Here is a 211026-nt window from a genome sequence, read left to right on the forward strand (position 1 = left end):
AAATTGGCTGTGGCACCGGCTTCCTGACCCGTGAACTGCGCCGCCTGTTTCCCCATGCCCACATCACCGCCACTGATATTGCGCCGGGCATGCTGCAACGCCTGGCCCGGGGCATGCCTGATGACGGGCAACTTGTGCTGCACCGCATGGATGGCGAAGCGCCAGACCTGACCGGCCCGTTCGACCTGATCTGCTCCAGCCTGGCCATGCAGTGGTTTGCCAACCGCAAGGCGACACTCGCCGTACTGGCCCGCCTGCTGGCGCCGGGGGGGCACATGGCGCTGGCAACCCTGTGCGCGGGCAGCTTTCGCCAATGGCGGGCGGCGTATGACGCCGTAGGCGTGACATGCCCCATGATGGATTACCCACCCTGCGCCACGTTGCAGGCCGAATGGCCCGGTTGTGGCGCGGGCCTGTGGCAAGATACTGAAATCATCGATACGCCAGCGTCCCCACTGGCCTTCGTGCGCGAACTCCGTGCGATTGGCGCGACCCATACGGATAGCCCCCGCACGGATGGCCTGCAGCGCGTACTGGCTGCGGCAGGCGCTGGGGATGCGCCTTTTGCCATGTCGTACCGTGTGGCGTACGGGCAGTTCCATCGTGCGCCATGGCCCGGTGTGTTCGTGACCGGTACGGATACGGATGTGGGCAAGACCGTCGCCTCCGCCGCCCTGGTGCGGGCCTGGAACGCGGCTTACTGGAAGCCCCTGCAAAGCGGCACGGATGATACGCCATCCGACAGCACGAGCCTGCGCCACTTGGCGGGGATTGATGCCACGCGGCTCTATCCGCCCGCAGCAAGTTTCGGGGCCTCGCTCTCGCCTGAGGATGCAGCGCGGCAGGCCCATGCCAGCATCGACCCGGCCCGTATCGCCGTGCCGCATCACGACCCTGCGGCAGGCCCGGTCGTGGTGGAAGGGGCAGGGGGCGTGTTTGTTCCGATTGCGCCTGATTACCTGATGGTCGACCTGATGGCGCGGCTGGCGCTGCCGGTGGTGCTGGTCGCGCGCAGCACGCTGGGCACGATCAACCACACGCTGCTCAGCCTTGCCGCCCTGCGGGCACGGGGCCTGCATGTGGCAGGCGTGATCCTGAACGGGCCGCCCGAACCTGTGGGGCGCGATGCCATCATGCGCCACGGGCAGGTGCGCATTCTGGCGCAGTTCCCGCCCATGACGCCCATGGGGCCGGAAGCGGTGGGGCAACTCGCAGCCCTGCTGCCCCCGTGGCATGACATTATGCAGGCATGAATACGCCGCCTTTTTGAAACGGGGCGGCACCCGGAAACGGGGTGGCTGGCAGTGCGCTAACCGCTAATAGCGCCGGATCAGGCCAGCCAGCGTGCCCTGTATGTACACACGTTCTGCCGGAAAAACCCGGGTTTCATACGCGCTATTGGCCGGGATCAGCGCAATTTCCCTGCCCTGATGGCGGATGCGCTTGAGGGTCACCTCATCGCCATCAATCAGCGCCACCACGATTTCCCCATCGCTTGCGTGGTTCTGCTCACGGATGATGACCATGTCACCATCCAGAATGCCCGCTTCCTCCATCGAGTTGCCCGTTACCTCCAGTGCGTAATGGCTGGCCTTGCCCAGCATGTCGGCGGGCACGGTGATGCGGGTGGTCTCGGGGGTGATGGCCTCGATGGGATTGCCCGCGGCAATGCGCCCCACGAAGGGCACGTCCATTACGGCTGCGATCTGTTCAGGCGCAGGCAGGTCTGGCGCGGGGTGGGGCGAATCGGCAGGGCGGGGCGGCGGCGGATCGATATCGGGCAGGCGCAGGATCTCGAGCGCGCGGGCCCGATGATGCCTGCGGTGCAGGAACCCACGCTCCTCCAGCGCCGAAATGAGGCGATGGATGCCAGACTTGGAGCGCAGGCCGAGCGCATCCTTCATTTCATCGAAGGAGGGTGAAAAGCCCGTCCGGCGCAGGTGGCCATCGATAAACAGCAAAAGCTCATGTTGTTTCCTGGTGAGCATGCCACATGTCCTTTTGCCGTGAGCAGCGCCGCCAATGCGCGAACGCCATGGAACAAATCAAAAACCTGTTCCATGTTCTATATTGGTTCCCCCTGCCGCGTCAACCGGCATTCCGGCCTATGCAAAGACGTGATCGATACGGATCACCTCGCAGGCATCGCCCTTTTGTGCGGCTGGCGCATGGGGCGCGCGCAGCACCAGCGCCTGGCTTTGCGCCAGCACGTGCAGCATGGCCGAATCCTGCATGGGGAAGGGCGTTGCCACCAGGCGGCCCTGTCCGTCATGCGCAAGCGTTGCGCGCAGGTGGTCCATGCGCTGGTCGTTTTCCGGCACGTCGCAGCCCAGAATGGCGTGAACCGGCGGCTCGACGGATTGCGCCAGCCCGGCCATGCGCCGCAGGGCGGGCAGCACGAATACGATGGAACACACGAAAGCCGCAACCGGGTTGCCCGGCAGGCCGATAAAGGGCAGGCGGCCCAGATGGCCCGACATCAGCGGGCGGCCCGGCCGCATGGCAATCTTCCAGAAATCGGTTTTCAGCCCCACCTGTTCCAGCCCGCGGCGCACCAGGTCGTGGCTGCCCACGCTGGCACCGCCTGCGGTCAGCAGCATGTCCACGCCATCAACCATGCGCTCCAGCGTCGCCACATCGGTCATGTCATCGCGCAGCACCGGCAGCATGACCGGCTCGGCGCCCACGGCGCGCAGCAGGGCAGCCAGCATGGGCGTGTTGGAATTGGCAATCTGGCCTGCGCCAATCGGGCTGCCGGGCAGCAGCAGTTCATCGCCGGTGGCGGCAATGGCCACGCGGGGGCGGCGGGTGACCTGTACCCACGCATTGTTGGCCGCCGCCGCCAGGCCCACATCGCGTGCCGAAAGCCTGCGGCCTGGGGGCACAAGCACCTGCTCCGCTGCAAAATCCTGCCCCTTGCGGCGCACATAGGTGCCCGGCGCCAGCGTGTGGGTGGTATGCACGCTGCTGCCCTCGCGCTGCGCATTCTCCTGTATCAGCACGGCATCGGTGCCGGCGGGCATGACGCTGCCGGTAAATATCCGCACGCACTGCCCGGGGCCGACCGTCCCGGTAAGGGGATGGCCCGCAGGGGCCTCGGCAATGCAGGCAAGCGTTGCACCGCCAGCCGAAAGGTCCGCCGCGCGCACGGCATAGCCATCCATGGACGAGACATCGGCTGGCGGGTTGGACAGCCCCGCCGTGATGGGGGCGGCACTGACGCGCCCACAGGCATCGGTCAGGGCCACGACCTCGGCTGGGAGGGGGAAAACCCCCTCCAGAATCCGCTCACGCGCTTGCGCTACACTCAACATCGGGCACGGCACTCCATTTTTTTTGCCATTCTGGGGCGATTCCAGCAGAAATATCGGTCAAGGTGCTTGACCTGAGCCTTGTGTATGCGCATTTTCCGCCAACTTGAACCACTGCTGCACCTGAGTGTTCCAGCAGCGGCGGAGCAGTGCTGAGGATATCATGGCCAAGAGCAACACCATTCAGATCAAACTCGTCTCCACGGCGGACACGGGCTACTTCTATGTGACCAAGAAGAACGCCCGCGCCCAGACCGGCAAGATGGAACTGCGGAAATACGACCCCGTCGCGCGCAAGCACGTGGCCTTCCGCGAAGCGAAGATCAAATAATCTCCCGATTTGCGGAGATGAAAAAAACCCCGGCAGGTTTTCCGCCGGGGTTTTTTTGTATCTGCCGCGTGCCGGGGCCTCTCAGTACAGATGGTCATGCTCCGCGTAGGGCACGACAATCTCATCCGGGCGCGCGAGGTTCTGCATGGAGCGGGCGCGTTCATCGAGCAGGTCGGTGTCGAGCGCGCCTTCCTTGAGGCCACGCACGCGGCGCAGCCACACTTCCTGCTCGGCCGTGGCGTCCTTCTGGGCCGAACGTGCTTCATCAAGCAGGTGCAACTGCGTGGCGTAGCTGTGCAGCCCATGCTCGCCGCGCATGACGTTCCAGCCAAAATAACCCGTCAGCGCGATGAACAGGGCAGGGGGAATGGTCGCGCGCATCACACGCTTCGCGATCTTGACTACCTGCATTCCATCACCCCTTTTCGCATCCCTTGAAGCCGGACGGGCTTAACCCGTCCGGGCCGGCGTGTCACCCGTTCTTGAGAATCGTGCGCCCGGCATAGCGTGCCGCCGTGGCCAGTTCGTTCTCGATCCGGATCAGCTGGTTGTATTTTGCCGTGCGGTCCGAGCGCGACAGCGAGCCGGTCTTGATCTGCCCGCAATTGGTCGCCACGGCCAGGTCGGCGATGGTGCTGTCTTCCGTCTCGCCCGAGCGGTGGCTCATCACGGCCGTATAGCCCGCATGCTGGGCCATCTGCACCGCTTCGAGCGTTTCGCTCAGCGTGCCGATCTGGTTGACCTTGACCAGCAGGGAGTTGGCAACACCCGCCTTGATGCCCCGGCGCAGGCGGTCGGGATTGGTCACGAACAGGTCATCACCCACCAGTTGCAGCTTGTGGCCCAGATTGGCGGTCAGTTCGGCCCAGCCTTCCCAGTCGTCTTCCGCCAGGCCATCCTCGATGGAGATGATGGGGTAGCGGGCGGAAAGATCGGCCAGATAGGCAATCATGCCAGCGGCATCGAGGCTCTTGTCCTCGCCCGCCAGTTCGTAGCGGCCATTTTTATAGAACTCGGTGGCCGCGCAATCGAGGGCGAAGGTCACGTCATCACCCGGCTTGTAGCCTGCCGCCTCGACCGCGCGCATCATGAAGCCAAGGGCTTCATCGGCTGATTTCAGCGCCGGGGCAAACCCGCCTTCATCGCCGACGTTGGTATTGTAACCAGCCCCTGACAGGCTCTTCTTGAGCTGGGCAAAGATTTCGGACCCCATGCGGATGGCATCCGTGACCGTGGGGGCGCCCACGGGCTGGATCATGAATTCCTGGATGTCGATCGGGTTATCGGCATGCTGGCCGCCATTGATGATGTTCATCATCGGCACGGGCAGGGTGCGCGCGTAAACGCCGCCCACGTAGCGGTAGAGCGGGGTCTGCAGTTCTTCCGCCGAGGCCTTGGCCACCGCGAGCGACACGCCAAGGATGGCGTTTGCACCCAGCCGGGCCTTGTTGGGGGTGCCATCAAGGTCGATCATCGCCTCGTCAATGGCGACCTGATCGGTTGATTCCACGCCCTGCAGCGCTTCAAGGATTTCGCCTTCGACATTGGCCGCAGCCTTGAGCACACCCTTGCCGCCGTAGCGCTTGGGGTCGCCATCACGCAGTTCCACGGCCTCATGCGCGCCGGTGGAGGCACCTGACGGCACGGCAGCGCGGCCCTTGGCGCCCGATGCCAGTTCAACATCCACCTCGATGGTGGGATTGCCCCGGCTGTCGAGGATTTCGCGGGCGATGATATCGATAATGGCGCTCATGGTATCTGTTTCCTCAGATTTGACATTATGGGGATGCCGCATGCCACCGGCATGCATATCCTCCCTCACGATAACAGATGCAACGCATCACGCCAGAGTAGGGTATGCAACCCAGCACAAGATATTAGGAGACCCCGCCGTGAAACGCCTGCCGCTGCTTGCCATCGTCACTGCCCTGGCCAGCCTGCTGCCACTGTTTGGCTGCACCTGTGCAATCCTGTTCCTTTCGCCCGACCATACGCCACGCCTGCTCACCGCCGCCGTGGGCTATGGCGCGGTGATGCTGTCCTTCCTCGGCGCGGTGCACTGGGGGCTGGCGCTGGAGCAGCCTGACATCATACCCGCAGGCGGCACGCAGCGTCTGACCAACCTGCGGCTTGCGCTCGGCGGCCTGCCGGCCTTTGTTGGCTGGATCGGGCTGTGCGCCGCCACCGTGCAGGAACTTGCCGGGCTCATGACGCTGATCGCGGGCTTTGCCGCAACAGTCGTGGTGGAACGCATGGCCTGGCGGCGTGGCGCCATGCCACGGGGCTACATGACGGTGCAGTGGTTTGTCATCTGCCTGGCGGAGTTATGCTTCGTGGCGATCCTGGCAGCGTGCATGGGCATGCGCCCCGGTAGCTGAAGGAATGCGCAGGCCATGAAAAAGCCCGGCATGCAAGGCGCATGCCGGGCTTTTTCAGTGCATCAGGATGCGCGGGATCAGCTTCCCTGCAAACCGCGCAGCACATCGGCCGGGCGCACCGGCATATGGCGCAGGCGCACGCCCACGGCGTTGAAGATGGCGTTGCCAATGGCAGGCCCCACCACCGTCGTGCCGGGTTCACCAAGGCCCATGGGCTTTTCGGTGCTGGGCAGGAACTCGATGTCCATCTCCGGCGTATCGGCAATACGCAGCGGGGTATAGGTGTTCAGGTTCCGGTCCACGGGCAGGCCGTTCACGATTTCCGTGTTCTCGAACAGGACCATGCTCAGGCCCCACAGCGCTGCACCCTCGGTCTGGGCCTTGGCGCCATCAGGGTCGACCACGGTGCCCGCATCAACCACGATGGTCAGCTTCTGGCACGTGACCACGCCGGTGCTACGGTCGACATGCACCTGTGCCACGCAGCCGATCCAGGTCGGCATGCCGCGTTCCTGCCCTGCCGTGGTGGCAAGGCCGAGTGCGGTATCCTTGGGTAGGGTGGTCTTGCCCCAGTTCGACTTCTCCATCAGGCGACGGACAACAGCGGCCTGACGCAGCGCGCCACCCACGGAATCCGGCGCCTCGCCCTTGTTGCGGCCCTGTGCGGTCAGCAGGTCAAGGCGGAACTGGGCGGGGTCTTTTTTCTGGCGGTGCGCGACCTCATCGAGGAAGCACTCGACCCCCCAGCTGGTCCAGCCGGGGCTGACCGAACGCAGCCAGCCCGGGCGGAAGGTCTTTTCCGCCAGGTCATTGCGCAGCGCGCGCACCCGGAAGGCGCCAACCTCGTACCAGTGATCGCCACCGGCGATGGCGAACTGGTCATAAGGCTTGCCGTCCACGCCCTTTTCCATGAAGGCTTCGGCCATGACACCCGTGGGCCAGCCTGCGGCGGCCTGATAGTCCATGCCCGTGATCCTGTCGCTGCCATCAAACGCCATGCGCACGCGCTGGACGGAAGGCGAGCGGAAGGAATCGAACTGCATGTCGTCCGAGCGCGTCAGGATCAGCTTGACCGGCTTGCCGCCAAGCGCCTTTGACGCAAGGGCGGCGGGGATCATGTAGTCACCGTTGAGGCGGCGGCCAAAGCCCCCGCCAAGCAGGTAGCTGCGCAGGATCACCTTGCTCTCGGGCACCTGCAGCGCCTTGGCCAGCGTGGGCAGGATCAGGCTCTGCCACTGGTTGCCGGCATGGATCTCGTACACGCCGTCCTTCTCGAAGGCGACGGCATTGGTCGGCTCCAGCTGGTAGTGCAGCACGGATGCACAGGTATATTCCTGCTCCATGACCGTATGCGCGCCACTGAAGGCCTGGTCCACGCCATCATCATTGAAGATGTAGACGCCGCCATCCTTGTTCTTGATCAGCTCGCGGCCACGGTCCTGGATGTCGGCCTCGGATGTGTGGATGGTCTCGCCCGGTGTCCACTCGACCTTCAGCGCATCTGCCGCGCGGATGGCGGCGCTGTAGGTCTTGGCCAGCACCACGACCCAGCCCTGCACCACCTCGGACGGATCCTCGATGATCAGGTAGCGCTCGTAGCCCTTGATCTTCTTGGCGTCCGCATCATCAACGGAGCGCACCTTCGAGCCATAGCGGGTGGGCGGCATCTTGGGGCGGGCATAGACCATGCCCTCCACCTTGACGTCGATGCCGTAGATGGCGGTGCCGTTGGTCTTGGCCGGAATGTCCAGCGCCTTGATCTCGGCATTGCCGATCAGGCGGCGTTCGCTCGCGGGCTTGAGCGGCAGCTTGGCCATTTCCTCGGGCGTGAAGGAATGCGACGGATGGCCCTTGGCCACGATATCGCCAAAGCTGATCTGCTTGGTGCCAGCCGTCACGATGCCATTGGCGACCGTGCACTTGTCGGGTGTCGTGCCAAGCAGGCGGGCGGCTTCCTCGACCAGCGCGGTGCGGGTCGCGGCGCCAGCCTGGCGGAACACATCCCACGTCATCCATACCGACCAGCTGCCGCCGGTCACCATCAGGCCCCATTTGGGATCGGTGTCCACGTAGTTGATGCGGACCTTGCTCCAGTCGGCTTCCATCTCGTCCGCGATGATGCGGGCAAGCGCCGTGCCGATATGCTGGCCCATTTCCGCGCGGATGATGTTGACCGTGATTTCGCCATCGGGCGCAATCGAGCACCAGATGGTCGGCTCGAACGCGCCATTGCCGGGCAGCGCCTTGTCTAGCGGGAAAATCTGGTTGGCCGAGGCCGGGCGCGCGAAGCCGAACATGACCCCGGCACCCAGCGAGGTGACAAGAAAGCCGCGACGCGACAGGGTGCTCTGTTCGCGGCGTCCGTCCTTGCCCAGGCGGAAGCGGTTTAATCTACCCATTTGATGCATCTCCGCGTGCGTTGGCCGCGGCCTTCTTGATGGCCTCACGAATGCGAATGTAGGTCATGCACCGGCACAGGCTGCCCGCCATGACGGCATCGATTTCCTCATCCGTGGGAGAGGGGTAATCCTTCAGCAGGCTTACCGCCTGCATGATCTGCCCGGACTGGCAGTAGCCGCATTGCGGTACCTGGATCTCGCGCCAGGCCTGCTGCACGGGGTGGTTACCCTCGGGGTCGATGCCTTCGATCGTGGTGATGTCGGCACCTTCTGCCGCGCTGACTGGCGTCACGCACGAGCGGGTGGCCCGGCCACCGATATGGATGGTGCACGCACCACACATGCCGATGCCGCAGCCGAATTTGGTGCCGGTCAGGCCTACTTCGTCACGGATGACCCACAGCAAGGGGGTATCATCCGGCACGTCAACGGTTACGTCCCGTCCATTGAGGCGAAAGGTCGTCATGTTCTAGCTCCGTCTTTCAGCTCAATGGGACGACGCGACAGGTGGCGCGGGCAGGGTCTTGCGCACGTCGGCTGCCTTCTTTTCCAGATCGGTCCACGGCGGCAGGGTCGTGCGGGTCGCACGCAGGTAGGTTGCCAGCCGGGCCAGGTCCGCATCCGAGAAGGAATGGTAGAAACTGGGCATGGACACCGTGGAAATGCCTTCCGTCGTGCCAATCCCGCGCAGGATGACCTGGAACAGGTTGGTCGGCTCATCCAGCCACAGCGCATTGTTCAGCGCGAGGTCGGGGCGGCCTTCAACCGGCTGCGGGCCTGCATTGGCGTGGCACGCGGCACAGGCGCCGGCATAGAGCTTGGCGTTCGGGTTGACCTGCGGGCCGACCAGATCCTTCATCGAGGCCTTCATGGCCCAGGCAATGGCCTTGGGGTCTTGGCTGACGCGGGTGGCGGAATGGTCGATCTCGGCCAGGTAATGCGCGATGGCATGCACGTCGGATTCAGGCATCTCGCTCAGGCCGCCATGCACCACCGGCGACATCGGGCCGGCGGCACTGCCGTGCAGCGGGGCGGAACCAAAGCGCAGGTATTTGAAATACTCGTCCTCGGTCCAGACGACCGGGGTCGGGTTGTGATCATTGAGCGGGGGCGCGATCCAGTTATCAACCGGGGCGCCATCATAGGGCGCGCTGGCCTTCTCGGCACCCATCAGGTTACGCGGCGTGTGGCATGCCGAGCAGTGGCTCAGGCCTTCGGCGAAGTACGCGCCACGGTTCCACTCGGCATCCTGCTTCGGGTTGTTCTTGAGCGGCCCTTCATGCAGGAACAGGAGTTTCCAGCCCGCCTGCTCGAGGCGGATGTTGAAGGGGAAGCCCACCGTGTTGTCACGCTTGACCGAATGCACCGGCTGGCGGGTCATGAGGAAGGCGTAGACCGCGTCGATGTCCTCATCCGTCATGTGCGTGAAATGATCGAACGGGAAGGCGGGGAAGAGCTGCGTGCCGTCACGCGAGATGCCCTTGCGCATGGCGCGCTTGAAGGCGGCCTCCGACCAGCGGCCGATGCCCGTCTCGGGGTCAGGCGTGATGTTGGAGGAGAAGATGGCGCCAAAGGGCGTGTCCATCTTGTAGTCACCTGCAAGCTCGACGCCGCGCACGCCATCGGTGCGGGTATGGCACTCCGCGCAGTAGCCGCCAGCGGCCAGCACGCGCCCGTGCTCGATCTGGGCGGCGGTGAAGGTGGAGGGAGGAGGCGGTGCAACCGGCGCAATGGCCGGATACCATGCATAGGCCAGGAACCCGACGCCACCGGCGACACCGATCCCCACAATCGCTGCTGCAATACGTTTAATCACGATGTTCTCGCGGTTGTGAAAGTCATCATATCACCCCGTATCATCCGCCCGGTTCCAGTGCCGTCATGGCGCGAAACACAGGAGGCGGCGCAACATTGCGCCCCCTCCGAAGCACCGGAACTGCCGGATGTGCGGGAACATCGGCGCCACGGCGGAAACTTTAGTATTACCGTTTCCTAATCAAGCCGTTCGGGCGCGCGTAAGATCAAAGCGATGATAAGACTTATTTGTTTTTCTACATAATGCAGAAAATCCCTGCAAAACCGTGAATAATGGTTTGCAAGGTGGCCTGTATGAGCAGCATCTATATACAGGTGAATATAGATATGACGGGCAATGTCAAGCCGGGGAAGGAAAAATCCTTCCCCGGCGCGGGCATCAGTTTCCGTCAGGCAGACTGTAGGCGACGATGTAGTCGCCCAGCTTGGTACCGAACGACCCGTGGCCGCCGTCGGCGGTGACGATGTACTGCTTGCCATCGACCGCATAGGTCATGGGCGTGGACTGGCCACCGGCGGGCAGGCGGTCCTGCCACAGCACCTGGCCGTTCGTTACGTCATAGGCGCGGATGTAGTAATCGAGCGTGGAGGTGAGGAAGGCTACGCCACCTGCCGTGGTGAGCGGGCCGCCAAGGCTGGGCACGCCCATCTTGATGGGCATGGGCAGCGGCGCGCTGTCACGGATCGTGCCGTTGCGGTGCTTCCACACGATCTTGTTGGTGCGCAGGTCGATGCCGGACATGTAGCCCCAGGCAGGCTGCTTGCACGGCAGGCCGAACGGCGAGAGGAACGGATGCAGGTCCACGCCATAAGGCACGCCAAACTGCGGCTGCACGCCACTCTCCGAGCCCGAGGGCAGGGACTTGTCAGGCGTTGCCGGGTTGTTCGGCCCGCGCGGGATCAGCCTGGACACGAACGGAATGGCGATGGGGTTGGCAATCGCGATCTGGCGCACGGGGTCGACCGCAAGCCCGCCCCACTCGAACATGCCGAGATTGCCGGGGAAGACCAGCGTGCCCTGCAGCGAAGGCGGCGTGAACGTGCCGTCATAGCGCAGGCGGTGGAACATGATGCGGCAGACCAACTGGTCATACATCGTGCCGCCCCACATGTCGGCATCGGTCAGGAGCTTGCTGGGGCGGAAGGTCAGCTGCGAGAAGGGCTGGGTGGGCGAAACGTGATCGCCCGGCGCTGCGCCCTGGGGCACGGGGCGCTCGGGGGCGGGCACCACGAGCTGGCCGTTACGCCGGTCGAGCACGAAGATGTTGCCGGTCTTGGCCGGGGCATACAGGGTGGGAATGACCTCGCCCTGTTCGTTGCGGATATCGACCAGGCTGGGCTGGGCGGGGATGTCCATGTCCCACAGGTCGTGGTGCACGGTCTGGTATGACCAGACCAGCTTGCCGGTGGAGGCGTTCAGCGCCACGATGGAGCTTGCATAGCGCTCGGCATCGGCGCCGCGGTTGCCGCCCCAGATATCGGGCGTCTGCACACCCATGGGGATGTAGATCAGGTCGAGCTTGGCGTCATAGGATGACGTGATCCACGAATTGGGGGAGTTGGGCACGAAGGTGTGGTGCTCGGACGGCATCTCGTTCGGGTCGGGATTGCCGGGATCGAACGCCCATTTCAGCGCGCCGGTATGCACGTCGAACCCGCGTGTCACGCCCGAAGGCTCATGCGTGGAATAGTTGTCGGTCACGGCGCCGGACACGATCACGGTGGTATCGGTCACGACCGGGGGGGAGGTGGGCTCGTAAAAGCCCAGCGTCTTGACCGGCATGCCGTCCTGCAGGTTCACCACGCCATTATTGCCAAAGCTTGCGCAGCGCGCGCCGGTTGCCGCATCGAGCGCGAAAAGCTGGCCATCATTGGTGGGCAGGAAAATGCGACGCGCGCACTCGGCCGGGGCTGCTGCCCCATCCGCCGCCTGCGCGTCATCCGCCCTGTCCTCATGATAGGACACGCCACGGCAGGTCAGGTGCTGGAAGGTGGGGTTGTAGGCCAGCTTGGGGTCGAACTTCCACCGCTGCTGGCCGGTCTTCGCATCGAGCGCGAACAGGATCTGGTGGGGGGTGCACAGGTAGAGCGTATCACGGATCTTGATGGGCGTGACCTCATCGGTGATCTCACCGGGGTCGTTGGGGCCGCGCAGGTCGCCGGTGCGGAACGTCCAGGCGACCTTCAGCTTGCTGACATTGCTGGCATTGACCTGCTTGAGCGGGGAGAACCGGTCACCAAACTGGGTACGGCCATAGGCCTGCCAGTCCTCATCGGGCATCTGGTGGGCATCGCCCGGCTCCGGGGCATTTTCCGCCACGGGCGGCAGGCTGCCCGCGATGTCCTGCGGGTCCTGTGTCAGGGCCGCGCCCACCACGACCACGGCGGCGCCAATCGCGCCGAACAGGGGCAGGCGGGTGGCGGGGCTGGCAGGCTGCAGGTGGCGCGTTACCCACGGCAGGGCAAGCACGATGCCGATGGGCACCAGAATATCGCCACGCGGTGCGAGCGCCCAGAAATCAAACCCGGCTTCCTGCACGGCCCACACCATCGTGCCGAGCAGGAGCACGGCATAGACCGTGAGCGCCATGGCCTGCCGCCGTAGCAGCAGCACCGCCGTGACCAGCAGCAATATGCCAGCGATGACATAATAAAAGGAGCCGCCGATGAGACACAGCCATAGCCCGCCTCCCAGCAGGTAGAGACCTGTCAGGACGCAGACGGCAATGGCCGCAGCGAGAAGGGGAGCCGAGCGTATGAGGCTATTCATAAGTTTTCCTGATTACCGTGATACAGTCCGAACATTTTCAATGAGAAAACGTAGGAGACGCCATCAGGTCAAGCCCAACCTTATGAATAAAACGTGTGTCTTAATATTTCAGGGGATTACATCTCCCCGTGAACGGCTATTCCCCGGTGGATACAACCTCCGCCAGCGTGGCGCGGGTGCCCCGGTCGCGCAGGGACTGGCGCAACGCGAGGTAGCGCTGCACGAAAACCGCACTTTCCCGCAGGTCCCAGCCCGCAAAAGCGGTCATGTCCAGCGCATCTTCTAGGTTGGATGAGGCCGCTTTGAGGCGGTCTTCATCGGTCAGGTGTGGCTCGACCACATCATAGACTGTGCCTTTATCGTCACGCCCGCGCAGATATTCCGCATAACAGGCCACCACGAAGGCAATGCGCTCCACCGGGCGGTTATGGGCGATCACGCCCATGGCGGTGCTCCTGATGAACATGGACAGCTTGGACGTGCTGTCAAAGGCAATGCGCAGCAACTGGTCGCTGATCGCCTTGTTGCGGAAACGGTGCAGCAGACGCCTGCCATACTCCCGCAGCGCCATGCCCGGCGGCGCGTGCAGCAGGGGCTCGGCATCAAAGGCCAGATACTGCTCGACGAGGGAGACCTCGTTCAGGTCGAGCATGATCTCGCTGACAAACCGGTAACCCGACAGCACGCCCGAAAGCCCGAGCAGCGAGTGGGAGGCATTGAGCATGTGCAGCTTCACCGCCTCATACGGCTCGACATTATCGGTAAACTGCACGCCCACGGCCTCGAGTTCCGGGCGGCCCGCGCAAAACCTGTCCTCGACGACCCACTGGATGAAATCCTCGCAGAAGACGGGGATGCGGTCATCAAGCCCGCTTTCGGCATCGAGGCGTTTGACATCCTCGGGGTGCACGGCGGGGGTGATGCGATCCACCATGGTGCAGGGGAAGGTGACATTCTCCTCCATCCACTGCGCCAGCCCCGCATCACGGGCCCGCGCCCAGCCGAGGAAGGCCGCGCGCGCCACATGGCCGTTCTGGGGCAGGTTGTCGCATGACAGGATGGTGAACGGACCCGCACCGCTCTCGCGCCGCAGGCGCAGCGCCTCGGTCAGCAGGCCGAACACCGTGTGCGGCACGTCGCGCTTCAGGTCTTCGGCAATGACGGGATGATCGAGGGGGAAGACGCCATTTTCATCAACGTAATAGCCGCCCTCGGTCACGGTCAGGCTGACAATGCGGATAGCGGGGTCTGCCAGGCGGGCGATGGTGGCGGCCCGGTCGGCGGGGGCGTACATATATTCCGTAATGGAGCCGATCACGCGCACCACGTTTGGCGCATCGGGCGCGCATTCGGTCAGGGAATACAGGCCATCCTGCGCTGCCATGTCCTGCGCTTTCTGCGCCTCGTGCGGGGTTTCCATCAGGCCAACGCCCAGCAGGCCCCAGCCTTCCTGGCCCGCGCGCGCCAGCACGCGGTCGATATAGACGGCCTGATGCGCGCGATGAAAATTGCCAACGCTGATATGCGCGATGCCGGGCGTTACCTTGCTGCGGTCATAGGCAGGTACCACGATCTCGGGCGGCAGGTGGGGCAGGGATGTCTTGTTAAGTGGGGTCATGACCATATTTCCACGGAAAGGATTTTTCGACGCCTAATCAGAAAAGACCCATGCGGCAACCCGCCCGCCTGCGCGTCAGGTGCCTGTGCGCCTGCAGGGCATGGGCAAAAAGCGCGCAACCCCGCGCGTTGGCCCGGAGCGAGGCGAAAAACATGTTTTTTATTATGCCACGCAGGAGAGGACGCCTGGTGGCACGGCCATGCATAATCATCTCTTCCGGCGCGGCCGCCTGATCGGATAGAAGGAAGGCGTGAATACCATCCAGAATCCTCCCTCCGCTGAGTCCCGCCAGCCGGACTCGCTCCTTGGCGTGTCGCAGCGCCTGCCGCCTGCCAACCTGCAGGCCGAGCAGGCGCTGCTCGGCGCGTTGCTGACCAACAACAAGGCCTATGATCGTGTTTCCGACTTCCTGACCGGCATACACTTCGCCGATGAGATCAACGGGAAGATCTATGACGCGATTTCGCAGCATATCGAAGAAGGCAAGCTGGCCGACCCGGTCACGCTGCGCATCTATTTCCAGAATACCGGCGTGCTCGACCCCGTGGGCGGCACGTCCTATCTGGCCAAGCTGCTGACATCGATGGTCGGCATCATCAACGCTGCCGACTATGGCCGCGTGATCCATGATGCCTGGATCCGCCGCCAGCTGATCGATATCGGGCAGGACGTGGTGAACAACGCCTTTGGCGCGCGCCCCGACCTTGATGGCCCCGACCAGATCGCCGCCAGCGAGGAGGCGCTGTTCCGCCTCGCCACCGAGAAGGGGCAGGATGGCGGCTTCCTGTCCTTTGACCGTGCCCTGGCCGATGCGGTCAAGATTGCCCAGCACGCCTTTGACCGTAACGGCGACGTGGTGGGCCTGACCACGGGGCTGCGCGACCTCGACAAGAAAACCGGCGGCCTGCATCCATCCGACCTGCTGATCCTTGCCGGGCGGCCCGCCATGGGCAAGACGGCGCTCGCCACCAAGATTGCATTCTCCGCCGCGCGTTCGCTCATGCAGGCTGCGCGCGAGGCCGAGGATGATGCCAAGCCCAAGGGCTCGGTCGCCATCTTCTCGCTGGAAATGTCGGCCGAGCAGCTGGCGACCCGTATCCTGTCCGAGCAGTCCAGCGTCTCGGGCGAGAAAATCCGTCGTGGCGAGCTGGTGCAGAAGGAATTCGACCGATTTGTGCAGGTCAGCCGCGAACTGGCCCAGCTGCCGCTGCATATTGACGATACGCCCGCCATCACACTTTCGGCCATGCGCACGCGCTGCCGCAGGCTGGCGCGCACCAAGGGGCTGAGCCTTGTGGTGGTCGATTACCTGCAGCTCATGCGGCCTTCGGTCGGCACCAAGGCCGATAACCGCGTGCTTGAAATCTCCATGATCACGCAGGGGCTCAAGGCGCTGGCCAAGGAACTCTCGGTGCCGGTCATTGCGCTGTCACAGCTGTCGCGCCAGGTCGAGAGCAGGGAAGACAAGCGGCCCATGCTGTCGGACCTGCGTGAATCCGGCTCGATCGAGCAGGACGCCGATGCGGTGATGTTCGTCTATCGCGACCAGTACTACCTCCAGCAGCGCCAGCCCAAGGAAACCTCCTACGATTCCGTGGACAAGTACCAGACCGCGATGGAGGAGTGGCAGCGCAAGATGGATCTGGCCCATAACCGCGCCGAACTGATCCTGGAAAAGCAGCGCCATGGCCCGACAGGGACGGTGAACCTGTTCTTCGAAGGCGAGTTCACCCGCTTTGGTGATCTCGACATGTTCCACGACGCTTAAGGGAAGGGCGAAAGTGATGCGCCGTGTCCGGACGGCGCATCACTGTGGCATGGGGGCCACAAGCTGCGCGGCACGGCTGGCCGGGACACGAATGTGCATAAAACCGCACAGCCAGAATGGGATGATGAAAGCCGCCGGATCAGGCACAGGCACCCTCTTCCCCGCGCATCAAAAAGTTTTATAAGAAATATTATGCCAACAAACTGGAAGTGAAAGAAGCCGGGGCGCATGATCCGGCCCGTTTCGCCATGTTGTTTTTCGCCATGTTCCATAATGGCCAAGTCGCCCGCAATCCGGCATCATCCATGCATGACTGATACGGCGCTCGCATCGATCTGCGGTTTTGCATTTTCCGGCATCGAGGCCGTTCCTGTCAAAGTCGAGGTCCAGCTTTCCGTCGGCCTGCCATCTTTCCTGATCGTGGGCCTGCCGGACAAGGCCATCAATGAATCGCGTGAGCGCGTGCGCGCGGCCCTGTCGGCCATGGGCCTTGCGCTGCCGGCCAAACGCATCGTGGTCAATATGGTGCCTGCCAGCCTGATGAAGGAAGGATCGCATTTCGACCTGCCCATCGCCCTTGCCCTGCTTGTCGTCATGGGCCTGCTTTCGGGTGACATGGCGCAGCGTTACGCGGCCCTGGGCGAGCTGTCGCTTGATGGCGGCGTCAACCCGGTCTGTGGCGTGCTGCCTGCCGCCATGACCGCGGCCAGCCTGTCGCTCGGGCTGATCTGCCCTGCAGCCCAGGGCGTGGAGGCCCGCTGGGCCAGTGAGGACATGGACATCCTCGCCATCCGCTCCCTGCCCGAGCTGCTCAACCATTTTCGCGGCCAGCAGGTGATCGAGCCGGTCGAACTGCCCCCCATCGCGCCAGAAGACCTGACCGCCCTGCCCGACCTCGCTGATATCCGCGGCATGGAAACCGCGCGCCGCGCATTGGAAATTGCCGCCGCGGGCCGTCATTCGCTGCTCATGGTCGGGCCGCCCGGTGCTGGTAAATCCATGCTGGCCGCCCGCCTGCCCGGCATCATGCCGGACCTCACGCCAGTTGAAATGCTGGAGATCAGCCGCATTCACAGCATTGGCGGCCTGCTCAGGGATGGCCAGCCCGTGCGCCGGCCACCGTTCCGCGATCCGCATCATTCCTCCAGCCCTGCGGCCCTGAGCGGTGGCGGTGCGCGGGCGCGGCCCGGCGAGGTCAGCCTTGCGCATCGCGGCGTGCTGTTTTTGGATGAAATGCCCGAATTTGGCCGCGCGGCGCTCGAAGTGCTGCGCCAGCCGATGGAAACCGGCAGCATTTCCATCGCCCGGGCCGCGGCCCATGTCACCTACCCTGCCCGCTTCCAGCTCATTGCAGCCATGAATCCGTGCAAATGCGGCTATCTGGGCGATGCGGCGCAGGAATGCCGCAAGGCGCCCCGCTGTGGCGAGGATTATCAGGCCCGCCTGTCCGGCCCGCTGCTCGACCGGCTGGACATGACCGTGCATGTCGAACCGATGCCCCTGAGCCGCATTGCCGAACTCAAGGGTGGCGAGACCAGTGCCATTGTGGCGGCCCGCGTGCGTGAGGCCGTGGGCCGCCAGCAGGCCCGTCAGGGCGAGGCCCGCAATGCCGAGGCCTCGACCGATGATTTCCGCATCACCGCGCCCGCGCGTGACTTTGCCGTGCAGGCCGCTGAAAAAATGCGTCTTTCCGCCCGTGGCTTTACCCGCCTGCTGCGCGTGGGCCGCACCATAGCCGATCTGGGCGCGCAGCCCGATGTGGAGCGTGGCCATATTGCCGAGGCCCTGGCCTACCGCTTCCGCCGTGTGGGTGGAAAATGACCCGAAAGCGATTTTTCCCTCTTGCGCACCCTGCCTGCCTGGACTAAATAAGCCCCACCGAAGCGGATGGGTGCGTAGCTCAGCGGTAGAGCATCGCCTTCACACGGCGGGGGTCACAGGTTCAATCCCTGTCGCACCCACCATCCGGCCTTATATCCCTGATAATACGAGCATAAAACACTGCGTTGCAGCCCATAACAATGGGCATGGCACACGCAGCGCGTTGCCGTATGGACAGGCTGGCCACATCACGCCAGCCCCAAAAGTTTTGGTAAAGCTTACGGCACCTGCCCTAACGCATCGCGGCATTTGACGTAGGACAGCTTGTCCTGAAACAGGAACAGCACGTAGTAATCAAGCGTGCGGCGGCGCTTGCGGGTGGGGTTGGTGTAGAAGGGAAACACATCAAACGGCCCGTCATAGCCTTCTGGCACAGGCTCACGTTCGGTGATGCAGCGCACCCGGAACAGCGGCGCGTAAACGGTGGCATCCGCCTCCGTGCGCCGGACATGATACAGGTTGCGCCGGAACTTGCGCAGCCGCTCGGGCAGGACAAAGATCATGTTCTGCTCAAGAAAATTCTGCGGCGGGTTGCGGTCGCGCAGGTATTTCATGTCGTCGGGCATGTCACAGAAGAAATTGGTGTCCTGTACGATCATGGTGTGGTCGGTATTCCTCCATGCCGGTCATGGGCCGGTTCATTGCTTTACGGAGCAGTCAGGCCGGGCCTGCGCCCCGCGCGCAAGCCTTATGCCTGCCCACGGTACGTTCAGAAGCCGAACATATGGTCGATTGAAAACCGTCCGTCTCCGCTCCTGCGGCCATGATAGCCAAACAGGCGGCAGGTCGTGTCACGGATGATGACATAAGCCCCCTCGCCCGCAATTTCCAGCGCAGCCCGCCCGAATACCTCGTGCGGCCAGATTTCGCACGAGCCAGACAGCGGAATGGCCAGCCGCTCTTCTGCCATGACCGCGCCATGGGCGGCATGGAGCGAAAGCTGTGTGTCTGACATGGCATGCCACGGCCCTGATGCCGGATAGATGAGCATGCAGCAACTGTAGGGTTCATGCAGCGCTGCAGTCAGGAACAGTCTGGTGGAAAGCCCCGGCGGCGGCCCAGCATAGGATTGCGGCTCCCCGCGATAGGTCATGGCGGTGTTGAAGATATGCGCGCCAAAACTGGTCTCGGCCACATGGCCGCTCATGCGGTCCTCGTAGCGGATCAGGGCATGCAGCCAGCCATCGGCCTGCCCGCCTTCGCAAAAGTCATAGACAAGTTCGGCATGTCCTGCCCCGCCTGCAAGCGCGCCCGCATCAAGCATGCTGGCATGGTCACGCCCCAGATTGCCCATGAACCGCGCGGGCCCGGCCTGCCCGGCCTGATCGAAGCAGTCCACGCGCACGGGCAGGCTTGTCAGGCTTTCGGCCATGGGGGCGGGTACGACCAGCGTGCGGTAACGCGCGGGGTCAGGCACCGGAAAGGGCAGCAGATACCCCCGCCCGAAAAAACGCGGGTCCAGTCCGGCAATGCCGGGATCAGGCTGCAAATCGGCGCGCTGCACGTTAAGGTGCGCGATGCGGGTGCGGCCAGCGCGCGTCACCTCATAACGCGGGCGCACGACATACCCGCCCGCGCGGAATTCAACCTGCGCGGGCCAGGCGAGATCGGGCAGCATGTCATGCACATGCACCGCCAGCGTCTGGTACGGGGCCAGCGTCTGGCTAATGGCCACCTGTTCGTCACACCCCATGCGGTTCAGCGTCATGGTGCCAGCAGGAATGGTCAGGTCGTGGCTGTTCTGTACCCACAGCACCACGTCCTCGCCCGGTGCGGGGGCTGGCAGGTTGGCGTAGCGGTTGGCAGGCCAGGCATTGGCATCATGCGTGACCGACAGGCTGGCATTGGCCCCCTTGCCGCGCGTCTCGAGCGCGTATTTCACCACATCATGGCCCGCGATGCCGATGGCATGGATGAAAAGCTGGCCGGTAAACGCGGGCAGGCCGAAGCGCTGGCGGATCTCGGCGCTATCCAGCACGATAGCCTGTTCGCCTTTCGGCACGGGCTGTTCCCATGTGTGCAGCACGCAGCCGCTTTCATCGAACAAACGCAGCCACAGCCGGACGTCGCGCGCGCCGTAGCGGGCCCAGTAATTGGCGGTGACCAGACGGGTGGAGAACTCTTCTGTTTCGCGGAAGAACGCGAAATTGGTGCCGAAATTGAGCCGATCAAGATAATGGTGCCCCACCGAGAGCATGTCCTGCGGCAGGCGGACCGGGGCCAGCGTGTGCAGCGTGCCGCCCGCAGGCATGAGGCCGGCCAGGCGGTTTTCCATCATGCTCGATGCAAAATCCAGCGCCCACACGGTCGTGGCCGTACTTGCGGGCAGGTCAGCCAGCGCGCGCAGCACCTGCCCGCAGCAGGGCTGCCCTACCCTGAGCGAATCATGGGTGTACAGTTCCGCAACCTGTAGCGGCACGGGCAGCAGGGGCAGGATGGTTTCAGCCATGCCGTGCGGGTCATAGATCGCGACAGGACCGGCCTCGGCCAGTGCGTGGTTCAGAATGGCCAGTTTTTCAGCGGCGAGCGGATGGGTCAGGGCCCGGTAGGCCATGTTGCCGCCGGTGCGCGGGTCAAAGGTACGAATGCCAAGCATGGGTGCCGTCTTGTTCCACTTCGGTGCGGGCGGGAGGGTGATCAGGCCAAGGGTGGCAGGCCACAATAGTGCCGCACGGCCTGCGCCGCCAGTTCGGTATCATCAAGGGGTGTTGCCCCCCATGTTTCCAGCCGTCCGGCAAAGGGGCGGATGCGGCCAGCGTGTTCGAGCTCACGCAGGAAATGCCCGATGCGCCGCGACCGGCCCGGCAGTGCCGCCACCATTACGGGCACGGATGTTGCCACCGCCTCTGATACCATGGAAACGCTGTCCATCGTCACCACGATCGCATCGGCACAGGCCAGCAGGCCAGGATAGGGATTGGGCCCGGTCTGGTCCCATACCCATGCATCGGGGCCTGCAAGGGCGCGTTGCAGTTCACGGCATACGGCAGGGTCGGTGCGGCGCGAGGGCGTGAGCGCAATGCCCACGCGGTCACGCCGCATCATGGCCGCCAGGTCAGCCGCCAGGGCAGCCCCTTCTGCCGGGCCAAGGCGGAAGCGCCCGTTGCCGCCCCCTACCAGCACCGAGACCAGCGGGCGGGGCAGATGCGCCAGCCGGGGCGCCCATTCCTCCCGCGCCTGCGCCAGCAGAGCGGGGGTCATGCCATGCAGCGCCGTGCGCGTGAGCACGACATTGGGGCCGCGCAGCCGGTCATGGTGGTTGGCAATGAGCAGATCGAAGTGCGCGGGTGAAAGGCGGGGGTTCTGCACCTGTATCACGCAGGCCCCTTCGCGCTTCAGCGCCGCCCCTACCGCGCCCCCGCTGCCGCCTATGGTGATGACCGGGTTGTCGCGATATGTATCGGGCAGGCCGAGCGGCCTGATGGCGCGCAGCGGTGCGGGCCACCAGGCGGCGGGCATGTGCCGCCACAGGCCGCGTGGCGCCAGGGCATGCAGTTCGGGTGCAAGGCCCGCGCGCTGCGCCAGGCCAAAGGTTTGCGAGCGCATGCCCGCAAGGTCTGGCGCGATAACGGTTGCGGGGCGTAAGGAAGCATCCATGCCGCCATCTGGCGGGACATGGGGCGGGCCGTCAATGCCCTGCCCCTTTTGTCGCGGGCTTACCCGCGCTATGGGGCAGCAATGAGCGAGACAGAACCGACATTTTCCGGCATGGGGCTTGATGGCCGCGTGGTGGCAGCACTGGCCCGCATGGGCCTGCACCAACCTTCCGCGATCCAGAACGCGGTCATTCCCCCCATCATGGCGGGTCGGGACGTGGAGGCCCTTGCCAGCACCGGCAGTGGCAAGACCATCGCCTTCGCGGCCCCGCTCCTGTCCGCGCTGATGCAGGGCGAAGGCGCGGATGACAGCGCCGATAACAGCCGCGTGCGCTGCCTTGTCCTTTCGCCCACGCGCGAGCTTGCGGGCCAGACGGCGGGCGTGCTGCGTGGCCTCGCCCGTGGCAGCGGCCTGCGCGCGCTGCAGGCTACCGGCGGCACGGCGCGCGCGGCACAGGCGAAAACGCTGGCCGAGGGAATCGCCATCGTGGTCGGCACGCCGGGGCGCGTGATCGACCTCGCGCGGGGCGGCGAACTCGACCTGTCCACCATCACGCAGTTCGTGCTTGATGAGGCGGACCGCATGCTCGACCCCAATTTTGCCGAGGACATGCTGGCCCTGGCAGCCGCCCTGCCGCCACGCCACCAGACCCTGCTCTTCTCGGCCACGATGCCGCCCGCTATGGCAGACCTCGCGGCCCGCCTGCTGCACAAGCCCGTGCGCGTGAGCATGGAGGCCGAACAGGCTCCCGCGCCCCGCATCGCGCAATACGCCATTTTCGTGCCGATGCGCCAAAAGGCGGCGGCAACGCTGGCCTGCCTGCGCCAGTATGGCATGCAGCGCGTGATGATCTTCGTGCGTACGCGCCACGAGGCGGATGCCATCGCCCGCGCGGTCTCGGCGCTGACGCCGGCCGTTGCCATTCATGGCGATCATTCGCAGGCCCGGCGCGAGCATATGCTGCGTGATTTCCGCCAGGGCCGCGTGGGCGTGCTGGTGGCGACCGACGTGATGGCGCGCGGAATCGATATTGACGACATTGCCCTGGTCATCAACCACGATATTCCCTCCCCCGCCGAAGCCTATGTGCACCGCATCGGCCGCACGGCGCGCGCGGGCCGACGCGGCATGGCCGTGGCCCTGTGTGCGCCCGAGGAGCGTCAGGCGCTGAAGGAGATCGAACGCCTGACCGGCCAGCGTATCCGTATCGCAACACTGCCGGAATAAGCCTGCACACTGTCATGCATTTGTCATGCCCCGGGCGGGGTGGTGGCCTTGCCGTGGCAGGCGGGCCGGATAAACTGCTGGCATGATGAACCACGCTGTCATGCACGCACCCGGCCTGCACCGTGATGGGGCCGGCCTGCGCCCTGTCGGGCGGCACGGAGCATGACATGTGGGCCGGATGAAGCACCGCTGCCGGTGCGCGTGACACGACCCACGCCGTTTCTTGACCGCCTGCCGCCGCCAGCCCAGCCCCTGCCCCGATGGCGCGTTGACCTCACCCCTCCTGACATCGCGCCATGGCGGGCGGGGAATTGCGGCATACCCGGTGTCATGCATTACGAGGGGCGCAGGCCGGGGCCGCATATCGTGTGTGTCAGCCTGATCCACGGTAATGAATTCGCGGGCGCCATCGTGCTTGACCGCCTGCTGCGCGCGCGCATCCGCCCGCGTTCTGGCCGCCTATCCTTCATATTCGCCAACCCCGAGGCCATGGACCTTTTCGACCCGCGTGACCCCATAAGGGCGCGCTGCGTGGACGAAGACATGAACCGCGTCTGGTCGCCCGCAACGCTGGCGGGGTCGCGTGCCGCGCATGAACTCGACCGCGCGCGTGTGCTGCTGCCCGTTATCCTGACGGCGGACAGGCTGCTCGACCTGCATTCCATGCTGTGGCCGGGTGATCCGCTGATCCTGTCAGGGCTGGCAACAGCGGGGCGGGAGATGGCGCAGCGCATTGGCGGTGTCGCAACGGCCGTGGCCGATCAGGGGCACCCGAGCGGATGCAGGCTGATCGACCATCCCCGCTTCAGCGATGAGGGCCCCGCCGCCGCCTGCCTGCTCGAGGCAGGGCAGCACTGGCATGAAAGCACGGTAAGCCGGGCCATGCAGGCTGTCATGTCCCTGATCGGGCCGTGCTGTGGCCTGCCGGTGCCGGCTTCCGGCACATCCGTGCCGCAACGCGATATGGTGGTGACGGATGTGGTGACGGCGCGCACCGGCGCGTTCCGTTTTGTGGCCCCGTTCCGTGGCGGGCAGGTCCTGCCCGCACGGGGCACGCTGGTCGCGCATGACGGGCGTGACGAGATCCGCACGCCCTATGACCGGTGCATGCTGGTCATGCCCAACCTGCGCCCCGCGCGCGGACATACGGCGGTGCGCTTCGCCCGGGCCGCCAGTAGTCCGGCGTAAGGCCCGCCCCGTTATCGACCGGGGCGGGCGTGCCTCATGTTCAGGCGTAGATGGGGAAGCGGGCGCACAGCGCCTTGACGCGGGCATGCACGGCCTGCTCCGTCTTCTCGCAGCCTTCCTCACCGGGTGTCTTGGCAAGGGCGGTCAGCACTTCGTCGATCATCAGGCCGATTTCATGGAACTCGGCTGCGCCAAAGCCACGCGCGGTGGCCGCCGGGCTGCCCAAGCGGATGCCCGAGGTGATGGCGGGCTTTTCGGGGTCGAAGGGAATGGCGTTCTTGTTGGCGGTAATGCCCGCGCGCTCGAGCGCGCGCTCGGCGGCACGGCCCGTAACGCCCTTGGGGCGCAGGTCGACAAGGATCAGGTGGCAGTCGGTGCCGCCGGTCACGATGTCAAAACCAGCCTTGACCAGTGTCTCGGCCAGGATGCGGGCATTGCTGGCCACGGCTTCCTGATAGGTCTTGAAGTCGGGGCGCAGCGCCTCGCCAAACGCCACCGCCTTGCCCGCGATGACATGCATGAGCGGGCCGCCCTGCAGGCCAGGGAACACGGCGGAGTTGATCTTCTTGGCCAGGTCGGCATCGTTGGTCAGGATCAGGCCGCCACGCGGGCCGCGCAGGGTCTTGTGCGTGGTCGAGGTCACGACATGCGCATGCGGCACCGGCGAGGGATACAGCCCGGCGGCGACAAGGCCCGCGAAATGCGCCATGTCCACCATCAGGTAAGCCCCCACCTCATCGGCAATGGCGCGGAAGCGGGCGAAATCGATGACGCGCGGATAGGCCGAGCCACCGGCCACGATCAGCTTCGGCTTCTCGGCGCGGGCCAGGCGCTCCATTTCCTCGTAGTCGAGCAGGCCGTCCTGCTTGCGCACGCCGTACTGCACGGCATTGAACCACTTGCCCGAGTAGTTGGGAGCCGCGCCATGCGTCAGGTGGCCACCGGCGGCAAGGCTCATGCCCATCACGGTATCGCCCGGCTTGACCATGGCCATGAAGGCGGCCTGGTTGGCGTTGGCGCCGGAATGGGGCTGCACGTTGGCGAATTCGGCGCCGAACATCTTCTTCACGCGCTCGATGGCCAGGGTCTCGACCTTGTCCACTTCCACGCAGCCGCCATAATAGCGGCGACCGGGATAGCCTTCGGCGTATTTGTTGGTCAGGACGCTGCCCTGGGCGGCCATGACGGCGGCCGAGACCATGTTCTCGCTGGCGATCAGTTCGATCCCGTCGCGCTGACGCACCAGTTCCGCATCGATCATGGCGGCGACATCGGGGTCGGCTTCGGTCAGGGGGGCGCGGAAAAACTGCTTGAGGTCACTCTGGCTGATAGGGTCCGACACCGGTATGGTTCTCCATCAAATTATCGTCTGTCATTTCCGGCTGGGCAAACGGACATGACACCTATGGGGACAGGCCTGCTATGTGCGCCATATCGTGGCGTTTAGACAACGCCAAAATGACCGAGAGAGGCTGATTTGACAGTTGTTCCCCCCCATGCACTCCCCCGCGGCATGACAGGTGTGACCCCATGAGCACGGACATCAGGCGCGCGCTGCTGCGCAGGCTGCCCGTGGGCGCGCCCATGCCCGATGCCGGGCTGAAACGCGTATTGGGGGTTGGCAGCCTGCTGACCCTTGGCGTGGGCGGCACCATCGGGGCGGGCCTGTTCTCGCTGACCGGCATCGCCGCGGGCAACAATGCCGGGCCTGCCGTGATCGTGTCATTTGCGGTAGCCGCCATCGCCTGCGCCTTTGCCGGGCTGTGCTATGGCGAGCTTGCGGGGATGATCCCCTCGGCGGGGAGTGCTTATGTCTATGCCTATGCCGCGCTGGGGGAGCTGGCGGGCTGGATCATCGGCTGGGATCTGGTGTTGGAATATACGGTAGGCGCTTCTGCCGTGTCGGTCAGCTGGGCGCGGTACATGCGCTCGCTGCTGGAGGGCTGGGGCATCCATATCGATCCCCGCTTCATGGCCTCGCCATTCGAGGTGGTGGGCATGGCGGGTGGCCAGCCCGTGCATGGCCTGGCCAACCTGCCTGCCGTGTTCGTCATTTTCGCGCTTTCCGTCCTGCTCATGCGCGGCATTTCCGAATCCGCGCGGCTCAACGGCGTGATCGTGGTGGTCAAGCTGATCATCATCGCCGCCGTGATCGGCTTTGGCCTGCCCTACATCAAGACCGCGAACTACACGCCCTTCATCCCCCCCAACACGGGTGAGTTCGGGCATTACGGGCTGTCAGGCATCATGCGGGCGGCGGGGCTGGTGTTCTTCGCCTATCTGGGGTTTGACGCGATCTCCACCGTAGCGCAGGAAACCCGGAACCCCGGCCGCGCCATGCCCATCGGGCTGATGGGCACGCTGGTCATCTGCACGCTGGTCTATATCAGCTTCTCGTTCGTGCTGACGGGGCTGGTCAATTACCGCGACCTTGCAGGTGATGCCGCCCCCGTGGCCACCGCCATCGACCAGACCCCCTTTGTCTGGCTCAAGGCCGCCGTCAAGGTGGGGGTGATATGCGGGTTCCTGTCGGTCATGCTGCTCATGCTGCTGGGGCAGAGCCGTGTGTTCTTCGCCATGTCGCGCGACGGGCTGCTGCCGCCCATGTTTGGCCGCACCCATAAACGCTGGGGCACGCCTGTGGCCTGCCATCTGTTCTTCATGGTGGTGACCGGTGTCATGGCGGCCTTCCTGCCCATTACGCAACTGGCCAACATGACCTCAATCGGCACGCTGCTGGCCTTTGTCATCGTGTGCGTGGGCGTGATGGTGCTGCGCGTGCGTGAAGCCGATCGCCCGCGCGTGTTCCGCGTGCCCGGCGGCATGGTCGTGCCCGTTGCCGGCATTGCAAGCTGCCTTGCGGTCATGGTCTCGCTTGATGGACTGACCTGGCTGCGGCTGGTGGTGTGGCTGGCCATCGGGCTGGTGGTGTACGGGCTGTATGGCATGCGGCACAGCAGGCTGGGCCACGACATGCCTGCCATGCAGGAGCGGGAGTAAGTGTTACCGCATCATCATTTGGCAGGACGCGGCTGGCGGATCATAGTCGGGCTCCCTTTACTTCACTGGAGTTGGATTGGATGAGCATCGGTCAGTTTCCCCATGTAAGGCTGCGGCGTAACCGGCATGACCGGTTCACCCGGCGCCTCGTTACTGAAAACACGCTCTCGACCGATAACCTGATCTGGCCGATCTTCGTGACCGAGGGCACCAACGCCGTAACGGACGTGGCCTCCATGCCCGGCGTGCAGCGTGTCAGCCTTGACCGGCTGGCAGCTCATGTCGAGCCGGCAGCGAAGCTCGACATCCCTGCCCTCGCCCTGTTTCCCATCACCCCCACCAGCCTGCGTGATGAAGCCGGGACCGAGGCCACCAACCCCGATAACCTGATGTGCCGCGCAGCCCGCCTGCTGAAAAAGGAATTCCCTGAAATCGGCCTGATCGGCGATGTGGCGCTCGATCCCTATACCAGCCACGGCCATGACGGGCTGATCGAGGATGGCTACGTGGTCAATGACCCGTCGGTGGAAATCCTGGTCACGCAGGCGGTCAACCAGGCCGCGGCGGGCATCGACATCATCGCCCCGTCCGACATGATGGACGGACGCATCGGCTCCATCCGCACGGCGCTCGATGCCAGCGGGCTGGTCAATACCCGCATCATGTCCTACGCCGCCAAGTATGCCAGCGCCTTCTACGGCCCCTTCCGTGATGCGCTGGGTTCGGGCGGGCTGCTGACGGGTGACAAGAAAACCTACCAGATGGACCCCGCCAACAGCGATGAAGCCCTGCGTGAAGTCGCCCAGGACCTGCGCGAAGGGGCCGATATGGTCATGGTCAAGCCCGGCATGCCGTATCTGGACGTGATCGCGCGCGTGCGGCAGGAATTCGCGGTGCCGACCTTCGCCTACCAGGTCTCGGGTGAATACGCGATGCTGATGGCCGCCATACAGAACGGCTGGCTCGACCGTGACCGCGTGATACTGGAGAGCCTGATGGCCTTCCGCCGCGCGGGCGCCAATGGCGTGCTGACCTATTTCGCGCTCGACGCCGCCCGCCTGCTGCGCGCCTGATCCGGCCTGAAAGCGCTCCTCTGGCACCGCCGGATAGTTGATGCCTGCAACCGGAGAGATATGATAACCGTATAAGCATACGGGCAGTCTTTCTTTCCGGTTCGCGGGGCTGTCTTTTTTCCGTTTTCCGGCTGGTGAAGAGCGCATGACCTACACATCGCCACGGCATCCACAGCTGTTCTATACCACCGCCCCCATGCCCTGCCCCTACCTGCCGGGGCGCATGGAGCGCAAGGTCGTGACCGAAATTGGCGGCCCCGAGGCCGTGCCGTTCCATAACCGCCTGTCACGCGCGGGGTTCAGGCGCAGCCACACCATTGCCTATGCCCCCGTATGCGCCAACTGCACCGCCTGCACGCCCATACGCGTGCCGGTTGCCCGCTTTGCGCCCAGCCGCACGCAGCGCCGCGTGTTGGGGCGCAATAACGGGCTACGCGGCACACGCGTGCAGCCCCATGCCACGCCCGAGCAGTTCAACCTGTTCAGCGCCTATCAGGCCACCCGGCATGACGGGGGTGACATGGCCTCCATGACCTTCCCCGATTATCGCGCCATGATCGAGGATACGACGGTCGAGACCTTCATGATCGAGTTCCGCGATGCGGCGGGCCGCCTGGTCTGCGTGGCGCTGGTGGACCAGCTTGATGACGGGCTGTCTGCCGTTTACGATTTTTTCGACCCCGACCTGCCCTCGCGCTCGTTGGGCACGTTCGCGGTGCTGCACCTGATCGAATATACCCGCACGCTCGGCCTGCCCTACCTGTATCTGGGCTACTGGATCAGCGAGAGCCACAAGATGGCCTACAAGGCCCGCTTCCGCCCCGCCCAGATCATGACGCGCGGCGTGTGGCATGACCTTGACCTGAGCCAGCCTGATGCCGCGCAGCCGCAGGACAGCGCCTTCCTGCCCGATGACCTGTTCCATCCGCCGCAACCGGATATTGACGGCAAGTAAAAGTTTCTGGGCGCTGCCTTTTTTTTAAAAGACAGCGTTATTCAAAGCTTTTTGAAAAAAGCTTCGCCAGAAACTTTTCTCTTTCAGCCCTTTGGTTTGCGGGTGGCCCAGGCGGGGGCCTGTTTGCCGGTATCGGCGCGCTTGCCCACATACTCCTTCACATCGGCAAAGGCGCGGGTGCGGTTGGGATCTGGCCAGGGCAGGCCACTGGCTGCGTCAAACACCACAGCATCGCGCAGGCCACCTTCCTTGTATTTCTGCAAGATCACGCCAAGGCCGCGCGTCATTTCCGGCAACTGCTCGAGCGGGAAGACCAGCATGCGCCTGTTCTGCCCCAGCACGAGCACATGATCGCCGCCTGCAGGGGCGCAGACCAGCGCGCTTTCGTTTTCCTTGAGGTTCAGGATCTGCTTGCCGGTGCGCTTTTCCGCCGTCATGGCTGATTCCGCCACCACCAGCCCGCGCCCGGCACTCGAGGCGAGCAGGCGCTTTGCGCTGTCATCAACCGGGAACATCGTGATGATGTCCTCATCATTCGACAGGTCGATCAGCAAACGCAGCGGCTGGCCATCGCCCCGGCCACGTGGCAGGTCGGCCACGCGCAGCGTAAAGGCGCGGCCATCGGTGGCGAAGACGCACAGCCGGTCGTTGCTGTGGCATTCCACCTCCATGCCCGGCCCGTCGCCTTCCTTGAACTTGAGGCCCTGCGGGTCCTGCCCGTGGCCGCGCACGGTGCGGATCCAGCCCTTTTGCGACAGGATGACCGTCAGCGGATCGCGCTCGACCGGCAGGGCGGCTTCCACATCGATCTCGGGCGGCGGTTCGGCCAGCGTGCTGCGCCGGGCCCCAAGCGCACCACTGCCAAAGTTCTTCTGGATATCCTTGATTTCAGCCGCAATGCGCTTCCATCGCAGGCCTTCCTGGCCCAGCAGGTCCTGCAGGGACTGTTTTTCCGCGCTCAGCTTGGCATGCTCGGCGCGGATTTCCATTTCCTCAAGCCGGCGCAGGCTGCGCAGGCGCATGTTGAGCACGGAGTCAGCCTGCAGTTCGGTCAGGCTGAACGTGGCCATCAGCGCCGCCTTCGCATCATCCTCCTCGCGCACGATGCGGATGACCTCATCAAGGTTGAGGTAGACCGCAAGGAAGCCATCGAGAATTTCCAGCCGCCGGTTGACCGCCTGCAGCCGGTTGGTGCTGCGGCGCAGCAGCACGTCGTGCCGGTGATCGAGCCAGGCCTGCAGCACCTCTTTGAGGCTGCGCACGCCGGGCACCTGATCGGCGCCAAGCACGTTCATGTTCAGGCCAAAGCGGCTTTCAAGCTGGGTGGCGCGGAACAGCGTTTCCATCAGCACGGCGGGTTCGATGCCGCGTGACTTGGGCTCAAGCACCAGGCGGATGTCCGTCGTGCTTTCATCGCGGATATCGGCCAGAAGCGGGAGCTTTTTCTGCTCCATCAGATCGGCCACCTGCTCGATCAGGCGAGATTTCTGCACCTGATACGGGATCTCGGTCACCACGATCTGCCATGTGCCGAAACGGCCCTGTTCCACTTCCCACTTCGAGCGGATGCGGAAGGAGCCGCGCCCGGTCTCATACGCGCGGGCGATGGCGTCACGATCCTCCACGATGGCCCCGCCGGTGGGAAAGTCCGGTCCCGGCATGTGCTCAAGCAGCTCAAGCGTGGTGGTGGCGGGCTTGCGGATCAGCGCAAGGGCGGCTGAACAGATCTCGCCCACGTTATGTGGCGGGATGGAGGTTGCCATGCCCACGGCAATGCCCGCCGCCCCGTTGGCCAGCAGGTTGGGGAAGGCCGCAGGCAGCACGACCGGCTCCTGCTCCTCGCCATCATAGGTGGGGCGGAAATCGACGCTGTCCTCGTCAATGCCTTCAAGCAGGGCCTTGGCCACGGCGGTGAGGCGGGATTCGGTGTAGCGCATGGCGGCGGCGTTATCGCCATCGATCGAGCCGAAATTGCCCTGCCCTTCCACCAGCGGGTAGCGCACGGCAAAATCCTGCGCCAGCCGCACCAGCGCCTCATAGACCGAGGCATCGCCATGCGGGTGGTATTTACCGATCACGTCACCCACCACGCGGGCGCATTTCTTGAACCCCGCCGTGGGGTCAAGCTTGAGCTGCTGCATGGCATAGATCATGCGCCGGTGCACGGGCTTGAGCCCATCGCGCACATCGGGCAGCGAGCGCGACATGATGGTCGACATGGCATAGGCCAGGTAGCGCTGGCTCAGCGCATCGGCCAGCTTGGTATCTTCAATATGGCCGACTGTTGGGTCCACAGGCATGCAATCTTCCTCCCGCAGGTGAACAGATAGCGAAACTTTACGGTTTGTCCAATGGTGTATCAGCCAGGCGTGGCCGGCGTTGCATCCGCGGGCGTATCTGGCGGCGTGATATCGGCTTCGCGCGCGATCAGGTCGAGCAGCCTGCCACGTGCTTCGGGCACCGGGCGATGGCGCTGGCCAAACGCATCGCGTTGCAGGAAATGCCCGGTCAGGCGCAGGCCGTCATACCAGTCCTGCGGGGTGCCGATTTCATCAGGATGCAGCACGAAACCGGGCAGCGGCAGCAGGCGCTGGCGCCATTCCCCTGCCCGGCTGTCCGATACCGCACGCCCCGTGCGCGGCGAGACCCAGCGCAGGTCATCAGCAGGCCCACCGAGCGCGCAGCGGGTCAGATCAAGGCCGAAGCCGAGATCGGAGAGCAGCATCAGTTCCCAGCGCACGATTTCGGGCATGGCCTCGGTCACCGCCCAGTGCGGGTCGAGGCTGATGCGCGCCAGCAGGCTGGCCAGCCCCTGAAAAATGGCGGGGTGCGGCTCGCGCTCGGGCAGGCAGCCATCGGCCAGAGCGCAGAGCGAGGCCAGCATGGCCAGTGGCAGCGGGTCATTGAGGATGCGCGCAGCCGAGGCATGCACCACCTCGGCCGAGATATTGCCAAGCTGCTCGGACAGCCGCGCCACCCAGAGCGCGCGCACCAGGTTGCCGGTCTGCCAGACCGCGCGCCCCCGGCTTGATGAACCGCCACGCGCAAGGCCGTGATAGAGGCCATGCTCACTGGTGAGCACATGCACGATGGCGCTGCCCTCGCCATAGGGCGTGGCAGAAAGCACAAGGGCGGGTGCCTCCCATTCCATCAGGAAGCCCCCGCCCTTGTTAAAAGAAAACCGGAAACCGGCAACGGGATCAGTTGCCGGCAGCCTTCGCCACTTCAGCGGCAAAGTCGTTGTCTTCTTTCTCGATGCCTTCGCCGAGCTGGAAGCGCTCGAAGCCGTTCAGCTTGGCGCCTGCCTTCTCCACGATCTTGCGCACGCGGCTTTCGCCATCATGCACCCAGACCTGCTCGAGCAGCACCACTTCCTCATAGAACTTGCGGATGCGGCCATCGACCATCTTCTCGATGATGGCATCGGGCTTGCCCGAAGCCTTGGCCTGCTCCACCAGCACCGCGCGCTCGCGCTCGAGCGCCTGCGGGTCGACGCTGTCAACATCCAGCGCTGCCGGGCGGGTGGCGGCGACATGCATGCCGATGCGACGGCCCAGGTCTTCCAGCGCTTCGCTGGCGCTCGGCGCTTCAACAGCGGCCAGAACGCCAATCTTGCCCAGGCCGGGGCTGACAGCGCCATGCACGTAGGTGGCGACCACGCCCGAGGGCACGCTCAGCACGCGCGCGCGGCGGATGGACATGTTCTCGCCAATGGTGGCGATCAGGTGCGTCAGTTCATCGGCCACGGTGCGGCCGCTTTTCAGCACCGCGCCCTTGAGCTTTTCCAGATCGTCGCCCACGCTCAGGGCGGCATGCGCCACTTCGGACACGAAGTTCTGGAAATGCTCGTTGCGGGCAACGAAGTCGGTCTCGGCGTTGATCTCGACCATGGCGGCCTTCAGGTCGGCCTGCGCCACGCCTACCAGGCCCTCAGCCGTAACACGGCCGGACTTCTTGGCCGCAGCCGAAAGGCCCTTCTTGCGCAGCCAGTCGATCGCGCCCTCGATGTCGCCTTCGGCTTCGTTGAGGGCCTTCTTGCAGTCCATCATGCCCGCGCCGGTCTTCTCGCGAAGTTCCTTGACGAGCGCTGCGGTAATTTGCGCCATTATGCTGATACTCCATCACGACATGCGCACGCCCCGCAAGCGGGCGGGGCGTGTCCTTGCTGTGTCAGTTGCGCCAGCGGGCCGGGGCTACGCTGGCGCCCGTTTTCATTCCGCGCTAGCGGCGGCTTCCGTCACGGCCGTTTCCACGGCGGGGTCGACCGGCAGTTCCTCGGATGCCCCGAAGTCCTCGCCCGATGCGCCGAGCTCGGCGGAGATGCCATCGAGCACGGCGGACGAAACCAGCTCGCAATACAGCGCGATGGCGCGGATGGCGTCGTCATTGCCCGGAATCGGGAAGGTCACGCCACGCGGGTCGGAGTTGCTGTCCAGCACGGCCACGACCGGGATACCCAGCTTGTTGGCTTCCTCGACCGCCAGCTTTTCCTTGTTCGTGTCGATCACGAACAGGATGTCCGGCAGGCCGCCCATTTCCTTGATGCCGCCGAGCGAACGCTCAAGCTTCTCGCGGTCGCGGGTGATGTCCAGGACTTCTTTCTTGGTCAGGCCCTGGGTGCCGTTTTCCAGCATTTCGTCAATGCCGCGCAGGCGCTTGATCGAACCGGTGATGGTCTTCCAGTTCGTCAGCATGCCGCCAAGCCAGCGGTGGTTGACGTAATACTGGCCGCAACGCTTGGCGGCTTCGGCCACCTGGTCGGCAGCGGCGCGCTTGGTGCCCACGAACAGCACGCGGCCACCACCGGCCACGGTGTCACGGATCGCCTTGAGCGCCCGGTCCAGCATGGGAACGGTCTGCTGCAGGTCGATGATGTGGACCTGGTTGCGCACGCCGAACAGGTACGGCGCCATGCGCGGGTTCCAGCGACGGGTGTGGTGACCGAAGTGCACGCCGGCTTCGAGCAGCTGGCGCATTGTGAATTCAGGCATCGCCATGTCGGCTATATCCTTGTGTCTGGTTTATCCTCCGTGAAGCACGCCCTGTATTGCAAGGACACCAGAGGTCTCGGCTTCACGTGCGAATTGGCCCCAACGCGGGACCGTGGCGGGATATGGCCGTTTTGGGCGCATATTGCAAGACCCAACCGGTAGCGAATGCATCGTGATGCAACTTTAGGGCCGCAGCCCTGTTGCCCGGTGATAGGGATAACCGTCACCCAAGGGTGCCGGATGCGCCCGTACTGCAACTGCATGAAGGACTGAACCGCAATGGCGATCACGAAATTTGCGACGGCTCACTGGTCAGGCGGCCTGAAGGATGGCAAGGGCGAGATCTCGACCCAGAGCGGCGTGCTGGAAAGCCAGCCCTACGGCTTCAACACCCGCTTCGAGGACAAGCCCGGCACCAACCCCGAGGAGCTGCTTGGCGCGGCCCATGCGGCCTGCTTCGCCATGGCGCTTTCGGGCATTCTGGGCAGCGCGGGGCTTACGGCGAAATCGCTTGATGCAAAATCCGAGATCGTGCTCGACAAGCAGGGCGAAGGCTTTGCCATCACTCATGCCAAACTGACGCTGGAAGCCGAAATTCCGGGTGCGAGCGAAGCCCGGTTCAAGGAACTGGCGGAGAAGGCAAAGGCAGGCTGCCCGGTCTCCAAGCTGTTCAACGCGACCGTTACGCTGGATGCGAAGCTGAAGGGCTGAGCAGCCAGGTGGGAAGCCTAGCTTCCCACCTGCCCCCGGTGGCGCAGCAGGTGGTCGGCCAGCACGCAGGCCATCATCGCCTCGCCTACCGGCACGGCACGGATGCCAACGCAGGGGTCGTGGCGCCCCTTTGTCATCACGTCCACATTCTCCCCTTCCCGCGTGACGGACGGCACGGGCGTGAGAATCGAACTCGTGGGCTTGACCGCAAACCGGGCCACCAGCGGCTGCCCGGTTGAAATGCCGCCCAGCACGCCGCCCGCATGGTTGGATGCAAAACGGAGCCTGCCACCTTCCATGCGCATGGGGTCGGCATTTTCCTCGCCCGTCAGGCTGGCTGCGGCAAAGCCTTCGCCAATTTCCACGCCCTTGACGGCATTGATGCTCATCAGCGCCATGGCAAGGTCCGAATCAAGCTTGCCATAGATTGGCGCGCCCAACCCCGCGGGCACGCCCTCGGCCACCACCTCGATCACCGCACCGATTGACGAGCCTTTTTTGCGGATATCGGCCAGGTAATCCTCCCACACGGGCAGCGCCCGAGGGTCGGGGCAGAACAGCGGGTTGGTATCCACCAGATTCCAATCCAGCCGCGCGCGGTCGATACCGTGCGGGCCGACCTGCACCATGGCGCCACGAATACGCACGCCAGCGCCAAGCACCTTGCGCGCCACGGCGCCGGCGGCAACCCGCATGGCTGTCTCGCGCGCCGAGGAACGGCCACCGCCACGATAGTCGCGAATGCCGTATTTGGTATCATATGCCACATCGGCATGGCCGGGGCGGTAGCGGGTGGCGATGTCGCCATAATCACGCGAGCGCTGGTCGGTATTGCGGATCAGCAGCGAGATGGGGGTGCCGGTTGTCTGCCCCTCGAACACGCCGGACAGGATCTCGACCTGATCGGCTTCCTGGCGCTGGGTGGTGAATTTCGACTGCCCCGGCCTGCGCCGGTCCAGCCAGGGCTGGATATCGCCCACATCCAGCGGGATGCGCGGCGGGCAGCCATCAATCACGCAGCCAATGGCAGGGCCATGGCTTTCCCCCCAGGTGGTGACGCGAAACATGTGGCCGAAGGTGTTGTACGACATGAGGGCAGACTTCCCGCGATCAGTTGCCCGCGACCGTAATGTCCGGCGCGGTGGGGTTCTTCATGCCGACGATGTGGTAGCCGGAATCAACGTGATGGATCTCGCCCGTCACACCGCCCGACAGGTCGGAGAGCATGTAAAGCCCCGCACCGCCCACTTCCTCAAGCGAGACATTGCGCTCGAGCGGGGAGTTGTACTGGTTCCACTTCAGGATGTAGCGGAAATCGCCGATGCCATTGGCGGCCAGCGTCATGACGGGGCCTGCCGAGATGCCGTTGACGCGGATGCCATCCCCGCCAAGGTCAACCGCCATGTAGCGCACCGAGGCCTCGAGCGCGGCCTTGGCAACACCCATCACGTTATAATGCGGCATCACGCGCTCTGCCCCCAGATAGGTGAGCGTGAGCAGCGAGCCATTCGGGTTCATGATGGCGGCTGCCCTGCGGGCGACGGCGGTGAAGGAATAGCATGAGATGTCCATCGCCTTGAGGAAGGCGTCACGCGGGGTATCGACATAACGCCCGCGCAGGAACTGCTTGTCCGCCCAGCCAATGGCGTGAACGAGGAAATCGATCTTGCCCCATGCCTTCTCGATGGCGGCAAAGGTTTCGTCCATCGCGGCGTCATCGGTCACGTCGCACGGCAGCACCAGCGTCGAGCCCACGGTCTCGGCCAGCGGGCGCACGCGCTTGCCCAGAGCCTCGCCCTGGTAGGTAAAGGCCAGCTCGCCCCCCTGTTCGGCCACGGCGCGCGCGATGCCCCAGGCAATGGAGCGGTCATTCGCAACACCCATGACAAGGCCCCGCTTGCCTTTCATCAATGAACCCTTGATGGCGATTTTGGGTGCGCCGTCTGACATGCTGCTATCCTTAAACTGGTAAATGACGGATGAAATTTTCGGCCTCGTGGTTGCACAAGCTGCCGTTTCGGACAAGATGCCGAATGCTGTAATTGTAGCTAATATTTGTCACACGGTAACTTACCTTATGTTTCCATATGTTTCGCATCCCGTCGCCTCGCCAGATGGCGCACGCGAAACGCCCAGCGGACGGAGCCCATGACCTCTCCCCTGATCGACCTTGCCGCCGACCCGTTCGACCTGTTCACGGCCTGGATGGCGGATGCCACGGCCCATGAGCCCAACGACCCCAACGCCATGGCGCTGGCCACCGCCACCGCTGAGGGCCGCCCCTCGGTGCGGATGATCCTGCTCAAGGGCGCCGACCGGCGGGGGTTCGTGTTCTACACCAACCTCAACAGCCGCAAGGCTGCCGAACTGAAGGCCAACCCGCACGCAGCCCTGCTGTTTCACTGGAAGAGCATCCGCCGCCAGATCCGCATCGAGGGGCCGGTCGAACCCGTCACCCCTGCCGAGGCCGATGCCTATTTTGCCAGCCGCAGCCGCATCTCGCGGCTTGGCGCCATCGCCTCGAACCAGTCGCACCCTCTTGCCGACCGCGCCGTGTTTGAAAAAGCGGTGGCGGACCTTGAGGCCCGCTACCCCGACCCGGAGGCGATCATTCCCCGCCCCGCCAACTGGAGCGGCTTCCGCCTCGTGCCCCGGCATTTTGAATTCTGGCAGGATCGCCCCTACCGCCTGCATGACCGCGCCGTGTGGGATCGTACGCCGGACGGATGGCAGACCGAGCGCCTTTATCCCTGAGGGCAGAACTTAATGCCGCCTGATCCGTTTTACCCGGCAACGGGTGCCAGCAACGCCACCCATGCGGACACCCCGTGAACGGATCAGGAGGCTCATTGAAATGTGTGTGCGCAGGATATTGCTGCCGCTAGGTGGCGCAAGCCACGCGCAAAGTGCGCTGCATGTAGGCGGCGTGGTCGCGCGCATGTTCGATGCGCACCTTGCCGTGCTGCATGTCGGCACCGACATGCAGGAAGTCGGCCCGCTGGTGGGCGAAGGCATGTCCGGCGTGATGGTGCAGGACATGATTTCCACCGCGCTGAAGGAGAGTTCCGAACGCCTGCATGAGGTGCGCGGCCTGTTCGATGCCTTTACCCGCCGGGAAAATATTCCCGTCGTGGCGGTGGATTCCCCCCTTTCGCCGGGCAACATGCATGCGCTTTCGGCCAGTTTCATCGCCCATAGCGGGCATACGCGCAGCGTGGTGTCGTTTCAGGCGCGGCTGTCCGATATCGTGGTGCTGCGCCAGCCCAACCCAGAAGGCGATGTCTCTTCATCCGAGACCCTGCACGCCATCCTGTTTGAAAGCGGGCGTGGGGTCATCATAGCCCCGCCCGTAGCGCCGCCTACCATCGGCAAGCGCATCTGCATCGGCTGGAATGGCACGTCGGAGGCGGCATCGGCCATCCATCACGCCCTGCCCCTGCTGCGCCGGGCGGAGGCGGTGTGCATCCTCTACAGTCCCGCCTACCAGCGGCCCGGACCGGAGGCGCGGCATGTGCGCTCTTTCCTCTCGCTGCATGGCATCGAGGCCAATATTCACGAATTCGGGAGTGATACACGGCCCGTGGGCGAGGAAATGCTCGCCGCAGCCCATGATTTCAATGCCGACATGCTGGTGATGGGGGCCTATTCCCATTCCCGCCTGCGGCAGATGATCCTGGGCGGGGTGACACGCCATATGCTTGAAAACAGCGATATCGTGGTGCTCATGAGCCGCTAGCCACCATGTGGCGCGCCCCTTGCCGCCATGCCGGGGGGACATATATGAAATACGCATCAGGATACGTATAAATTATGCCTTTCCCTTGATTTTACACTCCGCCAGGAGTAGGTGTGGCGTGAAAAGAACGCTATGGCCTAGTGTAAATCGGGTGCGGGGAACATTATGCGTATCGATGCGGATGTTGTGGCTGAACTGAAGCAGGCGGGTGAAAACGCATCCGACGTGCTGCGTGTCGCCCTGACGCGGCTGCGCGGCCGGATCGCGCTGGTATCGTCCTTCGGGGCGGAATCTGCTGTCATGCTGGCCCTTGCGGCTGAAATTGATCCTGCCGTTCCGGTCCTGTTCCTTGAAACGGGGCAGCACTTCCCCGAGACACTGGCCTACCGCCACGAACTCGCCCGCACACTGGGCCTGCGCGACGTGCGCGACCTGCACCCGAATCCCGTACAGCTTGAAAAGCGCGACCCCACGGCGGAACTCTGGGCCTTCGACCCCGATGCCTGCTGCGCCCTGCGCAAGGTCGAGCCGCTGGATGAGGCCATGATCCCGTTCGATGCGTGGATTACGGGGCGCAAGCGCACGCAGGCGGCCACACGGCAGGGCCTGCCCGTGATTGAGGATGCGCCGGGCGGCAAGATCAAGCTGAACCCCCTCATTGCCTGGACACCGCGTGAACTCGATGCCGAGATGACGCGGCGCAACCTGCCACGCCATCCGCTCACGCTGCGCGGTTATCCTTCCATCGGCTGCGCGCCGTGCACGCGCCCCGTGGGCGAAGGAGCCGACCCCCGTGCGGGCCGCTGGGCAGGCAAGGCCAAGACCGAATGCGGCATACACATGCGCAAACCAGCCGGTCAGGGCGCATGATTTCCTTTTCCGCCTCCCCCATGTCGGGGTGTGCGGTTTCTCCCGTTTTCTTTCCTGTTACGGAAGGTCTGTAATTCCATGGACGATCTCGACCAACTCGAGGCCCAGAGCATCTTCATTCTGCGTGAAGCCTATCGCAAGCTGAAGCCACTGGCGATGCTGTGGTCGCTGGGCAAGGATTCAAACGTCATGCTCTGGCTGGCGCGCAAGGCCTTCCTCGGGCGCGTGCCGTTTCCGGTCATGCATGTCGATACCGGCAAGAAATTCCCGGAAATGTATAAATTCCGCGATGAATACACCAAGAAGTGGAACCTCGAACTGCTGCTTGGCGACTGCCCGCCCGTCGAGGAAATCGACCCCACCCTGCCGCCCGCAGCCCGTTCCGCCGCGCGCAAGACGGCCGGGCTTGCCGCGATGATCGACAAATACAAGCTGGCAGGCGTGATTGCTGGCATCCGGCGCGATGAACAGGCCACCCGTGCCAAGGAGCGCGTGTTCAGCCCGCGCGGCTCGGGCCATAAATGGGATGTGCGCAACCAGCCCCCCGAATTCTGGGACCAGTACGCCACCCCGCACGAGGCGGGCGTGCATGTGCGCGTTCACCCCCTGCTGTCATGGCGCGAGATCGACATCTGGCGCTATATCGAGCGCGAGGGCATTCCCCTGGTTGACCTGTATTTCTCGAAAGAGGGCAAGCGCTACCGCTCGCTGGGTGACCAGGACATTACCAGCCCGATCGAGAGCAATGCCTCGACCGTGGCCGAGGTGATTGCCGAGCTTGAAACCTCGCGCACATCCGAGCGCGCGGGTCGCGCCATGGACCATGAATCCGAGGATGCCTTCGAGCGCCTGCGCGTGGCCGGCTACCTCTGAGCGGACAGGACAGAGTTACAGACAATGAATACAATCCCGACCCCTGCTCCGCAGGATGCCGCCACTCCCATCGTGATCGTGGGCCATGTCGATCACGGCAAGTCCACGCTGATCGGCCGCCTGCTGTATGACACCGACAGCCTGCCCGAAGGGCGCGTGGCGCAGATCATCGAGTCCAGCAAGAAGCGCGGGCTGACGGTTGAATGGAGCTTCCTGCTCGACAGCCTGCAGATCGAGCGCGACCAGGGTGTGACCGTTGATTCCACGCGCATTCCCTTCAAGCTGGGCAACCGCCAGTTCGTGATCGTGGATGCGCCGGGCCACCGGCAGTTCCTGCGCAACATGATTACGGGCGCCGCCGATGCCGAGGCCGCCGTGCTGGTGGTTGACGCCAATGAGGGCGCGCAGGAGCAGACCCGCCGCCATGCCATGCTGCTGCGCCTGATCGGCATCCGGCATGTGATCGTGTTCATGAACAAGGTCGATATCTTCAACTACGACCAGAAGAAGATCGAGGCCGCCGAGCGCGACATCACCAAGCTGCTGCTCCAGCTTGAAATCGAGCCGACCGTGTTCGTGCCCGCATCTGCGCGCGAGGGCGACAACATGGCCTCGCGCTCGGACAAGATGCCGTGGTACAAGGGCCCGACCCTGACCGAGGCGCTGGCCGCCGTCCCCGCCCCTTCCTCACGCGCCGACCTGCCGCTGCGCCTGCCGGTGCAGGATGTCTACCGTTTTGACACCAAGCGCATCGTGGTGGGCCGCATCGAGCGCGGGCGCATCCGCGTGGGTGATGAGGTGGTGATTGGCGTGCATGGCGCAAAAGCCCGCATCGCCAGCATCGAAAGCTGGCACACCGCCCCGCAGGTGGCCGCCGTGGCCGGCCAGTCGGTAGCCGTAACCCTTGAGCCGGACGTGATCCCCGACCGGGGCGACTTCCTGTTCCCTGCCGACCATGTGCCGCTGCGCGCGGCCCGCATCCGCACGCGCCTGTTCTGGCTGCGCCAGGAGCCGCTGCGCGTGGGCGAGAGCTTCAGGCTGCGCCTTGCCACGGCCGAGCACCAGGTCACGGTTGCAGCCATTGACTCCGTCGTGCGGCTGGAAGACCTGACCGAGCACCCTGCCGAGGAAGTGCCCCCCGAAGGCTTTGCCGAGATTACGCTGGCCGTGTCCGAAACCATGCTGTTCGACCCGTTCGTGCCCGGCACGGCCGATGGGCGTGGCGTGCTGGTGGACCGTAACCAGCAGATCGTGGGCGGCGCGCCGCTGATCGGGGTGGCCGAGAGCGTTGCAGGCCGCAATGCCATCCATCCCACCGGCAGCGCCGTATCGCTGTGGGACCGCGCGCAGGCCAGGGGGCATCGTGGCGGCGTGTTCTGGATGACCGGCCTGCCGGGTGCGGGCAAGAGCACGCTGGCGCGCGAGGCGGAAAACCGCCTGTTCGCCCGTGGCATCGACGTGTCGGTGCTTGATGGCGATACGCTGCGCGCCGGGCTGTGCGCGGACCTTGGCTTCTCGGAAGCCGACCGGCGTGAAAACGTGCGCCGTGCCGCAGCCGTCGCCCGCATCCTGGCCGAGAGCGGGCAGGTTGTGATCGTGGCGCTGATCTCGCCCACCGTGGCGGATCGCGAAATGGCGCGTCAAGTCGTTGGCGAAGGTTTCCATGAAATCTTCATCGACACGCCGCAGGCCACCTGCGAGCAGCGTGACCCCAAGGGGCTGTATGCCGCCGCCCGCGCAGGCAAGATCGAAGGCTTTACCGGCGTGGATGCCCCCTATGAGGCTCCGCAAAAGCCCGACCTGCGGGTGGAGACCACCGATGTCTCGCGTGATGAGACAGCCGCCCGGCTTGCGGTCTACATCACGGATGCCATCCGTCTGGATGCGTCAGCACGGCGCCAGACATCCTGATGGTGCGACCGGCATGCCTGGTTGCAGGCATGCCGGTATTGCAGTACCGGATTGGAAGAATGGGTGCGTGGGCATGGACCGCGCACCTATAGTAGTACAAGGCAGTTACATGCCCGTTGCCTGAAAGGGATCGGTTCAGAAGTGGATGTCAGGAACAACCGCCGGGACATGACCGGCGCCAGCGTCATTACCGCCAACCGGCTGCTTGATGGCCGTATCGTGTGGCTTGCGCCGCAGGGCTGGTCGGAGGCGATCAGCCAGGCCCGCGTGTTTGACAATGCAGCGGTGGAAGGCGCCATAAAGCAGGCGAAGGCGGCGGCGGATGCAGGCACGGTGGTGGGCATCTATGGCGTGCAGCTTGATCCTGATGCCGCGCGTGTCACGCCGCTGACCGTGCGCGAGCGCATCCGGGCCTTCGGGCCGACCGTGCACCCTGATTTCGCTCCCGTGGAGACACCCCATGTCCACTGACACCGCAACCCTGCCGGTTGGCCGGTACGCCTATGATGAGGTGGACCGCACCTTCCTGTCGCAGCGCGTGGCCCAGTTTCGCGAGCAGGTGGGCCGCCGCGTGGCAGGCGACCTGACCGAGGACGAATTCAAGCCCCTGCGCCTGATGAACGGCCTGTACCTGCAGCTACACGCCTACATGCTGCGCGTGGCCGTGCCCTATGGCATGATGGGTTCGGACCAGATGCGCGAACTCGCCCATATCGCCCGCACGTATGACCGTGATTACGGCCACTTCACCACGCGCCAGAACATCCAGTTCAACTGGATCCGGCTTGAGGATACGCCCGATATCCTCGAGCGGCTGGCGGGTGTGAACATGCATGCCATCCAGACCAGCGGCAACTGCATCCGCAACGTGACGTGTGACGAGTTTGCCGGTGCCGCCGCCGATGAACTGCTCGACCCGCGCATCCATGCCGAGATCCTGCGCCAGTGGTCCACGCTGCACCCGGAATTCTCGTTCCTGCCGCGCAAGTTCAAGATCGCCATCAGCGGCAGCCCCAATGACCGCGTAGCCGCGCGCTTCCATGATATTGGCCTCGTCGCCCATCCCGGCCCGGACGGGCGGGCCGTGTTCACCGTGTTCGTAGGTGGCGGGCTTGGCCGCACGCCCATTATTGGCGTGCAACTGCGCGACAACCTGCCCGAGGAAGACCTGCTGGCCTATCTCGAGGCCGTGGTGCGCGTGTACAACGCCTATGGGCGGCGCGACAACATGTACAAGGCGCGGATCAAGATCCTTGTGCAGGCGCTGGGCGTGGAGCAGTTTCGCGAGAAGGTCGATGCCGAATTCGCCCAGATGAACCGCGCGGATTACCGGCTTGAACCCGCCATTGTGGAAGGCATTCGCACACGTTTCGGCATTCCCGACCTGGATGCCCCTGCCGATGCGGCACAGAAGCTCGAGGCCGCCCGCAAGGCCGATGCCCGCTTTGACCGCTGGGTGCGCACCAACACGCACGCCCACCGGCATGAAGGCTTCATCAGCGCGGTCGTGTCCATCAAGCCCGATGGCGGCATTCCCGGTGACGTCACTGCCGACCAGATGGACCTGATTGCGGACCTGGCCGATGAATTCTCCTTTGGCGAGATCCGCGTGACCCACATGCAGAACGTGGTGCTGGGCCATGTGCGCAAGGACCGGTTGCGTGACCTGTGGCACAGGCTCGATGGCGCCGGGCTGGGCACGCCCAATATCGGGCTGGTGGGTGATATCATCGCCTGCCCTGGGCTGGATTACTGTGCGCTGGCCAATGCGCGCTCCATCCCCATCGCGCAGAAGCTGAGCGCGCGCTTTGCCAGCCCCGAACTGCAGGAAAACATTGGCACCCTGCGCATCAACATCTCGGGCTGCATCAATGCCTGCGGCCACCACCATGCGGGGCATATCGGCATTCTGGGCGTGGACAAGCGCGGCGAGGAGTTTTTCCAGCTCACCCTTGGCGGCTCGGCGGAAAATGACGTGGCCATTGGCCAGATCATCGGCCCGGCCCTGCCGGAGGATGAAACGGTCGACGCCATTGCCCGGCTGATCGACACCTACCTTGTGCTTCGCCATGAAGGTGAGGCGTTTATCGATACCTACCGGCGCCTTGGTGCCGCAAGCTTCAAGGATGCCGTCTATGCCCCTGCTTGAGAATGGTCGTGTGACCGAAGACCGCTGGGCGCAGGCCATTGCAGGCGAGGCCCTGCCTGATGGTGCGGTCATCGTGCCGCTTGAACGGCTGGAGGAAGGGCTGGCCCGCCCGAAGGCGGCACCGCTTGGCGTTGCCATCGGGCCGGATGTGGATGTGGCCGTGCTGCGCCCTGCCCTGCCCCGGCTGGCGCTGGTGGCAGTGAACTTTCCCTCTTTTCGCGATGGGCGGGCGTTTACGCAGGCCCGTGCCCTGCGTGAGCATCTGTCCTTTACCGGCGAGATCCGGGCCACCGGCACGCCGCTGCCCGATCAGTACGAGTTCCTGCTCCGCTGTGGCGTGACCACCGTGCAGACCGACCGGGCGGAAGACGTGGCCGTGTGGCAGCAGGCGCATGACGTCATTTCCATCGCCTACCAGCCTTCCGTGCTGCATGAGCGCCCGCAGGGGCTGGGGCTGCGCCGCTTTCTGGGCAAATAAGAGACTGTTTGAAAACAGATCGTTGATAAAAAAAGATAAAGTTTTGGGTGTCGCCTTTTTTCAAAAAGGCGATGTCTTTCGAAGCTTTTTGAAAAAAGCTTTACCAAAAACTTATATAATTTCAGGGTTTTAGAGGGACTATCTTTTTAAATAGTCTTTAAGCAGTTCGCCCGGCAGCGTTGATTAATGTAGGCCGGGCGTGCCGGAAAAGTCGGGCGCGCGAAGGCCAGATGCTGCCAGTTGCGCCGTGATCGCGGTCTTCAACCGTTCCAGTCCGATCGCACTCGTGCCTTCCGCCCGGGCGACAAGAACCGCCTGGGTGTTGGAGGCGCGGAGCAGCCACCAGCCATCGGGCGTGCTCACGCGCACGCCATCAATGGTGGAGACGCGTGCGCCGCTGCGTTCAAGCCGTTTGGCGACTTCGGCAATCACCGCGAATTTGCGGGTATCGGCGCAAGCAAAGCGCAGTTCAGGCGTGGAAACGGCAGCAGGCAGGCCCAGCCGCACATCGGAGAGTGGACCACTGAGCCGCGAGACGATGCCCAGCAGGCGGAGTGCCGCGTATAGCCCGTCATCAAATCCGTACCAGCGATCGGCAAAAAAGAAATGGCCTGACATCTCACCCGCCAGTGGCGCGCCGGTCTCGGCCATCTTCATCTTGATGGGGGAATGCCCGCTCTTCCACATCAGTGGCGTGCCGCCTGCGCGGTCAATCTCTTCAAACAGGGTCTGGCTTGCCTTGACATCGGCAATGACCGTAGCACCCGCATGGTCGCGCAGGATGTCGCGCGCCAGCACAACCATAAGCTGGTCCGCCCACAGCACGGTGCCGGTATTGTCCACCACGCCCAGGCGGTCGGCATCGCCATCAAAGGCCAGGCCCAGATTAGCCCCGTCCTCCCTCACTGCGGCGATAAGCTGCTCGAGGTTGGCCAGAACGGTCGGGTCAGGATGATGGGCGGGAAAAGTGCCGTCAATTTCAGCGTTGAGAATGCGGTGCCTGCCCGGCAGTCTTTTCACCAGCAGTGACAGGATTTCGCCCGCGGCGCCATTGCCGCTGTCCCATACGACATTGAGGGGCCGGTCCGTACCATCCCAGTCGCGCAGCAGACGATCGACATAGGCGGGAATCACGTTCACATCGCGCATGGTGCCGGTGGCCTCGGCCACGACATCGCCGCCTGCGGCCAGTCGGCCCAGTTCGCGGATCTGTTCACCAAAAAATGGTCTGTTGCCAAGCACCATCTTGAAGCCGTTATGGTCAGGCGGGTTATGGCTGCCTGTCACCATAATCGCGCCATCGGCCCCCAGCGTGGTCGCGGCAAAATAGAGCATCGGCGTGGGGCCACGCCCGATGCGTAGTACGGTCATGCCAGACGCCATGGCCCCTGCCCCGAGCGCGCGCTCAAGGGCAGGGGATGACAGGCGTCCGTCATAACCGATGGCGACAGTCGAGCCGCCAGCCCGTGCCACCATGGAGCCGAAGGTGCGGCCGATGGCATAGGCGTCGTGCTGCGTCAGGCTTTCGCCCACAATCCCGCGGATATCGTATTCCCGCAGGCTTGTGGGGTCGAAATGGTGCCTGAAGCTCATTTATACTTTTTGAGGAATTCCCGCACGTCGCCCGCCAGGTCCTCGCGTGCAAGGGCGAAGGCGATCTGTGCTTCAAGGAAGCCCGGCTTGCTGCCGCAATCGAAGCGCTTGCCTTCGTAGCGGTAACCGTGGAACGGCACGTGACCGATGGTCTTGGCCATGGCGTCGGTCAGCTGCACTTCGCCGCCTGCACCCTTTTCCAGCTTGGCAAGGTGCTTGAGCACGTCGGCCGTCAGCACGTAGCGACCAATGACCGACAGGGTCGAGGGCGCATCCTTGGGGTCGGGCTTTTCAACCAGGCCCTTCACTTCAACCGTCTTGCCGTCATCCGCGCCGACGTCGAGGATGCCGTAGCTGCCGGTCTGCTCGCGCGGCACCTCGGTCACGGCCAGCACGTTGCCGCCGGTCTTGTTGTAGACTTCAACCAGCTGGCCAATGCAGGACTTTTCGCTCTGCACCACGTCATCGGGCAGCAGGATGGCGAACGGGTCGTTGCCAATGAACTCACGCGCACACCAGATGGCGTGGCCAAGGCCGAGCGGCTCCTGCTGGCGCACGGACAGCATGGACCCCGGGGTCACGCGCGTGGCTTCGAGCGCCTTGAGCGCGGAGGCCTTCTTGCGGGCCTTCAGCGTGTCTTCAAGCTCATAGGAAATGTCGAAATAGTCGATCAGGGAATCCTTGCCCCGGCTGGACACGAGGCAGAATTCCTCGATCCCGGCTTCACGCGCTTCGTCGATGGCGTACTGGATCAGCGGGCGATCGACAACGGTGAGCATTTCCTTGGGCACGCACTTGGTTGCGGGCAGGAAACGGGTGCCAAGGCCGGCAACCGGCAATACGGCTTTTTTAAGGGGCTTAATCACTAATATTTACCTCAAGATGCATGGCAGAAACAGGCAATCCCGGCTGACCGCCCATTGTTATAATGATGACAGGGATCAGGGTGTTGCCAGATGGAAAAGGATATAGCGTGCTTCATCAGGACCAAACATGATTTAAATCACTATTGCCATGCATCATCGCAAATGATGGCGTAATCGACATCATTTGTAACGTACGGGTCAGCCTGAACTGCTGTTCTGCGGGGTGTATGACCCTGCGGTAGAGTGAGGCACTCAATGAGGAAGAATTGTGACTTTTTTATGACATGAGCCTGAACGCCCTTCCCGCCCGGGAGTTGCAGGGAGTAGACAATTTAAATTTCGTGCATACAAAAACACATCTGCCCCGCTTGGGTGATGTGTTTCATCTCGCATCAATTTTCAGGAAAAGTCAGTGGTGCGGCCAAGAAGACTCGAACTTCCACGGGGTTGCCCCCACAAGCACCTCAAGCTTGCGCGTCTACCATTCCGCCATGGCCGCAACGTGACAACGAGCATCGAGTGAGCGATACCGTCATGACGATGAATGGGCGTATAGCTGATGAAAGACGAGCGGGCAATGACCGAAAATGAATTTTTATGGAATAAAGCACCACAACAGGTGCCCTACCCCACCGCATTGGCTCAGATGGAGGCCCAGGCCCGTGGAATTCGGGCGGGTACCGCCCCCGAGCGCGTGTGGCTGCTCGAACATCCCCCCACATACACCGCCGGGACATCGGCAAGGGATTCGGACCTGTTCAACCCGCGTGGCTACCCCACCTACCCTGCCGGGCGTGGTGGGCAGTGGACCTATCACGGTCCCGGGCAGCGCGTGGCCTATGCCATGCTCGACCTGACCCGCCCGCGTGCCATGGTGCCCCCGCGCGACCTGCGGGCCTATGTTCATGCGCTGGAGGAATGGATCATCCGCACCCTCACCCGCTTTGGGGTGACGGGAGAGCGCCGCGCCGAGCGTATTGGCGTGTGGGTGGTCGACCCCGCCACGGGGCGGGAGGAAAAGATCGCGGCGATTGGCGTGCGGGTCTCACGCTGGGTGAGCTGGCACGGAATCGCGATCAATGTTGACCCCGACCTGAGCGATTTTGGCGGAATCGTGCCCTGTGGCATCAGCGAATACGGCGTGACCAGCCTGGCCAAACTGGGCAAGCGGGTCAGCATGGAGGACGTGGATGCCGCGCTGGCCGAGACATGGGAATCCTGCCTCGGCCCGATTCGTGGCGCGCGGGGGTAAGGCCGCGCGCCGTCCTGCGGTCAATTACTGGAGCTGAGGGTAAACATTGTGTCAGGCCAGGCCTGCCCGCTGACCGTGGTATCGGTCAGGTCAAGGCGGATGTGCTGGCGTTCCACGTCAGTCATTTCAATGACCAGCAGCGACAGCTTGCCCCCGATGTCCGCGAATCCGAGGGTCAGGATGCCCTGCGATTCGCTATCGCGCCGCCCCAGTGAGACCTGCAGGCTGTTCTGCCCGTGCTGCACCGCTGTGACCGCAATCTGGCCAGACAGGTGCACCGGCTGGTCAAGCAGCAGGCCGAGCGGCTGGCGGCCAAGCGACATGCGGGTGACCGATTCGCGCCGGTGATCGACAAACAGCAGGTGCCCGTTCGCTGCCACCAGCTTCATCGAGCCCGGCGTGGCATAATCCAGCCGCAGGCGGCCGGGGTCATAATGCATGACCCCCTGCCCCTTGCCGCCATCGGGCCAGGTCTGCACGAAATTGGCCTGCAACCCGCGTGAGGTGTTGAGGTAGGTCTCGACGCGGGCGATGTCATCGGCCTGATTGGGTGATGTGGTGGCAGGCGTGCCCGCGCAGGCGGCGAGCAGCGTGAGCAGGCCGCCCATCATCAGCCGCCGCGTGGCGAAGGGAAAGGCGGGTTTCATGCCGTGGCCATCCGCGCCTGCTCGGCGGGCGTGCGCAGCACGAGCGAGAGCGCATGCATGCCACCCGCAAATTCACCCGCCAGCAGCTCATGCACCAGCCGCGAGCGCTGCACGCGGCCCACGCCCTCGAAGGCGGGGCTGACGATCAGCACGTTATAGTGACTTTCACCTGCCTGCACGCCGTTGTCGCGCACATGCACGTGGTGGGCGTGGCGGGCACTGTCATCGTGGATGGTGAGTTCCACCGGGGCGAGGTGTTCGCGTATGATGCGGTCGATCCGTCCGGCCCGGCCGGTTGCGTGCTGTTCCATTGGCGGCTCCATGATAGCGGGATCATTCATTGCACAGCTTCGCTCTTGCACGAAGCATGGACAGGCGCACATAACGGGAATGATGAAGAGAAGGAACACCCGGCACCGCGCCTTTGACCCCGATCCCGATGCGCCGGATCGCTGCTGCGACATGCATGGCTGCGACCAGCCCGCAGGCTACCGGGCCCCGCGCTCGCGTGATGCGCTGAACAAGTATTTCTGGTTCTGCCTTGAACATGTGCGTGAATACAATGCACGGTGGGACTATTACCGCGGCATGTCACCCGGCCAGATCGAGGCGCATATCCGCGCCGATGCCTCATGGGACCGTCCTTCATGGAAGCTGGGCCAGGGCAGCGCCACCCGCGCGTTCAGCGAGGATGACGTGATCGACCCGCTCGACCTGCTCCGGGGGGCGGCCAAGGCACGCGCGCGCAGCCGTGCGCGCCGCCAGCAGGATGTGGACCGCCGGGTCGGCGCGCCGCCCGCGCTGCGCTATCCGCTTGGCGTGCTCGACCTGGGCTGGCCCGTGTCGATGGAGGAACTCAAGACCCGCTACAGGCAGCTTGCCCGCCAGCACCACCCCGATGCCAATGGCGGCGACCGCAACGCGGAAGAGCGCTTCAAGGGCATCAATCTCGCCTACACCACGGTGCGCGCCCATCTGGTGGCCACCAGCGGGCATGAGGATGCGGCCCGGCGCGCCTGAAACGGGCCGCGCCATCATATGGCCGATCTGTTACAGATATGTTTATACTCAAGGCCCGATATGCCGCCCTGCGCTGTCATGGTGGGCCCTAACAGACGAAGTGACGGACGAGATAAAGCAGATGAACGAACCAGCAGACCTGACAACTGCCGCCGTGGATGCGAGCGGCACGCCACTCCCCGCCATTTCGGCCGTCAATGCGCCTGACCTGCAGGTTTCAGCACGCGATGTGTTCGGCATCGACAGCGACATGAAGGTGCCTGCCTTCTCGGTGCGCACGGATCATGTGCCCGATATCGACCCGTCGTACAAATTCGACCACGACACCACGCTGGCCATCCTGGCGGGGTTTGCCTTCAACCGCCGCGTCATGGTGCAGGGCTATCATGGCACCGGCAAGTCATCGCATATCGAGCAGGTCGCCGCCCGCCTCAACTGGCCGAGCGTGCGCATCAACCTCGACAGCCACATCTCGCGCATCGACCTGATCGGCAAGGATGCGATCGTGCTCAAGGATGGCCAGCAGATCACCGAATTCCGCGAGGGCCTGCTGCCGTGGGGCCTTCAGCACCCCTGCGCGCTGGTGTTTGATGAATATGATGCCGGTCGGCCTGACGTGATGTTCGTGATCCAGCGCGTGCTTGAGGTGGAAGGCCACCTGACGCTGCTCGACCAGAACCGCGTGATCCGCCCGCATCCCTTCTTCCGCCTGTTCGCCACGGCCAACACGGTGGGCCTGGGCGATACGACGGGCCTGTATCATGGCACGCAGCAGATCAACCAGGGCCAGATGGACCGCTGGAACATCGTGACCACGCTCAACTACCTGCCCCACGCGCAGGAAACCGCCATCGTGCTGGCCAAGATGGGCATCGACCCCAAAAAGGACGAAGCGGGCCGCAAGCGGGTGGAAAGCATGGTGGCGTTGGCCGACCTCACGCGCTCGGGCTTCATCGCGGGTGACATTTCCACCGTCATGTCGCCGCGCACGGTCATCAGCTGGGCGGAAAACTTCCGTATTTTCAACGATCTTGCCTTCGCCTTCCGCGTTACCTTCCTCAACAAGTGCGATGAGGCGGAGCGTCCTACGGTGGCGGAATATTACCAGCGCTGCTTCAACGCCAGCCCGCTGGCGCCACGGGGCTGATGACAGGGCAGGCACGCATGCGCGAGAACCGGAAAAACACCCCCGCCCCGCAAGCCGAGGATGAAGCCCGCACCGCCGAGCGCTTCAAGCGCGCCACGGTCGGCGCCGTGCGGGCCGTGGGTGGGCAGGCCCAGACCGAGGTCTCGTTCCTCAATGGCCCCGTGCCTTCCGGCGTGTCGGTTACCGGCACGCATGTGCGCCTGCCCCACCCCTCGCGCCGCATGACCGAGGCGGAAATGACCCGCATGCGCGGTGCGGCCGATGCCGCGGCCCTGCGCCTGCGCCATCACAATGCACCCCTGCATGAAAGCGCCCGCCCGCCCGCGGGTGAAGCACGCGAAGTGTATGACATGCTCGAGCAGGCCCGGGTGGAAAGTCTTGGCGCGCGGCACATGGCCGGGGTGGCCGCCAATCTTGATGCCCGCCTGGCGCAGGAATGCGCCGATATGGGCCTTGACCGCCTGCCCAGCCACACAAAGCTGCCTACGCCCTTCGCGCTGGGGCTGCTGGCGCGCGAGCGCATGTCGGGCCATCCGGTGCCGCAATCCATGCATGACCTGATGGCGCGCTGGGCCGAGGATCTGCCGCCCGCTGCCCGCCGCGCCCTTGATGAGATGGCGGCACGCCAGGACAGCCAGCAGGAATTTGCCCAGGCCGCGCGCCGGCTGCTCATGGCGTGTGATCTGCTCCAGCAGGAAACCACGCCCGAGGAAGAGGCGGATGACGGCACGAGCGATGCCGAAGCCGCCAGTAGCGATGACGAGGAACCCGCTGACGACACCACCCCCGATGCCCAGGAGGACGGCCCGGAGGAGGATGACAGCAACCAGCCCATGCAGATGTCGCAGGGCACCGGCGCCAGTGATGACGAACCCGATGATGGCGAGCAGGGTGGCTCGGCCAGCGGGTCGGAAGAAGCCGGTGGCCCGGCCGAGGGGGAAGCGGAGGAAGCGGAGCCGCAGCGCGGCTATCATGCCTTCACCACCGTTTATGACGAGGAAATCGCCGCCGAGGATCTGTGCGACGCGGAAGAACTGTTCCGCCTGCGCCAGACGCTCGACCAGCAGCTTGTCAGCATGCAGGGCGTGGTGTCCAAGCTGGCCAACCGCCTGCAGCGCAAGCTCATGGCGCAGCAGACCCGTGCGTGGGAGTTCGACCTTGAGGAAGGCATGCTCGATGCCGGGCGGCTTTCGCGCATCGTGGTCAATCCCATGCTCTCGCTGTCCTACAAGCGCGAGCGTGACATGGATTTCCGCGATACGGTGGTCACGCTCCTGATCGATAATTCAGGTTCTATGCGTGGCCGCCCCATCTCGGTGGCCGCCATGTGCGGCGATATCCTGGCCCGCACGCTCGAGCGCTGCGCGGTGAAGGTGGAAGTGCTCGGCTTCACCACCCGTGCATGGAAAGGTGGCCGCAGCCGCGAGGCGTGGGTGCAGGCGCACAAGCCCGAAAACCCGGGGCGGCTGAATGACCTGCGTCATATCATCTACAAGGCGGCCGACATGCCGTGGCGGCGCGCGCGGCGCAACCTTGGCCTGATGCTACGCGAGGGGCTGCTCAAGGAAAACATTGATGGCGAGGCCCTGCTCTGGGCCCAGCGCCGCCTTGCCGCCCGCCCGGAAGGCAGGCGCATCCTGATGGTGATTTCCGATGGCGCGCCGGTGGATGACAGCACGCTGTCCGCCAATCCCGGCTCTTACCTCGAGAACCACCTGCGCGAGGTCATTGCCCATATCGAGACGCGCACCAGCACCGAACTGCTGGCCATCGGCATTGGCCATGACGTGACGCGCTATTACCGTCGCGCCGTGACCATTACCGACCCCGAGGAACTCGGCGGCACGATGATGAAGAAGCTGTCCGAACTGTTTGGCGAGGAAGCGGCGCGGGGTGCGCGCCGTTAACGCTGAAGGCCATCGGCTCCCCTGCCCCGCGCCGTGTCTGGCGCGGGGATTTTTTTCAGGCGGCGACCAGCCTGCGGTCGGCGAGCTCGAGCAGCGCATCGAGCATGCGGTCAACATCCGCAGTGGTGGTGCGGTGGTTGACGATGGCCGCCCGCACGGCCTTGTGCCCGTTGATGATGGTGGTGGACGGCGCCGCAATCCCGCTTTCATGCAGGTCTTTCACCACCTCGCCATTGAAGTGGTCCAGATCCTCCACGGGGGCGATGATGCGGAAGCACACGATGTTCAGGGTCACGGGTGCGAGCAGTTCCAGCCGCGGGTTGGCCTCGACACGGGCAGCGAGGTGGCGGGCGATGGCGCAGCAATTGACAATCATGTCGCCCATGCCATCGGCGCCATAGGTGCCCAGCGTCATCCACACTTTCAGCGCCCTGAACCCGCGTGACAGGTCGGGGCCGAGGTCGCAGTACCACGGGCCATTGGTGGCAAGGCCGCGGTCCTCGCGTGCAAGATAGGCGCGGGACTGGGCAAAGGCGTCAACCTGGGCACCGGGGCGGCGGACAAGGATGCAGCCCGCATCGTACTGCACCTGTGCCCATTTATGGAAGTCAAAGGCCACGCTATCGGCCCGTTCCAGCCCGCGCAGCATGGGCCGCAGCGCGTCGGACAGCATGGCCAGCGCGCCAAATGCGCCATCGACATGAAACCAGATATCCTCACGCGCGGCGATGTCGGCCAGCGTGTTCAGGTCATCAATCGCGCCGGTATCCACCGTGCCAGCCGTGCCGATCACGATAAACGGCTCAAGCCCTGCCGCCCGGTCGCGGGCAATGGCCTGCTCGAGTGCGGGCAGGACCATGCGGTTGTGTTCATCCACCGGAATCACGCGCAGGCTGTCCGTGCCCAGCCCGGTCAGGTCGAAGGCGCGCGAAATGCAGCCATGGGCCGTGGCGGCGGCATAGCCCACCAGCCTGCGGCTGCCCACGCCCGCGGCCCGCATTTTCAGCCCGTCGGGCACGGCGCGGCTGGCGGTGATGACGGCAATCATGTTGGCCATGGAGGAGCCGGTAACCAGCAGCCCCGTTGTCTCGGCGGGAAAGCCGCACATCTCGGCGGCCCAGCGGATCACCTCGCGCTCGACCTCGATGGGCGCATGGTCGCGGCCGCCGCAATTGGCATTCAGCCCGCCCACCAGCAGTTCCGACAGCATGCCCACCGCCGTGCCGCCGCCATGCACCCAGCCCATGAAGCCGGGATGCACGTTGCCGGTGGAATAGGGTTCAACCAGTTCGCGAAAGCGGGCGTAAAGCTCTTCCGGCGGGGTGGGCGCGTGCGGCAGGCCGGTGTGCAACTGCGCGCGCAGGGCGGGCGGCATGGGCTGCCACACCGGGCGTTCGCGCAGGGTGGACAGGCGGTCCATCATGTCATCGACCATCTGGTGGCCCAAGGCCCGCAGCGCATCCCAGTTATCCGGGTCCAGTCCTGTCATCTCTCTCCACCATTTCGTGCGGTTGTCATGCCCGGCGGGCATTATCGGCCTGCCTACATACCGGGCCGGGCCGCCATGCGCGAGGGGGTAGATTAGGTCAATCCTCCTTCCCTGCCCCAAAACGCCGTGCCAGCGTGGCGCAGGCAAAAAGCTGGATCTGGTGGTAGATCATGAGCGGCAGTACGATCAGCCCCACCTCGGTGGGGGCGAACAGCACGCTGGCAATCGGCACGCCTGATGCCAGCGACTTCTTGGAACCACAGAACAGGATGGCGATCCTGTCCGCCCGCGCAAAGCCACCCGCGCGCCCGACCAGCAGGGTCAGCCCCAGCACCAGGGCCAGCAGCCCCGCATCGGCCAGCACCACCCGGCCAAGCTGGCTGGCAGGCAGGCGGTGCCACAGTCCCTGCGTCACCGCTTCGCTGAAGGCGGTATAGACCACCACCAGGATTGACCCCCGGTCGGAAAAGGAAAGCAGCTTCTTGTGCCGGTGCGCCCAGGCCCCGATCCGGGGCTGAAGGGCCTGCCCGGCGATGAAGGGCACGAGCAACTGCCCCACGATGGGCATGATCCCGCCGCCGCCCCCGCTGGCATGGCGGCTGAACACGATGCCCACCAGCACGGGCGTTATGAAAATGCCCAGTATGTTCGACAGTGTTGCCGAACAGATGGCCGCCGCCACGTTGCCGCGTGCAATCGAGGTGAACGCGATGGAGGACTGCACGGTGGAGGGCAGGCAGCACAGGAACAGCAGGCCTGTCCACATCGGGGCATCAAGCAGGCGCGGAAAGGCCGCATGCAGGCCCATGCCAAGCAGCGGAAACATGACGAACGTGCACAGCACGATAGCGAGGTGGATGCGCCACCCGGTCAGTCCCTCCACCACCGCCCGGCGCGACAGGCGCGCGCCCTGGAGGAAAAACATGTTCGCGATCATGATGATGGCGAGGATATTGAACACCCTCACCCCTACACCGCGGCAGGGCAGCACGCTGGCCATGCCAACGGTGGCCAGCAGGCATAGAAGGAAGGAATCAAGTTTGCGGAGCATGGTGGAGGAGATAGCCTGATGCTATGGGGATGATGCGGAAATTATACCGGATTGCATCCGCCGCCTATTCACGCCAACTTGTACTGCAAATGAAGAAAATATCCATCATCACCACGGTCCTTGCCGCCCTGTCATGCGTGGGTTCGGCGCAGGCCACGACCCTGCCCGACACCTGCGCCAGAGCGCAGCTTGCCAGTAGCAGCCAGCCGCATGGCAACAACACGCTTGCTGGCCATAACTATGACCTGGCCCTGGCGGGAGACGTGCACCAGACCTTTCACGCAGGTGATATCACGGCCAGCGGCACGGGACTGGGGGCGCAGGCCCTGCGCGATATGGAGGACGTGGCCTCGCTCGTGCTGCTGGCCACCCTGACCGGCCACCATTCGCAGGGCTGCGCGCAGGATTATTTCGTCTCCGCCGCAACGCCCATCATGGACGGGCTGCGCACGGGCCGCAGCTATGACCTGATCTGGCAGGATGGGCTGCTGAGCAGCGGGGAGACGAAGCTCTCCTTCCATCGCGCGCATCTGCACCTTGCCGGTGCCAAAGGCGACACCGCCCCCGCCACCCTCACGCTTGATACGCAGGGCCTTGGCATAGCCGGCTCGCACAACACGCTTCTGGTCAATGCCCTGCCCCAGCAGGCCACGGCCAATGCCTCGGTGCCCAGCGCATCACTCGTGCCGCTTGCCGCAGCCATTACCGGCCACCCGAGCGAGACGGTCATGGTGCCGCTGCATGTCTCATCACTCACCGCCCAGCGCGGCGCCATGCAGATTACCGGCAATGGCGATGCCAGCCTTACCGGCAATACCGATGCGTCATCAGCCAATGGCCATATTCAGGTGCAGAACCTTGATGCCGTGATCGAGACCCTGCGCAACGCGGGCCAGACCCGGGCCAGTGCAGCCCTGGTCCTGGCCAAGCTGTTTGGCCACAAATCGGCCTCGGGCGGAACGGGGTGGGATGTGAGCTGGGCGGGCGGCGTCATGACCGTCAATCACATTCCGCTGCCCATTCGCTAAAGGGCATCAAACCCCCTTAAATGGATCAGAAACCTGACAGACTGCTTTGGCCTGTCAGGTTTTTTTGTGAACGGACATCGACTGAAAGAAGTTTCTGGTGAAGCTTTTTTCAAAAAGCTTCAGAGAGAGGTGCCTTTGTAAGAAAAAGGCACCCCGCTCTCAGGCCGAAACGTCTGCCTCCTCATGCACCATCCGCACCAGCGCACCGAGCACCTTGCGGGCCTGCGTAATGCGCTGGGCGTTGGTCATCTCGCGTATGATCGCAAGCTTGTGGTCGGGCCGGAGGCGTACATTGGCTTCCTTCTGCCGGGCGATCCATGCCACCAGCCCCGCCGGGTTGGCGAAGGTGTTGCCCCGGAACTGGATGACCATGCCCTTGGGGCCTGCTTCCAGCCGTTCCACGCCCGCCTCGCGGCACAGGCGCTTGAGTGTCACCACGTCCAGCAGGTTGCGCACCTCATCGGGCAGCGTGCCGAAGCGGTCAACCAGTTCGGCTTCCATCGCCTCGACCTCGGCATCATTGGCCAGGGCTGCGATGCGGCGGTACAGGCCAAGGCGCACCGGCAGGTCAGTCACGTAGCTGTCGGGTATGAGCACCGGCAGGCCAAGGATGATGTTGGGCGTCCAGTCGCGGTCCTGCAGCTTGCGCCGCCCCTTCTCGGTGCGCAGGTCGGCCACGGCATCCTCGAGCATCTGCTGGTACAGCTCGATGCCCACTTCACGGATATGACCCGACTGCTCATCACCCAGCAGGTTACCCGCCCCGCGCAGGTCAAGGTCGTGCGAGGCCAGCGTAAAGCCCGCGCCCAGCGTATCGAGCGTCTGCATCACTTCCAGCCGCTTCTGGGCTGCGGCCGAGAGCACATGCGTCTGCGGCCAGGTCAGGTAGGCATAGCCGCGCTGCTTGCCGCGCCCCACGCGCCCGCGCAGCTGGTAGAGCTGGCCCAGGCCAAACATGTCGGCACGGTGGATGATGAGCGTGTTGACTGCGGGCATGTCCAGCCCGCTTTCCACGATATTGGTGGAGAGCAGGATGTCGTATTTGCCATCGCTGAACTCGGTCATCACCTGTTCCAGTTCGGTTGGTGTCAGGCGACCATGAGCCTGCGCCAGCCGGGCGTCGGGCACGATCTCGTGCAGGCGGGTGGCCATGCGGTCGAGGTCCTCGATGCGCGGCACCACGCAGAACACCTGCCCGCCGCGGAAGCGCTCGCGCTGGATCGCCTCGCGGATCACCACGCTGTCGAACGGCATGATGAAGGTGCGCACCGCCAGCCGGTCGGTGGGCGGGGTTGCGATCAGGCTCATCTCGCGCACGCCGGTCAGGGCCAGTTGCAGCGTGCGCGGCAGCGGCGTGGCCGAAAGCGTGAGCACATGCACGTCCTCGCGCAGGGCCTTGAGCTTTTCCTTGTGGGCCACGCCAAAATGCTGCTCTTCATCCACGATCAGCAGGCCAAGGTCGGCAAACTTCACGGTCTTGGCCAGCAGGGCGTGGGTGCCGATGACGATATTGACCGTGCCATCGGCCAGGCCCTTGCGCACGGCGGTGGCTTCCTTGCCCGTGACCATGCGCGAAAGCTGCGCCACATTGACCGGAAGCCCCGCAAAGCGGGCCGAGAACGTGCGGTAATGCTGGCGGGCCAGCAGCGTGGTCGGCACCACCACCGCCACCTGCGCGCCCGACATGGCGGCAACGAAGGCGGCGCGTAGCGCCACTTCGGTCTTGCCAAAGCCCACGTCGCCACATACCAGCCGGTCCATCGGCTTGCCTGAGGCCATGTCGTCGAGCACATCGGCAATGGCGCGGGACTGGTCCTCGGTCTCGATGAAGGGGAAGCGGGCGCAGAATTCATCCCACAGCCCTTCTTCAGGCGTCAGCGCCGGGGCTTCACGCAGGGCGCGGGCTGCGGCGGTGCGGATGAGTTCGCCCGCCATGTCGCGGATGCGCTGCTTCATCTTCGCCTTGCGCGACTGCCACGACACGCCGCCAAGCTTGTCGAGCGCCACATGAGCCTGGTCGGAGCCGAAGCGGCTGAGCAGTTCAATGTTCTCGACGGGCAGGAACAGCTTCTCGTTGCCATCATAGATCAGGCGCAGGCAGTCATGGGGCGCGGTGCCTACGCCAATGGTCTCCAGCCCGTCATAGCGGCCAATGCCGTAATCCTGATGGACGATCAGGTCGCCTTCCGCGATCTCGGAGGCTTCGGATATGAACTGGTCCGCCTTCTTGCGCCGCCGGGGCGGGCGCGAGATCCGCTCGCCCAGCAGGTCCTGCTCGGAAATGAAGGCGAAGTTATCGGCAACGAACCCGCGCTCCAGCCCCAGCGTCAGCAGCCCTACCGTGCCGGGCTTGAGCTTCTGCGCCTCTTTCCATGTGGCAAAGGTCTGCACCGGCAGGCGGTATTCGCGCAGCAGCACGCCAATGCGCTCGCACGAGCCGCGCGTCCAGGCCGTGACATAGGCGCGCCTGCCGGTCTGCGCCCATTCCTCAACCCGTGCATGCAGCATGGGGAAGACGTTCTCGCGCCCCTCGGTCACGGTCTTGGCAAACATCTGGCCGGGCCTGCCGCCCGCATCCATGCCCGGCGCGCCATCGGGCTGGGCGAAGGGCATGAACACCACGGCCTTCCTGCCCGCAATCATCGCATCCCAGCCCTTGCGGTCGAGATACATCAGGTGCGGCGGCAGCGGGCGGTAGGGCACCTCGCCTTCCCGCGTGGGCTGTTTGCGGGCGTCGTAATGATCGGTGATCATTTCCAGCCGGGTCGCCAGCACCTCCTCGGCCTGGTTGGCGAGCGAGATGGTGACACCGGGCAGGTAGTCCACCAGCGTTTCCATCTGTTCATGGAACAGGGGCAGCCAGTGCTCCATGCCCGCATGCCGCCTGCCATCCGATATGTGCTGGTACAGCGGGTCATTGGCCGCAGCCGGGCCAAACAGGTCGCGCCAGCCGGTACGAAAGCGCGAGATGGATGCGGGATCAAGGCTGAAATCGGCCACCGGGCGCATGGTCAGGCTGTCGATCTTCGCCGTCGAGCGCTGGGTGCCGGGGTCGAAGCGGCGGATGTTTTCCACCTCGTCGCCAAACAGGTCGAGGCGCACGGGCTCGGCCTCGCCTGCGGGAAAAATATCAAAAATGCCGCCACGGGTGGCGAACTCGCCCTGCTCCATCACCGTATCGGTGCGGTTGTAGCCATGGGCGATGAGCAGTTCCATCAGGAAGGGCGCATCAAGGCTTTCGCCCGCCCTGATGGTGATCGACTGCCCCGCAAAGGCCGCACGCGGGGCCACGCGCTGGATGGCGCCCATCACCGTGGTCAGCACGATGCGCGGCGTGGTTGCCTTTTCCAGCAGGCGGGTCAGGGTTGCCACCCGCTCCGCGATGATGGCGGGGTTGGGGGAGACACGCTCATACGGCAGGCAGTCCCAGCCCGGAAAGCGGAGGATTTCCGCCCCGGGTGCGACAAAGGCCAGCTGGTCTGCAATGCGCGCCATGGAGGCATCATCACGGCACACATGCAGCACGGGGCCTTCGTTCTCGCCCAGGCGGCGGGCGAGCAGGAAGGCGTCATACCCATCCGGCACGCCCCATACGGGAACGGGTGCGCCGGGTGCGAGCGAGAAACCTGCCGTATCGTTCATTTTCCGCCCCGGATTGCGGCAAGGCGGGCGGGATCGGTGGCATCGGCCATGATCTGCTGCATCATGGGCGTGTTGAGTTCAGGCGGCACCGGGCGGCGGCCGCTCAGCCAGTCGGCCAGGTCGGCATCGGGCAGGTCCATCACCGCTTCAAGCGCGTCGAGTTCGGCTTCGGTCATGCCCTCGAGCCGGGGGGCGACGAACCCGCCGATCAGCACGTCGGTTTCATGCGTGCCGCGATGCGTCGCGCGGTAATAGATCTTGCGCCGCCGCGTATCGAGGCGGGAGAGATCAGGCGTTCTGGCTTCCATTGCGTTCCACCCCTGTATGGTTGTGTTTTGTTCCGTAACGCAGGTGTCCTATAGCCCTCATGCGGGCATATGTCAGCCCGCATGACAAGCATGCCACCCCGCAGGATGAACCGCCGCGTGTCCGATACCCCACCCCCGCCCGCCAATTCCCTTCTCGCCCCGCTGCTTGCGGGGATTGAAAGCCTGCAGGGCGTGAAACCGGCCACAGCAAAGCTGCTGGCGCGGGTGGCCGGGGGCGCGCGCGTGATCGACCTGCTGTTCCACCTGCCGGAATCGGTGGTGGACCGGCGCTACCGTCCTACCCTGCGCGCGGCGGAAACCGGGCGGGTATGCACGCTGCTGGTCACGATCACGCGCGTGGTGCCCCCTGCCCCCGGTGGTGGCCGGGGCAAGCGGCCTTGGCGCGTGGTGGTGAGCGATGGCACGGCGGAGGCGGAACTGGTGTTCTTCTCCCCCCATCAGGTGCGCAGGCTTGAGGCCGGGCAGGACATTGCCGTATCGGGCACGCTGGAGCGCTTTGGGGAGCGGCTGAACATGGCCCACCCCGACTATCTGGTGCCGCAGGCCAGGCTTGCTGAAATTCCGCTGCTCGACCCGGTCTGGCCGCTTACGGCGGGGCTGTTTCCAAGCCAGGTGCGCAGCGCCATCCGGGCGGCGTTCGAGGTGTTTCCCGCCCTGCCGGAATGGCAGGATGCCAGCGTGCTGGCGCAGCGCGGATGGCCCGGCTTCGAGCAGGCGCTGCGCACGCTGCACCGGCCATCTGACTTCCCCGACCTGATGGAGGGCGAGGCGCTGGTAGGGGCGTCCGAGCGGGCACGGGCACGGCTTGCATGTGATGACCTGCTGGCCCAGCAGGTTGCCATGGCGCAGGCGCGCAGGCTCAACCGCCTGCGGCCGGGACGCAGCATCGTGAGTGATGGCAGCCTGCGCGCGGTGGCGCTGTCACGCTTTGGCCATGAGCCCACCACGGCCCAGACCCGCACGCTGGCCGAGATCGATGCCGACCTTGCCGCCCCGCGCCAGATGACGCGCCTGCTGCAGGGTGACGTGGGCGCGGGCAAGACGCTGGTGGCGCTGCTGGCCATGCTTGGCGCGGTGGAGGCTGGCCACCAGGCGGCCCTGATGGCACCGACCGAAATTCTGGCCCGCCAGCATCTGGCCACGTTTGAAAAACTCTCCCCCGTGCCGGTGGCCTTCCTTAGCGGCAGCGTAAAGGGCAAGGCCCGGCGCGAGGCCCTGGCCCGCATTGCCGATGGCACGGCCAGGCTGGTGATCGGCACCCACGCCCTGTTTCAGGAAAGCGTGGTGTTTCATGACCTGGCGCTGGCCGTCATTGACGAGCAGCATCGTTTTGGCGTGGAGCAGCGCGCCATGCTGGGCGAGAAAGGCCACCAGACCGACGTTCTGGTCATGACCGCCACCCCCATCCCCCGCTCGCTGCTGCTGACCCAGTGGGGCGACATGCTGGTCAGCCGGCTGGATGTAAAGCCCGCGGGCCGCAAGCCGGTGCGCACCTCGCTGCATGCGCTCTCCGCCATGGACGACCTGCTGGCGGGGCTTGAGCGGGCGCTGGCGCGGGGGGCGCGGATCTTCTGGGTGTGCCCGCTGGTGAGCGAAAGCGAAACCGTTGACATTGCCGCAGCCGAGGCCCGGCATCATGCCCTTGCCGCCCATTTTGGGCCTGATGCCGTGGGGCTGGCGCACGGCCAGCAGGATATTGCCCTGCGCGAGCAGGCCATTGCCGATTTTGCCGCCGGGCGCACGCGTATCCTCGTTGCCACTACCGTGATTGAGGTAGGGGTGGATATTCCTGATGCCACGGTGATGGTGATCGAGCATGCCGAGCGCTTTGGCCTGGCGCAACTGCACCAGTTGCGCGGGCGCGTGGGGCGTGGGCAGGCGGAATCCTACTGCCTTCTGCTGCACGACAGCGCGCTCGGCCAGACCGCGCGGCGCAGGCTGGCGCTATTGCGCGAGACGGAAGATGGCTTCCTTATCGCTGATGAGGATTTCCGCCTGCGTGGCGGCGGTGACCTGACCGGCAGGCGCCAGTCCGGCCTGCCTGACCTGCGGCTGGCCAGCCCGCTTCATGTCGACATGCTGCTCAGGCTTGCAGCACAGGATGCCCGCAGGCTGGTCGATACCCCGCCGGACAAGGCCCCCCCGGCCCTGCGCGGGCGCAGGCAGGCTGTCAGTTTGTTGCTTGAACTGTTTGCCCGGGCGCAGGCTGTGCGGGCGATACGCGCGGGGTAGCGGGTGGCTGGCACGCGGGCGGCTTGACGCCCAGGGCCCCTGCTGCCTGCGCCATGTAGAACGTGGTGAACAGGTCCAGCGGTTCGGGCGCATGCTCCATGCGGGCACGCAGCACGGCACCTTCCCATCCGATCCAGAAATAGCGGGCAAGCTGCATGCAGGTGCGCTTCTGCCCGGCGGTGGCCCGCGTGCCGAAGCCTGCGAGCAGGCAGGCGCTCACGCGCTTTTCCCACCCGTGCAGGATCGTGAGCAGGAGTCCATGGAACGAATCGGGCAGCATTTCGATTTCCTGCCCTAGGTTGCCGATCAGGCAGCCCCGGCGGAAACCGTGATTGTGCATGCTGCCGCGCACGTCATGCACGAAGTTGAGCAGGCGCTGCAGCGGGGGCGTATCTGGCTCCTGCAGCCACAGGTCCAGCCTGGCGTTGAAAGACCTGGCGTAGTCCTCGATCAGGACCTGCCCGAAGTCTTCCTTGCTGCTGAAGCAGTAGTAGAACGACCCTTTCGAGATTCCGGTGGCGTGCAGCACGTCATCCACGCAGGTGGCGGAAAAGCCTTTTTCTGTCAATAAATCAACGCCTGCGCGGACCAGCATGGCGCGTGTGCCCTCGGGTGCGCGGGCGGTCTTGGGCGGTCGGCCCCGACCGCGCCGGGGGGGGGGTGTATCGGGCATGGCGTTTTTCTTATCTCTGCAAGGGGGGCAAATGTATCAGGGATATGTGTCGATAATGTGCGACTGCGTCTAGAAATCAAGCACAATTGTGCATTTAATTTATATCTTTGCGTCCTCCCTTTTTGCATTCCTGCCCCTCACAAACAGGTCAGGATGAAAATTGGTGTGGCAACCAAAGGCGGGAATATGCTTTGGTGTTGTTGATGCCGATGCGATTTATGCTAGGGTCACCGTAGGATGGAAAAAGTTTTCCTGAGCCCGCCGCCGCCTAAACCCCGGCCCAAGGTCAGACAGACCAGAACCCATCCTGCAAACGTGCTTTCATTCGGTGGTGTTCCACAACGGAACATCCGCCACCTAGACCTCGGGATTACGACCGTTGAGAAGTAACAGGACCGACCGCAGCTCCCGCTCCCCGCGCCGCGGCGGGTTTGACGATGATTTCATGTCGTCGCCTTCATTTGGTGATCGCGGCGCCCCGCCGCCGCGCCGCTCCTTTGGTGGTGGAGGTGGTGGTCCCCAGATCGTCGCATCCGGGCCGGAGATCAGCGCCACTGTAAAGTGGTTCAATAGCGAAAAGGGCTTCGGCTTCGTTGAGCTGTCCGATGGTTCGGGTGACGTGTTCCTGCACGCCAATGCCCTGAACCCCACCGGGCATGCCACGGTTGCGCCGGGCACCACGCTGGTTGTGCAGATCGGTCAGGGCCCCAAGGGCCGCCAGGTCGCCGGCGTCCTTTCCGTTGATGAGAGCACGGCACAGCCCGAGCGCCCCCGTGGCGGTGGCTTTGGCGCAGCCGCCCCCGGTGCGCGCGCTGGCTTCTCGCGCTCCGGTCGCCCTGCCCCTGACCTGTCGCATGCGCAGGACATGCGCGGCACGGTCAAGTGGTACAACGCGACCAAGGGCTTCGGCTTCATCACGCCCGAGAATGGCGGCAAGGACATTTTTGTCCACGCTTCCGCCCTTGAGCGTTCGGGCCTGTCCGGCCTGACGGAAGGCCAGACGGCAAACGTGCAGGTTGTTGAAGGCCAGAAAGGCCCCGAAGCAGCCGCCCTGTCGGTCGACTGAATGCTTTCCCCTACCCCACGCCAGCTTAAGGCTGGCGTGGGTGGGTGAATGAATAAAAAACAGGGCCATCCCATAAGGGACGGCCCTGTTTTTGTTGGTATTCCAGCCTTGGTGCCGATGAGGCGTTGCGAAATGCAGGGCCTGTCAAAAGGTTGAAGCTTTCTGAAAAAAAGCTTCACCAAAAACTTCTGATGTCAGCCCGTTTTTTTAGTCTTCGCGGCCCTTGTTGCGCAGCAGGCGGGCCTTGTCGCGGGCCCAGTCGCGATCGGCTATGGCGTGGCGCTTGTCTTCCTTCTTGCGGCCCTGGCCCACGCCCAGCGTCAGCTTGGCAAGGCCGCGGCTGTTGAAGTGGATGTCCAGCGGCACCAGGGTCACGCCGTTGCGCGCGGTCTCGCCAAGCAGCTTGTCCACCTGCTTCTTGTGCAGCAGCAGCTTGCGCGGGGCACGTGGCTCAAAGCGTGACAGCACGCCGCCCTGATATTCGGGGATGTAGCTGTTGATCAGCCACAACTCCCCGTTACGCTCACCGGCATAGGCTTCGTTGATGGTGGCACGCCCCATGCGCAGGCTTTTGACTTCCGGCCCCTTGAGCACCAGCCCCGCTTCCACCGTTTCAAGGATGGCGTAGTTGAAGCGGCCCTTGCGGTTCTGTGCGGCGATCCCGGTCGAGATCATGCCGCTGCCTCTGTTCTTGCTGGCCATGGTTCAGTCCAGCAGCCCGACGGCATCGAGCGCTGCCTTCACCTTTGCCCGGCTGGCATCGGCCAGCGGGGCCAACGGCAGGCGGCAGGTCTCGCCCATCAGCCCCAATATGCTTGCAGCGAACTTGACCGGCACCGGATTGCTTTCGCAGAACAGCGAATCATGCAGCGGCAGCAGCTGGTCCTGCAGTTCCATGGCATTCATGACGTCGCCATCATTCCAGCTCTGCTGCACCTGAGCACAGAGCGCGGGCGCAACATTGGCGGTGACGCTGATGCAGCCATCGCCACCGGCAGCCAGGAACGAGACCGCGGTGCCGTCCTCGCCCGAGATCTGGTTGAACGGCTTCTTCACCGCGCGGCGCACGAGCAGCGGGCGCAGCAGGTCGCCCGTGGAATCCTTGACCCCGATGATGTTGGGGTGAAGCGCCAGGCGCGCCATGGTCTCGACCGAGATGTCGATGACCGAGCGGCCCGGGATATTATACAGGATGACGGGAATGCCGATGGCATCGGCCACGGCCATGAAGTGGCGGTACACCCCTTCCTGCGTGGGCTTGTTGTAATAGGGCGTGACCACCAGCACGGCCGAGGCCCCGGCCTTCTGCGCCTGCTGGGCCATGCCCACGGCCTCGGCCGTGCTGTTCGAGCCGGCCCCGGCAATGACCGGCACCCGGCCGCCTGCGGATTTTATGGTGAATTCAACGACTTTGGCATGTTCATCATGCGTCAGTGTCGGGCTTTCGCCCGTGGTGCCGACCGGTATCAGTGCGGATGTGCCCTGCTGGATCTGCCAGTCGATGAAGCGGCCCATGGAAGGCAGGTCAAGCGACCCATCCGTATTCATGGGGGTAATAAGGGCGGTCATGGAACCCTTGAACATGGTTGTTTCCACCTGGATCCTGTGTCTTGGCTATGCATGCACCGGTAGGTCCGGCACCATTGTTTTCACGCGCTCTGCCCTGCCCCGGCGCGGGCAGGCAGGGTATCATACAGGCAATGCGGCACGGGGGGCAAAATATGCCCGCCATGCCCTGCCCTCACGCCTCCCGCCGGAAAGGGGATGCGCGATAGACGCCCAGAATTTCCTGGCGTTCCGAAAAGAATGAAAGCTCGCGCAGGGCCTCGGCCAGCGGGGGCGCCTGGGGGTGGCCCTCCACGTCCATCAGGAACTGCGTGGCCGAGAACGAGCCTTCCAGCATGTAGCTTTCCAGCCGCGTCAGGTTCACGCCCGTCGTGGCCAGCCCGCCAAGTGCCTTGTACAGCGCGCCGGGCTGGTTGTTGACCCTGAACAGCAGCGTGGTCATGAAACCAGGGCCCGGCGGCGGCAGCGTGTCGGGCCGGCGCGATGCGATGTAGAAGCGCGTGGTGTTGTGGGCGGCGTCCTCCACGTTGCGGCGCAGAATTTCAAGCCCGTTGAGTTCGGCTGCCAGCTCGGAGGCCACGGCCACATCTTCCCTGCGGCCCCAGTCGCGCACCATCTCGGCAGCGCCCGCGGTATCGAACTCCACAACCGGCTCCAGCCCCAGCTCGGTCACGATGCCACGCACCTGCGCCATGGCGACCGGATGGGTGTGCAGCCGCCTTGCATCACTCAGTTTTGTGCCGGGAATGCCCAGCAGGCAATGTTCCACGCGCTGGAAATGCTCGCCCACGATGAACAGCCCCGCCTGTGGCAGCAGGGCGTGAATGTCGGGCACGCGGCCTGCAAGGCTGTTCTCGCAGGCCAGCATGGCCAGTTCGGCCTGCCCGTCATGCACGGCGGCAATGGTCTGGGCAAAGGTCTGGCACGGCAGCGTGGTCCAGCCCGGCCGGGCGGTGCGGCAGGCCAGGTCGGAATAGGCGCCGGGGCGGCCCTGAAAGGCGATGATGCGTTCTGCGTTCATGCGACGGCTCCCAGTATCTGGCGCGCGCGTTCAAGATCGGCGGGGGTATCAACACCAAAGGGGGCTGCGGGCACGCGGGTGCAGCCAATGGTCATGCCCGCCTCGAGCGCGCGGAGCTGTTCAAGTTTTTCGCGCTGTTCCAGCCCGCTTTCGGGCAGGCTGACAAAACGGGCGAGGGCCGCGCGGCGATAGGCGTACAGCCCCACATGGTGCCATAGCGGCCCGGCTCCCCACGGTATGGGCATGCGGGAGAAATACAGCGCGCGCGCCACTTCATCCGGCCCGTCGCTGCCAAAGGCGCAGGCCACTTTCACCACCGAGGCCGCTTTCGCTTCCGCCTCATCGCGCACGGGGGCGACGAGGGTTGCGATATCCACCGCGCGGTCAGCCAGCGGGCGGAGCACGGCGCGCAGGCAGGCGGGGTCGATGCCCGGCAGGTCGCCCTGCAGGTTGATGATGGCGTCATGCCTGCCGGTCGGGTCAAGCGCGCCGAGCGCCTGCCAGATACGGTCCGAGCCCGAGGGCAGGTCCGGATCGGTCAGGATGGCGGTGCCGCCCGCGTGTTCCACCACATCGGCAATCGCGCGGTCAGCGGTGGCGACGGCAACCGGGCCGATGCAGGCAGCCTGCGCACGCTTGAGCACATGCACGATCATGGGCTGGCCCGCGATATCGGCAAGCGGTTTGCCCGGCAGACGGGTCGAGGCCATCCGGGCCGGAATCAGGACAATAGGGTTCATGGGGTCTGGGTCTGGGCCATCCGTAATCTGTCGCGGCGGCACGGGCCGCCCGCCGCCCGTGCATGCTTCACACAGGGCGCGCGGCAGTCTAGGTAAGGAGCGGTTTACATGCAACCGTGGGAAGGACGCCCGACTTCATGGACAGTACACGCCTTAACCAGATCGGGGTTGCCTGCCTCATTGCCGTGGGGGTGCTCGGCGCAAGCTGGGGTATTGCCCACACGGCCGTACCCGAACCCCTGCCCGTGAAGGCTGGCGTGGCCATACCGCACCCGGCAGCCCCTGCGCCGGGCGCCTCCATTGATGATCTGGTTGCCAAGGCCAGCGTGGAAAAGGGCCATGCCCTGGCCGACAGGCAGTGCGCCATGTGCCACAGCATGGCGCCAAATGGCCCCTCCATCATCGGGCCGGGCCTGTTTGGCGTGTTCGGCACGCATGTGGGTGATATTCCCGGCTATGACTTCTCGGATGCGCTCAGGGCGCACAAGGACGAGACCTGGACCAACGCCACCCTTTCCGCCTGGCTCAAGGGTCCTGCCGATTACGCATCAGGCACCAAGATGTCCTTCCCCGGCATCGCCTCGGAAACCGACCGTGCGGACGTGATCGCCTATCTGCGCTCGCTCAGGCCGGAGACACCCTGATGAGCGCCCTGCCCGCCGGGTTCCCGCGTGATGCGGTGCTTGAAGCCGCCATCGCTGCCGCCGATGTGGCGCGCAGCGTGGTGCTGCCCTTCTTCCGCCGTGGGGTCATGGCCCATGACAAGGCCGATGCCAGCCCCGTCACCATTGCCGACCGCACGGCGGAGCGTGCGATTCGGGCGGTCGTGTCAGAGCGCCTGCCCGGTTTTGGCATCATGGGCGAGGAATTCGGCCTTGAAGGCGGCGAGAGCCCGTATCGCTGGGTCATCGACCCGATCGATGGCACCCGCGCCTTCCTCACCGGGCGGCCCACCTTCGGCACGCTCATCGCGCTGCTGCATGACGATGTGCCTGTGCTTGGCATCATCGACCAGCCGGTCACGGGCGAGCGCTGGATTGGCCTGCGGGGCGAGGCGACGCGTTTCCTCTCCACCCTGCCCGGCGCGGCGCGCACGCGGGCCTGCCCTGATGTGGGGCAGGCCGAACTCTCCTGCACGGCGCCTGAAATCCTTGATGCTCCGCACCAGCCCGGTTTTGACGCGCTGGCGGCAGCCGTCCGGCGCACAAGCTGGGGTGGCGACTGCTACGCCTACGGCCTGCTCGCACTCGGGCAGATCGACATCATTGCCGAATGCACCATGAAGATATGGGACTGGGCCGCCCTTGTGCCGGTTGTGGAAGGGGCTGGCGGCGCCATGACCGACTGGGCGGGCCAGCCCCTGCGCGCCGATGGCGATGGCACGGTGCTTGCCCTTGGTGACGCTGGCCTCCTGCCGCATGTGAGCGGCCTGCTCGTGCCGGGCGTGCGCGCGGGCTGACGGCACGAATTCAACTTTCCCCCCTAGCGATGGCGCGGCCAATCGGATAGGGACGACCTACCTTCTTGACCGTATTCAGAGCGGGAGCACGCGACATGACCAGCCCATCCACCGGCCACCTTTCCCTTCCCAAGGACAAGATCCGCATCCTGCTGCTTGAGGGCATTCATGACAGTGCCGTCAACCTGCTGAAGGAAAACGGATACGAGAACGTCACCCGCCTCAAGACGGCGCTGGAAGGCGAGGCCCTGCAGAAGGCGCTGGAAGGCGTGCATATCGTGGGCATCCGCTCGCGCACGCAGCTCACGCGCGAGGTGATCGAGAAGGCCGACCGCCTGATCGCCATCGGCTGCTTCTGCATCGGCACCAACCAGGTCGATCTCGACGCCGCGCGTGAGGCCGGTATTCCCGTGTTCAACGCACCCTACAGCAACACCCGCTCGGTGGCCGAACTGGTCATGGGCGAGATCGTGATGCTGATGCGCCGCATCTTCCCCAAATCGGAAGAATGCAATGCGGGCATCTGGAAGAAATCCGCCACCAATAGCTGGGAAGTGCGCGGCAAGACGCTGGGCATCGTGGGCTATGGCTCGATCGGCTCGCAGCTTTCCGTGCTGGCCGAGGCCTTTGGCATGCGCGTGTTCTATTATGACGTGATCGACAAGCTGGTGCATGGCAACGCAACGCCGGTCGATACGCTCGAAACCCTTCTGGCCCAGAGCGACGTGGTCAGCCTGCACGTGCCCCAGACCCCCGAAACCGCGGGCATGATTGGCGAGGCGCAGATCCGCGCGATGAAGAAGGGCTCCTTCCTCATCAACAACGCGCGCGGCAACGTGGTGGACCTTGATGCGCTGGCCGCGGCCCTGAAGGATGGCCACCTGCTCGGTGCTGCCATCGACGTGTTCCCCAAGGAGCCCAAGCAGGCGGGCGAGCCGCTTGAAACCCCGCTGCGCGGGCTGGATAACGTGATCCTGACGCCGCATATCGGTGGCTCCACGGCGGAGGCACAGGAGCGCATTGGCGTGGAAGTGGCCCGCAAGCTGGTGGAATACTCCGATATCGGCTCCACGCTCGGTGCGGTGAACTTCCCCACCGTGCAGCTGCCCGAAAACCCGCACGGCACGCGCTTCATGCATGTGCACCGCAACGTGCCGGGCATCATGCTGCAGATTAACGAGATATTCTCCAGCGAGTCCTGCAACATTACCGCACAGTACCTGCAGACGGCGGGCGAACTGGGCTACGTGGTGGTCGAGGCCGATACCGGCCGCGATGTGGAAAAGGACAACCGCATCCTTGACCGCCTGCGTGAACTCAAGGGCACGCTGCGCGCCCGCCTGCTGTACAAGCAGCAGTAACAGGGCGCCGCCTTTTTTCAAAAAGGCGGCATTCTTTCAGACTTTTGAAAAAGCGCTGTCAGAAACATCCTGACGATTTGAAAGGAGCGTGCCAGCCGGCATGCTCCTTTTTTTCATGAGGGCGGCATAGATCAGGGGATCTGGACGATGCGGCCCTCGGTTTCCTCGTCGCCGGGCCTGATTTCAACGCTGCCTTTTGCGGAGGGCGGGCAAGCCTTTACCACAGGCCCGATGAGGCAGGGAGGCCTTGGCTTCGGGGCCGAATTCATGCCCGTCGAGCGCATTCTCCCTTTCATCTTCAAGGGTGCAGAGGCCATATTCTTCACAGACCTCCGGCGGCAGGTCATTATTGCCCGGTGTCATGATGATGACGGGCTGCATGCTGCTGGACGACATCATATGATCCTGCCATGCGTTGAAGTAAATATATACCGAATTGAACAATATTGGTGCGGTCAAGGCTGGGGGGCCTCCCCCCAGCAACCTCAGGGCAGGGTCAGGAACGTGGCCGGTTCGCTGTGCCGCAGGCGCGCATGGCGGCTGGTATCGGTCTCGAGCAGGCAGGCCATGAGCAGCGCGATCACCCACCCTACTCCAGTCATGCCCAGGGTGCAGTTCACCACCGCCACAACCGCTGCATTATGCACCTTGCGGCGGCATGCGATGAAGGTCGGCAGCAGGAACAGCACCATGCTGCAGGCCAGCACCAGCACGGCGCCGACAAGCAGGCTCGTGCCGATCTCCAGCCCGGTGCCCTGTACGGACTGCCAGCCACGGTAGAGCTCATAGGTGGAGGGAACATGGATATTCATCACGCTTCATGCTAACCCTAAAGGCAGGCGTGCCGCCATATCGCATGGTACGTTGGGAACTGGCATGCAGCCCTTGCATGCTGAATGGCTTTGTATTTGTTAGGGTTTGCTACAGTGCACGGTTATGTGGACCCTCAGGGGGCAACCTGTGATCTGGGGTGATTTCCAAGCGGTAATCCAGCTATCGGCTGGGCTCAACGTGGCCATTCTCAGCTTTGTCGATATCAGCCTGCCCGCCATAAAGGAACGCAGGCGCGTCTTTGCCAAGGCGCGGCAGGAACTTGAACTGCACCGCAGCGGCACCGACCACCAGCATCCCGATGATGCCGAGGACTATGCCGCCGCCGTGCAGGAAATGGACCGCAAGCTGTTCATGTTATGGCAGGAATCCTCCACCTTCATCCGCGAGGAGGAATCCCTCATCCGCTCCACCGGCGTGCTAGGCGTGTTCGGCGCCGTGCTGAGCCTGGGGCTGCTATGGTATTCGGCGGTGCATTATAGCGGGGTGATCTCGCTCATGGGGCGGGTGCTGATCATTCTCTCGTTCTGTTCGCTGCTCGGCGCGTTCCTGATCAATTTCATGACCGCATCGCAGGCGGGCGTGTTTACCAAGAAATGCAACTCCATCCGTGAGGAAATGCACAAGCGACTGTAAAAGAAAGCCGCTCATGACAGCGCTTTAGAATTAAAGGACGTTTTTGGTGAAGCTTTTCTTCAAAAAGCTTCAGGAAACGCCGCCTTTTAAAAAAAGCAGCCCTGTGCGGGCTGGAAAGGCCGGGCGGCGCTGGTTTTTCTATCCTTTTTGCGCCGTGCGCTTCATGCGCCACAGGATGCGGGTGCCATGGAGCACGAATACCGCCACCAGCCCGAGGCCAATGCCGTACCACAGGCCCTGCACGCCCATGCTCCGGTCAAAGGCAAGGAATATCCCGGCGGGAAAGCCAAGCCCCCAGTAACCGATAATGGCCAGCACCATGGGTATAGTGGTATCACCCTGCCCGCGCAGGATGCCCGTGGCGATGGCCTGCAGGGCGTCAGGCACCTGAAAGGCCGCGCCGATCAGCAGGAGGGCAAGTGCCAGATGCACCGCCTGTGCGTTTTCCGGCAGGGTTGCATCGAGATAGAAGCCGATGATGGCCTGCCGCCCCAGCGCCAGGATGAGCGTGGTCACGCAGGCCACCCCCAGGCCCAGCACCATGCCCGCACTGGCGGCACGGTGGACCATGGCCGGGTCGTCGCGGCCCGTCCAGTAGCCCACGCGTATGTTGCAGGCCTGCGCCATGGCCAGGTACAGCACGAAGCACTGCATGCCGATGCCAAGCATGATCTGGAACGCCGCCAGCCCGGCATTGCCCAGCTTGGCGGCCTCGAAGCTGTTGGCCTGGAACAGCGTGACCTCCGCCATCGCGGCGGCCAGCATGGGCAGGCCGGTGCGCAGCAGGGCACGCGTATGCCCCCAGTCATGCGCGCGCGGGCGTAGTGTCGTGCGCAGTTCGGGCCTGCGTGCCATGAACGCCAGCAAGATGAGGGGCATGCACCACAGGGTGATGACAGTCGCCACCGCCGAGCCATGCAGCCCCAGCGCGGGCAGGCCAAGCCAGCCATGGATGAGCGTTGCGTTCAGCACCCCGTTCACCACCGTAATGCACGGCATCACCCGCATGAGAATGCCCTGCGCGCCCATGACCGGCAGCGCCGTGGTCAGCACGCCCTGGCCGAGCAGCGCAGGCGGCACCGCCCACATCAGGATATGCACGAACCCGGTCACCGGCGCGCGGATGGCCTCGGGCTCGTGCAGCCATGCCAGGAGCGTATCGATATGGTACAGGCAGAACAGTTCCGGCCCGCACAGCACGATGGCAATCATGAGCATGGAGGTGATGGTGGTGCCAAGGCTTGCATGGTCCTGCCGCCCGCGCGCCTGCGAGAGCAGGATGCCACCGGCCTCGATCATGGCGGCAAGGATGGCGTTGAGGGTGAAGAACGTGCCCGTGGCCAGCCCGCCAATGGCAAGGGCCGTGGCGCCCAGGCTGCCAAGGAGCACGTTATCGGTCACACCCATCAGCATCTGGGCGAACTGCGACAGGCCCATCGGTCCGGCAATGGCAAGGATGGAACGGAATTCCGCCCCGAAGGATGTGGTTGGACGCGTCATGAACCCCCTGCTTCACCCATGGCCCCGCCGGGTCATGATCGTGTGTGGCACGCGGTATGTATGGTGCTTGGGGTGGGGTTTATACGACCCGATGGCGCACGGCCAGCAGCCATGCGGCGCAAACGCCTGTCATGATGTATTTTTTATACGGTAAGGAGTAAGGCATGACGTGCGACGACAGCCTGCCCCCGTCATGGCCCGTGGTGCCGCTTGGCGCCCTGGTCGAGTGCCTTGATGCAGGCCGCGTGCCCCTCAACCGAGCGCAGCGGGCGCAACGGCCGGGTCCGGTGCCCTATCACGGGGCTAGTGGCGTGACCGGTCATGTCGACCGGGCGCTGTTTGATGGCGCCCTCGTGCTGCTTGGTGAGGACGGCGCGCCTTTTGCCGATCCCATGCGTGATGTTGCCTTCTTTCATGAAGGGCCGTTATGGGCGGGCAATCATGTGCATGTGCTGCGCCCGCGCGCGGGCGTGGATGGCCGCTTCGTGGCGCATGCCCTCAATACCCTCTCCTATGGGCCATATGTGGAGGGCGCGACCCGCGCCAAGCTGACGCGCGCGCGCATGAACAGCCTGCCTGTCCCCAGCCCTTCCCTTGCCTGCCAGCGCCTTGTGGCCGACCGGCTGGAAGGCAGCCTGCAGCGCATTGACGGGCAGTTGCACCTGCTTGACGGGCTTGACGGGCTGGCGCGCGAGCAGGTCCAGGCCATCATTGCGCAGGCCGCCCGGGCGGCACGTGGCGCCCGGCGGCTGGTGGGGCATGTATTTGACATTGTTGGCGGTGGTACGCCCGCCACGACCCAGCCTGCCTACTGGGGCGATGACGTCACGTGGCTGACCCCTGCGGACCTGCCGCCCGGGCGCCCCTGCTGGGTCACGCGCGGGCTGCGCGGCCTTTCGGCGGCGGGACTGGCCGCGTGCCGGGCCATACTGGTGCCCGCAGGCGCGCTGGTGGTGTCAACCCGTGCCCCCGTGGGCCGGGTGGGGCTGGGGCGCGGGCCGCTTGCGGTCAGCCAGGGGTGCAAGGCGCTGGTGCCGCGCGGGGAGAATGTGGACCTGCGCTATGCGGCGCTGGCGTTATGGGCGGCAGCGCCGGAACTGCGCCGCCGCGCGGGGGGCAGCGTGTTCCCCGAGGTGGATACGCTCACACTGGCCTCGCTGGAACTGACCCTGCCGCCGCTGGCATGCCAGCGCAGAGTCGCACGGGCGGTGTGGGCACGACTGGAGCAGGTCACGGCACAGGCTGATGAACGGGCGCGACTGCGGGGCCTGCTGCGTGAATACCGCGTTGCTGTCAGGCGCGCAGCCATGGGCGCGGCCCCGCCTTCATGAAAGCGGGGCGGCCGGGCGTGTTACGTCAGGCAGGGCGTGCGGGCGGGGCCAGCCCGCTGAGGGTTTCAACGATGTCATTGAATGCGACGGGCCGGTAATCCCACACATCCACCCCCACGTCATAGGACAGGCTGGTGGGCGTGAACCTGTCATGGACATGGCCATAAAAATGCAGTGCATCATGCCAGAAGCCGTTCCACTCCGCGATGGGATAATGAAACAGCACGACCCTGCGGCCATCGAGCCTGAGTTCGACATAGGCCTGTGATGACGCCCAGCCCGGCAGCGTCCGCACGGCCTCGCTGTTATGATTGCCCCAGATCAGGTGCTTGCGGCCATTCAGCCGGGGCAGGATCGCTTCGGTCCGCTGCGTGCCGTGCGCGACATCGCCAAGGTGCCATACATCATCATCGGGGCCGACGGTGGCGTTCCAGTTGCTGACCAGCGTGGCATCCATCTCCGCCACCGTTTCAAAGGGGCGCTTCGTGTAGCGGATGATATTGGCATGGCCGAAATGGGTGTCGGCGGTAAAAAAGGTTCTCGAAGGGCGCGACATGCTGCATCCGGGTCAGAAAAGGGATGCTAATGGACCAGCTTGCGCCCGTATGGACAAGATGGATGGTGTCTTTTTGTAAACCGGGCCTTTACCCTGTGCTGCCATGACCACAGGCGTTGCGTTATATTGCAGCCTTTATGAACTCCAGCAGGATAGAGCACACCATATGGAAGAAAACCGGAGCCGGACCCAGTATGTCGGAACCTTCATATTCGTCTGTGCGGTCCTGCTGTTTTCCGCATGGATCGAACAGTCATTCCTGTTTGCCTTCGTGTGGGGGGGCATCCTCACCATCACCACCTTCCCGCTCTTTAACCGGCTGGTCGGGCGCGGCATGGGCCGCGGGGTGGCGGCAGGGCTGATCGCGGCGGCCATCTTTGCGCTGCTGGCCGTGCCCATGATTGCCATGGCCGTGCGGGCGGGGCTGGAAATTCCATCGCTCATGGCGTGGGGGCGAAGCGCGTTGCATGATGGCATTCCCGTCTCGCCGCAGATCAATGAAATCCCGCGCATTGGCCCGAGGCTGGCCGGGTTGTGGCAGCGCTACCTGTCCGACCCCGATGAACTGCGGCACTGGACCGGCGTGGCGTCGCGCATGGTGGCCACCGGCGACGGGCGCGAACTGCCGCATCGCCTGATGGAAATGACCGAGACCTTCATCATCGCCACGCTGTCGGTCTATTTCTATCTCCACGCCTCGCAAACGCTCATTGCCGATATCCGCGCGGTCGGGCAGCATTTTCTGGGTGGGCGCGCGCGTGATGTGATCCGCAACACCGTGGGTGCGGTGCGCGGCACGGTGGCAGGGCTGGTGCTGGTGGGGCTGGGCCAGGGCGTGCTGGTGGGCATTGGCTACTTCATTGCAGGCACCCCGCACCCTGCCCTGCTCACGCTGGTCACCGCAGTGGTCAGTGTCATCCCGTTCTGCGGGCCGATCCTGCTCTGCGTGACCACGCTCATGACCTTTGCGGCCAATGGCGTGATGCAGGCGGTGATCGTGGGCGTGATCGGCACCATTGCCTATGGCGCGGGCGACCACTTCGTGCGGCCCAAGCTGATCAGTGGCAGCACCAGCATCCCCTTCCTTGCGGTGCTGACGGCCATTCTGGGGGGGCTGCACGTGTTTGGCCTGCTCGGGCTGTTCATCGGGCCTGCGGTCATTGCCGTTGCCCTGTCGCTTTGGCGCACGGCGGCGGCGGAAGAACGCGCCCGTTAACTCGCCCATGACCATGCCCCTGCTCTCGGCTGCAGCCATATGGCGCATTGCGGGCCAGTTGCGCCGCGTGTTGCCGCCGGTTGAATACGGGCCTGCAATACTGGCCTTTACCGTGCTGCGGCGGCTTGAGCAGGCCCGCCCGCCCGCGCGTGTAGGGCTTGCGGCCATTGCCTGCGCGACCGACCCGTTCGGGGTGCTGGCGGGGCAGATTGAGCGCCTGCCCGCCGCCATGCGCGACATCATGGCGCAGCTTGAGATCGAGCGACTGGCGCGGCGGCTGGCGGCGGTTGGCATGCTGGGCCCGCTGGCCGCGCATTTCGCTGCCCTTGACCTTTCCCCCACCCTGCATGGCAGCGAAGCCATGGCCCGGCTGTTCGAGGAACTGGTCAGCCATTTCACTACCACGCAGGGCACCGGCACGCATTACACGCCCCCGGAGGTGGCAGACCTGATGGTCGATCTTGTCTGCGCCCCCGACACGCCCGGCACCCGGCCTGCGCTCTATGACCCTGCCGCCGGCACCGGCGCCCTGCTTGGCCGTGCTGCTGACCGCCTGCGCGCGCGCGGGGTCATGGTGGATCTGTACGGGCAGGAGCTGAGCGGGCAGTCCTGTGCCCTGGCGCGTGCCGACCTGCTGCTGCGCGGGCTCAGGCCCCGGCAGGTGGTGCATGGCGATACGCTGCTGGCCGATGGCCATGCCCGGCAGCGTTTTGGCCGCATGCTGGCCAATCCGCCCTTTGGGCTGGACTGGCGTGCCATTCGCGCATCCGTGGAGGCGGAACATGCGCTGGGCGCGCGAGGGCGCTTCGGGCCGGGCCTGCCGCGCGTGTCGGACGGATCGATGCTGTTCATGCTGCACCTGCTCGCCAAGATGCGCGCCCCCCGCCATGGCGGCAGCCGCATTGGCGTGGTCACGCACGGAGCCGCCCTGAACGGTGGCGGGGTGGAGAGCGGTGAATCCGCCATTCGCCGCTACCTGGTGGAGCATGACCTGATTGATACGCTCATTGCCCTGCCGCAGGATATGTTCATCAATACCGGCATCAGCACCTATGTGTGGGTGCTGGATAACAACAAGCCCGCCGCCCGTCGTGGCCTGGTCAGCCTGGTCAATGCGGCGGCGCTGTGGCAGCGGTGCAGCCGCAGCCATGGCGAGAAACGGCGCGAGATGACGCAGGCCCATGTGGCTGCTGTCGTGCAAGCAGCACTTGATGGCACGGAACTGGACCTTGAGGTGCGCGATGGCCCGGATGGCGCGCCTGCCGCATGGCGCCTCATGCCACCTGAAGAGGGCGCGGCGCAGGGGCGACGCACCGGTTTTGCACGCCAGGTACCGGCGCGGGCGTTCTTATATCGCAGCCTGAGCGTGACCTGTGCGGATCATGCGGGCGCACCGACCCGCACGGTGTTCACCACCAGCATGGAAACCGACCCGCAGGACTGGTTTGACCGCCTGATTGCCCCGCATGACCCCACGGCCCGGCTGGACATGGCGCGGGAGGGCATTGGATGCGCCATTTCGTTTGCCCGGTATTTCGACACGTCCGAACCCTGTCGCGCCCTGCCTGAAATCGAGGCCGACATGCGTGCCTCCATGGCCCGGCTGGCGGCCCTCATGCCCGGCGGCATGTCCTGATTTATATGCCCTTCCTCTCATTCTCGCCCAGGCAGGACAGGAAATCCGCGATCGTGCGTATGTCCGCCAGGTGGTCGAGCACGTAATAGGCGAAGGCCAGCGCGCCTGCACGGCAGGTGGCGCGCAGGCGTGGATCGGTAATGGTGTCGAAATCCGCCGTATGGGCGTAACCTATGAGGCGGCGGATAATCTCGATGGCGGCAAAGCCGATGGTGTCGCCCATCACCTCATCCATGAAGGCCTGTTGCGCCACATGGGCCGCCGGGCCATAGGCCAGCGGGCGCAGCGTGCCGGGCGGCGGAGCGTCATCGGCGTTCCACAGCGCCATGAACTGCGTGTGGAAGCTGCGCCAGAAGCTGTCAATATCGCGCAGCACCGCCTGCCGCGCCGCAAGGTCTGGTGTTGCAAAGAAATGCAGCACGAGGTTGCCCACGAACATGCCGCAGTCAAACCCGATCGGCCCATACAGCGCGAACTCGCCATCGATTACCCGCGTATCATCCGCCGTGCTCATGATCGAGCCGGTATGCAGGTCGCCATGCAACAGTGCCTGGGGCTGCGACAGGAAGCGCCGCCGCAGGTTCTCGACGGCCAGAAGTGCCGCGGCACTGGTGCGGATATCGAGCACGATGGGGCTCAGGGCGGTATCATGCCAGTGGTTGCGCGGGTGGTCGCGGTACGGGTCGTCAAACACCAGGTCGAGCGTGATGCGGGTCAGGGCCTGGTTGGCGGCAAAAAGGCGGCGGGCGTCAAACACATCCTCGAACGGGCGGGCGAGCAGCGAGGTGCCGAAACACGCCCGGGCCACGAACGTGCCAATGCGCGGCGCGACCTCCGGCCAGTCCGCTCCCTGCATCAGCGCCGTGCGCAACACGGTGTGGCCGGACAGGCTCTCGACCACCAGCACGTAAAGCACCGGGTCGAAATGCAGGTATTCGGTGGTCAGTCCGCCCACCAGCGGGCCGATGGCGGTAAGCCATTCGGCCTCGAAATGCGTGCGGTCGAGCGGCATTTTCCAGCTCGGGTCCACGCGCACATGCGGCAGCGACTGCTTGAGACACACCTCCCCCGCAGGTCCGGTGACGAGAAACACGTTGTTGAGGTTGCCATCACTGACCTCGCGCACCTGCCACCGTTCGGGCAGGCCGCCAAGGCGGGTGGCAATAGTGGGCAGACCGGCAAGGAATGCGCGGATGCCGCCTGCATCAAGTGTGCGGTAGCTGGTCTGGTCCATATGGCTTACCCCTGCCCTGCGTGGTGGCCGTGGCCTGGCGTGGCCCGGCCGCAGGGTCGCGCGCAGGGCATGGTTATGCAACGCTTTTTTGTAATTGCGTTACGGCCTGCCACACAGTAACCCGTGAGGGGTATAATATATTCATCAAGACAGGAAGACGGACATGCCCATCAAGGACCCCAAGGTCATCGAGCACCTGAACACCCAGCTCACGAACGAGCTGACGGCGATCAACCAGTATTACCTGCATGCCCGCACGCTGCGCCACTGGGGCGTGACCCTGCTGGGCAAGAAGGAATACGAGGAATCCATCGAGGAGATGAAGCACGCCGACTGGCTGATCGAGCGTATCCTCTACCTCGGTGGCCTGCCCAACGTGCAGCGCTACAACACCATTCTTGTGGGCCAGGACGTTGAGGAAATCCTCAAATGTGACCTGAAGCTGGAAGAAAAGGCGATTGGCGACCTGCGTGAAGGCATCGCCTATTGCGAGAGCGTGCGTGACTACGTCTCGCGCGACCTGCTGCTGCGCATCCTGGTGAACGAGGAAGAGCACGAGGACTTTCTGGACCGCCAGTTCGACCTCATCAAGCAGCTTGGCCTGCCGCAGTACATCAAGCTCAACTCCGCCCCTGCTCCCGATCAGGAGTAATCCCGCCACCATGCGGGCCCGCCGGCCGGTCAGGGCCGGTGGCAGGCGGCGCGCCTTCCTGCCAGGCAAGGATGTCGAGCAGGTCGAGGAAAGCATTTTCCATGAACCGGCGCGCCTGCCGGATCGATACGATGGGTGGCATTGCTGTCATCCCGCCATGCCGGGGCCGCACGATCGTGCGGCCCCCTTGGTTTTTTTACAGGCTACCTGTGTGCACGCTGGCGGCAGGGCCGGGCCACATGACCTGCGCGTGGCCCATGTCGCCATTGTGCCAGCGCATGGCTGCAAGGCAGCCTGCACCCACGGGCTGGGCCTGCTGCGCATGGGGCCGGGGTGCGGGCCGTGCCGTAGCCACCCCCATCTGGCGCGGCTGCGTGACAGGCACCCGGCTGGATGCCACAAGCATGTTGCCCCGCCGCGGCAGCCAGTAGCCCGCCCCCGCCAGGCACGCGCCGAGTTGCGTAATGGCGGCGGCAAAGGGCGAGAGCACATGATGGTGAACGAAGATGGGCCGCAGCATGCGCCGCACTTCGCCCTCGTGCCCCTCCTGTGCTGCTGCGGCGGCCAGCAGGAAGCGGTTTTCCGTGCCGGTCAGGTGTGTTGCCGAGCAGATCGCCACATCCACCGGCGCGCGCTGGTAGGCCCGCAGGCGGTTCATGGCCATGTGGAACGCCTCGATCACAGCAGCGAAATCAGCCCGGAAACACGGCAGCGCCAGCCCTGGCGTGCCCCGCGTGTCGTCGCCCTGCCCGCTCAGGCGGCGCACGCACCAGACCAGCAGGCGTTCGCTTGATGAAAGATCATTCATGAAAACTGTGGTGTTGGTCATCATCCGCTCGGGCCGTGGCTGCGGCCCGCTCCCTGAATGTGTTGGTGAGACCGTATTAATGAGAAAGATTATCATTTGCAATTAAAATCGACAGCCCGAACCGCTTATCCCTACTGGACCGGGGCGGTCTGTATGCATTATGCTATGAGGCGATGAAAGAGCCGACTTTTCCCGATTCTCCCCTGGCCGACCTGTGCCGTGAACGCGGCCTGAAACTGACGGGCCAGCGCAGGACGATTGCCTTCGTCCTGTCGGACAGCGATGACCACCCAGATGTGGAGGAACTGTACCGCCGCGCGGTGGAAGTCGATCCGCGCATTTCCATCGCCACGGTGTATCGTACCGTGCGCCTGTTCGAGGAAAACGGCATTCTCCAGCGCCGTGACTTTGGCGGCGGTCGGGCGCGCTATGAAGTGGCCGATGGCGATCATGGTGATCATTACCACCTGATCGACGCCGATAGCGGCAAGGTGATCGAATTCGAAAATCCCGAACTCGATGCCCTGCTGGAAAATATCGTGCGCGAGATGGGTTATGACCTTGTTACCACCCGCCTCTCGGTTGTAGGCCGCAGGAAGGCGAAGCCGCGCGGCAATGGCTGAAAAGCAGCGTTTCGCCTGCTTGCCCCCTTTCCCCTGACCACAGGGCCTGATGCGCGTGTCTGACACCCCTGATAACGCCCGTGAAGCGCTGCCTGCCACCACGCCGCTTATGCTGGTTGTGGGGCTGGGGCTGCCTTATGGGCTGGTTATCGGGGGCTTTCTGTTATTTGAGCATGTTGATGGCGTGGTCTTTGGTTTCCCCCCGGGGGTGGCGTGGCTGTTTGCCTGCATGGTGCTGGTGCCAGTCTGCATGGCGGTGGCATGGCGGCTGGGCCGGGTCCGGGCGGACTGAATGGAATTCCTCAGCTTTGGCGTGGTCATTGCCGCCTCCATTGCCCTGGCGGTGTATGCGCGGGTGCGGCGCGGCAGTGGCAATGCGCGTGATTTCTTTGTTGCATCCGGGCAACTTGGTGGCCTGCTGGTCTTTTTCCTGACCATTGGCGAGACCTACAGCATTGGCAGCGTGCTGGGCTTTTCAACGGGCGTGTACCTGCATGGCGCGGCGTTTGCCGGGTGGTTCATGGGGTATATCCTGCTGTCCTACCCTGTGGGGTTCGTGCTTGCGCCGCTGTTGTGGCAGTTGGGGCGCAGGACAGGCAGCATGACGCTGGCTGATATTTTTCGCGCGCATTTTGGCAGCCGGCTGCTGGAAATCGTGGTGGCGGTCAATGCCGTGGCCTTTCTGCTGCCATTGGGGCAGACGCAGTTTACCGGCCTGATTTCGGTCATGCGCAGCCTGCACTGGCATGTAACACCCGCCATGCTGGCAGGTACTGGCGCGGGCATGACCTTTGGCTGGGTGGCGCTGGCGGGCGTGCGCGCTCCGGCCTATGTATCGGTGCTGAAGGATGTGCTGCTGGTGCTGGCCATCGTGGCCGGAGGGAGTGCGGCCCTGCTAGCCACGGGCCTGCCCGCTGCGTATGTGGCGACCCCTGCCGCCGCCGTGCCCGCGCGGCAGGACCTGTTCGTGGTCTCTACCATCATGCTCCAGTCACTGGGGCTGTGCATTACGCCACAGGCGGTGGCGTTCGTGTTTACTGCGCGTTCGGCACGGATGGTGCGCCGCAACCAGATCCTCATGCCGCTTTACATGCTCATGTTCCCCTTTCTGTACATGATCGCGCAATTCGTGCGCAAACGCGGGCTGGCCGTCTCATCGGCCAATGATGTGTTCATGCTGGGCGTGACCACCACCCTGCCGCCGTGGATGCAGGGTATTGTTGCGGGCGGGTGCGCGATCTCGGCGCTGGTCATCCTGGCGGGCGTGTGCCTTGCCATCGGGCCGCTGGTCTCGCGCAACATGCTCCATGGCCTGTCCGACAGGGGCCAGCGCGTGGGCGCGCAGGTCGTGATCGGGGTCTATCTGCTGCTTTCTGCCGCCGGGGCAGCGGGGCTGGGCAGCATCATGGTCACGCTCAACAACCTGTATTACCTGGGCATGATCCAGATCGCGCCTGGGCTGCTGGTGGCCCTGTGCGGGTGGCGGGTATCCCCTCTGGCCATTGCGGCGGGGCTTGTTGCGGGTGACGGGCTGGCGGTGGGGCTGTACTGGGCGGGCCTCATGCCCGGCGGGGTCAATCCCGGCCTGGTCGGGCTGGGGGTCAATGCCCTGATCGTGGCAGTGGCGGCTTTGCACCGGTCGTCCTGCGCGCGTTGAACCGGGCCTGCGCCTCAGCCTTTGTGGGGCGTTGCGGGCGCCAGCCAGTTCGGGTGGCGGCGTTCTATCCATTCCAGCATGCGCGCGCTCAGCCTGCGCAGGAAAGGCACGTCCTCCGCCAGCAGGATAATGCCCAGCGGCAGCATCCATAACCCCAGCACCGGCAGGAAGCTGAATATGCCCCCCACGATCAGCACTCCGCCCATGATGCCGCGCATGACGACCCGCCCGGGCTGAAGCAGCCAGCGCATGGCCTGTTCGCCCCGCGCGGGCAGGCGCCGCAGCAGGCGCTCCAGCCGGTCGCGGCGCAGGTGTTCGGCATGATCGGTGGCTGTGGGGGTATTCATGCCCTGTAGAGTGGACATGTCCCCTGCCCTGCGCAACAGGCCCGCGCGGGAACGTGATGCGTAGGCAAGGAAACGAAAAAGGTCCGGATTTTGATATAGTTCAATGTCATTCCCCCAAAGCGCGCGCCAGTGTCATGGCATGATGCGTTTCCTTGCCGCCTCCGGTTCATTTTCCTGCCTTGCGTGGCTGGACGCATGCCGGGGCGGGCTGTAAGGAAATTTGTTGGAATATGCGCTTTTTCATAATGTATTTCGGGAGCAGTCAATGCCCAGCGTAAGCCCTTTTGCCGGCAAGCCGGTCGATCCGGACCGTCTTGTCAATATCGATGCCCTGCTTGATGCCTATTATACCCGCAAGCCTGATCCCGCCATTGCAACACAGCGGGTGGCGTTTGGCACCTCGGGGCACCGGGGCTCATCGCTGCATACCAGCTTCAATGAAAACCATATCCTCTCGATCAGCCAGGCCATTGCTGACTACCGCAAGAACGCGGGCATTACCGGGCCGCTGTTCATCGGCATCGACACGCATGCACTCTCGCGCCCGGCGCTGAAATCAGCCCTTGAAGTCTTTGCCGCCAATGGCATTGAAGTGCGCATTGATGACAAGGACGGCTATACCCCGACCCCCGTCATCTCGCATGCCATCCTGACGTGCAACCGTGGCCGCAACAGCGACCTTGCCGATGGCGTGGTCATCACGCCCTCGCACAACCCGCCCGAGGATGGTGGCTTCAAATATAACCCGCCCCATGGCGGCCCGGCTGATACCGACATCACCAAGGTGATCGAGAACGCGGCGAACGACTACATGGCCAAGGGCATGAAGGGTGTTGCCCGCGTGCCGTACGAGCAGGCGCTCACGGCCCCCACCACGAAGCGGCATGACTACATCAACCCGTATGTGGATGACCTTGCCGCCGTGGTGGACATGGACATCATCCGTGAATCCGGCATTTCCATCGGCATCGACCCGCTTGGCGGCGCGGCGGTGGATTACTGGCAGCCGATCATTGACAAATACGGCATCAACGCCACCATCGTGAGCAAGGAAGTCGACCCCACCTTCCGCTTCATGACCGCTGACTGGGATGGCCAGATCCGCATGGACTGCTCATCGCCCTACGCCATGGCGCGCCTTGTGCAGATGAAGGACCGCTTTGACATCGCCTTCGCCAACGATACCGATGCCGACCGCCATGGCATTGTGTCGGGCAAGTACGGGCTGATGAACCCCAACCATTACCTTGCCACCGCCATCGAGTTCCTGTTCAACAACCGCGCCAACTGGAACCCCGCAGCCGGTGTGGGCAAGACGGTGGTCAGCAGCAGCATGATTGACCGCGTGGCCAAGGAAATCGGCCGCAAGCTGGTGGAAGTGCCCGTTGGCTTCAAGTGGTTTGTCGATGGCCTGTATAACGGCACGCTCGGCTTTGGTGGTGAGGAAAGTGCTGGCGCGTCCTTCCTGCGCCGCGATGGCACGGTATGGAGCACGGACAAGGACGGCATCATCCTTGGCCTGCTCGCCGCCGAGATCACGGCCCGCACCAAACAGACCCCCGGTGCGGCATACGAAGCCATGACCAAGCGCCTTGGCACGCCGTACTACGCCCGCATCGACGCGCCTGCCGATCCGGCGCAGAAGGCAATCCTGAAAAACCTCTCGCCCGAGCAGATCGGCATGAGCGATCTTGCGGGCGAGCCGATTGTCAGCACGCTGACCAACGCGCCGGGCAATGGCGCGGCCATCGGGGGCCTGAAGGTCTCGGCCAGGGATGGCTGGTTTGCCGCCCGCCCCTCCGGCACGGAAAATGTCTATAAAATCTATGCCGAGAGCTTCAAGAGCGAGGCTCACCTCAAGGCTATCCAGACCGAGGCGCAGGATGCGATCTCGGCCCTGTTTGCCAAGGCTGCGCAGAAGTAAGATCATGTAAAGGTTTTTGGGTGCCGCCTTTTTTCAAATAGGCGGCGTTCACAGCCTCGGTGCCGCCCGCTTCCCATGAAGCGGGCGGCTTTTTTTACGCGCCTGCCACAATCATGTTGTAGGTGGCACAACAGGCAGCGGCCGCCCGTGCCCTGCCGCGCGTTTGCGGGCCTTGACCACGGCGGTATCAAGTGCGGAAAGAAATGTGGAGCGGTCAGCGCGGGTAAAGCCGCGATTGCTCTGGGTGATGACACCGGTATCACGCAGGTCGGTCATGAGGTTGCGCACGGCCAGCGCCATGCCGATGGCGTTATCATCAAGAATGCGGCCCTTGGGGTCGAGCACGCAGGCCCCGCGCGCGACACAGCGTGCGGCCAGCGGAATATCGGCTGATATGACAATGTCATGCGCAGCGGCATGCCCGGCAATCCAGTCATCAGCCACGTCCATGCCCTGTGTTACCACCACGCGCTCGATCAGGGGCGAGGCCGGCACGGCCAGCACGCTGTTGGAGACGACAAAGGTATGCAGCCCGTAGCGCAGTGCGACGCGATAGGTCTCGTCGCGCACCGGGCAGGCATCGGCATCAATGAAAATGCGCGTCATGGCTGGCCCCCTTCCCGCTGCTGGGCGGGAGGGCGCATGGAACGGGCGGGGCTGTGCGGTAGGGAGCATGACATGACCTTTTTCCTATGCCGTCGTGCGGGGCGCTGGCAAGGTTATGTCCTGACGCGTTCTTAAAAACGTCCTGTTTTCGGACAGGCGGTGTCTTTTGAAGCTTTTTGAAAAAATCTTCATCAAAAACTTCTTTAATTGGTTTTTTAACTTGGGCGGCGGGAAAAGAAAAAAAATCGGTCCTGCATGCGCAACACCCGGCTGGCCTGTGCGATCAGTTCCATATCGTGAAGAGCGATGTGTGCGTTTTTACTACCGCTGGCGCCGATGATGCGTCAGTATGAAGCTGACAAGCCAAATGGAGGAGGCCGTTATGCGTTACCTCATCGACCATACACGCGAAGGCTTTGGCGTCGCGCTGTTGCTTGGCATGCTGGCTGTCGAGCGTTTTTTCCGCAAGCAGGCTGTCCGCTAGAACAGCCCCGAACAGACGGACAGGCACCGGATGGAATATCCTTCCTTCCAGCACCGCCATCGTTGCTGCATGCGCATGCGCGAGATGTGCGCCGCAGGCCTGCTGGCGCAGCGCTGCCCTGTTTTCATACGCAACCGTGGCGCGGTCCGGCGGTTTACCCCTCTTGAAAGCCAGAACAGCTGGAGAGGAGAAAACCAATGCGAAACCTTGCGCGGATGATGATGGCTGCGGCCGTCCTGACCTGCCTTGCCGGGTGCGACAAACCCAAGCCCGCCGGTGGTGGCTCCGATGATGGCGGTGGCCCCGGCGTGAGCACCCATGGCGGCACGGCGCCCCAGCAATAAGGCACGTGCCTCCCCTGCCCCTTCGGGGTTGGCTGCAACCACAAAATCATCCCTGCATGATCCATATCCTTCCTGTCGGGGCATGCATGCTTTATGGGCATGGGCCCAGACAGTAAGGATAATCATGGAAAACGACCTCAAATGCCCCGAATGCGGGTGCGAACATGTCTACCCCGATGGCAGCCTGTGGACCTGCCCGGAATGCGGATGTGAATGGAACCCGAACGACAGGTTGGCAGGTGGTGCAGATGGCTCCGGCGAGATCCGCGACGCCAATGGCAACGTACTGGCCGATGGCGATAGTGTTACGGTGATCAAGGACCTCAAGATCAAGGGAGCCTCTTCCGTGATCAAGGGGGGTACCAAGGTGAAGGGCATCCGTCTGGTCGATGGCACGGACGGGCACAATATTGCCTGCAAGATCGCGGGTATCGGTGCAATAAACCTCAAATCCGAATTCGTCAGAAAAGCCTGATTGCTGGTTGGGGTGGCCATACGTCAGGATGGGCCACCCGCCCTGCCTGTTTTCCCGCCCGCATTGATGGCCCCCGCCGGGGCGGCGCGGGGGAAGGTTCTCATGCGCCTGCTGGCCTGCTCAAAGGATGGGATGCAGGCAATCTTTTTGTCATCTGCGGACCGTGTCATCCCACTCCGGCAAGTTCCAGGACGTGTTGCGCTCATGCAAAGCTGGGACTGGAACGACACGCTCGATGCCCGCCAGCAAAGGCTTGGGGGATGCACGGGCCATTTTCCCCATATTGCCTATCTCATATACCATGGAAAGGCTTGCACCGCCGCCATCTGGGCCAATGGCATGGCCGTCATGGCCCAGCGTCGCCCCTGCCCCGTAGCCCTGTGCGGGAAGGCCCCTCAAAGAGCGTCCCGCATGGTGTTTCAGCCAGCCGCCAGCCCTTCAAGCAGGCGGGCCACGGCCTCGGCGCCGGGGTCGGGCACGTTGCGCACATGCTCGCTGGGCACGTAGGCGGCGCGGCCCGCGCGGGCGCTGTCCATGGTGGTGGTGGCATCGGCGCCCTTGCGCGCGGCGAGGGCTGCCTGTTGCAGCGTGCCGCCATTGGCCAGCGCTTCCAGGGCGGGGTAAAGCGCATCGATCATGGTGCGGTCGCCCGGCCTGGCGCCGCCGCATTCCATCATATGGGCCAGTCCTTCGCGCAGGGCCTGCTGCCAGGGCTGCCTGCTGTGACCTGCCGCCGAGAACATGATGGCAAACAGCACCCCGCTCGAGCCACCGGCATGCTGGGTCAGGATATTGCCGATGGTGGCCATGAGCTGGTGCGGGTCGTTCATGGGCAGGCGGTCGCGCACGGCGGTGATGTCACGCGCAGCGCTGGCGAAGGTAGAGCCCGCATCGCCATCGCCGATCTTGCCATCGAGTTCATTCAGCGCGGCCTCGTTGGCCACCAGCACTTCAGCGCCCCGCGCCAGCAGGCTGGCGACAGTCGGGTCATGGCTGGGCGTGAAGGGAAACGCCTCGGGCATGGCGGGCATGGGGGCCACGCTGGGGCTGCCGAATGTGGTGATGCCGGGCCATGCACGTGGCTGGGCGGGGGCCTGCAGGGCAGTGGTGATGGCCTCGTCAAGCTCGATGAGGGTGAGCGAGAAGCCGTTCATGTCCAGCGCCGTCATGAGGGGTGCCGGGCCGATCACGTGCGAGATGCGGCGGGCCAGTGGCGTGTGGCTGAAGGCTTCGAGCAGCAGCGCCATTTCCACCTCTGGCACGGTGCCAAGGTTGTTGAGCACGAGGGCGAAGCGGGTATTGCGCACGGTTGTGGGCAGGCTGGCCTCCAGCGTGCGGGCGGCCAGTGCCATCAGGTCATTGGCGGCCGCCAAGGCAATGCGCTGTGCGCCCGGCTCGCCATGAATGCCAAGGCCAAGCTCGGCCTGCTCGGCAGCCAGGCGGCTGGCGCGGGCGGGCTCATAGGGGTTGCAGTCCTCCAGCGCCAGGCCGATGGTGCGCATGCGCTTGGTGCCTTCGCGCACGAATTCGGTCACATGCTCCAGGGACCAGCCCTGTGCCGCGCCATAGCCCGCCAGCTTGTGCGCCAGCACCGTGCCTGCCACGCCGCGTGGGGTGGTTGAATCCGGCAGGGCGATGTCATCGCCCACGGTCACCATTTCCACCTTCTTGCCCAATGCGCGGGCGCGCTCGGCGGCGAGGCCAAAGTTCAGCCGGTCGCCCGTGTAGTTCTTGACCACCAGCAGGCAGCCTGCCTCCCCCGTCGTGGCCAGGATCGCGGCCAGGATCGCATCAACGCAGGGAGAGGCGAACAGCGCGCCACACACCGCCGCGGTCAGCATGCCATGCCCGACAAAACCCGCATGCGCAGGCTCATGCCCCGACCCGCCACCCGAAATGACCGAAACCTCGCGGCGGTCGATCTCGCGGCGCATGATCACGCAGGTATCGGGGTAGCCATCCAGGCGGCACAGGTGATGGCCCGCGCTTGAGCGCAGGAACCCGTCCAGCGCTTCGGTGACAACGGTTTCGCGCGTGTTGAAAAAACGCTTCATTCTTATGCACTCTCCCTTGGCAGCCCATGGCAGGCATGGCGGCGCGGCACTATGGCCGCTAATCCCCCCGTAGCAAAATAACGGAATATGTCACGTGTGGGTTGCGCCTTGCGCGGGCCTGCGGGTTCAGGCCGGCCCCGCGCCGGGGGGCACATGGTCGGGATCATCGGGGTGGTTGAGCTTGCGGTGCGGATCATCGAGCCCCGGCACGCGGCCATGATGGCCAAAATTGACCAGTCGTGCCTCAAGCAGGTGCAGCTTGCCCAAAAGGTTCATGCGGATGGCCATGACCGCAAGCGACGCCCCGGCGAAGGGCCCCACCACGTAAACCCACAGCCCCGACCATTGCCCGGCAAACAGCGCCGGGGCCAGCGTGCGCGCAAAATTGACGCTGTTGCCCGACAGCCATGCCGTAACCGGGTTGAGCACGAGAAAGAACAACCCCCCCGACCAGGGGGTGATGAACTTCCACCGCGGATGGGCGGCCAGCCAGTACAGCATGGCGATCAGCGCCGCGGTCACGAACATTTCCGACCACATGGCCCACCAGATTGAAATCTGGCCGTAGGGCACGGTCGCGCCATAATGCACCGCCACGGCCATGTTGCCCCACCAGGCGATCAGCCTGCCCGCTTCATACACCACTGCCGTGCCGATAAACGCGCCGATCACCTGTGCGATCATGTAGTTGAGCGCATCAACCCCGCCGATGCGCCTGGCCAGCGAGAACGCCAGCGTAACGGAAGGGTTGATATGCGCTCCGCTGACCTTGCCGAACGGCGTCATGGCCGCCGCCGTGCCCGACAGGCCAAAGCACAGCCCGCACAGCGCGGTCTGGATATAGGGATGGTGCATGAGCACCGCGCCGAGCGGACTGGCGGGCGCGCTGAGCAGGATGACGGCACTCAGGCCAAGGATCATGAGGATGGCGGTGGCGATCGCCTCGCAGAAATACAGCTTCCAGTGAAACAGGTTGTGCGGGTGCGGGTCGCCTGCCAGCGGGCGGTCATGCACATGGATATGAAGGTACGGCAGGTGTGGCAGGCGCATGGCCGGGCATCCTTGTTTATGCAACATGGGTCCGGCGAAAGAAGCGTTTGGGAGGGGTCACGTCCCGGTGCGCGCCGGTGGTGGAGGCCAGCATAGCAGCCCCCGCACCGGTGGGGTCCGGTTTTGGCACAATCCAGTCATGCCATCACGAATTCGAAAGTGCCCCTACCCTTGCGGCACCGACGCATCAAGGGCGGCCTGCAGGATGTAGGCCGCTGCCATCTGGTCCACCACCTCGCCCCGGCGCTGGCGCGTCATGTCGGCCTCGGCAATGAGGAAGCGGTTCACGGCGGAGGAGGAAAGCCGTTCATCCCACATCGCCGCAGGCAGGCCGGTCATGTCGGACAGGTTCAGCGTCCAGTCCCGCGCCGCCTGGGCTGCGGGGCCAAAGCTGCCATCAAGCGAAAGCGGCAGGCCCACCACCAGGCCGCCCACATCCTGCGCGCGGGCGATCTTGCTGATTTCAGCTGCGTTGACTGACAGTTTTCCGCGCCTGAGCCCCATATGCGGGGAGGCGAGCATCAGGCCCACGTCAGACAGGGCGATGCCGATCGTCTTTTTGCCGGGGTCAAGGCCAAGCAGGCGCTGGTCGCGGCGCAGGCCTGCACGGAGATCGGATATGTTGAACAGGGGCATGGTCGGGGGTATGTTCCTCAGCGGTCCTGCGCCGCAGGATATTCTGCCCCTGTTCTGATGGAAAGTTATTGCTTCATGTCGCTTGATCCCGCGACCGTCCGCCGCATTGCCAGACTGGCACGGATTGGTATTGACGAGTCTGATGTTCCCGCCCTGCAAGGGGAGCTTAACGGGATCCTCGGCTGGGTCGAGCAGTTGAACGAGGTCGATGTCGAGGGGGTAACCCCCATGGTCGGCACGGGCCATGCCGCCCTGCGCACGCGGCCGGACGTGGTGACCGATGGCAACTGCCGTGATGCCGTGCTGTCCAACGCGCCCGATGGCGTTGGCCCCTTCTATACCGTGCCCAAGGTTGTTGAATAAGATGAGCCTGACCGAACTGACAATCGCTGATGCCGCCCAGGGCCTGCGCGCGCGCAAATTCAGCGCCGTGGAACTGGTGCGCGCGCATACCGACGCCATCGCCGCCCTCAACCCGCGCCTGAACGCCTATATCACCACCACCGCCGATGAAGCACTCAAGGCGGCGCAGCAGGCGGATGACGTGCTGGCCAAGGGCGAGGCCCGTGCGCTGACCGGCATCCCGCTGGGCATCAAGGACCTGTTCTGCACCAATGGCGTGCGGACCACGGCGGCGAGCAATATCCTCAAGAACTTCGTACCCCCCTATGAAAGCACGGTCACGGCCAACCTGCTGCGCGATGGCGCGGTGTTCGTGGGCAAGACCAACCTTGATGAATTCGCCATGGGGTCGGCCAACATCACCTCTGCCTTCGGCCCGGTTGAAAACCCGTGGAAGCGCAATGGCGATGATGCGGCGCTGGTGCCCGGTGGCTCATCGGGCGGGTCGGCCGCGGCTGTTGCGGCGGGGCTGGCCATGGGGGCGACCGGCACCGATACCGGCGGGTCCATCCGCCAGCCGGCCGCCTATTGCGGCATTGTGGGGCTCAAGCCCACCTATGGAAGGTGCAGCCGGTTTGGCACCATTGCCTATGCCTCGTCGCTCGATCAGGCTGGCCCCATGGCGCGCAGCGTGCGCGACTGCGCCATCATGCTCCAGTCCATGGCCGGTTTTGACGAGCGTGACAGCACCAGCGTCAATTGCGACGTGCCGGATTATTCCGCCGCCATAGGTCGCAGCCTCAAGGGGCTGAAGGTGGGCATTCCCGCCGAATACCGCGCCGAGGGCCTCTCCGCCGAGATCGCGGCGGCGTGGCAGCAGGGCATCGAATGGCTCAAGGCGGCAGGCTGCGAGATTGTGGATGTGTCGCTGCCCCACACGAAATACGGCCTTGCCACCTATTATATCGTGGCCCCGGCTGAATGCTCGTCCAACCTCGCCCGCTACGATGGCCTGCGCTTTGGCGAGCGCGTGCCGGGTGATACGCTCGATGCCATGTACGAAGCCACCCGCCGCGCGGGCTTCGGCCCAGAAGTGCGTCGCCGCATCATGATGGGCACCTACGTGCTCTCGGCTGGCTATTACGATGCCTATTACCTGAAGGCCCAGAAGGTGCGCACCCTCATCCGCCGCGACTTTACCGAGGCGTTTGGAAAGGTGGATGTGCTGCTCACCCCCACAGCACCCACCCCTGCCTTCGCGCAGGGTGAACAGAGTGATGATCCGGTCCAGATGTACCTGAACGATATTTTCACCGTACCTGCCTCCATGGCTGGCATGCCCGCCATGTCCGTGCCCGTGGGGCTTGGGGCCACCGGCCTGCCGCTGGGCCTGCAGCTTATCGGTCGCCCGTTTGACGAGGAAACCCTGCTGGCCACCGGCAGTGCTTTGGAAAGTGCCGCAGGCTTCACCCACCGTCCTGCCATCCGTGCGGAGGCCGCGAAATGACCTACACGATCGAAGGCAAGACCGGCGCGTGGGAAATCGTGGTGGGCCTTGAGGTTCATGCGCAGGTCATCAGCCATTCCAAGCTGTTTTCCGGTGCGTCGGCCTCCTATGGCGGTGAGCCGAACACGCATGTGAGCCTGGTCGATGCGGGCTTTCCGGGCATGCTGCCGGTGCTGAACCAGGAATGTGTGGCCCAGGCCATCCGCACGGGGCTCGGCCTGCGTGCGCGCATCAATCTGGAAAGCCGGTTCGACCGCAAGAACTACTTCTATGCCGACCTGCCCACGGGCTACCAGATCAGCCAGTTCACCCACCCGATCGTGGGTGAAGGCACGGTCGAGATCGAACTGGGCGATGGCACCGTGCGCCATATCGGCATCACCCGCCTGCATATGGAGCAGGATGCGGGCAAGTCCATGCATGACCAGGACCCTGCCCGCTCCTTCATTGATCTCAACCGCGCTGGCGTGGCGCTGATGGAGATCGTGAGCGAGCCCGACATCCGCTGCCCCGAGGAGGCTGGCGCCTACCTGCGCAAGCTGCGCCAGATCCTGCGTTACCTGGGCACGTGCGATGGCAACATGGAGGAAGGGTCCATGCGTGCCGATGTGAACGTGTCGGTGCGCAAGGCGGGCGAACCGTTCCGTACGCGCTGCGAGATCAAGAACGTCAACTCGATCCGCTATGTCATGCACGCCATCGAGGTCGAGGCCACGCGCCAGATCGAGGTATGGGAAGATGGCGGCGAAGTGGATCAGGAAACCCGCCTGTTCGACCCCTCGCGTAACGAGACCCGCTCGCTGCGCAGCAAGGAAGACGCGCACGATTACCGCTACTTCCCCGACCCTGACCTGTTGCCGCTGGTTGTGGAACAGGAATGGGTGGACGCGCTTGAGCGTGGCCTGCCGGAGTTGCCGGATGACAAGCGCGACCGCTTCGTCAAGGAATATGGCATTCCTCGCTACGACGCCAGCGTGCTGGTGGCCGAGCAGGCCATTGCCGATTATTACGAGGAAGTAGCCAAGGGCCGTGATGCCCGCCTTGCCGCCAACTGGGTAACGGGTGACCTGTTTGGTGCGCTCAACCGCACCGGCCGCACCATTACCGACAGCCCGATCTCGGCTGCGGCACTGGGGGGCATGCTGGATCTGGTGTCCGACAAGACCATCAATGGCAAGATCGCCAAGGAGGTGTTCGAGGACATGCTTGAGACTGGCGACAGCGCGGCTGCCATTGTGGAGCGTAAGGGCCTCAAGCAGGTGACCGACACTGGCGCGATTGACGCCGCTGTAGCTGATGTGATGGCGCGCAATGCCGACAAGGTGGAAGAATACCGTGGCGGCAAGGACCGGCTGTTCGGCTTTTTTGTGGGCCAGGTGATGAAAGCCATGGCTGGCAAGGCCAATCCGGCCATGGTGAACGAAGCCCTGAAAAAAGTTCTGTAAAAACGGGCTTTAACGTATTTTAGGGCTATGCAGGGTTGCGACAACACGCTAGAAGCAGCCCTGCAAACGCCGTGTTACTTATAATGCGCGCTCTTCGGCGGAGGGGTGGCCGAGTGGCTGAAGGCGGCGGTTTGCTAAACCGTTATACGATGTCAAATCGTATCGAGGGTTCGAATCCCTTCCCCTCCGCCAGAACTTCTTGTAAATAAACGAGAAATTGCCAAGCGCCCCACGGGGCGCTTTGGTCGTTTCTGGACGGTTTTTCAGGCCACTGTGGGGGATTTTGTGGGGACCCCTTCAAAAATCTGCTCCGCCTGGAACTGGACCCGCTCCTGCTCTTCCACGGTCAGGAAGCCCAGATAGTTCTGTTCGGTCACCTTCACGGAACTGTGTCCAAGGTGGCGGGACAGGCGATAGATATTCCCACCCTCTTTCAGCCAGCGCACCGCGAAGGCATGCCTCAGGTCATGCACCCCGAAGCGCCGGAACAGCGGGTTGTCACGCTGGATGCGCCGCATGATCTGGGCATGGTTGGATGAGAAATTGGCGAACGGCTTGCCCGTGGTGCCGCTCGTGTAGAGAAAGCCCGTGGCTGCCCCCTGCTCCAGCGCCTGGGTGGCATTGCCGCCGGGCGTATGCCAGCTGATGGTGCGTGGCCTGCTGGTCTTGGTTTTGGTCAGCAGGATCTGGCGCTTGGAACTGTCCACCTGCCAGCGCTCGAGCATTACCGCCTCGTTCATCCGCATGCCGGTCTCGGCCAGCAGGGTCAGGATGCCCGCGATGCCGGGTGGGGCCGCATCGATGGCAGTCTGGATTTCCCGGCGCGTGGGCGGGCGCTTTGGCTCGCGCCGCTCGCGGATGATCGTGCGGTCAAAGGCCTGGACCGGGTTGTCGGTGCGCCAGCCGATCGAGCAGCAGAAGCTCAGCAGGCGCGAGAGCGCGGTCAGGTCGCGCTGGATGGAGGCGTTGGAAATCTGCTTCCCCTCCCCGTGCAGCCTGACCGAGCCGATGCGCTTGGCCAGGCGTTTTTCCGGTATGCAGGCCCTGAACATCGGCGCCATCACGCTGTTTGAATCGTCCCAGACCGGCAAGGCCGTGCAGCAGATGCGCGCCAACACGGCACCCTTCGATGCGCAGGCCTTTGACCACGGCGTAAAGCGCACCCGCAACATGCTCATCCCGGTGGAGATTGGCGATAATAATGCCGCCATCGCCCGCCAGCGCGTGCAGTGGGAGATCAACCGGCGATATGGCCGCGCCTACCCGATCTCAGTGACATGCGATAGCTGGCGCGATGACGCAGGCAACTTGGTTGCCGAACACGCTCGCGCCCGTCTCCTATCTGGGGGGCGTGCGGCAGTTCGACCTGCTGATCGGCGAACTGGTCCTGCGGCAGGTCATCGGCGAAGGCACGCATGCCGATGTCACGCTGATGGACCCGGCCGCCTATGCGGTTGAACCGATCATCAACCCGCTGATGCAGAGCGCCTTTTTCCAGGCGCTGGCATCGGGTCAGAACCAGTCAGGCTAAGGACGTCATATGCCATTTCTCCCTCGCATTGCCCGGGGCGTGATGATGCTGATCGGCATCGGGCGGCAGACCGCCGATACGGATGAGACGCCCGCCACGCCAACCGTGCAGGCTACGCTGGCCATGGGCGAGATCCACAGCGACATGCCGCTCATGCAGCACGCAGGCTTCGCCTGCCGCCCGCTGGCGGATTCCGATCATGTCATCGTCTTCATCGGTGGCAACCGCCAGCGCGGCGTATCCATCGCCAGCAATGACCAGAACAGCAGGCCAAGAGACCTGCAGCCCGGCGAGACGTGCATCTACAGCCCCGCCACCGGCAGCCGGATCTGGCTCAAGGAGGATGGCTCCATCGCCATCGTTCCCGCCAACGGCAAGACAGCCCTGACCGGCGACCTGACGGCCACCGGCACCATCACCGGCAATAAGGTCGTGGCGCAGGGCATCAAGCTTTCCACACACCCGCATGGCGGCGTCACGCCGGGCAGCGGCAAGTCCGGTGCGCCCGAGGCCAGCTAGGCCGCAGAATACAGGCTTTCTCCATGGATATCGCAATCACCTGGAACGTCCGCGAAGCCCGCGGCGACTGGCCCATCGTGTCCGGTGACCTCGCACTCGACAACCCGCTGCGCTCGGCCGTGATGGTCTCGCTGTTCACAGACCGCGTGGCCCCCGAGCAGCCCTCATCGGCCGACACGGCGGCAGGCATCCAGTCGCCCGGCGGCGCGCCCGGCACGGCTGCAGCCGACCGGCGCGGCTGGTGGGGCGATGCCTTTGCCGACCTGCCCATCGGCTCGCGCCTGTGGCAGCTCAGGCGCGCGGTGAAGGTGGGCACGCGGGCCATCCCGCGCGAGATCGAGAGCATCTGCACCGAGGCCCTGCAATGGCTGGTCGATGATGGCGTGGTGCGCTCGATCGCGGTCAGCGCGTGGTGGAGCCCCACCATCCCCACCATGGCCGAGTTCTCCGTCACCCTCACCCAGCCGGGCAACAGCACGCCCCAGACATTCACCTTCTCATGGGCCTGGGAGGGCCTGACCTGATATGGCCTATCCACGCCCCACCCTGTCGCAGCTGCGCCAGCAGGCCCTGCAGGATGTCGTCAGCGGTGGCATCCCCGGCGTCGTGGCCGTGCTGCGATTCTCCGTGCTGTATGTGCTGGCCATGGTGCTGGCCGGGCTGGCGTGGCTGCATTACGGCTATATCGACTGGGTTTCCCTGCAATCCGTGCCGTGGACGGCCACGGATGAATATCTGGCCGCATGGGGCGCGCTCAAGGGCGTGTACCGCAAGGGGGCCACGGCGGCGACCGGCACGGCCACCTTCCCGGCTACCGGCACCAGCCCCATTCCCGTAGGCACGCAGTTAGCACTCCAGGGCGGCGTGCTGGCCACGGCCTCGGCCGAGAGTGTTACGGCCGATGGCGAGACCGTGGTCAGCTGGACCGCCAGCAGCACCGGCAGTGCTGGCGTCACGCTGGGTACCATCGCCACCCTGTCCAGCCCGGTGCCCGGCATCCAGACCAGCGGCACGGTCACGGGAGTAACGGTCAGCGGGGCCGACATCGAGGATGAGGACGATTTCCGCACCCGCGTGATGGAGGCATTCCAGGCGCAGGGGGAGGACGGCAAGCAGGCGGATTACGTGGACTGGGCCGAGGCCGTGACCGGCGTCACCCGTGCGTGGTGCGTGGGCAACGGCTTCGGTGCGGGCACGGTGGTGGTCTACATCATGCTCGATGAGGCCAACGCCGCCACGGGCGGTTTCCCGGTCGGCACCGATGGCACGGCGGCAGGCGATCCCCGCTACACCACGGCCACGGGCGACCAGCTGGCCGTAGCCAACGCGATTCAGGCCGAGCGCCCCGTCACTGCGCTGGTCATTGTCTGCGCGTCCATCGCCCAGCCGGTGGACTTCGTCATCACCGACCTCGGCACGGGCGACACCACGGCCAACCATGCCGCCATCAAGACCGCGCTGGCCGACATGTTCCGGCGCAAATCCGCTCCCGGCGGCACCATCAACCCCAATGACTGGCAGGAGGCCATCGCCGCCATCGGGCTGGACAGCTTCGAGGTCAAAAGCCCGACCGATCCCGTGGTGGGCGCCAACCCGGGCAGCATGCCGGTGCTGGGCACGGTCAGCGGCGCGGATGGTGTGGCATGGTAGCGCCCCTCTTTTCCACGTCGGATTTCCGCACGGCCCTGCTCAACCTGCTGCCACGCGGGCGCATCTGGTCGCGTGAGCCTGATGGCATGCCGTACCAGATCGCAGGCGTGTGGGCACCGACCTTCCAGCGCAGCGGGCAGTCGGCCGGCGGCCTGATCGCCGATGCCTTCCCCTCGACTACGGCCAACCTGCTGCCGGAATGGGAAGCCACCCTCGGCCTGCCCGATCCCTGCGCGGGCGAGAGCCCCACGGTGGAGCTACGGCGCGCGCAGGTGGTGGCCCGGCTGACCGATAATGGCGGGGCGTCCGTCGCCTACTTCATCGCGTTTGCCAAAACCCTCGGGTTTGACATCACCATCACCGAGTTCGCGCCCAGCCGCTTTGGCCGCAAGTTCGGCACGCCGTTTGGCGGCGATGCCTGGGCGCATACGTGGCAGGTCAACGCCCCGCAGTTCACGGTCACGCCCCTGCGCTTCGGCAACGCCTTTGGCGAGCCCTTCGCCACCTGGGGCAGCACCGTCCTGCAATGCGAGCTGACCGCGCGCAAACCCGCCCACACCATCCTGATCTTCAACTACAGCGAAGGATAACCGATGGACCTCATCATCGGCACCGGCACGGTCGCCGAGGCCAGCCGCGACACGATGCCCGCCACCGGCACGCCCGGCTGGGCCACGGATGGCAACCCGGCGGCCACCATCCCCGCCACCGACTTCCCGGCCGCGCACTACAACATGCTCATGGCCGAGGTCATCCAGCCCATCCTCGATGCAGGCCTGACGCTGGACCCCGCCAACTGGGGGCAGCTCTCGGCCGCCATCAAGGCGCTGGCCAAACAGGCCGCGAGCGGCGCCGTGCTCGGCTCCCCCGGCGTGCTGGCCACGGGTGATGTGGCGGGTAGCGTGCTCTACTATTCCGCCGCCAAGGCAGCGCCCGCGTTTACCTATGGCAGCACGACCGTATGGCTGGCCACCACTGCGGCCGTCTCCGCAGCTATTTCGGGATATCTGCCGCTGGGTGGCGGCAACGTGACCGGAAATATGGACTGGGGCAGCAAAACCGCTGCGAGCACGGTCACGCACCGCTTCTGGTCGGCAGGGGCACCCACCACGGGTAACGCCACGCCTGACGCCACCCTGACCGCGACCGGTGGCACGCCGGGCACCGCGAACGCGGGCACGCTGGCGCTCAAAACCGGCACGCTCGACCTGTCCGGCGTCAAGTCCACGCTGGTTCCAGATGCTGCCGCTGCCCAAAACCCGGTCCCTCTCGGTCAGTTGCAGGCAAATTACGAAACATCATCCGTCTCAACCACAACGGATGCAGCGGGTAATGAGGTCTATATCTGGCGCATGGGCCCGATGCTGTTCCAGTCATTTGTAGTATCTGTGAAGGATGCTGGAACATTTACGTATCCGCAGGCATTTTTGAATGTTCCAAATCTATTTTATGCGCCCGACCATATAGATGCGGTGAATGGAAACCCTGACGCTTCAGTTATTGTGAATGATTATTATGGAAAGCGAACAGAAACAAGTGCATCCATTGATTTTAGATACCTAAACACTACTAGCAATGATGGCATAACCACACCGATAGTTATCAGAGTGTATGCAGTAGGGATGGCATAAACATGAGCGCAGACATTCAGAAAAATTATCCCGCTCGATATTATGCCGCATACGACGCAACCGCCGCCCAGCCTACGCCCGTCACCGGTTGGTATGATGTGTGGAGCATGAACGATGTGACCGCTGTTCCGGCCGCTTCTGCCATGATCGCGCTGACAGAAGCGCAATGGGCTGCCCGCTTACCCACGGGTCAGGGCGTGCAGGCCGGAGCGATTGTGTCTTACACGCCGCCTGCTGTTGTGGTGCCGCTCAAAACGCAGGCGCAGAACGCCCTGACCGCAGCAGCATCATCCACATGGCAGGCATACGGCATGTACGGAGAGACAACGCCTGCCGATGTCGTGACCTATCTCAAGGCCCTGCAGGCCATTGCCAACGGCACGGACACAACCAGCACGGCACTGCCTGCGGCTCCGGCTGACCTGAACGGGGCGACCGCCTCAACCACGACAGCCACGACCTGACCCGCCCGCACAACCCGCGCCTGCCACGCCGCCCATCCGGGCGGTTTTTTTATGAGAAAATGAATGAGTGAAACAGCACCCCTGACGCAAGGCGGCCCGGTGGCGCCGATGCGCTGCGCCACGGTGGAGGATCTGGCCCGCGTGCGTGAGCGGCTGGCCAAGGTCGAGGGCGGCCACGACAACCTGCGCGACGGGCTGAATACCCTGTCTGTCCAGTTCTCTGACCTGCGGCGCGACCTGACAAAATCAATGGCCGATACCGGCGCCCAGACCCGGCGCGAGATCATGGAGCGCGTGGACGACATGACCGACACGGCCACCGAGCGCAATAACGAGATATCGGGCAGGCTGGCCCGCATCGAAGGCGGCCTGAAACTGACCTCGTGGGTGACCATGACCTTCATCGTGCTGGCCACCGGCCTGCTGGGCTGGGGGCAGATTGGCGATGCCGCATGGTCGTTCTGCAAGCGCGCGTTCGGGTATGGGTCGTGATAACCGCACCGCCCGGCCTGCTGGCCGACCTCAAGGCCCGTGTCATTGCGCCCACGCTCGCCTTCATCGGCCTCGGTGGCCCGGCGGCGATCAACCTGCTGGCGGGCATCGCCCTGGCTGAAACGGGTTGCCGCGTGCTGGTGCAGGAAGGCGACGGCCCGGCGCTGGGGCTGTGGCAGATGGAGCCGTTCACGCATGACGACATCTGGGCCACCTTCCTGCCAGCACCACGCCTGTCGTCCATCCGCGCCCGGCTGCTCGCCCTGCAGGCCGGCTGGCCCGTGGGGTCGGACCGCGCCACGCAACTGGTGGGCAACCTGCCCTATGCCTGTGCCATGGCCCGGCTGAAATGCTACCGCGCGCCCGATCCGCTGCCCGGCGCCGAGGACGCGGCGGGGCAATGCCGGTTCTGGAAAACCAATTACAACACCGCGCTGGGGGCAGGGGACGTGGACCCGCAGCACATCGTCCTGTTCCAGCAAGCCATAGAGAGCTGACGGTATCAACTCAGCATCTCTCGTAAAGATGCTCAATTGATGTCTTCAACTGCAAGATCTGCAAAAAAGTTTTCAAAATCTATCAATATGGAAATTATGGTATTGAAAAAAGAGAAAGAAAACTTATCTTGAATAATGGAGACTAAAAAAACACTAAGGATTAACAATGGAAAACAATCAACCAATAGCTGAAATCGGCCCCCAAGGATTTGCAACAAAAGCTGGATATTTAACTATCTATAACTATGATAGTTATGGGTGTTATAGAAGCAATTATGAAAATTACTTTTCTATCGGTGTTGGTCATCCGGCATACAGTACATTACAAGCTCCCCCAGAACATGAAAAGGGTAAGGTGGCGGTATGGGATGAGAAAACCCAAAAATGGTCTCTCATAGATGATTATCGCGGGCAGGAATGGTACTCTAAAAAAGACGGCTCGCCATATATTATCTCGGAGCCTGGAAAACCAGACGAAAGTCTTTATTCTAAGACACCCATTCCAGCCTCTTCTTTCCTAAAACAACAAGCACAAGGAGAATTAGAATGGTGTGCCATCCAGTTTGGTATAGCAAAAATGTTAGATGAAAAATTTACTCCTAATATGAGTAAATATATAAATATAATTTCTGATATATATAAAGGGATAGATAAAAAAACTGCCGTATTACCAAAAAGACCAACAGATATTTTTGATAATTAATATTAAATTATTTTTTATATGTAAACCGCCCTTATGGGCGGTTTTTTATGTTTATAGGACTAATTTTTTATTGTAGTTTATGTAAATATTATAAATAAAACAATTTTCTATATCATTATTTGATATAAAAAATATCATAATTAATGAATTAATTCATGTTATTATCACGTTATACTACTATAGATCTCGATCATTATTATTCCTAAAGCATTGCCTTCGGTCTATTCCAAAAAAACTATAGAGGCCTGACATGGACCCGTTCTCCCTCCTGCAGGATGTGCTGTCGATGCTCCCGGCCCAGTATGCCGGGAATGTCGTGGTGATCCTGTCGTTCCTGATCTCGACCTGCGCCCTGATCGCGCGGTTCTGGCGGCCGCCTGACCCCACCTCGAAATGGGTGTTGGTCTGGACCATCGTCACCGCCATCGCCCAGGCGCGCGGGTGGAACCTGCCCGCCTACCAGCCGGGCAGGAAGGCCGCGATGGTCCCGGCCAAGGTGCCCCGGCAGGAAGTCGAGCAGCGCCTCGATGTGCCGCCCGGCTCCACGCGCCCCGGCAAGCCACCGGCACGCGCCTCCCCGCCTGCCTGACGGGCGCAGCCCCGGCCCCGTGGTTGGATGGCCGATAAGGGCCGGGACTGCGCGGGCACGATACGCAACCTGAGCGCGACTTCGTGCAACAAAATACAACCTAAAGTAACCGCCCGTGAGGCGGTTTTTTATTGGGAGAGATCACCCATGGCTGACGCAACCACCACCATCCCTGCCCTCGAGACCCTGATCGAGACCGCGCTGGGCAAGCGCGACACGGCTACGGCACAGGCCGACATCCAGCTGACAGGCACCCTGCTGCAAACGCTGGTGCCGGTGATCGTGGCCCGCGCCGCGCCCAACCTCGACCTGGCTGGCATCGATGCCGCCGTGACGAAGATTCTCACCGGCATCACCGACCTGAAAACGGCGATCGAGACCAAGCCTGCCACGGCAAGCGCGACCCCGGCCGCAACACCTGCCCCGGAAAAGGTCGAGGCTCCGCGCCCGGTCGTGCCCGGCCAGCCGCTGCGCTGAGCGGCGGGCCTGAACGGTCGCAGAATTTAAGGAAGACAGCCCCGGTGCCAGGTGGATGGCCGATGCACTCCGGGGCTGCACTTCTCATCATATGCAACTTTAGGGCGAAAGTATGTCCTGAATTGCAACCCAAAGTAACCGCCCCGCAGCCGGGCGGTTTTTGAACGGGAGTCCTCCATGCATAACCCCACCCGCCGCGCCTTCCTGCGCGGCTCGTCCGCCCTGGTCGCAGGCGCAGCCCTGACAGCCTGCACGATTACGAAAAACGGTGAGGTCACTACCCTCACGCTCAACGTGGCGGCCATCAAGGATTATGGGCAGGCAGGCCTCAATGCCGTCTCGACCATTCTCAGCATCGCAGCCCTCGCCAGCGCCATTGGCGCGCCGACCGTTGCGATCATCAATGCGGGTGATACCGCCCTGGGTGCTGCCCTGAACGCCTTTTCCAATGCCGCCGGATCCACGCTGACCATCACCTACGATGACACGAACTGGAAAAGCCGGGTGGACAGCGTGCTCTCCGCCCTCGGCACGGTCGAAAGCGACCTGAGCGCTGCCATCACCGGCGTCGAGACGAAGGTCGCCAGCACCGACCTCTCCAACGCCAATACCGCCCTGAACGCGCTAGCCACCATCGTGTCGGCCTTCAAGGCCCTGCTGGACAGCGTGGCCGTGCGCCGCCCCGTCGGGCTTATGGCCAGCGCCACACCTGCCCCCTCGCAGGCACAGGTGCAGCAGGCGCTCAGGGTGCTGGGGGTGACGGCATGACGCGCACCGGCATCTTCGCCCTCTGGGCTGCCAGCACCATTGGCGGCGTGCTGGCGGGTTTCATCCTGCTGGCCTATCTGGCGAGCAACTCACGATGACGCCCTTCATGGAGGGCGTCATCTCCGGTGCGGGCGGCGTTGTCGTCCTCATCGGGTTGCTGGTCACGATTCCGATCAAGTTGCATGCATTTTATGTGGCAGCGCAGTTGCGGGATCGTGGGTTGGGGTAACGGTCCAACTGTGCCCCTATGGCAACTTTGGGGGATTTCGGACTGTCCAGTTATGAACTGCAAATGCAATAAGCAGTCACTTGCCTTTGCAAAAAGATGGTGGGCGCTTAAGCGCTGTGCTGATGTGCCTTACACTTGTTAGGCCTTTGCTTTTGATCCGGAGGGCTTGTTGTCTCGCCTAGCATCGATCAAAACAACATCTTTATTCCCTTCCAAGCCCAATTTCTTAAGAATAGTTTTTACCCTCCGAAATTCGGCTTCCGTGAAGTAGAGAATGGCTTTGATAGCCTGCTCTGCATCACTTGCTGCCTGATAAATTTCTGCCTGTTTGGCTAGGTTCTGCTCTAGTTTAGTATTTTTAGCGAGCTTCATTTCAATAAGGGTCTTTTCCCGGCTTCGGCTAGCCTTAAAATCGACAGGACCACGACCATCGTTTACTTCGGCACTAATATCGGACGGTGTGCCAAACCAAACTAATCGATACAGGACATGCAAGTCCTTCTCGCGCCCAATCGGTACCCCCTTGTCATCGTAGAAGAAGCGTTGCCCACCCTTATTCTCGATCACATCCTTCAAATAGGCTAAGCGAGCATGAGCTTCTTCATAGGTATTTTTCCCGATCTTATAAAACTCTGTTTGCGCAACCAGAATAGCTTGAAGATGCTGCAATTGCTTTATGAACATATATTCGATCGCGAAAACCCTCTCCTCGCTCAAATTATTTGCTTGCTCTCCCTGCATCTCCTTCAAGCGAATGAAATAGTCGATGATATGCGGAAACTTTTGTATAGTCGCAAGCGCTGCGGCGGAGCGGTCCTTCTGCGTCGGCTTTGGTTCCCTCGGCTCCCGCCAGCGCCGCCGTTCCTGCCTCGTCGGAGAGGGAGCGACAGGCTTAACTCTACGACGTAGTTCTTCTTCAAAGTATCCGAAGACAGCCGCTCTGATCTGTGGATCAGGGATAGCTTCGGGTATCTCTTCAAATTGGCCAATTAAGTCTTTGCGATTAATCCAGTTTTCATCGCGGGTGAGCATATCTCTAGGGCCTGTTAGGCCTTGAATGACAGAACGGATTGCATAGCTGTTTATGATGAGCATGATGCAGTCTGTCTTTTCTGATGCCGCCTGGTCTGTCTGGGAGCCGTTGATCGAAGAAGTCCGTCCGAAGGGGAAGACCCCACCGAAAAACCTTCGACGGACGATCTCCGCGATTTTCTGGCGCCATCAGAACGGCGCGAAGTGGCGCGCCCTGCCATCTGAGTTTGGTCCCTGGTGGATTGCCGCACAGTTGTTCATTCGCTGGTCGAAGCTTGGGGTGTGGCAGCGTCTCTTTGAAAAGGTAAGAGGCACTGACCCGGAATTGGGCATGGTCTTTCTCGATGGCACGACGATCCGTGCTCATCACAAGGCGGCCGGGGCCGCCAAAAAAGGGGATACGGTGAACGCCGCAGAGATCGTGAGGCGCTTGGCCGCTCACGTGGAGGCTTTGGCACCAAGGTCTGCGTAGCGGCAGATGGACATGGCAAAGCATTGTCCTTCACACTGTCGCCCGGACAGGCACATGAACTGCCATCCGCTTATGCCCTGCTCGACGACCTGCCACACCCACCGACCTATGTTGTTTGTGATCGCGGATATGCTTCGCATAAATTCCGTGAATATCTCTGGGACCGGGGATCTCGTCCTGTCATTCCGCCAAGGAAGAATGATCCAGAAGTCGCCTGTCCCAGATGGGCTTACAGACACCGGCATCTGGTCGAAAATCTGTGGGCAAGGCTCAAGGAATGGCGGGCTGTCGCGACCCGATATGAGAAAACCGCGGCATCCTTCCTCTCCGTCATCCTCATCGCGGCTACAGCAGAATATATCAAGGCCTAACAGGCCCTAGGAGTCAAAATGATATAGTCACCGTTGATCGTAGGCAGTTTATATCGCTTCCTTGCCCAACTCTGGGTCTCGTAATGAAATACAGCTCGATCCACCCACACCTCTTTTATGGCATCTGCGGGAAGATGGGTGGCGGCAAATGCCTCAGTATATCGGCAGAGAAAGTCTTTAATTAGATTAGTGGTAAAATCGCTTATATTGTCGCGACCCACTCCATCCGCCACAAGGCATACTTTCTCGATATGGCTACTTTCGGTTATTTTTTCTTCACCAAAATTCGAGAATATGACATGCAGATTGGCATGCAAATTCCTGGCAAAGTCTATGCCTAAACCAGCACCACTGTTCCCGCTCACAGAAAATCCTAGCCAGTTTTGCTTGACTTCTGGAAAACAGTACCAATTTTGCAGTTGGCCTTCGCTTACACTTCCCGCTGCCGCACGATCCCTCAGAAACACAAGGTATTGAATAATCTTCTCGTGAAGTTCGACATATTCAGATTTTTCACTATGGAAAAGTAAAAATGGATCAATGAACAATGGCAGGTCATTGATAACCGATACGTTTAACGCCCCGTATTCTTCAAATACGTTCTCATTAATGCCAAAATGGTCGCTCAGAAACGTGGACATTTACTATTCTCCTGAATAAACATACAATATATTTTAGTATACCAAAGCTTTAGGGCCTGTTAGGCCTTGATATATTCTGCTGTAGCCGCGATGAGGATGACGGAGAGGAAGGATGCCGCGGTTTTCTCATATCGGGTCGCGACAGCCCGCCATTCCTTGAGCCTTGCCCACAGATTTTCGACCAGATGCCGGTGTCTGTAAGCCCATCTGGGACAGGCGACTTCTGGATCATTCTTCCTTGGCGGAATGACAGGACGAGATCCCCGGTCCCAGAGATATTCACGGAATTTATGCGAAGCATATCCGCGATCACAAACAACATAGGTCGGTGGGTGTGGCAGGTCGTCGAGCAGGGCATAAGCGGATGGCAGTTCATGTGCCTGTCCGGGCGACAGTGTGAAGGACAATGCTTTGCCATGTCCATCTGCCGCTACGCAGACCTTGGTGCCAAAGCCTCCACGTGAGCGGCCAAGCGCCTCACGATCTCTGCGGCGTTCACCGTATCCCCTTTTTTGGCGGCCCCGGCCGCCTTGTGATGAGCACGGATCGTCGTGCCATCGAGAAAGACCATGCCCAATTCCGGGTCAGTGCCTCTTACCTTTTCAAAGAGACGCTGCCACACCCCAAGCTTCGACCAGCGAATGAACAACTGTGCGGCAATCCACCAGGGACCAAACTCAGATGGCAGGGCGCGCCACTTCGCGCCGTTCTGATGGCGCCAGAAAATCGCGGAGATCGTCCGTCGAAGGTTTTTCGGTGGGGTCTTCCCCTTCGGACGGACTTCTTCGATCAACGGCTCCCAGACAGACCAGGCGGCATCAGAAAAGACAGACTGCATCATGCTCATCATAAACAGCTATGCAATCCGTTCTGTCATTCAAGGCCTAACAGGCCCTAGGGGGTGTCGTCAGTTAGCTCCGATGACAACGGAGACGAGTTATGCTGCTGCTAGGAAGGTTGATTTTAGCTTGTCATAGCGTGTTGCTATGCCTCTGAACTGCTTCAGGCTGGCGAAGAAGCGTTCAATGATGTTTCGTTTTTTATAAAGCGAGAACAGGATTTTCCATGGATTGCGTCGGTTTTTCTTTGACGGGATAACCGGTATGATACCCCGTGCTTCAAGCTTTTCGATGAGGGGATCGGCGTCATAAGCCTTGTCGGCGATGAAGGCCCTCGGGGTCGACTTCATCCAGCAGGGGTTCTGCTTCAGTGATGTCCGCCCTTTGCCCGGGTGTCAGGGAAAGAGCCACAACCTTTCCCGCAGCATTGACAATAGCATGAATTTTGGTGGTCAGTCCGCCACGGGATCGGCCGATAGCCTGATCCGCGCCCCTTTTTTACGGGCGCCCGCACTATGCTGGTGAGCCCGGACAATCGTGCTGTCGATCATCATGTATTCGTTGTCATGGTCAGCAGCCAGATGCCGGAAAATCCGTTCGATCACACCGCCTTCGCACCAGCGACGCAGCCGCCGGTGGACGTTCTTCCAGTCCCCGAACCGGACAGGCAGATCACGCCAGGGAATGCCAGCACGGTAACGATACAGCACGGCTTCCACAAACAGGCGGTTATCCGCAGCCGTTCCACCGACATGACCTTCACGACCCGGGAGAAGGTCCTTTATCCGCTCCCATTGACTGTCGCTCAGACCATACCGTCGCATTCCCACTCTCCCCGTCCCAGACACAGGAAGAAAACATCACAGATCAAACGGGAGTACAAGCGGCATAATCCTCCCGCTTAACTGACGACACGCCCTAATGTGGTCTTCTGTGCGCTTTGCTTCGGACGTGGCTGCAAGGTCATGAAGATAAGATCCGCAAAGGAACTGCGTTTCATCCGTCCGTATCCTTCTCGATCGGACGCTACCTTAAAATGGGCACATTTTCGGGGGCACGTCAGCCCGGCAGGTGATAAATGTGGGTGTTCTGGTTGAACCACAACACAGTGTCGCCGGGGCAGGATGGAATGATCTGGCTGCCGGCCTCAAAAGCGAGCCAAGCTACCATAATGATGAGTGCGGTCATAAATATATAGAATAAGGATATCATATAATTTAGGCTTATCCTTGAATGGTATCATGAGGCAACGCAATAGATGGCGGGATTGACAATCGACCTCCTATCGAAGCTGCATGACTTCGAGAACGCAAGCACTAAACACGATCTTCTAACCGCCTACCTTGACGCCGCCCTGACCGTTGGCGGCGTCCATATAACCATTGTGGAATTAAACAGGACTGAAGATCCTAAGGAAAATTTTATACATGTCGGCTATCCAGAGGAATGGGTAAATTTTTATATTGAGAATAATTATATAAGTTATGATCCAATAATAAAAAAATCTAGATTTATGAGTCATCCGTATTTTTGGCATGAAATCCTCAATATAAACCAAAGAGAAAAAAAGATAATCAAGGATGTGTCAGAATTTGGTATAAAAAAGGGAATGACAATACCATTCCATACACATGACAGATTGGTTTATGCCATATGTTTTGCATTTACAGACAAAAACGTAGATCAAGAAGTTGAAATTTATCTGCGTGCCTTATCTAATTTTTTCATTACCAGTTATAAAAAGCTGGATGAACCGGCAGATGTATTGGTCCCTATTCTTACCCCGCGTGAAAAAGAATGTCTGAGATGGACAGCCAAGGGTAAAAGCTCATGGGAAACCGGGATGATTGTTGGTGTCAGTGAGAGAACCGTTAATTTCCATATCAACAATGCGTTGCTGAAGCTGAAATGTACAAATCGTATCATGGGAGTGGTGAAGGCCATTTGCGCTGGTCTGATTGAACTGTAAAACCTGTCAGACCTGACAGGTAACCTGACTGTCGATTTTCATGAATAATCCTCTTACCCAACAGCAAGAGGGCGTATCCATGATCGAAGTCGTAACCGTTGAAAACGCCCATTGGTGCGGAACAGCCCTCGCTGAGCAGTTTAGGTTTCGCTACCGGCATTTTGTGGCCAATGAGCAGTGGGAAGTTCCCTTCTACAAAGGTATGGAATACGACCAGTTCGATACTCCTGCCTCCGTCTATCTTGTGTGGCGCGATGTCGCTGGCGTGGTCAGGGGTATGGTCCGTCTGCTGCCAACAAACCGGCCTTACATGCTGGAAACACTCTGGCCCGATATGATGCCCAGTCAGATTGTTCTCTCCGGGTCGAACGTATGGGAAATCACCCGTTTTGGCGTCGAGCGCAACATGTCGCTATCCCTGCGCAAGCAGATTTCGGCCGAACTGATCCTGGCATGCATTGAGTTTTCGGTTCTGAATGGGATTGACACCTATCTGTTCCTGACCGCGTGGGGCGTTCTCAAGCGGATTGTACCCGGAGCCGGTGTAGAAGCTCATATTCATATGAGAAAGACGCTTCCATCAGGCCATGATGTCGCTTCTGCCGTAGTGCCCGTCTCGCAGGATGTTCTTGATAAGGCACGAGAAAAGCTGAATATCCACTATACCGTCCTCAATAATGACAGCATTGAGCACCAGAATGCAGCATAACAATATGAATGAAGATACGAAAACGAAAGCAAATGATATTAAAGCCGCGTTATCGTTTCTGCGCGAAGAAGCAAGAAGGTGCGGTCTAACACAGACTGACAATTCGCTCTCCATCACAGAAATAATAATAAATATTGAAATAAATAAATAAATAAAATTTTAATAGGAGTAATAAATTGTTTATCCGCGACGGTGATATTGAATACCTCGCAAAGAAACTGTTCTCACAACGCTATCCATTTCGGAAATGGGAGGCCACATCGAATTTGACATCCGGCGGCGCCACAGAAGATGAAAAGGAAAAATTTATGGATATGGCCCGGCGTCAATTGTCAAGCTGGCATCCGGTGTAAGTTAGGTCGCTCCACCCGGAGCCGCCTAATTTTCTACGCGATCAACTCACGCTTCCTCATCTTCTTCGCCCTCAGCGACATGACCCGCCTCCGTCGCAGCCAGTTCTGCCGCGCCTGCTCGACGCGAGGGCAGATGCCCCGGTTCTTCTTGATCTTCAGCAGGAACAGGACCGCCTTCATCTTGGCATGCAGGTTGTCCGGTTCGGCCTGATCGATCCAGTCCCACCCGCTACAAGTTCAATTACTGGCGGCATCACGAATATGCTGGGCATATTCTGAACGGCCTGACAGTTCGAGCGAGCCATCCCATGATCACAGGCTTAACGATAATTTGTAAGATATGGCTCTCAATTAAAATTTCATCTAAAGTTTTGCTTACGTTTTCTGTGCCGTATCCATCTTGCTGTATCAATAACAAAATGCGGAAGTATGTTCCGTATGAGGATTTCCGCTCTCTGCATGGTCGATTGTCCGCTGTTGGATAGATAGATCGTGCTTTGTGCCGTCCTGTCGGTTTTTATTTTTGGTGCCGTATAAAAATATGTAATGAGTGTCCGCCGTAGATACCCTTCTTGCGCGGCCTGGGGGTGTCCATGCCATGAATTAGGTGACTGGAGCATGAGAACGCTGCGCCCAAACCGGGGAACAATTTTTTTGACGGGGCGGGGTGGATTGTCCTGCCACAGTTCCAGCATGCCGCCATATTCCGGCTTCCAGTCATGGTTGAGATAGGTCAGCAAAGCCAGTCGATTTTCAAGACACGTATGGGGGTGATAACGAAAATCGGTATGAACCTGAAAATGTCCCTGCCCCGCGACTTCGTGCATGCCACCTCCATAAAAATAAGGGTCGGGAAGCAGATTCGGGATTCCTGTCAATCTGGTCAGTAGCCGGAGGAATGGCGCGCCATTCACAATATCAAAATACCGTTGTATTGCAGAAGGCATGACGGATTGTGTGCTGGTTGAACGCTTTGACTGAAGCTGGTTCTGGAATACATTTACATTGTTTACGTGATCGAGATTAAAGGCCTGCAACGCTTCGTTCAGCAGGGAATCACAGAACATTCCGTCCATGACCAGATGTGGAAATGGCCTGGCTGTCTTGAACTCTTGCGCAAGACTATTCATCCGGGAAGTATCAGACCAGTCCATTCTTTTTAACAGGGGTACGTAAGACATCTGCTATCCTAATAATAGCCTTTCCGGGTGCGGCAGAGTATCAGAATTTTTTTAGTGAATCCTATCCGCTGCGTAGACAAGGAAAGTTCAGAAGGGACTTCGATTCTGTATCTGTGACGATGCGACTACATATTTATGATGTACTGTTTCAATATGACACCATGCCTCGCCATATTTGGCAGGAATGGTGCCCCTGCTGGCCAAGGTATTCAGCATGTTTTCCAGTTCCGGGAGGAGAAGAGCATGATCCTGCAAGGGGGCCATCAGTGGTACCTTGTACGGGAGTAGGAAATGGCCCGTCACGGGAACGGGGGTTCCGTCCTGTGTCGGTAATGGATCATTTATGGTGGTGCTGACGGCCTCTGCCAGTTTCAGGAAACTTTGCAGGAAATCATCATTATAGGCAAAATTTCCAGCACTGCCCTGCGACCGGATTTCTTTTTCAGGAGAAGGCGCATTGATCCACGCGATGTAATGTTCCGCATGTAAGGTATGCAACCCGTCTGCGCTGGCAAATATGTGATCAATCTCCACACGTTCGTCTGTACCAACTGGCAGGGTAATGCCATGCATTACGGGTAGGCCACTTGCCACAAGCATCTGCGCAACGGGATCATCCGCGGCAGGCTCTCCGCATAGTTTCTGCCACAGGGTGGCATCTCCATCTGCGGGGAAATCTGGATTGCGGTGCGCACGTGTCATGTCCGGTCCTGCAACAGATAAAGCTCCAAATCCGATAAGAAGGCTTTTATTGTAAAGAATTGGTAACCGGGGGGCGTCTCCCCTTCGTCACGCCGCTATTAATGTCCGTCTCATGCAGCATCATGCTGGCTGCCGGGCTGTGAGCACCCGGTATCGGGGCGCGCCTGCAGCCATGATTCAAGGTCCCGCGCATCCAGGGGTCTGGAAAAGAAATATCCCTGTATCACGTCGCAGTTGATCTGCCGGAGCAGGTCAAGCTGAACCTGCGTTTCCACCCCTTCCGCCACGACGGTCATGCCCAGGCTCCGCCCGATACGAATGATGGCCGTGACCACAGAGTGAACCTTGCCCGTCGGTTCAAAGCCATCCATGAAGCTCCGGTCAATCTTGAGCTCGTTAAGTGGCAGGTTTGCAAGGTTCGACAGGCTGGAAAAACCGGTTCCGAAGTCATCCATGGAAAGCCCGATGCCCATGGCCCGGATCGCCTGAGCGGCGATGAGGGTCTGATCGTAATTTTCTATCATCGCACTTTCCGTCAGTTCGATGGTCAGACGATATGGGGGAATGCCACTTTCGTGCAGAATCTTGCCAATCAGGCGTGGCAGGTCGGGATTTCTGAAATGCAATGCGGATATGTTGACCGATACGACCGGAACGTCCACCCCTGCCTGTATCCATAGGGCCATCTGTCGACAGGCCGTCCGCAGTGACCACAGCCCGATTGCCTCAATCTGTCCGGTTTCTTCCGCCAGGGGGATAAAACGGCCCGGTGATATCATACCCAGGGCAGGATCGGTCCATCGCGCCAGGGCTTCCACCCCTTCCAGCCGGCCGGTCGCGGCATGGACCTGCGGCTGGTATACCAGATAGAGCTGGTCCGTCCTGATTGCCTCCTTCAGCGCGTTGGCCAGCAGGATCTGGTCCGCCGCCTGCCGGTTCATTTCCTCGCTGAAGAAACGGTAGCAGTTACGGTCGGCATTCTTCGCCTGCGACAGGGCCGTTTCTGCCTGCTGCATGAGTATTTCCGTCTCCCGTCGGCCGCCGTCATTATCCGCAATGCCGATACTGGCCGTAATGGTAACAGGAACCTCGTCAATCACGACCGGCTCCGCTACGGCTTTCATGACGGCATCGGCCAGTGCCGTGGCCCGTTCCACCCCACCGGTCGTGATCAGGGTGAATTCGTCTCCCCCGCTGCGGGCCAGCAGGTCATCACTGGAAATGAGGCCGGATAGCCGCCGGGCCAACGCAGCCAGCAGCATGTTGCCTGCCGGGCATCCCAGTCCGTTATTGATGGCCCGGAACCGATCTAGGTTGATGATCAGGGCCAGCAGGTTTTCATGCCGCGCGCGTGCCGCCCGCTGCCTGATACCGTGCCGCAACCCGGTCCGATTGGGCAGGCCCGTCAGGGTGTCATACTGCGTAAGCCGCGCGATATCCTCACGCGAGCGCTGCTGTTCGATGGCAAGCGCGCACAGGTGCAGGCAGGCATCGGCAATCCGCCGGTGCCATCTGCCCGGTGCGCGCTTGGCACGGAAATAGAAAGCCAGGCTGCCGCCTACCCGGCCGTCACGCAGCAGGATCGGCACCGACCAGCAGGCCATGAGGCCATGCGGGACAACAAACTGCCAGAACCCCTTCCATTTCGGATCGGCTTCAATGTCTGGTGTAACCACTTCCCTGCCGGTGAACAGTGCCGTGCCGCATGACCCGACCTCGGGGCCTATCTGCAGGTCAGCGCAGACTTCGGCAATCTGTGCGGGCAGCCGTGCGCGCGCTACGGGGTGCATGCGCTGTTCATCATCCACGGCCACGATCTGTGTTACGACATCCGGGGCGATACGTTCAATCTGGCGGCACATTAAGCCGAGGATTTCGTTGAAAGACAGGTTGCTGGTCAGTGCCCCCATCATATCCTTCTGCAGCGCCTTTATCTGCTCGCTGCCCGTAATGTCATTCAGCACCACGATCACTTCGTGCAGTTCCGCATAGGGGCTGCATAAGGGCGTTACGGTTGCCAGAAGCCAGATGTCCTGGCCTGTGTCGGTGCGAGAATGGATTTCCAGTTCAAAGGGCCGACAGCGCTGCAGACGACGGCGAAAGGCCTGTAATGTTGCAAGATCACCCTGCTGCCCGGACAGAAAGGCCGAGAAATCAGCCCCTTCCATACCCTCGGCACCGATGCCCGAAAACCGGGCCGCCGCTGCATTGGCATAGGTAATGCGGCACTGGCTGTCCAGTATCAGGATGCCGCATGCATTGCGTTGCACGATGGTGGCATACTGAAGGTCCTGTTCCCGTCGGGACAGATCCCGTGTCACGTCGCGCAGGGAAATGACAAACACCTGCTGTCCCGCCCCCTCGACCCGTGCCACGGACATCTCGGCAGAAAACGCCGTGCCGTCATGCCGCAGCAAGATCAGATGGTGGTGGTTTTCTGTAGTGGAACGACAGACCTTACCCCCGGATACGCCGGATGGGCACAGCGCGACATTCGTCAGGTTCTCACCAAAGGTACAGGGCAGGATGTCTGTCCCGGTGGGAAAGAGAATATCGAGTTTCCGGCCGACCAGCCCGGGCGTAGGGCCACCCCAGATACGGGCCGCATTATCATTGGCAAAGATAATTGTGTTATCATTGCTGACAAGCACAATACCTGTATCAATGCTTTCCAGCAGTTTGTCCGGAATGGGATAGGTCTGTCGTTCGCCCATTAGTCTGGCCTGCCTGTCTGTTGTGTTCTGGTGGGTAAATGAATAACGACGCCGTTCTCAGGGGCTTGGGTCCGGTAGCGTTTGAGAAAAAGCGGGGACGTGTTTGTCCCTTCTTCCCCCTGCTGCCAGTTTTCAGGACGGGACAGCCCGTAGGGGTCCCCATCACAGCGTACGACCGCCCATGCCGCGCAGTCCCGTTCCGCCCCACATCCCGCAAGCAGTCCGACCAGCGTGATGCGGGTATCGGAATCATAGGACGCCGTCAGGGTCTCGTTGCCGCGGAATATCAGGCTGAATGGCGCGGCGCGGTCCGGGTTGCCAAATGTGATGTCGATCAGGATAAGGCCGGCTTCGGAATGCTTGGGTCCGAAAATGATTTCTCCCCCCGCCGGATCAATAATCAGGTGCAGCCACAGAACCTGAAAGGGGCCAAAACTGTCGATTTCCAGCGTTCCCCCCTGCAGGACGTATTCCCAACTGCTCCACCGGGCCAGGTCGATCAGGTTCGTGCGGACCCAGGCCCGTGATCCTATGACGAAGCGATAGGAAGACAGGTCCGACCTGCGTGAAAGGGGAAGTGATCTGTTCACGACCTCAATCACGTTGTTCCAGGTAAAAAAGCCGTTTCTGACTGCGGTTTCGTCCGTGCGGACCACAAGGGAGCAGCCATTGTCTGTTGCCATTTTCATATGTATCGCCTGTCTCAAAAATACTCGCACCAGCAAGGAAGTTTCGGGTTTTCTGACTGCTGGCTATTGGGCCAAAATATGAAATATTTGTGGCGTGGCCTTTCTGCCCGATGTGAAACTGCATGATGGTGGAGGTGATGAGGACGTAACGGAATTTATTGTTGCATAAGACCCGTCATTTGAAAACCAAAAAAATGCTGGCTATGCGTTCGCGCAATCGTCTATAAAATAAGGCTGATGTGCCAATATAAACGAATAATATGATGCTGATCGGGTACGCGCGCGAAAATTCGGAAGAAGCGACGCTTCTCCATCAGGTAGAAGCACTCCGAAAGGCGGGTTGTCAAAAAATATATGAGGAAAAAGTTCCTACAATGAGCCGGGACTGGCCCATTCTGGGGGACGTCCTGACGGAACTTTCTTCTGACGATACTTTGGTTGTCTATTCTCTGGACCGTCTTGCCTGGTCAACGCCCCACCTGCTGGAGGTGGCTGATCGACTGCGTGAAAAAGGAGCAGGGCTGCGTTCCCTTTGTGAACCCTGGGCCGACACCACCGTTCCCTATGGGAAAATGATTCTTGGTGTTTTTGCTGGCATTGCTGAATTTGAACGCGCATTAAGCCGCAACCTCACGGAAACGGGTAGGAAACGGGCCAAGGAACGGGGTGTCCATCTCGGTCGGCCAGCCAAGCTCAGTGCAGAGCAGATTGCGACGATACGAAAGCTTGTCCGTGACGAGAACCTCTCCATTTCAGAAGTTGCAGCCCGTTTTGGCGTGCATAAAGCCACTATCTATCGGGCTGTTACCAATAACAAGTAAGAACTTCTTACGGTGTGAGTTGGGCCGAGTGTTCTCATAAAGACTTGCAAGCTGGAATACGCGATAAGCTCGCATGGTAATTGCCACAGAAATGCTATGGCGGAGAGTTTTTTCTGACTGCTCCAGCGCCAGCGCATCTAACGCCGAACCTGCAAGGCACATCAGGAAGCCTGGTAGACCGTGTTTGATTATATCGAAATATTATAAAATGCAGGGCACAAAGCTACATCAGGCGCGAGGTGCTGTCGTCCGTGCAGTTTGGACGAGATCAGATTTTGAATGCCCCAGCCGTCTGGCAAATTTGGGACTACTTAGTATGGTTTTTTAATATTGATTTTCTGAGCTTTTCTGGGACCAGAGGCGACAGGATCGGACGCTTACCATTTACGTGGCTTTCGCTACGGATGGCTTTTCCTATGTGCGAGGTGACCATCTCTCGGTGAGAAAAGCGTATCGATCTCTCAGTTAATAAAGAGAATTAAAACCGTTATGTATGATAATATTACAATGTATGTTTTTGCGGGATCCGCATGATAGGAAAGCGCTTTTTTAAAGCGTGGGAAGTTAACTTTGTTTGATGGCGATTCCGCTTTTTATAGATCAACTGCCTAATAGATGGGTCAACATGCGTCGCGGTCGGCGGCCAGATGCCGGAAAATCCGTTCGATCACGCCGCTTTCGCACCAGCGACGCAGTCGCCGGTGAACGTTCTTCCAGTCACCAAAACGGACAGGCACAGGGAATGTCGGCATGGTAACGATACAGAATCGCTTTCGCAAACAGACGGTTATCGGCAGCCGTTCCGCCGACATGACCTTCTCTACCCGGGAGAAGATCTTTTATCCGTTCCCACTGGTTGTCACTTAGGCCATATCGTCGCATTCATTCTCTCCCTGAAAACAGGAAGAAAACATCACAGATCAAACGGGAGTACAAGCCTCATCGCGGCAGATGCTAACTGACGACACGCCCTAGGAACAGTGAGAGTCCTGCGCTATGCAACAGTATGCCTCAGTTTTGATGGTGCCTATGAATATGTATTGCTGATTTCAGGCGTGCGGCTTCATCCCTGTATTCACCAAACATGTTAGATATACAAAGGCATAAGTAAAAAGCACCGCCGTAGAATAGAGCCGGTTTCCGTGTTTCAAGCAAAATAAGCCAGTTTACCAGTTTGGTTTTGTCCAAGGGCGCTGAAGCAATGACGCATGATATTCCCAGTGCTGTTCCAGCTACAACATCTGTAAAGAAATGATATCCGAAAAATACACGGGTAACATTTATAAATAAAATAAATAAAAATGACAATTTCCCAAGAGAAGGATTGGAACGATATATAGTATAGGAAAGTCCACCCAATAAAGCTGCATGATCGCTAGGGAAGGAAGCCCAATGATTAAATGAGTTAGGATCTATCCAGTAAGGGGTTACAAGATGTAAGTTCGGATCATGTAGGGGCCTAAGATGAGAAGGTATCGTCAACTGGACAAGGCGGCTCAATACACCTGAAAAGAAAGAGATTATAGTTCCGGTTAGAATAGATTTTCTATCATTGTATCGTTTGTCGTTGAACCATTCATAAAATATAGCAGCCATTAATATTGCAACAGTCATGCCATCGTATGTCAGGGAGATAAGTATCGCATTAATGAACTTACTTTTATCGGCGAATAAATTTAAAAAATTCTCTATGCTGTAATCTATATATCGCATTTGGAATAAATTTAGAACGGTACATGAAAAAAACGCCATCATGCAAACCGTAAATATTGTACAATCATTCATTTTGCTATTGTGTTTCAAATTGTATTGATCTGGATGTTTATTAATGGTATTTTTCAATAATTTCTTCATTTTTGCCTCCCAATTTTATTGCTCTACATTTAGTAAATTATTTTGTAAATTTAATATTTAAATACAACTGTATCGAATTGTTTCTATACATCGATTATACATTAAATAAATTATTGCAATATTTATATATTTAATTTATATTATTAATATAATTTTTATATGAAATAAACACTATGCGATCGTCGATCTTGCCCCAAGGGCCATGTTGGCTGATTGGGGATATGATAGAGACAGTTTCTGTCAAGATCTGTTGGCGCATGGTATTGTACTGGTCTTTGTTAGAAGAACCTGATCATGCTAAAGGTGTGGGATATTTGTGGAGAAACGCCCACAATATTATGGCATTTCCTGCCATGTTGGCATTATAAAAACCTTACATATCAGTAACTTGCCGATATGCTATATTGGATTTCTGGTTTACTAAACCGTTATACGATGTCAAGTCGTATCGAGGGTTCGAATCCCTTCCCCTCCCCCAACTACTCTGTAATCTATTGACAACAATGTAAAATCTCATACAGAAACCGAAATATGTGACGGGTTCCCTGCACTTTTTCTAGGATATCAAGACAAAAAAATCGACCCCCTGAATAACAACAATTCAACAACACGGATGGAATCGCCCTCCTCTGCTGTTGCTAGATTTGTGTGTGTTTTCGATTTCTGAACGCGAAAAAAATCAATAAGAAAAATATCACATATATATGACAATTTTGTATGTCCAAAAAACATGGAAACATATGAAATAGATGGCCGTTTTTGAAAAATGCCTTTTTGTTATCTGTCACGCCTGTAAATCGCTACAGGCTCTAGGGAAAGCCCGCCTGCCCCTTTTCCCTTTCTGAGCATTACAGCCCTCTCACGCATAAGAAGGCATGAAAATACCACCCTGTCACATAGATTTATAACGGTTTTATGCTGGTCATCTGAGCGTTTTAAGCTCGTATCAGGAGGCCGACGCGACCATGAAGCATACGGAAGATTTCAGAGGATTGCGTTGAGCAGTGGATTGTCACGCACGCGTGTTGCGGGCGATCTGGGTATTGGAAAATCCACTCTGGGTAAATGGATAGTGGATTATCGTCCAAGTGAGCCGCCATCCGGGCAGCAGACTGATCTGGCCATCCGTGCCCTGGATATGGCGGTGCGGCTGCGTGACCCGGTGCCCGGCTGCATTTTCCACTCCGTTCGTGGCAGCCAGTGTGGCTCTCATGATTTTCAGAAAAAGCTGCTGCCCATGGACTGCTGGCTTCAATGTCCGGAAAAAGAAACTGTTTTGACAACGCTGCTGTCGAAACGTTTTTCAAAAGCCTGAAGGCGGAATGGCTCTGGAGGCAGAACTGGCCACCCCGCCGTCAGGCGACTGCCGCCATCTTTTCAGTATATCAATGGTTTCTACAATCCACGTCATTCATATCTGGGCGGTATCAGCCTCCTCGCTTTTGAAGCAAGAGTGGCATAATCCATTTCCTGATCGGCATAAAACCGTCGCAGGTCCTCTTTCAGTCTCTTTCACCCGCAGTCACACCGTAATGGTCAGCAAAATGCGTGCCGTCTGCACCCCAACTATAACTGTCTTTCGGGAAAGGCAGCATCTGATCGTTCCACGCTACCCACGCCCGTTTCAATCTATCAAACAGTTGGGGCTGCCGATCCTTCAGGTTGGCGCGTTCACGCGGGTCATTGACGACATCGAACAGGAATTCATTTTCATTTATTTTCAGGTATTTGTAGTTGCCCTCCAACTGGGCGCGCTGGCTGTGGATCTTGTAACGCCATGACAGCGTGCGCTCCTGTCTGGCTGTCGTATCGTGCAGCAGGGGCAGCAGGTTCATGCCATCGGTTGGAAAACTGGCATCCGGGGTAGCCCCTGCCGCTGCAAGAAAGGTCGGTAGCCAATCCATGGTGATGATGGCCTGATCCGTCTGGGAACCCGACGCAACCTGTTCCGGCCAGCGTAGTACAGCGGGCACCCGCAGGCCGCCTTCCAGCAGTTCGCCTTTCATGCCGGTAAAGGGCCAGGTGGCGGAGAAGCGTTCGCCCCCGTTATCACTGGTAAAGACGACGATCGTATTCTCATGCAGCCCGTTCTGGTCCAGCGCTGCCAGCACGCGCCCGATCTGTTCATCCATGGCCTGTACCATACGGCCATAGGTCTTCTGCGTGCCGCCATCATAATCGAATATGTGGCCCTTTAGCCGTTTTGATTCCGCCTCGTCCTCCGGTCCTTCCCATGGCCAGTGTGGCGCATTGAAATGCAGGCTCAGGAAAAACGGCTTTGGGCCCCTGCCATATTCATTGACCACGGAAACGGCTTCATTTCCCAGTAACCGGGTCAGATAGCCATGTTCATGAACGAGATGGCTGTCTTTATAGAACTGGTCCTCTCCGGGGTGGCCCTGATGTGTGAAGTAATCCGCAGCGCCGCCCGCTATGCCATAAAAGTGGTCATATCCACTCTTTAGTGGCCCGAAGGCAGGTGGACTGCCCAGATGCCATTTGCCCACCAGGGCGGTCCGGTAGCCTGCCCTGCGCAACTGTTCAGGCAGTGTTGGCAGCCCGGGGGGAAGCCCATGTGTCTTGCCAGCCGAAGCAATCGGCTCTTCCAGCCCGCAGGCGATCCTGTCCTGATAGCGACCTGTAATCAAAGCCGTGCGCGTAGCCGAGCAGACCGCTGAATTGGCATAGGCCCGCGTAATACGGATCCCTTCACTGGCGATCCGGTCGATGGACGGGGTTGTGAAGCCAGGATTGCCGAAGCAACTGACATCAGCATAACCAAGGTCATCAGCCAGGATGAAAATGATATTGGGCTGGCGGTGTATGTCGGCCTGCGTAGCCTGCGCGTTGGACGATACCCCCAATGCGGTTCCCATACCCAATCCGGCGACGCCAGCCATAAATCCACGACGACTATATGTAAAATAAACCATTCAAACTGATTCCACGATCAAGATTTGTCTATATAACGATGTTTCATCACATAAACCACTATTCAACAAACGTAAATTGCGTAATCATATAATCACGGCATATTTAGCGTGTATGCTTGCCAAAAATCAACGATACAAAATAGTGTAAATATCAGCGCAAGGGATATACAATGTTCCCAATCCAACCCCTGCTTTCCCTGCTGGGTGGCAGTCTGCTGCTTGTTTGTGCGAGCGTTCCGGCCATGATGACCCGCGCCCACGCAACCCCCAGCGTATTCCCCACGGGGGTGACGCAATATGCGCCGGACAGAACCTATAACAGTTTCATTCTTTTTTCGGGTGCGGACAACCATACGCACCTGATCGACATGGATGGTCATGAAGTCCATGCATGGCATCAGGCGGGATTTCCCTCCCGCTATATCGACCCTGCCCTGTCGGGCGGTGAAAAAGGCCTGGTCGGAGTTCAATTAACGGAAATTGCGGGAGATGGCACGCACAAGATCCCGGGAGCGGTTGCCGGTTTTCGCGATCGTACGTTCGGGTATGTCAACTGGCAGGGCAAGACGGTATGGGAATGGGGAATCGAGGCCCCCGGGGGAAATGCCCGTCAGCATCATGACTGGGTCCGGCTGCACGATGGTGGTTCGCTGCTGCTTGCCAATCAGGACCGCCATCTTGCCGGTGCGCCCTCACCCGTGCTGGAGGATGTTATTTATGATGTGGCGGCGGACGGAAAAATCCGCTGGACATGGAAGGCAGGCGACCATCTGACGGAATTCGGCTTTACGCCTGAACAGTTGAAACTTGTCCTGCATGCTCCCTCGCCAGATTATCTCCATATCAACAATATGCAGTTGGTAGGCGATAACCACTGGTTCCGTGAAGGCGACACGCGCTTTGCGCCAGACAACATCATCATCGACTCTCGTCAGGCCAATTTCATAGCCATCATCGACCGCAAGAGTGGACGGATCGTATGGCGGCTTGGCCCGGACCTGCCCCAGCGTAACTTCAGGAAACCTTCCGTTCCCTATCCCGTGGACCAGTTTGTCGGCCAGCACGACGCACATCTGATTGCCGATGGCCTGCCGGGCGCGGGCAACCTGCTTGTATTCGACAATCAGGGAGAAGCAGGCTACCCGCCCCGCCCCTTGCAGACGACCGGGGGATCACGGATACTGGAAATCAATCCCGTTACGGCACAGGTGGTGTGGCAATATACCGGCGAGGATAGCGGCAATCCGCCATGGTCATTCTTCAGCAGCTTCATCAGTTCGGTGGATCGCCTGCCCAATGGCAATACGCTGATTGACGAAGGCATGAATGGCCGGTTCTTCCAGGTGACACCAGCGGGGGACATCGTATGGGAATATGTCTCGCCTTTTTCTGGAAATACACCGTCCCAGGGTGGTACGCGGCCGACCCGGTCAAACTGGGTGTACCGTATCCAGCCCGTACCGTATGACTGGGCACCGGCGGGAACGCCACATACGCAAACCCCCGTCCGACCCGCAGCGCAGAAATAATCCGGAGGCGGAAGGGACTACCGGGCAGTCCCTTCCGCCTGCATCATATCTGCGGATCGCCTATCCTGCCGCCCATGGCCTTTAACAGCAGCTGCCCGACCGGTCCTTTCAGGGCGGCAGGAGACAGATTGACCGGCTCGGTCCGGCGCGGGTCGTACGTTCCGGCCTGCACGGATGCCAGATAGGTTGCCGCAGCATGCGCGGCGAACAGGTTCAGTACTTCATCCACGCTATGGGGAACGTGCTTTTCGGTCAGGACGGTGCGGACGGCGGCGCGCAGGCTGGCCGATCTCGTCTGCCGACCATAGGTCGCGGTTGTAAGGGCGGCGAGGCCTGCGACCGGATCATCCGGGCTGGCAATGCTGCGTGCAAGCCAGGGCGTGGCATAGGCGGAGCGTTTTCCATCGAGCAGAATCTCGGCATGCACGGCCTTGATGACCGGCAGGGGTTCGGTCCGGAATGCGGCCTCCACTTCTGCTACCGTTGCGGCATCCAGTTGCGGACTCAGCACAAGCAGACCCGTTGCGGCCCAGTAGCGGATTACAGGGCTGCTATCCTGCATCCGCTTTACAAACAGTGGAACACTGGCGGGGTCACGCGCAATGACCCGGGCGGTCAGTTCCAGCAGGTCGGATAATGGATAGGCGTCGACCGCGCGACTTTGCGCGTATCCTTCCATGCCCAGCCCTTCGATGAGGAAAGCATTGTCATTAAGGGCGATCATTTCCTGATCCAGCAGCCCGCGCAACGTGACCAGCACCGCCTGCTGGTCACGATGAGCTGCAAGATTATGGATCTGGTGGGGATCAGCCCTGATATCATATAGTTCTTCTGCCGGTTTTTCCCGCCAGAAGGCGGCCTGCAGGGTGTTCAGTCGACCTGCGCGCCATTCTTCTTCCCATGATTGATAGCCCCTGCCTCCCCATTCGTAGTTATTATGCTGCCCATATATGCGGTGCGGCATGTAGTTGCGGATATAGCGGTACTGGCTGGTGCGGATGGAACGCATCAGATCCTGCCGTTCATCCATGCGGTTGCGTCCGCTGAATACGTACTGTCGTGCTGGCGCGATCTTGTGTCCGACAAACGCACGGCCCTGCATGACTGGTGGAACAGGTGCGCCGGCCAGTGAAAGGGTGGATGGCGCCAGATCAACCAGACTGATGAGGTCCGCGCAGGGCCTGCCTGCTGGCCGGTGCGCCAGATGCCTGTATTTACGTGGAAAATAGGCGATGAACGGGACATGCAGGCCCCCATCGTAGCAATAGCGTTTGGTGCGTGGCAGTACGCCCCCGTGATCAGCCAGAAAGAAAATGACTGTATCCTCGATCAGCCCATCCTGCCGCAACTCGTCAAGGATATGGGCAACCGCCTTGTCCTGCCGGTTTACCATATCAATATTCCGGGCAATCGCATCACGCACATCCGGTGTATCGGGCAGGTATGGTGGCACCGTAACGCTGTGTGGGTCCGTTATGGTGGGCGTTGTCTCGAACAGGTGGGATTCGTGCGTGATCAGGTAATTATAGACCGAAAAAAACGGCCTGCCCTTCGGCCTGTTGCGCCAGTGCGCCGTAATCGAGCAGTCATCCCATATGGCCTGAGGGTCAAGGTCACAGTTATAATCGGTAAAGACATTATTGGTGCAGTAATATCCTGCCTGCCGCATATGTTCCGGCAGGCTTTGGATGTGTCCTGCCACCTTTGCTACGGCCCGCATGTTTTCTGCCGGCCCCCAGCTTTGCGGATGAATGCCCGTTATTAACGAGAACCGTGATGGCGCGCAGACAGGCGTCGTGGCATGGACGTTGTCAAAACGAATGCCGTCATGTGCAAGTGCATCAATAGTGGGGGTGCGGGCCAGCGGATTGCCATAGCAGCCGATAAGGGGCGCATGAATGTCATGGCATACGATCCATATGATATTCGGCTTTCTTGCGGGCGTCGCGTACCCCCTTTTCGTGGCAAGGAAGGCCGTGCCTGCACCCGATGCCGCGGCAAGGACATGACGTCGTCTTATGCTTTTCATGACGATTTTTTTCTCTTTTTATGGATGGGGCCTGAATGGGCGCCCTATCGGTCGAATACGCAGCGAAAACCGATATGCGATGTGCTGCTGTCCGCTGTCGTACGCGTGCGGGCAGACAGGCGGTAGCGGTTACAGTAACTGGCATGACACAGGAACGAGCCGCCACGGATCACATGTTCCGTGGTGGTGTCCGCCTGACCGGCAGGGCGGCCCGGGCTGCTTTTTACGGGCGGCAGGTCAGGACGCGCCGGATCGGTTGACCATGTATCCGTGCACCATTCCCATACGTTTCCCACGACTTCGTACAGGCCGAGCGTATTAGGCGGAAAACTTTTAACCGGCGCGGTTCCCCGAAAGCCATCTTCGCCCAGGTCGATATCAGGAAAGACACCCTGCCAGATATTGCATAGATGCTGTCCCTGCGGCGTCAGTTCATTTCCCCATGGGTAAAGCCGGTCATCATCATGGCCGCCCCGTGCGGCGGCCTCCCACTCCGCCTCCCTTGGCAGGCGTCCGCCCGCCCAGGCGGCATAGGCGCACGCATCATGCCACGAAACATGCACGACGGGATGCTCCGGCCGCGCGGCTACATGTGATCCCCGGCCCTCAGGGTGCCGCCAGCATGCCGTTTTCAACGGTACCCACCATGGCACCCCCGGCACCTGGCCGGACCGGATAAGGCGTCGCGCCCGGGCCGGTACGAAAAGAGAGAACACAAATGACCAGCCATACCGCTCCGCATCCGTGACATATCCCGTTGCGGACACAAAGCGGGCAAACTCCCGATTGGTGACGGTAGTCGTCATGATGGAGAAAGCATCCAGCGTTACATGCCTGACAGGTCCCTCGGCATCAGCACGATGGGCTTCGGGGCTTTCGCTGCCGATACGGTAATGTCCCGGAGGGAGCCGTACGACCTCATGCCCCCCGGCAGCACCTGTTCCTGTCGCCAGTCCGGCAGTGCCAGCCTGCGCGGCGGCCTCCCCGGCGCTGTCCCGCGCCATGGCGGGCACGCAGCATGATTTCTTTATGTGGTTATCCTGCATTGATCGGCATCCCACCTATATATATTCAGGCGAAGAAACCCGACCTGCCATAAAATACTGCTGAAACCCGGATACAATGTCGGGATGGTGTTGCGCGATATCCTGGCTTTCCGATGGATCGGTCTCAAGGTCATACAGCGCGATGTCGCTGGTTTTCACCGGTCGGACCGCTTTCCATCTTCCCTTGCGGGCCGCCTGCCAGAAGGAGGGCTCATAAGTCTCCCAGTAAAGGAAACGCTCGGGCATGGGGTTCTGGTGCAACAGGGCCGGTGTCAGGTCAATTCCGTTCACATCGTGCAGGGAGTGACCAGCGTTCCCGGAAAGGGTAAGCGCGGTCGGCAGGAAATCCGGATGATAGGCGGGAACAGAACTTGCGCTGCCTGCCGGGATATGGCCGGGCCATGACACAAGCAGGGGCACACGCAGGCCACCTTCATACAGATCCCGCTTGTAGCCACGCAGGTTGCCGTGGGAATTGAAGAATTCGGCAACTTCCGTCTGTTCTGCCGTCGGTTCGGAGCGCGGACCATGATCGGAGGAAAAAAAGATAATGGTATCATCACGCAGTCCGGTCGCCGTAAGGGTTTCCAGGATATTCCCTACCCCGTCATCCAGAAAGCCGATCATTGCCGCGTAATTTTTTTCATATTCGCCCCACGGCATACCAGCATAACGCGCCTGAGTGGGCGTGACATGCGGGCTGTGAGGCGCATTGTAGGCGACTGTCAGGAAAAAGGGCCTGTCACGCGAATGCCGGATATACTCACACGCCTGCGCGGTGCAGATATCTGTCTCATAGACCGCCTGATGGCCATTTTCATTATCTGCTATGGCATGCAGTGTCGTGCCGTCATACCAACGTGTCGGGAAATATCCCTGTGTTGCTTCAGTCTGGGTCAGCCAGCCATGGAATTCATCAAAACCATGATCGGTTGGAACCGCTTCACGATCATATCCATCCAGATGCCACTTCCCTACCAGCGCCGTGGCGTAACCACCTTGCCGCAGGTATGACGCAACTGTCTTTTCATGCGGTCGCAGCCCCATGCGGCGCACCTGTTCGTGGCCCCGCCATCCAACCCGCCCGCCCTGCAGCGCAAAATTGTCCCGTATGGTTGCATGCCCCATGTCCTTTCCGGTCATGAGTGCGCAGCGTGAGGGAGAACAGACGGGCGCCCCCCCGTAGGCTGCGTCAAAGCGCATGCCGGATGCTGCCAGTGCATCAATGTTGGGTGTATGGATTTTTGTCTGTCCGTAACATCCCAGATCATGAACGCCCAAGTCATCGGCAATGATATAGATGATATTGGGGCGGGCCAGCGTTGGGATACGGTCTTCGTGTGCATATGCCCCTTTGCGCAGGAATGATGTCACCATTCCTGCCGCAGTAGCACCCAGCAGGGCGCGTCTGCCAATACTGAAATCTGTTTTCATGATTGGTCCCACATATATGGAATATATTTTTATTTTATAATGACTTTAATAATGGGCTTTTACGATAAACCCGAAATTGATGGGCTGGGTAACATAGGCATAATAGGCACCTGTCGATACGCTACTCTGTATAATCTGGGTGATATGGCGGACATTTGTTGCATTGTTGATGAATGCATCCAGTTCCCACGGCATATTATGCGGGCGGATGCCAAAATTCAGGTTCAGCGTTCCATAGCCAGGCACCCACCCGTATGATGAATTGGTTGCCGTGGTATTGATGGCGGTGCTGTAGGTATAGCTTCCGCCTGCTATACCATCCCACTGCTTCAGGCCGATAAACCCAAGGTTGTGATAATACTGAACAGATGCGGAGATAGCCCATCGTGGGTCAAATGGCACACGGGAGCCAGTCAGGCTGTACTGCCCGGAATAATTGACTTCAGGCGGCCCGCCAGCATTATTGAACGAAGTAAATTCAGCATCATTGTATGCGACCGATATATTGGTCGCCAGGTTTGCTATCGGATTGTAATGCACATCCAGTTCAGCGCCGCGAACGCGAACGGCCTTCGCGTTGCCCAGATAGGAAATCAGACTGCCCTGATAATACCCTACCTGCGTGACCTGATAGTTATGATCATTCATCTGGTAAAGGGCGCCGCTTATCAGGAGGCGGTTGGAGAGCAGGTTAACCTTGCTACCAACCTCAAACGCATCCTCGGTTTCCTTGCCAACATTGGGTGTCGCGCCCGTAGGCAGGTTGGCGAGATTCAGTCCCCCTGATTTGGCCCCACGTGAATACCGTCCATAAACCATCATATGGTCATTCAGATGATAATTCAGGACAAACTGCCCCGTGACAAACCCGTTATCATGATGGGCGCTGTACGCACGGGCTGCCCCCAGCGTATTATATAATGCAGCCCGCGTCGCTGCGGGCAGCAAGGAGGAATCAAGGTCCGAAGGGGCGACCTGCGTTAACGAATAGTTCCCTAGTTTTGTCTCATATGTATAGCGCACGCCCGTAATGACATCGAGCCTGGATGTCGGGTGCCAGGTTGAATTTGCAAATAGCGCATAAGAATTCGTTGTAATCTGGCCATACGAACTGGTGGCGTATCCCGTCAGCGCATTATTTACAGCCGCGCTATTGCCCTGGCCGTACCATTCGGCCGCCTGGGATCCATACAGGGTCTGGCCCGGCACATTATCTTCCTGCCACATGTAAAAACCGCCGACTGTCCAGTCCGCTATGTTTCTCCATTTGCCACTGGCCCGCAATTCCTGGGTGAACTGCCGTTCGTTGACCTTCTGGTTTGTATTGCGGATCACGTCAGCCTGTGTCTGATCACCATCATTGTGGGGCCACCAGTTCCACGCACGATAGGCCGTGATGGACGTCAGCCTGACGCCACGGAGTTGCCAGTCAATCTGGGCAGACAGGCCCATATCTTCCTGATCGGCATCACTGAGACTGTCCTGGTTCACGCTATACGGCGCATTGGAGGGAGCCATGGGGGTAATGCCCACCTGGGCCGCGCGCGCATACAGGTTGTTTGCTATAGGCGCCCCATTATTTTTTGTCGTAAGCACCCTGTACAGACCGGCAGCGCAGCAGTTCTCACGCATATGCGCATAATCGGCAATGAACCGGACCGACAGGTTCTCCGTGGGGGTATATAGCAGTTGGGCCCGAACCGATCGGTTGGTTGACCCGTTCAGGTTCCCACCGCCATCACGGTTTGTGACCCAGCCGCTATTGCTCAACCCGGTTCCGCTGACACGCAGGGCCAGCTTATTCTTGATAAGTGGCGTATTGAACCCAATACGCCAGCGGGCGTAATTGTAATTCCCGACGCCAGCCTCGCCGTATATCTGCCGTTTGAACGTCGGTGCCGCTGTTGTAAGGTTAATGGAACCTGCAGTCGTGCTGATGCCGCTTTCGGTGCCGGTTGGTCCCCGCATGACGGTAATGCCATCCAGATCCGCAATATCTGATAACGCCGTGCCGGGACGCGGGCGATAGACCCCATCCACATAGACGCCTACCCCACCCTCAAGGCCATCCGTAGGCGCAGTGCCAGCAGCGCCAAGGCCACGGATATTGATGGTTGTATTACGCGGATTACTGATGTTCAACTGAACGGTCGGCAACAGCCTGGTCGCCTGCGGCAGTGCTGTAATGTGTTCGGCTGCCAGTTCCTTTGCATCAACGCGTGATGCGGCCTGCGGAACCTTCTGTAGTGCGCGTGTTTCCTTGTCGATGGATCGGGCAGCGCGTGTGGTCGGTGAAACCGTTACGTGGATACGCTCCGATTTCACCGCATTCACGCCTTCCTCTGCATTCCCGCTCTGGCTACGTGGCTGCACACGACCGGGGCCTGGCCTGACCACAGGGTGGCTGTCAGAACTCTGGGCGCAGGCTCCACCATCAGCAATTCCCGCCACCCCCAGTATGAGCACGGAGCCAAAATAAAATTTCTTCATTTTTTCGATTTCTCTGGAACCGGAGAAGGAAACCGTAGTTCAGGGCCTCTCGATCCATCTTTTTAGAGCATATATATCAGTCGATAAGCATGTGTTCATTTTCTACAGATAAAAGTTTTATGCTCTTTTCTGTATCCATGCATGTCGATGCGATAATTTATTATCCGCATTTTTCCATTATTCCATATTTCATGGTATATTGGCGTCTCTGTGGAATAGAATCACCGATATGCCCTGCCCTGCCCTGCGTCATGAAGAAATCCGCACATGGTGCAGTCATGCTGAAAATAACCGGGTCCCGGGTCAATCCGCTGGCAGGGCCCGGCTGGAACGACCGTCCAGGCTGACCGGTACATCGCCCCTGACCGTAACACGCCGGACAATCCTGGGCTGGCTGCCGTAGTCGTCAACCGCCCGGTGCTGCGTTGCCTGGTTATCCCAGATGGCAATATCCCCTTCAGACCATTTCCAACGGACCGTATTGTCAAGACTGGTGATGTGTGACTGGAAAATCTCGAAGAGATGGCGGCTGTCAGGCGCATTCAGGCCATCGAATTTCTGGAAGAAATGACCAAGCACGAGATTGGCCTCGCCCGTAACCGGATGCCTGCGCACCACCGGGTGCAAGGTGCGGTATGCGGTGGATGTAAAGACCCGATGGTACTCACGCGCGGAGTCCGGCACATGGCTCCGGCGGGCGGCATAATCATGGTTGTTTGTATGGATGGCCCAGAGCTGGTCTGCCAGATTCCGCAGCGGAAGCGGCAGGTCATTGTAAGCGGTTGCAGTATTGGCCCAGACCGTATCCCCTCCAACGACCGGTATGACGACCCCGCGCAGAATGGATATTTTCGGATAATCGGGCACGAAAGTAACGTCTGTATGCCAGCTTGCCGCGCGGGTCCCGCGTGCGCTGTCCAGATCCAGTATCCCACTCGTTCCCTTCAGTGAAGGTACGGTCGGGTGCGGCACAAGATCCCCGAAGCGGCGCCCCAGCGCTTCCTGTCCGTTTTCATCCAGGTGCTGCTGCCCGCGGAAGAAAATCACCTTGTGCTTGTGCAGCAGGTCTTCGATATGGCTGAAGATCCCTGGAGGCAGATCCGCCGACAGGCGGACACCTTCGATCACGGCGCCAATCCGGCCGGCAAGAGGCGTTACGCTCAGCTGGGCGCTCTGCGAATCACTATTTTCCGAAGTGGTACCGAATCCGATTCTCGACATTTCATTCACTCCTTATGGTGATTAACCCTGACATACGATGAAATTCCGGTCAATTAATTACGCTATGAAGAGTCATAATAAATTAACCACGTATTTGCGAGTCATTTATGGAGCGGGAATGGCCTGCGTGGAAAAGCACGCAGGCGTGAAGCCCTCCGTTGGGCTTCATCCTAACTTAATTTTCTATAAATAACTGTTCTATAATGGTTATTTTCAGGAGTTGATTTACGAGCCCTACTCCTTCCGGGCTGACATCGGCCATTTTCTGACGAGCCTGTGCCGGATTGAGCGGCATTAAACACTTTGAATTTTTGTGCATAACAATTTCCACGAATCGGGATATGTAAATTTCATTGACACTTTCTGTTTGATTAAACTAACAACGATTTCAGAGAGTGGTTTTCGGAGTATGCACTCATGTCCGACATCGTTTTTCAGTCCGTCTGCAAAATTTTTCCCGCCGTCCCTGCCCGCAAGGGAGAAAGGGATTACACGGTCCTGCATGACGTTTCCCTCAACATTCGGGCTGGTGAGTTCATGTGCCTTGTCGGACCCAGCGGATGCGGGAAATCGACCCTGCTTGATCTGATGGCGGGGCTTGATTTTCCGACTGACGGAACGATTCTCATTGATGGCGAACCCATAAAGGGCCCCGCCGCCAGCCGCAGCGTCGTATTCCAGCAATATGCCCTCATGCCGTGGCTTTCGGCCCTGCAGAACGTGGAATTCGCTCTGGAAGCAGCAGGGGTGCCACGGAACAGGCGCCGTGAGCGGGCGCTGGCCTATCTGCGGCTGGTTGGCCTGTCTGATTTCGCGCATCGTCGGCCTAACCAGCTTTCAGGCGGCATGAAACAGCGCGTCGCGATTGCCCGCAGCCTTTCTGTCGAGCCGCGGGTGCTGCTGATGGACGAACCCTTTGGCGCGCTGGATGCCCAGACACGCGAGGGCCTGCAGGATGAACTTCTGCGTCTGTGGCACCAGTCCCGGCAGACCATCGTATTCATAACGCACGATATTGATGAGGCACTGTATCTGGGCCAACGGGTTGCCATCATGACCCGTAATCCCGGCCAGATTGCCGAAATCATTGATGTCCCTTTCTCGGCCCGCCGCATGGAGACGAATGTGCGTCGCCTGCCTGAATTCAGCGCCCTGCGCCATCAGATCTGGCGGAAACTCAAGCCTGATGCCTTACCGCCCGGTACCTATCATTAAGGACGTGTTCCATGTCTTCCCCGGCCCAGACATTTACTGCTTCTTCCAGGTCCGTGCAGGCGCAGGCCCGTGATGCTGGCGCAATGGCGCGAAGGGCAGTGCAGATAACGGCGCAACTGCTCAAGTACACGCTGGCCCCGGCACTGTTTGTGCTGACATGGGAAATGCTGCCTCGGCTGGGTATTGTAAACCCGGTTTTCCTTCCGCCCTTTTCGCGGGTTGCGCAGGCCGGGTGGCATCTTACCGTAACGGGTGTCCTGCCGCGTAACGCCTGTGCCAGCATCATGCGCGCGGTTACGGGTCTATGCCTTGCAACTGTTATTGCCGTGCCGCTGGGCATGCTGATCAGCGCCAGCCGTACCGTGTCCGACATGCTTTCCCCCCTGCTGGAGGCATTTCGCAATACAGCTCCACTGGCGCTGCTTCCGGTCATTACGCTTGTGCTCGGTATTGGTGAGGTCTCCAAGGTAACCATGGTGGTTTATGCCGCGTTCTGGCCCATACTGCTTAACACCATATCCGGTGTCCGGGGGGTTGATCCCGTCATTATCAAGGCCGGACGCGCAATGGGCCTGTCGCCTGCCAACCTGCTGCTGCGCATCACACTGCCAGCAACGTTGCCCACCATCTTTACCGGGGTGCGTCTTGCGCTGGCCGCAACATTTCTCGTGCTCATTGCGGCGGAAATGGTCGGTGCGCGTGCCGGGTTGGGATATTACCTCAATGTAGCACAGGCCAATTTCCAGATTCCTGAAATGTATGCCGGGATTCTGGCGCTTTCCGGATTGGGCCTCCTGTCGAACGGACTGCTGTTCTGGGCGGGCGTCCGGTTGCGGATTGTACAATGGAGAAACGTGAAGTGATCGGTCGTCGTCTTTTTCTGGGCGGCGCGACTGCGGGGCTGCTGATGCCGTCCGTGCATGCCAGGGCGGATGAAGCCCTGCGCACGCCGTTACGCTATCAGGGCTGGCCGGGGCGTGTCTCCTTTCCTGAACTGGCGCAGGATCTTGGCTACATGGGGCCGGTCAGGCTCGAATGGGTAGGCAACACCATAAGTGGCCCGCAGGATATACAGGCAGTGATCACCCGCGATGTGGATTTTGGCCTGGCCTTTAACGGGGCGGTCCTGAAAATGATAGCATACGGTGCGCCGGCCCGCGCCGTTATCGCTGCATCTGGCGCAACGCAGGCGGAATCCGCCGAACTGTTTGTGCTGCAAAACAGCCCGATATCCAGCGCATCTGGCCTGCGTGGGCGGAGTGTTGGCGTCAATGTGGTCGGAGCGGAACTGGAGGTCAGCCTCGACCATTATCTGCAGAAGGCGGGACTGGGCAACGTGGATGATGCCGGGATAACCCTGGTGCCGCTCCCCCCGGTCGCCATGGAAGGGGCGCTGCGCATGGGCCGGATCGATGCCGCATTCACGGCGCCACCATGGGGGGACATGCTGCGGACACGGGGTGGCGTCAGGTCGGTTTTTTCGGAATATGATGTCTATGGCGACCAGATCATGTCCACATATGTCATGCGCGATACTTTCCTGCAAAAGTACCCACGCACGGCGCGATATTTCATATCCGGCACGGCCCGCGCGATTGAATGGGCACGCAGCGCACCGAGGCAGGAGGTGATTGCCCGGGCCAAGGCAATCGTCAGCACACGCGGCCGTGGTGAGAACACATCGCCACTGGATTACTGGAAAACACCCGGAATCCCTACGCAGGGCGGAATGCTTACGGAGCGTTCCTTTACTGTATTTCAGGACTGGTACGTAAAAAATGGAAGCCCTGAACTGAAGGGGATAAATATAAATAAAATATATGACAATATTTTCAACTGTTACGACACCTGATTTTCTTCTCCATCATGCTGCCTGGCACCTTTTGTAATAAGGTATGAAAAATTGGTCATGACACGATTAACCACCCGCCGTAGTCTTTTCAGGGCATCTCTTGGCGCCGGAGCGGCCATGGCGCTCCGTCCGGTACGGGCATGGGCCGCCACCGGCCTGCTGAATGTATCCTACGATCCGACACGGGAGCTCTATCAGGACATTGACCGCAGCTTTTCCGCCGCATGGGCGCGGCAGCATGTAGGCGCACCGGTACAGATCCGTACTTCCCATGGCGGCTCAGGCGCACAGGCCCGCTCCGTGCTGGAAGGCGCGCCCGCCGATATCGTGACCCTTGGCCTGGCCTATGATATCGACATCCTGGCCCAGAACGGCCTGCTCGCGCCGGACTGGCAAAAGCGCCTGCCCCATAATTCCACCCCGTTTACCAGCACGATCGTGTTCCTGGTGCGCAAGGGTAACCCGAAGAACATTCACGACTGGCCAGACCTGATCCGTGATGATGTGCAGGTCATCACGCCCAACCCCAAAACGTCCGGCGGAGCCCGATGGAACTATCTTGCCGCATGGGGATGGGCGCTGCGCCAGCCCGGCGGCACACCCGATAAGGCGCGTGATTACCTGAAAACCCTGTTTGCCCATGTGCCGGTGCTTGATACCGGCGCGCGCGGCGCCACCAACAGCTTTGTCCAGCGCGGGCTGGGAGATGTACTGCTGGCGTGGGAGGACGAGGCCCTTCTGGCCACGCGCGACATCGGGCCGGACAAATTCGATATTGTCGTGCCCCCCCTGACCATTCTGGCCGAGCCTCCTGTCGCGGTTGTCGACCGCAACGTGAAGGCCCACGGCACGGCGGAAATCGCTCAGGCCTATGTGGAATACCTGTTCAGCGAGGAAGGGCAGAAGATCGGGGGAAAACACTATTTCCGGCCCGTAAACCCAACCATTCTGGCGGCCTTCCATGACCGCTTCGTCACGACCGATACCTTTGATATCGCAAGTCTTGGCGGGTGGGGCACGGTGCAGAAACAGCATTTTGCCGATGGCGGCATATTCGACAGCATTTACACGAAATGACGGCATATCTTTCACGCCGGCTGTGGCTGCCGCGCAGGCAGCGCGATCCCCTGCCCGGCTTCGGGCTGGGGCTGGGGCTGACACTGTTCTGGCTTGGCACGCTTGTGCTCCTGCCACTGCTGGCGCTGGTATCGCGCCCGTGGCAGGAGGGGCTGCATCGTGGCCTGCTCGCCTTTGCCCATGCGGCACATGATGGGCGGATACTGTCCGCCCTGTGGGTCAGCTTCGGTTCCGCCGTTCTTGCGGCCCTGTTCGACCTGGTGCCTGGCGTGCTGATTGCCTGGGCGCTTGTGCGTAGCGATATTCCCGGCCGGCGCATTATCGACATGCTGGTGGAACTGCCCTTTGCCCTGCCCACCGCCGTGGTAGGGATCACCATGGCCACACTATATGGCCCGACAGGCTGGTTCGGCGCGCCGCTGGCCAGGCTGGGAGTGCACATTGCCTATAGCCGGACCGGCATCGTGCTCGCCCTCATGTTTATCGGGCTGCCCTTTATCGTGCGGACCGTCGCACCGGTTCTGCGCAACCTGCCAGCCGATATGGAAGAAGCCGCCGTGATATTGGGGGCCAGCCGTGCGCAGGTTCTGCTGCGTATCGTGCTGCCTGCGCTCCATCCCGCGCTGGTTACGGCATTCGGCATGGCCTTTGCCCGTGGCATCGGGGAATATGGTTCGGTTATCTTCATCGCGGGCAACCAGCCCTTCCATACCGAAATCGCGCCCCTGCTGGTTGTCATCCGCCTGCAGGAGTATGACACGACGGGCGCGACCCTGATCGGGTTCGTGCTTGTTGCGGTCTCGCTGCTGTCCCTTGCCAGCATAAGCCTTGTCCGCCGCCGGCTGTCCCGTGGCGTCGGGTAAGGAAGGGATCACGATGTCACGTATCGTATATGCGCTCGTCATCTACCTGCTGGTTACGGTCATGATCGTCCTGCCGCCGCTACTGGTGGTGGTCATGGCGCTGTCACATGGGCTGGGGGCGGCGATCGAAAGCCTGGCCGATCCCGATGCGCTGTCCGCAATCCGGCTTACGGTCATCATCACGGTGCTGACCGTGTGCATCAACACGGTTTTTGGCGTGATGGCGGCATGGACGTTGACGCATTTCCGTTTTCCCGGCCGGAACCTGCTGGTCGTGCTGGTTGAACTGCCCCTGAGCGTCTCCCCTGTCGTCGGTGGCCTGATCTGGCTTCTCGTATTCGGGACACAGGGATGGTGGGGCGCCGCACTGGAACGCTGGGGCTATCCCGTCATGTTCGCACCGCCCGGCATCCTGCTGGCCACGCTGTTTGTCACGTTTCCCTATGTTACGCGCACGCTTATGCCCATGCTGGCCCATAACGGGCGCGCGGCGGAGGAAGCGGCCGTCCTGCTGGGTGCCAGCCTGTGGCAGGTGTTGTGGCATGTCACGCTGCCTGGCGCGCGACTGGCGCTGGTTTCGGGCATGCTGCTGGCAACCGCGCGCGCCATGGGCGAATTCGGTGCGGTTTCGGTCGTATCGGGCCATATTCCCGGCCTGACCGAAACCATGCCGCTGCATATCGAGACCCTGTACAATGGCTACCAGACGGTAGCCGCCTTCACCATGGCGACCCTGCTGGCCCTGATGGCAATGATTGTCGTGCTGGTCCGCAGCCTTATCGAACGCCGCCTTGACCGGACGGAACCAAGCATATGAGCGTATATCTGGACCATATCACCCGCCACAGCCCGCAGGGCGGCCGCGCGATTGTGGATGATGTGTCATTGAGCGTGAAGGATGGCAGCTTTACCGCGCTTGTCGGCCCGTCGGGCGCGGGCAAGACTTCCCTGCTGCGTATCATCGCGGGACTTGACCCGCACCAGCGTGGACAGGTGTCGATTGACGGCAGGCGTGTGGATACGCTGGGCGCGCGTGAGCGCAACATCGGCTTCGTCTTCCAGCATTATGCCCTGTTTGCGCATATGACGGTGGCGGCCAATATCGGGTTTGGCCTTGCCATCCGCCCCCGCCACAGCCGCCCCGGCAGGGCTGCGATCCGCCGCCGGGTGGAAGAACTGCTTGAACTCATGCAACTGCCCGCAATGGGGGCACGCTATCCGCATGAACTTTCAGGGGGGCAGCGCCAACGCGTCGCCCTTGCCCGCGCACTGGCCACGGGGCCACGTGTATTGCTGCTGGATGAACCCTTTGGCGCCCTTGACCCGCTGGTGCGCAGGCAGATACGCGGCTGGCTGCACAACCTGCACGAACGGCTGGGCCTGACCACCATTCTCGTAACGCACGACCGGCAGGAAGCTGCCGAACTGGCCGATACCGTCGTCATCATGAACCGGGGGCGCGTCGTGCAGTCAGGCACCCCGCAGGAACTAGAAGACAACCCGGCCGATCCCTTCGTCATGGATTTCAGCGGCGAGACCATCCGTATTGCCGGTCTGGTCACCAATGGTCGTTTCGTGCCGGACATGTCTGATATCATTCCTGTTCCCGTGGCGCTTTCCAATGGCAGGGCCGAGATCCTGATCCGTCCGGCCGATATCCGCCTGCTGCCCCAGCAAGGAAATGCCATCGCACAATTTTACCAGCGGCGTGGTCTGGTTGCCTCCTATAAAGTGACATCGGCATCGTTCGACGGCATGCTGGTTGAAATGCCTGCGGACCCGGGTGACGTATCAGCGTCCATCATAACACACTGCGCCATTGATATATCCGCAGGTCGTTTCGTGCGGGACAACGCATGGGTCATTCCGGGTTATGGTTTGATTGGTCCTGTAGTTTCGGATGAAGTACAGTTCCTTTATTCATGAATAATTTAATTAAGATGTCAGTAATTCAAACTGCAAGTGATTATATAATATTTTTAGAAACACGGAATGTAAAAGTAACGTAATTTAGAAAAAATAACAATATTAAATAAGAGATACAGCATATGGAAATTCAGGGCACAAGAACAACGATAGCCATTTTTATTATTATCCTGCCAATTTATGGCATGAAGAGAAGATTTGCAAATGCCCGCGATATTTTCACCTGATCAGGTCTGGCGCGTCTTGGTATTGAACCGACGTTACTGACCATTTCCCGTTCCGGATTACTCATGGGTATGCGTAGCCCGCCCGTGCGATCTTATTGTCGGATATTTATAAAGTATCAGGACGAAATATCATTGAACGGTTCTTCGCCAGACTGAAGCAGTTCACAGGCATCGCGACATGCTACGACAAGCTGAAGTCAATATTCCTCGCCGCCGTTCAACTCGCGGTCGCTATCAACAGCAAATCCCTGTACGTCACCCAGCAGGATCGTCCCATGACGATAATGCGTTGTGATGGCCTTTCGCCAGCATCCCTGGATGCTGTCTCCAGAAAGACCATGAGGATATCTAACACCATTGCTACAGGCCATGTGCATCGGCAGGCAGTGCCGGAACTGGACTATGACTCCCGGAGCGGGAAAAACGAAACAGAAGCTGATTAGGATGCCTTTAAGAAGCTTCTGAGAGCATTCAGATACAGCGGGTCTCTGAATAGGATTTAGTTCCAAGCCCCATGTCTATGCGTGCGGTTCTGCCTGACAGTCAGCAAAACAGAAAACGGCACTGTGGATAATCTCCATGCACCGTTCTGTCCCCCGGTTTTCCTGGCGTCATCGTCCCGCGACATGCCCGGATATCCCGTCATTTCCCGGTCAACATCCAGTTCCATTCCCGCTGCCCCCTTTCAAAGGCGGAATGGAACTGGCAACAGAACTGACCAACCCGCCGTCAGGCTACCACCGCCATCTTCCATGGGGTCTATAATCCACGTCGACGCCATTCTTAGTTTGGGTCTTTTGAAGCAAGAGTGGCATAAGTACTTCTAGACCGGCACAAAACCGTTACAAGTCCACTGTTATTTCCTGCGCTGGGATGGAACCGTCTGTATTAGGCCTCTTCTGTCCCATCATGTGCTAAATGCATTGTAGGCATTTAATATTCGCAATAATCACCAGCTATACGTCACCTTGCCGATCACATTGCGGTTCGCGCCGATATAGCAGCCGGTATCGGCCCCCGCGCAACTGGGATAGTACCGCTGGTTGAGCAGGTTCTGGGCCGTGACCTGAAACAGCATGCCCTTCAGGCGTGGGGCCACGGCATCAAGGGAATACTGTGCCTGCGCATCCACCAGCACATAGCTCGGCGTGACATATTCCAGCGTGTTGTCCACCAGCGTATTACCGTTGTAGCGCACGCCCGCGCCAAACCCCAGGCCACGCAGCGGGCCGTTGCGCAGGTCGTAATGCCCCCAGACCGAGAATGTCTGCTTGGGCACCGCAATCGGGCGCTCGCCCGTCAGGTCGCCACTGCCGCGCGTATAGGCCACGTCCTGATAGGTATAGGCCGCGATGATGTTCAGGTTGCGGGTCAGGTCCACGTGGGCTTCCAGTTCGATCCCGCGCGAGCGTATCCCGCCGGTCTGGGTATAGAAATCGATATGGACCGGATCGGTGACCAGCACGTTGCTCTGCTTGAGGTCGTACAGTGCAGCCGTGAAAAACCCGTTGAAGCCATGCGGCTGGTATTTCAGCCCCACTTCAAACTGCCGCCCCCGGGTAGGCTTGAACGGCGTGCCATTGAAGGACAGGTTGTTGGCAGGCTGGAAAGATTCCGCGTAATGGAAATAGGGTGAAAGCCCGATGGGGAACGCATACAGGATGCCGCCGCGCCACGTCGTGGCCTGGTCCGACTGGTTGAAGCTGCCGCCGCTATCGGTCTGGTCGCGGGTGTCGATGGTGGACCAGTCATGGCGCACGCCGCCCTGCACATGCAGGTGGCCCCATGTCATCTGATCCTCGCCATAAATGCCTTCCTGATTGGTGGTGATGCTCTGGGCTTCATACAGGTCCAGCTTGCCGATGCTCTGCCCGTATGTGGGGGAAAAGACATCCAGGGATGGGGCATCGCCGTAATACAGGTTGGCGGAATCACGGATGTTCTGCCAGTTGCCGCCAATAATCACGTTGTGTCTGACCGGCCCGGTGCGGAAATGGCCAAGGATCTGTTCTTCTACCGTGATCGTGTCGAAATGTTCCTCCGACCCGTATGCGGCGCGCTCCAGCGTGCGGTTGTCATCATCGAGCATCCCGCCTGATGACACCTGCTGGAAAAACGCCCCCACATTCGCGTAGCGGGCAAACGACTTGAAGGTCCAGTTGGGCGCAATCTGGTAGCTCAGACGGTAGTTCACCGCCGTCTGGGTGCGTTTGTAGGTCTCGAAATTCGGGTCGCCGGGGTAGAAATGGTCCGAAATCTTGCCATTCGGGTTGGGCAGGATGGTGCCTTCCAGCGGTGCGGTATCAAAATTGCCGCCACGCGGGTCACGCTGCCAGAAGGCGGACAGCGTCATGGTTAGGCGATCATTGGGGGTCCATGTCAGCGATGGCAGGACACCGAAACGTTCGTTGCGGGTGTGTTCGTCCTGCGTACCCGAAGTGGTGGCAGTCGCGGCGATGCGGTACAGCCATTTGCCATCACGGTCGATCCGCCCGCCAAAATCGGCGGTGCCGCGCACGTAGCCGTATGTTCCGCCCTCGACCGAGATGGAGTGGACGGGAGTGGCCGTTGGCTGTTTTGTTGTCAGCACGATGGCCCCGCCAGGATTAGACTGACCGTACAGGACCGATGGCGGCCCCTTGAGGATGTCGATCCGGTCAAGCAGATAGGGGTCGATCTGCTGGGTGGCGTAGTACGCACCGTTGAACAGGCGCAAATTGTCAACAAACTCGTCTGCGCCCGCGGCACCCTGAAAGCCGCGGATTTCAACCATGTCGAACCGCGTGGTGTAGCCTGATGCCACATCGCCCGACACGCCCGCATTATACCGTAGGGCCTCGGCTATGGTGCGGGCGTTCTGCTGGTCCAGCTGCGCGCGGGTCACGACGGATATGGATTCCGGGGTTTCGATCAGGGGCGTGTCGGTCTTGGTGGCGGCACTGGAATTCTTGGGCACTAGGCCCGCCCGCCCTGATGTGGCGTAAACGGCGATCTGCTCTTCTTTCCACCCTTTTCTGCCGCCCCCGTTCCCCTGCCCTTCCACCCGCACCGGATCAAGGGTGATGGCGGACGGCGCGCGGATGAGCGAGACGGAATGCGCCCCGGTTTTGCTGTAACTGATGCCCGTGCCCGCCAGAATGGCGGAAAGCGCCTGTTCCGCTGTCATCTGCCCGCTCACCGCCCCTGAGCGTGCGCCCGCTATCGTGGCGCTGTCGAACGCGATCTGCAGGCCGGTCTGCGCACCAAGGGCGGCAAGGGCGCGGCCTAGTGGCTGGGCGGGAATGCTGAAGGGCTGTGCCGGTGATGGCGCGCTGGCCACGCCGCCCTCAACCGGTGCGGCCGCGGCATGATGGCCCGCAGCAGCCCACATGACGAACAGGAGGGCGGACGTGCCCGTAAGCAGGCTGGATCGGGAAAGCCGGATGCGATTGCGGCGGCACGGCAGAAGAACACACGGCATGGTCGGGTCTCACGGGCGGACGGTTGGCGTTAAATGCAAACGAATTGCATTCGCGTATATCCATGTCCGTTGAGACGATTTTTTTTTAACGTGTAGGTGAAACTTTTTTAGCGGTCCGCTGAAAAAAAGCGCTGCGCTGGCGGTTGTGCGTGGTCTGATTGCCCGTGTGGGCACCTCAGGGAGCTTTATGGTCCGCCAGCACCAGGGTGAAGCCCGCCGGGAGTGTGACAAGCCTGCCCCCATGCAGCGCGCACAGGGCCTCAAGCGCCTCCCTGGGGTGATGCAGGTCATACACGCCCCCTACCGGGATGGTGTCGTGCTCAAGACCACGGGTTACGATGGTGCCCGGATAGTAGCGTCCCAGCACCGCGACCGCGTCAGAAAACCGTACGTCGTTCAGCACCATCTGCCCTGACCGCCATGAACCGACATCCTCCGGGTCGATCGTGCCGCGATGGGCCTGCCCCGTGTGCTGGTCGACCGCCCATGTCTGGCCAGCGGTCAGGCGCAGGGCGGGGTCGGACTGGCGGGATACGCTCACGATCCCCTCGCGCACGGCAACAGTGACATGAGGCCCGGCCATCTGCACATCAAAGGCGGTGCCGATATCGCGCGTCGTCACGTTCCCTGCCCTGACGGCAAAGCCACGTTTTCCGTCATGCACGACATTGAAAAACGCCTCGCCAGCCAGCAGGGTAATCCCCCGTTCCCCACCCGAATAATGCACGGCGATGGCGGAATGGCCGCCCAGGGTCACCGCCGTTCCATCCGACAGGCTGACCGTGCGGGTTTCGCCCGTTTTCGTGTAATAATCGGCCTGCAGGCGGAACATGAGGTCCGGCGTGGCAAAGGCCAGCAGGCTCGCCGCCACCGGCAGCATGCAGACCGCCGCAATCCGCAACGGGCGTGCCCGGGCCGTTCTGCCAGTCGCAGGGCCCCGGGGTGTTGCGGGCCGGTCATGCGGGGGCGTTACGGGAACCATCTGGCCCGCAAGGGCCCAGGCGCGTTCCACCCGGCGCCATGCCCGCTCATTGTCGGGGTCCTGCGCGCGCCATGCGGCCCATTCCGCCCGTACCGTTTCATCATCCGGTGCCTCATTGAGGCGGATTTTCCAGGTGGCGGCTGCCAGCATGGCACGTTTGGCGCCCGGTGTTGGCTGTGTGTTCATCCGTGCCCATCCCCATTCGTTCCGCGCCCGTGGCGTTGAACGTATTTCCAGGAACAGGGACGGCGCAGGTGCCTGTTTTTTAACGCCAAGGGGAAAATTTTATGGCTCCATGTCTGGCAGGGCCGCGGCACAGGCCACCAGCGCGATCTGGATCATCCTGTGCACGCGCGTGGTGGAAACACCCAGAACAGTCGCAATTTCCTGCAATGTGTAGCCACCGATGCGGTACATCTCGAACGCGCGGCGGGTGCGTGGCGGCAGGCTGGCCAGGGCATTTGCCACGGTATGCAGTTCCTGCCGGTGCCCGCAATGGGCTTCGGGCGATATGGACCCCGCACCCGTATCAGCCAGCAGGGTATGATCGATCTCGGTCGGGATCTGCCTGCGTGCGGCACGGAGATGATCCAGCGCCAGATTGCGTATGATCGCGGTCAGATACGCAACAGGGTTGAACACGATCCCCTGCCGCCTGACGGATGCGACCTGAACAAATGCATCCTGAACAATATCTTCCGCCTGCGCCGTGCAGCCGACCATGGATACGGCGAAGGACACGAAACGCGACCGGTTTGCCAGATAGGTTTCCAGAAGGTGATCGGTCGAGGCCACGGCCTGAAGGTTCCTTGACAGCGTGCGTCAGCGCCCGGACGGGGCACGCGCCTTCCTTATATGAATATAATAATCATTATCAATAACAAAATGGCACTGTGATGTTTCGATACAATCCGGATTGTCGGACATGCCATTCCTCGCCAGTACGCTTGGGAAAACGGACAGCTAAATATGCGAACGCGTCTTATTTTCTTTTATTGCCTTGCCCTGACGGGCATGCCAAGCCATGCGTGATGGCTGTCCTGACCCTGAAAACCGTTCGTCCGGCCCTTGTGCGCCTGCACCGATATACGGGGCTGCTCCTGTCGGGCGTGCTGTTCGTTGCGGGGCTTACGGGAAGCATCAGCGTGTTCCGCACGGAAATTGACGCGGCCCTCAATCCTGACCTGTTCCGTGCTTCTGCCCCGGCACATCCCCTGCCGGTTTCAACATTGCTGGCGCGCCTGAAGCTGCAGCGTCCTGAAACACAGGTGACCGCCCTGCTCTACCGCCCTCCTGCGGGGCGTGCGATCGAGGTTTATTCGTCCGAAACGGTCGCGGGCAGGAAAGATCCGGTTGAAAACGAAATCTTTCTCGACCCCGGCACGGGGCGCATTCAGGGCATGCGCCCGGCCGAAGGCTGCTGCTTCAACCGTCGCGTGCTGATGTCTTTTATATACCGCGTTCATTATTCCCTTGATCTGGGCCAGGCGGGCATGTGGGTCATGGGTATTTCGGCCATGCTGTGGTCGATTGACTGTGTGGTCGGCCTTCTCCTGACCTTTCCGTTGCACCAGCCTGCATGGCGGCAGGCATTCTGGCGGCAATGGCGCAAGACATGGGCGATTGGCCTGCGGCGTTCTTCCATACGGATCACGTTTGACCTGCATCGGGCCGTCTCGCTCTGGCTATGGCTTGTCCTGCTGGGCATTGCCATAAGCGGGGTGGCGCTGGCGCTTGAGGATGAGGTGTTCAATCCCGTCATCCGGACCATCCTGCCTACTGCGCCGCCCATGACGGACACACGGCTCCCGGTCCATCCGGTTACGATTGATCAGGCGGAAGGCCTCGCCGCAGGTTTCGTGCAGGCCCATGGCAGCGGCGAGAGACCGGCCGCAGTGCTGCTGGACCCGGATGGCGGGACCGCCATGTTCTACCTTTTCAGCAATCAGGGAACAGAACCCTCCGGACTGGGAAGTCCTGTGGTTACCGTGGATCTGAAAACCGGTCAGATCACGGCAGGTGACATGCCCGGCCAAGGGGCTGCGGGCAATCTGGTCATGCAGATGCAATTGCCATGGCATAGTGGCAGGATAGCCGGGCCTGGCGGCCGTATTCTCATATGCCTGGCGGGTCTGGCCGTGTGCATGCTGGTGGTAACGGGCATCATGATCTGGCAACGAAAGCGGCAGACCCGTCAGGCCAGATAGCCCGACAGGCTGCTACAGGAAACTGAAAAGCCAGAATGGTGGCATTCGGGTGCCAGTGTCATCTCAGCACGGTCACGTCTGCCGCATCATGCGGTAGAGCCATGCCGTAGGCTTCGCTGTAGCGCAAGGCAAACGCTTCCCGCTCCAGCCGCTCGCAATAATCAAGATACCGGATCAACGCCCGCTCGGCGCGCATCGTGCGCCCATAGAGCCGTTTGTAATGCTGCCACAGCATCATGACATTGACCGACCAGGCATCATAGGCATGTGTTGCAACCCGGTTGCGGATCGCTGGGGGAAGAGCATCGAAGGCTGCCCAGTCATCACCCGCATAGCGCCGCCACATCTCGTGCCGCAGGGTCCGCTCGTTATCTGCCATCGCCTTTGCGGCCCTCACGATTATTGAGCACAGGGTTGAGGAGCGTCGTCTTTCCCGCTCTTAGAAAGCCGGAAAGAACCGTTACCGGAAGCCTTTCGTGCATGACGGACACCCTTCATTCGGTTATGATCCGCCAAACTTATATGAAATGTTATAATATAACAATACCTGGAGAATTCCGAACGGGGAAAGATATCTTGCAGGATACGGCGTTATGGGATGCCTGTGGTCCGCACGTGTTCGCTGCCCCTCCCGCCCGCACAATTGCGTGCACACAAGGCGCCGCAAAACAGGATCGACGCGCAAAGCGTTATCATGGGGCAGTGGGCTTTCCATGGCTGGACACGCCCCGGCACCTCAACACGAAGGACTGGATTGGCAGATGGATGTCGTCATTGGTGTCGATGTGGGGACAGGCAGCGCACGCGCAGGCGTTTTTACGCTGGATGGCCACAAGCTGGGCGCAGGCAGCACGCCAACCCGCACGTGGCAGCCGCGCGCTGATTACATGCAGCAATCCACCGCTGATATATGGCGTGCGGTATGTGACAGCGTTGCCATCGCCATGCCCATGGCGCGGGATGCGGCCGGGGAAGCGCTGGATGTGCGTGGTATCGGGTTTGACGCGACCTGTTCGCTGGTGGTGGCTGGCCCTGATGGCCAGGCGCTGTCCATTGATCCTGACGGTGCGCCGGAGCAGGACGTGATCCTGTGGATGGATCACCGCGCCATGGCCGAGGCCGCCGAGATCAATGCGGGCCATCATGACGTGCTGCGTTACGTGGGCGGCGTGATTTCACCCGAGATGGAAACACCAAAGCTGCTATGGCTCAAACGCCATCTGCCCGATGTGTTCGCGCGCGCCGCCCTTTTCCTTGACCTGCCGGACTACCTGACCTGGCGCGCAACCGGGGCCAGTTCGCGCTCGCGCTGTTCAACCGTGTGCAAATGGACCTACCTTGCCCATGAAAACCGCTGGGATGAAACCTATTTCCGTTCCATAGGCCTTGGCGCGCTGGCTGACGAAGGGTTCCGCCGCATCGGCACGGACATCAAGGCCCTGGGCGAACGTGTCGGGCATGGACTGGATATGCGGGCCGCCACGGAACTTGGCCTGCCGGCGGGCACCCCGGTCGCGGTATCCGCCATTGATGCGCATGCGGGCGGCATTGGCGTGATGGGGGGCGCGACGGATAACGAGCCACCTGCATTCAACCAGCGTCTGGCATTGATTGGCGGCACGTCGAGCTGCCATATGGCAGTCTCTCCCCTGCCCCGCTTCGTGCCCGGCGTCTGGGGCCCCTACCGTGATGCCATGCTGCCTGACATGTGGCTGAATGAAGCAGGCCAGTCGGCCACGGGCAGCCTGATCGACTTTATCATCGCCACCCATCCCGCCGCACCGGCGTTACGCCAGCAGGCTGAAAGCGAAGGCAGGACGGTCTATCAGGTCCTCAACGACCTGCTTGCAAAAACCGAAGGCGACCGACCCGCAGGGACGCTGACGCAAAACCTGCACGTCATGCCCGATTTCCATGGCAACCGCTCCCCCCATGCCGATCCGACCCTGCGTGGCATGGTCAGCGGGCTTGTGCTCAGCGCCACGGTGCATGATCTGGCATTATTGTACCTGGCGACAGTACAGGCACTGGCCTATGGCACACGTGATATCGTAACGGCGCTGGACAGGCAGGGCTATGCAATCGATACGATCGTTGCAACCGGCGGGGGAACGAAAAACCCCGTTTTCGTGCGTGAACATGCCAATGCCACCGGCTGCCGTATCCTCCTGCCCGAAGAGCCTGATTCCGTGCTGCTTGGCAGTGCGATACTGGGTGCGGTGGCGGCGGGCGCATATCCGTCGATCCGGGCGGCCATGACCAACATGACGCGCATACGGGCGCAGATACGGCCCTGTGCCGGGAGTGCCGCTTTCCATGCCAGGAAATTCGAGGTCTTTACCCAGATGTATGCTGACCAGATCCGTTACAGGCAGATCATGAATAAATAAGACAGGCATCATGGGAACCGGAAGGTTTCCGTTGCGCTTTACAGGAAAACCCGGAGCACCGGGCTTTCAGGCCAGATACCGCAAATAAACCGTAATAAAACAATAAAGGGTATTGTAATGGCGACTTCCAGGATCCTGGCCTGCATTACTGCTGCCGGCATGCTGCTGGCCGGTGGCGCGCAGGCGGCCGGTACGCTGACAATCGCTACGGTCAATAATGGTGACATGATCATCATGAAACAGCTGTCAGGTGAGTTCGAAAAAGCCCATCCCGATATTCACCTGAACTGGGTCACGCTGGAGGAGAATGTCCTGCGCCAGCGCGTAACGACCGATATCGCAACCCATGCCGGGCAGTTCGATATCCTGACCATTGGCAATTACGAAGTGCCAATCTGGGCAAGGCAGGGCTGGCTGGCTGAACTTCGCCCCGGCCCTGATTATGATGTGAATGACATCGTGCCTTCCGTGCGCGCCGGGCTGAGTGTGGACTCCAGGCTGTATGCCCTGCCGTTCTACGCGGAAAGTGTCATGACGTATTACCGGACCGACCTTTTCCAAAAGGCCGGGCTGACCATGCCGCAGCACCCCACCTATGACCAGATCCGCACCTATGCCGACAAAATCACGGACAGCGGCAGCCAGACCTACGGCCTGTGCCTGCGTGGCAAACCGGGCTGGGGCGAAAACATGGCCTACGTCACCTCGCTGGTGAATACGTTTGGCGGGCAGTGGTTTGGCGAAGGCTGGAAGCCGATGCTGGATACCCCCGAATGGAAGGCGGCGCTGCAGTGGTATGTATCGGCCATGAAGGCCGACGGGCCACCCGGCGCCACGTCAAACGGATTTAATGAAAACCTGGCCCTGTTCGCCAGCGGCCATTGCGGCATATGGGTGGATTCAACCATTGCGGGCGGCCTGCTGTTTGATCCCAAACAGTCGCATGTGGCGGACAGGGTCGGCTTTGCCGCCGCCCCCACCGGTCCGTATGGCAAGGGACCGACATGGCTGTGGAGCTGGAACCTCGCCATTCCCGCATCATCGAGGCATGCGGATGATGCGCGCCTCTTCATAGAATGGGCGACATCCAGGGCCTATGTCCAGCTTGTGGCGCAGCATGAAGGCTGGGTGGCGGTGCCAGCGGGAACCCGCGTGTCCACCTATGACAACCCCGATTACCAGAAGGCGGCTCCGTTCGCCACGTTCGTCCATGCCGCCATCGACACGGCCGACCCCAATGGCCAGACAAAACAGCCACGCCCGTATGGTGGCGCGCAGTTTGTCGGCATTGCCCCCTTCCAGGCCATCGGCACCCAGGTTGGCCAGAGCGTTGCGGCAACGCTGTCGGGCCAGATGACGGTCGAGCAGGCGCTGGGGGCGGCACAGGCCGCCGTCAGTCGCACCATGCGCCAGTCCGGCTACCTGCATTGAGGAGGTGAAGATGGACAAAGTGGCAGGACATCCCTCCGTCATGGCCAGCCCCGCTGGCAGCGCGGCCCGCAGCCGGGGCCTGCAGGGCTTCGTGCTGCAATCCCCCGCAATCATGCTGCTGCTGGCATGGTCAGTAGTGCCGCTGCTCATGACGCTGTGGTATTCCGTGCGCAATTACAACCTGGTGGATCCGACCCAACAGGGTTTTGCAGGCATCAGCAATTACTGGTACCTGCTGACCGATCCGGATTTCATGACATCGCTGGAGAACACGGCCATCCTGGTTGGCGGCGTGCTGGCCATATCGGTGGGGCTGGGGACATTGCTGGCGGTCCTGTATAACGAGGAGTTCGCAGGGCGCGGCATTGCTCGCATCCTGGTCATCTCGCCATTCTTCATCATGCCCACGGTTGCCGCCCTGCTGTGGAAGAACCTTATGCTGCACCCGATCTATGGCGTGTATTCCGCCGTGATGCGGGCCGTGGGCCTGACACCGGTCGACTGGCTGTCACGCTACCCGCTGGCAACGCTGGTGATGATCGTGGCATGGGAATGGCTGCCCTTTGCGGTCCTGATCCTGCTGACCGCCATCCAGTCGCTTGATACGGAACAGAAGGAAGCCGCGCGCATGGATGGCGCGGGCATGGTGGCGCAGTTCATCAACATCACCCTGCCCCACCTGTCGCGTGCGATTACTGTCGTGATCATGATCGAGACCATTTTCCTGCTGACCATATTTGCCGAAATCTCGGTCACGACGGCGGGTGGGCCGGGTGTCGCCTCCACCAACCTGGCGTTTCTCATCTATTCACGCGCCCTGCTGCAGTTTGATGTGGGCGGGGCCTCGGCCGGTGGCGTCGTGGCCATTGTCGTCGCGAATATCGTGGCCGCCTTCCTGCTGCGCGCCGTGGCCCGCAATCTGGAGACCTGACATGGCAAGAACCAGCACGCGCCTGCGCCATGCCACGATCACCCTTCTGGCCTGGAGCATAGCATTATGGATGTTCTTCCCCATCCTGTGGATGTTCCTGACGGGCTTCAAGAGCGAGCCTGACGCCATATCCACACCGCCGCATTTCTTCTTCAACCCCACGCTTTCAAGTTATCAGGATGTATTCGCGCGGGAGAACTACTGGCATTTCGCTGCCAACAGCGTCGTGATTTCGCTCATGGCAACCGTGGTGGCCCTGCTTGTGTCCATTCCCGCCGCCTATGCCATGGCGTTCCTGCCGGGGCCGCGCACACGCATGACCCTGTTATGGATGCTGTCCACCCGCATGCTGCCTTCGGTCGGGGTGCTGGTGCCGATCTACCTGCTGGCCCGCGCCACCGGCCTGCTGGACAGCCGGACAGGGCTGGTCGTGATATACATGCTGACCAACCTGCCTATTACGGTATGGATGCTTTATACTTTCTTCAGGGAAGTGCCGGTCCCCATACTGGAGGCCGGGCGCATGGACGGGGCGACACGCTGGCAGGAAGTAACACAGGTGCTCATGCCGCTGGCGCTGCCGGGCATTGCTTCGACCGGACTGCTTTCCCTGATCCTGTGCTGGAATGAAACATTCTGGTCACTGAACCTCACCTCATCCGTTGCAGCGCCGCTGACAACATTCATTGCATCCTTCTCCTCACCCGAGGGGCTGTTTTTCGCCAAGCTGTCAGCCGCCTCCACGCTGGCGGTGGCCCCCATCATGGTCTTTGGCTGGGCCAGCCAGAAGCAGCTTGTGCGTGGCCTGACATTCGGGGCGGTGAAATAGAACCGGGGCGAGCAGCCCGCGCGGTAGCAACAGGAACATACCATGGCGACAGTAGAACTGCGTAACCTGCGCAAGACCTACCTGCATGAGGAAATCATCAAGGGTGTCTCGCTTGCCATTGCCGAGCGGGAATTCGTTGTCTTTGTCGGTCCTTCAGGGTGTGGCAAATCCACCCTGCTGCGCATGATCGCGGGGCTGGAGGACATAAGCGCTGGCGACCTGCTGATTGACGGGCAGCGGGTGAACGACACCGAACCCGCACGGCGCGGGCTGGCGATGGTCTTCCAGTCCTATGCGCTGTATCCGCACATGAATGTCTACCGCAACATGGAGTTCTCGCTGCGGCTTGCCGGCATGCCTGAAGCCGAGCGGCGGCAGCGTATCGGTGATGTGGCGCGCATCCTCCAGCTTGAGCCCTATCTGGATCACAGGCCGGGCCAGCTTTCGGGTGGCCAGCGGCAGCGCGTGGCGATCGGGCGCGCGATCGTGCGTAACCCCAGGGTCTTTTTGTTCGATGAACCGCTCTCCAATCTCGATGCCGCACTGCGTGGGCAGATGCGCGTGGAACTGGCCAGCCTGCACCGGCGGCTTGGCGCAACGACCATCTATGTAACGCATGACCAGGTGGAAGCCATGACCATGGCCGACAGGATCGTGGTCCTCAACAAGGGTGTGGTGGAGCAGATCGGCACCCCGCTGGAACTCTATCACCGGCCAGGCAACCTGTTTGTCGCACGTTTCATGGGCTCCCCTCCCATGAACCTGCTGCCCGCCACCATCAGCGCCCCTGCCCCTGAGGGGAGCGTGCAGGTACGCACGGGAACGTTCAGCGTGTCCATCCCCACGCAGCAGGCCGGGCTGGAGGCCGGTGCGCCTGCCACGCTGGGCATCCGGCCCGAACATATCCGTATTGACCCGCAAGGGGCGGTGCACGGCATGGTCGAGGTCAGCGAGCGGCTGGGGGCAATCACGCTTTTGCATGTGCGCCTGCCTGATGGACAGATGATTGTCGTGCAGACGGGCGGGGACAATATCGATTGTGCCGATACGCCCATAAGCATGACGTTTGAGGAAGAACACTGCCATCTGTTTGATGCAGGCGGTATGGCGCTGGCACGCAGCACGGAGCATCCGCTGCTTGCTGGCGCATGAAAACGGCTTTCCTGTTCAGGATATAGGCATATGTATACGGAAAAACTCCGTCTTGACGGACGTGTCGCGGTTGTTACCGGCGGTGCGCAGAATATTGGTCTGGCCTGCGTTACGGCGCTGGCAGAATTCGGCGCCCGCGTCATTATTGCAGATCGTGATACGGAACTTGCGGCACGTGCCGTGGCCGAACTGGCCGGGCATGGGCTCAATGTATCGGCCATGGCGCTTGACGTGACCGATACGGCACAGGTGGATGCCTGCGCCGCGCGCATCGGGTCCGGGGAAGGCCGTGTCGATATCCTGGTCTGCAGTGCCGGAATCTGCATTTCCGAAGTCCGGGCCGAAAACATGACGGATGCCCAGTGGCTGAAGCAGGTTGATATCAACCTTAACGGAATTTTCCGCTGCTGCCGGGCATTCGGCCGCATCATGCTCGAGCAGGGGCATGGCACGATCGTGAATATCGGATCCATGTCGGGCCAGATCGTCAACCGCCCGCAGGAACAGGCGGCCTATAACGCATCAAAGGCAGGCGTGCACCAGTATACACGCTCACTGGCGGCAGAATGGGCCACGCGTGGGATAAGGGTAAACGCGGTGGCCCCCACCTATATCGAGACGACCCTGACCCGCTTTGGCATGGAAAATCCGCGCCTGTATGCCGCATGGCTGGATGGCACGCCCATGCACCGCGTAGGCCAGCCAGACGAGGTTGCCTCGGTCGTGCAGTTTCTGGCATCGGACGCAGCCAGCCTGATGACCGGGGCAATCGTCAATGTCGATGCCGGATTTACCGTATGGTAAATTACCAGTGGTTTTCTGGGTAATGTCTGGCCCGTGCCTCTGCGGGCCAGTGGGCGCGTGTCCGAAAACACGCGCCAGGCACAGGGGCGGGCGGCTACCCGGCCATGAGGTGCTTCAGGCCGTCCCGGCCCGCCACGATCACCTCCGACGTGCGGCCAATGAACAGGCCACTTTCGATTACACCCACAATGGCGCGGATTTTTCGCGCCAGCGCCACGGAATCAGCGATTTCCCCGAAATTGCAATCCAGAATGAGATTTCCGCCATCGGTATTGAAGGGCGTGCCGTGCCGGTCCAGCCGCAGGGTGGGGCGTGCGCCCAGCGCCTGCAGCCGGGATGCCGTCAGTTCCCAGCCGAATGTCGTGACTTCCACCGGCACGGGCATGTGGTGGCCCAGCCGTGGCACCAGCTTGCTTTCATCCACCACCACCACGAAGCGGCGTGAGGCGGCGGCCACGATCTTTTCACGAAACAGCGCCCCGCCCCGTCCTTTTATCAGGTTGAGCGTGCCCATCTCCACTTCATCCGCCCCATCAATATCAAGATCGATCTGCGGGTGGGTGGCGAATGTCACCAGGTTTATTCCGTGCGAACGCGCCTGCTCGGCCGAATGCTCGGAGGTGGGAATGGCGGCAAAACGCAGCCCTTCCGCCCAGCGGCGACCGAGTTCATCAATCATGTAGGCTGACGTGGTGCCCGAGCCGAGGCCGACCACCATCCCTTCCCTGACCATGGATGCGGCTTCGATCGCGGCAAGGCGTTTCTGTTCCTCATGCGGGTCGCCTGTCTGGGCTGTCATGTCCGGGCTCCTGCTATCCACCGCGCTCATTGCCCCGCCGCCGCCTTGTCCATAAGCCAGATGAGTTCACCCTCGGTGGTGATATGGCTGGCAGGCTCCGCCGGGTCGCCCGCGCGCACCTTTGCAAAGGCTTCGCGCTTGCCCGCACCTGCCAGCATGAACACCACATGGCGGCTGGAATGGATGGCGGGATAGGTGAGCGTAAGGCGCGTATGCGGCGCATCATCGGGCACGCAGGTCGAGACCCAGAGCTTTTTCTCCTCCAGCACCGGCTGGCGCGGAAAGAGCGATGCGGTATGCCCGTTATCGCCCAGGCCCAGCATCACCACATCGAAGAGCGGGCGGCCGGGTTCCAGCACCTTTGCGCCATAAACCGCCTCGAGCTCCGCCTGGTATTTTGCCGCCGCCTGCACCGGGTCGCCCGATGTGGGCATGGGATGCACGTTGGCAGGTGGCACCTTGACGTGCGCCAGCATCTCGGTCTCGACCATGTTGTAGTTGCTGGCCGCATCGCTCTCGGGCACGAAGCGTTCATCGCCGAAGAAGAACTCCGTGTTCGCCCACGGGAAGCGGTCGCGGTATTCAGCAGAGGCCAGGATCTGGTACAGCCGCCTGGGCGTGGACCCGCCCGATAGCGCGATCACGAACGGGCCCCCCTTTTTCGCCAGCGCCTGTTCCGTCAGCCATTTCGCCATGTGCTGCGCAATGGCCTCGGCATCGGGCAGGATCACCATCGCGCCCGTTTTCACATCATGTCCACCGGTCATGTCACGCATCTCCCAGCACGAATTTCTCGATTCCATTGGCGAATCCTTCCTCCTCGCACGAGGTGGAGACATGGGTCGCCTGCTTCTGCACCTCCGGGCTTGCCTGCCCCATGGCGATAGACATGCCGCTCTTGCGGAACATCAGCACGTCATTGGGCTGGTCGCCCAGGGTCACCATCTGGCTGGCGGGAATGCCCAGCAGGCGCTCGAGCGTCATCACCACGCCACCCTTGTTGGCGTCCTTGTTGGTCACGTCCACGTAGTAGGGCTGCGACAGGGCGGCGGAGGCGGTATCGCCCAGCGCCTGCTGCAGGTCATGCTCGAGGCGCTTCATCAGTTCAAGGTCATCGCTGACCCCGGTGATCTTGACCACCTGGTCCAGCTTTGCCTCGACATCGCCCACCACGGGCGGGAACTTCACGGTCCACTGCTCGCGCGCCACATGCGGGGCCTCGAGTTTCGAGACGATCCAGTCATTGCCATTATACATCCACGGGTCGGCCCTGTGGTCGCGGATGATGCCGATCACCTTGCGCGCGGTGTCGGCAGGCAGGGTGCGGGCCTCGATGACGGTAAAATCGGGCCTGACCATCATGCCGCCATTGAAGCCCGCGATCGGCTCGGAAATTTTCAGCGGGTCGATCACCATCTTCATGCCCTTGGGCGGGCGGCCGCTGGTTATGGTGAAAAGGATGCCCCGCTCACGCAGGCGCTCGACCGCGCGGATGGCGCGTGGGGTCAGGATCTTGTCCTTCGTGACCAGTGTGCCATCCACATCGGCCAGTACAAGGCGTATTTCGGGATCAGACACGGAAGTGTCCTCCTGTCAGTATCATGTCAGTCAGGTTGAGGCGCGCATCATGTCCCGTCAGGACCCGATTTTCAGCCAGTGCCGGTGGTCGCGGGCCAGCAGGTCATCGGCGGCCTTCGGCCCCTCGCTGCCGGCGGCGTAGAAATCCAGTCCCGCAGGGGCGTGCATCCAGTCCAGAACGGGCTGGACCACGCGCCATCCGGCCTCGATATTGTCCGCGCGCTGGAACAGGGTCGCATCCCCTATCATGCAGTCATACAGCAGGGTTTCGTAGCCGGTGCTTGGCCCTTCGTGGAACCATTCGGAATAGTCGAACTTCATGCGCACCCCACCCAGATGCACCGTGGGGCCGGGAATCTTGGCGGAAAACTGCAACGTCACCCCTTCGGTCGGCTGGATATGCAAAAGCATGATATTGGGGGTCAGCTTGTCCACCGGTGTGTCGCGAAACAGGGCATAGGGTGCCGACTTGAAATGCACCGCGATTTCCGTCTTGCGCGCGGCCAGGCGCTTGCCGGTGCGCACATAGAACGGCACCCCCGCCCAGCGCCAGTTATCGATCATGAGTTTCATCGCCACATAGGTTTCGGTATGGGAATGCGGGTCCACGCCGGGTTCATCACGATAGCCCGCAACGGGCTGCCCCTTGATGCTGCCCGCCGCGTACTGGCCGCGCACCACGTCATGATGCTGCACGGTATGGATGGCCTTGAGCACCTTGGTCTTTTCATCACGCACCGCATCGGCATCGAACGAAATGGGCGCTTCCATCGCCGTCATGGCCAGCAACTGCATGACATGGTTGGGCACCATGTCGCGTACGGCGCCCGTGCTTTCATAAAACCGGGCGCGCCGTTCCACGCCCACCGTCTCGGCTGCCGTGATCTGCACATGGTCGATATTGTCGCGGTTCCACAAAGGCTCGAAAAAACCGTTGGAGAAGCGCAGGGCAAGGATGTTCTGCACCGTTTCCTTGCCCAGATAATGGTCGATCCGGTAAATCTGGCTTTCGTCAAGCGTGCGCAGCAGCCGCCCGTTCAGCGCAATGGCGGAAGCAAGATCACTGCCGAAGGGCTTTTCGATAATGACCCGGCGAAAGGTCTTCCCGCTTTCCTTCGCAAGGCCCGACACGCCAAGCTGGTCCACGATCGTGCCAAAGAAACGGGCGGCCACCGCGAGGTAGAAAATACAGTTCTGGTTACCGGTTTTTTGGGCAAGGGCATCGTATGTTGCCGTATCTTCAAACGAGCCGCGCACGTAGTCGATGCTGGAGGACAGGCGCTTCCATACATCATCATGCAGGCTGACGGCAGAGGTTCCACGACTGGTTACGAAATTTTCCAGGGAATCATGAAAGCTCTGGCGCAGGTCGGCTGCCGAGACATCGGCCCGGTCCACCACAATGATGGAGAAATGGCTGTCCAGCAGTCCTGCGCTGGCCAGGTTGTAGAGTGCCGGGACAAGAAGACGGTGCGTCAGGTCCCCGCCCCCGCCGAATATGACAAATACCCCCGGTGGCCCGCGACGCGGCACGTTTTCATGCTGCGTGTCGTCAATCTGCGAGGACGCGGATGCGACAATGCTCTCCATCTTGCTTCTCCCTGAACTCTTTAGCGTTAAAACCCGACGGGCCGCCCGTGGTCGTTATGGTGCCTGCGTGGTCTGGCCTGCCGGGTGGGTTATCAGGCGCGCGCCATCAGTTGTTCGTACCTTCGATATGGCCACCAAAGCCGAAACGCATGGCAGACAGCATCTTCTCGGCAAAGTTGTTGCCCGTGCGCGAACGGAAACGCGTGAACAGGGCTTCCGTCATCACCGGAACGGGCACGGCTTCTTCAATCGCGGCCTCGATGGTCCAGCGGCCTTCACCGGAATCCGCCACGTCGCCCTTGTAATTGGACAGGTCCGGGTTGCCCGCCAGCGCGCGCGCCGAAAGGTCGAGCAGCCAGGACGAAACCACGCTGCCACGCCGCCACACTTCGGCAATATCGGCCATGTTCAGCTCGAAGCGCTGGTTTTCAGGCAGGTCGGTGGAATTCTTGGACTTCATGACATGAAAGCCCTCGGCAAAGGCCTGCATGATGCCGTATTCAATGCCGTTATGGACCATTTTGACAAAATGGCCCGAACCCGCAGGCCCGCAATGCAGGTAGCCCTGTTCGGCGCGCGGGTCGAAACCGGGTTTGTCACGGTTCGGCGTGCGGGGGATATCGCCAAGCCCGGGTGCAAGGGCCGACAGGATGGGGTCGATATGGTCGGTGGCATCCTTCGTGCCGCCGTACATCATGCAGTAGCCACGTTCCAGACCCCACACACCGCCCGATGTGCCGACATCAATGTAGTGAACGCCCTTTTTCGTCAGTTCGGCGGCCCGGCGGATATCGTCCTTGTAGAAGGAGTTGCCTCCGTCGATCAGGATATCACCCTTGCCCAGCAGGCCGCCAAGTTCCTTGACTGCTGCCTCGGTAACCTCGCCTGCAGGCAGCATGAGCCAGATGATCCGCCGCTCGGCGGTCAGCTTCGTCACCATGTCCTTCAACCCGGATGAGGAGACGGTCTTTCCAGCCTCGGCCCGTTCCGCCACCTTGGACATTACGGCGGGCGTGCGGTCATAAAGCACCACATCGTGCCCGTGACGTGTCAGGCGGATGGCGATGTTGCCGCCCATCTTGCCCAGACCCACTATACCAATCTGCATGATTTTTACTGCTCCCGTGGCAGGGACGTGCCCTGCTCTTCAGCCCCCATTCGGACTGGTGAAAAAAGAGGCCCCGCCATGTCCACCGGTCATGACGGGGCGGTTTCGCCGCGCGATCAGACGGCGGACTTGATGGCCTGCGCCAGTTTTTCGAGGCCGGATTTCAGGTCGCCGTGGATATGCACGCGCAGGGCGCGACGGCCGCGTTCGCCCAGCACTTCCAGGTCCCCACGCGCCTGGGCTTCCTTCACGATGCTGAAGCTGTATTTCTCACCGGGAACCGGCAGGTTGACATCGTCATCACACGTGATCTGCACGAATACGCCCGTGTTGGGCCCACCTTTGTAGGCCTGTCCGGTGGAATGCTGGAAACGCGGGCCGAATTCCGCAGCCGTGGCCAGTTTCAACCCATCACGCACCGACAGCCGCACCTGCTGGAGCCATTCGCGCGTGGCGGTGTCGCGGTCGATATAGGCCAGCAGGGCGACATAATCGCCTGCCCTGCCCCGGGCGAAATGGGCCTTCAGGATAGCTTCCGCCGTGCCGCCCTTCAGGGCCGCAGCGTTTTGGGGGTCGGCATAGAAGGCGAACGGGCCATCCTTGGCGAACGGCTCGTAAGGCGGGAGCTTGCCAGTCTCGTTATAGGCAGTGGTGATCTTCTTGGTCTCGATCTTCGAGGCCTCGACATCGGGCTGGTTGAAGGCATTGATGCCGATGATCGAACCGGCGACGGCGGTGGCGAATTCCCAGCGGAAGAATTCCTGGGCAATCTGGTAGCGGTCATGCAGTTCGATGGTGACGACCGGCTCCCCCGCCGCGATCAGCTTCTTGAACGCCGCATCCTGTTTCTCACACGGTTTTTCGCCCAGGCGCAGGTAGATGAACACGCGGTCCTTGCCATAAACGGAGGCGGGGCCGGCGGTTTCCCCATCAATGGGGATCAGGCCGCGGCCGTCCTTGCCCGTTGATTCCGCCAGCAGCTGTTCCAGCCAGGCGCCCATGTCATATATGGCAGGCGATGCCAGCAGCGTGACCTTGTCCCGGCCAAACGAGCGGGCTGCCACGCCGAGCACCGCGCCAAGCACCACGCCGGGATTCTGCGCGGGCGGGACGGAGGCCGCGCAGGATTTTTCACCCCGCAGGGCGGAATCCAGCAGCCGCTTCAGCGGCAGGCCCGCGATGGCTGCGGGCACCATGCCGAAATCGGACAGCACGGAATACCGGCCACCGATCTGTTTGTTACCGTAGAAGATTTTCCAGAACTTATCCTTCTTCGCCACGTCTTCCATGTGCGAGCCGGGGTCGGTCACGGTGATGAAGTGCGACCCGGCCTTGTCACCGAGCACCTTTCTGGCCTGATCAAAGAAATAGGCCTTGAGGATGTTGGGTTCCAGCGTGCCGCCGGATTTGGACGAGACGATGAACAGCGTCTTGCTGATGTCGATCCTGTCCTGAAAATCCCGGATCTGCTGCGGGTCGGTGCTGTCGAGCACATACAGGCGGGGGAAGCCTTCATGTTTGCCGAACGTGACTGACAGCACTTCCGGCCCAAGGCTCGATCCCCCCATGCCCAGCAGCAGCGCGTCACGGAAGCCGCGCGCCTTCACCTCGGCCTGGAATTCCTCGAACTTCGCCAGATCCAGCAACTGGTCATCGACAATGCTGAGCCATTTCAGCCAGCCTGCCTCGTCATGGCCGGTCCACAGCGTGGCGTCCTTTGACCACAGGCGGCGGACGTTACCCTGCGTGCGCCATGTTTCCAGTTCGGCCCTGACCGCCGTATCAAGGTCGGCAGGCAGGTTGAGCGTGGTGGTGGTCAGCCTGTGGCCAAGGAACGCCGCCTGCTTGGCGGCAATCGCGCCAAGCAGGGCGTCGAATGCTTCCTCGAAGCCGCGCACCCCTTCATCCACAAGGGTCCGGGTCACGCCATCCAGATCAAGGCCAAGGCGCCGGGCTTCGCCGATCACCGCATGCGCGCCCGCCACGTCCTGTGTCAGGGTCGGGGCGACCCTGCCGTGATCGCGGAAATCATCAAAGGTGGCGGGAGGGATGGTGTTGACGGTTTCCGGGCCGATCAGGCCGTCCACATACAGCACGTCGCTGAACGTCTTGTCCTTCGTGCTGGTGCTGGCCCACAACAGGCGCTGGGGCATGGCGCCTGCCTGCGCCAGTTTCTGCCAGCGCGGGCTTTTCACCACGCCCTGCCAGTATTCATAGGCCAGCTTGGCGTTGGCAATGGCCACCTTGCCGCGCAGGGCCTTCAGGGCGGCGGCGTCCCTGTCACCTGCCGCCACACGATCATCAATTTCCTTATCAATTTTGACGTCAATGCGGCTGACGAAGAAGGAAGCGACGCTTGCGATCCCCTTCACGCTTTCGCCACGGCTCAGGCGGTCCTCCAGCCCGGCGATATGGGCTTCCACTACCTTCTTGTACGCATTGAGCGAGAACAGCAGCGTGACATTGACATTGATCCCGGCGGCGATGGCGGCCTGTACCGCGGGCGCGCCTTCATCCGTGCCGGGTATCTTGATCATGAGGTTGGGTGCCCCCACCGCAAGCCACAGCCGCCGTGCTTCGGCAAGCGTGGCATCGGTATCACGCGCCAGATAGGGCGAGACCTCAAGGCTGACATAGCCATCCACCTTCGCGGTCTGTTCATAGACCGGGTGCAGCACCTTTGCCGCCGCACGGATGTCATGGATCGCCAGTGTTTCATACAGCGTCCCGGCATCCACGATCTGATGGGCAAGGATCTGGCGGATCTGCGGATCGTAATCGGTGCCGTGGCCCATGGCTTTCTGGAAGATGGACGGGTTGGAGGTGACCCCTTTCAGCCCGTCTTCCTCCACCAGCTTTTTCAGCCTGCCGCTTTCCGTATAGGAGCGCTGGATGAAGTCCAGCCACGGGGACTGGCCAAGGCGGGCCATCTGCTTCAGCGGGTTGGCGGCGTCACTGGTGCCGGCGTCATACGCGGTCATGGTATGTTTCCTTCATGTGTTGCTGGCAGCCACCCGGCGCGTGGCGCGTGGTGGCTGTGCTGTCGCAATTATGGTTGGGCGGGCGGTCAGCGCCGGGCGGCAAGCTGCTGGCGGGCTTCGGTCAGGACGGCGTCCACCGTGAACCCGAATTTGACCTCCAGTTCACCCGCCGGGGCGGACGCGCCAAAGCCATGCATGACGATGGTCGCCCCCTGCAGGCCGACATAGCGTTCCCACCCAAGGCGGGCGGCCTGTTCCACTGCCACGCGGGCAGTCACATCGGGGGGCAGGACGCTGTCGCGGTAGGACCGGGGCTGGGCCTCGAACAGATCCCATGAAGGCATGGAGACGATGCGGACCTTGACCCCTTCGGCCTTGAGCTGTTCGAAAGCCTTCACGATCAGCCCGACCTCGCTACCCGTTGCCATGAGGATGACATCAGGCGTGTCGGGGCTGCTGTCGGCCAGCACGTAGGCCCCCTTTGCCAGGCCGGTGGCCGGGGCATAGGTCTTGCGGCAGAGGGTGGGCAGGTTCTGGCGGGTCAGCACCAGGACGGTGGGGCGATCAGCCAGCGGGACAAGGGTGCGCCAGGCCTCGGCCACCTCGTTGGCGTCCGCCGGGCGGATTAGGGTGACACCCGGCGTGGCGCGAAGCTGGGCCAGCTGTTCGACCGGCTGGTGGGTCGGGCCGTCTTCCCCCACCCCGATGGAATCATGGGTGAAGATATACAGCACCGGCAGCTTCATGAGTGCTGCAAGGCGGATGGGCGGCTTCATGTAATCGGAAAAGATGAAGAAGCCGGAGCAGTAGGGCCGCAGATAGGACAGCGCCAGCCCGTTGCAGATCGACCCCATGGCATGTTCCCGCACGCCAAAGTGCAGGTTGCGCCCGCCATAGGTTCCGCCCCATTGCGGGGGCTGGAAATCACCGGCGCCATCGAATGTCAGGTGCGTCTTGGTAGAGGGCGACAGGTCGGCTGAGCCACCGATCATCCACGGGTAGCTGGCAGCGACCTGGTTGAGCACGGTCGCGGAACTGGCGCGGGAGGCAAGACCCTTCGCATCCGCAGGGAAATTGCTGATCTGCGCATCCCAGCCTTCGGGCAGCTTTCCGGCCAGGATCAGGTCGAGTTCGGCCGCAAGGTCGGGGTGTGCCGTGCGGTAACGGGCCAGCAGGTCGTGCCATGCCTTGCTGGCGGCCGCCCCGCGTGTGGCGATGCCCTGCTGGAAGTGTTCGGGCACGCCCTCGGGCACATAGAAGCTCCTGTCTTCCGGCCAGCCGTAGAATTTCTTGGTTTCGCGTATTTCTTCCACGCCCAGGGGCGCGCCATGCGCCGCAGCCGTGCCCGCCTTGTGCGGCGAGCCCCAGCCGATGATGGAATGCACGATGATCAGCGTGGGCCGGGATGTTTCCGCCTTGGCTTCAGCCAGCAGGCGGCGGAAATCAGCTGTATCGTTCGCGTCCTTGAGTTCCAGCACATGCCAGCCATAGGCCTCGAAGCGTTTATGCACGCTTTCGGTAAAGGCGATGCGGGTATTGCCCTCGATGGAAATATGGTTGCTGTCATAGATCCATGTCAGGTTTCCCAGCTTGAGGTGGCCCGCGATGGATGCGGCCTCGCTGGATACGCCTTCCATATTGTCGCCATCACCGCAGAATGTGTAGGTGTGGTAGGTGAACAGGTCGAAGCCGGGTTTGTTGAAATACGCGGCCAGCCATTTCTGGGCGATGGCCATGCCCACAGAGTTGCCACATCCCTGCCCCAGCGGGCCGGTCGTGGTCTCGACGCCTGCGGTATGGCCGTATTCCGGGTGGCCGGGGGTGCGGGAATTGAGCTGGCGGAACTGCTCGATATCCGCAAGGGTCAGCGAAGGCTGGTTGGCCAGAACGCGCCCGTCTTTCACATCACGGATACCGGCAAGGTAGATCAGCGAATACAGCAACATGGAGGCATGGCCGATCGACAGCACGAAGCGGTCGCGGTTGGGCCACAGGGGGTTGGCGGGATCATAGTTCAGGACCTCGCGCCATAATGCATAGGCTGGCGGGGCCAGCGCCATGGGCGTGCCCGGGTGGCCGGAATTGGCTTTCTGCACCGCATCCATGGCCAGTGTGCGGATTGTATTGATGCACAGGGTATCAATATCCACCCGTGCAGTGCCGGCCCCATCGGGTGCCCATACGGGACAGGGAAATAATGAACGCATGAAAACCGTCCTCCATTGTCACGGCCAGCCCTGTGAGTTCCGGGCGTTACATGAAACTGCATGAAGGGACGGCTTTCATCCTGTCATGCCCGCATGTCACATATCTGTGCCGGGATCCATTACCCTGCTGCCATCCATGACAGTACAGGGACTGATGCGCTGACATCTTTCCAATATAACCCGAGGTCTGGATGTAATTGATTCAGTCCTGCGGTTCATTCACATGGAACAGGCCGTCATATCCGGCGCGGCAGTTCCTGCATTGAAGTCCCAATCCTGCCCTAATGCCAGCCTCGTTCATTCACGAGTTCTTGATCCTTATTTATTCTTTCTGCGCATGGGTATATATTTTTCATATGCTGTTATGGGAATGTGACAAGATATGTCAAAGCCTGAAAATATCCTGTTTTCCGCCATTTTCAGCAGGAAACAGGGTCCGGGAACATATGGGCGCACGGGCCGTGCCAGACATCCTGAAACAGGCCCGGATATTGCTCCGGTACACAAAAATATGTGCAGGATCACATATTGAAGAAATAACAGGGAGTCAGAATCGGCTTTTTGTTAGAATTTATGGATATAACATATGTAAACATGAAACACGTTTACAGACTCGATTCAGTCCAGAAAATGGTTCTTATGCGGGTGCCGATTCTGTTACTTATATCTGAAATACGGATTGCTCATAACACGTTCCAGATACCCTTCCTTGGGGCATTTTCCTGTCCATCGCACTGAAAGTGACGGCTATCAGGCATGACGATTGGCCTTTTGTCGCCATTATCAGGATTTTCTTAGATTTATATAAAAATTTTAGAGCCTGAATCAGAAAGCGGTTTGATTGATTTTTCGCAGAACTCTGCGGATATGGGCAATCATCAACCACGCGTGGGATGACGAGATTGTTGCCTCGACATCCTTCGTGAGGCGACGGCAGCGTCCGAGCCATGCAAAGCTGCGCTCCACGATCCAGCGTTTGGGCAGGACGACGAAGCCTTCGGCCCGATCGCTACGCTTGACGATCTCGATCGTCCATCGGCCGAGTTCAGCCAGCGCACCACGCAACTTCTCGCCGGCATACCCGCCGTCACCGATCAGATGGCGAAGCCAGGGAAACAATGAGCGTATTCTGGTCGCTACCAGCGGCGCGCCATCACGATCCTGAATGTCGGCGGGATGCACGACGGCTGCCACGACATGACCCAGCGTATCGGTCGTGATATGCCGCTTGCGGCCCCTGATCTTCTTGCCCGCGTCATAACCGCGTGGACCGCCGTTTTCAGCAGTTTTAACCGACTGGCTGTCAATAATGCCTACCGAAGGCGTGGCGTCTCGCCCGTCCTGCTCACGCGACAGGATCACGAGAATATGGTTTATCGCTTCCCATCGTCCCTCGCGGATCCAACGGTAGAAATAGCCCTGCACGGTCGTGAAGGCGGGAAAATGACGAGGCAATTGTCGCCACTGGCAACCCGTAGTGACGATATAGAGGATCGCCTCCATGACCCGGCGCAAATCCGTACGTCGTGGTCTCCCCAGTCGTTTCTTCTCGGGCATCAAAGGCGCAATCAGCGCCCACTCCGCATCGCGAAGGTCGCTTGCATACTCCAGGTCGTCCCGGCGATACTGCGCGCGGGTGATTTCAGTCCAGGCCATCTTGATCTCATCAGGTTATCGCAAACCCATGAATCATAATCCACTGAAATCACTCAACTCATTTTCGGTCAGACACTTAGATATCCGGGTCACAGAAAAATGTTGGCGAGCGGGTTCATATCTGTTGTTAAGCAGGGGGCAATCCATGCATTGATACATGCATGTCAGCGTCTGTAATGACCCGGTTGTTCATGATGGCCGGGCCGGACCTTTCCCATCAATCATGTAGCGGAACAGCCGCATCCCAATAAATAACAAGAACAAGGTGTCACGCATGCCCGAAGAAGATCAGGTTCCCCGCGCCATGACACATGCCAGCCCACAGGCGCACGCCCCCTCTCCTGCCGCGCCAACGACAGGGCATGCCATTGTGGTGGGGGTGCTGGCGGCCCTTGCCGGTCTCATGTTCGGGCTGGATACCGGGGTGATCGCGGGCGCGCTGCGCTTTATCGGCACGGACTTCAATGCATCGCCACGCACGCAGGAATGGATCGTCTCCTCCATGATGGCGGCGGCGGCCGTGGGGTCGCTGATTGCGGGCACGATCTCTTTCCGCTTTGGGCGCAGGCGCGCGCTGCTGGGGTCGTCCATCCTTTTTCTGGCCGGGTCCCTGATCAGCGCGCTGGCCCCCTCCGTCACGGTGCTCATCATCGGTCGGATTTTTCTGGGCTTCGCGGTGGGGATCGCAGCCTTTACCGCGCCGCTCTACATATCGGAAGTCTCGGCAGTGGCGCAGCGCGGGTCGATGATCGCGTGTTACCAGCTGATGATGACGGGCGGCATCTTCCTGTCCTACGTGACCGATGGGGTGCTGGCGAATGGCGCGCACTGGCGGTGGATGCTGGGACTCATGACAGTGCCCGCGACCGTCTTCCTCATCGGCTGCCTGTTCCTGCCCGATAGTCCACGCTGGCTCATGATGCGGGGGGAAAAGCTGCGTGCCCGCACGGTGATGCGCTATCTGCGGCCAAGCCCGCAGCAGGCGGACCGGGAAATATCCGATATTGCCACGGAACTGACCCGGGGCCGGTCGGAGGGATTTTCGTTTTTCCGCAACAACGCCAACTTCCGCCGCTCGGTCGGGTTGGGCATCGTGTTGCAGATCATGCAGCAGCTGACCGGTATCAATGTGCTGATGTATTATGCGCCCAAAGTCTTCCAGGCCGCCGATTTTGGCGCATCCGCCGCAGGCTGGGCCACGGCGCTGATCGGCCTGATCAACCTTGTCGCCACGTGCGTCGCGATCGTGACGGTTGACCGCTGGGGCCGGCGGCCACTGCTGCTGCTCAGCTGCGCCATCATGACAGGCAGCATGCTGTTTGCAGGTGGCCTGGTTGAATATGGTGGCCATGACACGACAGCCCAGATCGCCATGGTCGGGTCGCTGCTGGTGTTCGTGCTGGGGTTCGCCATTGGCGCCGGGCCACTGGTCTGGACGTTATGCGCCGAGATCCAGCCCCTGCGCGGTCGTGACTTTGGCATTGTCTGCTCCACCTTTACCAACTGGGCAACCAACTGGGCGGTCAGCAATACATTCCTCAGCGTGCTTGATACATTGGGGGAAGCCCATACCTTCTGGCTGTTTGCTGGCATGAATGCCCTGTTTATCGCCATCACGCTGTTTTATGTGCCGGAAACAAAGGGTGTTTCGCTGGAGGACATTGAATCCCACCTGCTTGCGGGCTGGCCGCTGCGTGAGCTGGGCGCGCGTCCCATGCCGCAGGACGGAAAGGCATCGACGCGCCCATCGGCCTGAAACGGGAGGCAGGGGAACAAAAAACGGCTTCCGGAGTGAACCGGAAGCCGTTTTTTTTGCCTGAGATGGAGAAGGCCGGGTATCAGGCCTTCTGCGTCGAGGCCTTGAAGATCTGTTCGATGGATTTTGCGAGGGCGGCATCGAATTCCGCATCCGTCATGGTGTAGCGCAGGTCCTGCAGCAGCGCGCGCGAGAAACTGGCGATCATACCGTGGTTGGCTGCCAGTCGCTGGCAGGCTTCATCACGCGGATACCCGCCGGACAGTGCCACCACGCGCTGCACGCGGGGGTGCCTGATCAGGTCAAGGTAAAGATCAGCCTTTTCAGGGATCGAGACCTTGATCATCACCTGATAGTCACCCGGCAGCGCATCCAGCCCACGGTGCAGTTCATCATGCAGCAGCGTTTCTGCCCCCGCCTTGTCCGGGCTTTTGATCAGGACCTCGGGTTCCATGATGGGAACAAGACCACGTGCCGCGACCTGCTCGGCCAGGGTGAACTGCTGCTTTACGATGGCGACAATGCCCTCGCGCTCGGGCAGGCGGATGACCGAGCGGGCCTTCGTGCCGTAAATGCCCTTGCTGACCGCCTGCTCCAGCATGGCTTCAAGGGTGGGGATTGGCTTCATCACCTGCACGCCGCCTGCTTCAGGCTCCAGCCCCTTGTCCACCTTCAGGAACGGGACAACCCCCTTTTCCTTCCACAGGTAGGTGGGCACGGGCGTGTCGTTGACCAGTCCGTTCATGGTCTGCTCGAACAGGATGGCGGCGAGGATCTTCTTGCCCGTAAAGGCCGGGGCGGTCATGACCCTGACCCGCATTTCATGCATAAGCGCAAACATCTGGGCATCGGTGCTGTAGGCGCTGTCAGGTATGCCGTAATGTCGCAGCGCGCCCGGCGTGGACCCCCCGCTCTGGTCCAGGGCCGCGATGAAGCCCGCGTTTTCCGACATGTTCTTGTGCATCTGATCAACAGGCATTTTTATTTGTCCTATGCTTTGTATTTATATGTGGTCGTGGTGATGAGTGCTTACCATATATGATTCCGGCTACCCTGATTGATCAGAAGGATAAAATATAGGTGAATAAAAATAAATACAAGAAACGCATGCCGGCATGCCCGGGTCCATCAGCCTGAATTCCGTGAATAACACTTTCCGTTCAATCAGTTGGACGTGATGAGGCTTCTGGCCCGATGCCTTCTATCGTGAGGGAAAGATAATGCGGAGAAACTGTCATGCCTCACAATCCCGTCGCCCCGGAATTTCGCGCGGCCCTGAAAGTCCTGCCTTCCTTTGATGGCCTTGCGGATGAGACACTAGGCGAGACCCGCAAGGCATTCATTGCCGCCATCCGCAGCGTCAGGGTTGCCGAATATCCTGATGTCATGGTTGAGGAAGGCCACGTGCCCGGCCCCGACGGCGCGCCTGCCGTTCCGGTCGTGACCTACAGGCCCGTGGCCAGCCACCCGAATGCCCCTGCGCTGGTCTATATCCATAGTGGCGGGATCGTAAGCGGCACACCGGAGGTTGATGATGCACGCTGCCGGCAGATGGTCAGCGAACTGGGGCTGGTGATTTTCTCGGTTGATTACCGTCTGGCACCAGAAGCCCCCTACCCTGCGGCAATCGAGGACTGCTATGCCGCCCTGAAATGGGCACATGACCACGCAGCCGATCTGGGAATTGACCGAAACCGCCTGATTATTGGAGGCGATAGCGCAGGCGGCGGCCTGACAGCCTGCCTTGCCCTGCTGGCACGCGATCGGGCGGAAATCAAGATCCTGTTCCAGCTCCTGATTTATCCCATGCTGGATGACCGGACCGGCACAACACTCATGCCATCGCCCGCCCTGGGCGAATATATCTGGACGCGTTCCGCCAATCATTACGCATGGAACGCCTATCTTGGCAAAACGCCCGGGAGTGCAGGCATTTCAGAATATGCCGCGGCCTTTCGCGCAACGGACCTGACGGGACTGCCCCCTGCCTATATTGGCGTAGGCTCCCTGGACCTGTTTCTGGACGAGGATCTGGAATATGCCCGGCGCCTGATGGCTGCTGGCGTGCCGACGGAGGTCTGTGTCATTCCCGGTGCCTATCACGTCTTTGACGTGTTCATTCCCGACGCACCGATGAGCAGACAATTCAGGGACTCTTATTTCACTGCCCTGAGACGCGTTATTTCCCAAGGATTGCCTGAAAATTCAATCTGATGGGTTTTTCGGGGCGCCCGGCGTGTGGTTCAGATGCTGCATGCCTGCCCCGAAACCGACAAGGCGGTTTCCACCGCAAAACAGTGTCTGCTCATCCCGGCGTGCAATGGCGATCAGGGTCTGGTTCATCTTTTCAGCAGTAAGGAAGGCACGATATGTCGGGGCAGAAATCGCGACCACGATGGCGATGCCTGCCCGCACGGTCTTGAGCGCCATCTCGAATGAATAACGGCTTGTCAGCAGGCAGAAGCCTTCATGGAACGCTCCGGGGTGGCAGGCGCGCGCACCGATCAGCTTGTCCAGCGCATTGTGCCGGCCTACATCCTCCCTGATCATGTGAATACTGCCGTTATCATCTGCCCATGCGGCTGCATGCACCATCCGTGTCGCCGCGTTCAGCGTCTGCCACGTGCGCAGTTCATGCAATGCCTTGCGTATTGCCGTTACCGGCAGGCGCGGTCCCTCCCCCAACGGGGCGGCTGCTACAGCGTCATATTCCGGTACGGTCCCGCTGCCGCATATGCCACAACTCGAATGGCCGGTCTGCATGCGCACAGTACGGCGCATGAGCTGCGTCAGCGCGCTGCCCTTTATAAAAATATCAAGGGTCAGCCCGTCTTCTGCTGTTACGATGTTCACCGAGCGGATATCTGCAACAGAGCCTACGATCTGTTCGGTCATACAGTATCCATAGGCGAAATCCTCCAGGTCCGCAGGCGTCATCATCATCGTGCCGTATGGAAAAATTCCGTTGAACATGAGGCTGACCGGCACTTCTTCCGCCACGTTCAGGCTGAATTTCTCATCTGGACGGGACAGGGCGCTAACATCTAACGGGTAAAAAAGGGCGGACATGACGGTAGCCTCGGGCATGCAGGTGGGCACGGTTCAATGGTCAGGGTGTGTGGCACGGCACTTTCGCACTCACGGTGCCCGCGTCATGCTCGGTTTTCCAGGCCGGGATGCGGGGCTTGGTCTTATCGGTAATGTCATGGCAGGCACTGAAAGCCGTGTTCATCATGCAGCGCGGCTGCATCCTGAGGCTGGGTGAAATACTCTAACTTTATACCGAGCATTTTACTTCCTGCCCTGCACATCCAAGGCGCTTCAGTGCCCGGTCGCGTTCATCAGGTGCATTTACGTTTTCCAGCGCGCCTGCTTTCTTTACTTCAAGGAGACGGACCGTTGAACCGGTGAGCATCTGGCGCGGTCGAATTTTCTGCCTTGCTGCCTGCCTGTTCAGGGCGGCCAGCGTAGCAGGTTCCCATATCGTGCAGAGCGGCTCGGGCAGTCCGTCGCTTTCACTCACATAGGCCGTGGCAGCCAGAGCCGCATTGCGTTCCTGCACAAGGGCGGCAAGCGTTGTGTCGTCCAGCATCGGCAGGTCACAGGCAACGACGAGCCAGGCTGCTTCCGGGTAAGCTACATGAGCGGACAGCACGCCAACCATTGGCCCGCCGCCGAGCCTGTCCCTGATCTCCCGCCTGTCCATGATGCAGGGATAGGACGCCCGGAGTGGGTCAGGCTGCTGATCGGGACGGATAGAGACAAAACAACGCCCTGCATGCCGCGCCACGAGGTCAAAAGCACGGGCAAGCTGCGGGCGGCCATCATAAGGCAATGCCGCCTTGTCCTGCCCCATGCGGCGACTTTCGCCACCGGCCAGGACCAGCCCATACAGGAACGCCGTCATGGCCTGCGCCCCAGTGAATCCTGGGATGTGCACATGAAGCTCACGTCATCCCCCAATATAATGCATTTCGATTTTTTCCGGGTCGGATTTCCTGCCTGCCGAGAGCGTGCGCTCCTCGCTGTAGCGATCCGCCCGGTGGCGCCAGACCTGTGAGAGGGTTGCACGCAGCCGCTCATCACTTCCCCCATCACCGGCATTTGCACGCAGGAGCGTGCGCAGGTCCGTGCCGGTCGTTGCGAAAAGGCAGGTGTAAAGCTTGCCGTCGGAAGACAGGCGGGCACGGGAGCAGGCTCCACAAAATGGCGCACTGACGGACGAGACAAACCCGATCTCCCCTGCCCCATCGACGTAGCGGTAACGACGCGCCACCTCGCCGCGATAGCGGGGCGGCAGCGCTTCAAGGGGCCAGAGTGCGGCAATGCGGGCACGCAGTTCGCTGGAGGGCACGACATCGCCGCGCGCCCACCCGTTGCGATTGCCCACGTCCATGTATTCAATAAGCCGGACCGTTACACCGGTATTGCGAAAGCGTGCCAGAATATCCGGCACGCCCGCATCATTCACGCCACGCTGGACCACGGTGTTGATCTTGACGCCGCCTTCAAAGCCTGCGGCACATGCGGCATCGACGCCCTCCAGCACGGCAGGGAGGTCACCCCTGCCGCCGCTCATATGGGCGAATACGACCGGGTCCAGACTGTCAAGGCTGACCGTCACGCGCCGCAGCCCCGCCTGACGCAAGGCTGGCGCGAAGCGCGGCAGCAGCACGCCATTTGTTGTCAGCGCCACATCGTCAATGCCCGGCAGGGCGCTCAGGCGGCGGACCAGGTCAGGAAGGCCCGGCCGCAGGAGGGGTTCCCCGCCGGTCAGCCGTATTTTGGTCACACCCAGTTCGGCGGCCATGCGCGCGACCCGTTCGATCTCGTCAAAATCCAGCCGTTCCTTCGGCCCCAGGAACCGGAAGCCTTCGTGGTAGGTGGCTTCGGGCATGCAGTAGGGGCACCGGAAGTTGCAGCGGTCCATGACCGAAATGCGCAGGTCGCGCAGCGGGCGGCCAAGCTGGTCGACAGGCGGCACGGCACGGGCCGCGCGGCTGTTCTGATCGTTCTCCATGGCCGCCTGCCCAGTCAGCCCGCGATCCGGATGGGCGGCGCGGATGCAACACTTTCCACAACCCTGACCGGGATGGATTTGGCCGCAGGCGTTCCACTGATCTCGTCAAAATAGTCCAGTGGCAGCAGCGGGTTCAGCTCCGGGTAGTATCCGGCTATGGCGCCGCGCGGCATAGGATAGTCAAGCACGTTCAGGCCATCGACATAGCGCCTGATCCCGTCATCACTGTAGGTTTCCAGCCCGATCACATCACCATTCGCTAGACCGCGTTCGGCCATGTCGTCCCTGTTCATGAACACGACAAGGCGGGTGTTGTACACGCCACGGTAACGGTCGCTGTTGCTGTAGATGGTCGTATTATACTGGTCATGCGAACGGATGGTGGCCAGACGCAGCATGGCCGGATCCTTGACCGGCACATCGACTTCCAGCCCCGGCAGCACGAGGAAATTCGCCTTGCCATTGGGCGTCTTCCACACGCGGCGACGGGGCGGGATGTCGAGATGGAAGCCGTGCGGATTTTTGATCTTTTCTGAAAAATCCGCATAGATTTCAGGATAGACGTCGGCAATCCTGTCCCGGATCAGGGTGTAGTCGACCATGTAATCCGCCCACGGCGTGCGGGAGTTGGGCAGTGTCGCCATGGCCATGCGGCACACGATCTCGGTCTCCGGCAGCACGTGCTCGCTCACGGGTTCGAACACCCCGCGTGAAGCCGTGACATTCGCCATCGCATCCTCAATGGTCACGAACTGCTCGCCTGCCTGCGTGCGGATGATTTCCGAGCGGGCCACAACCGGCAGGAGCAGCGCATCCTTGCCATGCACCAGATGCCCCCGGTTCAGCTTTGTCGCCACGCCCACCGTCAGGTTGAGGTTGCGCATGGCGGCATAGGAGCGGTCCGTATCGGGCACGGCGCGGATGAAATTGCCCCCCATGCCAAAGAATACCTTGGCGGTACCCGCTTCCATGGCCTCGACCGCTTCGAGCACGTGGTGCCCATGTTCGCGCGGCGGTTCAAAGCCGAACACATCGCGCACGCGGTCCAGATAGGCCTGGGTCGGTTTTTCATCAATGCCCACCGTGCGGTCGCCCTGCACGTTGGAGTGGCCACGGATTGGCGCGATACCGGCACCCGGCTTGCCGAAATTGCCGCGCAGCAGCAGCAGGTTCGCCACCTGCTGGATCAGGCGCGATCCTTCCTGATGTTGCGTCAGCCCCATGCCGTAGCAGATGATCGTGGCATTGGATTTCATGTAGATATCAGCGATCTTGCGGATCTGTGCCTCGGTTATGCCCGAGATGCGGGTAATCTCGTCCCAGCTACAGCCCATGACATCATCCCGCAGGGCATCCAGCCCGGCGGTGTGTTCATGGATGAAGTCAAGGTCCAGCACTTTCTCGCCGCGTGCTTCCGCCTCAAACAGCGCCTTCATCATGCCCTTGAAGATGGCGAGGTCGCCACCAATGCGCACATGCACGAATTCGCTGGAAATGGGGGTCGAGCCGAATGTGCCCATCTGCAGCACATCCTGCGGCTCCGTAAAGCGGATCAGCGCGCGCTCGGGCATCGGGTTGATCAGCACGATCGGCACGCCGCGCTTGCGGGCTTCGACCAGGTTGGTCATCATACGCGGCGAATTGGTGCCGGTATTCTGCCCCACCACGAATATCGCTTCGGCATGCTCGAAATCGCCCATGACGATCGTGCCCTTGCCAATGCCGATGGCAGGCGGCAGGCCACGGCTGGTCGGCTCGTGGCACATGTTCGAGCAGTCGGGGAAATTGTTGGTGCCGAATTCACGCACGAATATCGAATACAGGAAAGCGGTCTCGTTCGCCGTGCGGCCGGATGTATAGAACTCGGCCTGATGCGGACTGTCGAGAGCACGCAGGTGCTGGCCGATCAGGGCGAAGGCATCATCCCATGACACGGGCACGTAGCGATCACTCTGGGCATTGTAGCGCATCGGCTCGGTCAGGCGGCCCTGCATTTCCAGCCAGTAATCGCTCTGCTGCATCAGTTCGGTGACGGTGTATTTTTCAAAGAACTCGCGCGTCACACGTCCCTTCGTGACTTCATGCGCCAGCGCCTTGGCCCCGTTTTCACAGAACTCCAGTGTCTTGCGATGGTCAGGGTCAGGAAATGCGCAGCTGGGGCACTTGAAGCCACCCGGCTGGTTCATGGCCAGCAGCCCGCGTGAGCCCTTGACCAGCACGCTCTGTTCCATCAGCACTTTTGCGGTGGCCCCGGCCGCACCCCACCCGCCTGCCGGATGGTGATAGGGTTTGTATTCCGGCGTTTTGTCGTTGCTCATGATCTCGGCCCTCTCGGCTTCATTCAGTTGGGCAGGCGTGTGTGGGCACCCGCATCATGCAGCACCCCGGCATGCTGTTGCAGCAGGCCGAACTCCCGCATCGCTGGCACGAAGTTTTCATTCTCATGCTTCGAGCGGGCCAGCTTCACCAGCGCAAACCGCTGGAGTGGCAGCAGGCTGGCCCATTGCCGCGCCGTGGGTGGCGCTATGCCATCAGCCTGTGCCTGTATCCTGACTGCCTCGGGCATCCGGCCTTCTTCGCGCCAGTCTTCCAGTCCGCGCACGGCAAGCGGGCGCAGCGGCTCGTCACTGCGGGTTGCGATCAGATGGGCGACCAGTTCGCGGTAGGCGGCCTGTTCGGGCGCGGTCTCGCATGGCAGGTCGGCAAGCTGGCCCCGTTCCTCGCGCGTAAACCGGCTCCACTGGCGCAGGCTCAGTTTGATGCCGACAATATCAAGCTTCTGCCGCGCGATCATGGGAATGCACCGCAAAGAACCAGCGAAGTCACGTTCAAAATCAAAAAGCATTGGACCAGATCCCGTATTGGAGGGAAGGAAATGTCGGGCGGCCATGCCGCCCGCTTTACCGGGGAACGATCAGGTGCAGCAGCGACGCCACCCCGAAAAATGCACCGGTGCTCAGCGACCAGATCGCAATGAACCATGCGATCCGCACGCCGGTGCGTGGGGGTGCCTCGTCGCCATTGCCCCGGACAATCTCAGTGATACCCATCGGTTTCCGTCACCTTTCCGCGAAAGACGTGGTAGGAATAGATCGTGTAGGTCAGGATGATCGGCAGCAGGATGGCGGTGCCGATCAGCTGGAAGAACTGGCTCGATGGCGGGGATGATACATCCCACAGCGTCAGGCCCGGCGGCACGGCATAGGGCCATACCGTAATGCCCAGGCCGGACAGGCACAGGAAAAACCAGCCCAGCGCGCACAGGAACGGCCCCTTCGAGTGACCCCTGCGCAGCCCCATGATAAACAGCCCTCCCAGCACGACCACCAGAACCGGCACGGGGGCAACGAATGCGATGTTGGGCCAGTCAGCCCAGCGGCGCAGGTACGGGGCGTGTAGCAGCGGTGTCCACAGGCTGACTGCCACAATACCGATGAACAGGCCCACGGCCAGCCGGGCGGCCCAGCGGCGGCAGGATTCCTCCAGCACGCCGGTGGTGCGCCAGATCAGCCACGTTGCACCCAGCAGGGCGTAACCACACATGACGGACAGGCCACACAGGATGCTGAACGGCGTCAGCCAGTCGAGCGGGCCACCGGCAAAGGCGCCATCAACAACTTTGATGCCCTGCACCACGCCGCCGAGGATCGCGCCCTGACAGAAAGCGGCGATGGCGGAGCCTGCCATGAAGCCGGCATTCCACATCCCTTCCCGTCCCGTGTCACGCGTCATGATGCGGAACTCAAACGCCACGCCGCGGAAGATCAGGGCCAGCAGCATCAGCACGATCGGCAGGTAGAAGGCGGGCAGCAGGGTAGCGTAGGCACCGGGAAAGACGCCGTACAGCACGGCCCCACCCAGCACCATCCATGTCTCGTTGCCATCCCACACGGGGGCGATGGTGTTGACCATCACATCCCGGCGGTCTGGGTGGCGTTCGAGTGCGAACAGCATGCCGATGCCAAGGTCAAAGCCATCAAGCACGACATAGATCGAAATGGCGGCGACCAGAATGACGGCCCATATGATGGGGAGCCAGTATGCGAAGTCCATCATGCCTCAGGCTCCTTTGCCAGTAGAGGGATCAATCACGCCCGGATGCATGCTGGTGGCCAGAATCCCGGATGCGTGGGATGGCGGAGTATCATGCTCGCCTTCCTGCGGGGCGCGGCCCAGCATGCGCACCAGAATGCCCATCCCTGAGCCAAACACGAGCACGTAGACCACCACGAACGCCGTCATCGAAAATGCCATGGAGGACAGGGCAACGGGGGATACGCTGTCAGACGTGCGCAGCAGGCCATAGACGGTCCAGGGCTGGCGGCCGACTTCCGTCGTGATCCAGCCGCACAGCAGGGCCAGGAAGCCCGCAGGCGCCATGCACAGCGCAACACGATGGAAGAGCGGGTTGGTGAACAGCGTGCTGTTGCGCCGCAACCAAAGGGACCACAATCCGACCAGCATCATCAGCATGCCCAGCGCGACCATGATGCGGAAGGAGAAGAAGATGACCGGTGAAGGCGGCCGCTGGTCACGCGGAAAGTCCTTCATACCCGGCACCTTGCCGTTCAGGCTGTGCGTCAGGATCAGCGATCCGGCCAGCGGCAGTCTGATGGCATAATCCGTATGCTCGGTCTTCATGTTGGGAATGCCGAACAGCAGTTCGGGCGCATGATCTTCCGAGATCCAGTCCCCTTCCATCGCCGCAATCTTGACCGGCTGGTATTTGAGCGTGTTCAGGCCATGCGCGTCGCCAGCAAGGATTTGCAAGGGGGCCACGATCGCCGCCATCCACATGGCCATGGAGAACATGACCCGCACCGGCTCGCTGGAAATCTTGCCTGCCTTGCGGGCCTTGAGCATATGCCATGCCCCCGTGGCTCCCACGATGAAGGCAACCGACAGGAACGCCGCCAGCCCCATATGCACCAGGCGGAAGGGAAAGGACGGGTTGAAGATAATGGCCAGCCAGTCAGCCGGCATGAAGCGCCCTGTGGCCGGGTCGATGGTGTAACCACGCGGGGTCTGCATCCATGAATTGGAGGACAGGATCCATGTCATGGAAATCAGGGTGCCGACCGATACGCAGCACGTGGCCGCAAAATGCAGTTTGCGCCCCACCTTGTTCATGCCGAACAGCATGACGCCGAGGAAGCCTGCCTCGAGGAAAAAGGCGGTCATAACTTCATAGGACAGGAGCACGCCGGTAATCGGCCCGGCTTTTTTGGAAAAGACCGACCAGTTGGTGCCGAATTCATACGACATGACCAGTCCCGACACGACGCCCATGCCAAAGACAATGGAGAAGACCTTGATCCAGTATCGGTAAAGATCAAGGAATACGGGCCGTCCGGTCCTGAGCCACAGCCCTTCCAGAACCGCCAGATAAGCCGCCAGCCCGATTGAAAAGGCCGGAAAGATGATATGGACGCCTACGGTAAAGGCGAACTGAAAGCGCGCCAGAAGGAGTGCTGGATCATGTGCGTACTGCATCGATACTTTCCAAAACTTATGACGAGAGAAGGAAATACAAATAAATTCTCGCCATAGTGGCCCCGTAAGCAATGAACCGGCCTGAAAAGCCGCTGTATGCCCCGGTGTCGTGGAAAAGGTAGTAGATCAATCAGGTGTATGACGTCCAAGAGAGATTATACATAAGATCATAAACAGCATTTATAACCGCACCATTGATAGGATATGTATGGTTATGGACAAATATAGACGATCGGAAATATTGGTAACCGACCATAAGATATTTGGCGGGGATCTCCTGTTTTCAGGCAGGATTGTCTCATCGGTCGCTCTGGTTATTTATTCTGAATATAATGCGGGCGAGGCAGATTTTTTCCCTAGACCTGTCATGCCTGCATTCCTGAGTATACGGAACTGAATGGGAGCGCCCGTATGACAGCACAAAATATAATCCTGCGGTTTTGTTCCGGCCAGAAAATCCAGAAATTTGGTGCCAGAACGTAACGCTTCTCGATCGCGCAGAAGGTCATCGGCAGGGGCATTGGAGATCCTGACAGATGACAGGTGCACTGAAAGGGTCAGCCCAGGTCAGATATGGACGGGGAAAGACCCCCTACCCCGCGTGATGTCTCACGCATCGTGGCATCCCCGCTCAATGCGGGCTGCATGATTATCGCAACCCATCAGGGGAGTGTCAGGGATCAGTCATACGGCCCTTCGGAAAGGTTCAAGCCGGGAAGATAAATATAACCGGTTCATGCAGCGCAGTTCATCCGGCGCCCCTGGCGCTGTCGGTGCATCCCCATGGATCATGCCGACCATGACTTTCATATTGTTCAGCACAACGGCAGCAATGTCATCAGCCGTTTTCTGGTCCAGTCCGGGGGCACAGGCCCGCAGCGCCATTACTATGCCAGGCAGTGCCTGAGCACGTGACTTTGCACGGAGTGCCGCACTGTCCGTGCGGGCGGCCATCAATGCGGGGAGCGAGTGCACGCGGGGATAGAGCCCTGCCATCAGGTCAATAAAGCCATCCGCCAGCTCACTGGGGGAAAGGCCCGCTGCGCGGCGCCCTATCGCTTCATATTCTTCCTGCAGGATTGCCATGTGCTGTTGCAGCAACGTCTCGGCAATCGCCTCCTTGTTGGGAAAGAAGCGGTAAAGCGAACCAATTTTCGCCCCTGCCCGCGCGGCTATTTCCGCCATTGTCGTTGCATCATAGCCGCGTTCCGCGATGAGGTCGGACGCGGCGGCCAGCAGTTCGGCCACACGTTGCCGCCCAACCGCCCGCCGGGGCTGAAGGGGGGCGCGCTTTTTGCTTGACGTAATTGAGTCCATCCTCAAATAGTATCCCTGTTTGAGTATATGCTCAATTTCTATCAACTCCTGCCCTTCCAGGCAACGACCCGGAATACAGGAGCCTGATAACAGGAGAAGACCGCCATGCCATCGTTTTCCGCGTCCCGGACCGCACTGATCCTGATCGACCTCCAGAAGGGCATCGTTTCCCGTCAACTGGCGCCTTACACGGGTGAGAGGGTTGTCGAGCGCTCAAAAACCCTTGCCGCACGCTTCCGTGCCGCCGGTGCGCCGGTCATTGTGGTCAATGTCGCGTTCGCCCCCGATTTTGCCGATGCCCCGCATACCCCTGTCGACCAGCCATTCGCGCCGCCTCCCGGCGGCTTTGCGCCTGACTGGACCGATCTGGCCGAAGGGCTGGCCCAGCCGGGCGACCTGCATGTCACCAAGCGGCAGTGGGGCGCTTTTTACGGGACGGATCTCGACCTTCAGTTGCGGCGGCGCGGCATTGCCACCGTGGTCATTGGCGGCATTTCCACTAACCTTGGCGTGGAATCCACCGCCCGCGCGGCGCATGAACATGGCTATGCCGTCGTCCTTGCCGAAGACATCACCTCCACCTTTTCCGAAGAGATGCAGCGTTTCGCATATGACTGCATTTTCCCCCGGCTCGGGCATGTGACGACAAGCACCGCAATCGATCTCGCATCCTGACGGCAGACGGTGCGGCCCTGCAAGGCGGTAGAGCGCGAGATCATAACATTCCGGCGCACTTCCCGGCGGGCATGTCCATGCCGCGCGGCGCGGTTCGCCTGCCGTCAGGCTAACGCGGAGTGTGCCCGGGCTGCCTGTCATCCGGCCATCCGCCCTTCAGGCATCATCCTTGCGGGGCGGCCTTGCCGGAAACAGGCTTCAGCCCGTCGCCTCAACGGCCCTTGGGTGCCAGGGCTCCCTCACTGTTCGTAATGGTCGCGCCTTTTGCCAGCGCGTTTACGACAAGCGCCGTCTGTCCCGCTTTCCAGGCCATGTCGAGCAGGCTGTAGGGAATTTCCGCATTGCCCTGTGGCACCAGCATTTCCGTCGTGCGGATAAGCAGGCGGCTGTATTCTCCTGCCGTGTAGGTTACGCTGCGGAACCTGCCTGCCCCATCCGCGGCATGCAGCAGAAAGAAGGGTGCATCGGGGTGCATGACTGCGGGCGGGTAATCAGGCTCGTACCAGTCCACCACGTCATTGTAGAAATGGTCACGGCCCGGCTTCATGGGGAGTTGCGCGCCCTCGGCAGCCACAACCAGCACCAGCCTGACCGCGCAATGCAGCCCGATCATGGCCAAGGCCCTGTCCAGCATGGCCTTGGGCTGCGCATGACCTGTGCCATCGCCTGCCACAATGGCCACGGCGCCACAATCGGCCAGCCGTTCGGCCAGGGCGGGTGCATCCAGCCCTTCAGGCATGAGCACATGTACCGCCCCAATGCGGATGCAGGCCAGCACGGCCACGATACTTTCCACCATAAGGGGCATGTCGACCGCGACCACATCGCCACGCTGCACGCCCTGATCGGTCAGGGCATTGGCCAGGCGGCAGACCCGTTCATGCAGGTCGCGCCACGCGATATGCCCATCGGGTGCCCTGCCGCACAGTATCGCGGGCTTTTCGGCATGATCGCCCAGATGCCGGTCCACGCATAGCGCGGAGACATTCATTACCCGATGGCCATAATCCGGCCATGGGGCAATACGGGCCGGAAACGCGCCTCCGGCCAGTTGTACGAAGGGCCGCCGCGCATGGAAAGCGGGCAGGACGAAAACATTCTCATCGGTCCTGATGGTCATGAACCTGTTTCCTGTTGTCAGGCTGCCTGCACGCTGTAATGCAGGATGCAGCGGTCAATTAAAGGAGAGGCTAGGCGTGGTTTACATGCCGGGGCGCATGACATGCCTGCCCCTGCGCTACACCCGACCTGCGCACGTCTGCCTCATGCCACGGCGGATAACCGGGGCAGAACATCACGGTTCATGTTGCAGGCTGTGCCACAATGGAGGCTTCGCCCGGTCATGGCAGTTCATCCGTGTTGCCCTTGTGCGTTTCTGCTGATGGGGACTGTGACAAATCCCGGTTGCGGGCGGAAGATATTTTGCCGTTTAAAGAAGCGAACGCCGCGCCGATATTTGCAAAGATTGTGAAGATGAAAAAACCCGCCACCAAAATCTTCACCGGATCGCGTATCCGTCACCAACGCACCCGCATGGGCATGACCCAGAGCGCGCTGGCCCTGCAACTGGGCATATCCGCCAGTTACCTCAACCAGATCGAGCATGACGTCAGGCCGCTCCCCCTGCCCCTGCTCAATGCGTTATGCGATATATTTTCCGTCGGGGTAGATTATTTCAGCGATACTGAAGAGGCACGCGGCATACAGGCATTGCGCGAAATACTGGCCGACCCCGTATTCGACATGGGTGCAGTGAAGCTGGACAGCATGCAGGCCGCGATGCGCGTGGCGCCCGATCTGTGCATGCAGTTCGTCCGGCTCTACCGCGCCTATCTGCTGCGCCACGAACAGGCGGCCGTGCCGCTGGTCGGGCATGCGCCGCACCCGGACACGACCACGCCGGATGCGCCCGACCGGGTGGAGCCATATGAAGCCGTCAATGACTGGGTGCAGGCCCAGCGTAATTATTTTGATGAAATTGACCGCACGGCTGAACGCCAGGCCGCGCTCATGCGCCTTGATGAGGGCAGCCCCCGCGAGCAGCTCGGGCGCTACCTCATGGACCACCATGGCATCCGCACCGAGATTGACCTTGGCCTGAGCCAGCGCGGCCTGATGTGGCACATGGACCGGCGCAACCGCACTCTTTTCCTCTCGCGCATCGCGCCATCGGAAAGCAGCACGTTCTGGATGGCCCAGGCGCTGGGGCAGATCGAGCATCAGGCGATATTCGCCCGTATCATCCGTCGTTCGCGGCTGCGTGAAAGCGAGGCCCGGGGGCTGGCACGCGTCTATCTGACCAATTATTTTGCTGGCGCACTCCTGCTGCCCTATGAACGCTTCAGGGCAAGCGCACATGAGGTGCGTCATGACCTGGAACGGCTGCAGCGCCATTTCGGCGTCAGTTTCGAGCAGGCCTGCCAACGGCTCAGCACCCTGCAGCGGCCCGGAAGCGAAGGGATACCCTTTTATTTCCTCAAGACAGATATCGCGGGCAATATCCTCAAAAGCTTCAGTGCAAACCGCTTTACCCAGTCCCGTTTCGGGGGGCCATGCCCGCTATGGAATGTTTTCCGTGCGTTCACCACCCCGCAGCAGGTGCAGGTCCAGCTTTCACGCACGACGGATGGCGCGCTCTATCTCAACGTGGCGCGCACGGTAGGCCGTGACAACATATCCTACCTTGACCGACCCCGCCTGGCGGCCGTGGTTCTGGGCTGTTCCATCGCGGATGCCGGGCACCTTGTCTATTCCGCCGGGCTGGACCTGAATGATCCGCGCATGATCATTCCCATCGGCCCGGGCTGCCGTGCCTGCACGCGTGAAAACTGCCACCACCGTGCATTGCCCATGGTTGGCCATCGTGTGGATACCGACAATGAAGGCCGTGGCATTGCCCCCTATCGCACCGCGTTATAAAGCGCCGTTCGTGACGCCAATGTTACCGCCCCAGTGTTACCTACACGGAGGCGGTTATACCGCCATCCACCATAAGCACATGCCCGTTGACAAAACTTGATGCGTCAGAGGACAGAAAGACCGCAGCGCCGACAAGTTCCTCCACATTACCCCAGCGCCCGGCCGGCGTGCGCTGGCACAGCCATTGGGTGAAGGCTGTATCTTCCACCAGTTTTTCGTTCATTTCCGTTTTGAAATAGCCGGGCGCCAATCCGTTGATCTGCAGGCCATGCCGGGCCCAGTCCGTTGCCATGCCTCTGGTCAGGTTCCTCACCGCCCCCTTGGTCGCGGTATAGGGCGCGATGCCGGGGCGGGCCAGTTCACTCTGCACCGAACAGATATTGACGATCTTGCCGCGCCCACGCGGCAGCATGTGGCGTGCCACGGCCTGCCCCACAAAGAAAACGGCGTTGAGGTTGGTCGCGATCAGCGCATCCCAGTCCGCCCGGCTGAACTGCTCCAGTGGCGCGCGGCGCTGGATGCCTGCATTGTTGATCAGAATGTCGATCGGGCCATGTTCATGCTCAATTCTTTCCACGCCTGCGATGACAGCATCCTGGTCCGTTACGTCAAAGGCAGCCGTCACGGCATCAAGCCCTTCGTGTTCGAGCGTGGCGCGGGCTGCCTCGAGTGCTTCAGGGTTGCGGCCGTTCAGCACGATTTCAGCCCCGTACTGGCCCAGCCCCCGCGCCAGGGTCAGGCCAATGCCACGGGAGGCCCCGGTAACCAGTGCGCGCCTGCCCGTGAGTGAAAAAAGCGTATTGGCCTGCATTGTGGCATTCTCCTGTGCATCAGGGCTCCTACGTTGGCAGTGCCGGGGCATCACGGCTTCACACATCTTTGTGTCATGGTGCAGGGCAATGCTTCGTCCGGGCGCGCGGGCCAGGTTACATGCGCGCTCAGTTCGGCCCCTGCGGCACAGGATTCGGTTCGTAATGGCGCGAGCAGGGAAAATGACGATTTCAGCCGGGCAACTGGATTTGATCGCAAGATTTGAGGTATTTGATGTGCAGGAGACCTGATCAGAAAAAGGCTGCATGATGATCCCTGCCAATGAATGCGAACGCAAGGGCGATGCCTGGATGGCGAAAGCCATGGATACCAGCAGAAGCGAGGCTGAGCGAAGAAAAGCCGCCAAGGCTGCGATGTTCGCCTATGAAGATGCCCGTAAACTGTTTCCGTCCGATAGTGCGGACAGCCAGCGCGTGCGCAAGAAAGGCTACCGGACGCATGATATGGTCAACCTGCCGATTGATGAATGGCCTTCACAATAACGTCTGTCCCAGTCGTGGCGGCGCCCTGGAGATGGAACCTGTTATCGCGCCACATGCAGGCGGGATGATGATGGTATTCACCAGGTGTGGGCTTGAACGGCCTGCAGGCAACCCGCGCCCCTCACCGGCTGCCTGATCGTGCTCGGTGCGGGCAACTGCTCGCCACAGAACCAGCCCGTGCAGGCCCTGCTGGTGGCCGGGCGGGCGCGCTGCCGCAAGGATATTGCGGCCTGCGTGGAGCGGGCCGTGGCGTAGGGCGCCCTGATCCCCTCGCCCATGACCGAAACCCTGCCGATCTGGAATTACTGCTCCACCATCATGCTGAGGCCTAGTAACGGACGGCGAGCGCACGTTCATCCGCTGGAAAGGACGGTTTGAAGCCAGCCCCGATCATGCCGCCGCATGCAGGCATGCATGCCCCCCTGATCCATCAACCGGCATTTGACAGCCATGTAGGCAGGCTTTGTGGCAGATAAGCGCGATCGAAACGGCGTTCTCTGCCTGTATGCATAAATTGGCGCAGCCGGAACTCATGCATGAAGCCGACCTGTTGCTAATCGACCTTCTGGAACTTCAACTCAAAATTGTCGCCCTCGCCAATCGCCTGGTATCTGGCATGATCGACAGTGCCGAGCGCGTAAGTGGGGGGCAGTGTCCACACGCCTCTGGGCCAGTCGGTCGTATCCCTGGGGTTGGCGGCGACTTCTGACGTGCCAACAAGTTTGAACCCCGCCCGTTCAATAAGCGCGATCGCGTAATCCTGCCGCACGTAACCACTTCTGGCAGCGGGATCCTGCGGGCCGGTCGGGCGGGCGCGATGGTCTTCCACGCCAAAGATGCCGCCGGGCCTGAGCGCCTTGTGCACCGCCGCGAGCAACTCGGGTGCATCGTTATCCTTCATCCAGTTATGAACATTGCGGAAGGTCAGGATAACATCAGCGCTGCCCGCCGGTGCGAGGTCAGGGTGACCGTGCCCGAACTGCGTGTAACGGATCTGGTCATAAAGTGCCGGATGCGCGTCGATCCTTGCCTGCATGCCAGCGGGCCAGTGCGCGTATTCACGTTCGACTTTCGTGCCATCAGCAACACCCATGGCGGCATAGTAGGTGCCATGGTTTCGCAGCAGCGGGGCGAGAATTTCGGTCCAGTAGCCACTGCCGGGCCAGATCTCGACAACCGTGGCCTGTGGCGTGACGCCGTAAAAGGAAAGCAGTTCGTAAGGGTGGCGGGCGCTATCGCGGCTGACCAGAGCGGGGTCGCGGGTGGTGGCTGCCACCGCGTCGTGAAGGGGCTGGTCAATGGGGGGCGCTCCCATGGCTGGCCCGGCGAGGGAAAGGCAGGCGATGGCGTAAAATGCGTTCCGCATGGACATTTTTTCCGATCCTCGCAGGTAAGGCGTTGCAGCCCTGAGCGTAGCACATCGTGTGCCGGGCAGGCCAGCAGCGTCCGCCGTTCCCGTTCACCTTTCATGGCATGGGGGCCGTGGCGCGCAGGCCGGGGCAGAAACCATCACCGGATATGCCGCGCCGCGTTGACGTGGCATGGCGCCCCCCGTAATAGTCCGCCCTCCCGCACCAAGCGAAGCCCGAACAGGCGTAGCCTTTACAGAGCGCCGGAGGCGCTGCTTGACCATGTCCATGACTTTTGCCGATCTTGCCCTGGCGCCCGAACTCCTGAGCGCCCTGGCCGAGGAAGGCTACGCCCACCCTACCCCGATCCAGGCCGGGTCCATCCCGATGCTGCTTGCAGGCCGCGACCTGCTGGGCATGGCCCAGACCGGCACGGGCAAGACGGCCTCGTTTGCGCTGCCGCTGCTCCATCGCCTTGCCCTGAACCCGCGCCCTGCCCCCAAAGGTGGCGCGCGCGTGCTGGTGCTGGCCCCCACGCGCGAACTGGTCTCCCAGATCGCCGATGGGTTCACGGGCTTCGGGCGGCATCTCAAGCCCAGCATTACGACGATTTTCGGCGGCGTCAGCCCGTTTCACCAGATCAATGCGCTCAGGGAGGGGGTAGACATCATCGTGGCCACGCCGGGGCGGTTGCTGGACCTGATCACGCAGGGCGCATGCGATCTGTCGCAGCTTGAGGCACTGGTGCTTGATGAGGCGGACCAGATGCTCGACATGGGCTTTGCCAAGCCCATCGAGCGTATTGTCGCAACCCTGCCCGCAACACGGCAGACCGTGCTGTTCTCAGCCACCATGCCCAAATCCATCACTGTGCTGGCCGAGAGCCTGCTGCGCGACCCGGCCTGGGTCGAGATCACGCCGCCCTCCACCACCGTGGAGCGGATCGAGCAATCGGTCATGTTTGTCGATGCGGCTGACAAGAAGGCCGCCCTGCTCGAACTGCTGCGCACGCCGGGCATGGGCCAGGCCGTGGTCTTTACCCTGCAGAAGAACATTGCCAACGAGGTCTGCGCCTTCATTACCGAGGCGGGCATTACGGCCGAGGCCCTGCACGGCAACAAGTCACAGGGGCAGCGTGAGCGTGCGCTCGAGGCCTTTCGGTGTGGTGCGGCACAGGTGCTGGTGGCCACCGACATTGCAGCCCGCGGCATTGATGTCGATACGGTAACGCATGTGTTCAACCATGACCTGCCCAGCCTGCCTGAAAGCTATGTCCACCGCATTGGCCGCACCGGGCGTGCGGGCCGCACGGGCTTTGCCATAACGCTGTGCGATGCCGAGCAGCGCGCCTGGCTGCATGACGTGGAGCGCGAAATTGGCCGCCCGCTTGACGTGCAGGACGACCACCCCTGGCATTCGGAGGCCGCGCGCAACTCCACCATGCGTGCCCCCGTGCTGGGGGGCGGCCCGGCCAAGAAGGTCAAGCCGCCGAAAATACGCGAGCGCAAGGTCTGGACCGAGGAAGAGAAGAACGCGGCCCGCGCGGCGGCTGCCGCGGCGAAGGCTGCAAAAGCCTGATGATGCATTGGCGCGGTGGTTCTGCCAGCCGCCGCGCCAATCAGCGGAAGTTTTCTATCCCATGCCTTGCTCAGGCCGGCACAAGCGCTGCCGGAACGGGCTTGAGCATCGGCGGCACCTGCCAGCGGCCCGTGTCGACATTCTCGATCTCTCCATCGATCTCGCTGACAACCTGCCGCGAAAACGGCCCAAGATGCAGGTAGAGCGCGCTGGTCATGACCACATAGGGCAGCGCGCGCGGGTTATGCAGCGCGCAATCGAGCATCATGCGCCAAAATGGCCCGGTTGTGCCGGGGCCCGCGCGGTGAATGCGCAGCACAAGCCGCATGAAACTGCGCAGGTCGCCCTTGATCATGCGGTGGCTGCGCTTGCGCCCGAGCATGCGGCCCAGCCTGCGCACCCGGCCAAAATAGGCAACGGGATCATAAATCGCCTTGAGCACCGTCCTGTAGTCGCTCAGCACGTCACGCCGTGGCCGTTTTGTCTCGAAATTGAGGCCCGCCGTGCACTGATCGCCCGACTGGGTCTGTTCGCTGCCCGAAAACAGCCGCCCTTCGGCCAGCAGGCGGCGCGTCAGCTGGGTTGTGGGCAATGCGTAAAGCAGGCCAACCATGCAGACCGGGATCGAGGTATCCTCGATGCATTCGATCATGCCCGGGGCGACGCTGCCCTTCTCGCTGTCAAACCCCACGATGAAGCCGGCATTCACGAAAATCCCGGCCTTATGGATCGTGTCGATGCTCTGCTGCAGGCTGCGCCTGGTGTTCTGCTTTTTCTGCATCAGCACCAGCGAGTCCGTATCCGGGCTTTCGATGCCCACGAACACGGCGAAGAAATTCGTATCGGCCAGGCTGCGCAGCAGGTCGGCGTCGTCAGCGAGGTTGATGGAGGCCTCGGTTGAAAATTCGAAGGGAAATTTCTTTTCCTCCTGCCATTGCTTCAGGTCGGGCAGGAATTTCTTGAGCGCCTTTTTATTGCCGATCAGGTTGTCATCAACAAAATCGACATGGCCACGATAGCCAAGCGCGTAAAGGGCATCGAGTTCAGCCATGACCTGCTCGTTGGTCTTGGTGCGTGGCACCCGGCCATAGAGTTCGATAATGTCGCAGAACTCGCAGCTGAACGGGCACCCGCGTGAAAACTGGATGCCTACGTGCAGGTACTGGTCCAGCTTGAGCAGATCAAAGCGCGGCAATGGGCTTTTTGTCACATCCGTCTTGCCCATTGGCGCTTCAAACACGCCTTGCCGGGCGCCGCTGCGCCAGGCCGCGACGAAATCATCCATGATCTCTTCGGCCTCGCCCAGCACCTGAAAACTGGCGGCGCTGTAAAGCGGCGGGCTCGACGTGACATCGGGGCCACCCACCACCACCGGCTTGCCGCGCGCATGGCACAGCGCGATGATGTGCAGCGCATCATTGCGCTGTGGCAGCATGCCGCCGGTCATGACCATGTCGGCCCAGTCAAGATCGGCGTCGGTCAGCTCTTCGGTATTGCGGTTGACCAGCCGTATTTCCCAGTGTTCTGGCAGCAGGGCCGCGACCGTGACCAGGCCAAGCGGGGCCGCCGGGTAGCGCGCGCCCGCCAGGTCGCAGGCTTCCTTGTAGTTCCAGAATGAATTGGCATTGAAAAGCGGGAAGATCATCAAGACCTTGCAGGTATCGGTCATTATGATGAAATCCTTTGGCGTGCCTCCTTCGCATGATCACAACGGCCTCCCCGATCGGGGGTGGGGCACATGGAAATGGGGAAACCCTGTTGTGGTGAAGTGGCGATAGTCCGGCACACGGTCGTCATAGAGATCTTCCATCAGGATGAAGTCCTGTTTCTACACCCCCTGCCCCGCAATAGCGAGAAAAGAGCCTTTGCAATGCCGGATATGCTCCTTTCAAAATGTAACAGCCCTGCTTGCAACCGTGAAAAAATTTTGTCCCGAGCCCGCATTGTCACGCTGATGGGGCCTTAATGTGCCACGGCACCCCAGCCCCGGCAAACGCATGAACAGGAGCATGGATCATGCCGCGTGGTGACAAATCCGCCTATACAGGCAAGCAGAAGCGACAGGCCGCCCATATCGAGGAGAGCTACGAGCAGCGCGGGCTCAGTAAAGATGACGCCACGCGCCGTGCCTGGGCTACGGTCAACAAGGAAACCGGTGGCGGGCAGAAAAAGGGTTCGGGTAAAAAAAGGGGGCCTGAAAGCGCCTTTCAGGCGGATCGCCCCCGCGTGCCGTGCTGGCCTGCGTGTGTGCACGGAACAAAGATGAAATGCGATGAAGAGATAGGATCCACTGAATGGAGACTGGTCCGGTGGGGTAAGGCCTGCCAGCCGCCCTTGAGCCGCCCTGGTTACCCCATATCGCTTATAACAGCACCTGCATTGACGTGCTGGCCATAGGTCGGCTGCTTTTGCCGGAATTCGTGGCATATGAGGGCGGCGTGTTTCTGGGCATTCATTTTACAAAGGACAGTTTTGCCCGGTGGATGCGGGTGCTGGGAAACATGAAGGACGTGGAGAACATGCTCAATCATGGACACGTTTATGATATTCTTGGCATGACAGGAAAATGTCCGTGCATGATGCCTGCATTGTTGCCCATTTATTGAAAAGATGCTGGGCGCTTGCCCTGCACGCGGCGTTTCCGGGCAAGGAATTCGATATTGTCGTGTCTGATGCGGAAGACGGATACGGGCCGGTCCTTACTTTCTCAGGCAAATAAAACATGGCGGTTCCGGGCGCTGGCCTCCCCCTCTTTCCTTTTTGCCGTTGCCAGCATAGGCACAGATACAAATATGAATTTTTCAAGAATGTTGAATGAAGTTAAGATGAAATAGAATGACGCAGTGTATAAATAGAATTTGGAATTTGTTAGAGTGCCTCCATTAAGATTCATTTTGGAACGCTCCATGGCAATGAGAAAAGTTTTACTTCTGAGTGCGGTCTGTTTTTTCACCCAGAACATGACGGCATTTGCCAAAGAAAAAGCCGATAACCGCCACGGCGGCGTAAAAAAGGCGGACCAGGGCGCATCGGATTCCCATCACGACAAGACGGATGAGGAAGGCGAAAAGATTTCGGTGCGTGCCAGGCACAAAGTGCTCGGCGGTGGAATGATGGCCTACCATACCACGCCCAAGACGGTCAGTTCGCTCACGCATGACTATATCGACATGCAGTCGCCTACCTCCACGATTGAATCCCTTATCCAGACGCTGCCCGGCGTCGTCTCGGCAAGTGAAGGCCCGTTGACGACCTCTTTTTCCACCATCCATATCCGTGGCATGGGGCAATCCGAGATCGGCGTCACGTTCGAGGGTATTCCGGGTGCCAACCCCTTTACCTACAGCACCTATACCCCCTCGCTTGTCGATAGCGAGAACATAGGGCAGATCAATGTCATGCAGGGAGCGGTTGACATCAATTCGCCCACCTACAATGCCACGGGCGCTGAGATTTCAACATCCATCCGGCGTCCTTCCGCAAAGCAGAACATCTATACTTCCGCCTCCGGTGGGTCTTATGGCACCAACAAGGACTTCATCCGCTATGATACGGGTGAAATCGGTCATTCAGGGGTGCGGGCCTTTGTTTCAGGCTCTTACGCGCGCAGCGACATGTGGCGCGGCGTGGGCGATGTGCGCAAGTGGCATGTCGATGCAGCCCTGGTCAAGACATGGTCAAAGGGCAATGAAACCGAAGCCATATTCGGCTGGACCCAGGCCAGGCAGAATGAATGGCTCTATCCCTCCATGGCCAACTGGAAAACCTATGGCACGAATTATGGGCTGAACGACCAGTATTATGAAGGTGACACGGATTATGCCGGGCTCGATGGCAAGAATACCGGTTCCATCTATGGCGCACTGAAAAACCATTTCACCTTTGGTCATGGCCTCAGCCTTGATGCCGAGGCCTACTCGGTCGAATTCCATGGCCCGTATGAATATGGTGAAAGCAACCTGCCCGTATCCAGCGGCTATGTTGGTGCCGAGAAATATAAATACCTTGATAATTACAAGAACCTGCCCGGCTACGACCCGAAAAGCAAGAAACTGACAGCGGCAGAAGTTTCAGATTGGTACACACTCTCATCGGGCCTGACGCTGGTTGGCAAATGGCACCACAAATTCAACACGCTTACCTTCTCCTACTGGTATTCATACGCAACCGAAGCCGCGCGCGACCGCTATTATCCCGTCAACAGCAAGGGGCAATGGAGCACGTCCGAGCCTTATCTGACCGCAGGTGGCATTCCCATTGGTGAAGATAACGAAAACGGCAAGCAGCAGCTCAACAGTTTTGCCGTTGACGATAAACTGTCGTTTCTACATGACCGCCTGACCATTGATGGCGGTATCCGCATGGCGATGGTCAGCCGCCAGTTCACGCAGGACCTGCCGGGGGTCAGCACGGCGCCTTCCATCCGCAACCTGTTCATTCCCGCCCCGCAGGTGCTCATCAGCTATCGCTTCAACCCGAACCACCAGATCTATGTCAATGGCACCACGGGCTATCATCTGCCCGCCTCGTTAAGTTCATCACAGCTGCCCGAATACAGCTACACGACCGGCAAGCCCCTGCAGATGGCCATGAGCCAGTACAAGCCGGAATACATGATTACCGAAGAACTGGGCTATCGCTACAGCGGCCTGTTCATGGCCAATGTTGCTGGCTTTCATTACAACGTAACGAACCATCAGGTCTCATCGGAAACGTACCAGCCGGGCACCACGACCGAAATCTCGCAGGTGATCAACGCGGGCGGGCTTGAGGCCTGGGGCCTGCAGGCCGAACTCGCAACCCGGCCGTGGCATCATGTAAGCTTCTATGCCTCGGGGCAGTATATGTACACCCAGAATGGCAACAACATTGCCTATGGCGGCGGTTATCTGCAGACAAAGGGCAAGCAGGAAGTAGGCGCGCCCAAATTTTCCGGCTCCCTGGGCCTGACGTATAATGATGGCAAATGGTTTGGCAATTTCACCTTGCAATATACAGACTCCCAGTACGCCACCCTCATGAACGACGAGAGCATTCCCAGCTATGTCACGGCCAATCTTGGCTTTGGGCGCACCCTGCCGCAGGTTGGCCGGGTCAAGCCGCGCATCAAGATCAACCTGACCAATCTTGGCAACGAGCATTACCTCTCTTCCATGTATTCCTACACCACCAATGCGACGGCAGCAGCGGGTGTTGGCGGCAAGTCTTCCGCGCCCACCTATGTCATCGGCGCGCCCTTCGTGGTCATGGCGACCCTTTCCGCCAATTTCTGATGCCCTGAACCCCGCCTTCCCCAGACCCATCCCTGCCGCGCGAGCGAACCATGACGACACGTAGAGATTTCCTGAAATATGCCCTCCTCACGGGTGCTGCGGGGGCATCCTCCCGCCTGCCCGCCTCCATCGGCCGGGCCTTCGCCATTGCGCCCGAAGTCGGTTCCACCTGGCACGATGCCGAGCATGTCGTGATCCTGATGCAGGAAAACCGCTCTTTTGACCATGTATTCGGCACCCTGCAGGGCGTGCGCGGGTTCAACGATCCGCGCGCCATGCGCCTGCCCAGCGGTAACCCGGCCTTTGTGCAGGGCAGCGAGGCAGGCGAGACCTATCTGCCGTGGCGGCTCAACATCCGCGATACGCGCGTGACATGGATGGGCTCCATCCCCCATTCCCGCGACAGCCAGGTCGATGCGTGGAACAATGGCGGCCACGACCGGTGGATCGACGCCAAGAAGTCGCACCACAGGGACTATGCCCGCTATCCGTTGACCATGGGGCATTACACGCGCGAGGACCTGCCCTTTTACTACGCCCTGGCCGACGCCTTTACCGTATGTGACCAGAATTACTGTGGCGCCATGACCAGCACCACCCCCAACCGCCTGCTGTTCTGGACCGGCACGGTGCGCGACCGGCAGGACCCCACGTCGAATGTGTACATGCGCAATGGCGAGATCCTTGAAGGCGGCATGACGTGGCGCACCTTTCCCGAGCGGCTGGAACAGGCTGGCGTTTCGTGGAAATTCTACCAGAATGAACTCTCGCAATCGGGCGGCATGAGCGGGCCGGAGCGGGCGTGGCTCTCCAATTTCGGGTGCAATGTGCTGGAGTGTTTCGACCAGTATCATGTCACGGCCAATGCCGGCTTTGGCGCGTGGCTTGAGGAGCGCATCAGTGAATGCCAGTCGCATATCGACCGGCTGAACACGCATGAAATGCTCGTATCCGGCACGCACGCCGAACAGCTGGCCGAAGCGCGCAGCCTGCTGGCCGTGCTCACGCGCCGCCGCACGGCCGTGGGCGAAACGCCTGAAAAACTGACACCGGCGGAACGCGCCCTGTTCGAGAAGGCCTTTGTAACCAACACGGGCGACAAAAACTATCGCAAGCTGGAAAAACTGAAATTCCACGATGGCAAAAAAGCCATCCACATGCAGGCCCCCAAGGGCGATGTGCTCCATCAGTTCCGCCAGGATGTGAGAACGGGCAGGCTGCCCACCGTGTCATGGCTGGCAGCGCCCGAGCATTTTTCCGATCATCCGACCTCGCCATGGTACGGGGCATGGTACGTGTCGGAAATCATGGATATCCTGACCGAAAATCCCGAGGTGTGGAAAAAGACCATCTTCATCATGACCTATGATGAAAATGACGGGTATTTCGACCATTGCTGCTCCTACGCAGCCCCCGACCCCGCCCGGCCCGAGACCGGCGCGTCATCACGCAGTATTGGCCAGAAGGGGCTGGAATATACGAGCGCGCAGGATGAAATCGATCGTGGCGTGCCCAAGCGCCTTGCCCGCAGCGGACCAATCGGGCTGGGCTTTCGCGTGCCGATGGTCATTGCCTCACCCTGGAGCCGGGGGGGATGGGTCAATTCGCAACTGTTCGAGCATACCTCCACGCTGCGTTTCCTTGAGGCCTTCGTGCACGCCAAATTCGGCAGGGACGTGACTGAGACCAATATCTCGCCATGGCGGCGGGCCATCAGCGGCGACCTTACATCGTGCTTCCGCCCCTATGATGGCAGTGTGCCCCGCCTGCCTTTCCTTGAGCGCAATGCGTATCTGCACACCATCGAGAGCGCGCGCAACCAGCCCATGCCGGGCGGCTACCAGGCGCTTGATGATGCCACGATTGCCGCCCTGCGCGCCAACCCGGCCAGGGTGCGTGAAAGCGTGATGCAGGAATCCGGCACGCGGGCCGCCTCTCCCCTGCCCTATGAGCCGTATTGCGATGGCGGGGTCTCGGCTGATGGCCGGCAGGTGTTCGTGCATATGCGCGCGGGCAAGACCCGTTTCGGTGCCCGTGCTGCTGGCGTGCCGTTCAATATCTATCGCCACGGCGTTACGGCCGGCAGCGGCATGCAGGCGGGCACCTACGGCGTAGCGGCCGGCGATGCGCTTGACGCGGCTTTTGCCCAGTCCATGTTCCGCAATGGGCTCTATGACGTGGACGTGCATGCCCCCAACGGCTTTTACCGGCGCTATAGCGGCAAAAAGGGTGGCCTGAGGCTGCAGGCGGCATGTACCTACCTGCGCGGGCCGGGGAAGGATCTGGTCGTGACCATAAGCAATCATGGCACGAAAAACGTGAACCTGACCTGCACCATGGCCCCCTCCGGCACCACGCGGGCGGTGCACGTGGTAGCGGGCGGTAGCACGGACGTGGCGTTTGACCTGACGCAGGGCATGCTGTGGTATGACCTTACCGTGTCGAGCGCTGAGGAGCCGGAACTGCGGTATCAGTTCGCCGGGCGCATCGAGACCGGGCAGCCGGGGCGCACGGATCCGGCCATGGGGGCGGTTCACCCAGCCTGACTGGCGTGCCTGTGCCGCGTGCCTGAAACTTGTTAGGGTCCGTTATCGAATTTCTGGATAACGCCTGTTTTGATGCACAGGATGCACGCGATGCGCAGGCGCAGCCCTGCGGCCATGAAGCACAGGTCATGACGTGGTTCAGCAAAGCCCGGTCAGTCAACGCCGTACTGTATGCGCTTGATGGTGCGGACCTGCAGGCTTTCTACGATACAATATACGAAGCCCATGCCGCGATGGGGAATTGCAGCCAGATCGAGGCCATCTGGGCGCGACATGGAACGTAAGCGATAAGCATCAGGAAGCTTCAAAAACGCACCCTGTCCTCACGCCTGGCGGATCAGTCCATGCATTGGCGTTACCGCCGTACCGGGAAAGACCATGGCCATGGCCGCAGGCTTCAGCCGCAGGTGATCGCATAACAGCCCCGCCGCAACGCTGCGCAGGTCGGTGGTGGGGGCAAGGTCGCGGTTTTCAAACAGCTGGTCAGGGCGCAGGCCTGGCCATGTGCCTGCCACCCGCCCCCCTGCCACGGCGCCACCCGCAATGAAGGCAACCGTGCCCGTGCCATGATCCGTGCCGCCCGTGCCGTTGATCCGTACCGTGCGGCCGAACTCGGTCATGGCCAGCACGACGGTGCGCGACCATGCCGGGCCAAGGCCGTCACGCAGGGCGGCAAGCCCCCGGTCGAGCTGCGTCAGGGGGCGGCCAAGGCGGTCGACCTGCCGCGCATGGGTGTCCCATCCCCCAATTTCGAGGGCGGCGATGCGCGGGCCGCGCCGGTTGGCCAGCATGCGGCCTGCCGCGGTTGAAAGGGAGAGGAACGCATCGGCCCTGCTGCCCTTGCGCGGGGCGCCCGGGGTGGGCCTGCCGCCTTCCATCACGGTATCGGAAAAGCCACGGGCCTGCAGGGCATTGCGCAGCGCCGGGCCTGTGACCGGGTCATCCGCATTGAGGGCCGCGATCTGGCGGTACAGATCCGGGTCGGGATGATGGCTGGCCGCGGGTGCGTAACTGCCTACCTGGGCCGGGCCACGCAGCAGCAGCGGCACGGTCAGCCCCATGGCCAGGCCATAGCCATCCGGCCCTGCATCATGCTGGGGCATGAGTGATACGGCCCGGTTGAGCCAGCCGCTATCCATGCGTTCATCCGCGCCACTTTCAAGGTAGTCCTGCGCCTCGAAGTGCGAGCGGCTGCGATAATTACCTGCCACGGCATGCACCGGCAGCAACTGCCCGGCTGCGTAGAGCGCATGCATGTTCTGCAATGCCGGGTGTAAACCGTAGAAGCCCCCCATATCGAGCAGGCCCCCCGCTGCTCCCGGCTCGGGCAGGATGAGCGCGCGGCGGTGGGTGGCAAGGTTCGGGTCGCCATAGGGGGTGACGGCGGACATGCCATCAAGCGCCCCGCGCATGACAATGACAACAAGGCGCGGATCATCTTCATGGCTGGACGGGGCTGCCATGGCCAGCGAGGCACGCCCCAGCGCCCAGCTTGTGGCAAGGCCCAGCAGGGCCGCGCGACGACGGATCAACATGATTTAACGCCTCTGGAATTCGGGGGAGGAGAACAGGAGCGTCAGGGCATCCTGCCTTGAGCCTGCATGCTGCATGGCCGTTACCGTCTGCGCCCGGAGTGCGGGGCCAAGCACGGCATGGGCAATATCCAGCGGGTCGCCATCGCGCACCTGCCCCGCCATCCGCCAGGCCCAGTCGCTGCGGGCCAGCATGTCGGCGGGCGCTGCCCAGTCAGCCGCGCGGTCGCTCCAGCCATTGGGCAGCGGCGCGGTCCATAACGGCTGGCCCAGCGCTGCAAAAGCCGCAAGCTGCGTATGCGCGGGCGAGCGGGGATCATCCGGCTGGCTTGGCGTGCCCCCCATTGACAGCGCGCGCATCACCGCCGTGGCATAATCCATGGGCGAGCGGAATTTGCCGCCCTCCGGCCTCGTATCCACCAGCGTGGGCAGCACCAGGGCTGCCGCAGTCAGGTTGCCTCCCGTCTGCTGCAATACCCGGCTGACCTGTGCGACATCGCGCGCATCGGGCGTGTCGGTTATGAAATGGGTGACCATACGGGTGGCGATATGGTGGTAGGTGGCCGGGTGCGTGCCCAGAAAATGCAGCGCCTGCAGGCCACCTTCCTCCCCTTCCCCAAAGCGGTGGCCCATCAGGGTCTTGGTGCCGGGCTCATGCGCCTTTTCCCGAAAGACAAAGCCGGGCCGCTCCGCCTTGAGGTCCACGCCCCATCCGGTCAGGATGGCGGCAAAGGCCGTGACATCGGCCTGCGTGTAGCCGCCCTGTGGCGAGAGGGTGTGGAGTTCGAGGCATTCGCGCGCCAGGTTCTCGTTCAGGCCGCGATGCCCCCTGCGCCCGGCCGGGCTGTCCGGGCCGATGGATGAAGCGTTATCAAGATACATCAGCATGGCCGGATGGCGCATGACGGCGAGCAGCATGTCCACGAACCGGCCGGTGACATGCGGCCGTATGGCTTCGCGCATGTAGGCGCCAATGATCGCGCGCGTGCCGCCCTGCCTTAGGCTGACGGTAAAGTGGTTGAACCAGAACCAGGCCAGCCGCTCGCGAAAAGGCTGGCGGGTCAGGAGCAGGTTATCAAGCTGGGTTGCTACCTCGGCCTGAAAGATCGGTTTGACGAGCGGGTCGCCCTGCACCCTGTTCATACGCTGCGCATGCAGCGCAATCAGCCCATCCGCCGTGGTGCCCACGCCGGTAAAGCGGGCGGCATCAGGTTCACGCAGCTGGCGCGCCAGCCAGTCCTGCGGCTTGTCCGCCAATGTTTCCGTGCCGCGTGTTCCCCAGCCGAACCTGTTCATCATTTCCAAAGACTGCATCAGATTCCTGTCCTGAAAAACGGGCGGATAAGTGGCCAGTGCCGGTACAATACGATCAGGCTGCGATCAATCAAGGGAGCAGCGCAGGCGTGTGGGGCGCGGCTGCCCTTATGGCTGCGGTGGGAATATCACCCTGTGGCAAACTGTTTTATGGAACATTTATGAAATTACGGCATGCCACCCTGATGGCCCTGCTCTTTATAAAAAATGCCGCCTTTCAGCTTGAAAGGCGGCATCGGAAAACGGCTCCTTATAGGCGAACAACGCCCTTATTTTTTAAAGAAATCAGCAATATTCTGCCATACGTTGCGCGCGATGATGTCATGCCCGGCCTGGTTGGGGTGGGTTGTATCGGCAAGCCATTTTGTCTGGTCCAGCACATTGGCGAGCGGGTCGCCGGACACGAAAAGATCCAGTTCGGTATCGGCAGGGATCTTTCCATCCTCGACCGCATTGGCCAGCGCCTTGCGCGGCGCACCCTGCGTATTGGCCTCATCAAGGAAAGCAACGTGATAGCCAGCCTTTTTCAGGCGGCTGGTAATATGCCCGAGGTTATGGACCGTCTCGCCGGTGTCGATATGGTGCAGGTGGTCATTGAAGCCGCCAAACACGACCGCAACCTTGCGGCCGGGACGGGCTGCCAGCGCTTCCGCCGCGGGCACCATGTCCAGCATCTGCTTGGTCGTGGCGCCTGATACGGCAAAATTGTAGCTCCTGTAGCGGGCGTAGCGCTGCATGACATAGGGCCAGTTCGTGCCATCGCTCAGGCCGAAGCCTTCTGTCCGGCTATCACCAATGGCAACAACCGTATCGCGCAGTTGCGGCATGTGGTCGCCCGCCACTGCGGCGGCCGCCTCGAAATCCTGTTCCTGCTCGGCCGTGGCATCCCGATCGGCGATGACGATACCGGTCCACTGCCCGGTATTGCGCCCCTGTTCAAACCAGGAGCCGCCATCGGCATTATACCCGATATACCCGCCCGAGAACGACCCCTCGGGCAGCGCGCCGCCGAGCACAGCGTGGTTATTGCCGTTTTCAAGCCGGTACCCATTGGGGGTTGCGCTGAGGCCAAAGGCTGAGGGATCGTTGCTGATGATCATGTCCGTGCGCTGGTCCGGGCTGCGCATGTCGGCCACATGCACAAAGCCATCAAGCGTGTAGCTGCCCATGAAGACCTTGAATTCCTGCCCCTTCAGCCCCAGCATGAGCGGTACGGGAAAAGCCGAATAGCCGGAATTGGATGAGGCATACGTGCCCGTGGTGCCAAAAAAAAAGCTGTTGGCGGGCACCTTGAGCGTCTGCGGCAATACAAATCCGCCCGGCCCGTTATTCTCGCCCCAGGACAGGGTCTCCTGCCCCGAAACCTGCACCGCTCCGATATGCACGACATGGTGCCCCGGCGTGGCCACGAGGTGGTTGCCATGGCCGGTCTGGTCATACACGCGGGTTACGGTAGCAAACGTGCCCGCATCACGCGCGGCCAGGACGCGATCAAGGGTTGCGGTATCGAGCGTGCCATCGGGACGTATGGCAAGCGTGGTGGCAACCGTCTGCCCGCCTGAAATCGTCTCGATATCCACGGCAGGGCCGGAATAGGCGCTGACCATGCGCGTCGGTCCGCCGGCAAAAATGGCATGCGGGCCAAACGTATCGGCGGGGGCATTCGATGTGGCCACGGCGGCCCACTGCGCGGCCCCCGGCGTGACTGCGGTCGCGCGCCATGCATGCCCGCCCGCCTGCCACAGGTCGCCCAGCGCGTAACCCTTGTTCACGTCATCATCCGTGCCGGGCGGGCGGTTCAGCCCTTTATAGACGGTGTCATTGGCGGGAATGCAGGTTTCTCCGCCCTTATGGCCATCTGCCGGGCATTGTGCCGCCATGCCAAGGGCAGGCAGGCCAAGGGTGGCCGTGGCCGTGATACAGGCCAGAACTCTTCCGCGCGTTCCCATGCAATATTGTTCCTGGATACTGGGTTGAGGGCATGAACCTGCCCCGGATCAATTATATTACTGACCATCAAATGTATAATGCGTCATCAGCATGCCACTGGTTTCCGACCAGTTGCCTGCCCGGCTGTAGCCACCTTCCATGCCCATGCGCAACCGATGGGTAAACTGATAGACAAGGCGCCCGCGTACATTGCCCGCAAGGCCGCTTGCCCCGCTGCTCGAATAATAGTCAGGCGGGTTCGAGGCCGCGAGCTGCTGCAGGCTGGTGCTTGTCGGATAATAGGGCGCGCCATCGCTGTGATAATGCTGGAACCCCGCCTCCCCGCGCAGGAACCACGTCCACCGCTGGTTATGCCCCGACCATTCAACCGGTACCATCGCGCCGTAATACTGCTGTGGTGAGAAGTAGCCGCCCTGCCCCCATGTAAAGAAGTAACTGTCACGCTTGTAACCGAAATACATGAGGTCCAGCCCCACGCGCAACCACTGCCGGTCATGGGTCTGCCATACCGTGGCGGTGCCGCCGGCACCTGCCTCCACCTCGGTATTGCTCTGCACATGCGTGCCATCCAGATAGGCGAAGCCGCCACCGGCATAGATGTTCCACCCAGGCGCGGACCATTCCAGCGCGCCATGGCCGAACATGCGTGTCACACCACCCCACACCCGGTTCGTGCCCGGATCATGCATGCCCGCGTAGGACAGCTCGCTATCGGTGACCATGCGGCGGCCCCCGCTTATGCGCAGGCCGAGGTTACGGGTCAGGCGCGGCGCGAATTCCACGCCCCCCACCACGTTGGTGATGGGGAAGCCCAGCGGGGACGATCCCACATCGGCCGACAACCAGTGATTGACGTAGTTCAGGCTCAGCCCGACGCCCTGCGTATAGTAATGGTGGTACGCCCCCGGCAGGGCCCCATTGATGGAATAGGTGCCGAACTGGTGGGCTGAATAGGCATTGTTCAGCGCATCGCCGGTAAATAGCAGCGTGGGCGTGACCGAGAAGGACAGCCGGTGCTCCCATGATTCAAATGGCAGCGTGCCGGTTATGGGAATGGCGAATTCCGTCAGCTGCCCCAGCCCCGCAACGCCCGTGCGGCTGCGCACGAAGCTGTTGGCGTCGAGCTGTGGCGATATGGAATCGCGCAGGTAGACAATCTGCCGGTCCATCGCCTCGGCGCCATCATCCTCGGGAATGTAATGATAGGTTGCAGGCAGGGTGGCACCCTGCAGGTCGATATAATTGCTGTCAATGAATGGCCAGCGATAATCAGGCAGGAAGCTTTCATGGGCTTCATGCGTGTCCTCGCCATCAAGCGTGCGCTGGGCGCGGCGGGCGTGTTCCACATCAGCGAGCTGTGCGCGCGTATTGCCCGCCACGCGATCGATATCGGAGCGCACTTCCCAGCTCATCGGGCCATCAGGATCTTCATGCGCCAGCCGGTCGGCATAGCCCCGCGCCAGATCCACCTTGCGCGCGCCGCCCGCATCACGCGCGGCGGCGGCAAGGCCATAGATATTGTGCGGCTTGAGGCGCAGGGCAATCTGGTCTTCCTCCAGTGCGCGCTGGGGCATGTTGCGTGTCTGGTATATCCGCCCCATGGCCAGATGGGCCTCGGCTGATTCAGGATGGGCGCGCAGCACGGGGGCGAGTACCTGATAGGCCTGGCTGGTCTGGCCATAACGGTCAAAGCCATCGGCGGTCATGATGGCGAGGCCGATGGCGATATCGGTCCTTATCCGCAACTGTTCCGCCGTGGCGGAGCCCGGGTCATCGCGCACCATCGCATCAAAGGCGCTGAGGCAGCGCGTGGTGTCGAACGTGGCATGCAGGCGCAGGTACAGTCCGGCATAGGCCAGCATCTGCGCGGCCGTGGGCGGCTGGGTCAGGCGTTCTTCCTGCGCCAGGACCTGCTGGGCTTCCTGCGTGGCATGGCGGTCAAGCAGGGCGCTGGCAATCTGCACGCCCAGGTCGCCCGTGGGGTCGGGCTGGTCGGCCAGGGCCACGAGGGCGGCATTCTCCGCGCGCGGCGCACGGTTGAGCGCCTGTATGCGGCGGGCAAGCGCGATCTGGCTGGCAATGCTGGCCATGCCAGCGCTCCGCCCGCCCGCAGGCAGGCGCGCCATCAGGCGCTCGGCGGTGGCAAGGTCATGCTGCCCCATGGCGTAGATGATCCCGGCCTGCAGGTCATCTGGCGTAACGGATGGTGCGTTTGTCAGGTCATCCATCAGGCTCCGGGCCTGAAAATGGCCGCCCGCATCGTCAAGCGCATGGGCGAGCTTGAGGCGGATCCATGGGTCCGTGGGTTCAAGGGAAGCAGCCTGGCGCAGCAGGGCGACCCGTTCGTCAGCATCGCGCGTCTGGTCGGCGCGGGCGGACAGATCGGCCGCCTGCAGGTATGTCGCCAGCGCCGGGCGCAGTGGCCTGAGGCGGGCGATGATATCCTGTGCTTCCGCCCCGCGCCCGGTCTGGATCAGGATGCCGCCCAGATTGAACAGCGCATCGGCATTACCCGGCGCCTGCGCCAGGATTTCACGATAGATGCGCTCGGCCTGTGCATCATGTCCCTGCTTGCGCTCAAGCATGCCTTCCAGCGACAGGAAAGTCAGCCTGCTGCCAGGGCGGCGGCCCAGGGCCGCGAGGTCCGTGCGTGCCGTATCATAGTGGCCAGCATTGATGGCCTGTAATATCCGCACCACCAGCGGGTCCATGCCCCCCGCACCAGATTGCAGGGCCTTGATGGCCGCCCGCCAGTGGGGGGCTGAATCCGGGTCCGCCTGTATGGCCTGCAGGAAATACTGCGTGGCCTGGGCAGGCTGCTGCCGGGCCTGGGCCACCAGCCCCAGCCCGCCCAGCGCATCCGCATCATGGGCATTGAGCGCGAGGGCGTGGTGGAAGCGTTCCGACGCCCCTTCCAGGTTATGGCGGGCCAGCAGGGCGTAGCCTTCCTGATGGGCGGTGGCGGCATCGATGGCGTTCTGTGTTTCCTGCGCCTTGTGCAGCAGTTCGGTCACTTCCGCATCATCGGGGTGCAGGCCGAGCCATTCGTTATAGAGCGGGATGGTCGGGCCTGTGATCGGCTCCCACAACAGGGCCTCGCGCCAGGCGGCAACCGCCCCTTCGCGGATCGGGACGGGAGCGTTGGAGCGGGCGAGCTCGCGCAGGCCGTCCAGCCCTTCGGGGCGCGAGGTGACACGGTAGGTCAGGATCCGGTCGAGCAGCAGCCGGGCATCGAGATCGCGCGGGTTGCGCTGCACCCAGGCGGTCAGCTTGGTCTGCGCCTCCTGGCGGCCAAGAATGGTCGCCCCCAGCACGCGGTAATATTCCAGCGCCAGGTCGGGTGGCGGGTCACCGTTCTTGAACAGGGCCTTGTACTTGAACATGGCAGGCATCATCTTGCCCGCCGCCGCAAGGGCGCGCGCCTCGGCCAGGCCCCTGGGGTCAACGGGGCCGGCCTTGATCTGCGCCGTAAGGTCGGCAACCAGCCCCGGCGCCGTGCCGTTGCGCTCCAGCCGGGCCAGCGCGGCCGAAGCCTGCGCCGCATTGCCCTGCGCCATGAGCAGGCGCCCCTGCAGGTAAAGGGCTTCAGGGTTGTTGGGCTCGATCGAAATCGCGCGTTCTATCGTTTCATGCGCCTTGTCAAGGTTATGCTGGCCCAGCCAGTAATAACCCTGGTTGAGCAGCAGTTCCAGCACGGCGGCCGCATGCGCCATGTGCGCGTTCATGGCTGCGCGTTCCGCATCCTGGTCCTGCGTGGGCGTAACCGTGATGGCCGTGCCGTCATTTGCTGCCGGGCTGTTCTGCGTCATCTGGGCAGGGTCCGCCTGCGCCATCTCGCCTGACAGCATGACTCCCGCCACCATGCCGCAAATGAGCTTCAGCGTGCTCCTTGCCGGGCGCATGGGCTGGGGCATCATGACCCAGGCTGCGGGCGCACGCCGCCACCCACGCCCCGAAGGCAGCGTGCCAGCGGCATGGTATCGTCCTTTTATATCGTGTCTAATGAACACGGGACACATAAGAGATATAGAACAGGATCGCAGCCAACGTCATGCACGCGCCGACAAGCAGGGCAGCCCCACGGTTGCGGGCGGCAACCGCAACCCGGTCCTCATAATCAAGCCCGGTGCGCTCGACGAATACGTAGCTCAGCACGCTGATGACAAGGACGATGCCCAGCACGGCCGCCATCATCAGCCCATGCACCTGGAAGAAGAACAGGTAATTCGCCACCACGATGCCCGGCCAGTGCCACAGATAGACCGAATACGAAATGACTCCGATCGGCGAAATGGGCACGAGGCACAGCCTGCCCACCTGCGTTTCGGGCAGCATGATGATGGTGGCCACCGCAAGGCAGGGGAACACGGTCATGTAAGACGGGCAGGCAAACTGAAGGGTATAGAATAGCCCCGCCCCCACGATTACCGCCAGCGCCACGGCATAGACAATATTGGCAACAGTCGGGGAAAGGCGCGGCCGGGGAAATATCCAGATCATGGTGCCAAGTGAAAACTGCCACAGGCGATCGAAGATATTGTAATAAGCCTGTGTATCGCCCTTGACGTAGCTCCATGCGCAATAGGCCAGCGACACGGTAAAGATGCCCGAGAGCACCAGCTTGCGGTGCCTTGTCAGCGGCAGCAGCAGCGCCATCAGGAAGATGATGGTATAGAATTGCATTTCCAGCGAGAGCGACCATGTATGCAGGAACGGGTAGGCAATGCTCTGCCCCTGGAAATACCCGACATGCCCCGAAGCCCATATGTTGGACAGGTACACCAGCGCATAGGCCCCGTTGATGGCGATATCGGCGCGGTCACTTTGCAAGACCCACCACAGCATGCCCGCCGAGACCAGGCCAATCATGCACACCAGCGCGGGCAGCAGGCGGTAGAGCCTGCGGCAGACAAAGCGCAGCGGCTGGAACGGATGCTGCATGAGCGCCGAGCGCCCCATGAAATAACCCGAGATGACCACAAAAATATCGACACCGATAAAGCCGCCCTGCAGCCAGCCTGCATGGAACAGGACCACAAGGGCGATGGCAAGGCCGCGCAGCCCATCAATATCACGCCGACGGTTGAGGGGGAAAAAGTCTTTCTCAAGTATGTCACGCCACCTGCTTGTAGTAGGGGCAGGTTCATTCAGGTGCAGCATCAACAGATTTCCACGTTTTGTGCCCTTCATGGGCAGATACGCAAGCACGCAGCGCGGTGTCGGGCGTGCCTGCGTAAGGGGCGACCTTACTGGCCGGTGGCAGGCGGGGCGTCTTTCAGCTTTTCAAGCTCAGGCAGGGTCGCCTGCACGATCGCGTTGCCCCATACCTTGTAGCTTTCAGGCGTTGCATGAATGCCATCGATGGTGTTCACGCTGCCCTGCTTGAGCAGCGCCGTGCCATCGACATAGGTGCAGGGCGCGACTTCGCCCTTGAGGAAGGACGCCATTTCGGTCGCGCGCTGGTCGGTCTTGCCGTAGCGCGGGCTGAACTGGCCCCAGGTCGGGCCAACCCAGATGCACGCGGTCTTGCCAATGGCATAGGTCAGGGTCTTGACCTGCTCGTCCACCCAGTCTTTCGAGACCGAAGCCTGGCCATAGGCTGCCATAGTATCGCCAAGAATCACCATTACCACGTTGGGATGCCATTTGGCCACGAGGTCGCTGATGGGCGGGGGCGATGCGGGCTTCATGTTGGGCGCGCCGATCGGGGCATCGCCAATGCGCTCGGCGGCGCCGCAGCCGTTATTGGGGTTGGGCACGACCCAGTCGGCAGCGGTGGAGGAACACACGCCGTAGGTGACCACTTTCGCACCCTGACGACTGAATTCATCGGGCAGCACGGACAGGAGGGAGTCCTTGAACGTGACGTGGCTATCGCCGATGATCAGCAGCGTGAGGCCGGCAAGAAGAGCACTCATGAATTACTTCTCCGTATAAGAATTTATTTATGGACCAGGGTAGCGCTACGGGCAGGTTCCGCTCAGGCTGGCAGAACCTGCCTGGGCGCGGGCAGCCTGTTGCAGCGCCATGCCTTATGTTTCACCGCCCGTGCCATCATCCAGCACGCGCCTGCGCGACTTGGCGCGCAGCCAGCTCCACGCCCCGAAGGCGGTCAACCCCGCCCCTGATAGACCGGTCAGATAAAGAATGAAAGGATGATAACTCAGATACCGGTCCAGTTGCAGCCACAGGGGTAATGAACCCACTTTGTAGGTTGGCGCGGTGCGGTAACTGGTAAACTGTTCGGCGTTCTTGAGCACCAGATCCCCCTGGATGGAGGACAGATCCCTGGTGTTGCGCAGGCTGAGAACCAGGTCATGGATGCGCTGGGGCGTATCGCCTACGAAGGCAATGACCGAGCGCTGGCTGTCATAGGGCGACTGCGCGCCAATCATGACCCCGGCCTCGGCAATCGGTGCATTGAGGTGGGCGGTCACGCCGTTCAGCAGGCCGGCATGGTCGTGGTCCTGAAACAAGTACCAGATGCCCTGCAGCCCCATGTTCTGGCCAACCCTCACGTGCCCGTCCTTGATGACGTAAGGCGAGCGTGACAGCAGGTTGGAGGCTGAATCCAGCCGGTCAGCGGTGGAGAGCAGGATGATATCGCCCTGCGGGGCGGTGTTTTTCATCTGGTCCGCCGTCATGACATGCACGCCTGCGGCGGGATACCACGTTGTGGCACCGAAGAAGCCCATGAGGTCGAGGAACGAGCCCGCCGTGCCCGCATCGGGGCTTTGGGGCAGGATGATCGTCGTCTCGGACAGGTCGGCCATGCGGGAGAACGGAAAGGCCGCCTCGGCGAAATAAGACAGGTTGGGCAGCTAGGCGTAATGGTAGCCCCGGCGGAAATCGAGGGTGGAATCTGAATCCACGCTCATGCGGATATCACCCGGCGTGCGGCGGCATGCGCCGCGGTCAATGGGGCGGGCATCAAAATTGAACTGGAGCTGGTTCTGGCCAAACAGTAGCCACGGCGGCAGGGCTGTCATGTGGCCCGTGGCCCCTGCATGCTGGTTGACCAGCCTTTCCGACCATTTCTGCCACACGCCGGGCGGCGAGAGCGAATAGCTCTGCAGGTAGTTGTTGTTGAGACTGACATCGACGCGTGATGTCTCGAGGTCCACCACGGGGCCGCCTGGCGCACGTACCCACATGTTCATGAGGTAGGGCCGCCCCCGCCAGGTGTACAGGTCGGGCGGCAGGTGGAAGGGCAGCGTCATGCCCGCGGGCGTGTAGCCCCCGCCCTGCAGGTCGGCCGCTCCCACGAGTTCACCAAAGCGCACGGGCCGGTCCGTTGGCACGAAGGCAGGCGCATCATAAGGTTGGCGGGGGTCGAGGGTCACGTCCTCCACCACTTTCGAGGCGACGCCACCAAGCGTATCGTGCGAGAAAGCGAGGTTCCGCGCCGCCGCCTCGACTTCCTGCGCGGTGCGCCCGGTCACGATCAGGATGATGCCCCACGGGTCATTGGGGTTGGCGACCTCGGCCAGGGTCGGACCGGTGGGCAGCGTGCCGCTGGCATCAAGCGGAATGTTCCGGCCCACTTCAACCGCATTGCCCGATGCCGGCACGGTGGTGGAGACGGGAAAGGACAGTGCGCGGAAATCGGCGATCTTGCCAAACCATGAGGCGATCACGCCCGCAGCCTTCAGGTCATCGCGGCTATCGGGCGATGGCATGACGAACGGAACCCGCAGCGCCGCACGCAGGTTGGGATCGAAAAAGGGGGCTGGCAGGCGCGAGAGCTTGCGCTCGGGCGCGATCCGCACCGTGGTCAGGGTAACGCGCGAACTGTCGGAAATGCGCGCCCACAGGATCTCGTTGAAGAGATCATTGCAGTCACGCCTGTATTCACCGGCAAAACGGAAATTGAGCTTGTTGTCGCCAGTAAAATACAGCGGATCGACATCGAATGTGATGGGGCCGAACTCGGGGTGCTCGGGGTTGACCTTGATCGTGCCGATATACTGCTCGTTCAGCGTAACCGTGACAGCGCTCGCCTCGGGCAGGAGCGAGGGCGAGAGCGCACCGGACAGGGTGATCTGCGCGTGCGTGACCACCCGGTTGGCGGGCACGACCACATCAAGCCCCTGCAGCGGGGAATAGCCGCGCAATGTCAGCGGCCCGGTCGTTGCGCCAAGGTCGCGGAATGACAGGGTGCGCGTCACCTCCGTATCACTGATCCGGGCCGCGGCCAGCGGGTCGATCGGGGGGGCGACATCAGGCACGATGCCCGTATTGCTGTCACCGAACGGGGTCTGGGCGCTGACACCGGTCTGGTCCACCGTGGCGGTGGCTGGCGCGGGCGGCAGCCCCTGTGCCAGAGCTGCGGGGATTAGGGCCAAGGCTCCGAGAACGGTGGCGGATAGGGCAGCCCCAGTGCGGGCGCCGCGTTGGACAGGTTTCAGCACGAGGCTCTGTTTCTCCAGTTTTTCTTCCACCATGGGCACGGTGCTTTCCCCTGCCTGCGCAATGGGGCGGGGTTTTTCAGGCTTGCGCCATTTAAAAAGGTCGCCAATGCTTCTGAACACCATGGCGATACTGCGAAGCGGGCGGTCGGGGGGGAAATCGGCCCAGTTGGCCCAGGCATCGTTGCGCCCGAACACCATGTCGACCACCTGGCGTTCATCGTTCAGGTCCCGGCGCATCCATTGCAGGCGCAGGTTGCCCGGCTGCATGCCCATGACGTGGGCCGGCACATGCGTGTGAATGCCGTCGCGCTCGTTATCGTAGCTGACCATGACGGTCTGTGGCGCCTCGACATTGTGCGGCCAGTTCATGTCGACTGACAGGCCACCCAGCGAGATATCATGCGTATGGGCATGGAACGCCCTGCCCTGCCCGTCGGTCACGGTTACGGGCAGGCGCACGGTAATGCGCGGTGCGCCGCGAGTCTGGCGTGTTTCGCGCCCCACGGCGATGGCGGCCAGCACGATAATGAGGCTGATGACCACCCACAGGGTATTGAGCACGAAGGACTGGAGCGCAAGGCGGTCGTGATACTGCCAGATGATGCCGAATATGCCGCGCACAAGGGCTGCGAACAGGATCAGCGCCAGGATGATGTTGGGATAGACCGCGCTGAAATCGAAATAGCTGCGCTCCAGCAGGCCGCCCTTGTCGGTCACGTTGAACTTGCCCTTGTGGGGCTGGAGCAGAGTTACGATGGTGATCCGCACCAGGAACAGCGCGAGCGAGGTCTCGTAAATCTCGCTCCAGAAGGAATAGCGCCACCGTCCTTCAACACGTGAAAGCGTCATGATGGAATGGAAGATATGGGGCAGCGCATAGGCGCTGATGGCCAGCGGCGAGGCCGCGATGATGTTTTCACCCAGGAAGAGATAGGCCAGCGGCGAGACCAGAAAGGTTACGCGCGGGATGGCGAACAGGAAGTGCGACATGGCGGACAGGTAGCAGAGCCGCTGCTCCCACCGCAGGCCGGGGCCAAGCATGGGGTTGTCGAGCCGCATGATCTGGAGCATGCCGCGCGCCCAGCGCACGCGCTGACCGATGTGCAGGATCAGGCGCTCGGTCGCAAGCCCGCCTGCAAGCGGCTCGCGCAGATACCCGGTACCCCAGCCCCTGCGCTGCATCTTGAGCGCGGTATGGGCATCTTCGGTTACGGTTTCGGTCGCAAAGCCGCCAATGCCCATAACGGCGGCGCGGCGGATGACGGCGCATGAGCCGCAGAAGAATGTTGCATCCCAGAAATCATTTCCGTCCTGCACCAGGCCATAGAACATGTTGCCTTCAGGCGGCACATGTATGCCCGCGGCCAGATTGCGCTGAAACGGGTCGGGCGCATAGAAATGATGCGGGGTCTGCAGAAGGGCCAGGTTGGGGTCGGCAATCATCCAGCCGATGGTTCTTTTAAGAAAACCACGGGTGGGCACATGATCGCAGTCAAAGATAACGGCGAATTTCCCGTCCGTCACTTTCAGGGCATGGTTGAGGTTGCCAGCCTTTGCATGGTTGTTTTCCGCACGGATAATGTAGCCTGCGCCTGACTCCAGCGCAAAATCACGGAAAGCAGCGCGCCTGCCATCATCAAGAATATAGACATTGAGCTTGTCTGCCGGCCAGTCCAGTTCCAGCGCGCCAAGAACGGTCGAGCGCACGAGGGCCAGTTCCTCATTATAGGACGGCACATAGACATCAACGCTCGGCCAGTCAGCCGGATCAGCCGGCAGGGCATGTTCCCTGCGCTCCAGCGGCCATGACATCTGGAAGTAACTCAGGCACAGCGTGACCAGGGCATAGATCTCGGCCAGCAGGAGCAGCACGGACAGGCCGCCCTGTATCCACCCGTGGAATTCCAGCGTGGTGGTCAGTCGCCACACGATGTAGCGCAGCGACACCAGGAGCGACAGCATCATCAGGAATATGGTGATGCCCCGCCCCGGCCTGCGGTTGAGCACCAGCAGGAGCGTGACCGTGCCAATGCACAGCAGGCCCTGTGAATACAGGCTGAGCGTTATGGACCCCGCGAACCCCATGATGGACGCACCAACAACAACCGGCACCCATGGGGGCACCTGGCTGAGCGGTGTCTTTTTCATCAGGACCGTGATTTTGTCCGTTATACGTTTTGCCCCGAACATGTTCAGCTATATCGCTGCCTTGCAATCGTTAATATTTAATCGAGTATTCCCAAGGGGTTGCGTCACCCTGCGGGGAAAGTGGTAACCTAATATGAACAATGTTCATTTTATGCCTGAAGTCAGATCCTGCACCTAGGTTGAATGGTCACCATTGGCACAATGGGGCGAGAGCGTAATTGGCTATGTGGGCACGAGGCTTTTGCCCCTGTCCATAGTGGTATTAATTTCTGATTAATTTCCTGTCAAGAAAAAAGGCAAGCCCTTGCATGACAGAGAATTATTTCCTTTTTCCAGGAAGGGAAAATTTTTTTGTTATTATATTTTTACGCATATAAACAGGCAGATATGTAATTATGTTTTAAACTAAACTACCCAATATGATGCGTAACCGTTCATCGCGGCGTCTATTTCAATACCCCTTATGTTGACGTTGTTCATAATACGGATGGCCGGGGTTCGGGAATAAATCCCATATCTGCATCTACCTTATCACTGGGGGGGGAGTATGGCTTTTCCCTGTGGTAACAGGCAGGGCCAAAGCAGTCGCGCAATGGCTAAAATCTCTGTCAAGGAAAAAATCCGTTCTTATATCAATGCGAGGCACCATGAAGTCAGTTAAAATGAAACGCCACATGTGCAGGAGTAAATGTTTAGCAGTAGTAGCCCTTGGCCTCTGCTGGCCCGATAAGATGTTGTTAGGAATTTAAGGGCAAAATGTTTTATGTATGTAGGCATTTTATGACAATCGCTGGATAAATAGGAATTATTTCATAAATTGCATAAAATCTATCACTTTTTTTGTCATACTCAATCGCAACATAATTCCTGATTATAATCCAGAATTCATACGCTTATGCTGCCTTTTCAGAAGGATGCCTTCCCATTTCAAGACGCTATCATAAAGGAAATGTTCCCGAGGACCTGCGCATTGCGACTGTCAGAATACTTGAATCTGAACGGCTCGAAGCTCTTTCGGTGCGTCGCCTCGCCAAGGAAGTCAAAGTCGCGCCGGCCAATTTCTACAATCATTACGGGAGCCTGCATGATCTCCTGCTAGAAATTGCCGTGGAATATTTTCAGATTTTCCGCAAGCAGATCGCTCATATCAACCGCACTTGCGCCAATCGCACCGATGCGCTCAAGCGTATTGTATTTTACTGCGTGGATTTTGGTTGCACCCATCCCCAGCTCTACCGGCTCATGTTCGGTTACATACCGGATGCCTATGCCTATCCGCGCTATCGCATCATCGTCGGTGCCGCATTCGAAGATCTGATGGAACTGATATATGGCAAGCGGGTTTTTACGCTAACCGATGACTTCGGCCCCAATGATATGGAAACCCTGAGCCGGAAAGTGCAGGCCGGTTATGGCATGTACGCCATGCTCTGCGGTTTATCGAACCTGAGGCCATCGTGTGGATGGTACGCTAAACAACGTTTGGCATGAACAATAAAGGAACGATCAGGCGGCACGAGCCTGTTTCGACAGATTGAGCGTCTTGCGGCCCGCAGAAGCTGCGGCTTTGTCCCA

Annotated in this window: 183 protein-coding genes, 3 tRNA genes and 7 pseudogenes (1 of these 193 cut by a window edge); 94 read left to right on the top strand and 99 right to left on the bottom strand. The window is 61.3% G+C overall.

Translation table 11 applies throughout. The annotated features are described in order from the left end of the window. Positions 1-1253: the 3' portion of a dethiobiotin synthase gene (gene bioD, locus OQZ28_RS07075; protein WP_458135619.1), read on the top strand. The gene continues 145 nt to the left of window position 1, outside the view; the window shows 1253 of its 1398 coding nt (coding positions 146-1398); its start codon lies off the left edge, out of view; the stop codon is at positions 1251-1253. A gap of 63 nt (positions 1254-1316) precedes the next feature. On the opposite strand, the gene lexA is transcribed toward bioD, so the two are convergent. Further along, positions 1317-1988: a transcriptional repressor LexA gene (lexA, locus tag OQZ28_RS07080; RefSeq protein WP_130730974.1), complete on the bottom strand. Its 672-nt coding sequence runs from the start codon at positions 1986-1988 to the stop codon at positions 1317-1319. Between the two features lie 117 nt (positions 1989-2105). Continuing rightward, the gene (locus OQZ28_RS07085) at positions 2106-3314 is read right to left on the bottom strand and encodes a molybdopterin molybdotransferase MoeA (protein WP_458135620.1); all 1209 of its coding nucleotides are present in this window, start codon (positions 3312-3314) and stop codon (positions 2106-2108) included. A gap of 160 nt (positions 3315-3474) precedes the next feature. On the opposite strand from OQZ28_RS07085, the gene rpmG reads away from it, so the two are divergent. Further along, complete coding sequence (gene rpmG, locus OQZ28_RS07090) at positions 3475-3642, top strand: 50S ribosomal protein L33 (RefSeq protein ID WP_007400522.1); 168 nt, start codon at positions 3475-3477, stop codon at positions 3640-3642. 81 nt (positions 3643-3723) lie between these two features. Here rpmG and OQZ28_RS07095 read toward each other — a convergent pair whose 3' ends face one another. After that, complete coding sequence (locus OQZ28_RS07095; protein ID WP_130730972.1) at positions 3724-4053, bottom strand: FtsB family cell division protein; 330 nt, start codon at positions 4051-4053, stop codon at positions 3724-3726. A gap of 61 nt (positions 4054-4114) precedes the next feature. Continuing rightward, positions 4115-5395, bottom strand: a complete 1281-nt coding sequence (eno, locus tag OQZ28_RS07100) for a phosphopyruvate hydratase (RefSeq protein WP_130730971.1) — start codon at positions 5393-5395, stop codon at positions 4115-4117. Positions 5396-5534: 139 nt separating this feature from the next. On the opposite strand from eno, the gene OQZ28_RS07105 reads away from it, so the two are divergent. Further along, entirely contained in the window at positions 5535-6020 is a 486-nt protein-coding gene (locus tag OQZ28_RS07105; protein WP_130730970.1) for a DUF3429 domain-containing protein, read from the top strand. A 77-nt stretch (positions 6021-6097) separates the two neighbouring features. On the opposite strand, the gene OQZ28_RS07110 is transcribed toward OQZ28_RS07105, so the two are convergent. The 5 genes from OQZ28_RS07110 to OQZ28_RS07130 form a co-directional block, all read right to left on the bottom strand. Next, positions 6098-8419 carry a molybdopterin cofactor-binding domain-containing protein gene (locus OQZ28_RS07110; protein WP_458135621.1) on the bottom strand — a complete coding sequence of 774 codons (2322 nt, stop codon included), beginning with the start codon at positions 8417-8419 and terminating at the stop codon, positions 6098-6100. After that, positions 8412-8885 carry a (2Fe-2S)-binding protein gene (locus OQZ28_RS07115; RefSeq protein WP_061271735.1) on the bottom strand — a complete coding sequence of 158 codons (474 nt, stop codon included), beginning with the start codon at positions 8883-8885 and terminating at the stop codon, positions 8412-8414. Before OQZ28_RS07115 ends, OQZ28_RS07110 begins: the two co-directional genes overlap by 8 nt. A 21-nt stretch (positions 8886-8906) precedes the next feature. Then, the gene (locus tag OQZ28_RS07120; RefSeq protein WP_458135622.1) at positions 8907-10235 is read right to left on the bottom strand and encodes a c-type cytochrome; all 1329 of its coding nucleotides are present in this window, start codon (positions 10233-10235) and stop codon (positions 8907-8909) included. A gap of 378 nt (positions 10236-10613) precedes the next feature. Beyond that, entirely contained in the window at positions 10614-13004 is a 2391-nt protein-coding gene (locus OQZ28_RS07125; RefSeq protein ID WP_458135623.1) for a glucose/quinate/shikimate family membrane-bound PQQ-dependent dehydrogenase, read from the bottom strand. Positions 13005-13140: 136 nt separating this feature from the next. Further along, a complete protein-coding gene (locus OQZ28_RS07130) occupies positions 13141-14622 on the bottom strand; it encodes a mannitol dehydrogenase family protein (RefSeq protein ID WP_458135624.1) in 1482 nt (493 codons plus the stop codon). Positions 14623-14872: 250 nt separating this feature from the next. On the opposite strand from OQZ28_RS07130, the gene OQZ28_RS07135 reads away from it, so the two are divergent. The 3 genes from OQZ28_RS07135 to OQZ28_RS07145 all read left to right on the top strand — a co-directional run bounded on the left by OQZ28_RS07135 (position 14873) and on the right by OQZ28_RS07145 (position 18354). After that, positions 14873-16390: a replicative DNA helicase gene (locus OQZ28_RS07135; RefSeq protein ID WP_130730965.1), complete on the top strand. Its 1518-nt coding sequence runs from the start codon at positions 14873-14875 to the stop codon at positions 16388-16390. Between the two features lie 309 nt (positions 16391-16699). Further along, on the top strand, positions 16700-18211 hold the full coding sequence (locus OQZ28_RS07140) for a YifB family Mg chelatase-like AAA ATPase (RefSeq protein ID WP_458135625.1): 1512 nt from the start codon (positions 16700-16702) through the stop codon (positions 18209-18211). Between the two features lie 68 nt (positions 18212-18279). Further along, positions 18280-18354 (top strand) — tRNA-Val (locus OQZ28_RS07145). 135 nt (positions 18355-18489) lie between these two features. Here OQZ28_RS07145 and OQZ28_RS07150 read toward each other — a convergent pair. From OQZ28_RS07150 to OQZ28_RS07160, 3 genes are all read right to left on the bottom strand, one after another. Next, the gene (locus tag OQZ28_RS07150; protein ID WP_458135626.1) at positions 18490-18870 is read right to left on the bottom strand and encodes a hypothetical protein; all 381 of its coding nucleotides are present in this window, start codon (positions 18868-18870) and stop codon (positions 18490-18492) included. 110 nt (positions 18871-18980) lie between these two features. Then, positions 18981-20867: a hypothetical protein gene (locus tag OQZ28_RS07155; RefSeq protein ID WP_458135627.1), complete on the bottom strand. Its 1887-nt coding sequence runs from the start codon at positions 20865-20867 to the stop codon at positions 18981-18983. A 41-nt stretch (positions 20868-20908) separates the two neighbouring features. Then, positions 20909-21868 (bottom strand): mitochondrial fission ELM1 family protein, encoded by a 960-nt coding sequence (locus OQZ28_RS07160; RefSeq protein WP_458135628.1) that lies wholly within the window; start codon positions 21866-21868, stop codon positions 20909-20911. A gap of 81 nt (positions 21869-21949) precedes the next feature. Here OQZ28_RS07160 and OQZ28_RS07165 point away from each other — a divergent pair, with 81 nt between their 5' ends. Together OQZ28_RS07165 and OQZ28_RS07170 are read left to right on the top strand one after the other, a co-directional pair. Next, complete coding sequence (locus OQZ28_RS07165) at positions 21950-23095, top strand: DEAD/DEAH box helicase (protein ID WP_458135629.1); 1146 nt, start codon at positions 21950-21952, stop codon at positions 23093-23095. A gap of 162 nt (positions 23096-23257) precedes the next feature. Continuing rightward, positions 23258-24283: a peptidase M14 gene (locus tag OQZ28_RS07170; RefSeq protein ID WP_458135630.1), complete on the top strand. Its 1026-nt coding sequence runs from the start codon at positions 23258-23260 to the stop codon at positions 24281-24283. Between the two features lie 40 nt (positions 24284-24323). On the opposite strand, the gene glyA is transcribed toward OQZ28_RS07170, so the two are convergent. After that, positions 24324-25613, bottom strand: coding sequence for a serine hydroxymethyltransferase (gene glyA / locus OQZ28_RS07175; protein WP_207303427.1), 1290 nt, complete (start codon positions 25611-25613; stop codon positions 24324-24326). Between the two features lie 200 nt (positions 25614-25813). Between glyA and OQZ28_RS07180 the strand changes: the two genes are divergently transcribed. The 3 genes from OQZ28_RS07180 to OQZ28_RS07190 all read left to right on the top strand — a co-directional run bounded on the left by OQZ28_RS07180 (position 25814) and on the right by OQZ28_RS07190 (position 29311). Next, positions 25814-27283, top strand: coding sequence for an amino acid permease (locus OQZ28_RS07180; protein ID WP_458135631.1), 1470 nt, complete (start codon positions 25814-25816; stop codon positions 27281-27283). A gap of 80 nt (positions 27284-27363) precedes the next feature. After that, positions 27364-28356 carry a porphobilinogen synthase gene (hemB, locus tag OQZ28_RS07185; RefSeq protein ID WP_130730958.1) on the top strand — a complete coding sequence of 331 codons (993 nt, stop codon included), beginning with the start codon at positions 27364-27366 and terminating at the stop codon, positions 28354-28356. A 145-nt stretch (positions 28357-28501) separates the two neighbouring features. Next, entirely contained in the window at positions 28502-29311 is an 810-nt protein-coding gene (locus tag OQZ28_RS07190; RefSeq protein WP_458135632.1) for an arginyltransferase, read from the top strand. 83 nt (positions 29312-29394) lie between these two features. Here OQZ28_RS07190 and parC read toward each other — a convergent pair whose 3' ends face one another. The 4 genes from parC to rpsB form a co-directional block, all read right to left on the bottom strand. Further along, the gene (parC, locus tag OQZ28_RS07195) at positions 29395-31611 is read right to left on the bottom strand and encodes a DNA topoisomerase IV subunit A (protein WP_458135633.1); all 2217 of its coding nucleotides are present in this window, start codon (positions 31609-31611) and stop codon (positions 29395-29397) included. A gap of 59 nt (positions 31612-31670) precedes the next feature. Then, complete coding sequence (recO, locus tag OQZ28_RS07200; RefSeq protein WP_458135634.1) at positions 31671-32462, bottom strand: DNA repair protein RecO; 792 nt, start codon at positions 32460-32462, stop codon at positions 31671-31673. 49 nt (positions 32463-32511) lie between these two features. Further along, the gene (gene tsf, locus OQZ28_RS07205) at positions 32512-33417 is read right to left on the bottom strand and encodes a translation elongation factor Ts (RefSeq protein WP_458135635.1); all 906 of its coding nucleotides are present in this window, start codon (positions 33415-33417) and stop codon (positions 32512-32514) included. Positions 33418-33522: 105 nt separating this feature from the next. Next, the gene (gene rpsB / locus OQZ28_RS07210; protein WP_061271752.1) at positions 33523-34308 is read right to left on the bottom strand and encodes a 30S ribosomal protein S2; all 786 of its coding nucleotides are present in this window, start codon (positions 34306-34308) and stop codon (positions 33523-33525) included. Positions 34309-34581: 273 nt separating this feature from the next. Between rpsB and OQZ28_RS07215 the strand changes: the two genes are divergently transcribed. Then, positions 34582-35013 (top strand): OsmC family protein, encoded by a 432-nt coding sequence (locus tag OQZ28_RS07215; RefSeq protein WP_458135636.1) that lies wholly within the window; start codon positions 34582-34584, stop codon positions 35011-35013. 17 nt (positions 35014-35030) lie between these two features. Here the strand turns inward: OQZ28_RS07215 and aroC are convergent, their stop codons facing one another. Continuing rightward, positions 35031-36104 carry a chorismate synthase gene (gene aroC, locus OQZ28_RS07220; RefSeq protein ID WP_458135637.1) on the bottom strand — a complete coding sequence of 358 codons (1074 nt, stop codon included), beginning with the start codon at positions 36102-36104 and terminating at the stop codon, positions 35031-35033. A gap of 19 nt (positions 36105-36123) precedes the next feature. Further along, on the bottom strand, positions 36124-36963 hold the full coding sequence (fabI, locus tag OQZ28_RS07225; RefSeq protein ID WP_130730951.1) for an enoyl-ACP reductase FabI: 840 nt from the start codon (positions 36961-36963) through the stop codon (positions 36124-36126). A gap of 198 nt (positions 36964-37161) precedes the next feature. Between fabI and pdxH the strand changes: the two genes are divergently transcribed. The 8 genes from pdxH (at position 37162) to OQZ28_RS07265 (ending at position 45030) form a co-directional block, all read left to right on the top strand. After that, positions 37162-37767, top strand: a complete 606-nt coding sequence (pdxH, locus tag OQZ28_RS07230) for a pyridoxamine 5'-phosphate oxidase (RefSeq protein ID WP_458135638.1) — start codon at positions 37162-37164, stop codon at positions 37765-37767. Between the two features lie 100 nt (positions 37768-37867). Then, on the top strand, positions 37868-38749 hold the full coding sequence (locus tag OQZ28_RS07235; protein ID WP_130730949.1) for a universal stress protein: 882 nt from the start codon (positions 37868-37870) through the stop codon (positions 38747-38749). Positions 38750-38914: 165 nt separating this feature from the next. After that, on the top strand, positions 38915-39619 hold the full coding sequence (locus OQZ28_RS07240; protein WP_130730948.1) for a phosphoadenylyl-sulfate reductase: 705 nt from the start codon (positions 38915-38917) through the stop codon (positions 39617-39619). A 78-nt stretch (positions 39620-39697) separates the two neighbouring features. Then, on the top strand, positions 39698-40492 hold the full coding sequence (gene cysD, locus OQZ28_RS07245; protein ID WP_061271758.1) for a sulfate adenylyltransferase subunit CysD: 795 nt from the start codon (positions 39698-39700) through the stop codon (positions 40490-40492). Positions 40493-40516: 24 nt separating this feature from the next. Further along, positions 40517-42403, top strand: coding sequence for an adenylyl-sulfate kinase (gene cysC, locus OQZ28_RS07250; protein ID WP_458135639.1), 1887 nt, complete (start codon positions 40517-40519; stop codon positions 42401-42403). Positions 42404-42544: 141 nt separating this feature from the next. After that, entirely contained in the window at positions 42545-42874 is a 330-nt protein-coding gene (locus OQZ28_RS07255) for a DUF2849 domain-containing protein (protein ID WP_130730946.1), read from the top strand. Next, positions 42864-44552: a nitrite/sulfite reductase gene (locus OQZ28_RS07260; protein ID WP_458135640.1), complete on the top strand. Its 1689-nt coding sequence runs from the start codon at positions 42864-42866 to the stop codon at positions 44550-44552. Before OQZ28_RS07255 ends, OQZ28_RS07260 begins: the two co-directional genes overlap by 11 nt. After that, entirely contained in the window at positions 44539-45030 is a 492-nt protein-coding gene (locus OQZ28_RS07265) for a DUF934 domain-containing protein (RefSeq protein ID WP_458135641.1), read from the top strand. The genes OQZ28_RS07260 and OQZ28_RS07265 overlap by 14 nt, the downstream gene beginning before the upstream one ends. A 183-nt stretch (positions 45031-45213) precedes the next feature. Here the strand turns inward: OQZ28_RS07265 and pgmG are convergent, their stop codons facing one another. From pgmG to OQZ28_RS07280, 3 genes are all read right to left on the bottom strand, one after another. Continuing rightward, a complete protein-coding gene (pgmG, locus tag OQZ28_RS07270; RefSeq protein ID WP_458135642.1) occupies positions 45214-46623 on the bottom strand; it encodes a phosphoglucomutase/phosphomannomutase PgmG in 1410 nt (469 codons plus the stop codon). Then, positions 46620-47489 carry a UTP--glucose-1-phosphate uridylyltransferase GalU gene (galU, locus tag OQZ28_RS07275; RefSeq protein ID WP_110568246.1) on the bottom strand — a complete coding sequence of 290 codons (870 nt, stop codon included), beginning with the start codon at positions 47487-47489 and terminating at the stop codon, positions 46620-46622. The genes pgmG and galU overlap by 4 nt, the downstream gene beginning before the upstream one ends. A 413-nt stretch (positions 47490-47902) precedes the next feature. Further along, a tRNA-Leu gene (locus OQZ28_RS07280) sits at positions 47903-47988 on the bottom strand. 60 nt (positions 47989-48048) lie between these two features. Here OQZ28_RS07280 and lipB point away from each other — a divergent pair. Next, the gene (lipB, locus tag OQZ28_RS07285) at positions 48049-48741 is read left to right on the top strand and encodes a lipoyl(octanoyl) transferase LipB (protein WP_458135643.1); all 693 of its coding nucleotides are present in this window, start codon (positions 48049-48051) and stop codon (positions 48739-48741) included. 20 nt (positions 48742-48761) lie between these two features. Here the strand turns inward: lipB and OQZ28_RS07290 are convergent, their stop codons facing one another. Beyond that, positions 48762-49388, bottom strand: coding sequence for a LolA family protein (locus OQZ28_RS07290; protein WP_458135644.1), 627 nt, complete (start codon positions 49386-49388; stop codon positions 48762-48764). Next, positions 49385-49699, bottom strand: coding sequence for a BolA family protein (locus OQZ28_RS07295; RefSeq protein WP_130731034.1), 315 nt, complete (start codon positions 49697-49699; stop codon positions 49385-49387). The genes OQZ28_RS07290 and OQZ28_RS07295 overlap by 4 nt, the downstream gene beginning before the upstream one ends. 79 nt (positions 49700-49778) lie before the next feature. Here OQZ28_RS07295 and OQZ28_RS07300 point away from each other — a divergent pair, with 79 nt between their 5' ends. From OQZ28_RS07300 to OQZ28_RS07310, 3 genes are all read left to right on the top strand, one after another. Then, positions 49779-50408 (top strand): J domain-containing protein, encoded by a 630-nt coding sequence (locus OQZ28_RS07300; protein ID WP_458135645.1) that lies wholly within the window; start codon positions 49779-49781, stop codon positions 50406-50408. Positions 50409-50529: 121 nt separating this feature from the next. Next, the gene (gene cobS / locus OQZ28_RS07305; RefSeq protein WP_130730939.1) at positions 50530-51555 is read left to right on the top strand and encodes a cobaltochelatase subunit CobS; all 1026 of its coding nucleotides are present in this window, start codon (positions 50530-50532) and stop codon (positions 51553-51555) included. Positions 51556-51572: 17 nt separating this feature from the next. Further along, a complete protein-coding gene (locus OQZ28_RS07310) occupies positions 51573-53462 on the top strand; it encodes a cobaltochelatase CobT-related protein (RefSeq protein ID WP_458135757.1) in 1890 nt (629 codons plus the stop codon). 55 nt (positions 53463-53517) lie between these two features. On the opposite strand, the gene OQZ28_RS07315 is transcribed toward OQZ28_RS07310, so the two are convergent. Then, positions 53518-54951 carry a pyridoxal phosphate-dependent decarboxylase family protein gene (locus tag OQZ28_RS07315; protein WP_458135646.1) on the bottom strand — a complete coding sequence of 478 codons (1434 nt, stop codon included), beginning with the start codon at positions 54949-54951 and terminating at the stop codon, positions 53518-53520. 97 nt (positions 54952-55048) lie between these two features. Beyond that, positions 55049-56002: a bile acid:sodium symporter family protein gene (locus OQZ28_RS07320; protein ID WP_458135647.1), complete on the bottom strand. Its 954-nt coding sequence runs from the start codon at positions 56000-56002 to the stop codon at positions 55049-55051. 89 nt (positions 56003-56091) lie between these two features. Between OQZ28_RS07320 and OQZ28_RS07325 the strand changes: the two genes are divergently transcribed. Continuing rightward, on the top strand, positions 56092-57030 hold the full coding sequence (locus tag OQZ28_RS07325) for a hypothetical protein (protein WP_458135648.1): 939 nt from the start codon (positions 56092-56094) through the stop codon (positions 57028-57030). Between the two features lie 159 nt (positions 57031-57189). On the opposite strand, the gene mfd is transcribed toward OQZ28_RS07325, so the two are convergent. Together mfd and OQZ28_RS07335 are read right to left on the bottom strand one after the other, a co-directional pair. Continuing rightward, positions 57190-60672, bottom strand: a complete 3483-nt coding sequence (gene mfd, locus OQZ28_RS07330) for a transcription-repair coupling factor (protein ID WP_458135649.1) — start codon at positions 60670-60672, stop codon at positions 57190-57192. Further along, complete coding sequence (locus OQZ28_RS07335) at positions 60669-60980, bottom strand: succinate dehydrogenase assembly factor 2 (protein WP_130730934.1); 312 nt, start codon at positions 60978-60980, stop codon at positions 60669-60671. Before OQZ28_RS07335 ends, mfd begins: the two co-directional genes overlap by 4 nt. 105 nt (positions 60981-61085) lie before the next feature. On the opposite strand from OQZ28_RS07335, the gene recG reads away from it, so the two are divergent. Then, positions 61086-63233, top strand: coding sequence for an ATP-dependent DNA helicase RecG (gene recG / locus OQZ28_RS07340; RefSeq protein WP_458135758.1), 2148 nt, complete (start codon positions 61086-61088; stop codon positions 63231-63233). Here recG and acuR read toward each other — a convergent pair. After that, positions 63172-63906 carry an acrylate utilization transcriptional regulator AcuR gene (acuR, locus tag OQZ28_RS07345; RefSeq protein WP_242621747.1) on the bottom strand — a complete coding sequence of 245 codons (735 nt, stop codon included), beginning with the start codon at positions 63904-63906 and terminating at the stop codon, positions 63172-63174. The two genes, recG and acuR, sit on opposite strands and share 62 nt — an antisense overlap. Positions 63907-64285: 379 nt before the next feature. On the opposite strand from acuR, the gene OQZ28_RS07350 reads away from it, so the two are divergent. Next, positions 64286-64972: a cold-shock protein gene (locus tag OQZ28_RS07350; RefSeq protein ID WP_130730933.1), complete on the top strand. Its 687-nt coding sequence runs from the start codon at positions 64286-64288 to the stop codon at positions 64970-64972. 207 nt (positions 64973-65179) lie between these two features. Here OQZ28_RS07350 and smpB read toward each other — a convergent pair whose 3' ends face one another. The 4 genes from smpB to OQZ28_RS07370 form a co-directional block, all read right to left on the bottom strand. Continuing rightward, positions 65180-65674: an SsrA-binding protein SmpB gene (gene smpB, locus OQZ28_RS07355; protein WP_130730932.1), complete on the bottom strand. Its 495-nt coding sequence runs from the start codon at positions 65672-65674 to the stop codon at positions 65180-65182. A 3-nt stretch (positions 65675-65677) separates the two neighbouring features. Beyond that, positions 65678-66556 carry a 4-hydroxy-tetrahydrodipicolinate synthase gene (gene dapA / locus OQZ28_RS07360; protein ID WP_458135650.1) on the bottom strand — a complete coding sequence of 293 codons (879 nt, stop codon included), beginning with the start codon at positions 66554-66556 and terminating at the stop codon, positions 65678-65680. A 157-nt stretch (positions 66557-66713) separates the two neighbouring features. Next, positions 66714-67559: a prephenate dehydratase gene (locus tag OQZ28_RS07365; RefSeq protein WP_458135651.1), complete on the bottom strand. Its 846-nt coding sequence runs from the start codon at positions 67557-67559 to the stop codon at positions 66714-66716. Beyond that, positions 67556-68299, bottom strand: a complete 744-nt coding sequence (locus OQZ28_RS07370) for a 3-deoxy-manno-octulosonate cytidylyltransferase (RefSeq protein ID WP_458135652.1) — start codon at positions 68297-68299, stop codon at positions 67556-67558. Before OQZ28_RS07370 ends, OQZ28_RS07365 begins: the two co-directional genes overlap by 4 nt. A 137-nt stretch (positions 68300-68436) precedes the next feature. On the opposite strand from OQZ28_RS07370, the gene OQZ28_RS07375 reads away from it, so the two are divergent. The 3 genes from OQZ28_RS07375 (at position 68437) to serA (ending at position 71119) form a co-directional block, all read left to right on the top strand. Beyond that, positions 68437-68943, top strand: coding sequence for a c-type cytochrome (locus OQZ28_RS07375; protein WP_130730928.1), 507 nt, complete (start codon positions 68437-68439; stop codon positions 68941-68943). Further along, positions 68943-69758, top strand: a complete 816-nt coding sequence (locus OQZ28_RS07380) for an inositol monophosphatase family protein (protein WP_130730927.1) — start codon at positions 68943-68945, stop codon at positions 69756-69758. The genes OQZ28_RS07375 and OQZ28_RS07380 overlap by 1 nt, the downstream gene beginning before the upstream one ends. A gap of 95 nt (positions 69759-69853) precedes the next feature. Beyond that, positions 69854-71119: a phosphoglycerate dehydrogenase gene (serA, locus tag OQZ28_RS07385; protein ID WP_458135653.1), complete on the top strand. Its 1266-nt coding sequence runs from the start codon at positions 69854-69856 to the stop codon at positions 71117-71119. Positions 71120-71302: 183 nt separating this feature from the next. Here serA and OQZ28_RS07390 read toward each other — a convergent pair whose 3' ends face one another. Continuing rightward, entirely contained in the window at positions 71303-71578 is a 276-nt protein-coding gene (locus OQZ28_RS07390) for a hypothetical protein (protein WP_458135654.1), read from the bottom strand. Between the two features lie 26 nt (positions 71579-71604). Further along, positions 71605-71931, bottom strand: a complete 327-nt coding sequence (locus OQZ28_RS07395; protein WP_458135655.1) for a superinfection immunity protein — start codon at positions 71929-71931, stop codon at positions 71605-71607. A gap of 148 nt (positions 71932-72079) precedes the next feature. Here OQZ28_RS07395 and OQZ28_RS07400 point away from each other — a divergent pair, with 148 nt between their 5' ends. Next, positions 72080-72586, top strand: a complete 507-nt coding sequence (locus OQZ28_RS07400; RefSeq protein ID WP_078523993.1) for a hypothetical protein — start codon at positions 72080-72082, stop codon at positions 72584-72586. 138 nt (positions 72587-72724) lie between these two features. On the opposite strand, the gene OQZ28_RS07405 is transcribed toward OQZ28_RS07400, so the two are convergent. Continuing rightward, a complete protein-coding gene (locus tag OQZ28_RS07405; protein ID WP_458135656.1) occupies positions 72725-74086 on the bottom strand; it encodes an MATE family efflux transporter in 1362 nt (453 codons plus the stop codon). Between the two features lie 164 nt (positions 74087-74250). Between OQZ28_RS07405 and OQZ28_RS07410 the strand changes: the two genes are divergently transcribed. Then, positions 74251-75417 (top strand): restriction endonuclease subunit S, encoded by a 1167-nt coding sequence (locus OQZ28_RS07410; protein ID WP_458135657.1) that lies wholly within the window; start codon positions 74251-74253, stop codon positions 75415-75417. Between the two features lie 25 nt (positions 75418-75442). Here OQZ28_RS07410 and OQZ28_RS07415 read toward each other — a convergent pair whose 3' ends face one another. After that, positions 75443-75973 (bottom strand): metallophosphoesterase, encoded by a 531-nt coding sequence (locus OQZ28_RS07415; RefSeq protein WP_458135658.1) that lies wholly within the window; start codon positions 75971-75973, stop codon positions 75443-75445. Positions 75974-76139: 166 nt separating this feature from the next. Here OQZ28_RS07415 and OQZ28_RS07420 point away from each other — a divergent pair, with 166 nt between their 5' ends. Both OQZ28_RS07420 and OQZ28_RS07425 read left to right on the top strand, forming a co-directional pair. Beyond that, a complete protein-coding gene (locus tag OQZ28_RS07420) occupies positions 76140-77189 on the top strand; it encodes an AI-2E family transporter (RefSeq protein ID WP_458135659.1) in 1050 nt (349 codons plus the stop codon). Positions 77190-77196: 7 nt separating this feature from the next. Further along, on the top strand, positions 77197-78825 hold the full coding sequence (locus tag OQZ28_RS07425; protein WP_458135660.1) for an N-6 DNA methylase: 1629 nt from the start codon (positions 77197-77199) through the stop codon (positions 78823-78825). Between the two features lies 1 nt (position 78826). Here OQZ28_RS07425 and mtnK read toward each other — a convergent pair whose 3' ends face one another. Beyond that, entirely contained in the window at positions 78827-80059 is a 1233-nt protein-coding gene (gene mtnK / locus OQZ28_RS07430; protein WP_458135661.1) for an S-methyl-5-thioribose kinase, read from the bottom strand. Positions 80060-80222: 163 nt separating this feature from the next. On the opposite strand from mtnK, the gene bfr reads away from it, so the two are divergent. Next, complete coding sequence (gene bfr / locus OQZ28_RS07435) at positions 80223-80711, top strand: bacterioferritin (RefSeq protein WP_078523985.1); 489 nt, start codon at positions 80223-80225, stop codon at positions 80709-80711. Here the strand turns inward: bfr and OQZ28_RS07440 are convergent. Both OQZ28_RS07440 and OQZ28_RS07445 read right to left on the bottom strand, forming a co-directional pair. Then, the gene (locus OQZ28_RS07440; protein ID WP_458135662.1) at positions 80680-80853 is read right to left on the bottom strand and encodes a hypothetical protein; all 174 of its coding nucleotides are present in this window, start codon (positions 80851-80853) and stop codon (positions 80680-80682) included. The two genes, bfr and OQZ28_RS07440, sit on opposite strands and share 32 nt — an antisense overlap. 54 nt (positions 80854-80907) lie before the next feature. Then, positions 80908-81519 carry a hypothetical protein gene (locus OQZ28_RS07445; RefSeq protein WP_458135663.1) on the bottom strand — a complete coding sequence of 204 codons (612 nt, stop codon included), beginning with the start codon at positions 81517-81519 and terminating at the stop codon, positions 80908-80910. A gap of 173 nt (positions 81520-81692) precedes the next feature. Between OQZ28_RS07445 and OQZ28_RS07450 the strand changes: the two genes are divergently transcribed. Genes OQZ28_RS07450 through OQZ28_RS07460 form a run of 3 tightly spaced genes read left to right on the top strand, consistent with a single transcriptional unit; the run spans position 81693 to position 83799 of the window. Further along, entirely contained in the window at positions 81693-82142 is a 450-nt protein-coding gene (locus OQZ28_RS07450; protein WP_458135664.1) for a Fur family transcriptional regulator, read from the top strand. 55 nt (positions 82143-82197) lie between these two features. Next, on the top strand, positions 82198-82434 hold the full coding sequence (locus OQZ28_RS07455) for a hypothetical protein (protein WP_458135665.1): 237 nt from the start codon (positions 82198-82200) through the stop codon (positions 82432-82434). Next, a complete protein-coding gene (locus OQZ28_RS07460; protein ID WP_458135666.1) occupies positions 82435-83799 on the top strand; it encodes a sodium:solute symporter family protein in 1365 nt (454 codons plus the stop codon). It abuts the gene before it with no gap. 14 nt (positions 83800-83813) lie between these two features. Here the strand turns inward: OQZ28_RS07460 and OQZ28_RS07465 are convergent, their stop codons facing one another. Next, positions 83814-84164, bottom strand: coding sequence for a hypothetical protein (locus OQZ28_RS07465; RefSeq protein ID WP_130730914.1), 351 nt, complete (start codon positions 84162-84164; stop codon positions 83814-83816). Positions 84165-84411: 247 nt separating this feature from the next. Between OQZ28_RS07465 and pgm the strand changes: the two genes are divergently transcribed. Then, complete coding sequence (gene pgm / locus OQZ28_RS07470) at positions 84412-86070, top strand: phosphoglucomutase (alpha-D-glucose-1,6-bisphosphate-dependent) (RefSeq protein ID WP_458135667.1); 1659 nt, start codon at positions 84412-84414, stop codon at positions 86068-86070. Between the two features lie 111 nt (positions 86071-86181). Here the strand turns inward: pgm and OQZ28_RS07475 are convergent, their stop codons facing one another. After that, positions 86182-86676 (bottom strand): YaiI/YqxD family protein, encoded by a 495-nt coding sequence (locus OQZ28_RS07475; RefSeq protein ID WP_130731030.1) that lies wholly within the window; start codon positions 86674-86676, stop codon positions 86182-86184. A 283-nt stretch (positions 86677-86959) separates the two neighbouring features. Further along, a complete protein-coding gene (locus OQZ28_RS07480) occupies positions 86960-87358 on the bottom strand; it encodes a hypothetical protein (protein WP_458135668.1) in 399 nt (132 codons plus the stop codon). Between OQZ28_RS07480 and OQZ28_RS07485 the strand changes: the two genes are divergently transcribed. Beyond that, complete coding sequence (locus tag OQZ28_RS07485; protein ID WP_165399117.1) at positions 87358-87504, top strand: hypothetical protein; 147 nt, start codon at positions 87358-87360, stop codon at positions 87502-87504. The two genes, OQZ28_RS07480 and OQZ28_RS07485, sit on opposite strands and share 1 nt — an antisense overlap. Positions 87505-87628: 124 nt before the next feature. Continuing rightward, positions 87629-87979, top strand: a complete 351-nt coding sequence (locus OQZ28_RS07490) for a zinc ribbon domain-containing protein YjdM (RefSeq protein ID WP_458135669.1) — start codon at positions 87629-87631, stop codon at positions 87977-87979. 419 nt (positions 87980-88398) lie between these two features. On the opposite strand, the gene OQZ28_RS07495 is transcribed toward OQZ28_RS07490, so the two are convergent. From OQZ28_RS07495 to ruvX, 3 genes are all read right to left on the bottom strand, one after another. Next, a complete protein-coding gene (locus OQZ28_RS07495; protein ID WP_458135670.1) occupies positions 88399-90033 on the bottom strand; it encodes a dihydroxyacetone kinase subunit DhaK in 1635 nt (544 codons plus the stop codon). 126 nt (positions 90034-90159) lie between these two features. Then, positions 90160-91083 carry an MIP/aquaporin family protein gene (locus tag OQZ28_RS07500; RefSeq protein WP_130730909.1) on the bottom strand — a complete coding sequence of 308 codons (924 nt, stop codon included), beginning with the start codon at positions 91081-91083 and terminating at the stop codon, positions 90160-90162. Positions 91084-91248: 165 nt separating this feature from the next. Next, positions 91249-91719 (bottom strand): Holliday junction resolvase RuvX, encoded by a 471-nt coding sequence (gene ruvX, locus OQZ28_RS07505; RefSeq protein WP_458135671.1) that lies wholly within the window; start codon positions 91717-91719, stop codon positions 91249-91251. 75 nt (positions 91720-91794) lie between these two features. On the opposite strand from ruvX, the gene gatC reads away from it, so the two are divergent. The 4 genes from gatC to OQZ28_RS07525 all read left to right on the top strand — a co-directional run bounded on the left by gatC (position 91795) and on the right by OQZ28_RS07525 (position 95205). Beyond that, positions 91795-92082, top strand: coding sequence for an Asp-tRNA(Asn)/Glu-tRNA(Gln) amidotransferase subunit GatC (gene gatC, locus OQZ28_RS07510; RefSeq protein ID WP_078527604.1), 288 nt, complete (start codon positions 91795-91797; stop codon positions 92080-92082). 1 nt (position 92083) lies between these two features. Beyond that, the gene (gene gatA, locus OQZ28_RS07515) at positions 92084-93568 is read left to right on the top strand and encodes an Asp-tRNA(Asn)/Glu-tRNA(Gln) amidotransferase subunit GatA (RefSeq protein ID WP_458135672.1); all 1485 of its coding nucleotides are present in this window, start codon (positions 92084-92086) and stop codon (positions 93566-93568) included. Continuing rightward, complete coding sequence (gatB, locus tag OQZ28_RS07520; RefSeq protein WP_458135673.1) at positions 93565-95013, top strand: Asp-tRNA(Asn)/Glu-tRNA(Gln) amidotransferase subunit GatB; 1449 nt, start codon at positions 93565-93567, stop codon at positions 95011-95013. Before gatA ends, gatB begins: the two co-directional genes overlap by 4 nt. A 99-nt stretch (positions 95014-95112) precedes the next feature. Then, positions 95113-95205, top strand: a tRNA-Ser gene (locus OQZ28_RS07525). Between the two features lie 71 nt (positions 95206-95276). Here the strand turns inward: OQZ28_RS07525 and OQZ28_RS07530 are convergent. Next, positions 95277-96074: a tyrosine-type recombinase/integrase gene (locus OQZ28_RS07530; protein ID WP_458135759.1), complete on the bottom strand. Its 798-nt coding sequence runs from the start codon at positions 96072-96074 to the stop codon at positions 95277-95279. 251 nt (positions 96075-96325) lie between these two features. Between OQZ28_RS07530 and OQZ28_RS07535 the strand changes: the two genes are divergently transcribed. The 14 genes from OQZ28_RS07535 to OQZ28_RS07600 all read left to right on the top strand — a co-directional run bounded on the left by OQZ28_RS07535 (position 96326) and on the right by OQZ28_RS07600 (position 104563). Continuing rightward, positions 96326-96544, top strand: coding sequence for a hypothetical protein (locus OQZ28_RS07535; protein ID WP_458135674.1), 219 nt, complete (start codon positions 96326-96328; stop codon positions 96542-96544). 9 nt (positions 96545-96553) lie between these two features. Beyond that, positions 96554-97063, top strand: a complete 510-nt coding sequence (locus OQZ28_RS07540) for a phage baseplate assembly protein domain-containing protein (protein WP_458135675.1) — start codon at positions 96554-96556, stop codon at positions 97061-97063. Between the two features lie 23 nt (positions 97064-97086). Further along, positions 97087-97587, top strand: coding sequence for a phage GP46 family protein (locus OQZ28_RS07545; RefSeq protein WP_458135676.1), 501 nt, complete (start codon positions 97087-97089; stop codon positions 97585-97587). A 1-nt stretch (position 97588) separates the two neighbouring features. Continuing rightward, positions 97589-98713 carry a baseplate J/gp47 family protein gene (locus OQZ28_RS07550; RefSeq protein WP_458135677.1) on the top strand — a complete coding sequence of 375 codons (1125 nt, stop codon included), beginning with the start codon at positions 97589-97591 and terminating at the stop codon, positions 98711-98713. Continuing rightward, positions 98707-99303: a YmfQ family protein gene (locus OQZ28_RS07555; RefSeq protein ID WP_458135678.1), complete on the top strand. Its 597-nt coding sequence runs from the start codon at positions 98707-98709 to the stop codon at positions 99301-99303. The genes OQZ28_RS07550 and OQZ28_RS07555 overlap by 7 nt, the downstream gene beginning before the upstream one ends. A 3-nt stretch (positions 99304-99306) precedes the next feature. Continuing rightward, positions 99307-100344 (top strand): hypothetical protein, encoded by a 1038-nt coding sequence (locus OQZ28_RS07560; protein WP_458135679.1) that lies wholly within the window; start codon positions 99307-99309, stop codon positions 100342-100344. Between the two features lie 2 nt (positions 100345-100346). Beyond that, complete coding sequence (locus OQZ28_RS07565; protein WP_458135680.1) at positions 100347-100808, top strand: hypothetical protein; 462 nt, start codon at positions 100347-100349, stop codon at positions 100806-100808. Positions 100809-100871: 63 nt separating this feature from the next. Further along, complete coding sequence (locus OQZ28_RS07570) at positions 100872-101300, top strand: hypothetical protein (RefSeq protein ID WP_458135681.1); 429 nt, start codon at positions 100872-100874, stop codon at positions 101298-101300. Beyond that, a complete protein-coding gene (locus OQZ28_RS07575) occupies positions 101300-101797 on the top strand; it encodes a hypothetical protein (RefSeq protein ID WP_458135760.1) in 498 nt (165 codons plus the stop codon). The genes OQZ28_RS07570 and OQZ28_RS07575 overlap by 1 nt, the downstream gene beginning before the upstream one ends. Before the next feature lie 166 nt (positions 101798-101963). Next, entirely contained in the window at positions 101964-102500 is a 537-nt protein-coding gene (locus tag OQZ28_RS07580; protein ID WP_458135682.1) for a hypothetical protein, read from the top strand. A gap of 250 nt (positions 102501-102750) precedes the next feature. Further along, complete coding sequence (locus OQZ28_RS07585; RefSeq protein ID WP_458135683.1) at positions 102751-103089, top strand: hypothetical protein; 339 nt, start codon at positions 102751-102753, stop codon at positions 103087-103089. A 147-nt stretch (positions 103090-103236) separates the two neighbouring features. Then, the gene (locus tag OQZ28_RS07590) at positions 103237-103566 is read left to right on the top strand and encodes a hypothetical protein (protein ID WP_458135684.1); all 330 of its coding nucleotides are present in this window, start codon (positions 103237-103239) and stop codon (positions 103564-103566) included. Between the two features lie 177 nt (positions 103567-103743). Further along, positions 103744-104334, top strand: coding sequence for a hypothetical protein (locus OQZ28_RS07595; RefSeq protein ID WP_458135685.1), 591 nt, complete (start codon positions 103744-103746; stop codon positions 104332-104334). A gap of 94 nt (positions 104335-104428) precedes the next feature. Beyond that, positions 104429-104563 carry a hypothetical protein gene (locus OQZ28_RS07600; protein WP_458135686.1) on the top strand — a complete coding sequence of 45 codons (135 nt, stop codon included), beginning with the start codon at positions 104429-104431 and terminating at the stop codon, positions 104561-104563. A gap of 138 nt (positions 104564-104701) precedes the next feature. On the opposite strand, the gene OQZ28_RS07605 is transcribed toward OQZ28_RS07600, so the two are convergent. After that, positions 104702-105658: a hypothetical protein gene (locus tag OQZ28_RS07605; RefSeq protein ID WP_458135687.1), complete on the bottom strand. Its 957-nt coding sequence runs from the start codon at positions 105656-105658 to the stop codon at positions 104702-104704. Between the two features lies 1 nt (position 105659). On the opposite strand from OQZ28_RS07605, the gene OQZ28_RS07610 reads away from it, so the two are divergent. Next, positions 105660-106438, top strand: a protein-coding gene (locus tag OQZ28_RS07610; protein ID WP_458135429.1) for an IS5 family transposase whose coding sequence is annotated in 2 segments (ribosomal slippage) — positions 105660-106002 and positions 106002-106438 — 780 coding nt in all. Because the reading frame shifts where the segments join, the coding sequence is not laid out codon by codon here. On the opposite strand, the gene OQZ28_RS07615 is transcribed toward OQZ28_RS07610, so the two are convergent. The 3 genes and pseudogenes from OQZ28_RS07615 to OQZ28_RS07625 form a co-directional block, all read right to left on the bottom strand. Further along, positions 106435-107079, bottom strand: a complete 645-nt coding sequence (locus OQZ28_RS07615) for a hypothetical protein (protein WP_458135688.1) — start codon at positions 107077-107079, stop codon at positions 106435-106437. The genes OQZ28_RS07610 and OQZ28_RS07615 overlap by 4 nt on opposite strands. 59 nt (positions 107080-107138) lie before the next feature. After that, a protein-coding gene (locus tag OQZ28_RS07620) for an IS5 family transposase (RefSeq protein WP_458135429.1) occupies positions 107139-107917 on the bottom strand; the annotation gives its coding sequence in 2 pieces (ribosomal slippage) (positions 107139-107575 and positions 107575-107917; 780 coding nt in all). 99 nt (positions 107918-108016) lie between these two features. Next, positions 108017-108742, bottom strand: a pseudogene (locus OQZ28_RS07625) (IS5 family transposase). 434 nt (positions 108743-109176) lie between these two features. Between OQZ28_RS07625 and OQZ28_RS07630 the strand changes: the two are divergent. The 3 genes from OQZ28_RS07630 (at position 109177) to OQZ28_RS07640 (ending at position 110949) form a co-directional block, all read left to right on the top strand. Then, positions 109177-109887, top strand: coding sequence for an autoinducer binding domain-containing protein (locus tag OQZ28_RS07630; protein WP_458135689.1), 711 nt, complete (start codon positions 109177-109179; stop codon positions 109885-109887). Between the two features lie 79 nt (positions 109888-109966). After that, positions 109967-110596: an acyl-homoserine-lactone synthase gene (locus OQZ28_RS07635; protein WP_458135690.1), complete on the top strand. Its 630-nt coding sequence runs from the start codon at positions 109967-109969 to the stop codon at positions 110594-110596. 176 nt (positions 110597-110772) lie between these two features. Then, positions 110773-110949: a hypothetical protein gene (locus OQZ28_RS07640; RefSeq protein WP_165399212.1), complete on the top strand. Its 177-nt coding sequence runs from the start codon at positions 110773-110775 to the stop codon at positions 110947-110949. Positions 110950-110982: 33 nt separating this feature from the next. On the opposite strand, the gene OQZ28_RS07645 is transcribed toward OQZ28_RS07640, so the two are convergent. The 5 genes from OQZ28_RS07645 to OQZ28_RS07665 all read right to left on the bottom strand — a co-directional run bounded on the left by OQZ28_RS07645 (position 110983) and on the right by OQZ28_RS07665 (position 116235). Next, the gene (locus tag OQZ28_RS07645) at positions 110983-111129 is read right to left on the bottom strand and encodes a hypothetical protein (RefSeq protein WP_458135691.1); all 147 of its coding nucleotides are present in this window, start codon (positions 111127-111129) and stop codon (positions 110983-110985) included. Positions 111130-111308: 179 nt separating this feature from the next. Further along, positions 111309-112130, bottom strand: coding sequence for a 2OG-Fe(II) oxygenase (locus OQZ28_RS07650; RefSeq protein WP_458135692.1), 822 nt, complete (start codon positions 112128-112130; stop codon positions 111309-111311). Positions 112131-112217: 87 nt separating this feature from the next. Beyond that, complete coding sequence (locus OQZ28_RS07655; RefSeq protein ID WP_458135693.1) at positions 112218-112832, bottom strand: hypothetical protein; 615 nt, start codon at positions 112830-112832, stop codon at positions 112218-112220. Between the two features lie 110 nt (positions 112833-112942). After that, positions 112943-115546, bottom strand: coding sequence for an EAL domain-containing protein (locus OQZ28_RS07660; protein ID WP_458135694.1), 2604 nt, complete (start codon positions 115544-115546; stop codon positions 112943-112945). Next, positions 115546-116235 (bottom strand): hypothetical protein, encoded by a 690-nt coding sequence (locus OQZ28_RS07665; RefSeq protein WP_458135695.1) that lies wholly within the window; start codon positions 116233-116235, stop codon positions 115546-115548. Before OQZ28_RS07665 ends, OQZ28_RS07660 begins: the two co-directional genes overlap by 1 nt. 260 nt (positions 116236-116495) lie before the next feature. On the opposite strand from OQZ28_RS07665, the gene OQZ28_RS07670 reads away from it, so the two are divergent. Further along, on the top strand, positions 116496-117056 hold the full coding sequence (locus OQZ28_RS07670) for a recombinase family protein (RefSeq protein WP_130732682.1): 561 nt from the start codon (positions 116496-116498) through the stop codon (positions 117054-117056). A gap of 629 nt (positions 117057-117685) precedes the next feature. On the opposite strand, the pseudogene OQZ28_RS07675 reads toward OQZ28_RS07670, so the two are convergent. Together OQZ28_RS07675 and OQZ28_RS07680 are read right to left on the bottom strand one after the other, a co-directional pair. After that, a pseudogene (locus OQZ28_RS07675) lies at positions 117686-117938 on the bottom strand (transposase); the annotation flags it as partial. A 129-nt stretch (positions 117939-118067) separates the two neighbouring features. Further along, entirely contained in the window at positions 118068-118910 is an 843-nt protein-coding gene (locus OQZ28_RS07680; protein ID WP_458135696.1) for a phosphatase PAP2 family protein, read from the bottom strand. Positions 118911-120024: 1114 nt separating this feature from the next. Here OQZ28_RS07680 and OQZ28_RS07685 point away from each other — a divergent pair. Beyond that, a pseudogene (locus tag OQZ28_RS07685) lies at positions 120025-120372 on the top strand (IS3 family transposase); the annotation flags it as partial. 40 nt (positions 120373-120412) lie between these two features. On the opposite strand, the gene OQZ28_RS07690 reads toward OQZ28_RS07685, so the two are convergent. Continuing rightward, a complete protein-coding gene (locus OQZ28_RS07690; protein WP_458135697.1) occupies positions 120413-121786 on the bottom strand; it encodes a sulfatase family protein in 1374 nt (457 codons plus the stop codon). A 227-nt stretch (positions 121787-122013) separates the two neighbouring features. Between OQZ28_RS07690 and OQZ28_RS07695 the strand changes: the two genes are divergently transcribed. Continuing rightward, a complete protein-coding gene (locus OQZ28_RS07695; RefSeq protein WP_458135698.1) occupies positions 122014-123372 on the top strand; it encodes an aryl-sulfate sulfotransferase in 1359 nt (452 codons plus the stop codon). Between the two features lie 43 nt (positions 123373-123415). On the opposite strand, the gene OQZ28_RS07700 is transcribed toward OQZ28_RS07695, so the two are convergent. From OQZ28_RS07700 to OQZ28_RS07720, 5 genes are all read right to left on the bottom strand, one after another. Beyond that, positions 123416-125401: a sulfatase family protein gene (locus OQZ28_RS07700; protein ID WP_458135699.1), complete on the bottom strand. Its 1986-nt coding sequence runs from the start codon at positions 125399-125401 to the stop codon at positions 123416-123418. Between the two features lie 44 nt (positions 125402-125445). Further along, positions 125446-126447 (bottom strand): formylglycine-generating enzyme family protein, encoded by a 1002-nt coding sequence (locus OQZ28_RS07705; protein ID WP_458135700.1) that lies wholly within the window; start codon positions 126445-126447, stop codon positions 125446-125448. A 15-nt stretch (positions 126448-126462) separates the two neighbouring features. Beyond that, complete coding sequence (locus tag OQZ28_RS07710) at positions 126463-127881, bottom strand: arylsulfatase (protein ID WP_458135701.1); 1419 nt, start codon at positions 127879-127881, stop codon at positions 126463-126465. Positions 127882-127926: 45 nt separating this feature from the next. Continuing rightward, positions 127927-130371 (bottom strand): TonB-dependent receptor, encoded by a 2445-nt coding sequence (locus tag OQZ28_RS07715; protein ID WP_458135702.1) that lies wholly within the window; start codon positions 130369-130371, stop codon positions 127927-127929. A gap of 303 nt (positions 130372-130674) precedes the next feature. Next, entirely contained in the window at positions 130675-131592 is a 918-nt protein-coding gene (locus OQZ28_RS07720; RefSeq protein ID WP_458135703.1) for a TauD/TfdA dioxygenase family protein, read from the bottom strand. A 417-nt stretch (positions 131593-132009) separates the two neighbouring features. Between OQZ28_RS07720 and OQZ28_RS07725 the strand changes: the two genes are divergently transcribed. From OQZ28_RS07725 to OQZ28_RS07760, 8 genes are all read left to right on the top strand, one after another. Next, entirely contained in the window at positions 132010-132807 is a 798-nt protein-coding gene (locus OQZ28_RS07725; RefSeq protein WP_458135704.1) for an ABC transporter ATP-binding protein, read from the top strand. Between the two features lie 11 nt (positions 132808-132818). After that, the gene (locus tag OQZ28_RS07730) at positions 132819-133670 is read left to right on the top strand and encodes an ABC transporter permease (RefSeq protein WP_458135705.1); all 852 of its coding nucleotides are present in this window, start codon (positions 132819-132821) and stop codon (positions 133668-133670) included. Beyond that, positions 133652-134659: an ABC transporter substrate-binding protein gene (locus tag OQZ28_RS07735; protein WP_458135706.1), complete on the top strand. Its 1008-nt coding sequence runs from the start codon at positions 133652-133654 to the stop codon at positions 134657-134659. Before OQZ28_RS07730 ends, OQZ28_RS07735 begins: the two co-directional genes overlap by 19 nt. Positions 134660-134776: 117 nt before the next feature. Further along, positions 134777-135736 (top strand): sulfate ABC transporter substrate-binding protein, encoded by a 960-nt coding sequence (locus OQZ28_RS07740; RefSeq protein WP_458135707.1) that lies wholly within the window; start codon positions 134777-134779, stop codon positions 135734-135736. Then, positions 135733-136599, top strand: a complete 867-nt coding sequence (gene cysT / locus OQZ28_RS07745) for a sulfate ABC transporter permease subunit CysT (protein ID WP_458135708.1) — start codon at positions 135733-135735, stop codon at positions 136597-136599. Before OQZ28_RS07740 ends, cysT begins: the two co-directional genes overlap by 4 nt. A 13-nt stretch (positions 136600-136612) precedes the next feature. Next, entirely contained in the window at positions 136613-137416 is an 804-nt protein-coding gene (locus OQZ28_RS07750) for a sulfate ABC transporter permease (RefSeq protein ID WP_130732526.1), read from the top strand. Then, positions 137413-138525, top strand: coding sequence for a sulfate/molybdate ABC transporter ATP-binding protein (locus tag OQZ28_RS07755; RefSeq protein WP_458135709.1), 1113 nt, complete (start codon positions 137413-137415; stop codon positions 138523-138525). The genes OQZ28_RS07750 and OQZ28_RS07755 overlap by 4 nt, the downstream gene beginning before the upstream one ends. Positions 138526-138847: 322 nt before the next feature. Continuing rightward, a complete protein-coding gene (locus tag OQZ28_RS07760; RefSeq protein ID WP_458135710.1) occupies positions 138848-139195 on the top strand; it encodes a hypothetical protein in 348 nt (115 codons plus the stop codon). Positions 139196-139701: 506 nt separating this feature from the next. Here the strand turns inward: OQZ28_RS07760 and OQZ28_RS07765 are convergent. From OQZ28_RS07765 to OQZ28_RS07775, 3 genes are all read right to left on the bottom strand, one after another. Next, positions 139702-142212, bottom strand: a complete 2511-nt coding sequence (locus OQZ28_RS07765; protein ID WP_458135711.1) for a TonB-dependent siderophore receptor — start codon at positions 142210-142212, stop codon at positions 139702-139704. Positions 142213-142387: 175 nt separating this feature from the next. Next, complete coding sequence (locus tag OQZ28_RS07770; RefSeq protein ID WP_458135712.1) at positions 142388-143380, bottom strand: FecR family protein; 993 nt, start codon at positions 143378-143380, stop codon at positions 142388-142390. A 99-nt stretch (positions 143381-143479) separates the two neighbouring features. Next, a complete protein-coding gene (locus tag OQZ28_RS07775) occupies positions 143480-143989 on the bottom strand; it encodes a sigma-70 family RNA polymerase sigma factor (protein WP_130732530.1) in 510 nt (169 codons plus the stop codon). Positions 143990-144225: 236 nt separating this feature from the next. On the opposite strand from OQZ28_RS07775, the gene OQZ28_RS07780 reads away from it, so the two are divergent. After that, the gene (locus tag OQZ28_RS07780; protein ID WP_458135713.1) at positions 144226-145401 is read left to right on the top strand and encodes a PepSY-associated TM helix domain-containing protein; all 1176 of its coding nucleotides are present in this window, start codon (positions 144226-144228) and stop codon (positions 145399-145401) included. A 58-nt stretch (positions 145402-145459) separates the two neighbouring features. Here the strand turns inward: OQZ28_RS07780 and OQZ28_RS07785 are convergent, their stop codons facing one another. Together OQZ28_RS07785 and OQZ28_RS07790 are read right to left on the bottom strand one after the other, a co-directional pair. Further along, positions 145460-145780: a DUF6525 family protein gene (locus tag OQZ28_RS07785; protein WP_458135714.1), complete on the bottom strand. Its 321-nt coding sequence runs from the start codon at positions 145778-145780 to the stop codon at positions 145460-145462. Positions 145781-145784: 4 nt separating this feature from the next. Further along, positions 145785-145883: pseudogene (locus OQZ28_RS07790) on the bottom strand (GTP-binding protein); the annotation flags it as partial. A gap of 279 nt (positions 145884-146162) precedes the next feature. Here OQZ28_RS07790 and OQZ28_RS07795 point away from each other — a divergent pair. The 6 genes from OQZ28_RS07795 to OQZ28_RS07820 all read left to right on the top strand — a co-directional run bounded on the left by OQZ28_RS07795 (position 146163) and on the right by OQZ28_RS07820 (position 152938). After that, positions 146163-147791, top strand: a complete 1629-nt coding sequence (locus OQZ28_RS07795) for an FGGY-family carbohydrate kinase (protein ID WP_458135715.1) — start codon at positions 146163-146165, stop codon at positions 147789-147791. 117 nt (positions 147792-147908) lie between these two features. Beyond that, the gene (locus OQZ28_RS07800; RefSeq protein ID WP_458135716.1) at positions 147909-149222 is read left to right on the top strand and encodes an ABC transporter substrate-binding protein; all 1314 of its coding nucleotides are present in this window, start codon (positions 147909-147911) and stop codon (positions 149220-149222) included. A 10-nt stretch (positions 149223-149232) separates the two neighbouring features. Continuing rightward, entirely contained in the window at positions 149233-150153 is a 921-nt protein-coding gene (locus tag OQZ28_RS07805; RefSeq protein ID WP_458135717.1) for a carbohydrate ABC transporter permease, read from the top strand. A 1-nt stretch (position 150154) separates the two neighbouring features. Next, on the top strand, positions 150155-150982 hold the full coding sequence (locus tag OQZ28_RS07810) for a carbohydrate ABC transporter permease (RefSeq protein ID WP_458135718.1): 828 nt from the start codon (positions 150155-150157) through the stop codon (positions 150980-150982). Positions 150983-151024: 42 nt separating this feature from the next. Beyond that, positions 151025-152134, top strand: coding sequence for an ABC transporter ATP-binding protein (locus tag OQZ28_RS07815; protein ID WP_458135719.1), 1110 nt, complete (start codon positions 151025-151027; stop codon positions 152132-152134). A gap of 30 nt (positions 152135-152164) precedes the next feature. Then, on the top strand, positions 152165-152938 hold the full coding sequence (locus OQZ28_RS07820; RefSeq protein ID WP_458135720.1) for an SDR family NAD(P)-dependent oxidoreductase: 774 nt from the start codon (positions 152165-152167) through the stop codon (positions 152936-152938). Between the two features lie 94 nt (positions 152939-153032). Here the strand turns inward: OQZ28_RS07820 and rpiA are convergent, their stop codons facing one another. The 8 genes from rpiA to OQZ28_RS07860 all read right to left on the bottom strand — a co-directional run bounded on the left by rpiA (position 153033) and on the right by OQZ28_RS07860 (position 164857). Further along, entirely contained in the window at positions 153033-153737 is a 705-nt protein-coding gene (rpiA, locus tag OQZ28_RS07825) for a ribose-5-phosphate isomerase RpiA (RefSeq protein ID WP_130732539.1), read from the bottom strand. 26 nt (positions 153738-153763) lie between these two features. Beyond that, entirely contained in the window at positions 153764-154513 is a 750-nt protein-coding gene (gene pgl / locus OQZ28_RS07830) for a 6-phosphogluconolactonase (protein WP_458135761.1), read from the bottom strand. After that, positions 154506-155315 carry a Cof-type HAD-IIB family hydrolase gene (locus tag OQZ28_RS07835; protein WP_458135721.1) on the bottom strand — a complete coding sequence of 270 codons (810 nt, stop codon included), beginning with the start codon at positions 155313-155315 and terminating at the stop codon, positions 154506-154508. Before OQZ28_RS07835 ends, pgl begins: the two co-directional genes overlap by 8 nt. A 57-nt stretch (positions 155316-155372) precedes the next feature. Beyond that, positions 155373-156905, bottom strand: coding sequence for a glucose-6-phosphate dehydrogenase (gene zwf / locus OQZ28_RS07840; protein WP_130731903.1), 1533 nt, complete (start codon positions 156903-156905; stop codon positions 155373-155375). Positions 156906-157011: 106 nt separating this feature from the next. Further along, a complete protein-coding gene (gene gnd, locus OQZ28_RS07845) occupies positions 157012-158013 on the bottom strand; it encodes a phosphogluconate dehydrogenase (NAD(+)-dependent, decarboxylating) (protein ID WP_458135722.1) in 1002 nt (333 codons plus the stop codon). Between the two features lie 116 nt (positions 158014-158129). Then, the gene (locus tag OQZ28_RS07850; RefSeq protein ID WP_458135723.1) at positions 158130-160994 is read right to left on the bottom strand and encodes a bifunctional transaldolase/phosoglucose isomerase; all 2865 of its coding nucleotides are present in this window, start codon (positions 160992-160994) and stop codon (positions 158130-158132) included. An 86-nt stretch (positions 160995-161080) separates the two neighbouring features. After that, positions 161081-163201 (bottom strand): transketolase, encoded by a 2121-nt coding sequence (gene tkt, locus OQZ28_RS07855; RefSeq protein ID WP_458135724.1) that lies wholly within the window; start codon positions 163199-163201, stop codon positions 161081-161083. A gap of 825 nt (positions 163202-164026) precedes the next feature. Then, entirely contained in the window at positions 164027-164857 is an 831-nt protein-coding gene (locus OQZ28_RS07860) for an IS5-like element IS1032 family transposase (protein ID WP_035366909.1), read from the bottom strand. A gap of 274 nt (positions 164858-165131) precedes the next feature. On the opposite strand from OQZ28_RS07860, the gene OQZ28_RS07865 reads away from it, so the two are divergent. Further along, on the top strand, positions 165132-166613 hold the full coding sequence (locus OQZ28_RS07865) for a sugar porter family MFS transporter (RefSeq protein ID WP_458135725.1): 1482 nt from the start codon (positions 165132-165134) through the stop codon (positions 166611-166613). Positions 166614-166695: 82 nt separating this feature from the next. Here the strand turns inward: OQZ28_RS07865 and OQZ28_RS07870 are convergent, their stop codons facing one another. Then, the gene (locus tag OQZ28_RS07870) at positions 166696-167592 is read right to left on the bottom strand and encodes a fructose bisphosphate aldolase (protein WP_458135726.1); all 897 of its coding nucleotides are present in this window, start codon (positions 167590-167592) and stop codon (positions 166696-166698) included. A gap of 257 nt (positions 167593-167849) precedes the next feature. On the opposite strand from OQZ28_RS07870, the gene OQZ28_RS07875 reads away from it, so the two are divergent. Next, positions 167850-168827: an alpha/beta hydrolase gene (locus OQZ28_RS07875; protein ID WP_458135727.1), complete on the top strand. Its 978-nt coding sequence runs from the start codon at positions 167850-167852 to the stop codon at positions 168825-168827. Here OQZ28_RS07875 and fdhD read toward each other — a convergent pair. From fdhD to OQZ28_RS07925, 10 genes are all read right to left on the bottom strand, one after another. Continuing rightward, positions 168819-169682, bottom strand: coding sequence for a formate dehydrogenase accessory sulfurtransferase FdhD (gene fdhD / locus OQZ28_RS07880; protein WP_458135728.1), 864 nt, complete (start codon positions 169680-169682; stop codon positions 168819-168821). The two genes, OQZ28_RS07875 and fdhD, sit on opposite strands and share 9 nt — an antisense overlap. A gap of 40 nt (positions 169683-169722) precedes the next feature. Next, on the bottom strand, positions 169723-169848 hold the full coding sequence (locus tag OQZ28_RS07885) for a hypothetical protein (RefSeq protein WP_458135729.1): 126 nt from the start codon (positions 169846-169848) through the stop codon (positions 169723-169725). Positions 169849-169890: 42 nt separating this feature from the next. Beyond that, complete coding sequence (locus OQZ28_RS07890; RefSeq protein WP_458135730.1) at positions 169891-170520, bottom strand: NTP transferase domain-containing protein; 630 nt, start codon at positions 170518-170520, stop codon at positions 169891-169893. A gap of 45 nt (positions 170521-170565) precedes the next feature. Beyond that, positions 170566-171633, bottom strand: coding sequence for a GTP 3',8-cyclase MoaA (gene moaA / locus OQZ28_RS07895; RefSeq protein WP_458135731.1), 1068 nt, complete (start codon positions 171631-171633; stop codon positions 170566-170568). 14 nt (positions 171634-171647) lie between these two features. Beyond that, positions 171648-173951: an FdhF/YdeP family oxidoreductase gene (locus tag OQZ28_RS07900; RefSeq protein ID WP_458135732.1), complete on the bottom strand. Its 2304-nt coding sequence runs from the start codon at positions 173949-173951 to the stop codon at positions 171648-171650. Between the two features lie 23 nt (positions 173952-173974). Then, positions 173975-174478, bottom strand: a complete 504-nt coding sequence (locus tag OQZ28_RS07905) for a nitrate reductase associated protein (protein WP_129552069.1) — start codon at positions 174476-174478, stop codon at positions 173975-173977. A gap of 55 nt (positions 174479-174533) precedes the next feature. After that, positions 174534-174683 carry a DUF2474 domain-containing protein gene (locus OQZ28_RS07910; RefSeq protein ID WP_130731892.1) on the bottom strand — a complete coding sequence of 50 codons (150 nt, stop codon included), beginning with the start codon at positions 174681-174683 and terminating at the stop codon, positions 174534-174536. Beyond that, the gene (gene cydB, locus OQZ28_RS07915) at positions 174670-175689 is read right to left on the bottom strand and encodes a cytochrome d ubiquinol oxidase subunit II (RefSeq protein ID WP_458135733.1); all 1020 of its coding nucleotides are present in this window, start codon (positions 175687-175689) and stop codon (positions 174670-174672) included. Before cydB ends, OQZ28_RS07910 begins: the two co-directional genes overlap by 14 nt. 3 nt (positions 175690-175692) lie before the next feature. Beyond that, positions 175693-177126 (bottom strand): cytochrome ubiquinol oxidase subunit I, encoded by a 1434-nt coding sequence (locus OQZ28_RS07920; protein ID WP_458135734.1) that lies wholly within the window; start codon positions 177124-177126, stop codon positions 175693-175695. A gap of 684 nt (positions 177127-177810) precedes the next feature. Then, a complete protein-coding gene (locus tag OQZ28_RS07925) occupies positions 177811-178443 on the bottom strand; it encodes a TetR/AcrR family transcriptional regulator (protein WP_458135762.1) in 633 nt (210 codons plus the stop codon). 105 nt (positions 178444-178548) lie between these two features. Between OQZ28_RS07925 and OQZ28_RS07930 the strand changes: the two genes are divergently transcribed. Then, positions 178549-179118, top strand: a complete 570-nt coding sequence (locus OQZ28_RS07930; RefSeq protein ID WP_130731889.1) for a hydrolase — start codon at positions 178549-178551, stop codon at positions 179116-179118. 211 nt (positions 179119-179329) lie between these two features. Here OQZ28_RS07930 and OQZ28_RS07935 read toward each other — a convergent pair whose 3' ends face one another. Beyond that, positions 179330-180238, bottom strand: coding sequence for an AMP-binding protein (locus tag OQZ28_RS07935; RefSeq protein WP_458135735.1), 909 nt, complete (start codon positions 180236-180238; stop codon positions 179330-179332). A gap of 353 nt (positions 180239-180591) precedes the next feature. Between OQZ28_RS07935 and OQZ28_RS07940 the strand changes: the two genes are divergently transcribed. After that, positions 180592-182037 carry a short-chain fatty acyl-CoA regulator family protein gene (locus OQZ28_RS07940; RefSeq protein WP_458135736.1) on the top strand — a complete coding sequence of 482 codons (1446 nt, stop codon included), beginning with the start codon at positions 180592-180594 and terminating at the stop codon, positions 182035-182037. Positions 182038-182077: 40 nt separating this feature from the next. Here the strand turns inward: OQZ28_RS07940 and OQZ28_RS07945 are convergent, their stop codons facing one another. Next, positions 182078-182848, bottom strand: a complete 771-nt coding sequence (locus OQZ28_RS07945) for an SDR family oxidoreductase (protein WP_458135737.1) — start codon at positions 182846-182848, stop codon at positions 182078-182080. Between the two features lie 265 nt (positions 182849-183113). Between OQZ28_RS07945 and OQZ28_RS07950 the strand changes: the two genes are divergently transcribed. Together OQZ28_RS07950 and OQZ28_RS07955 are read left to right on the top strand one after the other, a co-directional pair. Then, positions 183114-183350 carry a hypothetical protein gene (locus OQZ28_RS07950; RefSeq protein WP_130731885.1) on the top strand — a complete coding sequence of 79 codons (237 nt, stop codon included), beginning with the start codon at positions 183114-183116 and terminating at the stop codon, positions 183348-183350. Between the two features lie 123 nt (positions 183351-183473). Then, positions 183474-183602, top strand: a pseudogene (locus OQZ28_RS07955) (TetR/AcrR family transcriptional regulator); the annotation flags it as partial. A 301-nt stretch (positions 183603-183903) separates the two neighbouring features. On the opposite strand, the gene OQZ28_RS07960 reads toward OQZ28_RS07955, so the two are convergent. Then, positions 183904-184716 (bottom strand): class I SAM-dependent methyltransferase, encoded by an 813-nt coding sequence (locus OQZ28_RS07960; RefSeq protein WP_458135738.1) that lies wholly within the window; start codon positions 184714-184716, stop codon positions 183904-183906. A 265-nt stretch (positions 184717-184981) separates the two neighbouring features. Between OQZ28_RS07960 and OQZ28_RS07965 the strand changes: the two genes are divergently transcribed. After that, complete coding sequence (locus tag OQZ28_RS07965) at positions 184982-186277, top strand: DEAD/DEAH box helicase (protein WP_458135739.1); 1296 nt, start codon at positions 184982-184984, stop codon at positions 186275-186277. Between the two features lie 70 nt (positions 186278-186347). On the opposite strand, the gene OQZ28_RS07970 is transcribed toward OQZ28_RS07965, so the two are convergent. After that, positions 186348-187946: a B12-binding domain-containing radical SAM protein gene (locus OQZ28_RS07970; protein WP_458135740.1), complete on the bottom strand. Its 1599-nt coding sequence runs from the start codon at positions 187944-187946 to the stop codon at positions 186348-186350. Between the two features lie 347 nt (positions 187947-188293). On the opposite strand from OQZ28_RS07970, the pseudogene OQZ28_RS07975 reads away from it, so the two are divergent. From OQZ28_RS07975 to OQZ28_RS07995, 5 genes and pseudogenes are all read left to right on the top strand, one after another. Continuing rightward, positions 188294-188461, top strand: a pseudogene (locus OQZ28_RS07975) (plasmid stabilization protein); the annotation flags it as partial. A 382-nt stretch (positions 188462-188843) separates the two neighbouring features. After that, the gene (locus tag OQZ28_RS07980) at positions 188844-188996 is read left to right on the top strand and encodes a hypothetical protein (RefSeq protein ID WP_458135741.1); all 153 of its coding nucleotides are present in this window, start codon (positions 188844-188846) and stop codon (positions 188994-188996) included. A 241-nt stretch (positions 188997-189237) separates the two neighbouring features. Further along, the gene (locus OQZ28_RS07985) at positions 189238-191550 is read left to right on the top strand and encodes a TonB-dependent receptor (protein ID WP_458135742.1); all 2313 of its coding nucleotides are present in this window, start codon (positions 189238-189240) and stop codon (positions 191548-191550) included. 50 nt (positions 191551-191600) lie between these two features. Next, positions 191601-194096, top strand: coding sequence for a phosphocholine-specific phospholipase C (locus tag OQZ28_RS07990; protein WP_458135743.1), 2496 nt, complete (start codon positions 191601-191603; stop codon positions 194094-194096). 29 nt (positions 194097-194125) lie between these two features. Then, entirely contained in the window at positions 194126-194380 is a 255-nt protein-coding gene (locus OQZ28_RS07995) for a hypothetical protein (RefSeq protein ID WP_458135744.1), read from the top strand. Positions 194381-194419: 39 nt separating this feature from the next. Here the strand turns inward: OQZ28_RS07995 and OQZ28_RS08000 are convergent, their stop codons facing one another. The 7 genes and pseudogenes from OQZ28_RS08000 to bcsA form a co-directional block, all read right to left on the bottom strand. Next, a complete protein-coding gene (locus tag OQZ28_RS08000; protein WP_458135745.1) occupies positions 194420-195631 on the bottom strand; it encodes a DUF1501 domain-containing protein in 1212 nt (403 codons plus the stop codon). A gap of 3 nt (positions 195632-195634) precedes the next feature. Next, positions 195635-196942, bottom strand: coding sequence for a DUF1800 domain-containing protein (locus tag OQZ28_RS08005; protein WP_458135746.1), 1308 nt, complete (start codon positions 196940-196942; stop codon positions 195635-195637). Positions 196943-197211: 269 nt separating this feature from the next. Continuing rightward, positions 197212-198891, bottom strand: a complete 1680-nt coding sequence (locus tag OQZ28_RS08010; RefSeq protein WP_458135747.1) for a GDSL-type esterase/lipase family protein — start codon at positions 198889-198891, stop codon at positions 197212-197214. A gap of 57 nt (positions 198892-198948) precedes the next feature. After that, positions 198949-202809: a cellulose synthase subunit BcsC-related outer membrane protein gene (locus OQZ28_RS08015; RefSeq protein WP_458135748.1), complete on the bottom strand. Its 3861-nt coding sequence runs from the start codon at positions 202807-202809 to the stop codon at positions 198949-198951. 82 nt (positions 202810-202891) lie between these two features. Then, positions 202892-204052 (bottom strand): acyltransferase family protein, encoded by a 1161-nt coding sequence (locus tag OQZ28_RS08020; protein WP_458135749.1) that lies wholly within the window; start codon positions 204050-204052, stop codon positions 202892-202894. 86 nt (positions 204053-204138) lie between these two features. After that, positions 204139-204810 carry an SGNH/GDSL hydrolase family protein gene (locus tag OQZ28_RS08025; protein WP_110569848.1) on the bottom strand — a complete coding sequence of 224 codons (672 nt, stop codon included), beginning with the start codon at positions 204808-204810 and terminating at the stop codon, positions 204139-204141. 114 nt (positions 204811-204924) lie between these two features. Then, positions 204925-209493, bottom strand: a pseudogene (gene bcsA, locus OQZ28_RS08030) (UDP-forming cellulose synthase catalytic subunit). 975 nt (positions 209494-210468) lie between these two features. On the opposite strand from bcsA, the gene OQZ28_RS08035 reads away from it, so the two are divergent. Beyond that, positions 210469-210942, top strand: coding sequence for a TetR/AcrR family transcriptional regulator (locus tag OQZ28_RS08035; protein WP_458135750.1), 474 nt, complete (start codon positions 210469-210471; stop codon positions 210940-210942). The last annotated feature ends 84 nt before the right edge of the window (positions 210943-211026 follow it).

Source organism: Komagataeibacter sp. NFXK3 (assembly GCF_054182245.1).

Coding starts and splice junctions, on each gene's coding strand:
- lexA (WP_130730974.1), bottom strand. CDS start 1,988: ATGCTCACCAGGAAACAACATGAGCTTTTGCTGTTTATCGATGGCCAC.
- OQZ28_RS07085 (WP_458135620.1), bottom strand. CDS start 3,314: ATGTTGAGTGTAGCGCAAGCGCGTGAGCGGATTCTGGAGGGGGTTTTC.
- rpmG (WP_007400522.1), top strand. CDS start 3,475: ATGGCCAAGAGCAACACCATTCAGATCAAACTCGTCTCCACGGCGGAC.
- OQZ28_RS07095 (WP_130730972.1), bottom strand. CDS start 4,053: ATGCAGGTAGTCAAGATCGCGAAGCGTGTGATGCGCGCGACCATTCCC.
- eno (WP_130730971.1), bottom strand. CDS start 5,395: ATGAGCGCCATTATCGATATCATCGCCCGCGAAATCCTCGACAGCCGG.
- OQZ28_RS07110 (WP_458135621.1), bottom strand. CDS start 8,419: ATGGGTAGATTAAACCGCTTCCGCCTGGGCAAGGACGGACGCCGCGAA.
- OQZ28_RS07115 (WP_061271735.1), bottom strand. CDS start 8,885: ATGACGACCTTTCGCCTCAATGGACGGGACGTAACCGTTGACGTGCCG.
- OQZ28_RS07125 (WP_458135623.1), bottom strand. CDS start 13,004: ATGAATAGCCTCATACGCTCGGCTCCCCTTCTCGCTGCGGCCATTGCC.
- OQZ28_RS07130 (WP_458135624.1), bottom strand. CDS start 14,622: ATGACCCCACTTAACAAGACATCCCTGCCCCACCTGCCGCCCGAGATC.
- OQZ28_RS07140 (WP_458135625.1), top strand. CDS start 16,700: ATGACTGATACGGCGCTCGCATCGATCTGCGGTTTTGCATTTTCCGGC.
- OQZ28_RS07150 (WP_458135626.1), bottom strand. CDS start 18,870: ATGATCGTACAGGACACCAATTTCTTCTGTGACATGCCCGACGACATG.
- OQZ28_RS07155 (WP_458135627.1), bottom strand. CDS start 20,867: ATGCTTGGCATTCGTACCTTTGACCCGCGCACCGGCGGCAACATGGCC.
- OQZ28_RS07160 (WP_458135628.1), bottom strand. CDS start 21,868: ATGGATGCTTCCTTACGCCCCGCAACCGTTATCGCGCCAGACCTTGCG.
- OQZ28_RS07165 (WP_458135629.1), top strand. CDS start 21,950: ATGAGCGAGACAGAACCGACATTTTCCGGCATGGGGCTTGATGGCCGC.
- OQZ28_RS07170 (WP_458135630.1), top strand. CDS start 23,258: ATGACATGTGGGCCGGATGAAGCACCGCTGCCGGTGCGCGTGACACGA.
- OQZ28_RS07180 (WP_458135631.1), top strand. CDS start 25,814: ATGAGCACGGACATCAGGCGCGCGCTGCTGCGCAGGCTGCCCGTGGGC.
- hemB (WP_130730958.1), top strand. CDS start 27,364: ATGAGCATCGGTCAGTTTCCCCATGTAAGGCTGCGGCGTAACCGGCAT.
- OQZ28_RS07190 (WP_458135632.1), top strand. CDS start 28,502: ATGACCTACACATCGCCACGGCATCCACAGCTGTTCTATACCACCGCC.
- parC (WP_458135633.1), bottom strand. CDS start 31,611: ATGCCTGTGGACCCAACAGTCGGCCATATTGAAGATACCAAGCTGGCC.
- recO (WP_458135634.1), bottom strand. CDS start 32,462: ATGGAATGGGAGGCACCCGCCCTTGTGCTTTCTGCCACGCCCTATGGC.
- tsf (WP_458135635.1), bottom strand. CDS start 33,417: ATGGCGCAAATTACCGCAGCGCTCGTCAAGGAACTTCGCGAGAAGACC.
- rpsB (WP_061271752.1), bottom strand. CDS start 34,308: ATGGCGATGCCTGAATTCACAATGCGCCAGCTGCTCGAAGCCGGCGTG.
- OQZ28_RS07215 (WP_458135636.1), top strand. CDS start 34,582: ATGGCGATCACGAAATTTGCGACGGCTCACTGGTCAGGCGGCCTGAAG.
- aroC (WP_458135637.1), bottom strand. CDS start 36,104: ATGTCGTACAACACCTTCGGCCACATGTTTCGCGTCACCACCTGGGGG.
- fabI (WP_130730951.1), bottom strand. CDS start 36,963: ATGTCAGACGGCGCACCCAAAATCGCCATCAAGGGTTCATTGATGAAA.
- pdxH (WP_458135638.1), top strand. CDS start 37,162: ATGACCTCTCCCCTGATCGACCTTGCCGCCGACCCGTTCGACCTGTTC.
- OQZ28_RS07235 (WP_130730949.1), top strand. CDS start 37,868: ATGTGTGTGCGCAGGATATTGCTGCCGCTAGGTGGCGCAAGCCACGCG.
- OQZ28_RS07240 (WP_130730948.1), top strand. CDS start 38,915: ATGCGTATCGATGCGGATGTTGTGGCTGAACTGAAGCAGGCGGGTGAA.
- cysD (WP_061271758.1), top strand. CDS start 39,698: ATGGACGATCTCGACCAACTCGAGGCCCAGAGCATCTTCATTCTGCGT.
- cysC (WP_458135639.1), top strand. CDS start 40,517: ATGAATACAATCCCGACCCCTGCTCCGCAGGATGCCGCCACTCCCATC.
- OQZ28_RS07260 (WP_458135640.1), top strand. CDS start 42,864: ATGTCCACTGACACCGCAACCCTGCCGGTTGGCCGGTACGCCTATGAT.
- OQZ28_RS07265 (WP_458135641.1), top strand. CDS start 44,539: ATGCCCCTGCTTGAGAATGGTCGTGTGACCGAAGACCGCTGGGCGCAG.
- pgmG (WP_458135642.1), bottom strand. CDS start 46,623: ATGAGCTTCAGGCACCATTTCGACCCCACAAGCCTGCGGGAATACGAT.
- lipB (WP_458135643.1), top strand. CDS start 48,049: ATGAAAGACGAGCGGGCAATGACCGAAAATGAATTTTTATGGAATAAA.
- OQZ28_RS07290 (WP_458135644.1), bottom strand. CDS start 49,388: ATGAAACCCGCCTTTCCCTTCGCCACGCGGCGGCTGATGATGGGCGGC.
- OQZ28_RS07295 (WP_130731034.1), bottom strand. CDS start 49,699: ATGGAACAGCACGCAACCGGCCGGGCCGGACGGATCGACCGCATCATA.
- OQZ28_RS07300 (WP_458135645.1), top strand. CDS start 49,779: ATGATGAAGAGAAGGAACACCCGGCACCGCGCCTTTGACCCCGATCCC.
- cobS (WP_130730939.1), top strand. CDS start 50,530: ATGAACGAACCAGCAGACCTGACAACTGCCGCCGTGGATGCGAGCGGC.
- OQZ28_RS07310 (WP_458135757.1), top strand. CDS start 51,573: ATGCGCGAGAACCGGAAAAACACCCCCGCCCCGCAAGCCGAGGATGAA.
- OQZ28_RS07315 (WP_458135646.1), bottom strand. CDS start 54,951: ATGACAGGACTGGACCCGGATAACTGGGATGCGCTGCGGGCCTTGGGC.
- OQZ28_RS07320 (WP_458135647.1), bottom strand. CDS start 56,002: ATGCTCCGCAAACTTGATTCCTTCCTTCTATGCCTGCTGGCCACCGTT.
- OQZ28_RS07325 (WP_458135648.1), top strand. CDS start 56,092: ATGAAGAAAATATCCATCATCACCACGGTCCTTGCCGCCCTGTCATGC.
- mfd (WP_458135649.1), bottom strand. CDS start 60,672: ATGAACGATACGGCAGGTTTCTCGCTCGCACCCGGCGCACCCGTTCCC.
- OQZ28_RS07335 (WP_130730934.1), bottom strand. CDS start 60,980: ATGGAAGCCAGAACGCCTGATCTCTCCCGCCTCGATACGCGGCGGCGC.
- recG (WP_458135758.1), top strand. CDS start 61,086: ATGAACCGCCGCGTGTCCGATACCCCACCCCCGCCCGCCAATTCCCTT.
- acuR (WP_242621747.1), bottom strand. CDS start 63,906: ATGCCCGATACACCCCCCCCCCGGCGCGGTCGGGGCCGACCGCCCAAG.
- smpB (WP_130730932.1), bottom strand. CDS start 65,674: ATGGCCAGCAAGAACAGAGGCAGCGGCATGATCTCGACCGGGATCGCC.
- dapA (WP_458135650.1), bottom strand. CDS start 66,556: ATGTTCAAGGGTTCCATGACCGCCCTTATTACCCCCATGAATACGGAT.
- OQZ28_RS07365 (WP_458135651.1), bottom strand. CDS start 67,559: ATGAACGCAGAACGCATCATCGCCTTTCAGGGCCGCCCCGGCGCCTAT.
- OQZ28_RS07370 (WP_458135652.1), bottom strand. CDS start 68,299: ATGAACCCTATTGTCCTGATTCCGGCCCGGATGGCCTCGACCCGTCTG.
- OQZ28_RS07375 (WP_130730928.1), top strand. CDS start 68,437: ATGGACAGTACACGCCTTAACCAGATCGGGGTTGCCTGCCTCATTGCC.
- OQZ28_RS07380 (WP_130730927.1), top strand. CDS start 68,943: ATGAGCGCCCTGCCCGCCGGGTTCCCGCGTGATGCGGTGCTTGAAGCC.
- serA (WP_458135653.1), top strand. CDS start 69,854: ATGACCAGCCCATCCACCGGCCACCTTTCCCTTCCCAAGGACAAGATC.
- OQZ28_RS07395 (WP_458135655.1), bottom strand. CDS start 71,931: ATGAATATCCATGTTCCCTCCACCTATGAGCTCTACCGTGGCTGGCAG.
- OQZ28_RS07405 (WP_458135656.1), bottom strand. CDS start 74,086: ATGACGCGTCCAACCACATCCTTCGGGGCGGAATTCCGTTCCATCCTT.
- OQZ28_RS07410 (WP_458135657.1), top strand. CDS start 74,251: ATGACGTGCGACGACAGCCTGCCCCCGTCATGGCCCGTGGTGCCGCTT.
- OQZ28_RS07415 (WP_458135658.1), bottom strand. CDS start 75,973: ATGTCGCGCCCTTCGAGAACCTTTTTTACCGCCGACACCCATTTCGGC.
- OQZ28_RS07420 (WP_458135659.1), top strand. CDS start 76,140: ATGGAAGAAAACCGGAGCCGGACCCAGTATGTCGGAACCTTCATATTC.
- OQZ28_RS07425 (WP_458135660.1), top strand. CDS start 77,197: ATGACCATGCCCCTGCTCTCGGCTGCAGCCATATGGCGCATTGCGGGC.
- mtnK (WP_458135661.1), bottom strand. CDS start 80,059: ATGGACCAGACCAGCTACCGCACACTTGATGCAGGCGGCATCCGCGCA.
- bfr (WP_078523985.1), top strand. CDS start 80,223: ATGCCCATCAAGGACCCCAAGGTCATCGAGCACCTGAACACCCAGCTC.
- OQZ28_RS07440 (WP_458135662.1), bottom strand. CDS start 80,853: ATGCCACCCATCGTATCGATCCGGCAGGCGCGCCGGTTCATGGAAAAT.
- OQZ28_RS07445 (WP_458135663.1), bottom strand. CDS start 81,519: ATGAATGATCTTTCATCAAGCGAACGCCTGCTGGTCTGGTGCGTGCGC.
- OQZ28_RS07450 (WP_458135664.1), top strand. CDS start 81,693: ATGAAAGAGCCGACTTTTCCCGATTCTCCCCTGGCCGACCTGTGCCGT.
- OQZ28_RS07460 (WP_458135666.1), top strand. CDS start 82,435: ATGGAATTCCTCAGCTTTGGCGTGGTCATTGCCGCCTCCATTGCCCTG.
- OQZ28_RS07465 (WP_130730914.1), bottom strand. CDS start 84,164: ATGTCCACTCTACAGGGCATGAATACCCCCACAGCCACCGATCATGCC.
- pgm (WP_458135667.1), top strand. CDS start 84,412: ATGCCCAGCGTAAGCCCTTTTGCCGGCAAGCCGGTCGATCCGGACCGT.
- OQZ28_RS07475 (WP_130731030.1), bottom strand. CDS start 86,676: ATGACGCGCATTTTCATTGATGCCGATGCCTGCCCGGTGCGCGACGAG.
- OQZ28_RS07485 (WP_165399117.1), top strand. CDS start 87,358: ATGCGAAACCTTGCGCGGATGATGATGGCTGCGGCCGTCCTGACCTGC.
- OQZ28_RS07490 (WP_458135669.1), top strand. CDS start 87,629: ATGGAAAACGACCTCAAATGCCCCGAATGCGGGTGCGAACATGTCTAC.
- OQZ28_RS07495 (WP_458135670.1), bottom strand. CDS start 90,033: ATGAAGCGTTTTTTCAACACGCGCGAAACCGTTGTCACCGAAGCGCTG.
- OQZ28_RS07500 (WP_130730909.1), bottom strand. CDS start 91,083: ATGCGCCTGCCACACCTGCCGTACCTTCATATCCATGTGCATGACCGC.
- ruvX (WP_458135671.1), bottom strand. CDS start 91,719: ATGCCCCTGTTCAACATATCCGATCTCCGTGCAGGCCTGCGCCGCGAC.
- gatC (WP_078527604.1), top strand. CDS start 91,795: ATGTCGCTTGATCCCGCGACCGTCCGCCGCATTGCCAGACTGGCACGG.
- gatA (WP_458135672.1), top strand. CDS start 92,084: ATGAGCCTGACCGAACTGACAATCGCTGATGCCGCCCAGGGCCTGCGC.
- gatB (WP_458135673.1), top strand. CDS start 93,565: ATGACCTACACGATCGAAGGCAAGACCGGCGCGTGGGAAATCGTGGTG.
- OQZ28_RS07530 (WP_458135759.1), bottom strand. CDS start 96,074: ATGGCGCCGATGTTCAGGGCCTGCATACCGGAAAAACGCCTGGCCAAG.
- OQZ28_RS07540 (WP_458135675.1), top strand. CDS start 96,554: ATGCCATTTCTCCCTCGCATTGCCCGGGGCGTGATGATGCTGATCGGC.
- OQZ28_RS07545 (WP_458135676.1), top strand. CDS start 97,087: ATGGATATCGCAATCACCTGGAACGTCCGCGAAGCCCGCGGCGACTGG.
- OQZ28_RS07550 (WP_458135677.1), top strand. CDS start 97,589: ATGGCCTATCCACGCCCCACCCTGTCGCAGCTGCGCCAGCAGGCCCTG.
- OQZ28_RS07555 (WP_458135678.1), top strand. CDS start 98,707: ATGGTAGCGCCCCTCTTTTCCACGTCGGATTTCCGCACGGCCCTGCTC.
- OQZ28_RS07560 (WP_458135679.1), top strand. CDS start 99,307: ATGGACCTCATCATCGGCACCGGCACGGTCGCCGAGGCCAGCCGCGAC.
- OQZ28_RS07565 (WP_458135680.1), top strand. CDS start 100,347: ATGAGCGCAGACATTCAGAAAAATTATCCCGCTCGATATTATGCCGCA.
- OQZ28_RS07570 (WP_458135681.1), top strand. CDS start 100,872: ATGAGTGAAACAGCACCCCTGACGCAAGGCGGCCCGGTGGCGCCGATG.
- OQZ28_RS07580 (WP_458135682.1), top strand. CDS start 101,964: ATGGAAAACAATCAACCAATAGCTGAAATCGGCCCCCAAGGATTTGCA.
- OQZ28_RS07585 (WP_458135683.1), top strand. CDS start 102,751: ATGGACCCGTTCTCCCTCCTGCAGGATGTGCTGTCGATGCTCCCGGCC.
- OQZ28_RS07590 (WP_458135684.1), top strand. CDS start 103,237: ATGGCTGACGCAACCACCACCATCCCTGCCCTCGAGACCCTGATCGAG.
- OQZ28_RS07595 (WP_458135685.1), top strand. CDS start 103,744: ATGCATAACCCCACCCGCCGCGCCTTCCTGCGCGGCTCGTCCGCCCTG.
- OQZ28_RS07600 (WP_458135686.1), top strand. CDS start 104,429: ATGACGCCCTTCATGGAGGGCGTCATCTCCGGTGCGGGCGGCGTTGTC.
- OQZ28_RS07605 (WP_458135687.1), bottom strand. CDS start 105,658: ATGCTCATCATAAACAGCTATGCAATCCGTTCTGTCATTCAAGGCCTA.
- OQZ28_RS07615 (WP_458135688.1), bottom strand. CDS start 107,079: ATGTCCACGTTTCTGAGCGACCATTTTGGCATTAATGAGAACGTATTT.
- OQZ28_RS07630 (WP_458135689.1), top strand. CDS start 109,177: ATGGCGGGATTGACAATCGACCTCCTATCGAAGCTGCATGACTTCGAG.
- OQZ28_RS07635 (WP_458135690.1), top strand. CDS start 109,967: ATGATCGAAGTCGTAACCGTTGAAAACGCCCATTGGTGCGGAACAGCC.
- OQZ28_RS07645 (WP_458135691.1), bottom strand. CDS start 111,129: ATGAAGGCGGTCCTGTTCCTGCTGAAGATCAAGAAGAACCGGGGCATC.
- OQZ28_RS07650 (WP_458135692.1), bottom strand. CDS start 112,130: ATGTCTTACGTACCCCTGTTAAAAAGAATGGACTGGTCTGATACTTCC.
- OQZ28_RS07655 (WP_458135693.1), bottom strand. CDS start 112,832: ATGACACGTGCGCACCGCAATCCAGATTTCCCCGCAGATGGAGATGCC.
- OQZ28_RS07660 (WP_458135694.1), bottom strand. CDS start 115,546: ATGGGCGAACGACAGACCTATCCCATTCCGGACAAACTGCTGGAAAGC.
- OQZ28_RS07665 (WP_458135695.1), bottom strand. CDS start 116,235: ATGAAAATGGCAACAGACAATGGCTGCTCCCTTGTGGTCCGCACGGAC.
- OQZ28_RS07670 (WP_130732682.1), top strand. CDS start 116,496: ATGATGCTGATCGGGTACGCGCGCGAAAATTCGGAAGAAGCGACGCTT.
- OQZ28_RS07680 (WP_458135696.1), bottom strand. CDS start 118,910: ATGAAGAAATTATTGAAAAATACCATTAATAAACATCCAGATCAATAC.
- OQZ28_RS07690 (WP_458135697.1), bottom strand. CDS start 121,786: ATGGGAACCGCATTGGGGGTATCGTCCAACGCGCAGGCTACGCAGGCC.
- OQZ28_RS07695 (WP_458135698.1), top strand. CDS start 122,014: ATGTTCCCAATCCAACCCCTGCTTTCCCTGCTGGGTGGCAGTCTGCTG.
- OQZ28_RS07700 (WP_458135699.1), bottom strand. CDS start 125,401: ATGAAAAGCATAAGACGACGTCATGTCCTTGCCGCGGCATCGGGTGCA.
- OQZ28_RS07705 (WP_458135700.1), bottom strand. CDS start 126,447: ATGCAGGATAACCACATAAAGAAATCATGCTGCGTGCCCGCCATGGCG.
- OQZ28_RS07710 (WP_458135701.1), bottom strand. CDS start 127,881: ATGAAAACAGATTTCAGTATTGGCAGACGCGCCCTGCTGGGTGCTACT.
- OQZ28_RS07715 (WP_458135702.1), bottom strand. CDS start 130,371: ATGAAGAAATTTTATTTTGGCTCCGTGCTCATACTGGGGGTGGCGGGA.
- OQZ28_RS07720 (WP_458135703.1), bottom strand. CDS start 131,592: ATGTCGAGAATCGGATTCGGTACCACTTCGGAAAATAGTGATTCGCAG.
- OQZ28_RS07725 (WP_458135704.1), top strand. CDS start 132,010: ATGTCCGACATCGTTTTTCAGTCCGTCTGCAAAATTTTTCCCGCCGTC.
- OQZ28_RS07730 (WP_458135705.1), top strand. CDS start 132,819: ATGTCTTCCCCGGCCCAGACATTTACTGCTTCTTCCAGGTCCGTGCAG.
- OQZ28_RS07735 (WP_458135706.1), top strand. CDS start 133,652: ATGGAGAAACGTGAAGTGATCGGTCGTCGTCTTTTTCTGGGCGGCGCG.
- OQZ28_RS07740 (WP_458135707.1), top strand. CDS start 134,777: ATGGCGCTCCGTCCGGTACGGGCATGGGCCGCCACCGGCCTGCTGAAT.
- cysT (WP_458135708.1), top strand. CDS start 135,733: ATGACGGCATATCTTTCACGCCGGCTGTGGCTGCCGCGCAGGCAGCGC.
- OQZ28_RS07750 (WP_130732526.1), top strand. CDS start 136,613: ATGTCACGTATCGTATATGCGCTCGTCATCTACCTGCTGGTTACGGTC.
- OQZ28_RS07755 (WP_458135709.1), top strand. CDS start 137,413: ATGAGCGTATATCTGGACCATATCACCCGCCACAGCCCGCAGGGCGGC.
- OQZ28_RS07765 (WP_458135711.1), bottom strand. CDS start 142,212: ATGCCGTGTGTTCTTCTGCCGTGCCGCCGCAATCGCATCCGGCTTTCC.
- OQZ28_RS07770 (WP_458135712.1), bottom strand. CDS start 143,380: ATGAACACACAGCCAACACCGGGCGCCAAACGTGCCATGCTGGCAGCC.
- OQZ28_RS07780 (WP_458135713.1), top strand. CDS start 144,226: ATGGCTGTCCTGACCCTGAAAACCGTTCGTCCGGCCCTTGTGCGCCTG.
- OQZ28_RS07785 (WP_458135714.1), bottom strand. CDS start 145,780: ATGGCAGATAACGAGCGGACCCTGCGGCACGAGATGTGGCGGCGCTAT.
- OQZ28_RS07795 (WP_458135715.1), top strand. CDS start 146,163: ATGGATGTCGTCATTGGTGTCGATGTGGGGACAGGCAGCGCACGCGCA.
- OQZ28_RS07800 (WP_458135716.1), top strand. CDS start 147,909: ATGGCGACTTCCAGGATCCTGGCCTGCATTACTGCTGCCGGCATGCTG.
- OQZ28_RS07805 (WP_458135717.1), top strand. CDS start 149,233: ATGGACAAAGTGGCAGGACATCCCTCCGTCATGGCCAGCCCCGCTGGC.
- OQZ28_RS07810 (WP_458135718.1), top strand. CDS start 150,155: ATGGCAAGAACCAGCACGCGCCTGCGCCATGCCACGATCACCCTTCTG.
- OQZ28_RS07815 (WP_458135719.1), top strand. CDS start 151,025: ATGGCGACAGTAGAACTGCGTAACCTGCGCAAGACCTACCTGCATGAG.
- OQZ28_RS07820 (WP_458135720.1), top strand. CDS start 152,165: ATGTATACGGAAAAACTCCGTCTTGACGGACGTGTCGCGGTTGTTACC.
- rpiA (WP_130732539.1), bottom strand. CDS start 153,737: ATGACAGCCCAGACAGGCGACCCGCATGAGGAACAGAAACGCCTTGCC.
- pgl (WP_458135761.1), bottom strand. CDS start 154,513: ATGCGTGACATGACCGGTGGACATGATGTGAAAACGGGCGCGATGGTG.
- zwf (WP_130731903.1), bottom strand. CDS start 156,905: ATGGAGAGCATTGTCGCATCCGCGTCCTCGCAGATTGACGACACGCAG.
- gnd (WP_458135722.1), bottom strand. CDS start 158,013: ATGCAGATTGGTATAGTGGGTCTGGGCAAGATGGGCGGCAACATCGCC.
- OQZ28_RS07850 (WP_458135723.1), bottom strand. CDS start 160,994: ATGACCGCGTATGACGCCGGCACCAGTGACGCCGCCAACCCGCTGAAG.
- tkt (WP_458135724.1), bottom strand. CDS start 163,201: ATGCGTTCATTATTTCCCTGTCCCGTATGGGCACCCGATGGGGCCGGC.
- OQZ28_RS07860 (WP_035366909.1), bottom strand. CDS start 164,857: ATGGCCTGGACTGAAATCACCCGCGCGCAGTATCGCCGGGACGACCTG.
- OQZ28_RS07865 (WP_458135725.1), top strand. CDS start 165,132: ATGCCCGAAGAAGATCAGGTTCCCCGCGCCATGACACATGCCAGCCCA.
- OQZ28_RS07870 (WP_458135726.1), bottom strand. CDS start 167,592: ATGCCTGTTGATCAGATGCACAAGAACATGTCGGAAAACGCGGGCTTC.
- OQZ28_RS07875 (WP_458135727.1), top strand. CDS start 167,850: ATGCCTCACAATCCCGTCGCCCCGGAATTTCGCGCGGCCCTGAAAGTC.
- fdhD (WP_458135728.1), bottom strand. CDS start 169,682: ATGTCCGCCCTTTTTTACCCGTTAGATGTTAGCGCCCTGTCCCGTCCA.
- OQZ28_RS07885 (WP_458135729.1), bottom strand. CDS start 169,848: ATGATGAACACGGCTTTCAGTGCCTGCCATGACATTACCGATAAGACC.
- OQZ28_RS07890 (WP_458135730.1), bottom strand. CDS start 170,520: ATGACGGCGTTCCTGTATGGGCTGGTCCTGGCCGGTGGCGAAAGTCGC.
- moaA (WP_458135731.1), bottom strand. CDS start 171,633: ATGGAGAACGATCAGAACAGCCGCGCGGCCCGTGCCGTGCCGCCTGTC.
- OQZ28_RS07900 (WP_458135732.1), bottom strand. CDS start 173,951: ATGAGCAACGACAAAACGCCGGAATACAAACCCTATCACCATCCGGCA.
- OQZ28_RS07905 (WP_129552069.1), bottom strand. CDS start 174,478: ATGCTTTTTGATTTTGAACGTGACTTCGCTGGTTCTTTGCGGTGCATT.
- OQZ28_RS07910 (WP_130731892.1), bottom strand. CDS start 174,683: ATGGGTATCACTGAGATTGTCCGGGGCAATGGCGACGAGGCACCCCCA.
- cydB (WP_458135733.1), bottom strand. CDS start 175,689: ATGATGGACTTCGCATACTGGCTCCCCATCATATGGGCCGTCATTCTG.
- OQZ28_RS07920 (WP_458135734.1), bottom strand. CDS start 177,126: ATGCAGTACGCACATGATCCAGCACTCCTTCTGGCGCGCTTTCAGTTC.
- OQZ28_RS07925 (WP_458135762.1), bottom strand. CDS start 178,443: ATGGACTCAATTACGTCAAGCAAAAAGCGCGCCCCCCTTCAGCCCCGG.
- OQZ28_RS07930 (WP_130731889.1), top strand. CDS start 178,549: ATGCCATCGTTTTCCGCGTCCCGGACCGCACTGATCCTGATCGACCTC.
- OQZ28_RS07935 (WP_458135735.1), bottom strand. CDS start 180,238: ATGACCATCAGGACCGATGAGAATGTTTTCGTCCTGCCCGCTTTCCAT.
- OQZ28_RS07940 (WP_458135736.1), top strand. CDS start 180,592: ATGAAAAAACCCGCCACCAAAATCTTCACCGGATCGCGTATCCGTCAC.
- OQZ28_RS07945 (WP_458135737.1), bottom strand. CDS start 182,848: ATGCAGGCCAATACGCTTTTTTCACTCACGGGCAGGCGCGCACTGGTT.
- OQZ28_RS07950 (WP_130731885.1), top strand. CDS start 183,114: ATGATGATCCCTGCCAATGAATGCGAACGCAAGGGCGATGCCTGGATG.
- OQZ28_RS07960 (WP_458135738.1), bottom strand. CDS start 184,716: ATGCGGAACGCATTTTACGCCATCGCCTGCCTTTCCCTCGCCGGGCCA.
- OQZ28_RS07965 (WP_458135739.1), top strand. CDS start 184,982: ATGTCCATGACTTTTGCCGATCTTGCCCTGGCGCCCGAACTCCTGAGC.
- OQZ28_RS07970 (WP_458135740.1), bottom strand. CDS start 187,946: ATGACCGATACCTGCAAGGTCTTGATGATCTTCCCGCTTTTCAATGCC.
- OQZ28_RS07980 (WP_458135741.1), top strand. CDS start 188,844: ATGTCCGTGCATGATGCCTGCATTGTTGCCCATTTATTGAAAAGATGC.
- OQZ28_RS07985 (WP_458135742.1), top strand. CDS start 189,238: ATGACGGCATTTGCCAAAGAAAAAGCCGATAACCGCCACGGCGGCGTA.
- OQZ28_RS07990 (WP_458135743.1), top strand. CDS start 191,601: ATGACGACACGTAGAGATTTCCTGAAATATGCCCTCCTCACGGGTGCT.
- OQZ28_RS08000 (WP_458135745.1), bottom strand. CDS start 195,631: ATGTTGATCCGTCGTCGCGCGGCCCTGCTGGGCCTTGCCACAAGCTGG.
- OQZ28_RS08005 (WP_458135746.1), bottom strand. CDS start 196,942: ATGCAGTCTTTGGAAATGATGAACAGGTTCGGCTGGGGAACACGCGGC.
- OQZ28_RS08010 (WP_458135747.1), bottom strand. CDS start 198,891: ATGGGAACGCGCGGAAGAGTTCTGGCCTGTATCACGGCCACGGCCACC.
- OQZ28_RS08015 (WP_458135748.1), bottom strand. CDS start 202,809: ATGATGCCCCAGCCCATGCGCCCGGCAAGGAGCACGCTGAAGCTCATT.
- OQZ28_RS08020 (WP_458135749.1), bottom strand. CDS start 204,052: ATGCTGCACCTGAATGAACCTGCCCCTACTACAAGCAGGTGGCGTGAC.
- OQZ28_RS08025 (WP_110569848.1), bottom strand. CDS start 204,810: ATGAGTGCTCTTCTTGCCGGCCTCACGCTGCTGATCATCGGCGATAGC.